The following is a 223480-nucleotide window of genomic DNA, read 5'->3' on the forward strand; positions in this document are numbered from 1 at the left end:
GAGGTTTCGTACGTGGTGACGCAGCTGGGCCGCAACGACGACGGCACCGATCCGTGGACGCCTTCGCACATGGAGGTGCCCGTGGGCCTCAAGCCCTACAGCGAGTGGCCGGCCGGGGTGAACAAGGCCGCCTTCGTGCGCACGCTGACCGAGCGCTTCGCGCGCATGCCGGGCTTCGACGTGGGTATCAGCCAACCGATCATCGACGGCGTGAACGATTCGGTGGGCGGCGCGCACAGCCCGCTGGTGTTGCGCATCTACGGCGACGACCTGAAGGAAAGCAGGCGCATCGGCAACCAGATCGTCGATCTGCTGGAGACGGTGCGCGGCACGGCCTCGGCTTCGCTGTTCCAGGAGCCACCGATTCCGCAGGTGGTGATCGAGCTGAACCGCGAGGCGGCGGCGCGCTTCGGCGTCAACGCGAACGACGTGGCCAGCCTGATCCAGACCGGCATCGGCGGCGCGCCGGTGATCACGGTGTATGCGGAGAACCGCACCTACAACGTGGCAGTGAAGATGCCCAAGAGCGCCAAGGGCAACACCGAGGCCATCGGCGCGTTGCTGCTCAACAGCTCCAGCGGCGCGAAGGTGCCGCTGTCGCAGGTGGCCGACATCCGGCTGCAGACCGGCGAAAGCACCATCTCGCACGAGATGAACGAGCGGCAGATCACGGTGCGCGTGGACAACCGCGACCGCGACCTGGCTTCGTATCTCGATGAGGCACGGGCGCGCATCGCGAAGGAAGTGAAGTTCGACCCGGCCAAATTCAGGCTGCAATGGGCCGGCCAGTTCGAGAACCAGCAGCGTGCGCAGGCCCGCCTGGGCGTGTCGCTGGCCATCGTGGTCTGCATCATGGCGGTGCTGCTGTTCTTCCAGTTCGGAAAGATCCGGCAGGTGGCGCTGATCCTCGGCGTGGTGCCCATGGCCACGCTGGGCGGGCTGATCGCGGTGCACGTGGCGGGCGAAACGCTCAACGTGGCCACTGCCGTGGGCTTCATCGCGCTGTTCGGCGTGTCCATACAGAACGGGATCATCATGGTCGCGAACTTCCGGCGCGTGCGCGGCGAAGGGCTTGCCCTGCAAGCCTCGGTGCTCGAAGGCGCGGCCGAGCGGTTGCGCCCGGTGCTGATGACGGCCACGGTGGCATCGGTCGGCATGCTGCCGGCAGCGCTGGCCACCGGCGTGGGCACCGACGTGCAGCGCGGGCTGGCAACGGTGGTGGTCGGCGGGCTGGTGGTGTCGACGCTGCTCACGCTGTTCATCCTGCCGACGCTGTATTTCGCGATGGAGCGCGTTTTCGAGCGCAAGGGCTGGGGCACGCGCTCGCGCCGCGACCGTTAGGAAGGCTGGAGACACAACACATGAAGAAGACAACAAGCCTTGCGGCGCCCATGGCGGCCGGCATCGCGCTGCTGCTGGGTGGCTGCGCGGTCGGGCCAGACTATGTGCGACCGCCGCTGAACCTGCCCACGCAGTACACGACCTCGTCGCCCAGCAGCAAAGAGGCCGAAGGCGTGCCATTGGCGCACCTGTCACCCGAGCTCGACGTGCCTGCACAGTGGTGGCAGGCCTTTCGCTCCGAGCCGCTGAACGCGTTGGTAACGCAGAGCCTGGCGGGCAACCCGACCATCGAGGCCGCAGATGCCGCCCTGCGCGCGGCGCAGGAGAACGAAGCCGCCGATCGCGCCGCGTTCTGGCCCAGCGTGGCGCTGGGCTACTCGCCCACTCGGCAGCGCGTGGCCAGCGCGGTCGCGAGTCCGGTTTCTTCCAACGCGAACCTGTACACGCTGCACACCGCACAGGTAACGGTGTCGTACACGCCGGACGTGTTCGGCGCCACGCGCCGGCAGGTCGAGGGCTCGCAGGCGCAGACCGAGCTGCAGCGCTTCCAGAGCTTGGCCGCGAAGCTCACGCTGAGCAGCAACGTGGTCGCCGCCGCGATCACCGAAGCCTCGCTGCGCGAGCAGCAGCAAGCCACGCTGGCCATCATCGAGGGGCAGAGAGAAGTGCTGCAGGCCTATCGCAAGCAGCAGGCGCTGGGACAGGTGGCGCTGGCCGACGTCGATGCGCAAGAAGCCTCGCTGGCCGCCACCGAGGCCACGCTGCCGCCGCTCGACAAGCAACTTGCGCAGCAGCGCAACCTGCTGGCCACGCTGGCAGGCCGCTACCCGAGCGAAGGCGTGGCGGCGCATTTCGATCTCGATGCCTTGCAACTGCCTGCGGAGTTGCCGCTGACCCTGCCATCCAGCCTGGTCGAGCACCGGCCTGACGTTCGCGCGGCCGAGGCGCAGTTGCAGGCGGCCAGCGCCGCCATCGGCGTAGCGGTCGCTGCACGACTGCCGAACGTGACGCTGGGGGTGAACTCGTATGGTTCGTCGGCCTACACGCTGTCGGAGCTGTTCAAGTCGTCATCGCTGTTCTGGACCGTGGCCGCCAGCGTGACCCAGCCCATCTTCGATGGCGGCGCTCTCAAGCACCGCGAAGCCGCCGCGCGGGCCTCGTTCGACCAGGCGGCCGCGCAGTACCGAGCGACGGTGCTCGCCGCCTTCCAGGACGTCGCTAACACGCTCGAGGCCATCGACGCCGACACACGCACGCTGCAGGCGGCCCTGAAGGCCGAGCGCACGGCCTCGCAGAGCCTGGCGCGCACGCGGGCGCAGGTGCGGCTTGGTGACGCCAGCGCGTTGTCTCTGCGCATTGCGCAGCAGGCTCAGCAGCAGGCGCTGCTCAATCTCGTGCAGGCCCGCGCGTTGCGGCTGACCGACGCGGCCGCCCTCTTCCAGGCGCTCGGCGGCGGCTGGTGGAATACTGCTGCTCCATCGGCGCAGCTAGCCGCCTCGTCTTCTTCCCATTCCCCCGCATCGCCATGAACATCATCCGCCACGAGATGGGCCCCCGCTTCAGCGAGATGGTGACCGTCGACCTGGGCGCCGCGCGCCTGCTCTACCTCTCCGGCCAGGTGGCCGAGAACCCGTCGCTCGACATCACCGGGCAGATGCGCGAGATCTTGCATCACATCGACGACATGCTCGCCACGCAGGGCGCAACGAAGAAAGACCTGGTCAGCGTGACGATCTACCTGCGCACTGTGGGCGACTACGCCGCGATGAACTCTGTGTGGGACGAATGGGTGCCTGCCGGCCACACGCCGGCGCGCGCCACGGTAGGAGCGAAGCTGATCGACTCGGAATACCGCGTCGAGATCCAGGCCACGGCGGCCGTCGGGCCAGTGCCATGAAAGGTATGCGTCGCATGGTCGCTCTGTGGGCATTGACGCTCGGTGGCTGCACCGCCTTCGATGCGCACTCGTTCGATCACTCGGCCGGCTGGCGGACCGCGCAGGTCGTCAGCGTCGGCCGCGCGGACGATCTGGCCAAAACGGCCGACCATGATTGCGGCGTCGAGGGCGGTGCCGCAGCGCCCTACGCCATCGTGCGCTACCGCAACGGCGGCGTGCACACGCGTTCGATCGGCACAGGGCACTGGCCCACGGGCGCCTCGCTCAAGGTCGGCGATGAGGTGGAAGTGAACATCCTCGACTGCGCCGCGCCGCTGGCGCTTCTCGGTCAGAGCGGCAGCGTCTCGGGCACGCCGTCGCGCTGAAGCCAGCCTTCGAACTCATCCGACAGCCGCCGTGCCTCGCGCGTGGCCCGGCCCCAGGCGGAGATGCGTGCCTGCGCGTCGTTGGCGAAGTGGATGAAGTCCTTGCGGTCGGGCAGCTTGCCGTTGGGCAGCGACCGCACCCATTCGGGGTCGGGCGCGAGCACCACCATGCGGTCGAGGAAGCCGCTGGCCTTGTGGCGCCAGCGCAGGCCCTTGTCGAGCCAGCCCGGCACCACCGCCTGCTGGAAGTGCGGGTACAGCACGATGCCCTCATCGGCCGGCTGGTAGTCGAGGTGCAGGTGGTAGTCGGTGATGCCGCCGTCCCAGTAGGCACCGCGCGGCGCGCCCGGAATGTCGTGCACCGCCGCCAGCAGGAACGGAATGGAACACGAGGCCTGCAGCACCATGTTGAAGTTGGCCTCGCTCAACGCATGCTGACGCGTGCGGAAGTCGCGCGTGCCGAAGGGCAAGGCCGCGCCGGGCGTGGAAAACACGCAGCGCTCCAGCCACGCGCCCAGGCTCTTGCGGTGCAGGCTGTTGGTGGCAAAGGCGGCCAGGTAGCCGACCGGCGTGCGCGCCCTGCCCTCGCGCCCAAGGATGTGGCGCCCGCGCGATGTCACCACGTGCAGGCGATAGCGCGGATGGCTCAGCACTTCACCGATGCGCCCGCCGTAGAAGGATTCGAGGCTTTCGGCGAAACGCTCGCTGAGCTGGCTCGGGCTGAGCCTCTTCTGCCCCGGCGGCACTTCGAACTGCTGGTGCACGTAGTCGTGCTCGAAGCGTTCGAAAGCGGCGTCAGGGTTGGCCAGGCAGGCCGTCGACAGCCGCCATGCGCCGATGGAGGCGCCCACCAGATGCACCTGCTGGCTCGACTGCGTGAGCCAGCGGCCGAAGATGAAGCGGTCGAGCGCACCGAGGATCAACCCCTTGGGGCCGCCGGCCGCGCCGGGGATGGTGCGCACGTCCTGCGGGCGCAGGCCGTGCTGTTCGATGTGCTTGCGGGCCGCGGGGCCGGCGTAGATGCGCAGGGCTTTCATGCCTGTGTGTGCTCGAAGGGGTTGAGCACCTCGACGCCAAACCCTGCGAAATCGCTCACGTTGCGGGTCACTACGGTCAGCGCATGCTGCTTTGCCGTGGCGGCAATCATCGCGTCTTCATACAGCGTGTTCGAACTGCGATGCATCAGCTTCGCCCAGAGCCTGAAGGTTTCTGCATCCATGGGGAGAACGTTGTAGGAAGCTGCAACCAATGCGGCCCATTGCTCGATCTCGCCGGCCTTGGCGGCGTCTTGCTCGCGTGTGAGTTCGATGCCGGCCTGGATCTCTCCTAGCGTCACCGCCGAGAGATGAAGATCGCTGTCCACAATGGGCGTGAGCCACGCGACGACCGCGCCGTGCGGACGAGGCCTGCGAAGTTCGGAAATGACGTTCGTGTCCAGCAGATACATACCGGCCTCAGCGCATTGGCGTGATGCGGCGCCTGCGTGCGGCACCCCGCTGCGGAACCAGGAATTCGGTGCGTGCTTCCGTCGAGAGCAGCAGGTCCTTGAGCGATGGCTTTGCCGTGGCGTGCAAGCGCCGCCATTCAGCTGCAGGAACAAGCACGGCCACCTCGGCTCCACGCTTCGTCACCATTTGCGGCCCTTCGACGAGAGAGGCCTCGAGAAACTCACTGAAACGCGCCTTGGCGTCCTGCACAGGCCAGGTTTTCATTGCAACCACCCATCAAACTAGTTATCTGACTAGTTTAACAGGTGAGGAATCCGCTTACTTGCGCAGCCCCTGCAGCTTGGCAAAAGCACTCGCCATCTGCCCCGCGGGCTGCGGCGAGTTGTCGCGCCGGCCTTGTTGTTGCTGGCCGCGCCCCGCTCCTTCGAAGCGGTTGTCGCGCGGGCCGTCGCGGCGCGCAGGCGCCGCATCGAGCTTCATCGACAGGCCGATGCGCTTGCGCGCCACGTCCACTTCCATCACCTTGACCTTGACGATGTCGCCGGTCTTGACGACTTCGCGTGCGTCGTTGACGAACTTGTGGCTCAGCTGGCTCACGTGGACCAGGCCGTCCTGGTGCACGCCGAGGTCGACGAAGGCGCCGAACTGGGCCACGTTGCTCACGGTGCCTTCGAGGATCATGCCCTCGACCAGGTCCTTGATGTCGTCCACGCCGTCGTTGAAGCGCGCCACCTTGAAGTCGGGGCGCGGGTCGCGGCCCGGCTTTTCGAGTTCGCCCAGGATGTCCTTGACCGTGATGACGCCGAACTTCTCGTTGGCGAACAGCTCGGGCTTCAGCGTCTTGAGCATGTCGGCGCGGCCCATCAGCTCGGCGATGGGCTTGCCGGTCTTCACGATGATCTGCTCGACCAGCGGATAGGTTTCGGGGTGCACACCGGTGATGTCCAGCGGGTCGGCGCCGTCGCGGATGCGCAGGAAGCCCGCGCTCTGCTCGAAGGCCTTGGGGCCGAAGCCGGTCACGTCTAGCAGCTGCTTGCGGGTGGAAAACGCGCCGTTGGCTTCGCGCCAGCGCACCACAGCCTTGGCCACGCTGGCCGACAGGCCCGAGACGCGGCTGAGCAGCGGCACGCTCGCGGTATTCAGGTCAACGCCCACCGAGTTCACGCAGTCTTCGACCACGGCCTGCAGCGTGCGCGCAAGTTCGCTCTGGTTCACGTCGTGCTGGTACTGGCCCACGCCAATGCTCTTGGGGTCGATCTTCACGAGTTCGGCCAGTGGATCTTGCAGTCGGCGTGCAATGGAGGCGGCGCCGCGCAGGCTCACGTCCACGTCGGGCATTTCCTGCGAGGCGAATTCGCTGGCCGAGTACACGGAAGCGCCGGCTTCGCTGACGACGACCTTGTCGACCTTCATTTCGGGCGCGCCGGCCTGGGCGGCCATCTTGGCGAGCAGCTTGATGAGGTCGGCGGCCAGCTTGTCGGTTTCGCGGCTGGCGGTGCCGTTGCCGATGGCGATGAGGTTCACGCCGTGCTTGGCGCACAGCTTGCCCAGCGTGTGCAGCGAGCCTTCCCAGTCCTTGCGCGGCTCGTGGGGGAACACAGTGGCGGTTTCGACCAGCTTGCCGGTGGAGTCGACCACGGCCACCTTCACGCCGGTGCGGATGCCCGGGTCCAGGCCCATCACGACGCGCGGGCCGGCGGGCGCGGCCAGCAGCAGGTCGCGCAGGTTGTCGGCGAACACCTTGATGGCGACCTTCTCGGCGTCTTCGCGCAGGCGGGTGAACAGGTCGCGCTCGGTCGACAACGCCAGCTTGACGCGCCAGGTCCAGGCCACGCATTTGCGGATCAGGTCGTCCGACGGACGAGCCGCATGGCTCCAGCCCAGGTGCAGCGCGATGCGGCCTTCGGCGATGCTGGGCTTGCCCGGTTCGGGCTCCACGGGCAGCACCAGCTTGGCATCGAGGATGTCGAGCGCGCGGCCGCGAAACACGGCCAGGGCACGGTGCGAAGGCACACGGCCGATGGGCTCGTCGTACTCGAAGTAGTCGCGGAACTTGGCGATGTCGGCGTTGTTCTCGTCCTTGCCGGCCATCAGGCTGGACTTGAGCAGACCCTCGGCCCAGAGCCATTCGCGCAGCCCCTGCACCAGTGCAGCGTCTTCGGCCCAGCGCTCGGAAAGAATGTCGCGCACACCGTCGAGAACGAGCGGTACGGTGGAGAAATCGGGGCCCGGCTTGCCGTCGTCCAGCGTGGTGGCGGGCTGCAGGAAGGCCTTGGCTTCGACGGCCGGGTCGAGCGTCGGGTCGGCCAGCAGCTTGTCGGCCAGCGGCTCGATGCCGAATTCGCGGGCAATCTGGCCCTTGGTGCGGCGCTTTTGCTTGAACGGCAGGTACAGGTCTTCGAGTTCCTGCTTGGTCGGCGCGAATTCGATCGCGGCGCGCAGTTCGGGGGTCAGCTTGCCCTGCTCGTCGATGGCCTTGAGCACCGCCACGCGGCGGTCTTCGAGTTCGCGCAGGTAGGAAAGACGCGCTTCCAGTTCACGCAGCTGGGTGTCGTCGAGGCCGTCGGTGGCTTCCTTGCGGTAGCGGGCGATGAATGGAACCGTGGCGCCTCCGTCGAGCAGTTCGACGGCGGCCTTCACCTGGTTCTCGCCGACCTTGATTTCGGCGGCGAGCTGGCGAATGATTTTCTGCATGTCTTGAGCGCGTCCCTGGCAAAGCGCGGGAGTTTGCCATAGGCGCGGATGGCGTCCGTCCGGGCGGCCCGGCGGGCGTGTTACAGCATGCTTTCCGCTTCGGCCCGGGTGCCGGCTGGCGCCTGCGCCTGGCTTGGAACCACCAGCAGCACGCTCAGCCCGCGCGGCGCGGCATTTTCGATCGTCAGCTCGCCGCCGATGGCGTCGGCCCGGGAGCGCATGCTGCGCAGGCCCTTGCCCGTATCGGTGGAAGACGCGCTTCGCGAACCCAGCCCGCGGCCGTCGTCGCGCACCTCCAGCATCAGCAATCCCCGGTCGCGAAGGCCGAAGCGCAGTTCGACACGGGTCGCCTGCGCATGCCGCAGCGCGTTGGACATGGCTTCCTGCGCCACCCGGCAGATCTGCATCGCGGTTTCCGGCGGCACCCAGCGGGTGTGGGCCTCACTGGCGATGTGCCATTCGAGCCCGATGCCGAGCCGGTCGAACGCGGGCTGCAGCCGGTAACGCACGTGGGCCAGTCGCTCGACGACGGTGGCGGAAGTCTGGTCGTCGAGGTCGTCCACCGTCATCTGGAGTTCGAGCAGGCAGTCCTGCAGGGCCATCGACAGGCTGCCGGGCCCGGCGGACCGGGGGTCCTGGCTGGCCAGCAGCGCCACCAGCCGGGAGCCCACGCCGTCATGCAGATCGTTGGCGATGCGCCGTCTTTCGGCGACCACCGCCTGCGACGGCCGATGGTCTGCGGCACGGCGCCGGAAGGCAAGAAAACAGACGCTCGCGATGAGCGCGGCAAGCACGGCCACGTTCAGCGCCTGCAGCGCCCAGAAGGCGAACGGCATGCCATCCGCCGTCACGCCGATGGCCGAAGTGGCCCGAATGACCTGCGCGGTCACGGGCGTCAGGTGCAGCGCACCCGCCAGGCCGGCCCACATCAGGAGCCGCCGGCGCGAGACGCGCGTGCGCAGCCACGTCAACAGCACGCACCACGAGCCGATCGACAGCCACACGAACTGGTCTTCCAGGAAGTGCGGTAAAGAAAGGGCCTGCGGCGCCAGCATGGCATGGGCTACAGAAGCCCCCGGTGGGAGGCAAAGCTCACGGCCTGCGCGCGGGTGTGGGCGTGCAGCTTGCGGTAGATGTTCTTGACGTGCGCGTTAACCGTCTGGGCGCTGATGGTGAGCTGCAGCGCGATTTCCTCGGTAACGTAGCCTGTCGCTACAAGTCGTAACACTTCGCGCTCCCGCGCGGATAACGTCGCCTTGGTGTCCGGCGGACGCACCGGATTGACGTTGGAGCGCTTGTGATCGAGGTGCACGAGCAGCCGGCGCGCCAGCCGCGGGGTGATGGCGGCCCCACCGTTCACCACCTGCAGCACGGCCTGGGCATAGCTCTGGAACCAGGCGTTCTTGACCAAGTAGCCGGAAGCGCCGAGTTCGAAGGCATGCAGCACCTGGGGTTCGTCCTCGAGCGCCGAGATGACGATGATTTCCGCCGCGCTGCGATGCCGCTTGGCCTCTTCGATGAGCTCGAATCCGCTGCCGTCGCCCAGGCGGATGTCGACCATGAGCACGTCGAACTCATGCTGCAGCAGCAATCGTCGGCCTTCGCGCAGCGTGCCGGCTTGCCCTTCGAGCTGAATGCGCAGGTCGCCCAGCAATTCCTGGGCGATGACGCGACGCACGAAGGGGTCGTCGTCCACCAGCAGGACGCGCACGGGTTTGGTCTGTTGCCCGGTCAGGAAATCAGGCCACGGGAGAGTGTCGGCGGACGGCGAGAGAAGCCCGCCGAACTGGCCGGGATTGGCGTATTGCTTACCCCCGCTGCCCACATCTGTCAATGAAATGTCGAGATCGCTTTCCATTCCAGCCCCTTTGTGACACATAGCACATCTTGTTCGTGACCAAAAGTTAATTCATTTCTACTCAAATTTTTGGTTTCAGTTTTTTTGATTACTTTGGTTGCATTTTGTTTCCATTAGTCAACAATGTCCATCGAAAGTTGTAGTTTTTCTCTCGGACATTGCATCGGGGGGCCCTCCACCCGCGGCCCCCGAAACGGTGCAAAACACACCTTTCGCCATAGCCTTGCTCTACCCAGCACTGGGCATTTTTCGCTGGTTCCTCGACGCAGAAACTGCACCTCGGTCGTGACGGAAGCATTTCAAGCAGTGCCACTGACCGCTAGCTGATGGCCGGATCGATCCGGCAATCGGGTTCGTTTCAACAACTTTCGAGGAAGCATCATGAAGAAGACACTCATCGCGATCGCAGTGGTTCTGGTTGGAAGCGTTGCCTCGGCAACCAGCACCACGGCCCTCGCCGCCACCAGTACGACGACCGGCTCTTCCAGTTCCGCCGGATCCGTTGCAGCCAGCTCGGGCACGGGCAGTGCACTGAGCTACAACGCGGCCAATTCCAGCTCGTCGGCCAGCGCCAACGCTGCCGGCGGCGCAGTCAGCTTTCCGGGTCTGCGCATCGGTGGCGCAACGGCAGGCGGCTCGGCGACCACGCAAGGCCGCGTGACCAGCGTGGCTGCAACGACAGGCAATGGCGCCGCAGCGGGCGCTGCCAATGCCTCGGCCAATGCAGGCGCGACCGCCAATGCCAACTACAGCGCGGGCGGCCCCAACTCCGTGAGCGGCAGCGCAGGCGGAACCGCTGGCTCCACGACCAACAACACGGCCGCAACGGCCGCGGGTCCTGGCGGCGGTCTGGCCGTGGTAACGCGCACCTCCGGCACGACGTCGAGCTTCAATGCCTCGTCGGGCGCCGTCAACGGCTTCGTCAACGGCACGACCACCTCGGCGACGGCGGGCTCGACCGGCGGCTCCTTCGGCGTGACCAACCTCAGCTTCGGCAATGCCGCCGGCTTCAGCAATGGTGGCGGTACCGGCGGCCTGGCTGGCTCCGGCGCAACTGCATCGGCTCCCTGAGCCGTTCTCGCACCGGTTGTTGCACTCAGAAATGGGGAGGGGCTAGCCCCTCCCCGGCTTCCAAAGGAGTTGAGAACATGAAAAAACTTATTGTCCTGACCTTGCTGGGCTTGTCCGCGGGCGCCATGGCGCAGACCACGGCGGGCGGTGCCAACAACCAGTCATCGAGCTCAGCCACCACCTCGGCCCAGGGCAACACCCAGGCCGTGAACTTCAACACCAACACCCCTGCAGACACCCGGGCGACGCTGAACCAGAACGTCAACAACACGGGCGCCACGACGAGCACCGTCGACTACCGGGGCAGCTACACGATCAAGAACGTGCCGTCGGTCAACGGCCCCAACCTGACGACGAGCAACGACACCTGCATGGGCAGCACGAGCGCAAGCGCGAACGGACCGGGCGTCGGACTCAGCTTCGGCACCACCTGGACGGACGAGCACTGCAAGCGCCTGAAGATGAGCCGCGAACTCTGGAACAAGGGCATGAAGGCAGCCTCGCTCGCCATGGACTGCATGGACCCCGCGGCCCTGGCGGCGCTGGAGATGACGGGCACGAAATGCCCGCAGTCGATGACAGCGGACGAGCGCGTGACCGCCTACGGTCCGCAGGCGTCGGCCAGCGGCGCGCTCCCGGCACCGGCGCGCCCGGTGGCAGCAGCCGCGCCGGTGGCACCCGTCGCAGCGGCACCAGTGGCACCGCAACCCGTGGCGGCCGTTGCCCCTGTCGCGCCGGCTGCACCGCCCGCTCCCGCCTCGGCCCCACTACCGCTGCCACCAGCGCCCATCGCCGAAGTCACGCCCCCCGCGCAGCCGGTGGCCACGGCCCAGGACGAGCCTCCGGCGGCGGTGTCGATGCCCGTTGCCAGCGCTACGGTGACGGCAATGGATCCGGGCGAAGTGGCCGCCATTCGCGCGGCACGGCCGGCCGGCGACGTTGCGTCCGCATCGATGGCAGTCCGGCAATGACCGCGTGGAGCCTGACATGACCAGGACCGTAATCCTCTGGCTGGCGGCCTGCTGCACGGCGACAGTCGCGGCTGCAGCGGCCGCGCCCTCGCCGCCGGTGCTGCGCATCGAGCGGATGAACATGGGCAGCGGCTTGCAGAACGCACGGGGCACCGAGAACGCCGAGCCGGTCGGCACCCTGGGCGTGTGGCACGTGCCGCAATACCTGCCGGGCTTTCCGACAGCCGCGACGATCTGGCCGCGCGTGATCATCCTGCAGTGCGCGAGCGACCTGTGCTCCGGCTACGAGATCACTCCCGAAATGGGACGCGGCGAATACCTCTTCTTCGTACCGGAGAAGAAATAAACAGCGCAGGCCCGCGCGGCCGGGCGGCCGCGGGCTTGCGCTGCCTTACCCTTCGCGGATGACATTCCTCGCGCGCGTCCTGCGCGTCTTGCGTGCCCTGCTCCGCGCCGTTGGCACCGCGCTCATCGTTCCCCTGCTGCTCTTCGAGGAGTGGGGCTGGGAGCCACTGGCTGCGCTGGCGGCACGGCTGTCCCGCCTTCCCTTCTGGGCCGCGCTTGAAGACCGGCTGCGCCGGCTGCCGCCCTGGGGCGCGGTGCTGGCCTTCTTCGTGCCCGTATTGCTGCTGCTTCCGGTGAAGGTGCTGGCTCTCTTTCTCTTCAGCCGCGGCCATGCAGCCACGGGCCTCACCGTGCTCGTGCTGGCCAAGCTGGCGGGCACGGCCGTCGTCGCGCGGATCTTCCAGCTGGTCGAAGGGCCGCTGATGCGCATTCCGTGGTTCGCCCGCTGGTATCCCAGGTGGAAGGCCTGGAAGGACCATGTGCTCACCATCGTTCGCCAGAGCCGCCCGTGGCGCCTGGTGCGGGCGCTGAACCGGCGCATTTCGCGGGGCTGGCGGCGGTTCAGGGAAGGTTGAGTTGGTTCATTTTTACCCGGGTATATTGTCATTCCAATTTAACCCGGGTAATATTTGATACATGAACCTCTCTGAAGAAACCCGGCGCGCCCTCACCCGCCAGTACAAGGAAACCCCGCGCCCGGCCGGCGTCTTCGTCATCCGAAACAAGCTGAGCGGCCGCGTCTACGTGGCCGGCAGCCTCGACGTCGAAGGCGCGATGAACCGCGCGCGCTTCGAGCTGAACATGCCCGCTCACCGCAACAAGGCGCTCCAGCAAGACTGGAACGTGCACGGCGCCGGCAATTTCATCTTCGAAGTGATCGACCGGATCAAGGAACGCGAAGACCCCGATTTCGATCGCAAGGCCGAACTCGACAGGCTCCTGCCGCTCTGGCAGGAAGAGCTTCAATGCTTCGGCCCGAACGGCTACAACACGGCATGAGCGCCCACGCAACGTACGGCGGCGAGATGCCGCACGCCGGAGCGCATCAGCGAGTAGATTACGCACCTCGTTTCGCTTGGCACCCCCAGGAACAAAACACCCGAATGTCATCTGACACCCCACCCACCACTCTGACCGTGTTCTTCGGCTTCCAGCGCATCGCACAGGGCAGCAAGGCCGAAGTGCTCGACCAGCTGCGCCGCCGCGACGACCCCGGGCCGTACCTTGTTTTCGACGACCAGACCGGCACGCAACTCGACCTCGACCTGCGTGAGCTGTTGCCCGAGTTGCGCGATCACGAAGCCGAGCACCGCGACGATGCCCCGCGCGGCGTTGGCCGGCCCAAGCTCGGCGTGGTCGCACGCGAAGTCACGCTGCTGCCGCGCCACTGGGACTGGCTCGGACGCCAGCCCGGCGGCGCCTCGGTCGCGCTGCGCAAGCTGGTCGACGACGCCCGCCGCGTGAACGCCGAGCGCGACACCGTGCGTGCCGCACACGAGGCCACCTACCGCTTCATGACCGCCATCGCGGGCAACCTGCCCGGCTTCGAGGAAGCCACCCGCGCACTGTTCGCCGGCGAGGAGCAACGCTTCGGCAACCTGATCGAGCCCTGGCCCGCCGACGTGCGTGCCCATTTGCAGAAACTGTCGGCCGCAGGCTGGCCTCCCCAATGAGAACAACACCCGAGACAACCGGCGTCGGCAGCAGCGCCGACCCCAGCGGCCTGCAAGGCGTGCCCGTGGCGCCAGTCAATGCGCCGCGTCCGCTGTGGAAGGTCTTTCTTTTCTTCCTCGCGCCGATGTTGCTCAGCAACATCCTTCAATCGCTCTCGGGCACGCTCAACAACGTGTACGTGGGGCAGATGCTTGGCGTGGGCGCGCTGGCCGCCGTGTCGAGCTTCTTTCCGGTGATGTTCTTCTTCATCGCCTTCATCATCGGCCTGGGCGCCGGCGCTTCGGTGTTGATCGGCCAAGCCTGGGGCGCGCGCGACGTTGCCAAGGCCAAGGCCGTGGCCGGCACCACGCTTACCGTCGGCGTGCTGATGGGCCTGGTGATCGCGGTGTTCGGCGGCGCGTTCACCACGCCGATGCTGGCCGCGCTGGGCACGCCGCCCGACGTGCTGGCCGACTCCACGCGCTACGCCCGCATCATGCTGATCGCGATGCCTGGCGTCTTCGTGTTCCTGCTGGCCACCGCAATGCTGCGCGGCGTAGGCGACACCGTCACGCCGCTTCTCACGTTGGTGATCTCGACGCTCATCGGGCTGGTGGTTACCCCCGCGCTCATTCGCGGCTGGGGCGGTCTTCCGCAGCTCGGCGTGGCGAGCGGCGCGTGGGCGTCGGTGCTGTCCTTCATCGTGGCGACCACGTGGCTCGGCTTCCGGCTGCGCCAGAAAAAGAGCCCGCTCGCGCCTGACGCGGCATTCATGCGCAACTTGCGCATACAGCCGCAATTGCTGAAGGCCGTACTGCGCATCGGCGTGCCCACGGGCGTGCAGATGATCGTCGTGGCGCTGGCCGAGGTGGTGCTGCTTTCTATGGTCAACGGCTACGGCTCGAATGCCACGGCCGCCTACGGCGCGGTGAACCAGGTGGTGGCGTACGTGCAGTTCCCGGCAATCTCCATTGCCATCACCGCGTCGATCCTCGGCGCGCAGGCCATCGGTGCGGGCCGCGCCAACCGGCTCGGCGCGATCGCGAAGACGGCGCTGCTGATGAACCTGGTGCTGACCGGCGGGCTCGTGCTGCTGGGCTACCTGTTCTCGCGGCCGCTGATGGGCTTTTTCATTACCAGCGCGCCGGTGATCGAAATCGCCCAGACGCTGCTGCACATCATGCTGTGGAGCCTCGTGATCTTCGGCATGGCCGCTGCGCTGTCGGGGATCATGCGCGCCAGCGGCTCGGTGCTGGTGCCCACGCTGATTTCCATCGTCTGCATCCTCGGCGTGGAAGTGCCGGTGGCCTGGGTCATGAGCCACCGCATCGGGCTCGACGGGATCTGGATCGCCTACCCCGTGACCTTCGGCGCGATGCTGCTGCTGCAGACCGCGTACTACCAGTTGGTGTGGCGCAAGAAGGCAATCCACCGGCTGGTGTAGCCGCTACACCTTGGCCGGGGCGACGACGGATCACTCCCCGTCGAAGGCTTTCTGCGCCGCGGCGAGATCGAGCTTGACCATCTTCATCATCGCCTCCATCGCGCGGGCGGCCTTGGCCGGGTCCTTGTCCTGGAACATGCGGATCATGGCCGTGGGCGCAATTTGCCACGACACGCCGTAACGGTCGGTGAGCCAGCCGCACTGCACCGGCTCGCCGCCGCCTTCGAGCAGTTTGTCCCAGTAGTTGTCGACCTCGGCCTGCGTCTCGCACTTCACGAACATCGAGATGGCCGGGTTGAACTTGTACTGAGGCCCGCCGTTGAGCACCATGAACTCCTGCCCTTCGAGCTCGAAGGTCGCGGTGAGCAGCGAGCCCTTCTTGGCTGGGTTGACGTCGCCCCAGAGTAGCTTGTCGGTCACGCGCGAGTTCGGAAAGATGGAGGTGTAGAACTTCAGCGCGTCTTCGCCGTTGCCGTCGAACCAGAGGCAGGGAACGATCTTCTGCATGGGATCTCCTTTGCTTGAATGATGAACCTTGAGGTTCAGTATCAAAGCGACGGGAGGCTCTTGTCAACCCGTGCAACGCCTGTCAGTGAGAAGTTGACAGGCTCGTCCTTCCCGGCCATCAGGCGATGCGGTAGAAGCCCTGGTCGCTGCGCACGCCCGCATTCTTCGTGAACGCGACCGGATCGAAGCCTTCCTCGGCGAACTTCTTCTTCACGAACTCGGCGGCCGAGGCCACAGCCTGCTCGCTCGCCCACTCGACGAGCGTCACCACGTTGAATTCGCCGCTGCCGCCGGTCTGGTCCAGCACGTAGGTGCGCTGGCAGCCCGGCCAGGTGCGCAGCGTCTGCTGGATGCGGTGCATCTGGGCGATGAACTCGGGGCGAGCTTCGGCGGGCACGACAAACTTGTCGATGCGGAAGACGGGACCGGATTGGAGGGCGATGGCATCGTTCGACATGAAGCGGGTTCCTTGATGAGAAAAATGCGCACAGGACCTGCGCGCTGAAAGTTATTCTCAAACCTCAAGCAAAGTTGAGGTCAAGAGGTTTTTCTCCACATGAACGACGCACTGCAAAAGGCCGGCATCTCACCCACGCTCACCGTCGGCGAAGTCGCGCGCCGCAGCGGCGTCACGGTGTCCACCCTGCATTTCTACGAAGCACAGGGCCTGATCGACAGCACCCGCACTGCAGGCAACCAGCGGCGCTATCCGCGCACGGTGCTGCGGCGCGTGGCCTTCGTGCGGGTAGCGCAAAGGGTAGGCATTTCGCTTGCCGACATCGGCACGGCGCTGGCTACCCTCCCCGCGTCCGCTGCGCCCAGCCGCGAAGACTGGGCCCGTCTGTCGGCCTCGTGGCGCACCGAGCTGGACGAGCGCATGGCGCAGCTGCAGAAGCTGCGCGACACGCTCGACGACTGCATCGGCTGCGGCTGCCTGTCGATCGACCGGTGCAAGCTGCGCAATCCGCTGGACCGGCTGGGCGCCGAGGGCCAGGGGCCGCAACGCCTGCTGGTGAGGCGCGGCGCCTAGAAGCCGTAGAGCGCCGCCGGGTTGTCCACGAGGATGCGCCGCCGCGTGTCATCGCTGGTCGCCCAGGAAAACAGCAGGTCGTACAGCGGCGCGCTTTCGGGCCTGGGGTTGCGCCCCGGGTGCGGCCAGTTGCTGGCCCAGAGGCAGCGCTCGGGAAACTTTTCGGCCAGCGTGCGGGCCAGCAGGCTCACGTCGTCATAGCCGGGTGCGCCGGTCTTCGAGGTTTCGTAGGGCGCCGAAAGCTTGATCCACACGCGCCCCGAATCGAGCACGCGCAGCAGCGACTGGAACGACGGGTGGTCCGGCGCCACCGGCTCCAGGAACTTGCCGTTGTGGTCCAGCACCAGCCGGCACGGCAGGCGCTTGAGCACCGCCTCGTGCTCGGGCATCGTGCGGCCGTCGAGCTGCAGGTTGACCATCCAGTCGGCATTGGCCAGCCGCGCGGCCATCGGTTCGAGCGATGCCCAGCTCAGCACGCCGCCGATCATCATGTAGCGCACGCCGCGCATGCCGCCGGCGTGCAGGCGCGCGATCTCGGCATCGGCCACGTCGGGCACTACCAGCGCAATGCCGCGCGCTGCATTGCCGAACTGGGCCAGCGCATCGAGCGTGCAGCTGTTGTCGAAGCCATAGCCCGTGGGCTGCACGACCACGGCGCGGTCGATGCCCAGCGGCTGCTGCACCTGCTCGCGGTAAGCCGACACCGGCGAATGCGGCGGCACCCATGCGACGTTCGGAATCAACGGGAAGCGGTCTTCGTAAATGTGGACGTGGCAGTCGCAGGCGCCGGCATAGCGCGCATTCCGGGTCGGTTCCATGGGGCTCTCTTTGCGGGATGTGTGAGTCGGACGTTCAGGCGCGCGCGCCAAAGGCCTGCTCCCAGCGATAGGCCTCGGCCGCGTTCACCGCGCCCTTCGGTGCCCTGCCCTGGAAGATTTCGGCCAGCTGCGACACGGTCTCCATCGCCTGATGCTCGACAGCCGCCGGCGTGAGTCCGCCGATGTGCGGCGTGGCGATCACGCGCGGATGCGCTGCCACGCGCGGCGACGGCATCTGGTCAGGCGCGCGGCCCACGTCCACAGCGCACCCTGCGATCGTGCCGGCATCGAGCGCGGCGAGCAGCGCGTCTTCATCCACCAGATTGCCGCGCGAGGCATTGATGAAGTAGGCATGCGGCTGCATCGCGGCGAAGGTGGTGGCATTCATCATGTCTTCGGTCGCCTCGGTGGCCGCCGCGAGGCAGACAACGAAGTCCGACTGGGCCAGCAGCGCGTCGAGCTCCACCTGCGCGAACTCGAGCCGGCCTGTCGCGGTGTACGGATCGTGCACAACGATGCGCATGCCGAGCGCCAGCGCCACGTCGCACAGGTAACGGCTGATCTGCCCATAGCCGATGACGCCCAGCGTGCTCCCGCGCAACTCGCGCCCCATCGCCGGCACCACGGGCCGGCCCGCGTGGTAGCCCTCGGCCGAGGCGCTGATGTGCCGACCCAGGTCGATCATCACGCCCACAATCCACTCCGACACCGAGGGAATGAACCCCGCGCTCGCCTGCGTCACCAGCACGCCATGCCGGCTGGCGGACGCCACGTCGATGTTGCGAATGTCGATGGCGCAGCGCACGAAGGCCGTGAGCTGCGGCAACGCGGCGAACAGCGCCTCGTCGCCCACCGTCTGGCGGTAGGAAATGATGGCGTCGCAGTCCCGTGCCAGTTCGGCCAGTTCGCGCGACGAGAGATCGGTGTCCGTAGGGTTGAAGCGCACCTGCGCAATGGCCCGCAAGGCGGCCGTGGCGCGGTCGCCGAAGTAGTGGGCGAGCTTGCTTTGCGGATGGCTGACGAAAACCGTGGTCATGAAAAAAGACTTCTGCTCAGGGGAAGAAAAAGACTAGCCGCGCGGCGGCGCTACCGATTCGCGCGCCACCAGCGTGGGCGCAAAAACGAACTCCTGCGTCGAGATCGACGGATCCGACAGCCGGCTCATCACCCGCTCGACCATCACCTGCGCCATCTCGGGCACCGGCACGCGCACCGAGGTCATCGCGGGGTGCATCAGCGTCGAGAGAAACACGTTGTCGATGCCGATGACCGATACGTCCTGCGGCACCTCCAAGCCCGCATCGCGAAAGCCCGCCATCAGGCCGAAGGCCAGCAGATCGTTCACGCCGATCACGCCGGTCGGGCGATTCTTCGACTTCGCGATGAGTCCGGCCTGCATGCGGCCGAGCTCGCTCATCATCGAATCGCCGTATTCGTCGACCGGCATGCCTTCGATGACCTGCGCGCTGCCATCGAGGCCCGCGCTCTTCGCGGCCGCCAGGAAGCCGTTGATCTTCTCGCTGCGGCTCATGGTGCGGCCCGACGGGGTGACGAAAGCCAGCCGGCGATGCCCCTGATCGATCAGGTGCTGCGTGGCGATGCGCGACGACTCGAAGCTGTCGACCGTCACGTGGTCGATCACCGAGGCCCCACCCGATGCGGCGGGCGTGGCGCGCCGGTCGTAGCTCACCACCACCAGCCCACGCTCGGCGGCGGCCTCCACGTGCTGCTCGTCGACCAGCGACGAGATGATGATCACGCCGCGCACGCCATGCGCCATCAGGTCCTCGAAGAAATGCGCTTCCTTGGCGACGTCGCGGTAGGTGTTGCCGATCATGATGCGAAAGCCGTAGCGCTCCTGCGCCAGCGTTTCCACCTCGCGGGCAATGAAGCCGTACATCGGGTTGGCCATCGACGGCACCAGCAGGCCGATCAGCGGCGTGTACCCCGTCTTGAGCTGCCGCGCCGAGGTGTTGGGCCGGTACTTGAGCTCGCGGATGGCGGTTTCGACGCGCGCCAGCGTCTCCTTGGCCATGCGGTCGCTGCGCCCGTTCAACACGTTCGACACGGTGCTGGTCGACACCCCCGCCCGCTGGGCGACATCGCTGATTCTGCTCACGGCATCCTTCCTGTTGTCTCTGGTCTTTGTCTTGTTGCGGTCCGCTCACATCCCCATGCGCAGCGGCAGCCACGTGGAGAAGGCCGGCACCAACACCAGCACCACGAGGGTAACGAACAAGACGGCCAGGTATTTCATCATCGGCCGCGCCACGTCCTTCACCTGCGTGCCGGTGATCGCGCAGGTGGCGAACAGGCCCAGCCCGACCGGCGGCGCGAACAGCCCGAAGCCCATGGCAATGACCATCACCGTGCCGAAGTGCAGCGGGTTCACGCCCAGCTGCGAGGCAATGGGCGTGAGCAGCGGCCCGAAGATGATGAGTGCCGGCGCGCCTTCGAGGATGGCGCCGAACACGATCATGATGAGCACCGACAGCATCACGAACATCGTGCTGCCGTACGAGTGCGCAAAGCCGATCATGAATTCCGACAGGTACTGCGGAATCTGCTGGATCGTGAGCGCGAACGACAGGCTCGACGCCGCCGCCACAATGAACAGGATGCCGCCCGCCATCGACGCCGAGCGCACGAACAGCCGCGCCACCGACTTCACCGTGAGCTCGCGAAAAGCCAGCCACCCCACCACCAGCGCATAGACCACAGCGAACGAGGACACCTCGGTCGAGGTGGCAATGCCCGAGGTCACGCCCTTGCCGATCATCGCCACCATGACCAGCGCCACCAGCGCGCCGCCCAGCAGGCGGAACATGGGCGTGCGCACGTCGAAGGCCTCGTCGGGGTTGATCTTCGTGCCCACGTAGATGGTCACCGCCGCCAGCGACACCGCCAGCACCACGGCCGGAATCAGCCCCGCCATGAACAGCCCGGCAATCGAGATGTTGGCCACGAAGCCCATGATGATCATGTTGATGCACGGCGGAATGGTCTCGGCCATCACCGCTGTGCACGCCAGCAGGCCGGCGGTTTCGTTCGGGTCCTGCTTCGTCCTGCGTACGGCCGGCATGATGATGCCGCCCACCGCCGCGATGTCGGCCAGCTTGGAGCCCGATACGCCCGAGAAGAACGCAGTGGCCGTGATGGTGATGAGCCCCAGCCCGCCGCGCAGCCTCCCGAACATGCGCAGCAGCAGCTCGATGAGCCGCGACGACATGCCGTTGGCCTCCATCAGCAGGCCCGCCAACACGAAGAACGGAATGGCCAGCAGCACATAGTGGTCGGTGCCCGCCATCACCTGCTGCGAATACACCAGCATGGGCAGCGACGGATCGGCCATGAAGAACACCAGCGACGACAGCGCGAGCACGAAGGCAATCGGCATGCCCAGCGCCATGCCGCCGAGAAAGCCCGCCACGAGCAGCGCCCAGGGCGGAATGGCGTGCTCGCTCATCAACGTGTTCCAGCCCACCACCGCCGCCGTCAGCGCCAGCCCCACGCCCAGCGTGGACCACACCATCCGCGAAGGCCCGTTCACCGCATTGGCCAGCCCGAACAGCGTCATGAAAAGGCTGCCGACGGCCACCGGGTACACGTAGATCCACTGCGGCAGGCCGATGGAGGTCGTCATGTTGTACGAATCGAGCAGCAGCTCGCACGACGAGGCGAAGAGGCTCGCCGACACGCCCACGATGATCCAGCTGCCGAACTGGATCAGTGCCGGCTGCCAGCGCGCCGGCAGCATGCCGCGAAACAGGTCCACGCCCACGTGCTGGCTGCGCGCCAGCACCGTGGCCGCGCCGAAGAACACCTGGATCACCATCAGCGCGCGCGCCACCTCCTCCGCCCAGTCGAAGGGGTCGTGCAGGAAGTAGCGGAAGACGACCGAGACGAAGACGACCACCACGTCGATGGCCAGCACCGCGCCGGCCACGTACTCGGTCATGCGCATCAGCCAGGCGAGCCAGCGGCCTGCGGCGTGGCTGGCATCGAAGCCAAGCGCGGGTTGCAACGGAAGCGACATGCTCGACATGACGCTTCAGGCCCGGGCGCCGTTGATGGCGGCAAACAGCGGCCCCGTCTCCGGGTACTGCTTGGCGAAGCCGGCCCAGAGCTTCGTTTCCATTTCCTTGCGGACCTGGTCGCGCTCGTTCTTTGCCATAGGCGTGAAGGTGATGCCGAGCTTCTTCAGCTCTTCCATCACCTGCTGCGTGCGCTCGTTGCCGATCTGGCGCTGCTGCAGCGTGGAGTCGGCCGCGGCCTTCAGGAAGGCCGGGCGCAGCGTCGCGGGTACGCGGTCCATCGCGCGCTTGCCGGCCACGCAGACCATCGGGCTGAACAGGTGCTCGGTCATCCAGCAGTGCTTGACCACCTCGTTGAGCTTGTTTGCCAGCACCGTGCCCGCGTCGTGCTCGAAGCCGTCGACCACGCCGGTCTGCGCCGCCATGTAGAGCTCGCCGAAGGAAATGGGCGTGGGGATCGCGCCCATGATCTTGAAGGTCTCGATGAAGGCCGGCGTGGGCAGCACCCGCAGCTTCACGTTCTTGATGTCGGCCAGCCCCTTCACCGGCTGCTTGGTGTAGACGTTGCGCGCGCCGTAGTGCGCACCCCAGGTGATGATCTGGCAGCCCGTGCTCTTGACCAGCATGTCGTTGAGCTTCGGCCCCACGCCCGCCTCCACGGCGCGCGCCACGTGCTCGTAGCTGTCGAACAGGTAGCCCAGGTCGAGCATGCCCAGCTGCGGCGTTACCGTGGCCCATATCGAAGAGCCCGTGAGCATCATGTCGATGGAGCCCACCTTCACCTGCTGCACCACGTCGCTTTCCTTGCCCAGCTGGTTGTTCGGAAAGTAGTCGATGCGGATCTGCTCGCCCACCGCCTTCTTCAGGTTGGCCTGCATCAGCTGCACCCACGCGAAGTGCGACGAATTGAGGTCAGCCACGTGGGACGACGACAGCCGCAGCGCCACGGTTTTTTCCTGTGCGAAGGCGTGCTGCGAGAAACCCGCCGTCGCCGCGGCAAGCGACAAGGCGGACGATGACTGGACGAACCGGCGGCGTGAAAGCGAGGTCATTTTCTTGTCTCCTGGAGGGTTGTCGGGTCGTGCGCCCGTTTTGGTGGAACGATTTACTGTATCGATACACAAGAATGCCGACAATGCGCTTCCGATAGGTGTTTTCCTCCGTAAACGAGGTAAAGACCGCGCGCCGCAAAGCAAAAGGCAGAATGGAAAAACCACAGGACGCCGCATGACCACCATCACTTCATCGACACCCGCCGCCGCCCGCGCCTATGCCGTCGAGATGCATGGCGACCAGAAATATGGACCCCATCCGTACGTCCACCACCTCGACGCCGTAGCCACGCTGCTCAGGCCTTACGGCGACAAGGCGCGCGTCATCGGCTACCTGCACGACGTGGTCGAGGACACCGAGGCCACGGTGGCCGACGTGCGCTCACGCTTCGGCGAACTGGTGGCCGCCTGCGTCGCGCTGCTGACCGACGCACCCGGCGCCAACCGCAAGGAGCGCAAGGCCAAGACCTATGCGGCACTGGCGAAGGTAACGGGCGACGAAGAACTGGCGCTGGTGGTGAAGGCAGCCGACAGGCTGGCCAATGTGCGGGCATGCGTGGCGGACGGACATCGCACGCTCTGGGACACGTACCACGGCGAGCATCCGACCTTCAGGGCCGCCGCGTTCAGGGCGGGGCAATGCGATCCGCTGTGGACGGAGCTCGACAGCCTGCTCTCTCCTGCGCACGCGCCCTAGCCGGGCTTGCACCAGACTCGCGCGGCATGCTCATCAGGTGCCGCAATCGCTGCCCAGGTCCGTCTTGCTGCGCGACAGCGGCCGGATGGCATTGCTCCCAGTGGTCAAGGGCTCGACCACCTCTCGGCGGAACGCTTTCAGCGCCTTCGGCGTGTCGGGGCCCGTGCGCGAGGCCTCGATGGCGATGCGCCCTCCCGGCAGGCGCCATTCCTCGACCCTGAGATTCCCCCGCTGCTTGAGCCCGAGTCGTGTCGTTGTGCTTTCGCAAGCCGCGAAGCGGGCTTGCAGTGCATCGGGAATCGGCGGCGGCGTGCTCGTCGATTGCACGGTGCAACTGCGCGAAAACGCGCGCACCGGATCTGCCGCGCCGGTGAACGACACATCGATTTCGTCTTTTGTCTCGTCCTTCGGCCCAACCAGCGGACCCGCCGGGCACTGGGCGCCTGCAAAGCTGGGCGCCGAAGGCAGCGGCGAGTTGCTGCGCAGCTTGTAGGTCAGCTCGTGGCGCGCCTTGCTCGTGCGCTCCCGCTCGCGAAGGATGGCCCTTGCGCCGACAACGTCCGTGGGCGCCTTCACCTCGCTGGCGTAGCGCACCCTGAAGAGGTCCGTTTCGATGTCGTTGTCGCCCGGCGCCAACCGAGCGAGTGCCTCTGCCGCGGTTTTGGGACCGCCCTGAGACGGATCCCAGCGAATTGCATACTCCGCCTGCGCTGCTGCCGCGCCCGATGTAAAGACACCGATGCCGCACGCCAGCACCATAACCCATCCGGTTCGTTGCTTCATCAAGGTTCCCTCTCCTCGGTGTGTTTCATTCTAGAAAGCAGGTTTTTTCGCCGCATTCCCTGGAAAGAGGATTGCTTGCGCACGCAATCCTCTAGGCGCGGCGAGGGTTCGAGAACTCCATCACCCCATCGTCCACCGCCCCAAAGCGCAGGCTGACAAGGTCGCGCGCGTAGTTCTGATACACCCGCCACGGCGCGCGCGAACCCTGCTTCGGAAACCTGCCCACCGCGCGCTGCACGTAGCCCGACGAGAAATCGAGCCAGGGCTCGGGTGTCAGCGTGGGGTCGGCGTTGCGCGGCGTGCATTGGGTGCAGCCGTGCTTCTCCATGTGATTGAGCAGCCGGCAGACATACGCGCAGGTCAGGTCGCTCTTGAGCGTCCACGACGCATTCGTGTAGCCGAACGACGAGGCCAGGTTGGGCACGTCGCTGAACATCATTCCCTTGTAGTTGAAGGTCGCGGCCGGGTCCACGCGGCGGCCGTCCACGTCGAGCTGCACGCCGCCGAGCACCTGCAGTTCGAGGCCGGTGGCAGTGACGATCACATCGGCCTCCAGCTCCGCGCCCGACTTCAGCCGGATGCCGTGCGGCGTGAAGGTGTCGATCTGGTCCGTGACCATCGAGGCGCACCCTGCGTTGAGGGCCGCGAACAGGTCGCCGTCGGGCACGAGGCAGATGCGCTGGTCCCACGGGTTGTAGCGCGGCGTGAAGTGCGTGGCGATGTCGTAGTCGGGGCCAAGAGCCTGCCGCGCGCCGCCGAGGATCATCCGCTTCGCGCGCTCCGGCTTGCGCCGCGCGAGGCTGAAGAAGTACATGGCCAGCAGCACGTTCTTCCAGCGCGTGAGGCCATAGGCCAGCCTGTCCGGCAGAAAGCGCCGCAGCCCGTGCGCGATGGGGTCCTGTGCCGGTCGCGCGACAACATAGGTAGGCGAGCGCTGCAGCAGCACGACATGCGCAGCCGTCTTTGCCAAGGCCGGCACCAGCGTCATCGCGGTTGCGCCGCTGCCGATCACGACCACCCGCTTGCCGCTGCAGTCGAGGTCTTCGGGCCAGTGCTGCGGATGGACGACGCGGCCCGTGTAGTCGCCGATGCCCGCGAATTCGGGCGTGTAGCCCGCCTCGTACCTGTAGTAGCCGCTGCACAGGAACAAGAAGCTGCAGCGCACCCGTAGCGGAAGGCGCTCGGGGCCATGCTCGACATCGACGCTCCAGCACGCATCGGCCGTCGACCAGGAGGCGCGCACCACGCGATGGTTGAAGCGGACCTTTCGGTCGATGCCGTGCTGCGCCGCCGTCTCGCGCAGGTAGTTCAGGATCGTGGGCCCATCGGCAATGGACTTCGCGTTCGTCCACGGCCGGAACGAATAGCCCAGCGTGTACATGTCGGAATCCGAACGCACGCCCGGATAGCGAAACAGGTCCCACGTGCCGCCGCTGCGCTCCCGCCCTTCGAGGATGGCGTAGCTTCGACTCGGGCAGTTCGCCTGCAGGTGGTAGCCGGCGCCAATGCCCGAGAGGCCGGCGCCGACGATCAGGACATCGACGTGCTGCACCTGCTGTCGCTCTTCTTCCTGCATCGACTTGTCTCCTTAGCTCTTGCTGTCCGAACCTCCTGCGGCGGGAGTGCCCCGGATCATCAGCCACGCGCTCACCGCACTCAGCACGGCCAGCCCGGCGCTCAGCAGCATCACCCAGCGAAAGCCCGCGACGAAAGATTCGGCCACGGCCCGCTTGACGGCTGCCGCCGTGGCTGCATCCACGCCCGGCGGCAGCGCCGCGCCGGCCAGCTTGCTGCGCTCGCCTTCCAGAAAAGCCGACACCTGCGCCGAGGCGCCCATCTCGCGCAGGTTGTTCGCCAGCGCCGCGTCGAAGGCCCAGGCCATGATCGCGCCGAACACGGCAATCGCCAACACCGCCGCCGCGCGCGACACGGCGTTGTTCACGCCAGAGGCCACGCCCGCCAGGTCGGGTCCGACCGCATTCATGACCGTGGTCGTCAGCGGCGCCACCGTCACCGTCATGCCGAAGCCCAGCACCACCACGGCCGGCAGAAAGCCGCTCCAGTAACTCGCCCCCACGCCCGGTAGCGCGAACAACGCAAAGCCCACCGCGGCAATCGAGGGCCCGATGACCAGCGGCATGCGCGGCCCGAAGCGGTCGACCAGTTGCCCGGCCCAGCCGGAAAGCGCGAACATGATGAAGATGAACGGCAGCAGCGCCGCGCCTGCCACGGTGGCCGAGTAGCCCTGCACCTGGATCAGGTTGAGCGGAAAGAAATAGAGCCCGCCGCCCAGTGCCGCATAGAGCAGCAGCGTCAGCAGATTGGCTCCGCTGAAGTTGCCGATGCGCAGCAGCCCCAGCGGCAGCATCGGCGTTCGCACCTTGCGCTCGACTGCGATGAAACCCACGCTACCCAGCACGCCGATGACCAGCGCCGCGAGCACGGCCGGCGAACCCCAACCTTGCGTGGGCGCCTCGATGAAGGCATAGACGATGCCGCCGAGACCGGCCGTCGCCAGCAGCGCGCCCCACACGTCGAGCCCGCCGCTGGCCGATGCGCCTCGGCTCTCGGGCACGTGGCGCCAGACGATCCACAGCACCAGCAGTGCCATCGGCACGTTGATGAGAAAAGCCCAGGTCCACGAGAAGTGATCGACCAGGAAGCCGCCCAGCACCGGCCCCACGGCCGCGGTGATGCCGCTGAAGCCCGACCACGTGCCGATGGCCTTGCCGCGCTCTTTCTCGGGAAAGGCCGCGCTGATGAGCGCGAGGCTGCCCGGCACCAGCAGCGCACCGCCGATGCCCTGCACCGCGCGCGCGGCAATGAGCTGCTGCACGTTGGCCGCAAGCCCGCAGGCCACCGAAGACAAGGCGAAGATGCCGACGCCGATCGCGAAGATGCGCCGCCGGCCATAGTGATCGCCCAGCGCGCCGCCCACGAGCAACAGCGCCGCCAGCAGCAAGGCATAAGACTCGACCACCCATTGCGCCTGGAAGGCCGTGGCGAGCAGGTCGGCCTGGATGGCCGGCAGTGCCACGTTGACCACCGTGCCGTCGATGAAGGCCATGCTCGAACCCACGACGGCCGCGGCCAGCACCCATGGCTTGGAGGCCTCGGGACAGGCCCCCTCTTCCGCACGGGCGCCATGCAGGATCAGCGTGTGGTCGCTGGGCGCCTTGCCGATCTGTGCCATGGGGGTCTCCTTCTTATGGGATTCCGTCTTGCTCCTTCCCCACCGGGGGAAGATTGATCAGGTCGTCGTGCAGGCGGTCGCGGCAGGATTCGCACGCGCCGCACTCACGCTGCGCGCCATCGCCGCGGCAGCCGCCGAGGTCACGCGCTGCGCCCCTTGCGCCACCGCGTCCATCCCGCTGCCCACAGCCTCGCCAAGGTTCAGCTGGCACACCACCGTGCGCGCCTCGTCCGAGCGCCGCAGCGTCCAGTTGAAGCTCGCATCGACACGCCCGCCGTCGACCGCGTCGAACTGCTGCAGCTGCACCGCGATGCGCCACACCGGCTGCGAGCTCTGCCGGCCGCCCTTGGTCACGTCGAGCGCACCCAGCCGCCCGGCAATGCCGCTGGCCAGCGCATCGCGCAGCTCGTTCTCGAACGACGCGGCCCAGCGGTGCTGCTCCAGCACCTCGACCTGCACGCTGCCGTTGGGCTGGCGCACCACCATCTGCGGCCGCGCGAAGCGCTCGGGCACGGCCACGGGCGCGAGCTCGATGTACAGCGGCGCGGCACTGCCGAGCGTCGAGGGCGCGGCTTCGGCGGCCGCCACAGGGCTCGCCAGCGTGTAGTAGTTGTCGGGCTTGCTCGCGCAGCCTGCTGCAAGCACGGCCAGCGCTGCCGCCGTCACGAATGCGAGGTGGTGGTTCTTCTTCATTTCTTGTCGTCCGGTTTGCCGCGCAGCAGCGACTCGGGATGGCGTTCGAGGTAGTCGGTCAGCACGCGCAGCGAGCCCGCGGCGCGCGTCAGCTCCCGCAGCGTCTGGCGCATGTCCTGCTGCAGCGGCGAATCGTCGGCCAGCGTTCGCTCGGCACTGTTCACGGTCTTGCGCACGTCCTTCATGGCCGCGGCCAGCTCGGGCGTGACGTCGCTGTTGATGCGGGTCACCGTCTGCTCGGTGGCCGTCAGCGTCTTGTTGAGCGTGGCGAGCGTGGTGCGCAGGTCGCCCGCAATCTGCTCGTACGGCACCTTGTTGAGCTTGGTCGCGATTTCCTGCACCTGCGACTGGATCTCGTCGAGGCTGTTGGCCACGGTGGGCAGCTCGATCGGGCTCCTGTTCAGGTCGATCTTTGCCGGCGGCGCCTTCGGGAAGAAGTCGAGCGCCACATACACCTGGCCGGTCAGCAGGTTGCCGTTGCGCAACTGGGCGCGCAGGCCCTTCTCGGCCAGGAAGCGCAGCCGCTCCTGCTGGGTGGCACGAGATTCAACGCCGCTTTCGCCGGCTCGGCGGCGCAGGCGATCGGGGTAGACCTGCACCAGCACCGGCATGCGGAACTCGCGCTCGGCGCGATCGAACTCGACGCCGATCGACTTGACCTCGCCGATCACCACGCCGCGGAAGTCCACCGGCGCGCCCGGTGTGAGGCCGCGCAGCGACTGGTTGAAGTACATCAGCAAGGTTTGCGAAGGCCCGTCGGGCTCCTTCATGGCGGCAGCTTCGTCCTGTGCCAGCGTGAAGGCAGCGTTCTCCTTGGCGACCGGGCCCATCGCGTCGTCGGGCGCCTGGAAGGCGATGCCGCCGAGCAGGATGGTTGCCAGCGACTGCGTGCGCAGCGTGAAGCCGCTGGCGCTCAACTGCGCGTCGATGCCGCTGGCCTGCCAGAAGCGCGTGTTCATGCCCACGAACTTGTCGTAGGGCGAATTGACGAAGACGCGCATGGTCACGCCGCGCCCGTCGCCGTCGAGTTCGTAGGCGGCCACCTGCCCGACCTTGACGCGCCGGAAGTACACCGGCGAGCCAACGTCGAGCGAGCCCACGTCGTTGGCGCGCAGCAGGAACTGCTTGCCGGAGTCGTCGCGCGTGACGATGGGCGGGGTTTCGAGCCCGGTGAACTCGCCCGCGGTGTCCTTCGACACGCCCGCGTCGGCGCCGATGTAGGCGCCCGACAGCAAGGTGTTGAGGCCCGAGATGCCCGATGTGTCGAGCCGTGGCCGAACCACCCAGAAGCGCGAGTCCGAGGCGGTGAAGCTCTCGGCCTCCTTGTTGAACTGCACCAGCACGCGCACGTGCGAGCGGTCGCGCGCCAGCCGAAGATGGGTGACGAGGCCGATCTGCACGTCCTTGTACTTGACGGCGGTCTTGCCTGCCTCCAGGCCTTCGGCGGTCTTGAAGGTCAGCACCACTTCAGGGCCGCGCTCCAGCAGGATGCGGGCCACGAGCGTGATGCCGACCAGCGCTGCCACGATGGGAATCAGCCAGATCAGCGAGGGCAGCCATTCGCGCCGGCGCACCACGCGCGGCTTTGGCAGCGGGGGCTGTGCGGACGGCGCCGGTTTGTCCTGGGGTTGGTCTTCTTCACTCATGCTGGTTTCTCGTCCCTGTTTTCATGTCCCTGCGCAACTTCGTTCTCCTGCAGGGTGGCCTGCGCCTCCTTGCTGTCCCACGTGAGCTTCGGGTCGAAGCTCAGCGAAGCCAGCATGGTCAGCACCACCACCGACCCGAAGGCCGCGATGCCCACGCCCGCGGTGATGACCGCGAAGCCCTGGATCTGCACCAGCCCGGTCAGCAGCGACACCACGAACACGTCGAGCATCGACCAGCGGCCGATCACTTCGATGATGTGATACAGCTTGGCCCGCTCCCGCCGGCGCCAGGTGCTGCCGCGCTGCGCCAGCACCACGAGCAAGAAAAGCACCGCCAGCTTGAACAGCGGCACCAGAAAGCTCGCAATGAAGACGATGGCCGCCAGCCCGTAGGCGCCCGACACCCAGAAATAGATCACCCCGCTCAGGATGGTGTCGTACTGCGCGCCGAACAGCGTGCGCGTGATCATCACCGGCAGCAGGTTGGCCGGTATATACATCATGCAGGCCGCTATGAGGAAGGCCCATGTGCGGTTCAGGCTCTGCCGCTTGCGGGTGTGCAGGTGCGTGCCACAGCGGCCGCAGGCGTCGCCTTCCTCGGCGTCTTTCCAGACGGCGGCGCAATGCGGGCAGGCCATGAGGCCAAGCGAGGCGGCGGTGGGAACCGGCGCGTCTTCATCGTGATGTTCGTGCCGCTCGAGGAAGGCAGGCAGCTTCATGCCGACGCCCCGTCTTCTTCAGTCTTGGGTTCGTCCTTCGGGCGGAAAGTCATTTCCCAGAACGCGCCCGGGTTGAACGACAGCACAGCCGTCAGCATGACCGTCAGCGCCATGAAGGCCCACAGCGCCGGCCCCGGCACCACGCTTGCCATGCTCGACAGCTTGACGATGGCCACCAGCACCCCGAGCAGGAACACTTCGATCATTCCCCATGGCCGCAGCGACTGCATGGCCCGCACCAGCAGCGCGAAGCCCACGGGCCGGTGCTCGCGGCTCAGCGGAATCAGCAGGTACGCGAGGATGCACAGCTGCAGAAAGGGAAAAAGAATGGTCGTGGCCAGCACCAGCAGCGCCACCACCGACATGCCCTCGGCGCTGAGCGCTATCACCGCGCCAGCCAGCGTGGTCTGGCTGCGCAGGCCCTGGAGCTCGATCTCGACGATGGGAAACAGGTTCGCAATGGCGAACATGATCAGGCAGGCCACCGTCAGCGGAAGGATGCGGCGCTCCTGCTGGCCGGGGTGCCGGCCGAGCTCTGTGCCGCAGCGCGGGCAGTGCGCCACGTCGCGGGGATGCAGGGGCGCACGGCTGTAGACCGCATCGCAACCCGGGCAGACCACGGTGTCAGGTACTTCCTTCATAGGTGAGTACCCTAACTCATTCAGCCGCCAGGACTTGTCGTCTTCAGGCGCAGCGTGCTGAAAACCGCTGCCACCGCGGCACAGCTGGCCGCCAGCACCAGCGCCACCACGGGGCCGTGGCCTCCGTGCGGGCTCCAGACACTGAAAACGCCGGCCAGCACCACTGCGCCCAGCGTCTGGCCGGTCAGCCGCGCCGTGCCGAGCATGCCGCTGGCCGCACCGCTGCGGTGCGCCGGCGGCGAAGTCACGATAGTGTGGTTGTTGGGTGACTGGAACAGCCCGAAACCCAACCCGCACAGCGCCATGCGCCACGCGATGTCGGCATTGCCCGGATTTGCCGGCAGCGCCGCCAGCAGCGCCAGGCCCGTAGCCAGCAGGCCCAGCCCGATGCCGCCCAGCAGGCCGTCGGGGTAGCGGCCGATCAGCTTTCCTGCGATGGGCGCCATCACCACGATGGCCAGCGGCCACGCCGTGATCAGCAACCCGGCCTCGATGTGGCTGCGGCCGTACACGTCCAGCAGCAGGAAAGGCAGCGCGATATAGGCCAGCATCTGCGCGCAGAACGCGGCGACCGAAGTACCCATCGACAGTGCGAACACCGGAATGCGCAGCAGGTCGATGGGGAACAACGGCACCGCCTGCTTGCGCTGGCGCTGCAGGTAGATGAAGCCGACGACCAAGCCCGCCAGCAGGATGCCCCACGCCGAAGCGTGTGAACCAGTGGCGCCCTGCACCGCTCCTTCGCGCACGCCGAGCCGGTCGACGCCCAGGAACACCAGCGAGAACATCAGCACGTTGAGCGCCACGTCGATCGGCGAGAAGCGCAGTCCGGCCGCCGGTGCCACGCGATTGAACGGCAGCGCCTTCATGCCCAGCGCGAAGGTGACAAGGCCCAGCGGCACGTTGATGGCGAAGAGCCAGGGCCACGATGCCACCGACAAAATGGCCGCCGCCACCGAAGGCCCGGCCACCGACGATGTGGCCACCACCAGCGAGTTGATGGCCATGCCCTTGCCCAGCTGAGCCGACGGATACGTCAGCCGCACCAGCGCCGCGTTCACGCTCATGATGCCGGCCGCGCCCAGCCCCTGGAAGGCGCGCGCCGCGATCAGCGTGCCGAGCGAATTCGCAAAGGTGGCGGCCAGCGACGACAGCGTGAACACCGCCATCCCGACCAGGTACACGCGCCGGTAGCCCACGAGATCGCCCAGCGAAGCCAGCGGCAGCAGCATCACCAGCGTGGCGATCTGGTACGCATTGACCACCCAGATCGCCTGCGACGGGCTGGCCTGCAGCTCACGGGCGATGCCCGGCAGCGCCAGGTTGACGATGGTGCCGTCGAGCACCGCCACGATCAGCCCGAGGATGATGACCAGCATCGCCCAGCCGCGCTCCGGCTGGGCCAGCCCGTCAATGGGCTTGTGGACTGTGTTGTTGTCTTCGGTCACCGGGAGCCCGGCGCCAGCGTGTACCGTATTCATCAGGCTTGCTGCGCCCTTCCTGTCTTTTCAGTGGGCTCGGAACGCACGCCGCCCAGCGTGAACCAGGTCAGCACCAGCGCAATGAGTGCGCCGCCGGCCATGCCGGCCACCATTGGCAGCGGCCGGCCGTCGGTGAAGAGACCCACCACCGCCATTGCCAGTGCGCCCGTCAGCATCTGCAGCGTGCCCAGCAGCGCCGAGGCCGTACCCGCGATGGCGCCGTGCATTTCGAGCGCCAGCACGCCGGTGGTCGGAATCACCAGGCCCATGAAGCCCGAGGCGATGAAGTACAGGACGATGAGCACCCAGATGTTGTCGCCGCCCATCGCGAAGTAGACGAACATCGCGACCATTGCCACGCCGCAGCACACCACGCCGAACTTGACGAGGTTGACCAGCCCGTAGCGTTCGCCCAGCGAGCCGGTGAACTGCGAGGCCGCGATGAAGGCCGCCGCGTTCACGCCGAAGGCCACGCTGTAGAGCGCGGGCGACAGGCCATAGTGGTCGATCATCACGAACGACGAATTCGCCAGGTAGGTGAAAAAGCCCGCCATTGCGAAGCTGCCGATGAACACCAGCCCGAGGTAATGCTTGTCGCGCAGCAGCAGCCAGTAGGCCGACAGCGCGCTGCCGAGGCTGCTTTCGACGCGCTCCGAGGCCGGACGCGTTTCATCGAGCAGCCTGACCATCATCGCCAGGCCCGCCACGGCCGCGATGGTCACGGCCCAGAACACGCCGCGCCATCCGGCAACCGCGATTACCGCACTGCCCGCAAGCGGCGCAAGGATCGGCGACACGCTGAACACCAGCATCAGCAGCGACATCAGCCGCGCGGCATCGGTGCCGGTGTGCAGGTCGCGCACCACGGCGCGCGGAATCGCCATGCCGGCCGCTGCGCCCAGGCCCTGGACGAAGCGCAGCACGATCAGCGTCTGGATGTCGGTAGCCATCGCGCAGCCCACGCTGGCGAGCGCGAACAGCAGCAGTCCCGCATACAGCGGCGGCTTGCGGCCCACCATGTCGGAAATCGGCCCGTACAGCAGCTGACCCGCACCGAGCGACAGGAAGAACGCCGTGAGGCTCATCTGCACCGCGCCAATGTCGGCGTGCAGGCTCCGTCCGATGGCCGGCAGCGCCGGCAGGTACATGTCGATGGCGAAAGGCCCGATGGCCGAAAGCAGGCCCAGCAGCAGGGCCATCTTGAAGAAGGGGGAAGAACGCATTGAACCGATTGTCGCCAAGGGCGGTGATCGGTGCAGGCGTGGGGTCAGCGCCCGGCTGGTGCTAATTCAGGGCAAAGAATCGCGCGGGCGAGAAGTTGTAGAACTTTGTTCGGAAGAACAGTTTCAACTTATTTGCCGGCGGGCCAGAACACCAGCGCGCGCAGTTCGATGCTGCGCCGTGGCGGCGCCTCGCGCGAACCTGTCGGGTCTTCGAACGCGGTATGCGCGGTGTAGCGCGCCACACCGTCTTCGCGCGAGTCGTAGATCTTCAGCAGCAGGGCCTCGTCGGGCCGCATCCGCGGGAACCAGTACCAGCGGTGCTCCGGGTTCCAGGTGAACGAATAGGTCTCGCCCACCTTGTCGGGGTAGACCAGGTCGCTGGGCACGAGGTCCTTGGGCGAGATGGAACGCGCATCGCACAGTGCGAGCGGCAGGCGCTCCACGGTGGCCAGCGGGCGCCACAGGTTGATGATCGCGAAGCGGTGCTTCAAGCGTTCCTCGGCTTCTTCGGGCGGCAGGTGGGCGTGCACCCGGCGCGGCGCGGAGACGAAAGTCTGGTCGTTGTGCACGCGGCGCACCGGCTCGCGCAGCTCGGCCGTGCGGCGCGAGCCCTGCGCGCTGTCGCGCAGCGTGTGGTCGAACACCACGATCTTCTCGGCGCCCGTGACGTCGCGCAGCAGGGCTTCGGCTTCACGGTAGTAGATGTCGCGGATCGTGGCGTCCTGCGAAAAATCGGCGAGCACGCTGCGATGCGAAATCTGCGTGAAGCCACTGCGGTCGAGCGTCAGTTCGTTCAGCGCCACCAGCGGGCGGCCATCGCGGATCGTCACGCGGCGCGGCTCCAGTTCGCCGGTTACCCACGGCGTGCCGGGCGGTGGCTCGAAGGTGTAGCTCACGGGCCGGCCCTGGCCCGCCTTCAGGTAGTTGAGTTCTGCCTCCACCGAGGGCAGCGTGGCGGCAAGCATCTGTCCATTCGATCCGACGCTCATGTGGCGTGACTCCTCAAAACGGTTCCTTGAACGGCCGCAGGTCGAGTTCCTGCGTCCATGCGCTGCGGTGCTGCACATGCAGCTGCCAGTAACTTTCGGCGATGGCTTCGAGCTGCAACAGGCCGTCGTCGCCGGCTTGTTCCACGCGCTGCGGCGCGTTGTTGCGCAGGCGCTCGCCGTCGATGCCGCCATCGATCACCACATGCGCCACATGAATGCCCTGCGGGCCGAATTCGCGCGCCAGGCTCTGGCTCAGAGAACGCAACGCAGCCTTGGCCGCAGCGAAGGCCGCGAACGGCGGCTTGCCGCGCAGCGCCGCGGTGGCGCCGGTGAACAGCAAGGTGCCGCGTGCGTGCGCCCCAGCTGCCTCGAAGGAATTGGCCAGCAGGCCGCGCAGCGCCTCGTGCCCGAAGATGAAGCCGCCCAGCGCGCTGGTGCGCCAGGCCTGCGTGAACTGGTCGACCGACAGCTCCAGCGTTGGCGCGCGCACCCCGCTCGCGGCATTGAAGATGGCCACGGTGAGCGGGCCCAGCGCCCTCGCCTTCTGCGCAATACCGTGCATCTCGGCCTCGCTCGCCACGTCGCCCGCAAAGGCATGAGCCCGACCGCCGGCCGCAACGATTTCGCCGGCCACCGCGTCGAGCTGGGCCTGCGTGCGGCCGGTCAGCGCAACGATGAAACCTTCGGCCGCGAAACGCCGTGCGAGTGCCGCGCCCAGGCCCGCGCTGGCGCCGACACCGGCGATCCATGCAACGGGCGATGGCCCTGAACCAGACGACGACGGAGATGGAGTGACGGAGGTGACAGTCATGAATGAGCACGAAGGCTATACCTGCACCCCGGGCCTCGGAACGATGCAAAAGGGATAACCTTATTCGGCAGCAGGTCGGTGCGCGGCGCTGCTTGACGTTGCACCGGGCTTCACTGCACGCGCCGCGCCCGCTACCCTATCGCCTTCCCGGACCGTCTACAACAACTCACAGCAATCGCTATCCAGGAGCAGCACCCATGGCCCTCGCACGCACGATCCATGCCGACCTCTTGCGCGTGTTTCTTCTCACGCTCGTGTCGCTGTTCGCCATTCCGGCGGCGACACTGGTCTTCACCGAATACGCACTGCGTTCGCAGGATGCGGAATTCCTGCAGGCCATGGAAAAGCGCATCGCCGGCGACGCCCGCCTGTCGGCCGCGGACAAGACCGAGGCCACCGAGTTCTACCGCAGCCATCCGCTCTCCAAGGCCTGCGACGCCACTGCGCCGGAAGACAGGAACTTCCACGACAAGGTGTGCAGCCCCTACTCCATGCAGTGGCAGTTCCACTGGGCCGACCGCGCCGCCATCTGGACCATCGTGCTCGGCGCCGCTCTGCTCGCGGCGGCACTGGTGCTGGGCGCGCTGGCCTTTGCCAACCGCGGCCTGCGCTATGCCAGCTTCGTCGCCGGCTGGCGGCTCATGACGGTGTCGAGCGCGGTCGAGGTCGTGCTGCAAAGCGCGATGCTGGTGTGGCTGTCGTTCTGGCTCACGGCGTACTTCTGGCAGAGCTACTACGTCAAGCTGATCGCGCTGGCGGGCATCGCGGCCGGGGCCGCGGTGTTCTATGCGATCTACACGCTGTTCAAGAAGCTGCCCTGGGGCAACGAGATCGAGGGCGAGCTGATCTCGCAGGCCGACGCGCCGCGCCTGTGGGAGCGCATCCGGCAATTGGCTGGCCGCGTCAAGACCACGCCGCCAGACCAGATCGTGGCCGGCATCGACACCAACTTCTTCGTGACCGAAGCACCGTGCGAGGTCAAGGGCCGCACCTTTCAAGGCCGCACGCTGTTCGTCAGCCTTCCGCTGCTGCGCGTGCTCGACCAGACCGAAGCTGATGCAGTGCTCGCGCACGAACTGGCCCACCTGGGCGGCGGCGACACCCGCAGCAGCGCGGCGCTCGGCCCCAAGCTGCTGCAGTTCGACCAGTACACATGGAAGATGCGCAGTGGCGGCCTCACCATCGTTGCGCACTACCTGCTACGGCTGTACCGCATGATCTTCTCGTTCGCCCTGGCGCGCGACAGCCGCGAGCGCGAATACAAGGCCGACCGCGTGGCCGCCGGCCTGACTGCGCCGCACGCCATCGTGCAATCGCTCATCAAGATCTCGGCCTACGCGAGCTACCGCAACGACGTCGAGCGCAAGCTGTTCGCGCAGAACCGCGAGCATGACGGCGCGCTGGGCATCGCCCGCTTCGTCGCGGATGGCCTGCCGCCCTATGCAAGCTCAGACGTGTTCATCGAGGCGATGAAAACGGCCGACGTGCCGCATCCCTATGACAGTCATCCGCCGCTGCTGGAGCGCATGCGCAACGTCGGCCATCACGTGCCCGAGAGCGCCTACGGCGCCATCGTCGCGACCGCACCTGAGGCCTCATGGGCCGACGACATCGAAACCGCCCCCGCCATCGAACAGCGCCTGTGGAGCGAGTACGAGCAGCGCTTCGTGCAGAACCACGAGCTGAGCCTGGCCTACCGCTACGAGCCTGCCACCGAGGAAGAGCGCGCAGTGGTGCTGCGGCACTTTCCGCCGGTGAGCTTCGCGCTGAAGAACGGCGAGCGCATCGACATCACTTACGCCGGCTTGCACCCCGGTGCCGATGGAGGCTCGACGATCGGGTGGGACGAAGTCAAGGGCCTGACCTACAAGGACAGCAGCTTCGGCGACACCCTCATCGTCACCCACCACGACAAGGGCATGCTGGGCGCGCGCACCACCAAGGTGAAGCTCGCGGGCCTTGGCAAGCAGAAAGAAAACTTCAAGGCCGCTGTCGGGCACTACTGGCAACGGCACCAGATCATGAGGGCACAACAACGGCAACAACAGCAGTCATGACACCCGGCGGCACCGCCGCCCCTCCCCCTTCCCGACAAGCTCCATAAAACCATCCAACACCGGAGACAACCAACCGTGAACCCCGTCGAACAAAGAACCATCTCCAAGATCAGCTGGCGGCTCCTGCCGCTGCTCATGGTCAGCTACTTCATCGCCTACCTCGACCGCGTGAACCTCGGCTTTGCCGGCGCGGCCATGTCCAAGGACCTGGGCTTCACCGCCGCCGTGTTCGGCAGCGCCGCCGGCATCTTCTTTCTTGCCTACTTCCTGTTCGAGGTGCCGAGCAACATGGCGCTGGAGCGCTTCGGTGCGCGCCGCTGGATCGCCCGCATCATGTTCAGCTGGGGCATCCTCTCGGCGGCCCAGGCCTGGGTGGGCGGCTCGACCAGCTTCAACATAGTGCGGTTCCTCTTGGGCATTGCCGAGGCCGGATTCTTCCCGGGCGTGATCTTCTACATCACGCTGTGGTTTCCGGCGGCGTACCGCGCGCGCATCGTGGGCTGGTTCATGTTCGCCATTCCGATCTCGACCGTCATCGGCTCGCCGATCTCGGGCTACATCCTCAACATGGACGGCGTTGGCGGCATGCACGGCTGGCAGTGGCTGTTCATCCTCGAGGCGATTCCCTCGCTGATCCTTACCTTCTTCGTGCTGATGTACCTGCCCGACGGCCCGAAGGATGCCAAGTGGCTCACCACCGAAGAGCGCAGTTGGCTGGAGCAGACGCTCGACTCGGAGCGCCGCAACCGCGAGTCGATCAACAAGATCTCGTGGAAGCAATCGCTGCTGAACCCGCGCGTGATCGGGCTGGGCTTTGTCTATATGGGCATCACCGTGCCGCTGTACGGCCTGAGCTTCTTCCTGCCGCAGATCATCAAGGGCTTCGGCGGGCTGAGCAACGTGGAGATCGGCTTCATCAACGCCTTTCCTTACCTGGTGGGCGCCATCGCGATGCTGTTCTGGACGCGAGCGTCGGACGCGCGCAAGGAGCGCAAGTGGTTCCTGCTGATTCCGCTGGCCTGCATCTTCGTTGGCCTGGTGCTGGCCGCCCAGACCAGCGCGCCCATCCCGAAGATGGCCGCCGTGACGCTGGCCGCCTTCGGCATCTTCAGCGCGCTGCCCACCTTCTGGACGCTGCCCACCGCCATCCTGAGCGGCACCGCGGCCGCGGCGGGCATTGCGTGGATCAACTCCATCGGCAACCTGGGCGGCTACATCGGCCCGACGATCTTCGGCGCGCTGAAGGACCGGATGGGCAACGACATCTACGCCGTGATCTTCCTGGCGCTGCTGTCGGCGGTGGCGTTCGGGCTTGTGCTGATCATCGGGCACGACTCGCGCACCGAGCAGGCGGCGCCTGAGCGGGCCTGATTCGGGTTAGCCCCAACGCCCCCGGCCCTGCTCCCCGTGCAATTTTTCACGCCACAACCGCTACCAAATGTCATCTAAATGTGGCGCCAGGGCGTTCTGCAAGGGCGCCCGTTGAACGACGCATTCCTTTGATCGATGTCTTTGCTTAGAAAGAACCCCATGAAGACCAAGCAGCTCATCCTCTCCAGCATCCTCGCGTTCGCCGGCCTTGCCATGCTGGCACCGAGCATCGCCTCGGCCGCGCCGTACCACCCCAAGAAGCACAAGGTGTGCAAGTGGGACGCGCGTCATCACCACCGTGTTTGCCACTGGGTGCGTTGATTCCCCCGGTGCAACCCGCTCGAAAAAGCCCGCTGATGCGGGCTTTTTTCATGGGCGACTGAAACGGGCTTTCAAGTCAATACAGCGTCGCCCGCTGCCGCGCCGGCAGCTCCCGGTCATACGTCTCCCCATCGAACTCCGACGCGGTCAGCGCCGAAAGAATCGCCCCCGGCGTCGGCACCTCGCGCTTCGCATCCGCCGGCACCGGCGCCCACAGCTTCGAGCGCTGGATCGCCCGGGCGCACTGGAAGAACACCGTGTCGACGGTGATCCGGATCACGCATTGCGGCGGCTTGCCGTCCATTGCGAGGCGTTCGAGCAGCGCTGGCTCGACCGTGATGTGCGCCCTGCCGTTCACCCTCAGCGTCTCGCCCACCCCGGGAATGAGGAACAGCAGCGCCACGCGCGGGTCGGCCACGATGTTGCGCAGGCTGTCGATGCGGTTGTTGCCGCGGCGCTCGGGCATGAGCAGCGTCTTCTCGTCCTGCACAACGACAAAGCCCGGCGGATCGCCGCGCGGCGAGGCGTCGAGGCCGCCGGGGCCGGTGGTGGCGAGCACGGCAAAGGGCGACGCGGCAATCAGCGCCTGGTAGGCCGGGTGCAGATACGGAACCTCTTTCTTGAGCGAGGCCTCGCCGGCTTCGCCGAACAGGGCTTCGAGCTTCGTCACGGTGTCGATGGCGTGCGGTGTCGTGGTCATGGCGATGATTCCTGAGTAAAGAGTGTGACGGTTCAGCCGGCCGTGCGCGCAGCATCGGCTGCGGGCGATGACGCGCTCCAGCCGCAGGCCAGCGCCGCCAGCGCAAGAAGCGCTGCAGCCACGCCGTAGATCCAAGGCGGCGACGCAACCGGCAGCAGCAGGCCCGCGATCAGCGGCCCGGTGCCGGCGCCGATGTCGCGCCACACCGAGCGCGCGGCCAGCGCCTGCACGCGCTCCGGACCGGGCGTGCGCCGGGCCACGATGGGCGGCAGCAAGGGCAGTTGCAAGGCGCGCAGCACCACGATCAGCGCCGCGCAGCTCCACAGCCAGCCAAGGCCGAAGCCCACGAGCGCAATGGCCGTGACGAGCGACAGGCCCACCAGCAAACGCTCAGCGCCGAAGCGCTCGGCCATGTGGCCGCCGACCGGGCTCAGCAAAATCTCCGCCAGGTAGCGCAGCGCCATCAGCACGCCGGCCACGATCACCGCGCCACCCGGCAGCAGGTCCTTGCCGAGGTACGAGAGGCCGACGATGAAGAGCCCGTCGAGCGTCAGCCCTTCCATGAACGACCAGCTGTCCAGGCTGTTGGGCCGGCTGAAGCGCCGCTTCGGCTTGGCCACGGGGTGCGGCGCCGCCGGCAGCCGCCGAGTAACGAACCACGCAAGCAGCGAAAACACCGCGAGGATGCCGAAGATCGTGCGCGGTCCGCTCCAGTGCGCCAGCAGCGCACCCAGCGGCAGCGCCAGCACCGGCCCCACCGCGATGAAGGCCCGCGAGCGCCCGTTGCGCCGAGCCGCACCCACCGGGTCGACCGTGGCCAGCGCCTGTGTCGACAGGTTCAGCGCCGCGAAGCACAGGCCCCACATCAGCCGCAGCGGCAGCAGCGCCCAGAAGCCCGAGAGCGTGGCGTAGCCGAGTCCGCACACTGCCGCTGCCAGGACGGCGATGGTGCAGGTCAGCCGGTCGCCGTTGCGGGCGTAGAAGCGTGCAACGAATCCATAGCCGGCAATGCGCACCAGCCGGTTGGCCGCGAGCAGCATGCCGGCCTCGGCCAGCGTCACGCCGAACTCGCTGGCATACATCGGCAGCAGCAGGTAGAGCACGACGTCGGCCGGCAGCGAAAGACCGAGCGCCATCGCCGCGTGGCGGGAATTCAGGTCAGTGGGGGTGGGGTTGGAAGCGAGGGGTATGCGTGACATCGAGCCCTGATGGTGCGCCGCCACATGCCACCCCGACAAACGACATTAACGCCCGCCATGCGTGAGAAAATCGCACGCATGCCGCTTCGAGAGCCTCCCCTCAACGCCGTGCGAGCCTTTGCCGCTGCGGCGCGCCACCTCAGCTTCACTCGCGCAGCGCTCGAACTGCATGTCACGCACAGCGCGGTCAGCCGGCAGATCAAGAGCCTGGAAGAGTTCCTTGGCGTCGAGCTGTTCGAACGGCGCATCCGCCAGGTCGCGCTGACTGCCGAGGGGCAGCAGTTCTTCGCGGAGGTGGAGCCGGCGCTTGCGCAGATCGGCGCGGCGGCGCGCTCGCTGCAATTGCAGGGGCCCGCCCGGGCGGTGCGGATCAACGTGCGCCCTTCTTTCGCGGTGCGCTGGCTCATTCCGCGCCTGCCTTCCTTCGTCGAGCGCTATCCCGACATCGAGCCGCAGGTTGTCACCAGTACCGTCATGCCTGAGCAGGCCATCGACAGCTTCGACATCGCGGTGCGCCGCGGGCTAGACGGCTGGCCGCCTTCGATCGAAGTGCAGCCCTTTCTCGAAGACGAGGTGCTGGTGGTCGGCGCGCCCGCGTTGTTCGAGACGCATCCGTTGCCCGACCTGCGCGCCCTCGCCTCGCACGTGCTGCTGTCGGCCAAGACGCGCAAGGACGACTGGGACGCCTGGAAGAAGCAGGTCGGCGCCCCGCGCACCCGTCCGGCGGGCCGGCTGCAGTTCGACCACCTGCACTTCGTACTCCAGGCCGCGGTCGACGGACTGGGCGTTGCGCTGGCGCCGACCTCGCTGGTGTCGCACGACCTGGCCTCGGGCCGCCTGCAATCGCCGCTGCCTGCGCTGCGCATGACGCTGGAGCGTTATTACTACGGCCTGGCGCCCGACGCCGCACCGGAGGCGGCGTACGTGGCCGAGTGGTTCGAGGAAATGCAGGCCGAAGGCGCCTAATCAGCCGACGAGCGAGCGGATCACCTCCGACACGCCCACCTTGCCTCTGCGCACGCTCGCATCGCTTCCCTCGAAGCGAATCCATCCTTCGTTGAAGCCGTCGAGCATCTGGATGCGCGGCACCGGGTCGCGCATGCCCTGCGCGCGGAAGATCGCGCCCCAGGTCTCACGCGGCACCACCTCCGCGTGCACCGGGCGGCCCAATACCTGCGAGAGCGCAGCTGCAATCGCGTGCTGCGTCAGCCGCTCGGGGCCTTCGAGTTCGACGATGCGCGGCGCCTCGCCTTCTTGTACAAGGAGTTCAGCGGCAGCGCTGCCCACATCGGCCGTGGCCACCATCGGCACGGCCCGCTCCAGCGGCTGCAGGTAGCTCGACAGCACACCCTGCTCGCGGGCCTGAGCAATGTCCCAGCGCAGGTTCTCAAGGAACCACGCCGGCCGCAGGAACGTGACCGGAAACGGCAGCGTGCGAAGCGCTTCTTCCATCAACGTGCGCTGACTCAGCAGATTGGGCTGCGCGGCCTGTGCGCCGACGGTCGACAGGCACACCACGCGCGGCGGCCGGGCGGTGTCGAGTGCCTGGCGCACCGCGGCGTTCTCGGCCCTGGCCTCTGGAAAACCCGGCTCGGGGTCGAAGTTCGGCGGCGGCAGCACGAAGACGCCGGCCGTACCCGCGAAGGCCCGCGCCAATGCCGCGGCATCGTCCATCGCTGCGATGGCGACCTCGCAGCCGAGCTCCGCCCAGACACGGCCCTTGGCTTCGTCGCGGACGACCGCGCGAACGGGCTTGCCCTGGGCCAGCAAAGCGCGCGCGACGGCGCCGCCGACCTGGCCCGTGATTCCGGTAATTGCGTACATGAGACTTTCTTTCTTCACTTGATTGCGATGGAGCGAATCGTAGAAACGCTTCATCTTTGAGTAAAGCGACCTCAAGGCATATCATTCGTGACAACAGATCACGAATAAGAAAATGACTCTCGACGGACGCCTTCTCTCCAACGTCAGTGTGCTGGCCGCCGTGGTCGAAGGCGGCAGCTTCGCCAGCGCCGCCAACGCACTCGGCCTCACGCCCTCCGGTGTGAGCCGCGCCATTGCCCGGCTCGAGGGCCGCATCGGCGTGCGGCTGTTCGACCGCACGACCCGCTCGCTGAACCTCACCGACGAGGGCCGGCTGCTCTACGCCAACATCAATCCGCTGGTGCTCGGCATCGAGGACGCAGTGACGATCGCTTCGGGCGCATCCGGCGCGGTGCGCGGGCGCCTGCGCGTCAACACCGACGCATTCACCTCTCGCCTGCTGCTGGCGCGGCACCTGCCGCGCTTTCTTGCGCTGTACCCCGAGCTCACGCTGGAGCTGATCGCCCGCGACCAGCTCGGCGACCTGGTGGCCGAGGGCTTCGACATCGCCGTGCGCTTCGGCGAGCCGCCGTCGTCGTCGCTGGTGGCCCGCAAGCTGATGGACTCGCGCGTGGTCACCGTGGCCACGCCGGCCTACCTGGCGCGGCACGGCCACCCTGCCAAGCCAGCAGACCTCGTCGGCCATGCCTGCCTGCAGGTACGCAACCCGGCCACGGGGCAGCCCTATACGTGGGAGTTCCAGCGCGGACGCAAGCTCGTGAAGGTGCCGGCCACCGGACGACTGCTGCTCACCGACCCGGGCACCGTGCTGGAGACGGTGCTCGCCGGCATCTGTGTGGCGCAGATCAAGGCCGTGGGCATTCAGCCGCAGCTCGACGGCGGCGAGTTGGTCGATCTGTTTCCTGATTGGCCCGATGAGCGGCTTCCGCTCTATGCGCTCTATCCGTCGCGCCACCTGCCGGCCGCGAAGGTACGTGCGTTCATCGATTTCGTGATGGAGGTCGTCGCGCCTTCGCCTGCATCGAAGCCGAAGCCGCGGCGCTGATGCTCGCGCGTCCGGAAACGGCCAGCGACATGAGCCCTCCGACCGCACGATGAGGGCATGACCGATACAACACTCACAACACCGCTCCCCCGCTCCTTCCTGAACCTCGCGTGGTCCAACCTCGCCGCGCAGTCCGCCGAGCAACTGAGCCTTGCGGCCGTGCCGCTGGTCGCCGTGCTGGCACTCGGCGCAGGGCCGGGCGAAATCGGTTTTCTCGCGGCGGTGCAGACGCTGCCCTTCCTGCTGGTCTCGATGCCCATGGGCCTGCTCGCGGACCGCATGTCGCGGCGACAGTTGATGGTTTGGGCCGAGGGGCTGCGAGCGGTCTCGCTGCTGGTGCTGCTGGCGATGGTGTTCGCGTCGAAGCTCAGCATCGGCTGGCTGGCGGTACTCGGTTTCCTGGGTGCCGTCGGCACCGTGGGCTTCAGCGTCGCGGCGCCCGCGCTGGTGCCGGCGCTCGTGCCGCGCGAGGCACTGGCATTGGCCAACGGGCGGCTCGAACTGGCGCGCAGTGCCGCGTTCACCGCCGGCCCCGCGCTTGCGGGTGCACTGGTGGCGTGGGCCGGTGCTCCTGCTGCGTTCGTGCTGGCAGCAGTGCTGTCGGTGGCGGCCGTGGGCCTGCTGCTGCGATTGACCGAAGCACCGCGCGCACCCGCCTCCGGACGGCATCCGCTGCTCGAAGTGCGCGACGGCGCGCGCTTTGTCTGGCAGCACGACATGCTGCGCCCGATGCTGATGACCGGCGCGGTGTTCAACATCTCATGGTTCGTGCTGCAGGCCGGGTATGTGCCCTATGCAGTGCGGGTGCTCGGCCTCGGCGCGCAGGCGGTCGGCTTCACGCTGGCGATGTACGGCGCGGGCATGGTCGTTGGCGCGCTGCTCACGCCGCGCGTTGTGGCGCGCCTGCCCTTCGGCCGCGCGATCCAGGTCGGCCCCGCGGTCGCGGTTGTTGCAGCAGCGACGATGGCAGCCACGCTCCTGGTGCCGACCGCCGCGCTGGCCGCGCTCTCGTTCTTCCTGTTCGGCGCGGGGCCGATGGTCTGGGTCATCACCTCGACCACGCTACGCCAGAGCGTGACGGCTTCGACCATGCTGGGCCGGGTGTCGGCCGTGTTCCTCACGATCAATGCGGGAGCGCGGCCCATCGGCGCGGCGCTCGGCGGCCTGGTTGGTGCGGCCTGGGGCGAGCCGGCGTGCCTGCTGCTGGCGCTTGCCGGGTTCGTTCTGCAGGCGGCGATCATCTTCGCGTCGCGCATCGCGGGGCTGCACCGGTTGCCTGTGCCGGCCACCTGAGCTTCGTTTACTCCAGGTCGGGAAGCACCATCGACTCCAGAGAATCGAGCGGCAGCCAGCCATCCGGTACGTCAACCAGAGCGGACTCCTGCGCACGAACTCTGGTAGGCCTCCTTACAGGCTTCTTGGCCAGCGGATCGACAGTGGAAAGCGAGAACACCCTCCTGACCGGACCGCCCGTGAAACTGAGCCCGGTGAGTCGCTCGACTTCATTGATCTGGACCTGGAAGGTCTTGTAGGCATCGAAAGGAATCTCGCGTGCAGCCTCGATGCCAAATTCCTCGATCACACCGGACTGATCGAGGATGTAGGCCGTGGCAAACAGCTTGCCGCTTGCCGTGATCGCCGCGACGACTTTCCAGAAGCGAACCGGATACTGGATCTTCGGGTACTTGTCCCAGACCGGGTCGCTTTCTTCGAGGATGGGGCCTGTGATGACCTGGGCCCTGAACTTGTCGAGCTTGATCGCGTCCTCGAAGATGTGGCGTTCGATGCCCTGCCAGAGCTCCTTGTTCTGATTGAACTTGGAATGCTGGGGCGTGCAGTTGCTCCAGTGGCAGGTATCTGCCGCAGTGGTGAGCGCAGCCAGGCGGGTGGCTCCGTATTCCATGTCCTCGCGGCGCGTCAGATGGCCACGGTCGAACTGGTTGTTCTCGTAGTAGAAGTTGGTCAGCTGTGCGCTTGCGGGAATCCGCGGGTCCTGCCTCCACACATCCGCCGGCCGGGCCAGTTCGAACCGGCCGCTGAAGTCGACGTTGGCTGCCGAGTAGAGAGCCAGCCGCCTTGCCTTGTGCATCACGAGGCTGTAGCCGTGATAGTTCAGCACGTTCTCGCCCGGGGGGCCGTCCACCAGTTCTACCGTCTCCTTCGCAAGAGCCTTGCCAAGCAGCGGCAGATGCACCGACATCTCGGGCTTGCCCGGCGCGAGGAACCCGGCTTCGAAGCCTTTGCGATCGTCGTACTTCGCATTGAAGGGCACGTCGATGGCGGGGGCTGGTTTCTTCGCCTTGGCACGTGCGGCTTCTTCGAAAACGCTTTGCGACTCGCGGGCAGCGGGACCGGATCGGAGGACGGAGACGCTTCCATCCGATTCGATGCCGAGCGTCACCGTGAGGGTCCTTCTTCCACCAGATTGCATGTCGTTCATGGTCGTCTTCCGGGTTGGGGTTTGTTGAATGAGCGGACCGGGAAGCGGCAAGCTCCCGGCAGCATGGGTCGCCGTTGACTGCAGCAGGTCGACGGAAGGAAGCATCAGCCGCGAGTTTTCCGGCGTGGCGCCGAAGACCGGCTGGAGCAACGGATGCGCGGGAAGGGCTGCATGAAGCGTCTCGACGATGCGGGAAACGCGGATGCCCTCGTTGGCAATCCACTTGATGTCCTGCTCGCCGTCTTTTGCGGGGTCGTAGTCGCGGCCTGAGATGGTTTGCGTACGGCCATCTCTTTCATCCGGTACGCCGCTGTGGTGGAGCGCCACGACATACCAGTCGTTGCTGAAAACCGGGGAGCCTGAAGATCCCCCGAGCGTGTCGGTCGAATACCAGAGCACGTCGTCCGTGCGCTTGAGAAGCTTGTTCTCCCGCACGCACACCTGTTTGCGGTCGCCGTTGGGGTGCTGGATGATGGTGAGCCACTCACCGTCCGATGCCTTGCCGGTGGCACCTACGAGCGGAAGAAACCCATAGTGTTCGAGCTGGCCATCTCCCACTGTCGAACTGGAGGCGACGGCCACGACGGTGAAGTCGAGGTCTTTCGAAGTGAAGAAGAGTTCCTGCGCCTGAAGGCTGTAGGTAGTGGGGTTGAGTACGGCGCCGTCGATGTCGAGTTCGAATTCGAACTGGGCTTCCGAGCGGCGACAGGACTCGATGGATGGCAGAACGTGGTTGTTCGTGATGAGCACGTTCGGCGCTATCAGGAATCCGGTGCCATAGGCGACAAGCCGCCCTGCCGTGTCCCTGATCAGGATGCGACTGACCGCCTTTGCGGCTCGCGCGCCACGAGCCAGGTAGTTGACGTCCTGTATCTCGCTGCCGGAGATGATTCGCTCATACGCGACGGCAGACTTCTCATCGTCGCCAAGGCTTTCACGCAAGAAGCTCCTGCGGTCATCGAGCTGCTTCGGCGTGCTCAGTTCGCGCGGGGTCTTGTCTCTCGCATAGTCGGCAAGAGATCGCAGGTCGATGCCTTCGCTTCGCTCCCGCGCCTTCTCGATTTGCTCAAGCCAGAGTTGCACGCCGCGCCTCCCTCGTCCCGTGAGGGTTGCAACTGTGCGTGTTTGCCGACGCTTCTACATCCCCCATTCGAGGGATGCCGTACGTACTAGAAAAGCGACGCCATTCCGTTGGGCCGCGCGTCCTCGATGTCGAGCATGCGCAGCTTGGTCAACGCCCCGCCGCCGGCCGAGAAGCCGCCGGGCTTGTTGCCCGCGGCCAGCACGCGGTGGCAAGGCACTACGGGCGCGAACGGGTTGTGGCCCATGGCCTGACCCACGGCGCGCGACAGGCCCTTGTCGCCCAGCTCTTCGGCGATCTCGCCGTAGGTGCGCGTCTGCCCCGGCGGAATGCGGCGCGCGATCGCGTAGATGCGCTGGTGAAATTCCGACACGCCACGCATGTCGAGCTCGATGTGGCTCAGGTCGTCGTGCACGCCTTGCAGCAGGCCCTGGATGGCGGTGATGGCGCGTTGCGCTGCATCGCTCGGCGGGCTTTCGCTCAGGTCTGGAAAGCGTTGCTTCATGCGCGCACGCGTGGCTGCCTCGCCGTTGTCGGCGGGCAGTTGCACGCCGACCAATCCGCGCGGTCCCCATGCCAGGGCGCACATGCCAATGGAAGTTTCGAACAAGGCAAAGCCCGTCATGGCGTCTCCTGTGACAGCGAATGCTGGCGCGACGCAAGCACAGCGCCGAGCCAAAGGGCCATTGCCGAAGCCACCAGGCCCCGCGCCAGCCCACCAGGGCCGTCGGAAATCCATCCAGTGACAGTCGGCCCGACGATCTGCCCCAGCGCAAAAATGATGGTGAACATGCTGATGCCCTGCGCCCAGCGCGACGGCGGCAGGTTGTGGCGCACCAGCGCAGTGGTCGAAGCCACCACCGACAGGAACACCCCACCGAACAGCACACCCGAAACCAGCGCCACCGACGCCGACGCACTCAGCACCGGCAGCAGCGTCGCCACGCCGAGCAGCCCGTTCAGCAGTGCCTGCGGCTGCCCGCCGCGGTAGCGGTCGAGCAGCCCGGCCCACAGCCGCGACGACGCCACGCAGGCAATGCCCAGCAAGGAATAGAACAGCGTGACGAAAGAAGCGCTCGCCCCCTGCTCGCGCAGCAGCGCGATCACGAAAGTCATGTAGCCGATGTAGCCCATGCCGAACAAGGCATAGCCCGCGAGCGCCCAGCCGAAGCGATGCAGCGCGACCGGTGGCGCCGTGTCCGTCGAAGCGGCGGCTGCCGTTGGCGCTGGCCCGTCAGGCATCGCGCGGCAAGCCCAGGCCAGCAGGCAGGTGGCCGCTGCACTCGCCAACGCCAGCGCCCACCACGCCCAGGCCCATCCGTGCGGCACGCCCGATGCCGCCCGCAGCACCTGCGGCACGAGCAGCGCCGACAGCAGGATGCCGAAACCAGTGCCGCCGTAGTAGATGCCGAGCAACAACCCACCGCGCGAAGACCCCGCCTCGCCAAGCCGCGCTGCAAGCAACCCGCCCGCCACGAACACCCATGCGCTGGCCACCCCGGCCAGCAGGCGCTGAAGCAGCAAGGCCGGCGCGTCGGTCACGAAACCGCTGCCCGCCATGAACACGCTCGCCAACACCGCGCCGACCACCAGCAGCCGCGTCGTGCCGAAGCGCCGCATCAGCATCGGCGTGATCAGCGCACCGACCAGGTAGCCGACCGCATTCGCCGTGTTCATGCCGCCGGCCAGCGCATAGCTCCAGCCAAGGTCCGCGCGCATGGGCGGTAGCAGCAATGCGTACGCGAAGCGGGTGATACCGAGCGAAACCGCCGCGCCCATCGACAGCGCAAATGCAAGACGCAGCGTGGGCTGCGCAGGGGCGGCAGAGGAAGTGAGCGTTGTCGACATGGGAGCGGGCGACTGGCCATTTTGCGGCAGGCGCCGCCGCCCTGCCCGCACCAGCCCGGTCAACCCGCGTCAGGCATCGGGTCGGCGTGCAGCAGATGCCGCTCCAGCAGCACCGCCACATGCACCGCTTCGCGCTGCGCGCCGTCCTCGATCTGATGGCGGCAGCTGGTGCCGTCGGCCACCACGATGGCGCCGGGCTTCGCGCGGATGGCCGGCAGCAGGCTGGCCTCGGCCATCTTCATCGACACCTCGAAATGGCTGGCCTCGTAGCCGAAGCTGCCGGCCATGCCGCAGCACGAGCTTTCGATGAGTTCGGGCTGCGCGCCTGGAATGAGCTTCAGCACCTCCATCACCGGGCTCACCGCGCCGAAGGCTTTCTGGTGGCAGTGTCCGTGCAGCAGGATAGGCGCCTCGGCCGGCTTCAGCGCCAGCTCGAAGCGGCCCAGCTTGATTTCGCGCGCAATGAACTCCTCGAACAGCAACGCGTGCTTCGCCACCATCTCGGCCTTTTCGCCGAAACCCATCACCAGCGTTTCGTCGCGCAGCGTGAGCAGGCACGATGGCTCCAGCCCGACGATGGGCACGCCGGCGCGCGCCAGCGGCACGAGCGCATCGATCAGCGCCTCGGCCTTTTCCTTGGCCTGCGCGACCATGCCGCTCGCCAGGAAGGTGCGTCCGCAGCAATGGTGCCCTCCGCGCTTCTCGACCGTGTGCAGCACATAGCCCGCAGCCTGCAGCACGCGCGCTGCCGCAAAGGCGTTCTCGCTCTCGAAGGTGCCGTTGAAGGTATCGACGAACAGCACCGCCGCCTTGCCGCCGCGCCGCGCAATCCACAGCGCCACGTCGCGCTCGACGAACAGGCCGGGTTCGTTGGCCTTGCCGCGCCAGAAGGTGTCGCTGCGCCATTCGGGCAGCGAGCGCTTGGCCGAGAAGCCCAGCAGCTTTTCTCCCAGCCATGCGGCGCCGGGCACGCTGTTGCGCAGGTTCAGCAGCCACGGCATGCGACTGGCCTTGTGCGCGTAGTCGGGCAGGTTTGCTACCAGCCTGTCTTTCAGCGTGTGGCCGTGGCGCTTCTTGTAGTGATCGAGAAACTCGACCTTCATCTTCGCCATGTCCACGCCCGTGGGGCAATCGCGCTTGCAGCCCTTGCAGCCGACGCACAGGTCCATGGTGTCGTGCATGGCCTCGCTGGTGAAGGCATCGGGGCCGAGCTGCCCTGACAGCGCCAGTCGCAGCGTATTGGCGCGGCCGCGTGTCAGGTGCTGCTCGTCACGCGTCACGCGGTAGCTGGGGCACATGGTGCCGGCGTCGAACTTTCTGCAGTGGCCGTTGTTGTTGCACATCTCCACGGCCTTGGCGAGGCCGCCGGTGCTGTCGCCGCCGGTGCCGGGCGCGGTCGTCACCTCGGTCACCGGGTCGGCGTTGACGTTCCAGCCCGACCAATCGAGCACGGGCTTCAGTTCGATGCGGCGGTAGGGCTTGGGCGCGGTCGGCGGCGCGAAACGGAACAGCGCGCCATCGTCCATGCGCGGTGGGTCGATGATCTTGCCGGGGTTGAACAGGCTGATCGGGTCGAGCTTGCGCTTGATGGCGCGAAACGCCTCGTTGATGGCCGGGCCGAACTGCCATTCGATCCACTCGCCGCGGCACAGGCCGTCGCCGTGCTCGCCGCTGAACGCACCCTTGTACTTGCGCACCAGCGCGCTCGCCTCTTCGGCAATGGAGCGCATCTTGGCGGCGCCGTCCGCGCGCATGTCGAGAATCGGCCGCACGTGCAGCGTGCCGACCGATGCGTGCGCGTACCAGGTGCCTCGGCTGCCATGCCGGGCGAACACCTCGGTCAGCGCGTCGGTGTATTCGGCCAGGTGTTCGAGCGGCACGGCGCAGTCTTCGATGAAGCTCACGGGTTTGCCGTCGCCCTTGAGGCTCATCATGATGTTGAGGCCGGCCTTGCGCACTTCCCACAGGTTCTTCTGCCGCGCGTCATCGGGCATCTCGACCACGCTGCCGGGCAGGCCGAGGTCGCCCATCAGCTCGACGAGCTGCTTGAGCTGCGGCAGCAACGCGGCCTTGTCCGAACCGGAAAACTCCACCAGCAGGATGGCCGCCGGCTTGCCGATCAACGCAGTCTCGACCGTCGGCTTGAAGGCCGGGTTGGCAAGGCTCAGCTCGATCATCGTGCGGTCGACCAGCTCCACCGCCGTCGGCCCCAGCTTCACGATGTGCTGCGCCGCGTCCATCGCCGCGTGGAAGGTCGGGAAGTTGACGATGCCCAGCACCTTGGCGCGCGGCAGCGGCGCGAGCTTGAGCTTCAGGCTCTTCGTGTAGGCCAGCGTGCCTTCGGAGCCGATCAGCAGGTGCGCGAGGTTCACGCTGCCGTCTGCCGTGTAGGGCCGCTCGCTCTGGTTGTCGAAGATGTCGAGGTTGTAGCCCGCCACGCGACGCATCACCTTGGGCCAGTGCTCGGCGATCTGCTCGCGGTGCTGGCGTGCCAGCCCGCGCAAGAACTGCGCGATGCCGGCCGCGCGCACGCCCATCGTGCCGACCGTTCCGAACTCCACCAGTTCGCCACTCGACAACCATGCACTCGCACCCAGCACGTTGTGCACCATGTTGCCGTAGGCGATGGAGCGCGAGCCGCAGGAGTTGTTGCCCGCCATGCCGCCCAGCGTGGCCTGCGCACTGGTCGACACATCCACTGGATACCACAGGCCGTGCGGCTTGAGCTGTGCGTTCAGGTGGTCGAGCACGAGGCCGGGCTCGACCGTGGCCGTGCCCTCTTCCACGTTCACTTCGAGCACGCGGCGAAAGTGCTTGCTGTTGTCGATCACCAGCGCCGCGCCGGTCGTCTGCCCGCACTGGCTGGTGCCGCCTCCGCGCGCGAGCACCGGCACCTTCAGGTCGCGGGCGATGTCGATGGCGGCGGCAATGTCGCCCTCGTTCGTCGGCACGAAGGCGCCGACGGGCGTGATCTGGTAGATCGACGCGTCGGTGGCGTAGCGCCCGCGCGAACCGTCGTCGAACAGCACTTCGCCCTGCGTGTCGGAGCGCAGGCGGCGCGCGAGCAGTTCGCAGGTGTCGTTGGGCGGAAGAACGGTTCCGGCTGGCTGCATGTGGCTGGCGGGATCGATGCGCATGGTGGGTCGTTTTTCTTTTGGCAGGTCAGAAGCTCAGCTCGACTTGGCCGAGGGATAGATTTCGCCGGCGCGCAGCAGCTCCAGCACGGTGTCGCGCTTGCGCAGCACGTGCGCCACGAGCACCTTGCGCATGGCCGCTGAGTCGCGTTTGGCCAGCGCATCGATCATCTGTTCGTGCTCTTCGACGGCGTGCTTCCACTTCGTCTCGTTCTGGTTGGTGCGAAAGCGCAGCGACTGCACGCGGGCGTTGATGGAGCGGTAGGTGTTCGACAGCACCGGGTTCGCGGCCGCCTCGTTGATGGCGGTGTGGATGCGTGCATTCAGGCGGTAGTAGCCCGAGAGATCGCGCCGCGAGAAGCAGGCCAGCATTTCGTAGTGCAGCGCGCGCACTTCGGCCAGCTCTTCGTCGGTGATGCGCTTGGCGGCCAGCTCGCCCGACATGCCTTCGAGCATCGCCAGCACCTCGAAGGTGTCGAGCACGTCGGCCTCGGTGAGCTTCACCGCCACCGCGCCTCGGTTGGGCAGCAGGTCGACCAGCCCTTCGGCCGCGAGCAGCTTGATGGCCTCGCGCAGCGGCGTGCGCGACACGCGCAATTGCAGGCACAGCTCGCGCTCGTTGAGCTTGGCGCCAGGTGCGATGAGCCCTTCGACCAGCATGGTGCGCAGGCGCGCGGCCACCTGGTCGTGCAGGGAGAGTCTGGAGATTTCGATGATGTCGGTTGTCATGGCTTTGCCTCTTGATTGCATTTTGAATGCAAAAAAGAAGGCTCACAACCCAAGTGAATAAGGGTAAACCATCAAACAAAAAAGCATTTTGAATGCAAAACTGAATGTGAAAGGACAGTCCATGCTGCAACTCGACATCCATCCCACCGGCCGCCACTTCCTCCAGATTCCCGGCCCCAGCCCGGTGCCCGACCGCATCCTGCGGGCCATGAGCCTGCCCACCATCGACCACCGCGGGCCCGAATTCGGCACGCTGGGCCTGAAGGTGCTCGGCGGCATCAAGCAGATCTTCAAGACGAAGCACCCGGTCGCTATCTACCCCGCCTCGGGCACCGGCGCCTGGGAGGCCGCGCTCGCCAACACGCTCAGCCCCGGCGACCACGTGCTCATGTACGAGACCGGCCACTTCGCCTCGCTGTGGCAGAAGATGGCCACGCGCCTCGGCCTATCGACGGAGTTCCTCTCGTGGTCGGGCACCGATGCGCAATTGCCCAACGCCCCCAGCTGGCGCCGCGGCGTGCAGGCCGAACTCATCGAAGCCCGCCTGCGCAAGGACACCGAAAAGAAGATCAAGGCCGTGTGCGTGGTGCACAACGAAACCTCCACCGGCGTCACCTCCGACATCGCCTCGGTACGCAAGGCCATCGACGCTGCGGGCCACCCCGCCCTGCTGATGGTCGACAGCATCTCGGGCCTGGCCAGCGCCGATTTCCGTCATGACGAATGGGGCGTGGACGTGACCATCAGCGGCTCGCAGAAGGGCCTGATGCTGCCGCCGGGCATCAGCTTCAACGCGCTCTCGCCGCGCGCGCTCGAGGCTGCAAAGAGCGCGAAGCTGCCGCGCGCCTTCTGGGCCTGGGACGAGATCGTCGAGATGAACAAGGACGGCTATTGGCCCTATACGCCCAACACCAACCTGCTCTACGGCCTTTCCGAATCGCTGGACATGCTGCTCGGTGAAGGGCTCGACAACGTGTTCGCGCGCCACCAGCGCTGGGCCGCCGGCGTGCGTGCAGCGGTCAATGCGTGGGGTCTGCCGATCCAGTGCGCCGACCCGGCCGTGTATTCGCCCGTGCTCACCGGCGTGATCACGCCCGAAGGCATCGATGCCGACGCGCTGCGCCGCCTGATCCACCAGCGCTTCGATCTTTCGCTGGGCACCGGCCTGGGCAAGCTCAAGGGCCGCATGTTCCGCATGGGCCATCTGGGCGACAGCAATGACCTGACGCTGGTAGCGATGGTCGCGGGCGTCGAGATGGGCATGAAGCTCTCGGGCATCAAGCTGGCCGGCAGCGGCGTGCATGCGGCGATGGACCATTTCGCGAACCACACGGCACCGGCCGCACTGCAAAAAGCCGCATAGGCACGCGGGGCCGCCCCGGCGCGCATCGGACCATTCCCACCCACGACGGAGACCAAGAAGATGCAGAGACGTTCGTTGATCCAGGCCGCGGGCGCCGCGGCCGCCACACTGGGCGTGCCCCGGCTCTTCGCGCAGGAATGGCCCTCGGGGCCGGTGCGCATCGTGGTCGGCTTTCCGCCGGGTGGCGGCACCGATGCGCTGGCCCGCGTGGTCGCGCAGAAGCTCACCATCATGTGGGGGCAGCAGGTCATCGTCGAGAACAAGGGCGGCGTGGCCGGCGTGCTCGCGGCCGACTACGTGGCGCAGCAGCCGAGCGACGGCAGCACGCTGCTGATGGCCCACATCAACAGCCATGCGCTCGCACCCAGCCTGCAGCCCAAGCTGCGCTACAACGTGGAGCGCGACTTCGTGCCGATCGTGCTGGTGGGCGTCACGCCCAACCTGCTGATCGCCAACCCGGGCCAGAAGGCGCTCACGGTGAAAGACATCGTGTCCGCCTGCAAGGCCGCTCCTGGCACCATCAGCTTCGGCTCGGCCGGCGCGGGCTCGGCGCAGCACCTGGCGCTGGAGATGTTCAAGTTGCAGGGCGGCGTCGATGCGCTGCACGTGCCCTACAAGGGCAGCGGCCCGCTGCTGGCCGACCTCATGGGCGGGCAGATCCAGTACAGCTTCGAGACCATGACGGCCGCCACGCCGCACGTGAAGAACGGCCGCGTCATCGCCGTGGCGCAGACACGCACCAAGCGCGCCAAAGGCCATCCCAACGTGCCGACGATGCAGGAGCAAGGCTTTGCCGGCTTCGAGGCGACCACGTGGTACGGGCTCGCCGGGCCGGGCAAGCTGCCGGCGTCGATTGCGCAGAAGGTGAATCGCGACGTGAATACGGTGCTGGCAATGCCCGATGTGCAGGAGCGGATGGACACCTATGGCGCGGAAGACGGCGGTGGTTCGCAGGACAAGTTCAGGCAGTTCATCAGCACCGAGATCGCGAAGTGGGCGAAGGTTGTCAAGGACGGCAACGTTCACGTCGAAAGCTGAAGAACCAGTCTCACCCCCAGGCTTCGCGCACTTCGTGTCGCTGCGCCAACCCCCTTCCGGGGGCAACACCGGAGGCCCGGCAAAGCCGGTTCCTCGGTGTTCCACGAAAGGACGCCGACACCAGCCAGGTTTTGCTGAGAAGATCCGAAAAATGACCCCATCCCAAACCGCCCTCACCGATGCACTCGTAGCCGCACGCCGCGGCAATCGCACCCTCGACGCCACGCCCTGGCTCGGCACGCTCGAAACCGACACGCAAGCCTATGAGGTGCAAGACGCCGTCGCGGCTGCACTCGGCTGGTTCGACGGTCGCCCAGTACCGGGCGTGTGGAAGTCCGGTGGCGGCTCCCGCAGCGCGACGCTCACACATGCGCCGCTGCCGCCTTCCGGCGTGCGCCAGAGCCCCGCGAACTTCAGCGACCTCGTGTTCAACACGCCCGGCATCGAGGCCGAAATCGCCTTGCGTCTCGGCCAGGACGTCACGCCCGCGCAGGCAGCGAAGCTCGATCACGCAAGCGTCGTCTCACTCGTCGATGCCATGACCGTCTCCGTCGAGGTAGTCGACACGCGCTGGCAAGACCTCGCCTCGACACCCGCCCTGCTCCGCCTGGCCGATTCGCAAGTGCACGGCGCGCTGGTGCTCGGCGAGTGGAAGCCCTACGCCGCCATCGACTGGGCCTCGCAGCACTGCGAAGCGAAGATCGGCGACGCTGAGACGGTGGTGCGCGAAGGCACGCATCCGTTGGCCGACCCCACCTGGCTGCTGCCGATCTGGCTGCGCCACCTCACGCGCCACGGGCAGACCGTGCCCGCCGGCACGGTGGTCACCACCGGTTCGTGGGTCGGCATCCTGCCCTGCCGGCGCGGAGATCAGGTGACGGCGGAATTCCCCGGCATCGGCGCTGTCCGCTTGAGCGTGTAGCGCCCGCCGCCCACGCCTGAGCAAGCCACCAGAAAGTCGAGCACCGCCCGCACCCGCGCGGGCAGCGTGCCCGCCTTGCCGATGTACACCGCGTGAATCGGCTCGATCTCACCGGCGTTGAATTCATCGAGCAGAGGTACCAGCCGGCCAGCGTCGATGTCGTGCTGTATGTGATACAGCGACAGCCGTGCCACCCCCGCCCCCGCGATGGCCAACTGCCGCAGCGTTTCGCCATCGCCTGCGCGCACCGGGCCGGCCACGGGCAGCCACACCATGCGGCCGTCCACACGCAGCGGCCAGTCGGGCGAATTGCGCCGGTAACTCCAGCCAAGGCGGTTGTGCGCCTCCAGCTCCTGCGGCGTGCGCGGCGTACCGTACTTCGCAAGGTAGTCCGGCGCGGCGACGATGGCCTGGCGGGTTTCGCCCAGCCGCCGCGCCACGAGGTCGGACGATGGCAGCTGGCCCCAGCGGATCGCGATGTCGGCGCGTTCGTCCATCAGGTCGACGATGCGGTCGGTCAGCGCAATGTCGAGCGTGATCTGCGGATGCAGTTCGAGCAGGCGCGGCACCAGAGGCACCAGCTTGTGATGGCCGAACGAGACGCTGGCGTTGATGCTCACCCGCCCACGTGGCGCCGCGCCGGCCGCCGCGCAGCGCTCGGCCTCGTCCATGTCGGCCAGCACGCGCAGGCTGCGTTCGTAGAACTCCGTGCCTTCGGGCGTGAGCTGCAGCTTGCGCGTGGAGCGGTGCACCAGCTGGATGCCCAGGCGCAATTCGAGCCGCGCCACCAGCTTGCTCACGGCCGAGGGCGTCATGCCCAGCAGACGCGCCGCCGCCGAGAAACCGCCTGACTCGACCACCTGCACGAAGGCCTCCATCTCGCCGGAGCGGTTGACGTCGATGCGCGGCATGGCTGCTTCTCCAATTTGTGAATTCAAATCACAAGTATGTGTACCAGCGGCATTCTAGTCATCGAAGGCTTTCGTCCGCACAGTACAGGGCATCATGCCAATCGCTCTACTCGCCCTCACCGCCGGTGCCTTCGGTATAGGCACCACCGAGTTCGTCATCATGGGCCTGCTGCTGCAGGTATCGACGGATCTTCATGTCTCCATCACGGCCGCCGGCCTGCTGATCTCGGGCTACGCGCTCGGGGTCGCGGTCGGCGCGCCGGTGCTCACCATTGCCACCCGCAAGCTGCCGCGCAAGACCGTGCTGCTGGCGCTCATGGCGATCTTCACGCTCGGCAACCTCGCCTGTGCCGTGGCGCCCAACTACGAAATGCTGATGGCCGCGCGCGTCATCACCTCGCTGGCGCACGGCACTTTCTTCGGCGTCGGCTCGGTGGTGGCCACCGGTCTGGTGGCGCCCGAACGCCGCGCCTCGGCCATCGCGATCATGTTCACCGGCCTGACCGCCGCAACGCTGCTCGGCGTGCCGGCCGGCGCGTGGCTGGGCCTGCAGTTCGGCTGGCGCTCGGCCTTCTGGGCCGTAACGCTGATCGGCGTGCTGGCCTTCACGGTGCTCGCGGTGTTCGTGCCGCGCGTCAAGGGCGAGGCAAAGCCTGCGCCGCTGCGCGAAGAACTGGCTGTGCTGGCGCGCCCGCAGGTGCTGCTCGGCCTGGCGATGACGGTGCTCGGCTTTGCCGGCGTGTTCGTGGTGTTCACCTACATCCAGCCGCTGCTCACGCAGGTCACCGGTCTTTCGGAGTCGGCTGTGTCGCCGATCCTGCTGGTGTTCGGCGGCGGCCTTGCGGTCGGCAACATCCTCGGCGGCAAGCTGGCCGACCGTGCGCCGATGGCAGCCGTGCTCGGCACGCTGGTGGCTCTGGCGGTGGTGCTCGGCGCGATGCAGTTCACCATCGGCACGCCGTTCACCGCGGTGGTCTTCGTCGGCCTGCTCGGCGTGGCCTCGTTCGCCACGGTGGCGCCCATGCAGTTGCGGGTGCTGGAGAAGGCCTCGGGCGCGGGCCAGAACCTTGCGTCGAGCCTGAACATCGCAGCCTTCAACCTTGGCAACGCGCTCGGCGCCTGGGTTGGCGGTGTGGTGATCGACCACGGCCCGGGGCTGCGCGCACTGGGTTGGGTGGCGGCGCTGCTCACGCTGGTGGGGCTGGCCATCGCGCTGTGGAGCCGCTCGCTCGACCGGCGCGAACCACGCAACGCGCTGGGGGATTGCGCTTCGGCGCGGGTCTGATCCTCTTCCAGGGAGTGAAGGGATTGGGGATTGCAGAATCCCGCATGCGCAACACTCCCCTCATCACCCGCCCCGCCATCGCCGCCGACGCTCCTGCGCTGGCGGCGTTGTCGATCCAGGTCTGGCTCGCCACCTACGCGACCGAGGGCGTGAACGACCTGCTTGCGCGCTACGTGCTCGACGAGTTCACACCGGCCGCGTTCATCGCGTGGACGAACGACGTAGACACCGCCTTGATCGTCGCCGAGGCCGATGCCCATCTCGTCGACTACGCGCGCCTGCGCTTCGGTGCGCGGCAGGCCCTCGTTCCCTCAGCCAGCACCGAGCTCTGCACGCTCTACGTGCAGGAGCCGTTCACCCGATCGGGCGTGGGCTCCGCATTGCTCGACAAGGCCCCTGCCACGGTCCGCGACCGGACAGGCAACGATGCGCTGTGGCTGACAGTCAACGTCCAGAACCAGCGGGCGTGCCGCTTCTACGAGAAGCACGGGTTCGCCCGAAAAGGCACGACCTGGTTCGCAGTGGGCGAAGGCCGCCACGAGAACCACGTGCTGGGCCGGCCATGAGTGGCCGCCGGAATGATCAGTGCTGCCGCGTGGGCGAATCGCTGCGCGCCTCTTCCATCGGCATGAAGAACTCGAACCGGTTGCGCCCCGCCGCCTTGGCGTTGTAGAGCGCGACGTCGGCCCGCGCCAGCAGTTCTTCGGCGGTCACGGAGGAATCGGCTGCGCGGTGATACGCGATGCCGATGCTGGTCGTCACCTCGATGCGCTGGCCGTCCACCACGAAGGGCGGCGTGCGGATGCTTTCCACAACCTTGGCCGCCACCGTGGCCGCGGTGCCCGGCGCGTTCAGGCCTTCGAGCACCAGCACGAACTCGTCGCCTGCCAGCCGGGCCACCATGTCGGTGCCGCGCACGCAACCCAGCAGCCGCCGCGCGTATTCGGCCAGCACCGCATCGCCCACTGCGTGGCCCATGGTGTCGTTGATGGCCTTGAAGTGGTCGATGTCGAGGAACATCAGCGCCATTGCGTGGCTGGTGAGCTGCCCGCGCAACACGGCTTCGGGCAGGTACTCGTTGAAAGCCAGCCGGTTGGGCAGGCCGGTGAGCGTGTCGAGCCGCGCCAGCTCGATGAGCTTGTGCTCCACCACCTTCAGCGCCGTGATGTCGAGCGCCAGCGAGAAGATGCCGTGCGTCGCCCCGTCAGCGCGCACGTCGGGCACGTAGATCACCTGCGTGACGCGGTCGAACCCCGCGCGCTGCGTGCTGGTCTCGAACTCCACACGCTCGCCGGACAGCGCCCGGGCGAGCATCGGCTGGCGCGACAGGTACACATCGCGGCCCGACACCTCCTGCACGTGGCGCCCCAGCACCTGGACCGGATCGAGCCCGAGCCACTCGCGGCTGGTGGCGTTGGCGAAGGTGATCTTCTCCTCGCGGTCGATGTAGGTGATCAGCGCCGGCATGTTGTCGGTGATGGCGCGCAGGCGCAGTTCGCTCTCGGCCTGGCGCAGCTCCGCCTCTTTCAGCGCCGTGATGTTGAAGGACATCAGGTAGAAGCCCACGACCTCGCCGCGCAGGTTCTTGTCCGGTATCAGGTTGACCTGGAAGTACCCCTCCCTGCCGTGGATGGGTGCACGCACCGGAAAGCGCACTTTCTTGCCGGAGAACAGCACGGGAAGGTAGGGCTTGTGCTGCGCGTACACCGCCCTGCCGAGGGCAGAGCGCATGGTCGTGCCCTGCAGCGGTGCACCTTCGCTCAGGCCCGCCATCTGCCGCGCCCGGATGTTGGCGAACAGGCAGTTCTGCTCGCGGTCGAAATAGCCGACCAGCGCCGGAATGCTGTCGGTCACGTCGCGCAGCAGCTTTTCCTGCTCGGTCAGGGCCCGGCGGATGTTCACTTCTTCGGTGATGTCGAAGGTCATCGAGAACACGCCGCACACCACGCCGTCGGCATCGACGTCGGGAATGTAGTGGGCCTTGAAGGTGCGGTTGCCGATGCCCAGGGCCGGGTCGCCCGACTTCTCGAGGATCACCGTCTCGCCGGCCAGCGCGCGCATGAAGTGCGGCTCCACGAGCGCAAAGTCTGCGGCGCCGCGCACCTCGGGCATCAGGCGCCCCACCAGCGCCGAGTTGTTGTGCAGGGCCCGCACGTGTGCATTGACGAAGGTGTAGCGCAGCGATGCGTCTACATGCGAAACCATCGCCGGGATGTTGTCGGCAATGGTGCGCACCTGCGCCTCGCTGCGCGCAAGGCTGAGCTCGATGGCACGCCGCTGCGCCATCAGCTCGTCGAAGGTGCGCGAAAGGTCGCCGATTTCGTCGGGCGCGTAACTGCTGCGCGGCTCGGCGGCGGCTGCGGGCGCCTCCTTCGTGGACTGCATGTGCCGATGCAGCTCCGACAGCGGCTTCAGCTGCCGGCGCGCCACGCCCAGAGCCAGTGCGCCCGCGAACAGCGCGAGCGCCATCGCCCCGAACAATGCACCGCGCTCGATGGCGTCGATGCTCGCGAAGGCCTCGCTGCGCGGATACATGGCGCCGACGATCCAGTTGGTCTGCTCGGTGCGGTCGAAGGCATAGAGGGCAGGCACGCCGGCATCGTTGATGCCCTCGCTCGAGCCCTGGAAACCGGCCATCGCGCGCAGGATTTCGGCATTTCCGCGGCCATCCGCCTGGACCTGGTTCAGGATGCGCGAAGTCTGCGGATGGTCGACCACGATGCCGTCCACGGTCGTCACGAACAGGTAGCCGGTCTTGCCGAACCTGACGTCGCCGAGCGTGCCCAGGATGTTCCGGTCCTTCAGGTTGATGGCGCCGGAGATCACGAACCTCACCTGCCCCGCGTTGTCGAGCACCGGTTCGGTGATGGCCACCTGCGCCAGTCCGTTGAGGCGGTTGCGGTAAGGCTCGGACACGAGGCCGGCCTTGGAAGCGACCGTCTGCTGGAAGTAGGGGCGATCCTTCACGTTCACCTTGCCGATCGCCTGCACGCCGTTCAGGTTGGCGACCAGGTTGCCGTCCATGTCGACGAACGCAACGTTGTCGAAAGCCTTGCGCAGCGAGCCATGCTTCTCTAGAAAGGCCTGCAGCGCGGCGCCCTGGAGGTCCTGCGCTTCCACGCTGCCGCCAAAGGTCTGCAGCAGGATCCGGCGGCTGCCGAATTTCTGGTCGATCGCATCCGCGATGGCGCCCACGCGGGCGACCTCCTCGGTCGCGATCGAGGCGCGCATGTTGCTCTTGACCAGATGCAGGGCGAAGGTGGCGATTGCGAAAGTGGTCAGCAGAACCACTGCTGCCACACCGAGGCTCAGGCGCGTGTGCAAACCGAAGCGGATTTTCGAGAAGCCTGTTGGAGTCATTGAACTTGTTCGGAGCCGGTACGTTGCCGGCGGGGAGTTTCCGGGCAGAGTATCGGTGCGTTCCGCGTGCGGAGAAAGACTCAGGGACACAGGCTCCGGTGAACCGCGTGGCACGGCGGAAAAATGAATTCCTTTGCCGTACTTTTCGCCTTCCGGGAAGGAAAAAGCGCGGGGCGCTGCGTCAGGCGCCCGAGGAATCCGCCGAGCGCTTGCTGGCCAGGGCGCGGCTTTCTTTCTTCAGCGCCTTCGACACCGGGCAGACCGCCTGTACGAAGCCGGTCAGCGTGTTGGCCAGGCTCTCGCGCTGCAGGCTGTAGAACACGAACTGGCCGCGCTTCTCGGCCTTTACCAGCCCCGCGGCTTCGAGGATCTTCAGGTGCTTGGAGAGCGAAGGCTTGGTCATGTCGAAGCGCGAGGCGATGTCGCCGGCCGACAGTTCGGTCTCCGACAGGTACGCCAGGATCTTGCGCCGCGGCGTGGAGGCAAGCGCTTCGAAAACTTTTTCCATTGGTTCAGTTTAGCTCGCGAGTAGGCAATTCTCTAATTAGTTATTTAGCCATTTAGCTAAATGAATGGCACAATGGCCCGAACAGGAGCCGACGACATGCAAGCACCCACCGCCCCTTCCCCGCGCACGGTTGTCTACTACAACAGCGCCTGTCCCGTCTGTGATGCCGGCGTTTGCGCCATGCGCGAGAAAACACCGGACGCAAGCGTCGAGTGGATCGACGTGCACACCCGCCCGGAAGTGCTCGAACCGCTGGGCCTGCAACTGGAGGACGTGCGCGAACGCCTGCACCTCGTCGACACCTCGGGCGCCACGCACATCGGCGCCGACGCCATCGCCGGCGTGCTGGCCCTTGCTCCGCGATGGCGCTGGCTGGCAAGACCGCTTCAGTGGCCCGGGCTGCGAACGCTCGGCGCCTGGCTCTACAACCTCTTCGCGCATCAGCTCTACCGCTGGAACCGGTCGCGGGGTCATTGGTAAACCAAGGAGAAGAACCATGAGCGCAGCATCCAACTTCGACCCCGCCGAACTGGCCAGATTCCAGGCCCTGGCCGACCGCTGGTGGGACCCGCAGTCCGAATTCCGCCCCCTGCACGAGATCAATCCGCTGCGGCTGGACTGGATCGACAAGCTCAGCCCGCTGAACGGCCGCAAGGTGCTCGACGTCGGTTGCGGCGGCGGCATCCTGGCCGAATCGATGGCGCACCGCGGCGCGGACGTGCTCGGCATCGACCTCGCCGACAAGCCGCTGAAGGTCGCAACGCTTCATGCACGCAGCAGCGCGGCAAGCGTGACCTACCAGGCCATTTCCGCCGAAGACCTGGCCGCTGACAACGAGGCGAAGTTCGATGTCGTCACATGCATGGAGATGCTCGAGCACGTGCCGTCGCCAACGGCCGTGATCGAGGCCTGCGCCCGCATGGCGAAGCCCGGAGGCTGGGTCTTTTTCTCCACCATCAACCGCACGCCGTGGGCATGGCTGATCGCGATCTTCGGCGCGGAGCAGGTGCTGCGCATCCTGCCGCGCGGCACGCACGACTACCGCAAGCTCATCCGCCCTGACGAACTCAAGAGCGCGGCCGCCAGCGCCGGCCTCGTGCTGCGGGACCAGCGCGGCCTGGGCTACAACCTGCTGACCCGCAACTTCAGGCTGCACCGTTCGCTGCGCGTGGGCTACCTGCTTGCCATGCAGAAGAAGGATTGAGTCGTCAGGCCTTCACGACCCGCGCGCTGGCCGTGGAGCGCGCCACGACGCGGCCGTCCGGGTCGCTCAGTTGCGCCTCGAGAAAAGCGATGGTCTTGCCGCGCTGCACGACCCTGCCTTCGCCATACAACAGACCGGGCTTCGCGGCCGCCAGAAAAGACACGCTGAGGTCGATGGTGACGGAGTAAGTCTCTTCGCCATTCATGACCCACAACGCCGGCCCCATCGTGTCGTCGAGCATCGCGACGAGGATGCCGCCCTGCACCGCGCCCGCGGGGTTGAGGAATGCATCGGTGGCCACGAAGCTCATGCGGATCGTTCCCTTTTCCTTGTCGAATCCGAGCACGCGCTGGCCGAAGAGCTCGGCGGTGGGCGGGCGGGGAAGGCGCTCTGGCAAAGGGTCGGTCGTCATTTTTTGCTCCAGAAGTAGAGCGAAAAATCCTATGCCGCCGCTGCTGACAACGTGGTGTCAGTAGCTGCCAACACATCGACAAGCTCGTCCACGCGCTGCTCCGCACGCCGCATCGACTGCGCGAGCTGCTCCCCGCCGAACTCGTCGGACTCCACTGCGGCCTCGAACACATCGGTGATGCCGATGTAGCCGAGCACCGAACGTACGCTGCCCTCGGTGTGGTTGAGATGCGCGATGCGCCCGCCCGCGTCGTAGCCGTGGTCGCCGCGCGCGCCGAGCAGCACCACGCGCTTGCCCGCGTCCGCCAGCAGCGGCCAGTACGGCACCGCGCCGCGCGAACGGTCGAAGCCGAAGGTGCGGCCCACGCGCACGATGTTGTCGATCCAGGCCTTGAACTGCGCGGGCACGCTGAAGTTGTACATGGGCAAGCCGATCACGACCACGTCGGCCGCAATGAGCTGATCGACCAGCCGGTCGCTCTCGGCAAGCGCTTCGGCCATCCACGGCTCGCGCGCGGCCGGCGGTGTGAAGGCCGCATGGATCCAGCGGCCGTCGACGTGCGCGGGCGGCCGCTGTCCCACGTCGAGGTAGTCGATGCGGTCGTCGGGCCGCGCCTTGCGCCAGCGCTCGACAAAACGCGCGGAGAGACGGCGCGTGTGCGAGCCGTGGAGATCGGTGTCGGAACGGCCCGGACGGGCGCTGGCGTCGATGTGAAGGAGGTTCATGGTCATGGCCTTTATGGATGAATTGATGTCTTTCATTCCGCGCTGCCAGAATGGCGCGCAGGCCTTGAATCTATGGATGCAGGCCTGCCATCACAAACGACGATTTCTCTGCCTATGAACGAGATTGGCTCATCTATCAGATATCCCCGCCGGCTGCCTCCGCTGCTGTCGCTGCGCGCCTTCGAGGCCGCGGCCGCACACCTGAGCTTTCAGCGCGCGGCGCTCGAACTCTCGGTGACGCCCTCGGCCATCAGCCACCAGGTGCGTGCGCTCGAAGACACGCTCGGCCTGCCACTGTTCCGCAGGCTCACGCGACAGCTCGCGTTGACGCCTGCGGGCCAGCGACTGTTCGACGACCTGCGCATGGGCTTCGACGTGCTCGAAGCCGGTGTGGACAAGCTGCGCCGGCCGGCCGCATCGCAGGCCGTCACCCTCACCACCAACACCGCCTTCGCCGCGCGCTGGGTGCTGCCGCGCATGGAGGCGTTCCGCAAGGCCAGCCCCGGGGTGGAGCTGCGGCTGCATGCGAGCGATACCGTGGTCGATCTGGCGCGCGGCGATGCCGACATCGCTGTGCGCTCAGGCCGTGGCAGCTGGCCGGGGCTGGTGTCACGCGAACTGATGCCCGAGCGCTATGCGCCGTTGTGCAGCCCGATGCTGGGTCTCAAGCGCGCGGCAGACCTGCCGAAGCATCAGCTGATCCATTGCGACTGGCAGCCGCAGGCGCTCGCACCCGCTGTGTGGCCGCGCTGGTTTCGTGAAGCCGGCATCGTACCGCCGAGGGGGCGTGCGATGAAGGCCTCGGGCCTGTCGTTTTCCGACGAGACGCATGCGATGCTGGCCGCGCTCGCGGGGCACGGCATTGCATTGCTGAGCCTCACGCTGTCAGCCGAAGAGCTTCGCAGTGGTGCACTGGTGCAGCCCTTCGGGCCCGCGCTCGAAACCGGCAGCTACTTTCTTGCGGTTGCGAACGGGAGGGAGAACGAGCCGGCCATCCGTGCCGTGTGGGAGTGGATTGCGTCGCAGGCCGCTACAGGCTAAGGCCACGAGCCTGCGAAAGGCGCTGACGCTGCTGATGCAGGCCGTGCCCAATTCGCCCCAGGAGTGAAAAGGCCTCCCGAAGGAGGCCTGCGCTGACCGGGTTCCAGGCGGGGCCCGGGCTTTTTCTTCATTCGACGCGCTTGCTCAGGAGAGTCGGCACGAGATAACCGTCGCGGTACACGGCCTCGATGCTTCCCTGCACGCGGTCGGCGGCATGCGCAGCCACGAATTTTTCCTCTGTCACGCGATAGACCACCATGGCGCACGACGAGTGCTTGCTGAGGGTGCGGGCCACGCCGGTGGCCTGTCTTAGGGTTGGGTACGTTTCCATGGGATCCTCCTTGTCTGCCTGACAGCCCAAATGTTAACTCTTTGGTACTCAAATATGCCTCAGGGTATTTTCTGAGCGTCAACGGTCGCCATTCTTGTCCGCCCCTCCCTTTTGCAGGAATCGGATGATCTGGCCATTGACATCCTCAGGCTGCGACATGGCCGCGATGTGGTCTGCGCCCGGCACGATCGCAGCCTCCAAGCCCGGCATCCGGCGCTGCGCCAGCTTCAGCATCGCCTCGGGTTCATAAAGCTTCTCTGCGTCGCCGATCAACAACAGTGTGGGTGCGCGGATGGCGCGCAGGCCGACGCCGCCGTGACGCTCACTACACTGCCCTCCGATGAACACCCCTCCTCGACCGCAGCGCGCGCGAGACATGCTGACTTCCTACTTCTGGAGCGGCGACGTCATCCGCAGCCGAAGCGTGAGCAATGTCGTGTTGTCTGCCACGGTCGACGTGCCTGTGCCCCCTGCGCGCCTGCTTGCAGATTGGGAGAGTGAGATTTCTTCGCGCCTGTTCCTGGAACCCGGAGACGTCGAACCATTGCCCCTGGCCCGAGCGCGTACGCGCTGGCCTGACTACAAACACTGCGTGCAGGCGGTGTCCGACTGGATGCGCACGCTTGGGCTGTCAGAGGTGCTTGCCTCCAGCGACGTGGCCCTCATGGCCTGCCGCGGCGCGAAGTACCACCACGACGGTGCGCAGTACGGCGGCGCGGCCTTCTGCAATCTCTTCGTGAGCGAGGACAAGGGGCTGGACCTGCACTTTCCCTTTGCAGATCACAGGATCCCGCTGACCCGGGGCACGGTGGTGATCTTCGATACCGGCCAGCCTCACGCCGTCATTCAACGCGGCAGCAGCGGCTTCGATGCGGCCGACTTCGCACCCGCGCGGGATTGCAGCCAAGTGTTCCTGACCTGGGAACTGCCCATCGAGGATGTCCATGTCGGGCACGCACTGGGAGTCGCATTCGACATCGATCTTTCGACCCCACCGCAGCTGGATGAAGAGCAAGTCTGGCTGAACGGCGCACGGGCCATCGTGTGCCCGGAGTCCGGACGATGGCGCAGCGCCGACTGACTGATCGTCAGCGATTGGATGGAAGAGCCCTGGCAGCAGCCAGTTCGCCCAGACAGGCGTTGACCGCCTGGAGTGGTGCCTTCTCGTGGCAACGCGCTACCGCCTCGCGCGCAACGGCTTCGCTCAAGCGCCGCTCCCGCGCGGCCTCGACCTGGAATTCGACGATCCACTTCATGAGCCCAGCCAGCACGATCAGCAAGCCGACCAAGGCTGCGACCAGGGTCACCCGCCAGCCCTGAACGCGAAAGATGGATGCCGCGGATTTGCCCGCCATGGGTTCCTGCGAAGCCATCTAGCGGGGAAGGTCCGGAAAGACCCACATGCTCAAGCCGAGGATCAGGCCAGCACCCAGGAACATGATGGCTGCCGTCGTGAACATCGATGCCGCAATGATGTTCGGAACAAGGATGGCCACGACCACAAAGGCCACGGCTGCCACGATGCACAAGAGCACGGACAACCATGCCATGTACGCTGGCCCGCGCCCGGCCGCCAAAGGCTCGTCCGGGCTGGTTTCGGGTTGGAACGGTGTGCGCATGAATAGCCTCCCTCTTCGCAAGATGTCGCGTGTAATTCGGTAGCCGGTGCAGGCAGGTGCGAGGCAGCATGGACTGCGCGCAACCTTTCCTGACCTTCGTCAAAAAAGTACAGGAAGGTTAAGAAGAACAGCCGATCGGGCTAAGGGATTAATTCGCGCGCACCGCACATGAGAGCGGGTTCGGTGCAGAAAGCCAGTGAACCTGCGCAATATTTGACAAATGTCAAACATTGCGCAGCGCAGGCACCTCTCAGCCGCAGAGGTCGAAGATCGCTTCCATGATCAGCTGATAGCCACTCCAGAACAGCCAGTGGTCGCTGCACTGGGTGAACGGCCCTGCGACAGCCGGGGCAGCCAGAGCCAGCGACGACAAGATCGCGGCCACGGCGCCAGCCTTGATTGCGGTTGCACGTTTCATGATTTCTTCCCTCCATTGGTACTTCTGAACGCAGGACATCTCGCTCCTGCAACCCGAGATGAGCCGCGCAAGCGACTCACCGCCGGACTCTAGGACTGCGAACGAGCGACCACCAGTGTCGAAAGTCACGCGCTCAGGCACCCAGCGGCTGAAGCCCCCTCACCCACTCGAACACCGCAGCGACGGCCGGCTCCGAACGCCGCGACTCGAGGCACACCAGATAGAACGGCAGCCCAGGCAACTCCGGACCGAAGGGCTGCACCAGATTGCCCGCGCGCAATTCGTCGGCAATCAGCGCAAGGCCCATCAACGCCACGCCTTGCCCCTGCAGCGCGGCAGACACGGTGTGCGTTTCGTCCGAGAACACCGGCCCGGCCGATACGTCGAGGCCGGGCACCTGCGCCTGCTGCTGCCACTCGGCCCAGGTGCCGGGCTGGCTCTTGTTGCCGGGGACCGCGAAGTGCAGCAGCGTGTGCCGCGTCAGGTCACTGCGCCGACGCAGCTTGAGCGCGGGGCTGCAGGCCGGCGCGAAGACGTTGTCGAACAGCTTCTCGGCCACCATGCCCGGCCACTGTCCCTTGCCGTAGCGGATGGCGATGTCGGCCGTGACACCGTCGAGTGCAACCGCTTCGTGCGATGCATGAATGCGCAGGTCGAGCCTCGGGTGCAGCGCGCGCAAAGTGCTCACGCGCGGCAGCAGCCAGCGCGCCGCGACGGCCGGCGTGGCCGACAAGGTGATGGCGCTGCGCTCGGGCGGCGCACGCAGCCGCGCCACCGCATTCGCCATGGCATTGAACGATTCGCTCAGCACCGCCTGCAGCTCCCTGCCCTGCGGCGTGAGCACCAGTTGCCGCGGCTGGCGGATGAACAGCGGCACGCCGAGTGAGTCTTCGAGCTGCCGCACCTGGTGGCTGATGGCGGTAGGCGTGACCGAAAGCTCATTGGCCGCGAGCTTGGCGCTGCAGTGCCGCGCGGCCGCCTCGAAGGCGCGCAGCGCCGCCAGCGGAGGGAGTTGGCGAAGGTTGGCCATGGATGAATTAATTTTTCAGCAACGCAAAGAAATCGTCGTTTGTCGCGCTCGAGATGCCTGGATAAATTGAGAACCATGTCAAGCAGACAGCTGAATTCTCTTCATCCCACTCTTCACGTCAACGAGGACCACGCCATGACCACACTGCTCCACATCGACGCCAGCGCCCGCCCCGGCCGTTCCGGCACCCACGTTCACGGCTCGCATTCGCGCCGGCTGAGCCATCACTTCGTGTCGAGCTGGCTCGCGACGCAGCCGGGCACCGAGGTGATCTATCGCGACATCGGCGCCGCGCCGCCGAGCAACGTCACCGGCGAATGGATCGCCTCGGGCTACACGCCCGCCGCAGAACGCGAACCGTGGATGCACGCCGTGCTCGCCGAGAGCGATGCGCTGATTGCCGAGATCCGCCGCGCCGACGTGCTGGTGATCGGCGTGCCGATGTACAACTTCAGCATGCCGGCACCGCTCAAGTCATGGATCGACAACATCGTGCGCGTCGGAGCCACCTTCGACTTCGACCGCAGCCGCGAGAACCCGTATGTGCCGCTGCTGGCCGAGCGCAACCGCCGCACGGTGCTGCTGACCTCGTGCGGCAGCAGCGGCTACGGGCCGGGCGGATTCCAGGCGCATCTGGACCTGCTCACGCCCGGCATCACGAGCCCGCTGGCCCTGCTCGGTCTCAACGAAGTGCACAGCGTGGCCATCGAGCACGCCGAAGACCATGGGGACCTGCTGGACCGCTCCATCGCCAGCGCGCTCGCCCGCGTCGAGGCGCTGGTGGGCGAGCTGCAGGCCTCCTGATGACTGGGAAAAAAACTGCTCAGGCCGAGCGCAGCTGCTCGCGCAGCTTCTGCCCGATCTCTGGCCGCTCCAGGAAGGGGTCGGCCGGGTTGGTGATGGAGACGATGTTCTCCATGCGGCTGCGCACGTTGCCCAGCGCCTTCGGGTGGCTGAACACGTAGAACTGGTTTGCCGTGATGGCGTCGAACACCTTGGCCGCGACTTCGGCGGCCGTGATCTTGCCGCTGCTCACAGCCTTGTTGCTCATGGCCTGGCCGATGAGCTGGCTCTTGGTGAGCTCGGTTTCCTTCGGCGCATTCGGTCGGTTGCGCTCGCTGCTGGTGATGCCGGTGGGCACGAAGTACGGGCACAGCAGGCTCGCACCGATCTGGTCGGTGACGAGGTTCAGGTCCTGGTACATCGTCTCGGTGAGGCTCACGACCGCTGCCTTCGCGGCGTTGTAGATGCCCATGTTGGGCGGCGTGAGCAGGCCCGCCATGCTGGCGGTGTTGGTGATGTGGCCCCTGTAGGCCGGGTCTTTCGCGGCGGCCTCCAGCATCATCGGTGTGAACAGGCGCACGCCGTGAATCACGCCCCACAGGTCTACGCCCAGCACCCACTCCCAGTCGGCCACGGTGTTCTCCCACACCAGTCCACCAGCGCCCACGCCCGCGTTGTTGAACACGAAGTGCGGCGCGCCGAAGCGTTCCTTCACGGCAGCGGCCAGGGCTTCCATCTGCGCCGCGTTCGACACGTCGACCTTGCGCGCCAGCACCTGAGCACCGGCTGCTTCCATTTCTGCCTGGGCCTTGTCGAGCGCGTCCTGCTGCACGTCGACCAGCACGAGGTTCATGCCGCGGGCGGCGCCGATGCGCGCGCACTCCAGGCCGAAGCCCGAGCCCGCGCCGGTGAGTACGGCGGTCTTGCCCTTGAAGTCCTGAATCATTTGCCGGTGTCCTTCTGCTTTGTTGAATGTCTCTGGGGTGGAGACGCTATTGAAATACGGAAAGCGCGCCGGCGCAGTCACGAAGGTGCCCGTCTGCTTGTCTCGGCAGGTTTCAGGCCTCAGCTTTCTTCAGTACATACCCGATCCGCGGAAAGTGCACATGCACCGTGCCCGTCCGCTCGCTGCTGCGCTCCAGCGTGTAGTGCGTGCGCGTAGCCGCGACCAGCGTGCCGGGCGTCTCCTCGAGGCCGAAGCTCTCGGCGCGCACGGTGACGGCGCTACCGAGCGGAATGCCGTGGTCGTCCTGGAAGGTGCTGTCGGTCAGCAGTGTGTGCGGCGTCGCGGCCTTGGCCACTGCAATGGCCTCGTCGCTCGTGAACTTCTCGGGAACGCCGTGGCCGATGGCGGCCATGCGGTCGAGCCAGTCGATCACCGCGGGCGTCAGGTCGAGGATGGTGCGAACCGACTCTATGCGCCGCGTGTACCAGAGCGGGTGGTAGGCCGAGAAGTCGGCAATGCTGGGCACCTCGCCGAGCAGGAAGGGTTTCTCGTCGAGCATGTCCGACAGCCGGCGCAGGTACGACTTGTAGGCGCTGGTGGCGTCGGCGGGGCGCAGGCGGGTCATGTTGCCGGCGCTCATCTTGCCGCGGTCTTCGCCGAAGGCTTTTGCGGCTTCTGGCGGGGCCTTGGCGAACACCTCGGCCGCGCCCCTGGGCTGCAGGTTCCAGGCCATGGCTGCCCAGAAGAGCGTGGTGTCGGCCCACTGCGCGAGGATGCGCGACATGCCCTTTTCAGGCTCGGGGTAGAGCGTGGGTTCGGGCTGCAGGTGTTCGAGCACGTCGGCGATGAGTGCGCTGTCGCAATACATGTCGGCGCCGATCTGCAGGAACGGCGTCTTGCGGTAGCCGCCGGTGAGCACCTCCACGTCGGGCTTGGGCATGATCGGCGGGATGAAGACCGACTTCCACGGCAGCTTCTTGGCACCGAGGATCAGGCGCACCTTCTCCGAGAACGGGGAGGTCATGTAGTGGTGAAGGATCAGGTCGGCCATGGGTGGGGTCTTTCTTCTGTGGTGGGTTCGGCGCGCTTCAACGGGGTTGCGCGCGCTGGATGATCGAATCGAAATCGGTGCCCGCGGCCAGCGTGCCAAAGGCATTGCCCCAGTCGCCACCCAGGCGCGAGGCGCAGAACGCGCCAGCAATGGCGGGTGGCGCGGTCTGTACGAGCAGCGCGGCCTGCACGGAGAGCGCAACGTCTTGCGCGAGGCGACGGGCCTCGGCTTCGGAGGCCATCGCCTCGATGCGAGCCGGCAGCGCGTCGGCCAGCCGGTCGAGCGCTGCGTGCTGACCACGCGCGGGCGCCAGCTCCTTCGTCAGCGCGGCCACCGCGTCGCCCTTGCGCAGGCCGCGCAGCAAGTCGAGCGCCATGATGTTGCCCGCGCCTTCCCAGATGGAGTTGAGCGGCATCTCGCGGTAGATGCGCGCCATGACGCCCTCGCCACCCTCTTCCACGTAGCCGTTGCCGCCGAGGCATTCCATGGCCTCCTGCGCGAAGGCGCTGCCGCGCTTGCAGATCCAGAACTTGGCGACCGGCGTGAGCAGGCGGGCCATCAGGCGTTCGTGCTCGTCGGCCTGGTTGTCGAAGGCACGGGCCAGGCGAATGGCGAGCGCAGTGGCGGCTTCGCTTTCTAGCGCGAGATCGGCCAGCACGTTCTTCATCAAGGGCTGTTCGATCAGCGGCTTGCCGAAGGCCTTGCGCTGCATCGCATGGTTGAGCGCGATGCCCAGCGACTGGCGCATCAGCCCGCTGGTGCCCAGCGCGCAGTCGAGCCGCGTCATCGTGCCCATCTCGAGAATCTGCGGGATGCCGCGGCCCTCCTCGCCCACGAGCCACGCGCTCGCACCCTGGAACTCGACCTCGGAACTTGCGTTGGCCTTGTTGCCGAGCTTGTCCTTCAGCCGCTGGATCTGGATGGCGTTGCGCGAGCCGTCGGGCAGCACACGCGGCAGGAAGAAGCACGAAAGCCCCGCGGGCGCCTGCGCCAGCACCAGGAAGGCATCGCACATCGGCGCCGAGAAAAACCACTTGTGGCCGGTGATGGCATAGCGCTCGCCCCAGGCATCGCTGCCGTCGCGCACGGCTTGCGTGGTGTTGGCCCGCACGTCGGAGCCGCCCTGCTTCTCGGTCATGCCCATGCCCATGGTCACGCCGGGCTTGTCGCTGAAAAGCTTCAGGGCCGGGTCGTACCAGAGGCTGCCGAGCTTCGGGCCCCAGTCGGCGTACACGGCCGCATTGCCGCGCAGCGCGGGCGTGACCGCGTAGGTCATGGAGATGGGGCAAAGAATGGATGGCTCCAGCTCGGTGAAGAGCATGAAGCCCGCTGCGCGCAGCACATGCGGCGAGGCCGAAGTGCCCGTCCAGGGCGTGCCGTGCAGCCCGGCGCCCACGGCGGCGGTCATCAGCGCGTGGTAGCTCGGATGGAACTCCACCTCGTCGATGCGCCGCCCGAAGCGGTCGTGCGTATGCAGCTCGGGCGTGTGGATGTTGGCGAGCCGCGCATGCGCCTGCATGCCGGCCGTGCCGAGGGTGGCGCCAAGCTCGTGCAGCTGCGTCGTCTGCAACGCGGGCGCGTTGAACTTCAGCGCATCGCGCAAGGGCCGGTTGGTGTCGAAGAGGTTGTAGTCCACCAGCGGCGTGGGCTGGTTGAACACCTCGTGCGTGGTTTCCATGACCGGCCTCCTTGCCGTGCGTTCAGTTCATCCAGTGCATCAGATCAGCTTGACGAGTTGCTTGCCGAAGTTCCTGCCCTTGAGCAGGCCCAGGAAGGCTTCAGGCGCCGCTTCGATGCCTTGCGCAATCGACTCGCGCGGCTTCAGCTTGCCCGTGGCCACCAGCGTGCCCAGCTCGGTCAGCGCCTCGGGCCACACTTCCATGTGCTCGCTGACGATGAAGCCTTCGATCTTCATGCGGTTGATGAGGATCAGCGCCGGGTTGGCCAGCGGCAGCGGCTGGCCGTCATAGCCCGCGATCATTCCGCACAGCGCCACGCGCGCGAAGGCGTTGGCGCGCAGCAGCACCGCGTCGAAGATGTAGCCGCCGACGTTCTCGAAGTAGCCGTCGATGCCGTTCGGGCAGGCTTCCTTGAGCGCCGCGCTCATCGACTTGACGTCGGCGTGCACGCGATAGTCGATGCAGGCGTCGAAGCCCAGCTCGTCGGCCACGTACTTGCACTTGTCGGGGCCACCGGCAATGCCGACCACACGGCAGCCGCGCGCCTTGGCCAGCGCACCGAAGGCGCTGCCCACGGCGCCGCTGGCGGCGGTGATGACCACCGTTTCACCGGCCTTGGGCGCAATGATCTTCACCAGCCCGTACCAGGCCGTGACGCCGGGCATGCCGACCGCGCCGAGGTAGTGCGACAGCGGCACGTGCGTGGTGTCGACCTTCTTCAGCGCTCCGGGCTGCGAGGCATCGACCACGCTGTATTCCTGCCAGCCGCCGAAGCCGACCACCTTGTCGCCCACGGCGTACTTGGGGTGCTTGCTCTCGACCACTTCGCCGACCGTGCCGCCCTGCATCGTCTGGCCCAGCGGCTGGGGCTGCGCGTAGCTCTTGGCGTCGTTCATGCGGCCGCGCATGTACGGGTCGAGGCTCATGTAGTGGTGGCGCACGAGCACCTGGTTGTCCTTGAGCGCGGGGGTCTCGGCGGACACGAGCTTGAAGTTGCTGGCCACGGCCTCGCCGTCGGGGCGGTTGTCGAGGTGGATCTGCTTGTTGATCGGCATGAATGTCTCCGGGAAAGTGTCAGTCAGTCAGTCAGTCAGTCAGTCGGTCGACGGCGGGCGCATCTCGTTGGCGCTGGCGGGGCCGGTCGGCAGCCGGCGCTTCACGTACTTGAAGGTGCCGGTGGCGTGGGCGCACACGCGCTCCTGTTCGTCGTAGATTTTGGCCTCGGTGAAAGCCAGCGTCGCCGTCCTGTGAATGAGCGTGCCGCGTGCGTGCAGCGGGCCAACCGAAGGCTGCATGAAGCTGGTCTTCATCTCGATGGTGACCACGCCCGTCTCGGGCGCCACGCTGCGCGCGGCTGCTGCCATCGTGATGTCGAGCAGCGTCATGCAGGCGCCGCCGTGCGTCACGTCGAAGGTGTTCAGGTGCTCGGGCTTCGCCGTGTAGATGATCTCCGACTCGCCGCCCTCGAACTTCGTCAGCTCGAAGCCCAGGTGGCGCGCGAACGGGATCTGGCTCGTGTACGAGCGGATGTTGATGTCGCTGGAATCTGAAGAAGACATGTCAGGCCGCACCCAGCACCACGCTCACGCCACCGTCCACAGCCAGCCACTGGCCGGTGATGTGCTTGCCTGCATCGCTCGCGAAGAGCAGCGTCAGGCCCTTCAGGTCTTCCTCGTCGCCCAGGCGGCCGAGCGGGGCCTGCGCGGCCATCTTTTCCTCGCCCAGCGACTTGATGAGACCGGCGGCCATCTTCGTCATGAAGAAGCCGGGGCAGATCGCGTTCACATTGATGCCGTAGCGGCCCCATTCGGCGGCCAGCGTGCGGGTGAAGCCGATGACCGCGGTCTTGGAGGTGTTGTAGGCCAGCGTCTGCATTTCAGGCGGGTTGCCGTTCAGCCCGGCGATCGAGGCGATGTTGATGATGCGGCCGGTCTTCTTCGGAATCATGTAGCCGTTGGCGATCTGCTGCGACAAGATGAAATAGCCGCGCACGTTGAGGTTCATCACCTTGTCCCAGGCCTCGACCGGGTGGCTCTCGGCCGGCGAACCCCAGCTGGCGCCCGCATTGTTGATGAGGATGTCGACTGCGCCCATGCGCTGCAGCGTCTCGTCGGCCAGGCGGCGGGTGTCTTCTTCCTTCGAACAGTCGGCGGCAATCCAGCGCGCGTCGATGCCGGCGGCTTGAAGTTCGGCGGCGGCCTGCTCCAGGTCGTCGGCCTTGCGCGAGCTCAGCATGATCTTCGCGCCGGCTTCGCCCAGCGCGTGGGCCATCTGCAGGCCCAGGCCGCGCGAGCCGCCGGTGATGAGGGCAGTCTTGCCGGTGAGGTCGAACAGCTGCTTGATGTTGCGGGGCGTCATGAGGTGTCTCCGGTTTTGAATGTCAGGCTCAGATCTCGTAGTCCATGCACTGGCGGGCTTCACGCACGGCGCCGATGAAAGGCTTCAGGGCCACGTGCTGCGGGTGGTCCGAATAGGCCGCGAGCGCGGCGGAGTCGGTGAATTCCGAGTACAGGACCAGGTCGTAGGTCGCTTCCAGCCCGGGCTGGGCAATGGCCACCTCGAAGCGCAGCGTGCCGGGCGACAGCTTGGCGCAGGCGTCGAGCAGCGCCTTGGCCTTCAGCAGGTTGGTCGCCTTGTCGGTGCCCTCGGCATGTTCCTTGAACTTCCACATCACGATGTGCTTGAGCATGGCGGGCCTCTTTTTTACTTGGTCGGGGTGTTGGGCAGCCGCGAGCGCACGTAGATCAGCACGAAGCCGACCAGCGCCACGACACCGCCAGGCACTGCGAGGGACCAGCCCAGCGCGGCGTCGGTGCGGCCGGTGGCAATGCCCAGGATCACGACGAACAGGCCGCCGTAGATCAGGATCCAGATCCACTTCTCGAGCCGCGCGTGCGGCTTGGGAGGTTTGACGGCGGGGGTGTTGTTGTTGGGGTTGGCGTTCGGCGAATCGGTAGTGGCCATCAGAAGGCGTCCTCGGGCAAAGCTGTACAGGTCGGGTCGCGGGTTTCGACCACGTTGAGCCATGCGCCGATTTTCGGCAGCTCGTAGTGGAAGAAGTAGTCCGTGGCGCCGATCTTGCCAGCTGTTACCGCCCTCGCCTTTTCACCGTCGGTCTGCAGGGCCATCTGGGCCACGTCGAGCCAGATCCACGCCAGCACCGTGTGGCCGAAGGCCTGCATGTACGGCACAGCGTTGGCCAGCGCGTCGGCCGGGTCGCCGGTGGACCATGCGGCCTCGGTGGCGCTGCCGATGCGCTGCAGCGCGGCGCCCAGCGCCTTGGCATGAGCGGCCAATGCCGGCACCTTGGCGGCGCGCCCGATGGTGTCGGTCATGCGCCCGGCCAGCAGTTGCAGGCCACGGCCCTTTTCCATCAGCACCTTGCGGCCCAGCAGGTCGGCCGCCTGGATGCCGTGGGTGCCCTCGTGAATCATGTTCAGGCGGTTGTCGCGCCAGTACTGCTCCACCGGAAAGTCGCGCGTGTAGCCGTAGCCGCCATGCACCTGGATGGCCAGCGAATTGGCCTCCAGGCACCACTCGCTGGGCCAGCTCTTGGCGATGGGCGTGAGCACTTCGAGCAACAGGCGCGCGTCGTCGGCGGCCTGCGCGTCGCCGGTCTTCTGCTCGTCGACCAGCCGGGCGCAGTACAGTTCCAGCGCCAGAGCGCCTTCGCAATACGCCTTCTGGGCCAGCAGCATGCGCCGCACGTCGGCGTGCTCAATGATGCGCACCTGCGGCGCGGCCGAGTCCTTGGCGACTGCGGCCCCTGCTGCATCCGGCTTCTTCACCAGCCGGCCCTGCGGGCGGCTCTTGGCGTATTCGAGCGAGGCGTGGTAGCCCGCCATGCCGAGCATGGTGGCGGCCGTGCCGACGCCGATGCGCGCCTCGTTCATCATGTGGAACATGCAGTGCAGGCCCTTGCCGGGCGCGCCGACCAAGTAGCCCACGGCACCGGCCTTGCCGTCGACCGGGTACTTGCCCTCGCCGAAGTTCAGCAGCGTGTTGGTGGTGCCGCGCCAGCCCAGCTTGTGGTTCAGGCCCGCGAGCGCAACGTCGTTGCGCTGGCCCGTCAGCTCGCCCTTGGTATCGACCATGCGCTTGGGCACGATGAAGAGCGAGATACCACGCGTGCCCGGCACAAGCTTGCCGTTCTCGTCGGGGATCTTGGCGAGCACGATGTGCACGATGTTCTCGGTCAGCTCGTGGTCGCCCGACGAGATCCACATCTTGTTGCCCGTGAGGCGATAGCGCGGGCCCAGCGGGTCGTCCTGAAAGTCAACGCCGTCGGGCACTGCGCGCGTGGCCACGTCGCTCAGCGACGAACCGGCCTGCGGCTCCGACAGGCACATGGTGCCGGCCCAGCGGCCCGAGAACTCGTTCTTGGCGAACACCTCTTTCTGCATCTCGGTGCCGTGCACCATCAGCAGGTTGGCGTTGCCGCTCGTGAGCATGTTGGAGCCGATGCTCACGGAGGCCATCGCGAAGAAGCTGTTGGCCGCGGCAGAGAGCGTGTACGGCAGCTGCATGCCACCGATGTCGTAGTCTTGCGCCGCGCTCATCATTCCCGACTCGACGAAAGCCTTGTGCGCGTCATGCGTGGCCTGCGGCAGGATGACTTTTTCGCCGTCGAAATGCGGCTCCTGCGTGTCTACCGTGCGGTTGAACGGCGCGTACTTTTCGCGCGCAATGCGCTCGCAGGTATCGAGCACCGCGTCGAAGGTCTCGCGCGAGTGGTCGGCAAAGCGTTCGCGCTGGTTGAGCGACTCGGCGTCGAGCCAGTCGTAGAGCAGGAAGTCGAGGGTGGAACGCAGGCTCATGAGGGTGTCTCTTCTTGCTACTTTTTCGAGGGGTCGGGCAGTTTCGCGATGGTGCCCTGCGCCAGCGCGCAGAGCTTCTCTGCACCGTCGTTCACCACGAACACCTCGCAGGTGCAAACGGCCTGCGAACTGCCGGAATGGGCCGTCCTGGCGCGTGCGATCAGGCGCTCGCCAAGAGCGGGCCGCACATAGTTGATCTTGAATTCGGAAGTCACCACCGGCACGCGCAACGCGCTGCCACCGGCAAAGGTGAGCGCGTTGTCGGCCATGTAGCTCACGATGCCGCCGTGGGCAAAGCCGTTCTGCTGCTTCAGCTGCGCCGTGAGCGGTAGCTGGAGCTCCACATAGTCCGGCGCCAGCGCGTGCAACTGCGCGCCGATCAGCACGCTGAACGGCTGCGATGCAAGCATGCGGCGCCCGTAGGCCAGAACGGCTTCGGGCGAGACCTCCTGGTCGTGGCCCAAGCCGGACATGATTACAAGACCTCGAACACGCCCGCAGCGCCCATGCCGCCGCCGATGCACATCGTGACCACGACCTTCTTGGCGCCGCGGCGCTTGCCTTCGATGAGCGCGTGGCCCGTCAGGCGCTGGCCGCTCACACCGTAGGGGTGGCCCACGGCAATGGCGCCGCCGTCCACGTTCAGGCGGTCGGCCGGAATGCCGAGCTTGTCGCGGCAGTAGATCACCTGCACGGCGAAGGCTTCGTTCAGCTCCCACAGGTCGATGTCGTTGACCGTGAGGCCCAGGCGCTTGAGCACCTTCGGAATCGCGAACACGGGGCCGATGCCCATTTCGTCGGGCTCGCAGCCGGCCACGGCGAAGCCGAGGAAGCGGCCCAGGGGCTTCAGGCCCTTCTGCTCGGCGTACTTCTCGTCGACCACCACGCAGGCGCCGCCGCCGTCGGAGAACTGGCTGGCATTGCCGGCCGAGATCAGGCCGCCGGGAATGGCCGAGCGGATGCCGCTGATGCCTTCCTTGGTGGTGCCGGCGCGGATGCCTTCATCGTTCTCGATGGTGACTTCCTTGGTGCGCAGGCCCAGCACAGGGTCGGCCACGCCGGCCAGCACGGTGATGGGGGCGATCTCGTCCTTGAAGCGGCCGGCTTCCAGCGCGGCGGTGGCCTTCTGCTGGCTGGCGGCGCCGTATTCGTCCATGGCGTCGCGGCCGATGTTGTAGCGCTTGGCGACCTGCTCGGCCGTCTGCAGCATGTTCCAGTAGATCTCGGGCTTGTGCTTCACGAGCCACGGGTCGGCCAGCATGTGCTTGTTGGCTTCGTTCTGCACGCACGAGATGCTCTCGACGCCGCCGGCCACGTACACCTCGCCCTCGCCCGCGATGATGCGCTGGGCGGCGGTGGCGATGGTCTGCAGGCCCGACGAGCAGAAACGGTTGATGGTCATGCCCGAAGTGGTGATCGGCAGGCCGGCGCGCAGCGCGATCTGGCGCGCGATGTTGGAGCCTGTCGCGCCTTCGGGCGTGGCGCAGCCCATGATGACGTCGTCCACCGAAGCAGGGTCGATGCCGGCGCGCTGCACCGCGTGCTGCACGGCGTGGCCGCCGAGCGTGGCGCCGTGCGTCATGTTGAAGGCACCCTTCCAGCTCTTCGCGAGCGGCGTGCGGGCGGTGGAAACAATGACGGCGCTGGTCATGGTGAGGTCCTTTGAAGCAGATGGAAGGGAAAAGAGGTTGTCGTCATTGCGCCGGAGCAGCGTTGGTGTTGCTCAGGAGCTGGTGATAGAAGCCGATCATCTCGCCGTAGTTCGAGATGGCCAGGCGTTCGTTGTTGCCGTGAAAGCGCGCCAGGTCTTCGCCCTTCACGCGGAACGGCGAGAAGCGGAAGACGGCATCGCTCACGAGGCTGAAGTGGCGCGAGTCGGTAGCGGCGGTCATGAGGCCGGGGGCCACCACCGCATCGGGGAAGGTCTGGCGCACGGCCTGCTGGATCGCGCGGTAGCCGGTGCCGTCGGTCGCCGACACGGGCGACGGCTCGGCGTTGCCGGGGTACTGCTTGATCTTGATGTCGTCGTTGGCCAGCGTCTTGCGCAAGTGGGCCTCGACGCTGGCGAGCGTGTCACCCGGCAGGATGCGGAAGTTGACAGCGGCCTCGGCGCGGCCGGGCAGCACGTTGTCCTTGTTGCCGGCGCGAACGATGGTCAGCGCGGTGGTCGTGCGCAGCATGGCATTGCTGCTCGGGCTCTTCTCGAGCTGGCCGCGCACCAGCGGCTCCGTGAGCCACAGGTTGGACAGCATCACGCGATTGACGCCACTCATCTCGGGCGCGAGCGCGCCGAACATCTGGCCGGCCACGCCCTTGATGCCACCGGGCATCGGGTTGGCTTCGAGCCGTGCCAGCGCCGCGCTCATGCTGCCGATGGCGCTGTGCTGCGGCGGCATCGACGAGTGGCCGGGGGAGGTGTCGAGCGAGAGGAAGAAGGTGCCATAGCCCTTTTCAGCCAGGCCGATGAGCGCAGCGGGCTTGCTCAGGCCCGGCAGCACGCCGTCGAGCACCAGCAGGCCTTCGTCGAGCACCCAGTCGAGGCGCACGTTGCGCGACTTGAGCAGTTCGGCAATAGGCAGCGCACCGCGCAGGCCGCTCACCTCTTCGTCGTCGCCCATCACGAGATAGACGGTCTGCCTGGGCTTGAAGCCGGCGCCGATGAGCAGCTCGATGGCTTCCATCTGCGCGAAAAGATTGCTCTTGTTGTCGAGCGTGCCACGGCCCCAGATGAAGCCGTCCTTGATCTCGCCCGCGAAGGGGTCGACCGTCCACGCCTTCTCGGTGCCCGGTGCAATGGGCACCATGTCCTGGTGCGCCATCAATGCGATGGGCTTGGCAGAGGGATCGGTGCCGGTCCATGTGTAGAGCAGCGCCTTGTTGCCGACCACTTCCTTCTTGAGAGTGGCATGCACCTTCGGGAACTGCTGCGCGAGGAACGCGTGCAGCTTGTCGAACTCGGCCGCATTCGCAGCCGGATCGTCCATGCCCGACACCGTGCGGAACGTGATCGCTGTAGAGAGCCGCTTGGCTGCTGCCTGCAGATCGATGTCCAGCTTCGGCGCGGGCGCCACCGCCAGTTGCTGCGACGGTGTGGTCCAGGTCTTGACCGCCACGGCGGCCACCAGCAAGACGATTGCCAGCAGCAGCCCGAAGAAGATGCGTTTCAACATTGGCGGTCGGTCCCTTTACCTTCGTGGATCAGCTGAACTGCTTGCCTTCGGCCACGAGCTTCTGGATCAGCGGTGCAGGCTGCCAGAACGCGCCGTCATCACGCGGGTTCTTGGCAAAGCGCTTCATCGTCTCGGCCACGTTGTACAGGCCGACCTGCGACGCGTAGTGCATCGGGCCGCCGCGCCAGATCGGAAAGCCGTAGCCGGTGAGGTACACCATGTCGATGTCGCCAGACTTCGAAGCAATGCCGTCTTCCAGGATGTGCGCGCCTTCGTTCACCAGGGCGTACACCAGGCGCTGCACGATCTCTTCATCGGAGATCTTGCGCGGCGTGATGCCAAGCTCTTTGCGGTGGTCCTCGATCATCTTGTTGACGAGTTCCGACGGAATGGCGTCGCGCTTGCCGGCCTGGTAGTCGTACCACCCTGCCCCGGTCTTCTGGCCGAAGCGGCCCAGTTCGCAGAGCTTGTCGGCCGTGCGGCTGTACTTCATGTCGGCGCGCTCGGTGGCGCGGCGCTTGCGAATGGCCCAGCCGATGTCGTTGCCGGCCAGGTCGCCCATGCGGAACGGGCCCATGGCAAAGCCGAACTTCTCGACGGCCTTGTCGACCTGCTGCGGCGTGGCGCCTTCGTCCAGCAGGAAGCCGGCCTGGCGCGAGTACTGCTCGATCATGCGGTTGCCGATGAAGCCGTCGCACACGCCCGAGACCACCGAGGTCTTCTTGATCTTCTTGCCGATGTCCATGACCGTGGCGAGCACGTCCTTGGCGGTGGCCTTGCCGCGCACCACTTCGAGCAGCTTCATCACGTTGGCGGGGCTGAAGAAGTGCATGCCGACCACGTCCTGCGGACGGTCGGTGAACGAGGCGATCTTGTCGACGTCGAGCGTCGAGGTATTCGAGGCCAGGATCGCGCCCTTCTTGGCGACGCGGTCGAGTTCCTTGAAGACCTTTTCCTTCACGCCGATTTCTTCGAACACGGCTTCGATGATGAGGTCGGCGTCCTTCAGGTCGTCGTAGCTCAGCGTGGTGCTCAGGAGCGCCATGCGCTGCTCGTACTTGTCCTGCTTGAGCTTGCCCTTCTTGACCTGGGCTTCGTAGTTCTTCTTGATGGTGGCAACGCCGCGGTCGAGCGCTTCCTGCTTCATCTCGAGGATCTTGACGGGGATGCCCGCGTTCAGGAAGTTCATCGAGATACCGCCACCCATGGTGCCGGCGCCGATCACGCCAACGGCCTTGATCTCGCGCTTGGGCGTGTCTTCGGGCACGTCGGGAATCTTGCTCGCGGCGCGCTCGGCCATGAACAGGTGGCGCAGGGCCAGCGATTCGGGCGTGAACATCAGCGCCGTGAACAGGCGGCGTTCTTCGGCCATGCCTTCGTCGAACTTCAGCTTCGTCGCGGCCTGCACGGCGTCGACACACTTCAGCGGCGCCGGGTAGTTCTTCGACATGCCGCCGACCATGTTCTTGGCGAACTGGAAGTAGGCGTCGCCCTGCGGGTGCTTGCACGGCAGGTTGCGCACCAGCGGCAGCGCTTCACCGGTCTTGCCGGCCACGCTCTTGGCGAAGGCCACGGCTTCTTCGAACACCGATTCGGCCGAGGCGGCGAGCTTGTCGAACAGCTTCTGGCCGGGCAGGCTCGCGAGCAGTTCGCTCTTCACGGGCTCGCCGCTGACGATCATGTTCAGTGCGGTTTCCACGCCGAGCACGCGCGGCAGGCGCTGCGTACCGCCGGCGCCGGGCAGCAGGCCCAGCTTGACTTCAGGCAGTGCCACGCTGGTGCCGGGGGCAGCCACGCGGTAGTGGCAGCCCAGGGCCAGTTCGAGGCCGCCGCCCATGCACACCGAGTGGATGGATGCGACGATGGGCTTGGGAGAGGCTTCGAGCGCGAGGATCACGCTCAGCAGGTTGGGCTCTTGCAGCGCCTTGGGCGTGCCGAACTCCTTGATGTCCGCGCCGCCCGAGAAAGCCTTGCCGGCGCCGGTGATGACGATGGCCTTGACGGCGTCGTCGGCATTGGCCTTCGACAGGCCATCGGTGATGCCGATGCGTGTCGAGAAACCGAGACCGTTGACCGGAGGGTTGGTCAGTGTGATCACGGCGATATCGCCGAGCACTTTGTATTCAGCCGTCATGCTGCGTTCCTTGGTGTGTGAAGAAAAAGAAGAAAAAGCACGAGTGTTCTTTTTCGGGGGATTCTAGGCGTTTCGCGTGGCCCAACAATGGCACGCAGTCGCTGGAGAGACAAGGCCCGCCATGAGGAGGGCGGGGCTTTCGGGAAACACCGCGGAACCGGCTTTGCCGGCCCGCAGGTGTTGCCCCCTGCAAGGGGGTTGGCGTAGCGACACGAAGTGCGCAAAGCCTGGGGGTTTGCCTAAACCTCCAACCACTCTTTGCGAGTTGTTGCATCGGCGCGCAGGCTGTCCGGCGTGCCGTCGAACACGATGCTGCCGTGGCCCATGACGAGCGCGCGGTCTGAAATCTGCATGGCAATGGTGAGCTTCTGCTCGATCAGCAGCACCGAGATGCCCTTGTCCTTCAGCGTGCGCAGGTACTGCCCCACCAGCTCGACGATCTTGGGCGCGAGGCCTTCGGTTGGCTCGTCGATGATGATGAGATCGGGGTCGCCCATCAGCGTGCGGCATAGCGTGAGCATCTGCTGCTCGCCGCCCGAGAGCACGCCCGCTTCGGTGTGCTGCCGCTCCTTCAGGCGCGGGAACATGCCGTACATGTCGTCGAACGACCAGCGGCTGCCCTTGCCCGAGCCCTTCTGCCCCAGCAGCAGGTTCTGGTGCACCGTGAGCTTGGGGAAGATGTCGCGGTTCTCTGGCACGTAGCCGATGCCGAAATGGGCGATCTCGTAGGCTTTGCGACGCAGGATGTCCTGCCCCTTCCAGTGCAGGCCGCCCTCGGCATGCACCAGGCCCATGATGGCCTTGGCCGTGGTCGAGCGGCCGGAGCCGTTGCGGCCCAGCAGCGCGACGATTTCGCCGGGGTTCACGTCGAACGAAACGCCGTGCAGCACATGGCTCTTGCCGTAGTAGGCGTGGATGTCTTTGAGCTTCAGCATGTCAGTGTCCCGCCCCTTGTGCATCCGCAACCGACGAGCCGAGGTAGGCCTCCTGCACGCGCGCATTCGCACGAACGGCAGCAGGCGTGTCGAAGGCAATGACTTCGCCGTACACCACCACCGCGATCTTGTCGGCCAGCCCGAAGACCACGCCCATGTCGTGCTCCACCGTCAGCAGTGTCTTGCCGACCGTGACGTGCTTGATGAGCGAGATGAAGTGCGAGGTTTCGGTCTTGCTCATGCCCGCCGTGGGCTCGTCCAGCAGGATGACGCTGGCGCCACCCGCGATGGTCACGCCGATTTCCAGCGCGCGCTGCTCGGCGTAGGTGAGGTTCACCGCGTGCACGTCGCGCTTCTTCTCCAGGCCGATCTGGCGGATGAGCTCTTCGGTGCGCTCGTTGGCGTCGTCGAGGTTCGAGAGAAAGCGCAGGAAGGTGTACTTGTAGCCCAGGCTCCACAGCACGCCGCAGCGCAGGTTCTCGAAGACGGTGAGCTTCGGGAAGATGTTGGTGATCTGGAAGCTGCGCGACAGGCCCATGCGGTTGATCTCGTACGGCTTCATGCCGTCGATGCGCTGGCCGTTGAGCAGCACCTCGCCACTGGTGGGCGTGAGCCGCCCGCTGATCAGGTTGAACAGCGTGGACTTGCCCGCGCCGTTCGGCCCGATGATGGCGATGCGCTCGCCGGCCGTCACGGCCAGATCGACGCCGCGGATGATGTCGGTCTTGCCGAAGCTCTTGCGCAGGTTCTTGAGTTCAAGTGAATAGGTCATGCCGTCTCCCGCCGCTTGATCTCGGCTTCGATTTCTTCCTGTGCATGGCCCCAGACCTTCGCGAAGCGCCGGCGCACCACCTCGAACACGCCCAGGCCCACCGCCAGCAGCGCCACCGCGATGATCCAGCTAGTGGCCGATGAGGTATCGAGCTGCAGGCCCGCGAGCGGCACCACGGGCCCGAGCGCCGCATTCAGCTGCATGTGATAGATCATCTCGACGATGGCGGCAGCGCCCGCGAGCATGATGGCCGCACCGATGAAGAGGCCCACGTAGAGTGCGTAGAAGCGCTTGATCTTGCCGAACAGCGCCACGCGCACGTTCATCATGATCAGGCTGGCCACGCCGCCGGGCGCGAACATCACCATCAGCAGGAACACCAGGCCCACGTACAGCAGCCAGGCCTTGCTGAGTTCGGACAGCAGCACCAGCGCGAACACCAGCAATGCCGCGCCGATGATCGGCCCGAAGAAGAAGGTCGCGCCGCCCAGGAAGGTGAACAGCAGGTAGCTGCCCGAGCGCAGCCCGTTCAGGCTGTCGGCCGCATTCACGATCTCGAAGTTGATGGCCGCCAGCCCGCCGCCGATGCCCGCGAAGAAGCCCGCGATGATGAAGGCGTAGTAGCGCACGCGCTGCGTGTTGTAGCCGATGAACTCCACGCGCTCCGGGTTGTCGCGCACCGCGTTCAGCATGCGCCCGAGGGGCGTGCCGGTGAAGGCGAACATCAGCCCGGTGCAGATGAAGCAGTACACGGCGATCAGGTAATACACCTGGTTCTGCGGCCCGAAGTTGATGCCGAAGACCGAGGCGCCGTACACGCGGTTGGTGGTGATGCCGCCCTCGCCGCCGAAGAAGCTCGGGAACATCAGCGCCATGGCGGCAACAAGCTCGCCGAGGCCGAGCGTGATCATCGCGAAGGTGGTGCCCGACTTCTTGGTCGACACATAACCGAACACCACGGCGAAGAACATGCCGCCCAGGCCGCCCACGAGCGGGATGAGCACCAGCGGAATCGGCAGCTTGCCGGCGCTGGCCAGGTTCATCGCGTGGATGGCGATGAACGAGCCCAGGCCCACGTACACCGCATGCCCGAAGCTGAGCATGCCGCCCTGCCCCAGCAGCATGTTGTAGCTCAGGCAGATGATGATGAGGTAGCCGATCTGCGACAGCATGGTGAGAGCCAGGCTGCTGGTGAAGATCATCGGCGCCACGATCAGCAGCAGCGCGAAGAAAGACCAGATCAGGATGCGGCCGATGTTCAGCGGCTTGAAGCGGTAGTACTGCGTCGGCGCCTTGGTGGCCGAAGCGGCTGGCGTGGTTGTGGTGGTTGCAGTGTTCATGGCGTCAGTCCTCCCGCGTTCCGAGAAGACCCTTGGGCCTGAAGATGAGGATCAGCACCAGGAACAGATACGGCAGGATCGGTGCCACCTGCGAGATGGTGAGCTTGAGCAGCTCATAGCCGAAGGTCTGGTCGCTCACCGCCACGCCGAGCGCCTGCAGGCCGGTGGCAAGCGACTGGTCCATGGCCACGGCGAAGGTCTGCACCACGCCGATGATCAGCGACGCCAGGAAGGCGCCTGCCAGCGAGCCCATGCCGCCGACCACCACCACCACGAAGATGATGGAGCCGACCGAACCCGCCATGGCCGGCTCGGTGACGTAGGTGTTGCCGCCGACCACGCCCGCGAGGCCAGCCAGCGCTGCGCCGCCGCCGAACACCAGCATGAACACGCGCGGCACGTTGTGGCCCAGCGCCTCGACCATGTCGGGGTGCTTCAGCGCCGCCTGGATGACCAGGCCGATGCGCGTGCGTGTGAGCAGCAGCCACACCGACACCAGCATCAGCACCGCCACCAGCATGATGAATGAGCGCGACTTGGGAAACTGCGTGCCGTAGAGCGAGAAGAGCGGGCCCTGCAGCGCCGACGGCAGGCCGTACGGCACCGTGGAGCGGCCCCACACCAGTTGCACGAGTTCGAGGATCAGGTACGAAAGACCGAAGGTCACCAGCAGCTCGGGCACATGGCCGAACTTGTGGACCCGGCGCAGGCAGTAGCGCTCGAAGGCCGCGCCCAGCGCGAACACCAGCAGCGGCGCGATGAAGAGCGCCGGCCAGAAACCGACGACGCCCGACAGCGTGTAGGCGAAATAGGCGCCCAGCATGTAGAAGCTGGCGTGCGCGAAATTGAGCACGCCCATCATGCTGAAGATCAGCGTGAGGCCAGAGCTCAGCATGAACAACAGCAAGCCGTAGCTCACGCCGTTGAGCAGCGAGATGACGAAGAATTCGACGTTCATCGGTCTTTCGTGTCAGGTAAAAAAGAAAAAGGCCCGAGTGTTGAAGTCGGGCCTCGACCTGTCAGGTGGCGATCAGGAGGCGCCGCCGGGCCGCTTCATCTGGCAGGAGGTGGGCGTGCTGGCCACGTAGGCGTCGTAGTACTTCACCGGGGCCAGCGTGTAGCCGGTGTTCTCCGGGCTGTACGGGTACTTGGCGCTGGCCTTCTCCCACTTGGCGATGTACAGGCCCTGCTGCGCCTGGTGGTCGGTCTTGCGCAGTTCGATCTCGCCGTTGAAGCTCTTGAACTTCATGCCTTCCATGGCGGCGGCCACCTTGACGGGGTCGGTCGACTTGGTCTTCACGAAGGCTTCGGTCAGCGCCTGGAACACGGTGTAGACGTCGGTGGTGTAGAGGTCGTCGTTGAACTTCTTCTTGAACTCTTCGGCGTACTTCTGCATGTCGCCGCCCATGTTGTAGTGGGCATAGCCGACCTGGTACACCTTGCCGTCGGACGCTGCGCCCATGGCGGTCGGCGTGCCGCTGGTCACGGCGTAGTAGGTGTAGAACTTGACGTTCAGGCCCGAGTCGTTGGCCGACTTGATCAACAGCGCGAGGTCGGAGCCCCAGTTGCCGGTGATGACAGTGTCGGCGCCCGAGGCCTTGATCTTGGCGATGTACGGCGCGAAGTCGCGCACCTGGGCCAGCGGATGCAGGTCGTCGCCGACGATCTGCACGTCGGGGCGCTTGTTCTTGAGGTTTTCCTTGGCGAACTTGGAGACCTGCTGGCCGTGCGCGTAGTTCTGGTTGAGCAGGTAGACCTTCTTGATTTCCGGCTGGTCCTTCATGTAGGTGGTCAGCGCTTCCATCTTCATCGACGTGTCGGCGTCGAAGCGGTACTGCCAGTAGCTGCACTTGCTGTTGGTCAGGTCGGGGTCGACGGCGGCGTAGTTCAGGTACAGCGCTTCCTTGCCGGGATTGCGCGCGTTGTTCTTCTCGAGCGCGTCGATGATGGCCAGCGCAGGGCCGGAGCCGTTGCCCTGCACGATGTAGCGCGCGCCCTGGTCGAGGGCCGAGCGCAGTGCGCTGGTGGTCTCTTGCGGACTGAGCTTGTTGTCGATGCCGATGATCTCGAACTTCACGCCTGCCGCATTCTTCTTGTTGAACTCTTCGGCAAAGAACTGGAAGGTCTTGAGCTGGTTCGTCCCGACCGCGGCCATGAGGCCCGACAACGGGTCGAGCCATGCGATCTTGACGGTTTCACCCTTCTGGGCAAGGGCGCCGGTGGCGGTTGCCGCGATGACGGCCGCGGTAGCGATTTTCAGAGCGAACTTCAATCTATATCTCCTGGTCAAACCGATTCAAAACGCCGCACGAGAGTACAAGCGTTTGCAGCCCCTCCCCTCAGGGAATGCCCGTAAGAGGGGTGCTGCAAAGGCCCGTTTCTATCGCGCATGCGACACCGCGTTTCTCCAATTTGCTACCCGTTGGTAGACAGCTGCTACCAACGGGTAGGAAACGCGTTCACAAAGACGCCTAGGGGCGCTTCATCTGGCACGACGTGGGCGTGCTCGCCACGTACGATTCGTAGTACTTCACGGGAACGTTCGTGTAGCCGGTGTTCTCCGCGTCGTAGGGGTACTTGGCGCTGGCCTTTTCCCAGCGCGAGATGTACAGGCCCTGCTGCAGCTGGTGGTCGGCCTTGCGCATCTCGACCTCGCCGTTGAAGCTCTTGATCTTCATGCCCTCCAGCGCCGCGGCCACCTTGACCGGGTCGGTCGACTTGGTCTTGGCGAAGGCGGCGTCGAGCAGTGCGAACACGTGATAGATCGACGACTGCGTGAGATCGTCGTTCATGCGCTTCTTGTAGCCGGCGAGCAGCTGCTGGATTTCTCCACCCATGTTGTAGTGGGCGTAGGCGACGGTGTAGACCTTGCCGTCGGAAGTGGCGCCCATGGCCGTGGGCGTGCCCGCGCCCGGCGCGTAGTAGGTCAGGAACTTGACGTTCAGCCCCGAGTCGTTGGCCGCCTTGATGAGCAGCGACAGGTCGGAGCCCCAGTTGCCGGTGATGACAGTGTCGGCGCCCGAAGACTTGATCTTGGCGATGTACGGAGAGAAGTCGCGCACCTGCGCGAGCGGATGCAGGTCGTCGCCCACGATCTGGATGTCGGGGCGCTTCACCTTCAGGTCTTCCTTGGCGAACTTGGACACCTGCACGCCGTGGGCGTAGTTCTGGCCGAGGATGTAGACCTTCTTGATGTCGGGCTGGTCCTTCATCCAGGTGGTCAGCGCCTCCATCTTCATGGAGGTGTCGGCGTCCAGCCGGAAGTGCCAGTAGCTGCACTTGCTGTTGGTCAGGTCGGGGTCGACCGCCGCGTAGTTCATGTACAGCAGCTCCTTGCCCGGATTGCGCGCGTTGTTCTTCTCGACGGCGTCGATGATGGCTAGCGCGGGGCCGGAGCCGTTGCCCTGCATGATGTAGCGCGCGCCCTGGTCTTGCGCGGAACGCAGCGCGGCGGTGGTTTCCTGCGGGCTGAGCTTGTTGTCGAGCGCGATGATCTCGAACTTCACGCCCGACTGGTTCTTCTTGTTGAACTCTTCAGCAAGGAATTGCGTGGTCTTGAGCTGGTTGGTGCCGACCGCGGCCATGAGGCCCGACAGCGGGTCGAGCCAGGCGATCTTGACGGTCTCGCCCTTCTGAGCGAATGCAGCGGCAGCGCTCACCAACATTGCACAGGCAGCTACTGACTTGATAGCAAATTGCATGAAGAGTCTCCAGTGTGAAAGGCGGAATGCCAGCGTACAAGCGCCCTTTTCTTCGCCGCACAGGGAATGCCCGGAAGGAAGGCCGCCGGGGCGGCTTTCCTATCGCGTAGGCGACAGTGCGGGTGGGCTTGGCTCGTGTCCTTGTCTTCAGAGGGTCGGCAGCTTGTAGTCCTTCAGCAGCTCGCGCAGCTTGGTCTTGAGGATCTTTCCGGTGGCGCCGATCGGAATGGCCTCGACGAACACCACGTCGTCCGGGATCTGCCACTTGGCAGTCTTGCCCTCGTAGAACTTCAACAGCTCTTCGCGCGTGACTTCGGCGCCGGGCTTCTTCACGACCGCGATGATCGGCCGCTCGTCCCACTTCGGATGGAACACGCCGATGCACGCGGCCATGGCGATGGCCGGGTGCGCGACGGCGATGTTCTCGATCTCGATGGAGCTGATCCACTCGCCGCCTGACTTGATCACGTCCTTGCTGCGGTCGGTGATCTGCAGATAGCCCTCGGCGTCGATGGTGGCCACGTCGCCGGTGGGGAACCAGCCGCGGTTCTGCTCGTCGGGAATCAGCGGATTGCCGCCCTCGCCCTTGAAGTATTCCTTGACGATCCACGAGCCCTTGACCAGCAGGTCGCCATAGGCTTTGCCGTCCCACGGCAGTTCCTTGCCGTCGCCGTCGACGATCTTCATGTCGACGCCGAAGATGGCGCGGCCCTGCTTCATGCGGATCTGCAGCTGCGCATCGGCCGGCAGCGACAGGTGCTTGTTCTTCAGCGTGCACAGCGTGCCCAGCGGGCTCATCTCGGTCATGCCCCAGGCGTGCAGCACCTCGACGTTGTAGTTCTCCTGGAACGCCTTGATCATGGCCGGCGGGCAGGCCGAGCCGCCGATGACGGTGCGATTGAGCTTGCTGAACTTCAGCCCGTTCGCCTGCATGTGGCCGAGCATCATCTGCCACACGGTGGGCACGCCCGCTGCGAAGGTCACGCCCTCGCCTTCGATCAGCTCGAACACCGACTTGCCGTCCAGCGCCGGGCCGGGGAACACGAGCTTGCAGCCCACCAGCGCCGCCGAGTACGGAATGCCCCAGGCGTTGACGTGGAACATCGGCACCACCGGCAGCACCGAGTCGCGTGCCGACAGGCGCATGACGTCGGGCAAGGCCGCGGCGTAGGCATGCAGCATGGTCGAGCGGTGGCTGTAGAGCGCGGCCTTCGGGTTGCCCGTGGTGCCGCTCGTGTAGCACATGCTCGAGGCGGAGTTCTCGTCGAAGCTGGGCCACTCGTAGTCGGTGGACTGCGCGCCCATCCAGCTTTCGTAGCTCACGAGGTTGGGCACGCCGCTGTCGGCGGGGAGCTTGTCCGCATCACACAGTGCAACCCATTTCCGGATCGTGGGACACCGCGCATGCACGGCCTGCACCAGCGGCAGGAACGTGAGGTCGAAGCACAGGATCTGGTCTTCGGCATGGTTGGCGATCCACGCGATCTGGTCGGGGTGCAGGCGCGGGTTGATGGTGTGCAGCACGCGGCCGCTGCCGCTCACGCCGTAGTACAGCTCCAGGTGGCGATAGCCGTTCCAGGCCAGGGTGGCGATGCGGTCGCTGAACAGCAACTGCTCGCCGTCCAGCGCATTGGCCACCTGCCTGGCGCGCGATGCGATGTCGCTCCATGTGCAGCGGTGGATGTCGCCTTCGACACGGCGCGAGACGATCTCGCCGTCGCCGTTGTGGCGCTCGACGAACTCGATCAGCGACGAGATCAAAAGCGGTTGGTCTTGCATCAAACCCAGCATCTACGAACTCCTATATGAAATGACTTCATGAAAACCTGCGGACAACGGATTCACGCAAGCTTCGGCCACTTCCACAATGACACAAACCCGCACTGCACGATTGAACGAAGCGGCTCATTGCACCGGCGTGATCTTGGCCGCCAAGGGCGTGGCGTCGAGCAGCAATTGCGCGGGCCACGGCGCCCAGGTCGCACCAAGTTCGGGCGTGTTCGGATCTCCCTTGCGCATGAAGGCGCCGATGCTGGCCATGACGGCGTTCGACAGCGCCAGCCGCCCCTTCTCGTTGGCCTTGCCGCCCATGACGTTCGACAGCACCGAGGGGCCGAAATTGCCGAACACGAACGGCAGGTCGAAGGCGTGCGAGGCGCCGTACACGTCGTTCCACGGTGCAGCCTCCTGCGACCAGTCGAGACGGTAGTGCCAGATGTTCGACTGGCGCGTCTTCATCGTGTCGAGCAGGTTGCTGCGGTTGGCCTCGAACAGCCCCTTCGTGACGAGCGCGGTGGCTGCGTTGTAGCCGGTGCCGGGCTTGTCTACCGGAAGGTAGAACGGGTCGATGATGTCGTTCACGGTGAGCGTGGGCGCGGCATCGGGGTCGAAGTTGAACATCAGCGAGAAGCGCTGGGCGTCGTTGACGATCCAGCCCGAGGTCGGAAAGCCGATCGTCCCCAGCAGCGACGCGAAGAGCTTGCCCTCGTCGCGCGTGTTGCCGGCGAGCATGGGCACCTTCACGTACTGGTCGGCCGCGATGGCGCCGATCGGGTCGGTCGGGATCACGGTGCCATCTGGAATGGGCCCGACCGAGCCCAGCCCCGCGGCGACCACGGTGCCCAGCATCTTGCCGCCGTCCTGCGCGCGCAGGTACTCAGCGATCTGGGCCGGCGTGCGGGTGGCGATGTAGGCCTTGGCTGCGGTTGCATCGGCAGCGGTGCCATCTGCAACGAGCAGCTTCTCCAGGACGGCTGCGCCCTGCGCGAGCGAAGCAGAGGCCGGCGACAGCGAAGGCAGCGTACCGGGCGGCAGGTTGCTCGCGAGCGAAATGCCGCCGCTCATCTCGAAGGCCTTGTGGAACAGGCCCTTGGCCATCGGCGAGGTCATGACCGACAGCAGGTTGGTGGCGCCCGCCGACTCGCCCGACAGCGTGACGTTGCCCGGATCGCCGCCGAAGTTGGCAACGTTGTTCTGGATGAACCGTAGCGCCGCCATGTTGTCGAGCAGCGCGAAGTTGCCGGAGTCGTCTCCCGCAGTGCCGCCCGGCTTCAGCTGCGGCATGTTGAGAAAGCCCAGGATGCCGAGGCGGTAGCTGGCGGTGATGACCACCGCGTTGGCGGTCTTCGCCAGCTTGGCGCCGTCGTACAGCGGGTCGGCTGTGTAGCCCGAGATATTGCTGCCGCCATGCACGAACAGCAGCACGGGCAGGTTCTTCTCGTCCGTCGCCGGTCGCCAGATGTTGACGAACAGGCAGTCTTCGCTGCCGACCGGCTTGCCGAGGTTGGTGCCGATGGTGGCGTCGTATGTGTTGTTGAGGCCGGGGCTGAAGATGCGGCCGATCTGCAGGCAGGCATTGCCGAACTTGGCGGCCGGACGAATGCCGCTCCAGGCTTCGGGCGCGACCGGTGCGCGCCAGCGCAGCGCGCCCACGGGCGGCTGGGCGAACGGGACGCCCTTCCAGTAGTAGGTGCCCGAGCTGGCGCCGTCGTCCACGCCTTCGATCTTGCCGGCCGTGGTCTGGCGCACCATCGGGCCGTCGGCTGGAGGCGGAGCCGGGGGCGCTGGCGTCGGTGGGGGCGCACTCGGCAGGAAGGTGAAGCCGGACGAACCGGATGAACCGCCTCCGCAGGCCGAGAGGGCCGCAAGGGCAGCCGCTGCCACCATGGTGGCGATGGCCTTGCCCACCGCCGTTTTTCTTGCTGCACCCTGGTTTTGTGCCGTCGTCTCTGTCTTCATGTTTTTGTCTCCACACCGGGTTAATCGGAATTCCTGGCCTGGTGCGCGGCACCCATACTCCGGGCCGCCGAGCACGCAAAAAATTCTAGAAACCGGCGTCGTTTTCACCGCTATCGCAAGGAAGCCAAACGAATGACTTCAGGAGCCTCCCTGTCGCACCGCCAACGCGGGCCGCAGCGACGGGCCGGCGGCATGCCGCAGCCGGAGCTGCGCACCAGCTCGGCCGCGTGGCTAGAGGGCGTGCTGTCGATGTTCGAGGCCGAGGGGCTGGACGTGCCTTCGCTGTTGCGCGATGCCGGCTTCGACCCCGATTCGCTGCACCGCCAGAACACGCGCATCCCGGTCGACGAGATCTCGGTGCTTTGGCAGCTCGCGGTGGCGCGCGCCGGCAAGCCCACGCTGGGCCTGCACCGCGACCTGGCCGCCACGCACAGCAAGCTGGGCACGGTCGGTCACGCCATGGCCTGCAGCCCAGACCTGGGCGCTGCGCTCACACGGCTGACGCGCTACATGGCGGTGATCTCGGACGCGACCGCCTTCTCGATGCACCCCGAGCCGCGCGGCTGCTGGATGGTGATGGAGCACACCGGCGGCAGCCTGCCGATTCCGCGCCAGCGCGTCGAATACGCTCTGCTGACCGTGTTCATGCAGTGCCAGTGGCTCACGCGGCGCGAGCTGCAGCCGCTGGCCATGGAATTCGTGTACCCCGCGCCGGCCAACGACCGGCTGCACCGCGAGGCCTTCGGCTGCGAAGTGCGCTTCAACGCCGTCGCCAACCGGCTGCTGCTGTCGACGGCCGATATGACGATGCCGCTGCCCACCTTCCACCCGGTGCTCGGCGAGATGCAGGAGCACCTGCTCGACGATCAACTCAATCTGCTGGGCCAGACCACCACCAGCAGCCTGGTGTGCGCCGAAATCGCGCGCCGGCTCCAGCACGGCGAGCCGCGCCGGCAGGACGTGGCCTCGGGCCTGGGACTGGCCGAGCGCACGCTGCAGCGACGGCTGCAGGAAGAATCTGTGTCGTTCCAGGGTCTGCTGGACCGCACCCGCCGAGAGCTCGCGCAGCAGTACCTGGCGGAAGACCGGCATACGCTGACCGACGTGGCTGACATGCTGGGCTTCGTCGACACCAGCAACTTCTTTCGCGCCTGCAAGCGCTGGTTCGGCGTGCCGCCGGCGCAGTACCGGGCGCGCATCTGGGACAGCCCCGCGCCGCTGGCAGCCTGAGCCCCCAAGGTCACGTGCAGGGGCCGCGATGGCCCGCTTGGCAAGGGGTTACGCGCTGTGCCGGACAATCCGCCCATGAGCTTGCTTGCTGAAGACACCGAGGTCGCGGACCTTGGGCTGCGCTGGAAACCCGGTTTCGCCACCCTTGGCCCGGCCTTTCTCACCGAATTGCGGCCGACGCCGCTGCCCGATCCGTACTGGGTGGGCCGCAGCGAAGCCGTCGCCCGCGAGCTGGGCCTGCCGCCTGATTGGCATTCGTCGGATGCAACGCTGGCGGCCCTGACCGGCAGCCTGCCCATCGCCGGCACACGCCCCTTTGCCACGGTGTACAGCGGCCATCAGTTCGGCGTGTGGGCCGGCCAGCTGGGCGACGGGCGCGCCATCATGATCGGCGAAACCGAAAGCGGGCTCGAAGTGCAATTGAAGGGCGCGGGCCGCACGCCTTACTCGCGCGGCGGCGACGGCCGCGCGGTGCTGCGCTCCAGCATCCGCGAGTTTCTCTGCAGCGAGGCCATGCACGGCCTCGGCATCCCGACCACCCGCGCACTCTGCGTGACCGGCTCTGACGCCCGCGTGTACCGCGAGGAGCCCGAAAGCTCGGCCGTCGTGACCCGCGTGGCGCCCAGCTTCATCCGATTCGGCCACTTCGAGCACTTCGCGGCCAACCAGCGTGAAGACGAGTTGCGCGCGCTGGCCGACTACGTCATCGACCGCTACTACCCGGCGTGCCGCACCACCGACCGCTTCAACGGCAACGCGTACGCAGCCTTGCTCGAAGCCGTGAGCGAGCGCACCGCCGCCCTGCTCGCCCGATGGCAGGCCGTGGGCTTCTGCCACGGGGTGATGAACACCGACAACATGAGCATCCTCGGGCTCACCATCGACTACGGGCCGTTCCAGTTCCTCGACGGTTTCGATCCGCGCCACATCTGCAACCACAGCGACACCAACGGGCGCTACGCCTTCAACCAGCAGCCCAACGTCGCCTACTGGAACCTGTTCTGCCTGGCGCAGGCGCTGCTGCCGCTGATCGGCGACCAGGAAGTGGCGGTGGCCGCGCTTGAGTCTTACAAGACGGTGTTCCCGAACGAGTTCGAAGGCCGCATGCGCGCCAAGCTGGGTCTTGCCGAGGCCGCGGAAGGCGACCGTGCACTGATCGAAGGCGTGCTCAAGCTGCTGGCCGCGGGCAAGGTCGACTACACGATCTTCTGGCGACGGCTCTCGAACTACATGGCCGACGGCAACGTCGAGCCGGTGCGCGACCTGTTTCTGGACCGCGAGGGTTTCGATGCATGGGCGCTAGCGTTTTCGGAGCGCCATACGCCCGCTGGGCGCGCGCAAGCTGCCGATCTGATGCTCAAATCGAATCCCGGATTCGTGCTGCGGAACCACCTGGGACAGCAAGCCATCGAAGCAAGTCAGCAAAAGGACCACTCGGCTGTGGCAACCTTGCTGGCTGTGCTCCAGTCCCCATTTGAAGAACATCCCGACGCCGACGCACTGGCCGGCTTCCCGCCCGACTGGGCCTCCACGATCGAAATCAGCTGCTCATCATGACCACTCCCGTACAGAAAACCGACGCCGAATGGAAAGCCCTGCTCGCTGAAAAAGGTGCTGAGCCCGCGGCCTTCGAGGTAACGCGCCACGCCGCCACCGAACGCCCCTTCACCGGCAAGTACGAAGCGCACTGGGACGACGGCACGTACCACTGCGTGTGCTGCGGCGCCAAGCTGTTCGAGTCGACGACCAAGTTCGACGCGGGCTGCGGCTGGCCCAGCTTCTCGGAAGAAGCCGTACCCGGTGCCATCCGCAACATCGTCGACCGCTCGCACGGCATGGTGCGCACCGAGAACGTCTGCGCCAATTGCGGCGCCCACCTGGGCCACGTGTTCCCCGACGGCCCTACCGAAACCGGCCTGCGCTACTGCATGAACTCGGCGTCGCTCGACTTCCAGAAAAAATGAAACTGCTCCTCGACTTCTTCCCGATCCTGCTGTTCTTCGGCGCCTACAAGCTCGGCGACATCTACACCGCCACCGGCGTGCTGATGGCCGCCACTGTCGTGCAGATGGCGATCATCTACGCCACCGAGCGCAAGCTGCAGGCCATGCAGAAAGCCACGCTGGTGCTGATCCTGCTGTTCGGCACGCTCACGCTGGCTCTGCACGACGACCGCTTCATCAAGTGGAAGCCGACGGTGTTGTACGGCGCAATGGCCATTGCGCTGGCCGTGGCGCTCTGGGCGCTGAAGAAGAACTTTTTGAAGATGCTGCTGGGCTCGCAGCTCGAGCTGCCCGACCGCATCTGGGGCCGGCTCAATGTGGCGTGGATCGGTTACTGCCTGTTCATGGCCATCATCAACGGCTACGTGGCGGCGTACTTCACGACCGAGGCCTGGGTCAACTTCAAGCTCTGGGGCTATGTGTTCCCCATCGTCTTCCTGGTGGCGCAGGGCCTGTACATCGCGCCGCACCTGAAGAACGAAGACAAGCCGACGGCATGACGACGAGCACCACACTGCTGCCCACAGCCGCCGACATCGAAGCCGCGCTGCGCGAGGCGCTTAGCCCCACGCAGCTCGAAGTGATCGACGAGAGCGCCGCCCACGCAGGCCATTCGGGCGCCAACGCGGAAGGCCGCGGCACCCATTTCCGGGTGCGCATCGCCTCCCCTCTGTTCGAAGGGAAGCCCCGCGTGGCGCGACATCGGCTTGTGTATGATGCCCTCCAGGTTTTTATCGCACAGGGTTTGCACGCCATCGCCATCGAGGTGCTCTGAGTCGTCCACCGGATCGCACGCCGCGTTTGCACCGGCCGTTGCTCCTCTTGTTTTCTTCCCTATCCCTGCTTTCTTTCCCGCGCCTTTTCCTACACGCGCATTTCCTTTCCAGCTCGATATTCATTCCATGAAAAAACAAATCTTGCAGGCCGTCGCGGCCGCAGTGCTGCTCAGTGCCACGTCCATGGCGGCTCTGGCGCAGAACGCAGCCATCGTGAACGGCAAGCCGGTGCCCAAGGCCCGCATGGACGTTCTGGCCCAGCAACTGGCAGCCGCAGGCCGCCCGGTGACGCCTGAAATGCAGAGCCAGCTGCGCGAGGAAATCGTGGCGCGCGAAGTGTTCATGCAGGAAGCGCAAAAGCAGGGCCTGGACGCCAGCGACGACTACAAGAACCAGCTCGAACTCGCTCGCCAGGCCATCCTGATCCGCGCACTGTTCGAGAACTACCGCAAGACCAACCCGGTCTCGGACGCCGACGTGAAGGCCGAGTACGACAAGTTCGTGGCGGCCAACGGCGGCAAGGAATACAAGGCCCGCCACATCCTGGTCGAGACCGAAGACCAGGCCAAGAAGATCATGGCCGACCTGAAGAAGGGTGCCAAGTTCGAAGACATCGCCAAGAAGCAGAGCAAGGACCCGGGTTCGGGCGCCAACGGCGGCGACCTCGACTGGGCCAACCCCGCGAGCTTCGTGCCCGAGTTCTCGGAAGCGATGATCAAGCTCAAGAAGGGCGAGACCACCCCCGCTCCGGTCAAGACCCAGTTCGGTTATCACATCATCCGCGTCGACGACATCCGCCAGGCCCAACTGCCGAAGCTGGAAGAAGTGAAGCCGCAGATCACGCAGCAACTGCAGCAGCAGCGCCTGCAGAAGTACCAGGAAGACCTGCGCGCCAAGGCCAAGGTCGAGTAAGACCGGAGCCTTGCAGCCCCATAAAAAAAGCGGCCCGCGGGCCGCTTTTTTGTTGCCCGCCGCGTGGCGGGTTTGTGTCGATCAGCCCACCCAGCGGCGCGCGTTGCGCCAGATCTGCATCCACGGGCTCAGATCGCTCTTGTCGCCCGAGGTCCAGCTCATCTGGATGTTGCGGAACACACGCTCGGGGTGCGGCATCACCGCGGTGAAGCGGCCGTCAGGCGTGGTCACCGAAGTCAGGCCGTTGGCGCTGCCGTTGGGGTTGAACGGGTACTGCTCGGTGGGCTGGCCGTGGTTGTCCACGAAGCGCATCGCGCCGATGGCCTTGGCGGCGTCGCCACGGTGCTTGAAGTTGGCATAGCCTTCGCCGTGCGCCACCGCGATCGGCAGGCGGCTGCCGGCCATGCCCGCGAAAAAGATGCTCGGCGATTCGAGCACTTCGACCATCGACAGGCGCGCCTCGAAACGCTCGCTCTGGTTGGTGGTGAAGCGCGGCCAGGCCTCGGCGCCGGGAATGATGTCGGCCAGCTCGGCGAACATCTGGCAGCCGTTGCACACGCCCAGGCCGAAGGTGTCGGTGCGGCCGAAGAAGGTCTTGAACTGCTCGGCCAGCTTCGGGTTGAAGGTGATGCTGCGCGCCCAGCCGATGCCAGCGCCCAGTGTGTCGCCGTAGCTGAAGCCGCCACAGGCGACCACGCCCTTGAAGTTGGCGAGGTCCGCCCTACCCGTCTGCAGGTCGGTCATGTGGACGTCGAAGGCTTCGAAGCCGGCCTCGGTGAAGGCGTAGGCCATCTCGACGTGCGAGTTGACGCCCTGCTCGCGCAGGATCGCGACCTTGGGGCGCGACTGCAGGATGGCCGGCGCGGCAGGCTGCGCATTCGGCAGGAACACGTGCATACCCGGATCGCTCGGCACGCCGGCTGCGGCGTGCTCGGCATCGGCACAGGCTGGGTTGTCGCGCTCGCGGGCGATCTTCCAGCTGACCGAGTCCCACACCTGCTGCAGGTCGTGCAGGCTCGCGCTGAACACCGACTTGGCGTCGCGCCAGACTTCGACCTTGCCCTTGCCCGCATCCATGGCGGAGCTGGCGGGGCGCGTCTTGCCGATGAAGTGGCTGTGCGTGCTGAGGCCGTGAGCGCGCAGCACTTGCATGACGTCGTTGCGCTCGGCAGTGCGCACCTGCAGCACCATGCCCAGCTCTTCGTTGAACAGCGCCTTGAGCGTGAGTTCTTCGCGCCGCGCGCTGACCTGCTGCGCCCAGTTCTTGGCGTCGCCGGTTTCCATGCGGCTGTCGGAAATGCCGTCGCCTTCGGTGACGAGCATGTCGACGTTCAGCGCCACGCCGACGTGGCCGGCGAAGGCCATCTCGCAGGCGGTGGCGAACAGGCCGCCGTCGCTGCGGTCGTGCATCGCGAGGATCTTGCCGTCGGCGCGCAGCGCGTTCACGGCGTTGACCAGCGCCACGAGTTGCGCCGGGTCGTCAAGGTCAGGCACGGTGTCGCCGCTCTGGCCCAGCGTTTGCGCCAGGATGCTGCCGGCCATGCGGTGCTTGCCCTGGCCCAGGTCGATCAGCACCAGCGTGGTGTCGGCCTCTTCGGCGTCGAGCTGCGGCGTGAGCGTGCCGCGCACGTCGGCCAGCGAAGCGAAGGCGGTGACGATCAGGCTCACGGGCGACGTGACCTTCTTGGCCTCCGCGCCGTCCTTCCATTGCGTGCGCATCGACAGCGAATCCTTGCCGACCGGAATCGACACGCCGAGCGCCGGGCACAGCTCCAGGCCAACGGCCTTGACGGTCTCGTACAGCGCGGCGTCTTCGCCGGGCTCGCCACAGGCGGCCATCCAGTTGGCCGACAGCTTGACGCGCGAGAGTTCGATAGGCGCGGCCAGCAGGTTGGTGATGGCCTCGGCCACGGCCATGCGGCCCGAGGCCGGCGCGTCGAGCGCGGCCAGCGGCGTGCGCTCGCCCATGCTCATGGCTTCGCCGGCAAAGCCCTTGTAGTCGGCCAGCGTCACGGCGCAGTCGGCCACGGGCACCTGCCACGGGCCGACCATCTGGTCGCGGTGGCTCAGGCCGCCCACGGTGCGATCGCCGATGGTGATGAGGAAGCGCTTCGAAGCCACGGTCGGATTCGCGAGCACGTCGATGGCGGCCTTCTGCAGGTCGACGCCCGTGAGGTCGAGCGGCTTGAAGCTGCGGGCCACTGTCTTGACGTCGCGGTGCATCTTCGGCGGCTTGCCGAGCAGCACGTCCATCGGCATGTCGACCGGCTGCACCTGTGCGCCGTCGTCGGCCACCAGCAGCTGGCGTTCTTCGGTCGCCACGCCAACCACCGAGAACGGGCAGCGCTCGCGCTCGCAGAAGGACTTGAACTGATCGAGCGATTCCGGCGCGATGGCCAGCACGTAGCGCTCCTGGCTTTCGTTGCACCAGATTTCCTTCGGCGCCATGCCCGACTCTTCGAGCGGCACGGCGCGCAGGTCAAAGCGCGCGCCGCGGCCGGCGTCGTTGGTCAGTTCGGGGAAGGCGTTGCTCAGGCCGCCGGCGCCCACGTCGTGGATCGCCAGGATCGGGTTGGCCGCGCCCTGCTGCCAGCAGTGGTTGATGACCTCCTGCGCACGGCGCTCGATTTCGGGGTTGCCGCGCTGCACCGAGTCGAAGTCGAGCTCGGCCGCATTGGCGCCGGTGGCCATCGAGCTGGCGGCGCTGCCGCCCATGCCGATGCGCATGCCGGGGCCGCCGAGCTGGATCAGCAGCGAGCCGGCCGGAAAGCGGATCTTCTTGGTCTGCGCGGCGTCGATGCTGCCGAGGCCGCCCGCGATCATGATGGGCTTGTGATAGCCGCGCTGCACGGTGTCGAGGTCGCTCGCCACGGTCTGCTCGTATTCGCGGAAGTAGCCCAGCAGGTTGGGACGGCCGAATTCGTTGTTGAACGCGGCGCCACCCAGCGGGCCCTCGGTCATGATCTGCAGCGGGCTGGCGATGTGCTCGGGCTTGCCGTAGTGGCCCTCTTCGGGCCAGAGCTTCGACACGGTGAAGCCGGTCAGGCCGGCCTTGGGCTTGGAGCCACGGCCGGTGGCGCCTTCGTCGCGAATCTCGCCGCCTGCGCCGGTCGAAGCGCCCGGGAACGGCGAAATGGCGGTCGGGTGGTTGTGGGTCTCGACCTTCATCAGCACATGGCTCAGGGCGCTATCTTTTTGATAGCTCTGCGAACCGGTGGCGGGAATGAAGCGCTCGATGGTCGCGCCTTCCATGACCGAGGCGTTGTCCGCATAGGCGATCACCGTGTGCTGCGGGTTCTGCTTCTCGGTGTGGCGGATCATCGAGAACAGGCTTTGCGGCTGCGCCTTGCCGTCGATGGTGAAGTCGGCGTTGAAGATCTTGTGGCGGCAGTGCTCGCTGTTGGCCTGCGCGAACATCATCAGTTCGACGTCGCTGGGGTTGCGGCCCAGGCGGGTGAAGGCGTCGACCAGGTAGTCGATTTCGTCCTCGGCCAGCGCCAGGCCGAAACCGGTGTTGGCTGCCACCAGCGCCGTACGGCCGCCGGCCAGCACGTCGACCTGCGCCATCGGCTGGGCAGGCAGTTCGCTGAACAGGCTTGCGGCCTGATCGACGGTGGCCAGCACCGACTCGGTCATGCGGTCGTGCAGCGGGCCGGCTACGGCGGCCAGCGTGTCGCCTTCGATCACGGGGGCCTTGCCGATCAGCGGGGCCTTGAGCTTCAGGTGGTACTGGGTAACGCGCTCGACCCGGCGCAAGGCCAGGCCGCAGTTATGGGCAATGTCGGTGGCCTTGGAGGCCCAGGGCGACACCGTGCCCAGGCGGGGCGTGACCACCACCGAGGTGCCCGCCTTGGCCGGTGCCTCGAAGGGTTCGCCGTAGGTCAGCAGCGCCGCAAAGCGCTCGCGGCCGGCCGAATCCAGCGCCGCATCGGTGACCACGAGGTGCACGAAACGGGCCGAAATGCCCTCGATGCGCGGCTCGATGGCCTGGAGCTTCGGCAGCAACTGGCGTGCGCGGAAGTCGCTGAGCGCGCTGCCGCCCTCGAACATGGTTACGACGGGAAGGGCTTGAGGTGCGGGCTGCGTCACGGTCGATGGGGCCTCGGGGGCCGCGTTGGAAATCAAGGAATCGAGGCAGATGGCCGCTGACTGGGGCCATCCGCGTTAGCCCGGAATTTTAGCTTGCCGAATGGGATAATTCGGGGATGAGCATTAACTACAAAGACGCTGCGGGCATCGAAGCCATGCGGGTCGCCTGCCGCCTGGCTTCCGAGGTGCTGGATTACCTCACGCCCCTCATCAAGCCCGGCATCACGACCAACGATGTCGACCGGCTCGCCGCCGAGTACATGGTCAAGCAGGGCACCACCTCGGCCACGGTGGGATACATGGGCGCGAGCAGCGTCCCGTACCCGAAGTCGCTGTGCACCTCGGTGAACCACGTGGTGTGCCACGGCATTCCCAATGACAAGCCCCTGAAGAAGGGCGACATCATGAACGTCGACGTGACCGTCATCAAGGACGGCTGGTTCGGCGACAACAGCCGCATGTACGTGATCGGCGACGCCTCCATCGCCGCCAAGCGCCTGTGCAGCATCACCTTCGAAGCCATGTGGCACGGCATCCTGCAGGTGCGCCCCGGCGCGCACCTGGGCGACGTGGGCCACGCGATCCAGAAATTCGCCGAAGGCCAGGGCTTCTCGGTGGTGCGCGAGTTCTGCGGCCACGGCGTGGGCCAGCGCTTCCACGAAGAACCCCAGGTGCTGCACTACGGCCGCCCCGGCACCATGGAAGAACTCAAGCCCGGCATGATCTTCACCATCGAGCCGATGATCAACGCCGGCAAGCGCGACGTGAAGGAAGACTTCAAGGGCGGCCAGTACGACGGCTGGACCATCGTCACGCGCGACCATTCGCTGTCGGCCCAATGGGAGCACACGGTGCTCGTCACCGAGACCGGCTACGAAGTGCTGACGCTCTCCGCAGGCAGCCCGCCGCTGCCCTCCTTCGTCACCTCGACCAAGACCTGACGCGGCAACGCGTCTCCCCGCCGTGATCGAAGCAGCCAACATCGACGTGGCGACGCTGCGCGAAGCCTATCGCGCGAAAAAGCTCGCCCTGTTCGACACCCTGCGCTTCGCGCGCGCCCCAACCCGCAGCGTGCACACGGTGCTGCGCCAGCTCTCGGCATTGGCCGACGAAACGCTCTGCACGCTGTGGCGCGACGCCGGCTTCGGTGACTCGTTCTCGCTGGCCGCCGTGGGCGGCTTCGGGCGCGGCGAGCTGTTTCCGTATTCCGACGTCGACGTGCTGCTGCTGTTGCCGCCCGAAGACCACGAAAACGCCATCGACCCGGCCCGCATCGAGGCTTTCATCGGCCATTGCTGGGACGCGGGCCTCGAAATCGGCTCCAGCGTGCGCACGGTCGATGAGTGCCTGGCCGAGGCCGAGAAAGACGTCACCGTCCAGACCTCGCTGCTCGAAGCGCGGCTGATCGCAGGCGACAAGAAGCTCTTCACGGCCTTTCGCCGCCGCTTCACCCGCGCGATCGACCCGCAAGCCTTCTTCGTGGCCAAGTCGCAGGAAATGCGGCACCGACACCAGAAGTACGACAACACGCCCTACGCGCTGGAGCCCAACTGCAAAGAGTCACCGGGCGGCCTGCGCGATCTGCAGACCATCCTCTGGATGACCAAGGCGGCCGGCTACGGCAGCCGCTGGGACGACCTCGCCAAGAACGGCCTGGCCACCTCCTTCGAGGCGCAGCAGATCAAGCGCAACGAAGCGCTGCTCTCGCTCATCCGCGCGCGGCTTCACGTGATTGCCAACCGCCGCGAAGACCGCCTGGTGTTCGACCTGCAGACCGCCGTGGCAGCCAGCTTCGGCTACGAAAGCGAATCGCAGCGCAAGTCGAGCGAGGCGCTGATGCGGCGCTACTACTGGGCCGCCAAGGCGGTCTCGCAGCTCAACCAGATCCTGCTGCTCAACATTTCCGAGCGTCTGCAGCCGAGCGACGAGCAGCACACGCCCGTCAACGAGCGCTTCTACGAGCGCGCCGGCCTGATCGAGATTGCGAGCGACGACCTCTACGAGCGCGAGCCGCACGCGGTGCTCGAAACCTTCCTGCTGTACCAGAAGACCATTGGCGTGAAGGGTCTGTCGGCGCGCACGCTGCGCGCGCTCTACAACGCGCGCCACGTCATGGACAGCAAGTTCCGCAACGACCCGGTCAACCACGAGACCTTCATGCGGATCCTGCTGCAGCCCTATGGCATCACGCATGCCTTCAGGCTGATGAACCAGACCTCGGTGCTGGGGCGCTACCTGCGGGTGTTCCGCAGCATCGTGGGGCAGATGCAGCACGACCTGTTCCACGTGTACACGGTGGACCAGCACATCCTGATGGTGCTGCGCAACGTGCGGCGCTTCTTCATTGCCGAGCATGCGCACGAGTACCCGTTCTGCTCGCAGCTGGCAGCCGGCTGGGACAAGCCCTGGATCCTGTACGTAGCCGCCCTCTTCCACGACATTGCCAAGGGCCGCGGCGGCGACCATTCCATGCTGGGCGCACGCGACGTGCAGCGCTTCTGCAAGCAGCACGGCGTTGCCCGCGAAGACGCGAAGCTCATCGAATTCCTGGTGGCCGAGCACCTGGTGATGAGCCAGGTCGCCCAGAAGCAGGACCTGAGCGACCCCGAAGTGATCGGCGCATTCGCCAAGCGCGTGGGCAACGAGCGCTACCTGACCGCGCTCTACCTGCTGACCATCGCCGACATCCGCGGCACCTCGCCGCGCGTGTGGAATGCCTGGAAGGGCAAGCTGCTCGAAGATCTGTACCGCTACACCCTGCGCGCGCTGGGCGGCCGCATGCCCGACCCGGACGCCGAAGTCGAGTCGCGCAAGCGCGAGGCGCTGGTGCAGCTGGCCCTGCACGCCCAGCGCTTCGAAGCGCACAAGGCCCTGTGGGACACGCTCGACGTCGGCTACTTCATGCGCCACGACGCCACCGAGATCGCCTGGCACGCCAAGCAGCTCTCGCGCTTCGTACCGCCGCCCAACGTGCCGATCGACCCGAAGGCACCGCCCATCGTGCGCGCGCACCTGTCGCCGGTGGGCGAAGGCCTGCAGGTGGTCGTCTACACGCCCGACCAGCCCGACCTTTTCGCGCGCATCTGCGGCTACTTCGACCAGTCGTCCTTCAGCATCCTCGACGCCAAGGTGCACACCACGAGCAACGGCTACGCGCTCGACACCTTCCAGGTGGTGACCACCTTCCTGCCGGACCACTACCGCGACCTGATCAGCATGGTCGAGTCGGGCCTGGCGCAAACGCTCACCGAAGCCGGCGCCCTGCCCCCGCCCAGCATGGGCCGGGTATCGCGCCGGGTGCGCAGCTTTCCGATCAAGCCGCGCATCAGCCTGCTGCCCGACGACAAGGCGCAGCGCTGGCTGCTCAACATCTCGGCGAGCGACCGCGCCGGCCTGCTGTATTCGGTGGCCCGGGTGCTGGCGCGCCATCACCTGAATCTGCAGCTCGCCAAGGTGACGACGCTGGGCGAGCGGGTGGAAGACACCTTCCTGATCAGCGGCCCTGAATTGCAGGGCCAGAAGACGCAGCTGGCCATCGAGACCGAACTCATGGAAGCCCTGGCCTCCTGAAAACAACCTATCCCCTCAGAATGTCGGCCATGGAATCCCTGATCGAACAGCTATCCGACTGCGTCTCCTCCGCCAAGACGCTGGAAGACCTCGCCCGCCCGATGCTCGAAATGCTCGAGGCGGCCACGGGGCTGGAGTCGGCCTACCTCGTGAGCGTCGACCCGGACAAGGGCCGCCAGCACATCCTCTTCGCCCACAACACCGGCGAGCTGCTGACCATTCCCGAGGGAGCCTTCGTGCCCTGGGCCAACACGCTCTGCCGGCACGCCCTCGAAGAAGACCGCACCTACACCGACGACGCCGGCGGCTGCTGGGGCGACGCCGATGCCGCCCGCGAGCTCGGCATCCAGACCTGCGTGAGTGCCCCGGTAAAAACCGACAGCGGCGAGCTCTTCGGCGCCCTGTGCGCCGCCAGCGCACAGCAAATGCCCTTGCCGCCACAAGCGGAGCCAGTGCTGCGGCTGTTCGCGCGGCTGATCGGGCAGCAGGTGGAGCGCGAACTGCTGGTCGAGAAGCTCAGGAAGGCCAATGCCGAACTCGCCACGCACGCCGCCATCGACGCCCTCACCGGCCTGCCCAACCGCCGCGTGCTCGTCGACGCGCTGCAGCGCATGCTGGCGCAAGGTGCGCGCAGCGGCCAGAGCGTGCTGGTCGGTTTCGTCGACCTGGACGACTTCAAGAAGATCAACGACGCGCACGGCCACGCTATCGGCGACGAATTCCTCGCGGCCATGGCAAAACAGCTCGCGAACTCGGTGCGCGCAAGCGACATGCTGGCGCGCTTCGGCTCCGACGAGTTCGTGGTGATCGGCCTGGGGCCCGCGCTGGGCGAATCGCCGCGCACCGGGGCGCGGGCGCTGGCCGACCGCCTGGCAGAAAACACCATCGGCGAGCTGCGGCTGAAGCGCATGACGATCGACTACGCAGGCGCCAGCGTCGGCGTAGTGGCGGTCGACCCGCGCACCACCTCTGCCGAGGAAGCCCTGCGGCAGGCAGATGCCGCCATGTACGCCGTCAAGCACAGCCGCCGCGGCATGGTCCGCGACGCCGGGGAAGCCCTGTCTGACTGAACGCGACTAAACGGACGAGGTGGCAGGCAGCGCCGCCGTATCGGCGCCCCACAGGGGAGCCTGCTCATACTGCGCCACCCATTGCACGACGTCCTTGGCCGCCATCGGCATCGCGATGCCGTAGCCCTGGCCCAGCGTGCAGCCCAGCGCAAGCAGCGCTTCGCCCTGCTTCACCGTTTCAACCCCCTCGGCCACGGCCGTGAGGCCGAGCGCGTGGAGCAGCGCGACGATGCCCTGCACGATGGCGCGGTCCTGGTCGTTGTCGAGCATGCCGCGCACGAAGGACTGGTCGATCTTCACGGTCGACACCGGCAATTGCCGCAGGTAGGTGAGCGACGAATACCCGGTGCCGAAGTCGTCGATGGTGACGCCCACGCCCAGCATCTTGCAGGCCTCGACGAACAACGCGACGTTCGCAAACTGGCTGATCGCCGTGGTCTCGAGGATTTCGAGCTCGAGCATGCCCACGCCCATCTTCGGAAACTGCGCCAGGTGCCGCGCAAGCCGTTCGACGAAGTCCCAGCGCATCATGTGGCGTGGCGCCACGTTCACGCTCACCGAAATCTGCAGGCCCGCCAGGCGCCACTGATGCGCCTGCCACAGGGCCGTGGCAATGGCCCAGTCGCCCACCTGCTCGACCAGTTGGTCGTCTTCGATCAGCGGCACGAACTGCGCCGGCGGCAGCAGGCCGCGCTCGGGGTGCTGCCAGCGGATCAGCGCCTCGACACCGGCCACCACGCCGCGCCGCATGTCGACCTTGGGCTGGTAGACTAGGAAGAACTCGCCCTGCAGCAGGCCTTCCTGGATGCGCTGGCGCTCGCGCACCACCTGCTCGTCGGCGCGCGCCTGGGGCGCGTCGAAGTAATGCACCTTGCCGTCGGCCGCGCGCTTGGCAAAGAAGGCCGCGTGCTGCGCCTGGCGCAGGGCTGTCTCTGGTGGCGGGCCGTTGCTGTCGAGCAGCATGGCGCCGATGCTCGCGTCGATGCTGGCTGTCTGGTCGCGCCAGCTCCAGGGCTCGCCGAGCGAGGCCTGGATGCGCTCGAGCACCTGGGTGCACTGCGAGGTTCCGATGCCAGCGAACAGGGCTGCGAATTCGTCGCCGCCCACGCGGGCCATCACGCTCTCGCGCGGCAGCTGGGCCTTGATGCGGCGGGCCACCTCTTCGAGGGCGGCGTTGCCCGCGACCATGCCGAGGTGATCGTTCAGCTCGGCAAAGCGGTCGACGTCGATGTAGCAGACGGCAGCCAGGCGTTTGCCGGCGCGGGCCCAGTCGGCCATCAACGGGCGCAGCACTTCATCCGGCGGAAGACGTGCCGACCCGTCGTAGTACGACGGCAAGGAGACTGTGGGTTGCTGGTTCGACAAAAGACTGGGGCTCCGAAAGTCGCGGGCTATTGTTCTCCCAATCCGGGCCGTTCCACACCTTGCAGTGAGATTTTGTTACAGACGAGGTGTACGAACAACACTCGTGCATACAGTGTGGCTAGCCGCAATAGGCACCTACCACGCGCCCGGTGGGCTCGACCTGCACGTTGAGCCGCGTCATGTCTTGCGCCGGGTCGGCGGCTTCGGTGGCCAGCACGGTGCGTGCCACGCGGGCGCCGGAGCGCTGGCGCATTTCTTCCAGCAGTTGCTGGCTGATGCGCAACCCCAGGCCGAAGCGCACGGCCGTGGCCTGGCAGGTTTCCGGCGGCGTGACGAAGCTCGGGGGTTCAGGCACTTCCGATGTCAGGGGCCGGTCGGCCGGAGGTGTCTGGCAGCCAGCCAGCAAGAGGCCCAGGGCCACAGCCGGCAAGCCGGCCCGGAGTCGACCGTTCGTGATGCGCATCTGTCTTGCTCCTTCTTCTTCAATCTGGGCGGAAGCTTATTCGACTCCGGGGACAGCCCGGTGGCATGGATTAAGTCGATGGTCCGCAAAGTGGCGACCAATTCACGCGGCGGCTGTCTGGCGTCGCATTCAGGGCCATTCAAGGCGTATGCTGGCCGCGACACGCGCAGTTCGGGCCCCCAGTTCAGGCACTTTGGCCGCACACCCATGACACCTCCTCCCGCCACCGTTTTCCTGATCGACGTCGACAACACCCTGCTCGACAACGACCGCGTCGTGGCCGATCTTCGCGCCCATCTCGAACAGGCCTTCGGCGCCGAAAGCGCCGGCCGCTACTGGGTGGCCTTCGAGCAATTGCGCAGCGAGCTCGGCTACGTCGACTACCTCGGCGCCCTGCAGCGCTACCGCGCCGAAGAGAGCCGCCGCGGCATGAGCGATTCGCGGCTGCTGCTGATGTCGAGCTTTCTCATCGACTACCCCTTTGCCGAACGGCTCTACCCCGGCGCGCTGGAAGCACTGAAGCATCTGCGCCGGCACGGGCCCACGGTGATCCTGTCCGATGGCGACGTGGTGTTCCAGCCGCGCAAGGTGCAGCGCTCGGGCCTGTGGGAGGCCACCGAGGGCCGCGTGCTGATCTACGTGCACAAGGAACAGATGCTCGACACCATCGAGCAGTGCCACCCTGCCCAGCATTACGTGATGGTGGACGACAAGCTGCGCATTCTTTCGGCCATGAAGGCCATCTGGGGGCCTCGTCTGACGACGGTCTTCGTGCGGCAAGGGCACTATGCACTTGATGAGCAGGCCATTGCCGCCTACGCCCCTGCCGACATCACCGTCGAACGCATCGGCGACCTGATCAACTTTGACTTTCCATCGACATGAGCCAAGCAACCAACCCTCTCGCGGGAAAGCCCGCCCCTCTCGAACTGCTGGTCAACGTGCCGCGCCTGATCTCGGCTTACTACACCGGCCGGCCAGACCCGTCGGTGCCGAGCCAACGCGTGGCCTTCGGCACCTCGGGGCATCGCGGCTCCTCCTTCGACGATGCATTCAACGAATGGCACGTGCTGGCAATCAGCCAGGCCATCTGCGACTACCGCAAGCAGAAAGGCATCGACGGTCCGCTCTTCCTCGGCATCGACACGCATGCGCTGTCCACGCCGGCCTTCAGCAGCGCGGTGGAAGTGCTCGCGGCCAACGGCGTCGAGCTGATGATCTCGAAGGACGACGAATACACGCCGACGCCGGCCGTGTCGCACGCCATCCTGGTCTACAACCGTGGACGCACAAGCGGGCTGGCCGATGGCATCGTCATCACGCCCTCGCACAACCCGCCCGAGAGCGGCGGCTTCAAGTACAACCCGCCGAACGGCGGACCGGCCGGCACCGACATCACCTCGGCCGTCGAGGCCGCGGCCAACAAGATGCTGGCCAACAAGCTCGAAGGCGTGAAGCGCATGCCGCTCGCGCAGGCGCTGCGCGCATCGACCACGCACCGGCACGACTATCTGAACACTTACGTCGAAGACCTGGCGCAGGTGCTCGACATGGACGCGATCCGCGACGTGAACCTCGACCTAGGTGTCGACCCGCTGGGCGGCGCGGGCGTGCGCTACTGGCCCGCGATTGCCGAGCGCTACAAGCTCACGCGCCTGAACGTGCTGAGCCAGGAAGTCGACCCGACCTTCCGCTTCATGTCGCTCGACTGGGACGGCCGCATCCGCATGGACCCGTCGTCGCCCGACGCCATGCACAAGCTGATCGAATTGAAGGACCGCTTCGGCATCGCCTTCGCCTGCGACACCGACCACGACCGCCACGGCATCGTCTCGGGCAGCACCGGGTTGATGCAACCCAACAGCTACCTCGCAGTGATGATCGACTACCTCTACACGCACCGCCCGCAATGGCCGGCGCAGGCGGCTGTCGGCAAGACGGTGGTGAGCAGCCAAATGATCGACCGCGTCACCGCACGGCTCGGCCGCAGGCTGTACGAGGTGCCGGTGGGCTTCAAGTGGTTCGTAGACGGGCTGGTCGATGCCTCGCTGGCCTTCGGCGGCGAGGAAAGCGCGGGCGCGACCTTTCTGCGCAAGGACGGCTCGGTGTGGACCACGGACAAGGACGGCCTGGTGCCCGCCCTGCTCTCGGCCGAGATCGCCGCGCGCACCGGGCGTGACCCGGGCGAGCGCTACACCGAGCTGACGCAGGCGCTGGGCCAGCCGGAGTCAGACCGCGTGGATGCGGCTGCCACTGTCGAGCAGAAGAAGCGGCTGTCGAGCCTGTCGCCGGAACAGATCCGTTCGACCGAGCTGGCGGGCGACAAGATCGTCAATGTGCTGAGCCATGCGCCGGGCAACGGCGCGGCCATCGGCGGCGTGAAGGTCGTGACCGACAACGGCTGGTTCGCCGCGCGGCCCTCGGGCACGGAGAACATCTACAAGATCTACGGCGAGAGCTTCAAGGGCAAGGAACACCTCGCGCGCATCCTCGAAGAGGCGCAGCAGGTGGTGGACGGGGCGCTCTCGGGAGCCTGAACGCATGCAGACGCTGGTGCTGCGGCTGAACCCGGGCGACGACCTGCGCGCGTCGCTCGATTCGGCGTTGAAGCAAGGCGGTGCCGACGCAGCGTTCGTGGTCTCGGGCATCGGCAGCCTGAGCGGGGCGAGCATCCGGTTTGCAGGCGCAGAGAACGCGGCGCGCATCGAAGGTGACCTGGAAATCCTCACGCTGGCGGGCAGCCTCTCGCCGGACGGCTCGCATCTTCACATCAGCGTGTCGGATGCCGAGGGCCGAGTTTTCGGCGGCCATGCAGCACCCGGATGCACAGTGCGCACCACGGCGGAAATCCTCGTCGCCGTGCTGCCCGACTGGCAGTTCGCGCGCACGCACGATCCGCTCACCGGCTACGCCGAACTCAATGCGGTTTGTCGTTCAGGTCGTACTTCATGATCCGGCCATGGCGGCCTTCGAGGTCGCGCTCTACGGCGTAGACGTCGCCGCTCGGCGCGCTGCGCTGCGAGAGCACCGCATCCAGCGACGCGAGGTCGGCCGCGTCGAGTTGCAAGTCAAGCACCTTCAGGTGATCCGCCAGGTGGTCGCCGCGCCGCACGCCGACGATCACTGCCGCGACGGACGGCTGCTGCAGCACCCAGCGCATCGCCACGGTCGAAATCGACACGCCATGCCGCAGCGCGATCTGCTTCAGCTGCACCAGCAGTTGCTGAAACAGGTCCCAGCCGCCGAAGTCGTCGATGATGAGCTTGTACTTGACCAGCGAGCGGTTCTCGAACGACTGGCCCGGATCGCTCACGCCGAGCCAGCGCTCCGAGAGGAAGCCGCCGGCCACGCTGCCGTAGCACAGCAGTTTCATGCCTGATTGCTCGCAGTACGGCGTCATCAGCGGCAAGGGCCGCTGGTCGAGCAGCGAGTACTGCACCTGCATGCTGAACAGCGGCACGCCGGCGTCGGCCAGTTCACGCACATGCGCCGTGTCGAAATTGGTGCCGCCCACGCGGTCGATCTTGCCGGCGCGCTGCAACTCCAGGAGCCAGTGCGCAACCTCGAGATAGCGCGGCACGCCGTAGTCCCACCAGTGGAACTGCACGAGGTCGAGCCGCTCCATGCGCAGGCGCTTCAGCGAGCGATCGATGATCTGCTCGACCTGGCGCTTGTCGATGGTCGGCAGGATGGCAAGGTCGGGCACGAACTTGGTGTGCACGCGCAGCTGCGAGAGGCTGTCGGGGCCGTGGCGCTGCAGGTAGTCGGCGCGGAACTCGCCGATCATTTCTTCCACGCCGGTGTAGATGTCGGCGCAATCGAAGGTGGTGATGCCGGCGTCGTAGTAGGCCGCCATGTCGGCGATGGCACCTGCGTGATCCACGTCGCCGTGGCCGCCGGCCAGTTGCCAACCGCCCTTCAGCAGGCGGGAAATTTCATAGCCGGGCGCGAGCTCGATGCGATGGTGCGAATACTGCGAGGGGTTCATGAAGACTCGTTCGATGGATGGACAACCGCCGTGGTGTCGGCGTGGCGAAAAGTGCGCAGCCCCATGCGGGTGATGCGAAAGCGCGAGGGGCAGTTCGGGTCAGGGCAGGCCACCTCGGCGTCGGTGCTCATCCAGTCGTTCGCGTCGGTGGGCCGCTGCTTGGCGGCCAGCAGCGGCAGCAAGGCGCCCAGCGAATAGATCGAGAAGCCCTGCCCCTCGGGCAGATGCAGCATCTCGCCGCGCAGCTCGAAATAGTCGCCCACCTTGGCGCCGCAGTAGATGCGGGCGCCTTCCGGCGCTACGACTTCGACGCGCAGGTCGTGGAGCGTGAAACTGGGGTCGGGGTTCATCATGTGCCTCGGGTGCTCAGGGGTTGGGCGGCGTCACCGACAGGATGATTTCGGTCGGGGCCTGCGACTGGTTCAGGTAGCGATGCGGCAGGCGCGAGTCGAACGAGATGCTCTCGCCCGCCAGTACCGGGTAGTCGACGCCCGCGATCTGCGCCACCAGCGCGCCCGCGACCACATACACGCACTCCGTCGATGCATGGCCGCGCGGTTCGTCCGCCGACACCTGGCCCGGCTGCAGCACGGCACGCAGCACTTCGAGCTGGCCATTGCCGGCTGTCAGGCGCTCGTACCCGACCTGCCCCTTGGGCGCGGTGAGCAGCGAGCGTTCGCCCGGACGGCTGATCCACACCGAGGGCGGCGCGGGCTCGGAGAACAACGACGAGACCGATTCGCCGAACACGCCGGCCAGGCGGCGCATGGTTTCGAGGCTCGGGTCGGTGACCGAGCGCTCGATCTGGCTGAGCAGCGTGGCCGACACACCGGCCTGGGCCGCGAGCTCGCGCAAGGACAGGCCGCGCACGGTCCGCAGCTCTTTCAATCGCTCGCCGATCATCCGGTCGCTCCGTTATCTGTGCAGTGTGGCTTCATTGGGTGGCGATGGTATGTGCTGTGTGACTGCACGTCAATGGTGCACTCGCGTCACATTCGTGCATTGGCATTTCTTCGGGCAATGGCTGAAATCCAGCTTGCGCTTTTTGACAATTCGATTGCACACTCCAGCCAGTTTTTGTGCAGTATCACTTTACAGGAGCAGAGAGATGGTCGACACCCCTCCCGCGCGCAGCAGCGATTCACCCCGCCTCGGCCATCGATGGTTGCTGGTCTTCCCCTTCGTCTGGCAGGCCTGCCTCGCGCCGGCGGTGAACGACATCGCGGCCAGGCCTTTCGGCATGCCCTTTCCCATGTTCTGGCAGATGGCGGGCATCGTGCTCACGAGCGTGGTGATTGCAATCGTCTTCAGGCTCGACGCCCGGGCCGGCGTCGAGGCCGAAGAGGCCGACTTCCTCGACAGGAGCCTGAAGGCCGAAGACGCTGGCAAGAACGACAAGGACGGCGCGGCATGAAACTCGCAATCGTCCTCGCCATCCTGCTCGCCACCGTGGCAGGCGCCATGGCCTACGGCCGCCGTACGCGCCACGGCAAGAGCTTTGCGGACTGGGCCGTCGGCGGCCGCAGCCTCGGCACGCTCGTGTTCTGGTTCATGAATGCGGGCGAGGTCTACACCACCTTCGCGGTGCTCGGCATCTCGGGCTACGCCTGGGCGCTGGGAGCTCCCGCGTACCTCGCGTTCTGTTCCGTCTCGATGAGCTACGCGGTCGGCTACTGGCTGATGCCGAAGATCTGGCGCGCGGGACGACTGCGCGGGCTGCTCACGCAATCGGACTTCTTCGCTGCGCGCTACGACGCGCCCTGGCTCGGCGTGCTGACCGGCGTTGTGGGCATCGCGTCACTGGTCGTGTATGTGCAGATCCAGCTCGTCAGCCTCGGGCTGATCGTGCAGCTCACGCTGGGCAACAGCATCTCGAGCGAAGCCGCAACCATCGGCGCGGGCGCGCTGATGATTGCCTTCGTGTTCGCGGCCGGTGTGCGCTCCGCCGCCTTCGCAGCCGGCGTGAAAGACATCCTCATGGTCGTCGTCGTGGTGCTGCTGAGCGTGACGGTGGCCAGCAAGGTTGGCGCGGCCTCGCTGATGGACCTGTTCTCGATGGCGGAAGCCAAGCACCCAGGCATCGGCAAGTTCCCGGGACTGGACGCCACCTCCCCCACCACGGCGATCTGGCTCATGACCTCGGCCATCAACATCGCGCTGGGCAACTGGGTCTTTCCGCACCTGTTCCAGATGTCGTACACGGCGCACAGCGCCACCGCCATCCGGCGCAACGCGATCTGGCAGCCGCTGTATTCGCTGGCCTACTTCTTCATCATCCTGCTCGGCTTCGCGGCCCTGCTGGCGAACACGCAACCGCCGGGCGGCAACCTGAACGCGGCGCTGCTGCAGTTCGTGTCGGACCGCTACCCGGCCTGGACGGTCGGGCTGCTGGCTGGCACGGGCTTTTTGCTGGCGCTGGCGCCGGGCTCGTTGCTACTGCTGACGGCGGGCTCGATCTTCACGCGCAACGTGGTGCGGCCGTTTCGCCCGGGGCTGGGCGAGCGCGGGTCGCTGGCCCTCTCGCGCGGCTCGCTGGTGGTGTTCGCGGCGATTGCGGTGTGGCTGTCGATCAGCCAGAAGGGCTCGCTGGTGAAGATCCTGCTCGACGCCTATTCGGCCATCGGCATGCTCGCGCCGGGTGTGTTCCTCGGGTTCCTTTGGAAGCGCACGAGCGCGGTCGGCGTGCTGGCCGGCCTGGTCGCGGGCTTCGTCGCGCTGCTGGCGCCGTTCGCGGCGAAGTTCTGGGCGACCGCGGTGCCGCAGTGGGAAGCTGGGCTGATCGCGATGGCGATCAATGCGGCCGTGGTCGTGGTGGTGAGCCTGGCCACCCGGGCGCCGCAGCGCGATGCGGTCGCGCTGGGGCTGCAGATCCGGGCGGCTTGATCAGCCTTCCAACGCTTCCACGCGCAGCGTGACCACCGGGCCGGCCACTTCGTTCCGCGCCTGGAGCGCATGCACGGCGAGATCGAGCGTGCCCTGCACTACAGGCCCGGTCAGCACCAGCACCTGCGGCCCGGTGCCGGAGCATTCGGCCGCCAGCGCGACCTGCCGCACGGGCACCTTCTGCGCGACAAGACAGGCGGTGACCGCCTGGATCTGGCCGACCGCGTGCACCGGCACGCGCAGGTAGTGCGAGGTATCGACGGCCGCGCGCGGCAGCACCGACAAGGCATTCGTCGCATGCGCATGAACACCCAGATGCGGCACGTGCTGCGCAGCGTCGACGCCATCGAGCCGCGCCACGTCCACGAGGTCGGCGATCACGGCCGAAGCTGTCTGCTCCGAGCCAGCGCCCGCGCCGTAGTACATCGTGAGGCCAGCCGCATCGCTCTTGACCATGACGGCGTTCATCGACCCCTTCACATGCGCCATCAGGTGGTCTGCGGGTACTAGCGCAGGCTGCACGCGAAGTTCAACGCCAGATGCTTGCCGCCGCGCCACGCCCAGCAGCTTGATGCGGTAGCCGAGCTGTTCGGCACAAGCCACGTCCAGCCCTTGCAGGGCGGTGATGCCTTCCACCTGCGCGTCGGCAAAGCGCAGCGGCATGCCGAAAGCGTTGGCCGCGAGCAGGGTCAGTTTGTGGGCGGCGTCGATGCCTTCGATGTCGAAAGTCGGGTCGGCTTCCGCGTAGCCCAGCGCCTGTGCTTGCGCGAGCGCGGCGGCGAAGTCGAGACCCTCGTCGCGCATCTTGCTCAGGATGAAGTTGGTGGTGCCGTTGATGATGCCCGCCACCCATTCGATGCGGTTGGCCGCAAGGCCTTCGCGCAGCGCCTTGATGATGGGGATGCTCACGGCCACCGCCCCTTCGTAGGCCACGACCACGCCTTTCTCCCGCGCGGCCGCAAAGATCTCGGTGCCGTGCACTGCCAGCAGGGCCTTGTTGGCCGTCACCACGTGCTTGCCGTGCGCAATGGCGGCCAGCACCCAGTCTCGCGCCGGGCCGGTACCGCCTGCCACTTCCACCACCACGTCGACATCGGGGTGCGTGGCCACATGCATCGCGTCGGCCGTGAGCGGAACGCGCTCTCCCACGATGCCGGCGGCCCGCTCCAGGTTGCGCGCGGCGACGATCACAAGCTCGATCGAACGGCCCGCCCGCGCCGCGATGTCGGCCCGGTTACGCGCCAGCACGCGGAAGGTGCCGGAGCCTACGGTGCCGATGCCGATCATCCCCACGCGCAGGGTACGAATGGCCGCGGGGCGGCTGTGCAGGGGCTCGAGGGATTCAACGGGATCGCGGTACATGGACATCTCCAGACGAAAAAACAAAACCCAGCTGCCAGAGCTGGGTTCATTCGTTCGGGGAGAGAGCGATACACCAGGTGGCTGCCGGAACGGCCACCTGCGCGTGTCAGGTGACCGCGGTGGTAATGGTGGTAATCATTCGAGCAACAACCATCGCCTGCGCGGAGGCAGGCGGCATCATGCGAGCCATCAGGGCTGCGTTGGATGCGGAGTGGGAGTTGTGGCTCGACATGAAGGCCCGGAGTGTACAGGAGCCCGGCGGCGTCCGGCTCAGGGCGCGGCCGAGAGCCGTTTTTCGAGCCACACGCTGTAGCGCGAGAGCCCGAAGCACAGCACCCAGTACACGGCCGCGATGAAGAGATAGCCCTCGAGGTAGAACGGCCGCCACGTCGGATCGCCGCCGAGCGCCAGCCCCAGCGCGCCGGTCAGCTCGAAAAGGCCGACCACGGTGACGAGCGAGGTGTCTTTCAACGTGCCGACCACGCTGTTGGTGAGCGCGGGCACGACGAGGCGCAGCGCCTGCGGCAGCACGATGTCGCGCTGCACCGGCCAGCGGCCGAAGCCCAGCGCCATGGCCACTTCGGTCTGTCCGCGCGGTACGGCCTGCAGGCCACCGCGGATGATTTCCGCCAGATAGGCAGCCACGAACAGCACGAGGCCCGCGAGCACCCGCACCAGCACGTCGGGCTGCCATCCGGCCGGCCACAGCAGCGGCAGCAGGAACGAGGCCATGAACAGCACCGAGATCAGCGGCACGCCGCGCACCAGCTCGATGTAGCTCGCGCTCAGCGTGCGCACCACGGGCCAGCCCGAGCGGCGCCCCAGCGCCAGCAGCAAGGCCAGCGGAAAGGCCAGCGCCAGCCCCACCACCGCCAGCCCGATCGTCAGCGGCAGGCCGCCCCAGCGGCTCGTCGGCACCTGGGCCAGGCCGAGCACGCCGCCGCGCATCAACAGTACGAACAGCAGCAATGCGACGGCCCAGAGCGGCACCAGCCACCAGCGCCAGCTGCGCGGCCACGCACTGAGCATCGTGACGGCGGACAGCACGACCACCGCGATCGCAGGCCGCCACTGCTCCTCATACGGAAAGCGCCCGAACAACATCGGCCGCCATTTCTCGGCCACCACGCCCCAGCAGGCGCCATGTTGAACAGCACGGCAGGCCTCGGCGTCGGCCCGGAACACCGCATGCACGATGCCCCATTCAATGACGTGGAAGCCGCCCCACGCCAGCAGCGCCAGCAGCAGCACCGTGGCAAGCGAGCGCAGCGGCGAACCCCAGAGTTCGCTGCGCCATGCGATGGGGCCTTGTGCCACGTTCCTCATTGCCAGCCTCGCAGCGCGACGCGCGCGTTGTAGCGATTCATGCCGAAGGAGATCAGCAGCGACAGCAGCAGGTAGACCGCCATGATGATCGCGATGCACTCGAAGGCGCGGCCGTTCGAGCCGATGGTGGTGTTGGCCACCGACACCAGTTCCGGATAGCCCACCGCCACCGCCAGCGACGAATTCTTGGTGAGGCTCAACAGCTGGTTGGTGAGCGAAGGCACGATCACCCGCAGCGCCTGCGGCAGCACGACGATGCGCAGTTGCTGCACCGGCGACAGCCCCAGCGCCTGCCCTGCGAGCACCTGTCCCTGCGACACCGACAGGATGCCCGCGCGCACGATCTCAGCCACGAAGGCGGCCGAATAGAAGCTCAGGCCCGCGACGATGGTCACGTACTCGGGGCTCAGCGCCGCGCCGCCGCTCACGCCGAAGTCACCGCGCTCGGGAAACTCGAAATGCAGACCACCCTCGCCCACCATGGGCCACGGCACGCTGAGCCCGCCCTTGCTCAGCCACACACCCGGCAGCAGCCGAACCGGCTCGGTCGGGTCCGGCAGCAGGTTGGCCATGGCAAAGGCCAGCATCAGCAGTTGCACCAGCAGCGGCACGTTGCGCAGCAGTTCGACGTACGCGGTGCAGATGCCGCGCAGCAGCACGTGCGGCGCGAGCCGTCCGATGCCGATGAGCGTGCCGAGCACGACCGAGAAGATCGCCGCCGGCACGGCCGCGCGCACCGTGTTGATCAGGCCCGCGAGAAAGGCGCGCCAGAACGGCTGGCTCGCATCGAAATCGAGCCAACCTTCGCTGATCGAAAAGCCCGCGGGCTCGGTGAGAAAGTCAAAGCCCGAGCGAACCCCACGCGCGCGAAGCACCTCGAGCGCATGGTGCCCCACCCAGACCGCGCCGGCCACCACGGCCAGCACCAGCAGTGCCTGGACGGCCCACGCCAGCCAGACCCCGCGGCGCGAGGCCCCGCCGTTCATCGAACCGGGGGTGCGTAGATCAGACCGCCCTTGCTCCAGAGGTTGTTGGAGCCGCGCGGCAGCTTCAGCACCGACTTGGGACCGACGTTGCGCTCGAACATCTCGCCGTAGTTACCCACGGCCTTGATCGCGCGGAACGACCAGTCCTTGTCCAGGCCCAGCAGCTTGCCGAGGTCTTCACCGGTGCCGACCAGGCGCTGCTGCGCCGGATCCTTGCTGCTGGCCTTGAGCTCGTCGGCATTGGCCTGGGTAACGCCGAATTCCTCGGCTTCGATGAGCGCGTTGGGCACCCACTTGGCAATGGCGAACCACTCGTCGTCGCCGCGGCGCACCAGCGGTGCCAGGGGCTCCTTGGAGATCAGCTCGGGAAGGATGATGTAGTCATCGGGGTTCGGAGCTTCCTTGTTGCGCAGGCCGGCCAGCGCCGAGGCGTCAGTCGTGAAGGCCTGGCAGCGACCCGAGAAGAAGGCCTTGAACGAGGCTTCGAAGCTTTCGAAGACGACCGTCTTCACCGGGATGTTCTGGGCACGGAAGTAGTCGGAAACGTTCTTCTCGTTGGTGGTGCCCGACTGCGTGCAGATGGTCGCGTTCTTGAGCTGCTTGGCGCTCGTCACCTTGAGCTTCTTCGGCACCAGGAAGCCCTGGCCGTCGTAGTAAGTGATGGTGGTGAAGTTGAAGCCCAGCGAGGCGTCGCGCGTGAGCGTCCAGGTGGTGTTGCGCGCGAGGATGTCGATTTCGCCGGCCTGCAGGGCCGAGAAGCGCTGCTGCGAGTTGAGCGGCACGAAGTCGACCTTCTTGCCGTCGCCGAGCACGGCGGCTGCGATGGCGCGGCAGGTGTCGACGTCGAGGCCCGACCAGTTGCCCTGCGTGTCTGGCGCGGAAAAGCCCGCCACGCCGTTGGTCACGCCGCACTTGACGGTGCCGCGCTGCTTGACCGCGTCGAGCGTCTTGCCGGCGAAGGCCGGTGCGGCCGCGGCCAAGGCGATGACAGAGGCGGCTGCGAGCAGGGCCGGGCGGAATCGATTGTTCATTGGTGTGTTCTCCTCAACAGTAGGCAAAAGGCAGTGTACGGGCCGACACCAGACTCTGCCAAAGAACTCCGGGTTGGATGCATATGCGCCGCAAAAGCTGGCTCGAAGCGTCGCAGGTTCACTACCATACGGCCCTCCAATCAACCACTCCAATGGAATCCACACAAATGGTCAAATCCGACGACACCGGCAAGTTCATCCTGCGCGTTTCGCTTGGCGTCCTGATCCTGCTGCACGGCATCGCCAAGCTGCAAGGCGGCGTCGGCTTCATCTCCGGCATGCTGGCCCAGCACGGGCTGCCGGGCGCGCTGGCCTATCTGGTCTACATCGGCGAGGTGGTGGCGCCCGTGCTGCTGATCATCGGCCTCTACACGCGTCCTGCGGCGTGGATCGTGGTCATCAACATGCTGGTGGCATTCGCGCTGGTCCATATGAAGGACCTGACCTCGCTCGGCAAGCAAGGCGGCTGGGCGCTGGAACTGCAAGGCATGTTCCTGTTCGCGGCGCTGGCTCTCGCCTTCATGGGCGGTGGCCGCTTCGCGCTCAGCAGCAAATACAACTGATCAGGTTCGATCAATCGTCGTCGGCTGCATCGAGGCCTGGAAACAGGACCTCGGTGTAGCCAAAGCGCGAGAAATCGCGCACCCGCATCGGGTAGAGCTTGCCCAGCAAGTGATCGACTTCATGCTGCACCACGCGCGCATGGAAGCCGGTGGCGACCCGGTCGATCGGGTCGCCGTACGGGTCGAACCCGGTATAGCGGATGTTGGCAAAGCGCGGCACCACGCCGCGCAGGCCCGGCACCGACAGGCACCCTTCCCAGCCCTCTTCTTCCTCGTCGTCCAGCGGCGTGATGACGGGATTGAGCAGCACGGTGCGCGGCACCGGCGGCGCATCGGGATAACGGGGGTTCACGACATCGGTGCCGAAGATCACGAGCTGCTGGTCCACGCCGATCTGCGGCGCAGCTAGGCCGGCACCGTTGACCGCATGCATGGTTTCGAACATGTCGCGCACCAGCAGGTGCAGTTCGTCGGTGTCGAAGGCGGCGACCGGCTGCGCGATGCGCAGCAGCCGGGGGTCGCCCATCTTGAGGATTTCGCGGATGGCCATGGCGGGATTATCGCGACAGCCTCGCGCCTTCGTTCGTCCCTGGCGGGGTCAGGGAGGGCTTTGCGTCTTGGAGTCCGGCGAGGTCCAGAAGCGCGCATTGCCGCGCGGCTGAGTCGGGATGGAGCCGGGACCGCCACCTGCGATCGGCGGTCGCACCACGGCCGGAGGCCGGCCACCGCCCCAGTTCGGCGGACGCGCCGCCGGATAGCCCGGACGCACGGCCGGATAAGCCGGGCGGCCGTAATAAGGACGACCACCGTCGTAATACGGACGACGCTCGTAGTAGCCGCCACCGTTGATGTAGACCGGCGCAGGCGCCACGACCACGGGCGCAGGCTCGCTGTAGTAAGGCCCCGACGAATAGCCCCCGCCGTAGTAGGGATCGGCAGGCACGCCCACGCAGCCGCTCAGCAGCGCAACGCCGCCGAGTGCAACACAGGCACCAAGAACTCGAATTTTTTGCATGAGGGACTCTCCTTGTGGCCTTCAATTAGCTTTCAACGCCAGGTTGTAGACCCTGTTGACTGCGCTGCGATGAAGTCGCGTAACGGCCGGTAAAGAGGATCTGCCGTCACGTTTCCCCGCTCACTCGCCCGCGTCTTCTGCCGGGACACCGTTGGCGAGTATCTCCAGCATACGCGCCTCGTCGATGATCTCGACGCCGTTCTCACGTGCCTTGTCGAGCTTGCTCCCGGCCTCTTCCCCGGCCACGAGGTAATGGGTTTTCTTGCTGACGGAGCCGGAAACCTTGGCACCGGCCGCCTCCAATTTATCCTTCGCTTCGTCGCGGCTCAGCGTAGGAAGGGTACCGGTGATGACGAAGGTCAGGCCCGCCAAAGGCTTCGGGGCACGCGCGGCCGGCTCGCCCTCTTCCCACGTCAATCCGCAGGCGCGCAGCTGCTCGACCACTTCGCGGTTGTGCGGCTGGTCGAAGAAGGTGCGCAGGCTTTGCGCCACCACCGGGCCAACGTCATTCACTTCGAGCAATTGCTCTTCGGTCGCGTCCATGATCGCGTCGAGCTTGCCGAAGTGCTTGGCCAGGTCTTTCGCGGTGGTCTCGCCCACGTGGCGAATGCCAAGGCCGAACAGGAAGCGCGGCAGCGTGGTCTTCTTCGAGGCTTCGAGCGCATCGACGAGGTTCTTCGCCGACTTCTCGGCCATGCGCTCCAGCCCGGCCAGCGTGGTGAAGCCCAGCTTGTAGAGATCAGGCAAGGTGCGGATCAGGTTGGCATCGACCAGTTGCTCGACCAGCTTGTCGCCAAGGCCGTCGACGTCGACCGCACGCCGCGCTGCGAAGTGCAGGATGGCTTCCTTGCGCTGCGCCGCACAGAACAGGCCGCCAGTGCAGCGGTAGTCGACCTCGCCCTCTTCGCGCACGGCCTCCGAATCGCACACAGGACATTTGTGCGGCATGGTGAACTGCGCACCGCGCTCGCCCTCGGGTTTTGCGAGGCTTTCGGGCACCACGCCGACCACCTCGGGAATCACGTCGCCGGCGCGACGCACGATCACCGTGTCGCCCACACGCACATCCTTGCGGCGCGCTTCGTCTTCGTTGTGCAGCGTGGCGTTCGTCACGGTCACGCCGCCGACGAATACCGGCGCGAGCTTGGCCACCGGCGTGAGCTTGCCGGTGCGCCCGACCTGGATCTCGATGCCGACCACTTCGGTCAGCTGCTCCTGGGCCGGGTACTTGTGAGCCACGGCCCAGCGCGGCTCGCGTGAGACAAAGCCAAGTTGCCGCTGCAACTCGATGCTGTCGACCTTGTAGACAACGCCGTCGATGTCGTAGGGCAAGGCATCGCGTTGGCGCCCGATGTTTTCGTGGAATGCTATGAGTTCGATAGCACCCGTAGCTCGTGCCGTCTGCGTCGCCACAGGAAAGCCCCATGCGTGGAACTGCTGCAGCCAGTCGAACTGCGTCGGGCAATCTGGCCCGCCTTCGGCCGCCGGCGTGACCTCGCCCAGCCCGTAGGCAAAGAAGCTCAGGGGCCGCGCCGCGGCAATCGCCGGGTCGAGCTGACGCACCGCGCCAGCCGCGGCGTTGCGTGGATTGACGAACACCTTCTCGTTTTTTTGTCCGTCCGCAATCTTCTGGCGCTGGCGCTCGTTGAGCGCGTCGAAATCGGCGCGCTTCATGTAGACCTCGCCGCGCACTTCGACCACGGGCGGTGCCGTGCCATTGAGCCGCAGAGGGATCTCGCGCACGGTGCGGATGTTCTGCGTGACGTCTTCCCCCACCTCGCCGTCGCCGCGCGTGGCAGCCTGCACCAGCACGCCGTTCTCGTAGCGCAGGTTCATGGCGAGGCCATCGAACTTCAGCTCGCAGACATAGCTGACCTGCGGCCCGTCCTCGGGCAAGCCCAGTTCCTTGCGCACGCGCGCATCGAAGGCGCTCGCGCCGCCGGGCGTGATGTCGGTCTCGGTACGGATCGACAGCATCGGCACCTTGTGGCGCACCTTGACGAAACCGTCGAGCACCTTGCCGCCCACGCGCTGCGTCGGCGAATCGGGTGTGCGCAGATCGGGAAACTCTGCCTCGATGGCCTGCAGGCACTGGAAGAGCTTGTCGTACTCCGCGTCCGGCAGTTCGGGCGTGTCGAGCACGTAGTAGAGGTGGGCGTGCCGGTGGAGCTGTTCGCTCAGTGCGGCGGCTTCGCGTGCCGCTTCGTCGCGCGTCGTCATGGGGTGTCTCCCGAAGGTCGGAGTTGTTAGCTGAAGAGGCGCCGCGCCAGCGGAGAACCCGCAGCGAGGTCGCGCGCATCGAGCGTGTCGTAGAGCTGCTCGAGGTCGGCGCCGATCACGTCCATCGTCTCGTCGCGCAGCAGTTGGCCGTCGCTGTCGGTGACCACGCCGTCCATTTCGCGCGCCAGCGTTGCGGCGGCTTCGCGCATGCGGCGGAACGGCTCCTCGCCGCGGTCGACCTGCGGCACATCGAGGCTCAGGCTGAGTTCGCGAATGGCCGATTGGGCCGGGTCGTCAGCCAGTGCGGCCTGCGTGTCGAAGGCCAATCCGAGGATCGGCGGCAAACCAACTTCGCTGGTCGGCAGCACCATGCGCCCCGGGATGATGCCGGCCACGAAGCCGAGCCGCGCCGCGTTCTGCTGCACATAGCCCGGGCTCCAGGCCGCATGCAATGCGCGCAGGACAAAGCCCAGCTGCGCGTCGTGCGCGCTCGCGAACTGGTCGAGCTCGCGGGCGCGTGCCACTTCGTCGAGCATCTCGGGGAACTCGGGTGCACCGTTGACCGCGTCGGCAAATGCCTGCGCCTTGACCACGAATTCGGAGTACTCGATTTCGTTGAGCGCGCCCGTGCGGTTGGCCAGCTGCACGCCGACCTGGAAGGCGCTGTAGCGCTGACCGGGCACGGGCGGCTCCCATTGGCCGTTGTGTTCGTTCAGGCCCTCGATGGCCACTGGCTTGCTACCGGCGCGCCGCGTCGACGGCATGGCGGCAATGGCGGCGTCACCGGACGCGAGCCCGTCGAGCGAGATTGGCGCGATCACGTCGATCAGCGGATCGAGCCCGCCGCGGCGCTCGCCGGTCGGCACGGGCACGCCGCTGGGCGCCGGCAGGTCGGGGTCGAACAGGGGCTCGTGGCGGTCGGCGCCCTGCTGCACCTGGTACGGGTCGACGTGCAGCATCGGCTCCGCGCCGTCGGGCGAGCCCGACATTGCGCGCTCTGCATCGGCCAGCGCAAGGTCGACCGCATCGGGCTGGCGCGGCGCATTGCGGCGCGACATCAGCGTGTTGTAGGCAACGACGGCCGCGAGAACGAGACCGCCGAGGATGGCCAGGGCGAGAGTGAGATTGGTCATGGGTGCCGCTCGGCTTACGCGGCTTCGACCATCGAGACCGCCGACTCCATGTCGACCGCGACGATGCGCGACACGCCCTGCTCCTGCATCGTCACGCCGATCAGTTGCTCGGCCATTTCCATGGCGATCTTGTTGTGGCTGATGAAGAGGAACTGGGTTTCACGGCTCATGGCGGTGACGAGTTTGGCATAGCGCTCGGTGTTCGCGTCGTCCAGCGGCGCGTCCACTTCGTCGAGCAGACAGAACGGCGCCGGGTTCAGCTGGAAGATGGCGAACACGAGCGCAATGGCCGTGAGCGCCTTCTCGCCGCCCGAGAGCAGGTGGATGGTCTGGTTCTTCTTGCCCGGAGGCTGGGCCATCACCTGCACGCCGGAGTCGAGGATCTCGTCGCCGGTCATCATGAGCTTGGCATTGCCGCCGCCGAACAGCTCCGGGAACATGCGGCTGAAGTGCTCGTTGACAATCTTGAAGGTGCCGCCGAGCAGGTCGCGCGTTTCGGCGTCGATCTTGCGGATGGCGTCTTCGAGCGTGCCGATGGCTTCGTTCAGGTCGGCCGACTGGGCGTCGAGGAAGGTCTTGCGTTCGCTGGCAATGGCCAGTTCGTCGAGCGCGGCCAGGTTCACCGCACCGAGCGCGACCACTTCGCGGTTGAGGCGGTCGATTTCGCTCTGCAGGCCGGTGAGCTTGACCTTGTCGGTTTCGATCGACTGCTCGATGGCTTCGAGGTCTGCCCCGGCGTCGTCCAGCAGTTGCTGGTATTGCTCGACACCCAGGCGCGCGGCCTGCTCCTTCAGCTGGAATTCGGTAATGCGCTGGCGCAGCGGGTCGAGTTCGCGTTCGAGCTGCAGGCGGCGCTCGTCGCTGGCGCGCAGCTTGAGAGTGAGGTCGTCGTACTGGCTGCGCGCCGAACCGAGCGCAGCTTCGCGCTCGAGCTTGAGGGCCAGCGCATCCTGCAGGCCGGCTTGCGCGGCGGCGTCTGACAGGCGGCTCAACTCGGCGCGGGCGCGCTCGTCTTCGTCGGTCAGCGCCACGGTCTGCTGCGCAGCGGTTTCGATGGAGCGGTTGAGCTCCGCACGGCGGGCTTCGAGCGTGCGTTGCGAGAAGGTCGCTTCCTGTGCCTGGCGTTCAAGGCTGCGATGCTGCTCGCGGCTCGCGGCCAGCGCGCGGCCGGCCTCGATCACGCGTTCGTCGAGTTCGGCGTGGCGCTCCTGGCTGTCTGCCAGTTGCATGTCGAGCTCTTCGAAGCGGCCTTCGGCAGCGATGCGTTTTTCTTGCAGTTCTTCGAGCTGCGCATCGACTTCGCCGAGATCAGCCGCCAGCTGCTGGCTGCGGGCGCGGGTCTGCTCGGCGAGCTGCGTCATACGCAGGGTCTCGACCTGCAATTCATGCGCGCGTGACTGGGTTTCGGCGGCTTCGCGCCGCGCGGTCACGAGGCGCTGCGCAGCGTCGGCATAGGCCGCTTCGGCGCGGACCAGCGCGGTGCGCGCTTCTTCGTTGATGAGCGTCTGGGCGCGCAGCTGGCGCTCCAGGTTTTCCATTTCCTGCTGGCGGGCCAGCAAGCCAGCCTGCTCGGAATCAGGTGCGTAGAAATTGACGCTGTGCGAGGACACGGCATGGCCGCTCTGCACGTAGATGACCTCACCCGGCTGCAGCGCGGCGCGCTGGGCCAGCGCTTCCTCGAAGCTCGCGGCGGTGTAGCAGCCGTGCAGCCAGTCGTTCAGCAAGGCCTGTTGCCCCGCATCGTTCAGGCGCAGCAGGCTCGACAGGCGCGGCAGCGCGGCCGTGCCTTCGGGTGCTCCGGCGGCCGGCGGGCTGTAGAAGGCGAGCTTGGCGGGCGGCGCATCGTTGCCGAAGGCGCGCACCATCTCCAGCCGGCTGACTTCGAGCGCGCCAAGGCGTTCGCGCAGTGCGGCTTCGAGCGCGCTTTCCCAGCCCTGTTCGATGTGGATGCGGCTCCACAGGCCCTGCAAGCCGTCGAGGCCATGCTTGGCGAGCCAGGGGGCCAGCTTGCCGTCGGTCTTGACCTTTTCCTGCAGCGCGCGCAGCGCTTCGAGGCGGGCCGAGTACTCGGCGTGGCGGGCGCCCTCGGTGTTGACGGCCTGCTGCTTGGCGCGGCGGTCGTCGTCGAGCTGCGGCACGGCTTCCTGCAGTTCGTGCAGGCGTGCTTCGGCTTCGCTGGCGGCTTCCTGCGCCATGGCGTGCTGCTCCTGCATGTCGAGCAGGCGGGCTTCGTCGGGCGCGGCCAGCGCGTTCTGGTCGGCGCGCAGACGTTCGCTGCGCTGCGTGAGCTGGCGGCTTTGTTCTTCGATGTTGCGCTGGTCGGCGGCCAGCACCTGGATCTGCTGCTGCACCTGCGACACGGTCGTGCGCTGGGTGTTGGCCTCGTCCTGGGCGCGTTGCACGGCCTCTTCGAGGTCGGGCATGCGCGCGTCGTGCTCTTCGAGCTGGGCGGCCAGCATGATGGCCTGCTCTTCAGCGTCCACGCCGGCGCCGGCCAGGGTTTCGATCTCGGTTTCGGCTTCTTCGCGGCGACGGCCCCACTGGCCCATTTGCTCGCGCAGTTGCACAAGACGCTGCTCGACGCGCTGGCGGCCTTCGACCACGAAGCGGATCTCGCCTTCGAGCCGGCCGACTTCGGCGCTGGCCTCGTAGAGCTTGCCCTGCGCCTGGTTGACCTGGTCGCCTGCCCCGTAGTGGGCCTGGCGCACGGTTTCGAGCTCGGCCTCGATGTGGCGCAGGTCTGCCGTACGCGATTCGAGGTCGTTGATGGCCTTTTCGGAATCGGCCTTGATCTTGGACTGGTCGGCGTTGCTTTCGCTGCGCTTCAGGAACCACAGCTGGTGCTGCTTCTTCGTGGCGTCACCCTGCAGCGTGTTGTAGCGCGCGGCCACCTCGGCCTGCTTTTCGAGCTTTTCGAGGTTGGCGTTGAGTTCGCGAAGAATGTCTTCGACCCGCGTGAGGTTCTCGCGCGTGTCGCCCAGGCGGTTTTCGGTTTCGCGGCGGCGCTCTTTGTACTTGGAAACGCCCGCGGCTTCTTCGAGGAACAGGCGCAGTTCCTCGGGCTTCGATTCGATGATCCGGCTGATCGTGCCCTGGCCGATGATGGCGTAGGCGCGGGGGCCGAGGCCCGTGCCCAGGAACACGTCCTGCACGTCGCGGCGACGCACCGGCTGGTTGTTGATGTAGTAGCTGCTGGTGCCGTCGCGGGTGAGCACGCGGCGCACGGCGATTTCGCCGAACTGGTTCCACTGGCCGCCGGCACGGTGATCGGCGTTGTCGAACACCAGTTCCACGCTCGAGCGGCTGGCCTGCTTGCGCGTGGTCGTGCCGTTGAAGATCACGTCCTGCATCGACTCGCCGCGCAACTCCGACGCGCGCGACTCGCCGAGCACCCAGCGCACCGCGTCCATGATGTTCGACTTGCCGCAACCGTTGGGCCCGACAACGCCGACCAGTTGGCCCGGCAGCAGGAAGTTGGTGGGTTCGGCGAACGACTTGAAGCCCGAAAGCTTGATGGAATTAAGACGCACGACTTGTCGGCCTGCCTTGGCTGTAGCGCCAAGGTATTGATTTGTAAGGAAAATTGCACGGGCCCGCAGCTTGATGCAGGCCGCCGCCCCAGCCGTGGATGATAACGTCAGGGCATGAGCGATTCCCCGGTTTCACCCCTTGCCGTAAGACGAACCTGGCTGCTGGCGGGCACGGCCGCCCTGCTCGGTCTTGCCGGCTGCTCGTCGGTACGCGACACCCAGCGCGCCGAACCCTACAACAACCAGGAGTGGCTGCAGTCCAGCGCCAACCGCATCGCCAACCTGTCATTGCGCGACAACCTGCAATCAGTGCGACGGGTTCAGAGCACCCTGTACAAGCGCAACCCCCGCGAATGGCGCAAGTCGGCAGCCAGCATGGACGAGGCCACCCAGCGCGCCTGGGACGCCGTGCTCAAAGGCCCGCCCCTGCCCGAGTTGAAGGGCGCCACCGGCATCGACGCGATCCGCATGGCCTTCGACACCGGGCCGCAGGGCTACCAGGGCGACCGCGTCGCGGCACTGGTGGTTGGCTGGGCCACCATGCTCAAGCAGGCCAACGGCGACACCTGGGACCAGACCATGATCGACGGCGTCAACGCCGAAAACAGCTTCCGGGCCGCACGCAACTTCGAGATCTCGCTCTGGCTCATTTCCTCCAAGACCGGCCCCGACGGCCAGCCGCTGCTGCTGGCCACCGAAATCAGCGACCGCGGCCGCAACCTCGTGGCCGACCGCGAACTGTCGAAGGTGGTGGCGCGGCTCGATCTGCTGGCCGCCCAGGCCGACGAGAAATACCGCCGGGCGGCACTCGACTTCGGCCAGAACTGGGTGATGGGCGTGGTCATGCCCTTCTTCACGCTGCTGCCCAAGTAAGGTCGCGGGGAATGCAGCATAGGAAATATATTTCCCAAATCTTCATTTGCGGTAATATGTTTCCGTGAACAAGCAGGAACTCATCACCACCCTGACTGCCCGCCGCGAGGCCGCCGGCATCTCGAATGCCGAGATCGCGCTGCGCTCTGGGCTCACCGAGCGCTCCGTGCGCAACGCGTTGAGCCTGCGGGGCAACCCTCAGTTGTCGTCCCTGCTTGCGCTGGTCGATGCGCTGGGGCTCGAGTTGCAGCTTGCGCCCAAGGGCTTCGGTGAAACGACGGCAACCGATGCCGGCTACCGCCCCGTGACCACGCGTGTCGGCCATGCCGTGGCGCAGGCGCCCGCCCCGCCCTACGTCAAGCGCCGCTCACCGCCATGAACGTCAAGATCCTGGAGATTTCGCTCGGCGCACGCCGCTTCGGCAAACTGTTCCAGTACGCCGACCTGTGCCGCTTCGTGGCGGAACCCGAGCTGGTCGCCAGCCCACCGCCCGAAGTGCTGTCGCTCTCGATGGTGGCGAGCGATCCGCCCACCCAGTCGGCGCTGTGGAGCGACGTCAAGAACCCGTTGTTCAACGCCCAGAGCGGCATGCTGCCCAGCTTTTTCCAGAACCTGCTGCCCGAGGGCGTGCTGCGCAGCCACATCGCGCAGCTTCGCGGCTGCCGCGAGAACGACTATTTCGAGCTGCTCGCAGCCTGTGGCGGCGACCTGCCCGGCGCCGTGAGCGCCAGGCCAGTGTCGGTGGACCGCGGCACGCTGCAGCGGCTCATCACGCAGGACCAGGACGCGCTGGAGATGTCGGTGGTCGAGCTGCCGATGCCGCAGGGCATTTCGGTCTCCGGCGTGCAGCCCAAGCTGGGCCTGCGCCGCCAGGGCGGACGGTATGTTGCCCGCACGCGGGCCGGTGCGAGCACCCGGGTCATCGCCAAGCTGCCGGTGGCTGGCCGGCCGCACATGCCGCAGCTCGAAATGCTGTCGCTGCGGATGGCGAGCGCGGCGGGCGTCGAGGTTTGCCATGCCGAACTCGCACCGCTCTCAGCCATTGCCGCAGAGCACAGCTATGCGCTGCCCGACGAACCCGAGTTTCTGGCAGTGACGCGTTTCGACCGCGACGGTGCGCGCCGCATCCACTTCGAAGATTTCGCGCAGGTGCTGGCAATCGACCCGATGCGCAAGTACAGCGGGAGCTACCTCGACATGGCGCTCGCAATGCGCGCCTTTCCGTCGCTAGGGGACGAAGCGGTGCTCGAGCTCGTGCGGCGCCTTGCGGTGAACGACCTCCTCGGCAACCCCGATGCGCATCTGAAGAACTTCGGCGTGCTGTACCCCGATGGCATCGCGCCGCGCTTTGCCCCGGCCTACGACATCGTCGCCTACGCAGCGCTGCAAGGTGTCGACGGCCACGCCTTGCCATTGCTGCCCGCAGCCGCCGGCGCGGCCAGGCGCACGGCCCTGTTCACGCCCGCCAGCGTGCGCGCCTTCTGCTTCTCGACCGGGCTGCACGAGCCGCTGGTGCGCCGTGTGATCGCCGACACCGCGCGGCTCGCCCGCGACAAGTGGCCCGCAATGATCGAAGCCTCGGCGCTGCCGGCCCCGTGGAAGAAACGGCTGCAGCAGCGCTTGCAGGCACATCCCTTGCTGCAAGCCATTTCAAAAGGTGGCAAACAAAAAGAAAAAGCAGCCCCCTAGAATGAATCCGCCCTCCACCCCTCCTCAACCCATTCGAGGCAGCATCAACTCATGAGCTCCATCAATTTCATCGGCGGCGAAAAAGGCGGTGTCGGCAAGTCGGTCACCGCGCGCGTGCTGGCGCAGTATTTCATCGACCACAGCCGCCCCTTCACCGGCTTCGACACCGACCGCTCGCACAGCTCGTTCACCCGTTTCTACGAAGGCTTTGCCTCGCCCGTGGTGGTCGACAGCTTCGAAGGACTCGACACGGTCGTCAACGGCTTCGAGACCAACCCGCAGCAAAGCGTGATCGTCGACCTCGCGGCCCAGACGCTGGCGCCACTGTCGCGCTGGATCAAGGAGTCGGACCTGTTCGACGTGTTCGCCGAGATTGGCGTCACGGTCAATTTCTGGCACGTGCTGGACGACGGCAAGGACTCGACCGACCTGCTCGGCTCGCTGATCGACACCTTCGGCAACCGACCCAACTACATCGTGGTGCAGAACTACGGGCGTGGCAGCGACTTCGGGATGCTGCTGGGTTCGCAATCGCTTTCGAAGGCCACGGCCAATGGCGCTCGCGTGATTGCGCTGCCGCGTTTGCATGACGCGAGCATGCGCAAGATCGATGCGCAGAACACCAGTTTCTGGAAGGCCGTGAACGACCGCGAAGGGCCGCATGCGCTGGGGCTGCTGGAGCGCCAGCGCGTGAAGTCTTGGCTGGCTACGGTTTACGCCGCGTTCGATACGCTGCCGTTGTAGGTTTTATTGGAGCCGCCCAAGGGCACAGCGCCCACCGACCAGCGCCCCTAGATCATCCCGCCATTGATCGAGATCACCTGCCCCGTGATGTAGGCCGCCTGGTCGCTGGCCAGGAACGCAGCCAGCGCCGCCACTTCCTGCGGCGTCCCCGCCCGCTTCACCGGCACCATCTGGTTGATGACCGCCTGGTCGAACACTGCATCCGCCATCGGCGACGCGATGATCCCGGGCGCGATCGCATTCACCGTCACGCCGCGCGATGCAACTTCGAGCGACAGCGCCTTGGTCGCACTGTTCAGCGCCCCCTTGGCAGCGGCGTAGTTGACCTGCCCCCGGTTGCCCGCAATCGCGGCCACCGACGAGATGTTCAAAATGCGGCCCCACCGCGTGCGCATCATCGGCAGCAGCAAGGGCTGCGTGACGCGGAAGAAGCCGTTGAGCGACACGTCGATCACCTTGTGCCACTGCTCGGCGCGCATGCCCGGCAGCACGGCGTCGTCGTGCACGCCCGCGTTGTTGACGAGGATCTGCACCGCCCCGCCCTCCAGGATGCGCGCGCATGCCGCCGCCGAGGCCTCGTCGCTGCGCAGGTCGAACACATGGCATTCCGCCTTGCCGTCTGCAGCCGTGATCGATGCCGCCAGTTGCTCGACCGCCTCGGGCCGCGAATTGGCATGCAGCAGCACCGTGGCGCCGTCCCGTGCCAGGCGTTCGGCCATGGCGGCGCCGAGTGCGCCGCTTGCGCCCGTGATCAGTGCGCGTTTTCCTTCGAGGCTCATGGCGATGTCGTGCTTTCTTGTTGTTCTGCTGCGAGCGGCGTGTTCAAGACCACGACGGCACGGCCTTCGGCCAGCATGCGGCCGTCGTCGGCCTTGACGGTGAATTCATAGAGGATCTGGCGATCGTCACCCGACAGGCGCCGGGCGCCCACCTGCAAGGCGCCGGGCACGTCGTCGAGACGTGCCACCGCCAGCTTCACATTGCGCGCGCTTGCCAGGAAACCGGCCGATGGCGCGCTGCCCTCGGCGGCCAGCAAGCCACCATGCAGCGCCATGGCCTGCGCCGCGTATTCGATTGCGTTCGGTGCGAGCAGGCCGCCTTCCGTGCGCAGCGGGTTGCCCGCTTGCGTATGGGTCGTGGTGCTGCAATGGATCGCATCGGCGTCCCAGCTTTCGAGCCGCTCGAGCAGGCACATGCTGCCGCTGTGCGGAATGCGCTGCGCGATGCCTGCGCGGTCGAGCGTCTGCGGTGCAGTCAAGCTGCGGTCTCCAGGTCGGCGACCAGCAGTACGTTGGCAAACGGGGTGCCTTCGCTCATCGGGATGCTCTGCACCCGGAAGCCCAGGCGCTGCAGCAGCGCGGTCCAGTCGGCCAGCGGACGGCCCCAGGTCGGCGAGACCTTGTGGCCGCGAATGCGTGTCACGGTGCGATCGACCCACTGGCTGATTGCGAAGCCGCGGCGGCTCGACGCATCGCCCACGCGCAGCAGCAGCCGTGCGTGCGGATTGCCGCCACGGCGCAGCGCGTCACGCACGCGCTGGAGCACACCTTCCTGCGCTTCGAGGTTCACGTAGTGCAGCACGTCGAGGATCACGACGAGGTCGCAGTCCGGCAAGGCGGCCGAGCACATGTCGGCGCAGACGAGCCTTGGCGTAGGCTGCAGATGACCGATGGAGGCCTCGGCGCGCGCCACGTCCTTCGGCATCAGCTCGATGCCGGTGTAGTCGGCGCTGTGCGGCGTGGCGAGCCACGCTGACGGCCAGCGGCCCTGCTTCTGCATTGCGCTCATCGATGCCAGCAGGCTCGCGAACAGGCCCTGCCCACAGCCGATGTCGACCACGCGGCGGTGCGGCGCGCCAAACAGCCCGCGTTCGAGCAGCCCGCGAAACACCGGGTCGCGCCCCAGCTTGCCGCGTGCGAAGTGCCAGGCGAAGCTGCCGCCTTTTTTGTAGGGAATGGTCGCGGCTTCATGCAGCTCGCGCCACGCCCTATCGGTGGACAACATCACGGCGCTCATTCGGAAACCTCCGCGCTTCGCGCTGCGGTGCGAGCGCCTTCGGGCGGCCGGGCGGCGCTCATGACTTCAATCCTTCAGGCAGGGTCACGGAGCGCAATCCATCGGCGCGCAGGCGTTCGAGCAACAAGGGCAGTACCTCCAGCAAAACAGGTTGTCCAGCAACGGTGCGCGCGGCATTGCCGTCGTGCAGCAACAGGATGTCGCGCGCCTGCAGGTTGTGGCTCAGGCGCGCCATCACCTTGGCGGCGTCGCCTTCACGCGTGTCGAAGCCGCGCCGCGTCCAGCTCACGAGCGAGAGGCCGAGGCGGTGCAGCACGGGTTCGAGAAACGGGTTGCGCAGGCCGGCGGGCGCGCGGAAACAGGTCGGGCGCTGGCCGGTAACGTCGCTCAGGATGTCCTGCGCCCGCGCGATCTCGGCGGCGAAACCGCGCGGCCCGAGAAAGGAAAAATTGTGCCGATGCCGCGCCGTGTGGTTCTGGATGCTGTGGCCGCGCGCCACGATCTCGCGCGCCAGTTCGGGGTGCGCCAGCACGCGCTCGGCAATGCAGAAGAAGGTGGCGCGCTGGCCGTGCGCGTCGAGCAGGTCGAGCACGCGCGGCGTTACCTCGGGCTCCGGCCCGTCGTCGATGGTGATCGCCACTTCGCGCCGCGCCGCGGCCGCTTCGGGCAGCCGCGTGACATTAGGGCCCAGCAGGCTGCTGCGCGGCGTCAGGCCGGCACCGGTGATCAACGCATGGTTCAGCACGATCGCGCCGATGGCCCACGGCAACGCGCCCGGCACCAGCACGCCCGCACCGATGGCCGCGACGTGCCACGCCGCGCTGGCGCGGATGGCCGGCGGCCAAGGCCAGGATTCGGTAGGTGCGGGAGCGATGGACATGAGGCCGGATTTTCCCCCGTCAGCCACGCGAAGCCTGCGAAGGCCCCACGCTGCGTGCGAATGCTGCCGAAAGCAACAGCGCCAGCAGCGCCCCGGGCGCAACCACGCGGCCGATGGACGACAGCGCCGGAATGTCCGAAATCGCGATCAGCCCGAACGACACCACGGTCGTCAGGTTGGCCAGCATCAGCGACGCCAGCGTGTCCTCGTCGGCCCGCCCGGTGGTGCGCAGCTGGTCGAAGAACAGCGCGTAGTTGGACCCCACCGCCACGATCAGCAGCAGCCCCACCAGATGCAGGATGCCCAGCGCCGCCTGCAGCACGGCCATGCCGCCGAGCGTGAGCACCACCGCGAACACCAGCGGCTGGCACACGGCCAGCAGCCGGCGCCACGAACGCAGGTAGATGCCGAGCAACAGCACCACCGCCAGCGCGCCGAGCAGCACCTGCACGAAGGCCTCGTGCAGGTAGCGCTGGTACAGGCTCGCAAGTTCGCGGCCGACGTCGACCACCTGCACTTCAGGCAGGCCGGCCAGCGCCGCTTCCAGACGGCCCTGATCGAACTTGGCGCCCGGATGCAGCACGACCAGCGTGCCCCAGCCGCCGCCCGGGCGCTGGTACATCAGCGTGTTCAGGACCGAGCCGAGCGGCCCGGCGGCCAGTTCGGCGCGCTGCACCAGTGGCAGCTTCCGCGCAGCCTCGATGTCGGCCAGGAACGGTCCGAGCCGCGAAGCCGGCAGCGGCATGCCCTTGGTTGCCTCTGCCAGGTTGGCGCGCAGCGTTTCGGCGTCCGGCAGGGCTGCGATGCGCGCGGTCTGCACTTCCACGCTGGGCAGCACGCGGGTGACCGTTTCGTAGCCGACGAGTTCGCCCTGATCCACCAGCGCATCGAGCCGCTGCGCCGCCGCCTCGGTGTTGCGCAGCGCGGCCTGCTCGTCGTCGCCATAGGCGACCACCAGCACGCCACCGTCGCTCGCGCCGATGTCGTTGCGCAGCATTTCGTCCAGCTGCTGGGCTGCCTTGGGCACCGGGCTCATCGCGCCAAGATCGGCGCGCCACAGATGGCCGCCCTGCCACAGCACCAATGCCAGTGCCGCCACCCCCAGCGCGGCCAGAGGCCAGCGCAGGCGCGGCAGGCCGCGCACCAGCGCGCCGGCCATCTGCGCCATGTACTTGCGCATGCCCATGCCGGTGGCACCGTCGGGCGCGAGCATCGGCAGCACGTAACGCGTAGCCAGCGCCGCCGCAACAAGGCCTGCAATGGAGAAAACGCCCAGCTGCGCCAGCCCCGGAAAGCCCGAAAACACCAGCGCCGCAAAGCCGCACACCGAGGTCAACAGCCCGAGCCGAACGGTCGGCCAGTTCAGGTCGCGCCAGCGCTGCCAGCCGGTGCCGGCCACGGCGGCGCCACGCGCCTGGATGAGGTAGTAGATGGCGTAGTCGACCGTTTCTCCGATCAGCGTGCTGCCGAAGCCCAGCGTGAGGCCGTGCACCGAGCCGAACACGAGGCTCACGCTCGCGGTGCCGATCACCACGCCCGTGGCCACGGGCAGGAAGGCGATGACCAGCGCGCGCGGCGATGCAAAGGCCAGCAACAGCAGCCCGCCCATCACGATGCCGCCCACCACCGCGAGGTGGATCGCTTCGGTCTTGATCTTGTCGCGGCTCATCACCGAGAACACGGGCGGACCGCTCAGCAGCAGCTTGGGCGCGGTTGCGCCCATGTCGCGCGTCGCGGCCGCGTAGGCGGCGTGCACGCGCGCAATGGCGATGGCCTGCGCGTCGAGGTCGCTGCCGGCAGCGCGCGTGGTGGCGACCATCAGCGCGCGCGGCGCGGTGCGCGACATCCATACGCCGTCCTCGCTGCGGGGCGCGCTGGCGGGCGTCAGCTCCATGGCAATGCGCTGTGTCTCGCCGGTCGGGTCGCGATCAAGGAGGGGCTTGATCACGTTGCCGGCAGGCGTGCCCAGCATCGACAGCGTTTCGTTGATCGCGTCGCGCAAGCCCTCGACAGTGAACTGCCCGGGCGTGACGCCGGGCGACAGCTGGTAGCGGTGTTGGAGTACCCAGTTTCCCGCCTCGCTCCAGTCGCCGACGTCGCCGTTCTGGATCAGGTCGAAGAGCTTGCTCTCGCGCATGTCCTTTGCGACCGCGCGCGACACCGCGGCGCGCTGCTCGGCACTGCCGCCTTCGATGCCCAGCATCAGCGTGCGCGAGGCGACGCCGCTTTGCAGCTGCTCGATCAGCACGCGCTGGCGCACATCCGGGCTCTTGGGCAGAAAGGCCGAGAGGTCGGCGCCGATCTGCGTGCGCGCGATGACCACGGCGCCGCACACCAGCACCAGCAGCCACGCCAGCAGCACGATCGCCCTGCGCCGCCAGCCCGGCGGGCCGCCCGCCTGCTGCTGTGGCGTCACGGCGTGGTGCGTCCGGTGGCGCCGGACGGAGCCGCGTTGGCTGGCGCGGGTGCCGTCGCGCCCGGCGTGATGTTCATGGCCGAGCGGTCACCGCCGACGAACTCCATCTCGAGCCCCAGCACGTCGCTCGCGCGGCCGCTGATGCGGATGCTGCGCACCTGCGCGGCCAGCCGGCTGTCCATCGGCACGAGGTCGAGCGTCCACTTGGCAGCGGAGCCCGACACGGTGCTGCGGAAATAGCGCTGCAGCGTGGCGCCGTCGCCGGTCAGCGTGCCTCGCATGGCTTCGACCAGGCCGAGCAGCTCGGGCATGCTGTCGAGCGCCAGCGTGCGGTTGCGGCCGCCGCGCGACAACGTCAGCGTGTTGCCCTCGACCGCCATGGTCTCGACGCGCGGCGACAGCGTGCGGCGCACCAGCTTGTCGGGCGCATCGAAGCTCAGCGTGCCGCTGGCGTCGAGCGGGCCTTCCAGGCCGTGCACGAAGCGCTGTTCGGTGAAACGGGCCTCCCCGCTCTTCTGCTTGGCCAGCAGCGTCATCAGTTCGGGCAGGTCGAACGCCGCCCAGGCCGGCATGGCGCAAAAGGCCAGTGCGAGCACGCATGCCCTGCAAAGCCAGTCAAGCCGCATCTTCGAGCCAGAAATCATGGAAATTGAACCAGTTGTAGGGATACGCGCGGCACAGCGCTTCGAGGCGTGCCACATAGGCTTCGACGGCAGCACGAATGCGCGCTTCGCGTTCCGCGGGGCTGCAAACCGGCTCGCCGAAGTCGGCCAGCGGGTCGAATCGCACGTCATAGCGGGCACCGCCGCCGTAGAGCCCTGCCATGAAGAACACCTTGCGACGCAGCAAGGCCGCCAGGCGGAAAGGACCGTCGTTGAAAACTGCGGGCTGCCCGAGGAACGGCAGCACGATGTTGTTGCCGCGCTGGTGCGCGGGCTGGTCTTCGCTGCCCGGCAACGTGCGGTCGGCCAGCATGCCGCCCAGGCCGCCGCCGTCGAGCCAGTCGCGCAGGGCCAGCATCGAATGCGGCCGGCCCAACGCGATGACGTGCGGCCGCAGCTCGGGCACGGCAATGGTGTTGAGGACGGCCGTGATGCGCTGCGCGTTGTCCGGGTACATCAGCATCGCCAGGCGCAGGTTGCACTGGTGCGTCTGCTGCTTGCAGGCGCCGAGCACCTCGAAGCTGCCGATGTGGGCGCCGAGCAGAAAGGCGCCCCGCCCTCGTGCGATCTCGGCATCGATCGGTGCATTGCCCTCGATGCTGACCTTGAACAGGTCCAGGCGCCCACGCAGGAAATACACGCGATCGAGCACCGTCGAGGCAAAGGCGTGCAGCAGGCGGAAGCCGTCGACCCAACCCGCCTGCGGACCGATGGCCCGGAACAGGTAGCGCTTGATGTGCCGGCGCTGCGCCGGCGCGAACAGCAGGAAGTACAGGGCAATCGGCGGCAGCAGGAGGCGCGTGACGTGGCGTCCGCACACCAGCGCCGTGAAAACGATGAACCGCAGCGCCAGCATGTTGCTGCGCTCGGGCGCACGGGCCCAGTCGCCGCTTTCGCCGCGCTCGCCTTTCGGTGCCGCCTGCCCTGCCCTGGTTGCCTCTTTCACGGCGCGCGCCTCGACATCGGTGTGCTTCATCACGCGGACTCTTGCACGGCCGTCCAGCGGCCCGTGACAGCCACCACGCCGTCGCAACGCACGTCGAAACGCACGCCGCGACCGGGCCCGGCTTCCGGATGCAGCTCGATGGACAGCGCGGCGCCGGGCCGCACGGGCGCCAGGAACTTGGCCGCGGCGAGCGTGGGATGCGCGCCCAGCCGAGCCACCAGGGCCGGCACGCGGCGAATGGCCTCCATGACCTCGGCCAGCACCAGGGCGCCCGGCAGCAGCGGCTGCCCCGGGAAATGACCGGCAAACACGGGGTGGTCAGCTGGCACCACGTGGGCCATCTGCACCGATGTGTCGTCTTCCGCTAGCTGCGCCAGCGCAAATTCGCGCAGCGCCCGCACGGTGAGCTTGCCCGTGCCTTCGCGCGGGAAGGCCTTGACCTGCACCACGCGGCGCGGCACGAACACGGGTTCGAGCCGCTGCCGCAGGGCCGCGATGATGTCGCCCGCCGACAGCGAGGGCGCGACCACGAAGGCCACCGGCCGCACGACACCGTCGGCCACCTCGTCGGGCAGCCAGAAGGCGCCGTCGTCCACGCCGGGAATGCTGTTCAGGTGAAAGTTCAGGTGCGCCAGCGAACTGCGCCGGCCTGCCACGTGGATCAGGTCGTTGGCCCGGCCGAACAGGCGAAAGCGGCGCTCGTCCAGCAGTTCGAGCACGTCGGCCATGGGCGTGGGCTCGGGAATGAAGTCGCCGCTGAAGATGAAGCGTTCGGGGCTACCGTCCGCCGAAGGCTCGGCGTGCACGCGGATCTCGCCGAATGTCTCCCAGATCTCGTTGTCGGTGGTGCGGCGCGTGGCGACCTGCCCCGACTCGGTACTGCCGTAGATTTCGAGCAGCACGCCGCCCATCGCCTGCTCTGCCTGCTGCGCGAGCTGCGGCGAAAGCGGCGCGGTGGCCGACAGGATCAGGTCGACCGGCGGCAACTCGATGCCCGAGAGCAGCAATGTCTTGAGATGGAACGGCGTGGTCACCAGCGCGCGGGGGCGCGGCACCGAGGCCAGCGTCTTCGCCACATCGGCCGGAAAGAACGGCCGGCCGCTTTCGAAGGCCGCGCCGCCGAGCATTGCCAGCAGCACTGACGACTCGAGCCCGTAGCTGTGCTGCACCGGCACGGTCGCGACCAGCGTCAGGCCTTCCAGCGTGGGACGTTCGAGCACACGGCACAGCCGCTTCACTGCCACCGCGACGTCGCCCACCAGCGTGCCCCAGGTCTTGGCATGCGGCTGCGGCACGCCGGTCGAGCCGGAGGTCAGCAGGCTGGCGGCGTGCATGGCTGCGTCGATCTGCGGCACGGGGGCCTCAGGGCTCGCGCGGTTCTGGCTGTTCTCGATCAGCACGCGCTGCATGCCTGGCGTTTGCTGCTTCAGATCGTCGGTGAGCGCAAAAAGACGTGGGCCGCCGGACTCGAGCAGGCGCGCGAGCGTGTCGGGCCGCGCGTCGGGCGGCAGCAGGCTGGCATGGCCGCGCACCAGCGCCGCGCCCAGGCTCACGGCAAAGGCATAGCGGTCGACGCAGAGATTGACGGCGGAGCCCTCGCCCGGAAGCCCGGGCGCGAAGCGGGCCACGTCGGCCAGGAACTGCCGCGTGCTCACGGGCACGCCGGCGCGCCAGGCCAGGATGGAATCTGGGTCTCGGTCGGTGAGCAGTGGCAGGAAACGGGTATCTGTCGTCACGCGGGCGGCGCCTGTGTCATTGGCCGCCGGGGCTGGTGTCCACCGACGATGTGCCATAGAACGCGCGCACCGCATCCACGAGGCGCGTGCGTTCGAATTCGGGATGCAGCCGGTAGCGCACAAAGTGCTCGCCCACAAAGAGCAGCGTCACCATCACGGGCGACAGCACATTGGCGAACAGCGACCAGTCGGAGAACGGCCTTGTCAGGTAGATGAGGATCGACGCCAGCACCGTCAGCGCGAAGAAGCCGGTCCAGATGCGCGTGAGCTGCGTGGTGTAGGACAACATGTGCCCCTTGAGCGGGTGCACCCGCTGCGCGAACTGCGTGATCAGCGGCAGGCCCCGGCCGCGCAGCGTGGAGCCGAACCAGCCGCACAGCGCGGCGTTGATGGCCACGTGCTGCAGCACGTACAAGCGATTGGGATCGCCCGCCTCACCCAGGAAGACGAGCGAGAAGCCGCCCACGCCCAGAACGGCCACGGCGGCAAGGCCCCAGCGACCGAACCAGCTGGCGGCAAGGCCCATGGCAGCGAGCCAGAGCGGCCCGAGCAACACCACGACCGCCCACGGTTCCGTGGCATGGAACAGCGTCATCCAGTGGGACAGGCCGGCATACGCCACGCCTGCCACCAGAAGGAGTGCTATTCGCCATCGCGACATGGGATCAGGAAGCCACGCGATGCTGGGCGACGTGGGTCGCGAGCGTACGCAGCGACTGGAAAATCTGCTGGTTGCGTTCGTCGTCAGAACGCAGCTGGAAACCATAGCGGCGCGAGACTTCGAGCGCCACTTCGAGGATGTCGATCGAATCGAGCCCGAGGCCTTCGCCATAGAGCGGGTCGGTCGGCACGATGTCCTCGGGGGCCACTTCGAGGTTCAGCGCGTTCACGAGCAGCACGGCCAGCTCTTTTTCGATCGGCGACTGTTCGGAGGCATCGCCAGTGGCGGGAATGGGGGGCTGAGCAGTCGATGACAAAAAAACCTCCTAAAACTTTTTCCTGAACTACCGTGCGGGCCGTGGATTATAGGAGTGCCGCTTGATTAGACTGCCCGCTTCGATACGACCGGAGCGCCCCATGGCCGACCCACTTCTGATCGCACGGCACGACGCCATCGAGTGCAGCCTTCTCCCCAGCCTGGCCAACCGCCATGGCCTGATCACCGGCGCCACCGGCACCGGCAAGACAGTCACCCTGCAGACCATCGCCGAAAAGCTCTCCGCCATCGGCGTGCCGGTGTTCATGGCCGACGTCAAGGGCGACCTGACCGGTATCAGCCAAAAGGGTGCCATCGGCGGCAAGCTGGCAGCCACCCTCAAGGAACGCGGCATCGAGGTGCCCGAGCCCTCCGCCTGCCCCGTCACGGTGTGGGACGTGTTCGGCGAACAGGGCCACCCGGTGCGCGCCACCGTCTCCGACATGGGCCCGCTGCTGCTGGGCCGCATGCTCGACGTGAACGAAACACAGGCCGGCGTGCTGAACCTCGTGTTCAAGATCGCCGACGACAACGGCCTGCTGCTGCTCGACCTGAAAGACCTGCGCGCCATGCTGCAGTACGTGGGCGAAAACAGCAGCCAGTTCACCACCCAGTACGGCAACATCAGCGCCGCCAGCGTGGGCGCCATCCAGCGCGGCCTGTTGCAGATCGAAACCCAGGGCGGCGACAAGTTCTTCGGCGAGCCGATGCTCAACATCGCCGACTTCATGCAGACCGTGGGCGGCAAGGGGGTCGTCAACATCCTCGCGGCCGACAAGCTCATGAACTCGCCGCGCCTGTACGCCACATTCCTGTTGTGGATGCTGTCGGAGCTGTTCGAGCAGCTGCCCGAAATCGGCGACCCCGAGCAGCCCAAGCTGGCCTTTTTCTTCGACGAGGCCCACCTGCTGTTCAACGAGGCGCCCAAGGCGTTGGTGGAACGCATCGAGCTGGTGGTGCGGCTGGTGCGCTCCAAGGGCGTGGGCGTGTATTTCGTTACGCAGAACCCGCTGGACATCCCTGACACGGTGCTGGCCCAGTTGGGCAATCGCGTGCAGCACGCGCTGCGCGCCTTCACGCCGCGCGACCAGAAGGCCGTGAAGGCGGCCGCCAGCACCATGCGCCAGAAGCCGGGCCTCGACATCGAGACGGCCATCACCGAACTCGCGGTCGGCGAGGCGCTGGTGAGCTTCCTCGACGAAAAGGGCCGCCCGAGCGTGACCGAGCGCGTGTTCGTGCTGCCGCCCGGCAGCCAGCTCGGCCCCATCACGCCCGACCAGCGCAAGGCACTGATCGCCGGCTCGCTCGTCGCCGGTGTCTACGAGAAAACGGTAGACCGCGAATCGGCCTACGAAAAGCTCAAGGGCCGCGCCGACAGCGCACCCGACGCACCGGCAGCAACGCTGCCCGGCGGCAAGGATGCGGCGGAGGCCTCCGGCTCCGGCATGGGCGGCATGCTCAACGACATGCTCTTCGGCACCACCGGCCCGCGCGGCGCGAAGCACGACGGCCTGGTGCAGACCATGGCCAAGTCGGCGGTGCGTACCATGGGTACGTCTGTTGGCAAGGAAATCCTGCGCGGCGTGCTCGGCGGGATCTTCGGCTCGAAGAAGCGTTGACTTGACCGGCCCAGGGCCTCTGCCGGCGCGCTACCAGCGCAGCAGGCGTGGCCCGAGCACGGCACCAACCAGCACCGGCACAGCGATCCCGCTCACATACCAGACCGCAAGGAACGGCGCGGTCAGCTCCATGCAGTGCAGCGCGTAGACCGCCGCGCCAATGCCCCCGGCAAGCGCCCCTGCCGCAGCCCCGGCCAGCGCCGGCCGCGTGGGCGCCATTCCCTTGAGCGCCACCATCGTGGCCGCGAACACCGGCAGCGCCATCAGCCCGATGCTCAGTGCGCAGACGCGCCATGACTGCCCCATCAGCGAGGGCATGCGCTCCTCTGCCGGCACGGTGAACCAGGCGATCACCGCCAGCACCCACACCGCGAGCACGGGCAGCACCGCGCCCACCCAGGTGCGCCGCGGCTCGACGCCCGGCCGCGCAAGCCGCTCCACGGCCACGAAGCCAGCCGCTGCGATGCACAACGGAAACAGTACCTTGACCCAGAACATCGGCCAGAACATGGCCTGCACGATGTCGCGCCGCATGCCGTACTCGCCGAACAGGATCAAGAACGAGAACGGCAAACCCAGCAGCACCGCCAGCCAGATGCGTCGGCTGGCGCGGCGGCGCGGCACGGCCACCTCGCCGCTTGCCAGCATCGCGACCAGATCGTCGGTCTTCATGCCGCACCTCCCCAGCTGTTGCCGAACCGGGCCGCCAGCGCCTTGAGCCCCCTGTGAATGCCGACCTTGACCGCCGACTCCGACATGCCCGTCAGGCTGGCGGTCTCGGCCACCGACAGGCCTTCGATCTTCACGTGCACGATCGGCAACCGCTGGCGCTCGGGCAGGGTTTCGAGCAGGCCGCCGAGGTCGCGCTTCGCATCGCTGGCCTCTTCGGCCGATTCGGCGAACACAGCCAGGTCGTCGTCCAGCGGGTCATGCAGGTCTTCGCGGACCGACTTGGCGCGCAGCAGGTCAATCATCTTGTAGCGCGCAATGGCATGCACCCAGGCCGTCAGCGGCTGGTCGCTCTGGTAGGTGTGGCGCTGGTTGTGCATGGCGAGCAGGCATTCCTGGACGAGGTCTTCCACTTCATCGGGCCAGCCAAAAAGGCGCTTGCCCAGAAAGGCGCGCAGGTGCGCGCTGAGTCGCTGCAGGAAGTCGCGGTAGGCCTTCGCGTCACCGTCGAGGCCGCGAAGGAACAGGCTGCGCAGCGCCGCTTCCGCGTCGCTCGGGTTCGTCCTGCTGCCTACGGTGTTTCGTTCCATCGGGCTGGCTGGTTACAGCCTTGTCGAAAAAAGTTCCGGTGGATTGTGCCGCGAGCGGCGGCCAGGCCCCGGGCCGGAGCCTCAAGACGCCCGCGCCGGCGTATCCACCACGAGGCCGACGGCCTCCTTCACGCACTGCTCGATGATCGGGCCGCTCTTGCTCCTGATCTTGTCCACGTCCTGCAGATCCGACACGGTGGCGTCCTTCATGACGCCATCGGCCGCGCAGGTGCACAGCTTGGTGAGCTCCTCCTGCGATTTGTTCCCGCGCGATCCGGCGCTCTTGACGCAGCTGTCGATGAAGCTCGTCCTGAAGTTGGTTTTGAAGGCCGAATCGAAGCCCTGCGAGAAGCCTTCGGTGGCCTTGTCGCAGGCAGACAGGCTCAAGGCGAGAAATACACAGAGAAGCGTGCGCATTGATTTCCTCCAGCAAAAGATGTTGTGGGTGCGGTCCGTCCACGCGCATTGTTGTTCAACATCCGCGGACCGTCGAAGCGCGCTGCAACCAAGGGCGCGCCCTCGCTTGCCAGCCGCACAAGTGATCGGTACATTGCATTTTTTGAGGGCTACCAATGTCTGCAGACAGCACAACGATCCCTTCCACCCCGGGCGGTGTCACGCCCCTCCCCCCACTCCATCCCTCGTCGTCGACCGGCCACATCCGGCTGACTTCGCACGCCGGCGGCTTCGGCGCGCTGCCCATTCACTGGGGCGCGGCCACTGCAACCGAGCGCGGACCGGTAGTCGGCACCACCACCAAGCGGGCGCATCGCAACGTGATCGGCACGCACAGCGGCTCCTACAGCGTGTACCGCGCGCTGGCAGTGGCGGCCGGGGCGCTCAAGCGCGAGCACAAGGCCGACCTCACCAACACCGCGCCCACCGACGTGATCGGGCCCTATCCGCAGTGGAGCGAGCCGGGGCGCATCGTGTCGCTGGACCCGTGGGGCGCGCTGGTGGCGGATGTGTTCTCCACCGAGCTGGCGGCGGGCTACGACATCCGCCCGACCATCGCGATCACCAAGGCGCATGTGATCCTGCCCGAGGTCATCGAGGCGCTGCAAAGCGGCCGCCTGAAGGCCGACGGCCATTTCCTCACCACCGGCGGCGCCGCGATGGTGACCAAGGCCGCCATCGAACCCGTGTGGTACCTGCCCGAGGTGGCGCGCCGCTTCGGCTGCTCCGAGACCGACCTGCGCCGCACGCTCTTCGAGGAAACCGGCGGCATGTATCCCGAGCTGGTCACGCGCTCCGACCTCGAAGTGTTCCTGCCGCCCATCGGCGGGCAAACGCTCTACATCTTCGGCAACCCGCGCGACCTGGCCAACCCCGAAGTCGAGCTCACCGCGCGCATCCACGACGAGTGCAACGGCTCGGACGTGTTCGGCTCCGACATCTGCACCTGCCGGCCCTACCTCACGCACGCCATCGAGGAGTGCATCCAGGGCGCGCAGCGCGGCGGCGTCGGCCTCATCGCCTATTCGCGCAAGGAAGGCCGAGCGCTCGGCGAAGTCACCAAGTTCCTGGTCTACAACGCGCGCAAGCGCCAGGTGGGCGGCGACACGGCCGACCAGTATTTCGCGCGCACCGAATGCGTGGCCGGCGTGCAGGACATGCGCTTCCAGGAGCTGATGCCCGACGTCTTCCACTGGCTGGGCATCAAGAAGATCCATCGGCTCGTGTCGATGAGCAACATGAAGTTCGACGCGATCACCGGCTCGGGCATCGAGATCGGCGAACGCGTGAACATTCCCGACGCGCTGATTCCGGCCGACGCCCGCGTCGAGATGGACGCCAAGATGGCCGCCGGCTATTTCACGCCCGGCCCGGTGCCGGACGCCGAGGAACTGAAGAAGGCCAAGGGCCGGGGATTGAGCGAATGAGCAACCGCAACAGCGACGACAAGAACATGCCCGTCGACGGTTCCGGCAGCCTGCCGCCGGGCGGCGCGGGCAAGGTCGATCCGTCCATCGAATTCACTGCCGACACCGCGCACCCGGCCGGCGCGGCCAGCCTGCTGCGCACCACCGCCGCCATCCGCCAGCGCGCGGGCGCCCTGCTGGCACGCGCGCGCCGGGGCGAATCGCAGTGGTTCCGCATCGGAAGCGACAACACGCTCGAAGACGCGGCGCGCACCGTCGCCGAGGTCACGCGCGAGCGCTATCCGTGGGACACCATCCCGTACCACAGCCGCTGGCGCCATTTCGAGGCCGGCGGCGTCAATCGCCTTGAAGAACTCGACGCATTGCTGGGCGAATGCGACGCCCGCCAGCGCGCCCGGGCCCACATCGACCTGGTGCTGGTGAGCGTGCTGCTCGACGCCGGCGCCGGCCCCGACTGGCACTACATCGAATCGGCCACCGGCGAGCGCTTCACGCGTTCCGAAGGGCTGGGCGTGGCGAGCTACCACGCGTTCATGAGCGGGCTTTTCTCGTCCGACCCAAACCATCCCTACCAGGCCGATGCGGCCGGCCTGCGCGGCCTGGTCACCGACCGGCTCGGCGACGCCTTCCAGGTCAGCGAGGTGAATCCGCTGGTCGGCCTGGCGGGCCGCACCACACTGCTGCGCCGGCTCGGAGAAGCCATGAGCGAGCAGCCCGAGACCTTCGGCGACGACGGCCGGCCCGGGGGCCTGTTCGACGCGCTGGTCGGCCCCTACGGCCCGGCCGCGCCGCCCACTGCGGAGATCACCGCGCACCAGATCCTCTCGCTGCTGCTCGAAACACTGTCGCGCATCTGGCCCTCGGCCAATGCCGTCGACAGCATCGCGGCCGACGGCAGCGACAGCGCGGGCGGCATCGGCTCCGGCGACCCGGCGCTGGCGCTGGGCGACTGCTGGCGCCACAGCGCGGTGCGCGGCCCCGGCCTCACTAACGGCTGGATGCCGTTTCACAAGCTCTCGCAGTGGCTCACCTATTCGCTGCTCGAACCCTTCGAATGGGCCGGCGTGAAGGTGCGCCACCTCGACGCGCTCACCGCCCTGCCCGAGTACCGCAACGGCGGCCTGCTGATCGACAGCGGGGTGATCGTGCCGAAGGACCCGGCGTTTCTCACCCGCCGCTGGAAGGCCAGTGACGAATTCATCGTCGAATGGCGCGCGCTCACCGTGGCGCTGCTCGACGAAGTGGCGCCGCGCGTGCGCAAGGTGCTCGACCGCACCGAGGAAGAGCTCCCGCTGGCCTGCGTGCTCGAAGGCGGCACCTGGGCCGCGGGCCGGGCGCTGGCACAACGCTTGCGTGACGGTGCTCCGCCTCTGCTGATCGAGAGCGACGGCACCGTCTTTTAGACTCCCGGGTTCAGCAGCAACGATAGAAAAAATCCAATGAGCAACGTCCACCTCGTCAACCACCCCCTCGTCCAGCACAAGCTCACGCTGATGCGCCGCAAGGATGCGTCCACCAACAGCTTCCGCCGGCTCCTCAACGAAATCAGCATGCTGATGGCCTACGAGGTCACGCGCGACATGCCGATGCAGGACATCGAGGTCGAAACCCCGCTCGAGACCATGCAGGCCAAGGTCATCGACGGCAAGAAGCTGGTGCTGGTATCCATTCTTCGCGCCGGCACCGGCATCCTGGACGGCATGCTGACAGTGGTGCCCGGCGCCCGCGTCGGCCACATCGGCCTGTACCGCGACCCGAAGACGCTGACGGCTGTCGAGTACTACTTCAAGATGCCCGGCGAGATGGAGAACCGCGACGTGATCGTGGTCGACCCGATGCTGGCCACCGGCAACTCGGCCGTGGCCGCGGTCGAGCGCCTGAAGGAGCTCAACCCCAAGTCGATCAAGTTCGTCTGCCTGCTGACCTGCCCCGAAGGCGTGGCGACGATGCAGAAGGCCCACCCGGATGTGCCGATCTACACCGCCGCGATCGACCGCGAGTTGAACAGCCACGGCTACATCCTGCCGGGTCTGGGCGACGCAGGCGATCGCATCTTCGGCACCAAGTAACGCCCCGGCGTCCGATTGAAGGGCGCCGCGCTGCCCCCGGCAGCGACAAGAAGATTTCCATACCTCGAGGAGAAGCACCGTGACAGCACGCCGCCAGTTGATCATCCGTTCCGTCGCCATTGCCGCAGCACTTGCGGCCGGCGCGCCCGGCCTTGCGCTCGCGCAGGCCAAGCTGAAGGTGGCGGCGGTGTACACCGTGCCGTTCGAGCAGCAATGGGTGGGTCGCATCCACAAGGCATTGAAAGCGGCCGAGGCTCGCGGCGAGATCGAATACAAGGCTACCGAGAACGTCAGCAACGCCGACTACGAACGCGTGATGCGCGAGTACGCCACGGCCGGCAACCAGCTGATCCTGGGCGAGGTGTTCGGCGTGGAGGCTGCGGCGCGCAAGGTCGCGAAAGACTTCCCGAAGGTCGCCTTCCTGATGGGCTCGTCGCTCAAGCCGCAGGCGCCCAACTTCAGCGTGTTCGACAACTACATCCAGGAGCCGGCCTACCTGAGCGGCATGGTGGCCGGCGGCATGACGAAGAGCAATCGCATCGGCATGGTCGGCGGCTTCCCGATTCCCGAGGTCAACCGGCTGATGAACGCGTTCATGGCCGGCGCGAAGGAAACGAATCCGAAGGTCGAGTTCAGCGTGAGCTTCATCAACAGCTGGTTCGACCCGCCGAAGGCCAAGGAAGCGGCCTTCGCCATGATCGACAAGGGCGCGGACGTGATGTACGCCGAGCGCTTCGGCGTCTCTGACGCAGCCAAGGAAAAGGGCAAGCTCGCCATCGGCAACGTGATCGACACGCAGAGCCAGTACCCAGACACGGTGGTCGCGTCGGCCCTGTGGAATTTCGAGCCCGCGGCCGACCGCGCGATCAAGCTCGTGAAGGAAGGCAAGTTCGCGGCCGAAGACTACGGCGTGTACGCGCAGATGAAGCACAAGGGCTCCGAGCTGGCGCCACTGGGCACCTTCGAGAAGAAGGTGCCTGCCGACATCGTCGCCAAGGTGAAAGCCAAGCAGGCTGACATCCTCTCGGGCAAGTTCACCGTGAAGGTGGACGACGCGCAACCGAAGTCCACCGCAAAGTGAGCGCGCCGATGAAGATCCGCTGGGTTTCCCCTCTCGCGGCGGGCGTGCTGGCCCTTGGCCTCGCGGGCTGCGTCGGCGTCTACAAGGGCACCGGCGTCAGCATCAACAGCAGCACGCGCCTCGACGACACGCCGCGCATTGCGGTGCTGTCGGCCTTCGAGCCCGAGCTCAAGCTGTTGCTCACGCGCCTGCAAGGCCCGGCGAAGCACAGCGTGAACGGCGTGGAGTTCACCACCGGCACGCTCGAAGGCAAGCCCGTGGTGCTGTTCCTGTCGGGCATCAGCATGACGAACGCGACGATGAACACGCAGCTCGTGCTCAATCGCTTCCGCGTGACGAACATCGTGTTCAGCGGCATCGCGGGTGGCGTGAATCCGTCTCTGCATGTGGGCGACGTCACGGTGCCGGCGCAATGGGGCCAGTACCTCGAAGTGCTGATGGCGCGCGAAACCGCGCCCGGCAAGTACGCCGCGCCACCCTTCATCACCGACGCCACGCTGCCCAACTTCGGCATGATGTTCCCGCGCCCGGTGGAGGTGCGCTCGGCCGCGCGTCCGGAGATCCAGCGCAAGTTCTGGTTCGAGGCCGATCCGAAGATGCTCGAGGTGGCACGCAGCATCCGCAACGTCGACCTGGCCAACTGCAGCGCCGGCAAGTGCCTGCCGCGCAAGCCCCAACTGGTAGTTGGCGGCAACGGCGTCTCGGGCCAGGCCTTCATGGACAACAAGGCCTACCGCGAATACACCTACAAGACCTTCCAGGCCAACGTGCTCGACATGGAAACCGCGGCCGTGGGCATGGTCGCCTACAGCAACGGCGTGCCGTACATCGCCTTCCGCTCGCTCAGCGACCTCGCAGGCGGCGGCGACGGCGAGAACGAGATGGGCACCTTCATGGGCATCGCGGCGGACAACTCCGCCAAGGTCATGCTGGCTTTCCTGGCTGCGTGGAAGTGACCCAGTCTTCTCTCCCTCCCACGGAGGGAGGAAGCGACGCCACCGTCCTGCGCCTCCAGGGCATCACCAAGCGCTTCGGCAGCCTCGTCGCCAACGACGCCATTTCCCTCGACCTGCAGGCCGGCGAAGTGCTGGCGCTGCTCGGCGAGAACGGCGCGGGCAAGTCGACGCTGATGTCGATTCTGTTCGGCCACTACGTCGCCGACGAAGGCAGCATCGAAGTCTTCGGCGCGCCGCTGCCGCCGGGCAACCCCAAGGCCGCGCTCGCGGCCGGCGTGGGCATGGTGCACCAGCACTTCACGCTGGCGGACAACCTCAGCGTGCTCGACAACGTGATGATGGGCACCGAGCCGCTGTGGCGGCCGGTGTCGCGCCGCGCGGCCGCACGCGCCCGGCTTCTCGACGTGGCCCAGCGCTTCGGGTTGCCGGTGCAGCCTGACGCGCAGATCGGCAGCCTGTCGGTCGGCGAGCGCCAGCGGGTGGAAATTCTCAAGGCGCTGTATCGCGGCGCGCGCATCCTGATCCTCGACGAGCCGACCGCCGTGCTGACGCCACAGGAAAGCGAGGCACTGTTCGCCACGCTCGCGCAGATGGTGGCACAGGGGCTGTCGGTGATCTTCATCAGCCACAAGCTCGGCGAGGTGCTGCGCGTATCGCATCGCATCGCAGTGCTGCGCGGCGGCAAGCTCGTGGCAGAGGCGCGCACGGCCGACACCACGCAGGCACAGCTGGCACTGTGGATGGTCGGGCATGCGGTCGATGCGCCGCAGCGGCGGCCAGCCAAGTCGGTGGGCGATGCCGTCTGCGTTCTCGACCACGTGAGCACCGCATCAGACAAGAACGGCGGGCAAGACCGGCTGCGCGAGGTGTCGCTGACGCTGCGCGCCGGCGAGATCACCGCCATCGCCGGTGTTTCCGGCAACGGGCAGGTGGCGCTGGCCGAGCTGCTGTGCGGCACGCGCCGCGCCACGTCTGGCACGGCTCAGCTGATGGGCCGCGCCTTGCCTCCCTCGCCCGCCCGGCTGGTGCAGCGCGGTGTCGCGCGCATTCCGGAAGACCGGCATGCCGTCGGCGTGGTCGGCGACCTGCCGGTGTGGGAGAACGCTGTGTCGGAGCGCCTGCGCAGCCCGGTGTTCTCGCGCTGGTCGTGGATCGTGAAGCGCGCGGCCGCCCGCCTGCATGCGCGGCGCATCGAAAAGGCATTCGACGTGCGCGGCGCCGGCCTGATGGCGCCGGCCCGTTCGCTCTCCGGCGGGAACATGCAGAAACTGATTCTGGGCCGCGCCCTGCTGGCGCCCGAGCCGCCCGAAATGGCCAAGGGCGACGAAAACAAGAAGTACCCGAACCGCGCGCCGCGCCTGATCGTCGCGCACCAGCCGACCTGGGGCCTCGACATCGGCGCCGTGGCCTATGTGCAGCAGCAGCTGATTGCCGCGCGCGACGCTGGCGCGGCGGTGCTGGTGATTTCCGACGATCTCGACGAAGTGCTCGCGCTCGGCGACCGCGTGGCCGTGATGCACGGCGGCCATCTGGGCGAAGCCCGCCCGGCCGCGGCCTGGACACGCGAAGCCATCGGGCTGGCCATGGCCGGCGCGACGGCTGCCCACGCCAAGGGAGCCACGCCATGATGCGGCTCGAACGGCGCCACGAAACCTCGCGCACGGCGCTGGTGCTTGCGCCCATCGGCGCGGTCGTCTTCACCATGGCAGTCAGCGCGCTGCTCGTGCTGTGGGCCGGTGCGCCGGTCGGCCGCACCTACGCGCTGCTGCTGCAGGGCGGCTTCGGCTCGGTGTTCGCGTGGAGCGAGACGCTGACCCGCGCGATCCCGCTGATCCTCACCGGGCTGGCCGCCACGGTCGCTTTCAAGGCGCGGCTCTTCAACATCGGCGCCGAGGGCCAGCTCTACGCCGGCGCGCTGGCCGCCGTCGCCGTGGGCGGCATGCATGGCGGCACGGGCTTCGAGCTGTCGCCGTGGCTGCTGTTCCCGCTGATGATGCTGGCCGCCGCCGTGGCGGGTGCGCTGATGCTGCTGGGCCCGGCGCTGATGAAGAACAAGCTCGGCGTGGACGAAGTCGTCACCACGCTGCTGATCAACTTCATCGTGCTGCTGGGCGTGTCGGCGCTGCTCGACGGGCCGATGAAAGACCCCAGCGCCATGGGCTGGCCACAGAGCGTGTCGCTGCAGTCCGATCTCGAACTCGGAAAGCTCATCGCGCAGACGCGCGTGCACACCGGGCTGCTATGGGCCGTGTCGCTCGCGGTGATGGTGTGGGCGGTCTTCAAGTACACGGTGCTGGGCTTCGACATCCGTGCCGTGGGTGCGAATGCACGCGCCGCGGCCTTCGCTGGCGTGCCGGTGACGCGCACCGTGGTGATGGTGGCGCTGCTCTCGGGTGCGCTGGCCGGGCTGGCGGGCGCGATCGAGGTGGCGGGCCGCACGAGCTACGTCACGCTCGACATGTCGCCGGGCTATGGCTACACAGGCATCGTGATTGCGATGCTGGCAGGACTGCATCCGCTGGGCGTGATCGCGGCTGCCGTGTTCGTTGCGGGCGTGCTGGTCGGTGCCGACACCATGAGCCGCGCGGTCGGCGTGCCCACGTACATCGCCGACGTGATCGTCGCCGCATCGCTGATTGCGGTGCTGGTGGCGACATTGCTGACGCAATACCGGGTGCGGATGAAGAAATGACGGACTTCCTCGACATCCTCGCCAACCCCGCCTTCTGGGTCGCGGTGCTGCGCATCGCCACGCCGCTGATTCTGGGCACGCTCGGCGTGCTGCTGTGCGAGCGCGCGGGCGTGCTCAACCTCGGCATCGAAGGGATCATGGTCGCGGGCGCCTTCACCGGCTGGCTCGCGGTGTATGCGGGCGCGCCGCTGTGGGTGGGCGTGGGCGTGGCTGCGCTCACAGGCATGGTGTTCGGGCTGCTGCATGCCTTTCTGACCGTCGGGCTTGCGCTGTCGCAGCATGTGTCGGGGCTGGGCATCACGCTGCTTGCCACCGCGCTCAGCTACTTCGGCTACCGCGTGAGCTTTCCGAAAGTGAACACGCCGCCGACCATCACGCCGTTTGCACCGATGGACTGGCTGCCGGTGCCGATCCTGAATGCGCAGACCGCGCTCACGCTGTTCGCGCTGCTGCTGGTGCCCGTGGTGGGCTGGGTGCTGTACCGCACGCCGCTCGGCCTCGCGCTGCGCATGGTCGGCGAGAACCCGCAGGCGGCCGAGAGCCAGGGCGTGTCGGTCGCGGCAACGCGCACCGGCGCCATCGTCGCGGGCTCGGCGCTGATGGGCGTGGCGGGCTCGTTCCTCACGCTGTCGGCCTTCAATGCCTTCTTCTTCAACATGGTGAACGGCCGAGGTTGGATCTGCGTGGCGCTGGTAGTGTTCGCTTCGTGGCGGCCGGGCAAGGCGCTGCTGGGCGCGCTGCTGTTCGCCTTCTTCGATGCGCTGCAGCTACGGCTGCAGCAATCCGGCGACGCCGTGCTGCCCTACCAGCTTTACCTGATGCTGCCCTACCTGCTGTCGATCCTGGCGCTGGTACTGGTGGCACGCAAGGCGAGCTATCCGCAGGCGCTGATGAAACCGTATCGCAAGGGGGAACGCTGATGATGACCACCCGGACCGCCACCGCCGCGCGAGGCGCCCTGCTCGCGGCGCTGCTGGCGCTGGGCGGCAACGGTGCTCATGCACTTGGCATGAACTACGGCTACGAGGCCTTCAGCACCGCCGACGCCGTGACCTGGGTGCAGATGTGCGGCACCTGGGGCAAGGACCACCAGGGCACCTACCGGGTGGTGCACGCCGAGCAGTACGCCCAGTCCTTCCTCTACGTGCAATGGATGACGCGCGACGCCAACGGCAGCCTGCATGCCGAGCACACGGTGGCGATCGCCGAGCTCGACAACGACCATGCGGAAATCTCGCTGTCCGACCTCACCTGCCGCGCCACGCCGCGCGGCATCGTTGTGACGGCCAAGGCCGACTCGGGGCACGACGAGAAGCTGCGCCGCGTGACCATCGAGGTCGGGCCTGCGCCGGGGCAATACCGGTACCGGGCGCAGAACACGCGCTGAGCGGCTCTCCGGCGGCGCTCAAAGCGGCCGAAAATACCGTTCAACCGATCACAGGGTCCCACGATGCTCGACCTCCTCATCACCAACGCCACCCTCCCTGACGGCCGCACCGGCATGTCGATTGCCGTCGAGGGCGGCCGTATCGCCGAAGTGACCGAAGGCCTCGTCGCCCCGGCGCACGAAAAGCTCGATGCGCAAGGCCTGCTGCTCGCGCCCCACTTCGTCGACCCGCATTTCCACATGGACGCCACGCTCAGCTATGGCCTGCCGCGCGTCAACGAAAGCGGCACGCTGCTCGAAGGCATTGCGCTGTGGGGCGAGCTGAAGCCGCTGCTCACGGCCGACGCGCTGATCGAACGTGCGCTGGCCTACTGCGACTGGGCCGTGGCAAAGGGAATGCTGGCCGTTCGCTCTCATGTGGACACCAGCGACCCGAGCCTGCTGGCGGTCGACGCGCTGCTCGAGGTCAAGCGCCGGGTGGCGCCCTACCTCGATCTGCAACTGGTCGCCTTCCCGCAGGACGGCGTGTTGCGCTCCCCGGGCGGCGTCGAGAACCTGGAGCGCGCGCTCGACAAGGGCGTGGACGTGGTCGGCGGCATTCCGCATTTCGAGCGCACCATGGCCGATGGCGCGGCCAGCGTGAAGCTGCTGTGCGAAATCGCGGCCGGGCGGGGCAAGCTGGTCGACATGCATTGCGACGAGTCCGACGACCCGCTCTCGCGCCACATCGAGACGCTGGCCTTCGAGGCGCAGCGCCTCGGCATGCAAGGCCGGGTGACGGGCTCGCACTGCACATCGATGCACTCGATGGACAACTACTACGTGAGCAAGCTGCTGCCGCTGATCGCGCAGAGCGGCGTGGCCGTCATCGCAAACCCGCTCATCAACATCACGCTGCAGGGCCGCCACGACACCTACCCCAAGCGCCGCGGCATGACGCGCGTGCCCGAGCTGATGGCCGCCGGCGTCAACGTTGCCTTCGGCCACGACTGCGTGATGGACCCGTGGTACGGCATGGGCTCGGGCGACATGCTCGAAGTGGCGCACATGGGCCTGCACGTGGCGCAGATGACCAGCCAGGCCGGCATTCGCCAGTGCTTCGAGGCGGTGACGACGAATGCGGCGCGCGTGATGCACCTGCAGGGTTACGGCATCGAGGCGGGCTGCGACGCGAGCTTCGTGCTGCTGCAGGCGCGCGATCCGGTCGAGGCGATCCGCCTGCGCGCCACACGGCTCAAGGTGTTCCGCAAGGGGCGCTTGGTGGCCGAAACGCCTGCCGCCACGGCGAGCCTGCACCTCGCGGGACGCGACGCCGCAACGAGCTGGATGGCACCGAAGCGCGCCGGCTGAACGAGGCCGTCAGCCCGGCGGCAACGGCAGCCGCAGGCGTGCATGCAGGCCCTCGCCCGGGGGTGTCTCCAGTTCGAGCCGACCGCCATGCGCCTGCGCGATGCGCTGCACGATGGCCAGGCCGAGCCCCGCACCTGCCGTCCCGCCGCGATCCGCATTGCCACGGCGGAACGCCTGCTTGAGAGCATCCGCCTCGACCGGGTCGATGCCGTCGCCGTGGTCGGCGACTTCGACAATCGCCTCCTGCCCCACCACGCGCGTCGACAGCGTGACCGGCGCCCGGCCGTGGCGCCAGGCGTTCTCGATCAGGTTGCCGATGGCGCGCTGCATGGCCTGCTGACGCAGCGGCAGCGTGGGCGCGCCGCCCAGCTGCAGCGCCATGGGCCGGCCATGGTCGGCGCTGGCCGCGCCCAGCGCCCGGGCCATCTCGTCGAGCGATGTCGGCATCGGCAGCTCGTCACCGTCGCCGCGCGCAAAGTCGAGGAACTGGCCGACGATGGCGTCCATTTCTTCCACGCTGCGCGTCATGCTGCTCACGAGCTCGGGCTCCATGCGGTCGCGCAATATTTCCACGCCCAGGCGCAACTTGGTGAGCGGCGTGCGCAGGTCGTGCGAGATGCCGGCCAACATCAGGGCGCGCTCGCGCTCGGTCTGGCGCAGGCTGCCGACCAGTTGATTGAAGCTGCGGCTCACGGTCGCGACTTCGGTGGGACCGTCTTCGGGCAGCGGCATGGGCTCGCGGCCCGCCGCCAGCGTGTGCGCGGCCTCCACCACGCGCACCAGCGGCCGGTTGAGCCGGCGCTGGAACCAAAGCGCACCCGCCAGCGCGAGCAACGCGCTGCCTACAGATACCGCCACCAGCGCACCCGTGAATTCGCGCGCGGGCAAGAGGCCGGGCATCACGACCCAGTGCTCGCTTCCATCGAGCGTGAGCCGCAGCGCCAGGCCGCCGTCGGGCTCGCGGCGCCACACGGCCTCCACGCCCTGGCTCGCGATGCGCGCCGACACCGAGCGCACGAAGCCGCGCTCCAGCGGCGTGAGCAGCACGCGCGGGCCGCGCGCCTTGTCGGCACGGCCGGCCATCGCCTGCTGGTTGAACCCCTCCACGAATGCCGGCCGCTGGGCCGGCGGCAGTGCCAGCATGCCCGCGCGGATGGCTGCCACGTTGCGCGCCACGCTCTCGGCAATCTGGTCGAGCCGTGGCTTGATGACCATCTCGCGCAACAGCAACCCGCCGCCGATCTGGCCCAGCGCGATGAGCAGCACGAGCAGCAGCGCGTTGCGCCCGAACAGGCTGCGCGGAAAGAGCTTCATGGCACGAACAGGTAACCCACGCCCCAGACCGTGCGGATGTGGCGCGGTTGCGCGGAATCGGCCTCGATGAGCTTGCGCAGGCGCATGACCTGCACGTCGATGCTGCGGTCGGTGGCCTCGTGCTCGCGGCCGTGGGCCAGTTCGATCAGGCGCTCGCGGCCCAACGGCCGGTTGGCGTTGAGCGCCAGCGCCTGGAGCAGCGAAAACTCACCGGTGGTCAGGGGGATATCTTCTTTCGCGCCCTCCACCTCGCGCTCGAGGCGTCGCTCGCCAAGGTGCAGCGTGAAGGCGCCGAAGCGCACGCTTTCCTGCACCGGCGCCGGCCCGGTGTGCGCGCCCAGCATGCGCTGGCGCCGCACCAGCGCCTGGATGCGCGCCAGCAACTCGCGCGGGTTGAAGGGCTTCGGCAGGTAGTCGTCGGCGCCCATCTCGAGACCGACGATGCGGTCGACCGGGTCGCCGCGCGCAGTCAGCATCAGGATGGGAATGGTCTCGCCCTGTGCGCGCAGCCGGCGGCACACAGCCAGGCCGTCTTCGCCGGGCATCATGACATCGAGCACCAGCACGTCGAAGCGCTCGCGCGCGAGCAGCTTGTCGAGCGGCTGGGCGCTCTCGACGGTGCGCACGGCATAGCCCTGGTCGCCGAGGTAGCGCTGCAGCAGCGCGCGCAGGTCGGCTTCGTCGTCGGCAATCAGGATGCGGGCCAGCGCTTCGGTCATGCGGCGAATCGTAACGGCGGCTGCCTTGCCCGGTCGCGCGGGAATTCATGACAAACGATGACAGAGCCCCGGACGGGCGCTCACGGATTGTCATGAACGCACCGCGCTGCGCCATGGCTGGCTCACATCTCGCGGCCACAGTCGCTCTCACGGCTTCGCGAGGTGCGCAGCCGGCACCGCAAGGAGTCTTGAACATGAAGCGCGTTCTTTCCCTGTCCACTTCCGCCGCGCTGGCCGGCGTGCTGCTGGCGGCGGCCTTCACGGCCACCCAAGCTGGCGCGGCCAGCCGGCATGTCGTGCGGCCCAACGCCGCGGGTGGCACCACCGCCACGAACATGCGCGCGGTACGCGGGCCCGGCGGAGGCTATGCTGCCCGCGCCGGCACGACCTCGGTCAACCCCGACGGCTCGGCCAGTCACCGCAGTGGCTTCGCTGCAGCCGGCACGCGCGGCAGCGCAGAAAGCAGCGGCAGCGCGAGCCGCGACGCATCGGGCAACGTGACCCAGAGCCGCAGCACCACCGCCACCAGCGCCGCCACCGGCAACAGCGTGCAGAGCAGCACGAGCTACAACAGCGCCACCGGCCTGACGCACAGCGCCACCTGCTACAGCGCGGCCGGCGCGGTCATTTCCTGCCGTTGATGCAAGGGAGCGTGCCCATGACAACCCGCCACGTCCTGCCGCTGCTGCTCGCAGCCGTGTCCTTCGCCGCCTGCGCCCAGGCGCCCGATGCCGGTCGCGCCGAACAGATGCGCGCCGAGCTGCACAAGCGCTTCGGCGCCGCCGACACCAATGTCGATGGCCGTCTCACACGCGACGAAGCACGCGGCAAGATGCCGTGGGTCTACCGCAACTTCGACGCCATCGACAGCGCTCACACAGGCTCGGTGACGATGGCGCAGATCGAGGCCTATGCCGTGACCCAGCAACGCAGCAGCCGGCAGAAATAGCATGTCCTTCGACCTGATCCGCGAATCGATGGGGCCGGGCATCGCGCTGTGGCTGACCGGCCTGCTCGTCTTCGTGCTGGCCGCAGCCACGCTCGAAGGCCTGGTGCAGAGTTTTGTGCGGCGCCAGGCCTACGACTGGCGCGCCTACGGCGCCTCGCTGGCCGACGCGGTAGGCCGGCGCGCGGTCGATGCGCTGGGCCTGTCGATTGCCGCGCCGGTGCTGGCCTGGGCGCACGCGCACCGGGTCGACACCATTTCACTGTCGACGCCCGCGGCCTTCGCACTGCTCTTCGTAGGGCAGGAGTTCTGCTACTACTGGTATCACCGCGCTGCGCACCGCGTGCGCTGGTTCTGGGCCACGCACGCGGTGCACCACTCGCCCAACGAGCTCACGCTGGCTGCCGCGCTGCGCCTGGGCTGGACGGGCAAGCTCACCGGCACGGCCCTGTTCTTCGCGCCGCTGGTGTGGCTGGGCTTTCCGCCGCTGGCGGTGGTGGCTACGCTGGCGGCCAACCTGCTCTACCAGTTCTGGCTGCACACGCCGTGGATGCCGCGCCTGGGACCGCTCGAATGGGTACTGAACACGCCGACGCACCACAAGGTGCATCACGCGTCGAACCCGGAATACCTCGACCGCAACTACGGCGGCGTGCTGATCGTGTTCGACCGGATGTTCGGCACCTTCGCTGCCGAGCGCAAGGACGTGACGCTGCTCTACGGCCTCACCACGCCGCTGCGCACCCACAACCCGTTGCGCATCGCCTTCCACGAGTGGGTGAACCTGGGCCGCGACCTCTGGAAGGCCGACGGCTGGCGCGCGAAAATCTCGACCCTCTTCGGTCCTCCGGGAGCTTCGTCATGACACATTTGCTGCGGATTTGCGCGGCCTGGCTGGGCATGCTGCTCTTCTTTCCGGCGATGGCACAGCAAGTTGGCGCGCCGGTCGCCCCCACCGGCGTGCAACGGCTTGCCGACGTGCCCTACGGCCCCGATGCACGCCAGCGCATGGACGTCTATCTGCCACCGAACGCACGCAACGCCCCGGTGCTCGTGATGGTCCATGGCGGCGCGTGGATGTTCGGCAACAAGGCAGCCGCCTCGGTGGTCGACCTGAAGATCGAGCACTGGGTGCGCGACCAGGGCTTCATCCTGGTGTCGGTGGGCTACCGCTTCGTGCCTCAGGTCGACGTGATGCAGCAGGCTCAGGACGTGGCGCGCGCGGTCGCCACTGCGCAGGCAAGCGCGCCTTCGTGGGGCGGCGATGCGGGCCGCTTCGTGCTCATGGGCCATTCGGCCGGCGCGCACCTTGTTGCGCTGATCAGTGCATCGCCCGGCATCGCGCGGCAGCAAGGCGCACGCCCGTGGCTCGGCACCGTGGCACTCGACAGCGCGGCGCTGGACACTGCGGCACTGATGCGACGTCGCCATATGCCCTTCTACGACCGCGTGTTCGGCGACGACCCCGCCTACTGGCGCACCGTATCGCCCACCGACACTCTTGCGCCTGGTGCACCACCGATGCTGCTGGTGTGCTCGACCCAGCGGCGCGATGGCTCGTGCACGCAGGCGAATCAGTTCGCGACTCGGGCCGCGGCAATTGGTGGCCGCGCGGAGGTAGTGCCTGAAGACCTCACGCACGCGCAGATCGACGGTGAACTGGGCCTGCCCGGTGCCTACACGGCGTCGGTGGACGCGTTCATCCGATCCCTGCGCAAGGCGCCGGGCGAACGCTAGGCCATCCGATCCGGTTGCGGCTCGGGCGCCAGTTGCTGCGCAAGCGCCTCCAGCGCCTCGCCCACCGGCCGTTCGACCTTCAGCGAGAGCAGCGCATCGGCCCGTGTGCGCCCCAGGTTCACCGCCGCCACGGGCTTGCCCGCCGCGGCGGCCGCTTGCACGAAGCGAAAGCCCGAATACACCATCAGCGACGAACCGGCCACGAGCACCGCGTCGGCTTCTTCCAGCGCCGCGAAGGCGGCCGTGACGCGCTCCTTCGGCACGCTTTCGCCGAAGAACACGACGTCGGGCTTGAGCAGGCCACCGCAGTGCGTGCACGCGGGCACGTCGAAGGCGGAGAAATCATGGCCCTGGAGATCGGCGTCGCCGTCTGGCGCGGCACGGGCTTCGAGTTCGGCCCAACTCGGATTGCGCTGCCGCAGTTCGAGCTGCAGCGCCGCGCGCGGCGTGCGCCGCTCGCAGGCCATGCAGCGCACGGTGTCGATGCGCCCGTGCAGGTCGATGGCGCCGCGACTGCCGGCCGCCTCATGCAAGCCATCGACGTTCTGCGTGAGCAGCAAGCCCACGCGGCCCGCCGCCTCCAGCCGCGCCAGCGCGCGGTGCGCCGCACCCGGACGGGCGCCGGCCATCGTCGGCCAGCCGATCAGGCTGCGCGCCCAGTAGCGCTGTCGCGTGGACTCCTCGCCCATGAAGGCCTGGTAGGTGACGGGCGACGGGCGCTTCCATTCGCCCTCGACGTCCCGGTAGTCGGGAATGCCCGATTCGGTGCTGCACCCCGCGCCGGTGAGCACGAAGAGCTTGCGGTGGCGGGTGGCGAAGTCGGCGAGCGCGGTGGAATTGGCGTCCATCCGGGGAGCATACGTGGCCGCGCCAGAGGCTGCGCGGCCGGGGAAATAGCCAGCCATTGCGCCCGCAGGCCGCTCTTCCTACGATGCCTGCTTCCCCCGAAAAAAGGAATTCGCATGCAAGTACAAGGCGCCTGCCACTGCGGCCAGATCACCTTCGAAGCCGACCTCGATCCGGAGAAGGTTTCGCTGTGCAATTGCAGCGACTGCCAGGTGCTGTCGGGCTCCGCCTACCGCGTGTCGGTGCCTGTGCCGGCCTCCAGCTTCCGGCTGCTGACCGGCACGCCGAAGACCTACGTGAAGACGGCAGACAGCGGCGCGCGGCGACGACACGGTTTCTGCGCGAACTGCGGCTCGCCAATCTGGGCCGCCGCGGACAGCGACACACCGCCAAGCTATGCGCTGCGCGTGGGAGCGCTGGCGCAGCGCGCATTGCTGCCCCCGCGTCGCCGGATCTGGTGCCGCTCCGCGCTGGCGTGGTCGGAAGACCTGAGCGGGCTGCCGGCCATCGACGGACAACCCTCCTGAGCGCGGCAGCCTCAGAAGCGGACGCAGACGGATTGCCGCTCCTGCAGCACCGCCTCTTGGGCGAAGCGCTGGCGATAGGTGCCGATGATGCTGGCGATGGCGGCGTCGTCCTTGTCGCTGCGCGGATGCAGCAGCACCACCAGCTTGGAGCGCTCGCGCACCACGTCACCCGACACGCCGCGCCATTGGCCGGCGGCATCGATCACCGTCAGGCCCTGCGGAAAAGCCGGCGTCATGGTGGTGTCGAGAAAGCCCGTCCACTCGGCATCCGACACCTGGCCGCCCGAGGGAATGGCCCGGCCGAAATAGAGCGTGTCGCGCTCGAAGGTCTCGAAGCTGCTCCCGCAGGCTTTCGCCGCACCAGGCGCCGATGGCAAGGCGCTGCATCCGGCGAGCGCCGCGGCCATCGCGACGGCTGCCAGCGCGGTGCGGACAAGGGGCGACATACCTGTAGTCATGCGAAATACCTCCATGCGTGATCAACCCGGCAGAAAGACCAGCGGCGCAGGCTGGCCCTCGGCGGGCGGCGTACCGTGGTCGAGCAGGCGCCAGCCGGGATTCCAGCGCGACAGACGACCTTCTGCAACGGCGGCCTCCAGTGTCGACTGGGCTTTTTCAGGATGCTGCCAATCGAGCGCCAACGTGCGCAAGTCCCAGTCCCACCAGGGGCAGGCCTGGATACGTTCGATGAGCGCATCGGGGAAACGTTGGCGGATCACCCTGGCCGGCACGCCGCCCACGACGGTGAACGGCGCCACATCGCGGGTCACCACAGCGCCCGCACCGATCACCGCGCCGTCGCCGATGGTGATGCCGCTCTTGAGGCTCACCCTCGAGCCAATCCACACGTCATTGCCGATCACGACTGGAGAGTGCGACGGGAACTGACCGACTGACTGGTGCCGGTAGGGCTCCGGAAAATTCGGCGCATAGGCCAGCATGTGCGTCGTGAGCCAGCCGGCGGGATGGTCCGACAGGGTCTGCACACCGTCGCCGATCGAGCAATAGCGCCCCATGCGCACGTCGACGAGCAATGCGCCCGGCGAGATGCTCGAATACGCGCCCACCGAACACCCGCCGTGCATCTGCACGGCATGCCACACGCGCACCGGTGTCTCGAAGCGGAATGGCGTTGGCAGCAGCGAGCCTTCCGACAGGAACAGCCCGTAGCTTTCGAGCCCCTTCGACAGTTCGGCGTTGATCGAGAGGCTCATGGGCGACGCGGATCAAGCCTCGGGCGCGATGGCCTCGGCGTATTCGTAGAGCGCGCCGAGGATTTCCTCGCCACGCTCGTCGGCGTTCTCGGAGAGCGCATCGACCTCGCTGAACAGCATCTCGATGGTGCGCGCCCCGCCCTCGCCCTTGAAGAGCTTCGCCACGCGCAAGGCTTCCCAGCGTTCGGCCTCGTCCTCATTGAGCAGTTCGGGCCAGTTGCGTGCGCGGTAGCGGAACAGGATCTCGTCGAGCCGTCCGTCGTCGAAGCCGGTGCGGTCTTTGGCCAGCTCCTCGGGCGACAGGCCGCGCAGCTGGTTCAGCCGTCGGCGGTCGGCGTTGCCGACGAAGCCGCCGTAGAGGTCTTCGTCGACGTCGGGCGTTGCCTCCTTTGGCCGGGCATACACCTGCGACCAGATGGCGCTCATGTCGGGCAGGTCGCGTGCGATGGCGGCGTGGCGCATAGCCGTGTCGAGGTCGACGCCCCAGCGCTCGGCCATGGCCGGCGCCAGCGTGCGCAGGTTGCCGACCACCATCGGCGACTTGTTCAGGTGCACGCCCTTCACGGGCAGGCGCACCACGCCTTCGGGCAGGTCGGCCGTGCGGGTGAACAGGCGCAGCCGCAGCGTGTCGACGTCGATGTCGCGCAGCTCGCTCGGGTCATACGCAAGGTCCCAGGCGAGCAGCTCGTTCTTGTTGGTCGGATGGCTGGCCAGCGGCCACATCACGGCCAGGCAGCCGCGCTCGACCGGGAACATGCCCGAGACGTGCAGGAAGGGCTTCGCGGTTTCGCGCATCGCGGGCAGGCCGAGTTCGCTGGCGACACGGTCCTTCTTGTGCAGGCCGAATGCGAAGTCGAACAGCTTGGGCTGCTTGTCGCGGATCAGGCGTGCCAGTGCGATGGTGGCGCGCACGTCGGAAAGCGCATCGTGCGCCGACTCGTGCAGCAGGCCGTTGGCACGCGCCAGGTCTTCGAGCTTGAAGCTGGGCTTGCCGTCTTCCTTCTTCGGCCACTCGATGCCGTCGGGGCGCAGCGCGTACGTCAGGCGCACCACGTCGAGCAGGTCCCAGCGGCCGCAGTCGTTCTGCCATTCGCGCGCATAGGGGTCGATCAGGTTGCGCCAGAACAGGAAGCGCGTGACCTCGTCATCGAAGCGGATGGTGTTGTAGCCGACGCCGATGGTGCCGGGCTGCGAGAAGGCGCGCTCGATGTGCGCGGCGAATTCATGCTCGGGGATGCCGCGCTCCAGGCACACCTGCGGCGTGATGCCGGTGATCAGGCAGGCCTCGGGGCTGGGCAGGTAGTCCGGCGCGGGCTTGCAATAAATCATCAGCGGCTCGCCGACTTCGTTGAGCTCGGCGTCGGTGCGGATGGCGGCGAACTGAGAGGGACGATCGCGACGCGGCACTGCGCCGAAGGTTTCGTAGTCGTGCCAGAGAAAGGTGTGGTTCATTCAGAGCAAGGGTGAAAACAAGCGCGCAATGGCGTCGCCGAGGCGGCGCCAGAAACTCTGGTGCCGGTTGCCGCGCACCGCGCCGGAACTCTGCAGGTCGGTCTCGAACTGCGCCGACAGCGGCCGGGCCAGTTCCGGACCATAAACCACCGCGCACACCTCGAAGTTGAGGCGGAAGCTGCGGTTGTCGAAATTCGCGGTGCCGATCATCGCGCAATGGTCGTCGACCACCAAGGTCTTGGAATGCAGCATGCGCGCCTTGTACTCCCAGACCTTCACGCCGGCGGCGATGAGCTCGTCGAAGTACGAGCGCGCGGCGGCGCTCACGATGGCCGAATCACTGCGGCGCGGCACGAGCAGACGCACGTCGACGCCACGCAGCGCGGCACTGGTGAGCGCCATCAGCGCCGGCTCGCCGGGCACGAAGTACGGTGTGGTGAGCCAGGCGCGGTGCGTGGCCGAGTGAATGGCCTCGACGTGCATGCGATGGATGGCTTCCATCGCGTTGTCGGGGCCGCTGGTGACGATCTGCACCGGGATGTCGCCGGCTTCCAGCTGCGGCAGCATGGCATTCAGGGTGTCGTCCATGCCGCGCGGGTCTTCGCCGGTGGCATAGGTCCAGTCTTCGAGGAAGGTGGTCTGCAGCCAGCGCACCGCGCTGCCCTCGATGCGCAGGTGCACGTCGTGGTAGGCGTTGTGGTTGGTGCGCTTGTCTTCCTCGTCGGTGATGTTCACGCCGCCCGTGAAGCCGATGCGACCATCGCACACAACGATCTTGCGGTGTGTGCGGTAGTTGGTCACCGGGCGCAGGCGGCGGCCGATCTTGGTGTCGTGGAACAGCGCGACCTTCACGCCCGCCTCGAGCATCGGCGCCATGAAATTGCGGCCGATGCGCTTGGAGCCCAGTGCGTCGATCAGCAGCCGCACCGTCACGCCCTGCTTCGCGCGCTCGATCAGCAGGTCGCGCAAGGCGGTGCCGATCTTGTCAGGCTCGAAGATGTAGTACTCGAGGTGGATGTGGTTCTGCGCGGCGCGCACGGCCTCGAAGATTGCGTCGAAAGTGCGCGCGCCGCCCGAGAGCAACTCGACATCAACAGCGCTCGACACTGGCAGCCCACAGGTCGCGGTGCCCAGTTTGGCCATCTGCTGCAGCGCCGGTGGGGCGTTCTGTGCCGCATCGCGCAACCGCGCAACGTCGGCCTGGGCGGAGGCGCCGGCGCGGCTGCGCAGGCGCTTGAGCCGCTGTTTTCGCAGGCGCTGCGGCCCGAGGAAGTAGTAGATGACGAAGCCCGCGAACGGCAGCAGCGCCAGCGACAGGATCCAGCTCATCGTGGACACCGGCGCGCGCTTCTGCATCACGATCCAGATCGACAACACCGCGATGTAGCCGCTCCACGCCAGAGAGAGGCCGGTTTTCCATTCGTGGCTGAGTTCGGGGAGGATCAAGGCGAGGAGGCTTCGTGATTTCGGCGGCCCAAAGAAAAAGGCCGGCAGCGTGATGCTACCGGCCTTTGGAGGCGGTTCCGCGACCTCATCGGCCGCGGACTGCCCGGTTCTTTCAACCTGTCGCAGCTTCTTCAGCTTCGGGCTTCGACTTGCCTTCCTTCTTCGAAAGCGGCTGGATGTCGAGCAGCACTTCGTCCTTGTCGTCGAGGTCGACTTCGAGGCGGCCGCCGTCGGTCAGGCGACCGAACAGCAGCTCGTCGGCCAGCGCACGACGGATCGTGTCCTGGATCAGACGCTGCATCGGGCGTGCACCCATCAACGGATCGAAGCCCTTCTTCGCCAGGTGCTTGCGCAGCTTGTCGCTGAAGGTGACTTCCACCTTCTTCTCGCTGAGTTGCGTTTCCAGCTGGAGCAGGAACTTGTCGACCACGCGCAGGATGATGTTCTCATCGAGCGCCTTGAAGTTGACGATGGCATCCAGCCGGTTGCGGAACTCGGGCGAGAACAGGCGCTTGATGTCGCCCATTTCGTCGCCCGCCTGGCGCGGGTTGGTGAAGCCGATGGTCGCCTTGTTCATGGTCTCGGCACCCGCATTCGTCGTCATGATGATGATGACGTTGCGGAAGTCGGCCTTGCGCCCGTTGTTGTCCGTCAGCGTGCCATGGTCCATGACCTGCAGCAGCACGTTGAAGATGTCCGGGTGTGCCTTCTCGATTTCGTCGAGCAGCAGCACCGCGTGCGGCTTCTTCGTGACGGCTTCGGTCAGCAGGCCGCCCTGGTCGAAACCGACGTAGCCCGGAGGCGCGCCGATCAGGCGACTCACCGCGTGACGCTCCATGTACTCCGACATGTCGAAGCGGATCAGCTCGATGCCCATGATGTAGGCCAGCTGCTTCGCCGCTTCGGTCTTGCCGACGCCCGTGGGGCCGGAGAACAGGAACGAGCCGATCGGCTTGTCGCCCTTGCCCAGGCCCGAGCGTGCCATCTTGACCGCGGAGGCCAGCACTTCGAGTGCCTTGTCCTGGCCGAACACCACGCTCTTGAGGTCGCGCTCGATGGTCTGCAGCTTGCTGCGGTCGTCGTTGCTGACGTTGGCCGGGGGAATGCGCGCGATCTTCGCCACGATTTCCTCGACTTCCGTCTTGCTGATGGTCTTCTTGCGCTTGCTCGGCGGCAGGATGCGCTGGGCGGCGCCAGCTTCGTCGATGACGTCGATGGCCTTGTCGGGCAGATGACGATCATTGATGTACTTGGCGCTGAGCTCGGCCGCGGCCTGCAGGGCCGCCACGGCGTACTTCACGCCATGGTGTTCCTCGAAGCGCGACTTCAGGCCCTTCAGGATGTCGACGGTTTCCTGCACCGACGGCTCGACCACGTCGACCTTCTGGAAGCGACGCGACAGGGCCGCATCCTTTTCGAAGATGCCGCGGTATTCCGTGAAGGTGGTCGCGCCGATGCACTTGAGCTGGCCGCTGGAGAGCGCCGGCTTGAGCAGGTTCGACGCGTCGAGCGTGCCGCCCGAGGCTGCGCCCGCACCGATCAGGGTGTGGATTTCGTCGATGAACAGGATGGCGTTCGGCTTGTCCTTGAGCGACTTGAGAACGCCCTTCAGGCGCTGTTCGAAGTCGCCGCGGTACTTGGTGCCGGCCAGCAGCGCGCCCATGTCGAGCGAGAACACGTTCGACTCGGCCAGGATTTCCGGCACGTCACCCTGCGTGATGCGCCATGCGAGGCCTTCGGCGATGGCAGTCTTGCCCACGCCAGCTTCACCCACCAGCAGCGGGTTGTTCTTGCGCCGGCGGCACAGGATCTGGATGACGCGCTCGACCTCGTACTCACGGCCGATCAGCGGATCGATCTTGCCGTCCTTGGCCATCTGGTTGAGGTTTTGCGTGAACTGCTCGAGCGGCGACGCCTTCTCGTTGCGCTCGCCACCACCGTCTTCGCCTTCGCCCGAAGGCGCTTCGCCGCTGCCCTTGACGGCTTCCGGCGGATCGCTCTTCTTGATGCCGTGGGCAATAAAGTTGACCACGTCGAGGCGGGTGACGCCCTGCTGGTGCAGGTAGTACACGGCGTGCGAGTCCTTCTCACCGAAGATCGCGACCAGCACGTTGGCGCCGGTGACTTCCTTCTTGCCGTTGCCGGTGGACTGCACATGCATGATGGCGCGCTGGATGACGCGCTGGAAACCCAGGGTCGGCTGGGTGTCTACATCGTCGGTACCCGCCACCTGAGGCGTGTTGTCCTTGATGAAGTTGGTGAGCGACGCCCGAAGGTCGTCGACGTTCGCCGAGCAGGCGCGCAGAACTTCTGCGGCGCTCGGGTTGTCCAGCAAAGCGAGCAGCAGATGCTCCACGGTGATGAACTCGTGGCGCTGCTGCCGGGCCTCGACAAAGGCCATGTGCAAGCTGACTTCCAGTTCCTGGGCAATCATGTGATTTCCTTTTGCCTTGCTGTAAATAAGTTCTCAGATGGGTTGGAGCTTGCGCAATTCAACAGGTTCACGCAACTGGCTCACTGACACATTGCAGCGGGTGCCCAGCCTGCTGCGCCGCTTCCATGACCTGATTGACCTTGGTGGCCGCCATGTCGCGGGAATAGACCCCACAGACGCCGCGGCCATCGAGGTGGATCTTCAACATGATCTGGGTCGCGGTTTCTCGGTCCTTGCTGAAATATTCCTGCAGCACGACGATCACGAACTCCATAGGGGTGTAGTCGTCGTTCAGCATGACCACCTGGTACATCTGGGGCGGCGCGGTTTTCTGCGGCCGGCGCTCCAGGACGACCGAATCTCCGTCATCCCCGGCCGGCTTCTGGGCCGGTGGAGTGCTGGGAGTTTTGGGAATTCTCGTTGCCATGAAAAAGATTCTATAGAGCGTGCAAGCACCGTGCCGGCGAAAAAAACTTGGTGGCGCGTATCCGACAATTCAAGGGCATTGCGGCGGTTGCGACAGCTTTTTTGATGAAGCGCACCTGCGGAGAGTTTTAGGCAAAAAGGGATGGCCGCGGCCTGATCGAAGAGCCAATAAAAAGCCCTTGAATTCCTTCTGGAAGTTCAAGGGCCCATTGCATTGCAACGACGTCGCAAGACGTCGAAGCACACGGCAATTACATGTGGTCGATCATCACCTGGCCGAAGCCCGAGCAGCTTACCTGCGTCGCGCCGTCCATCAGGCGGGCGAAGTCATAGGTGACCTTCTTGCTGGCAATAGATTTTTCCATCGAGCTGATGATCAGGTCGGCAGCCTCCTTCCAGCCCATGTGGCGCAGCATCATTTCAGCCGAGAGGATTTCGGAGCCTGGGTTCACGTAGTCTTTGCCGGCGTACTTGGGTGCCGTGCCGTGGGTGGCTTCGAACATGGCGACGGTGTCGCTCAGGTTTGCGCCCGGGGCGATGCCGATGCCACCGACCTGCGCGGCCAGCGCGTCCGACACGTAGTCGCCGTTGAGGTTGAGCGTGGCGATCACGCTGTACTCGGCGGGACGCAGCAGGATCTGCTGGAGGAATGCATCGGCGATGCTGTCCTTGACGGTGATTTCTTTGCCCGTCTTCGGATTCTTGAACTTCATCCACGGGCCACCGTCGATCAGTTCGGCGCCGAACTCCTTGGCTGCGAGGCCGTAACCCCAGTCACGGAAGCCACCTTCGGTGAACTTCATGATGTTGCCCTTGTGCACCAAGGTGACGCTGGGCTTGTCGTTGTCGATGGCGTACTGGAATGCCTTGCGCACGAGGCGCTCGGTGCCTTCCCTCGACACGGGCTTGACGCCGATGCCCGAGGTGTTGGGGAAACGGATCTTCTTGACACCCATCTCGTCCTGCAGGAACTTGATGAGCTTCTTGGCCTTGTCGCTCTCGGCTTCGAACTCGATGCCCGCGTAGATGTCTTCCGAGTTCTCGCGGAAGATCACCATGTTGGTCTTGTGCGGCTCGCGCACCGGGCTCGGCACGCCTTCGAAATACTGGATGGGGCGCAGGCAGACATAAAGGTCGAGTTCCTGGCGCAGCGCGACGTTCAGCGAGCGGATGCCGCCGCCGACGGGCGTGGTCAACGGGCCCTTGATGGAGACAACGTAGTCGCGCACAGCGTGCAGGGTTTCCTCGGGGAGCCAGACGTCGGGACCATAGACCTTGGTCGACTTTTCGCCGGCATAGACCTCCATCCAGTGGATCTTCTTCTTGCCGCCATAGGCCTTGGCCACCGCTGCGTCCACCACCTTCAGCATCACTGGCGTGATGTCCAGGCCAGTCCCGTCGCCTTCGATGAAGGGAATGATCGGTTGGTCAGGCACATTCAGCGAGTTGTCGGCGTTGACCGTGATCTTCTGACCTTCGGTCGGGACTTTGATGTGCTGATAACTGGTCATGAGGGGGGATGGCTCCGGGATTGACGTAATTTTGACGACTGTCAGCGAATTCAGACACGGGGTGGATTCGCTGTACAGCCCGCGAACAAATCGCTGTACATTTTAGACGCAACCCATCAGCAAGCGTTTGTCAACCGGCGAGCCAATGGGCTCGTTAGTGGCTGACCTTCTGCTCGCCGGGAGGCGTTTCCAACCAATTCTCGATAGAGGAATCATCAATGAGCAAAATTCTCGCAGTCATGATCGCTGGCCTGTTCGCCGCTGGCGCCTACGCCCAAAACCCGGCCGGTACGACGCCTGAGCAAGGTAACGCCACCAACAGCAAGTCGCAGCAACGTGCCGAAGCCAAGAAGGCTGCCAAGCCCGCTGGCCAAGTCAAGGCTGCCGCTGGCGACGAAGCCAAGACGCCCGAAGGCGGCGCCATCGGTGCCGACAAGGCTGCTGCCTCTGGCGAGAAGCGCGCAAGCACCCGCGACCAGCGTCGTCGCAACAAGGACGGCAGCGTGAAGCGCAAGTCGACCCAAGGCGGTACGCCTGACATGGCAGGCGCCAAGTAAGTCGGCCCAGCCCCAGAAAAGAGCGCTCTTCGGAGCGCTTTTTTTTTCGCCTGCCGCAAGCGTTCTGCTGTCAACCGCAGGAATCGGCCTCCGTTGAATGTCTACCTTCCGCAGGGAGGGCAATCCAAATCAACGAATTTCAAAGGATATGTTCATGAACAAGCTGCTCGCAGCCCTGGTCGCTGGTCTCTTCGCTGCCGGTGCTTTCGCTCAACAAGCCGAACCCACCACCGCTGCTCCCGCAGCCGCTCCCAAGGCCGCCAAGCACGCGCCTGCCAAGAAGCACGCTGCGGCCAAGAAGCACAAGGTCAGCCACGTGGCCAAGGCCCACACGGCCGCTGCCAAGAAGGTGTAAGCTTTCACGCTCACCGGCAATGCCCGCATCAGCGGGCATTTTTATTGGCGTTTTTTTGATTTAGGCCGGGCCCTGACCCCGCCCTGAAAGAGTTGCCCGATGTTCCAGCGTCTAGCCGCCCTGCTCCTCGCGTCCGCGTCCTTCATGATGCCTGCGCACGCCCAGCAGCAACCCCAGACTGACCTGCCGCGCACGCAGTTGTCGGTCGGCCTGTACAAGATCGATGCGCAGATTGCGCAAACACCCCTGCAACGCGAAATCGGCCTGATGTTCCGCAAGGAAATGCCGCAGGCTGAAGGCATGATCTTCGTGTTCGAGCAGCCTGCCACTCAGTGCTTCTGGATGCGCAACACGATCCTTCCGCTGACTGCCGCTTTCGTGGCCGACGATGGCCGCATCGTCAATCTGGTCGACATGCAACCCATGACCGAGAACTCGCACTGCTCCCTGGAGCCCGTGCGCTACGTGCTCGAAATGAACCAGGGCTGGTTCGCCAAGAAGAACATCAAGAAGGGCGCAAAGCTCGGCGGCGAACTGTTCGCAGCCACCAAGCGCTGAGCTTCTGCTGCCTGAAGCCCACAAAAAAGCCGACCCTTGGGGTCGGCTTTTTTGATGGGGAGCCCCGGGCTCAGCCGAAGTTCTTGGCGACGAAGTCCCAGTTCACCAGCTTGGCCAGGAAGGTCTCGACGAACTTCGGGCGCAGGTTGCGATAGTCGATGTAGTAGGCGTGTTCCCAGACGTCCACCGTCAGCAGCGCTGTGTCTGCAGTGGTCAGCGGCGTGCCGGCGGCGCCGGTGTTCACGATGTCCACGGAGCCGTCGGCCTTCTTCACGAGCCACGTCCAGCCCGAACCGAAGTTGCCCACGGCCGACTTCACGAAAGCTTCCTTGAACGCGTCGTAGCTGCCCCACTTGGCATCGATGGCCTTGGCCAGCGCGCCGGTGGGAGCGCCGCCGCCTTGGGGCTTCATGCAGTTCCAGAAGAAGGTATGGTTCCAGATCTGGGCAGCGTTGTTGTAGATGCCGCCGCTGGACTTCTTGATGATCTCTTCGAGCGTGAGCGACTCGAACTCGGTGCCCTTTTGCAGGTTGTTGAGGTTCACCACGTAGGCGTTGTGGTGCTTGCCGTAGTGATATTCGAGGGTTTCCTTCGAATACTCGGGTGCCAGCGCGTCGAGGGCGTACGGCAGGGGTGGGAGCACATGTTCCATGGTTTTTTCTCGTGGGTTGGTTGTGGGAGTCAGGGATTCTAGGAAGTAATTATTGAGGCAGCGTCGGACGCGTTCCCGTCGCGTCGCCCGGAGTGACGGTCAGGTCGACTTCGCCATCGGCGAGCCGCGCCTTGACGGCGTCGCCCGCCGCCAGTTGCGTTGCGCTGACGATCGCATGACCGTCTGTATCGGTCAGCCACGCATAGCCGCGCTGCAAGACCAGTGCTGGATCGAGCAGCCGCATACGCAAGGCCACGCGTTCCAGGCGCTCGCGACGCTGCACCAGCGCACGCCCCAGCTTCAAGGGAAAGTCGGCGGCGATTGACCGGGGCGCCTGCGACAGGCGCTCCCGTCTCGACAGCACCGCATATCGAAGGCGCTGCACATGGTGCGCTAGGCGCAGTTGCTGGCGCGTCACCAGGTTCGAGGGTCGGCCGAGACGCCCCGCCGCCTGGTCGACGCGCTGCCCGAGGGCGTCGAGGCGCCCGCCCAGCGCATCGCCGAGACGCTCGTCGAGCAGATCGAGCGCACCGAGCCACATGTCGCGCGGCGCACTCACCAATTCCGCCGCGGCGGTTGGCGTGGGCGCGCGCAGATCGGCGCAGAAATCTGCGATGGTGAAGTCGGTTTCGTGCCCCACACCACTGACCAACGGGACCGGGCTCTGCACGATGGTGCGCGCCAGGGTCTCGTCGTTGAAGGCCCAGAGGTCTTCGATGGAGCCACCGCCACGCACCAGCAAGATCACGTCGACCGCAGGGGCGAGGTCATAGAGCGATTGCAGTGCCCGCACCAGTTCGGCCGGCGCATTGGCTCCTTGCACTGCCGCTGGTGCAAGCACGACCGGAATGTGTGGAACGCGCCTTCGCAGCGCCGTCACCACGTCGTGCAAGGCGGCCGCGCCTAGCGACGTGACGACACCGACCGCGCGCGGCATGGCCGGTAGCGCTCGCTTGCGCGCCGGATCGAAGAGTCCTTCGGCTTCCAGGCGTGCCTTGCGTTGCATGAACTGCTCGAACAAGGCGCCCTGCCCGGCTCGCCGCAGACTCTCTACAACCAGTTGAAGATCGCCGCGTGGCTCGTACACCGCAAGACGCCCGCGCACCTCGACCTGATCGCCATCGCGGGGCGAAAAGTCGAGCAAACCGGCTGCCCGGCGGAACATCGCGCAGCGCAGCTGGCCCGACTCGTCCTTGAGCGCGAAGTAACAATGTCCACTTGACGCGCGCGAAAAACCCGAGATCTCGCCGCGCACGGTCACCGGATTGAAGCGCGCATCGAGCGCGTCGGCCACCGCGTGGCACAACGCGCCGACTGCCCAGACGCGTGGCCCGGGCGCGGAATTCGATTCACGCAAGTTCACAAAATGCACGCTCGGCCAAATGCCACTCTTCCACAACGGGCCGCACGCCCCCTGTCTTCAGACCCCGGTGCGGGGCAGGCGCACGGTTTCTCGTGCAAGCCATTGATTTCATTGAAAAAAGTGCTGCTCAAAATTCAGTCGATCTAGCGGAAAGGCCGCCCCATGCGGGTCCGGATGAGTTGCGCAGCAGGTTAATCACAAAGTTATCCACAGAATCTGTGCGTCCTTGCCGACACAAAAACAAGGCGCGTGCTGATGGTGGGCTCAGTGGATAATCGCCGCGCATTTGCAGTCTACGGGCCGGAGGATTTTCTTGTTTTCCATCATAGTTGCCGCGGGTTGGCCAATCTGGCCCTTGCTCGCTTGTTCAGTCATTGCGCTCGCGCTGGTTATAGAACGTTTCACGAGTCTCAAGACCGTGAGGGTACTGCCGCCGAAGCTGCTCGACGAAACCATCACCGTGTCGCACGGCGCCATTCCCGGCCCGGACATCGTGACCAAACTTGAACGCAACTCGATGCTCGGCCAGGTGCTGGCCGCGGGCCTGCGCGCTCTGAACGCCAATCCGCGCTGCACTGAAGACGACCTGCGCGCCGCCATGGAAGCTTCCGGCCGCACCGTGGCGCACAAGCTCGAGCGCTACCTGCCTGCCCTGGCCACCATCGCCTCGGCAGCCCCGCTGCTGGGGCTGCTGGGCACGGTGATCGGAATGATCGAGATCTTCGGCTCGCAGTCGCCGGGCAGCGGCGCAGTGGGCTCAGGCAATCCGGCGCAACTGGCGCACGGCATCTCGATCGCGCTCTACAACACCGCCTTCGGCCTGATCGTCGCCATTCCGACGCTGATCTTCTGGCGCTACTTCCGCAGCCGGGTCGACGAGTACCTGCTGAATCTCGAACTCTCGGGCGAGCGTTTCGCCCGCCACCTGAACGCCCTGCGCAAATGATGACCCCCACGCTTGCCACTGCGTGTGCTGCGCTGCCCCCCGAGGGGGCCGCCGCCTCCTTGGGGCGGCCCGGCGGAGGCTTGTCATGACCCGCGCCCGCATGCAGTTCCGCCACGGCGCTCGCGACGAGCCGGAGATCAACCTGATCCCGTTCATCGACGTGCTGCTGGTGATCCTGATCTTCCTGATGCTGTCGACCACCTACAGCAAATTCACCGAGATGCAACTGCGGCTGCCCACGGCGGACGTCGACGCGCAGCGCGACTACCCGAAGGAAGTGATCGTGGCGGTATCGGCCGACGGCCGCTACTCGATCAACAAGACCCCGGTGGCCGACCGCAGCGTTGAGACCGTGACGGCCGCCCTCGCCGCCGCGGCCACGGGCGGCAAGGACAGCGTGGTGATCATCAGCGCCGACGCGACCAGCCCGCACCAGGCCGTGGTGACGGTGATGGAGGCCGCGCGCCGCGCCGGCCTGATGCAGATCACCTTCGCCGCACAGTCGACGGCGCAAGCCGGGCACTGAGTGCCTTCCGACAGCAGCAGCGGCAACACGGGTTCGCCGTCGGCTTCGCGGCTGCAGAACGCCTGGTTGAGCCGTGGCCCTCTGGCTTGCCTGCTGTGGCCGCTGTCGCTCATCTACGCTGCGCTTTTCGCCGTGCGTGGCTGGCTCTATCGCGTGGGGTGGCTGCGGACTGAGCGTGTGCGCGTCCCGGTGATCGTGGTCGGCAATGTGATTGCGGGCGGGGCCGGCAAGACTCCGGTCGTCATGGCTGTTGTCCGGCATCTGCAAGCTCGGGGATTTCGGGTCGGCGTGGTGTCGCGCGGCTACGGCCGCCGCACCGATGACTGCCGCGAAGTGCTCGGCGACAGCGATCCGCAGGATGTCGGCGACGAGCCTGCGTTGATTCACCATGCCACAAGGGCGCCGATGTTCGTGGCACGCCAGCGCATCGATGCTGCGCGGGCGCTGCTCGAACGGCATCCGGCCACGCAGGTCATCGTCAGCGACGACGGGCTGCAGCACCTGGCGCTCGCGCGCGACATCGAGATCTGCGTGTTCGACGACCGGGGCGTCGGCAACGGCTGGCGGCTGCCCGCGGGTCCGTTGCGCGAAGCCTGGCCACGCCGATGCGATCTGGTGCTGCACAGCGGGGCACAGCCGGCCTTTGCCGGGGGCTATACGGCCACCCGGGCTCTCGCGCACGATGCGTTGGGCAGTGACGGGAAGCGTATGCCATTGGCTGCCCTTGCGGGCCAGCCCGTGACCGCACTGGCGGCGATCGCACGGCCCGAGGCCTTCTTCGACATGCTGCGCGCGCGCGGCCTGACGCTCGCCGACGCCATTGCATTGCCCGATCACTTCGATTTCGAGGATTGGCAGCGCCCTGCTGGCACTGGGCATACCCTCATCTGCACCGAAAAAGACGCCATCAAACTGTGGCGCAAGGCGCCCGATGCGCTGGCCGTGCCGCTGGAGTTCGCGCCCTCCGCGGATTTCTTCGCCGCGCTCGACGCAAAGCTATCATCGCTCGATGGATATCAAGCTGCTTGAACTGCTCGTCTGCCCCGTCACCAAGGGGCCGCTGACCTGGAACCCCGAGAAGCAGGAGCTCTGCTCGCGCAGCGCGCGCCTTGCCTATCCGGTGCGCGACGGCATTCCGGTGCTGCTCGAAAACGAAGCACGCACGCTCTCCGACGAAGAGCTCGGGCTGTGAGCTTCACCGTTCTGGTGCCGGCGCGCCTGGCGTCGACACGGCTTCCCAACAAACCCCTGGCCGACATCGCCGGCGTGCCCATGGTGGTGCGCGTGGCGCAGCGCGCCAGCGAATCCGGCGCGGCGCGCGTGGTGGTCGCCGGCGACGATCCATCCATCATTGCGGCATGCCAGGCGCACGGTGTCGAGGCCATCCTCACTCGTCAGGACCATCCCAGTGGCACCGATCGACTGGCCGAAGCCTGCGAACTGCTGGGCCTTGACGGCGACGACATCGTCGTCAACGTTCAAGGCGACGAGCCGCTGATCGACCCCGCGCTGATCGACGCCGTGGCATCCACGCTGGCCACCCATGCGGAAGCCGCGATGAGCACGGCCGCCCACGAGATCGACTCTGTCGGCGACTTCATGAACCCCAACGTGGTGAAGACCGTGCTCAATGCACAGGGCAACGCCATGTACTTCAGCCGCGCACCAATCCCGTGGTGGCGCGACGGCTCCGCCAACGGCTCGGCGCCTGCGGTACTGCCCACCCCTGCCCCGCTGCGCCACATCGGCATCTACGGCTATCGCGCGGGCTTCGTGCGGCAGTTTCCGTCACTGCCACCGGCTCCCGTCGAGGCGACCGAGGCACTCGAACAGCTGCGCGCGCTGTGGCACGGCCATCGCATCGCGGTACACGTGAGCCATGTCGCGCCCGGACCGGGCATCGACACGCCCGAAGACCTGGCGCGCGTACGCGCCGTCTTCGCCGCCGCGCCCCCCGCCTGAGGCGCTCCCATGCCTGCGCGAGCGGCCGGAATTCTTCGAGGGCACGCGTGCTATCCTCGACGCAACTCCGCCTTGCCCAGCCCTTGGGCCGACGCTCGGCGCGACACAAAATCTAAGAACCGTCCGAGGACACCATGAGACTAATTTTGCTGGGCGCGCCCGGGGCGGGCAAAGGCACGCAAGCGGCCTTCATTTGCCAGAAATACAGCATTCCCCAGATTTCGACCGGCGACATGCTGCGCGCCGCCGTCAAGGCGGGGACGCCGCTCGGGCTACAGGCCAAGGCCGTCATGGACGCAGGCGCCCTTGTCAGCGACGACCTGATCATCAATCTCGTCAAGGAACGCATTGCGCAGCCCGATTGCGCAGCCGGCTTCCTGTTCGACGGTTTCCCGCGCACCATCCCCCAGGCCGACGCCATGAAGGCAGCCGGCGTCAAGCTCGACTACGTGCTCGAAATCGACGTGCCCTTCGGCGACATCATCGAACGCATGAGCGGCCGTCGCTCGCACCCGGCATCGGGCCGCACCTACCACGTCAAGTTCAATCCGCCCAAGGTGGAAGGCAAGGACGACGTGACCGGTGAAGACCTGATCCAGCGCGAAGACGACAAGGAAGAAACCGTGCGCAAGCGGCTCGACGTGTACAGCCAGCAGACACGCCCGCTGGTCGACTACTACTCCGCCTGGGCCAAGACCGACCCGGCCGCCGCGCCGAAGTACCGTGCCATCAAGGGCGTGGGCACGGTTGACGAGATCACGCAGCGTGCGCTGGCTGCACTGAGCAGCTGATCCTGATCTGATTTCCGAAACCGCCCCTTCAATGGGGCGGTTTTGTTTTCACCCCAGCAGTTCCAGCATCAGCGCGATGCGCGCCTTCACGGGCGTCAGCGCACCCGCATCGCGGAGCTGATCCCCGGCCTTCGGCAGGATGGGTCCATTCGCGCAGCGAGTAGCTCGAACCACCGCAACGCCCGCGTCCTGCGCCTTGAGCGCTGACGCTTCCAACGCATGGTGCAGGGTGCCGTTGCCGGTGGCGGCGAGCACCAGCCCGCGCACGGGCCCGGCAGCGCCGTGCTGCAGCAGGGCTTCGATCACAGCTCCGCTGGCGCCGGCATGGCTCATGACGATCTCGACGCGGGGCCACTGCACGCTGGTCGCCTCGAAGAGCTTCGACGCCTGCGACGCCGATCCCTCAGGCCACTCCCGGACACGGCGTACCTCTCCTTCCTCGACGTAGCCGACCGGCCCCGCATCACCTGAAGCAAAAGCATCGAGTCGGTAGGTGTGCACTTTCTGGATGTCGATGCCGCTGTGGATTGCGCCGGCGCACACCACGGTCACGCCCCGTGCGCCTTCCGTCGCGGCAACGCTGATGGCGTCGCGCACGTTCTGCGGTCCGTCGGGCGCCAGTGCGGTGGCCGGACGCATCGCGCAGGTGAGCACCACGGGCTTGGACGGAGCCAGCACCGAGTGCAGGAAGAACGCCGTCTCTTCGAGCGTGTCGGTGCCATGCGTGATCACCACACCCGCCACGTCGGCCTGCGCCAACCAGTGCGCACAGCGTCGGGCCAACTGCTGCCAGATGTCGAACGACATGTCCTTGCTGTCGACCTGCGCCACCTGCTCTGCCTCCAGAGCGACGCCCTCGGACGCCTCGATCCCGCCCAGCAGATCGGCAACGCCCACCTGCCCGGCGGTGTAGCCGATGTTGTCGCCGCTGCTGGCTGCCCGGCCAGCAATGGTGCCGCCGGTGCCCAAAACCACCACACGACGGCGCACTTCAGGCGAAGAGGAATTGACCATGGCTTGTCAACTTTTAAAAACTGGTTAAAAATACAGGTACTGGATATCTAGCCAGTGCCGCAAGGAACCACATATGCAGTTCGCCGTGAAGCTTACAGCCCGCCAGCAGCAGATCCTGGATCTCATCCAGAGCGCCATCGCACGCACTGGTGCGCCACCCACCCGCGCCGAAATCGCCAATGAGCTCGGGTTCAAGTCGGCCAACGCCGCCGAAGAGCACCTGCAGGCACTAGCCCGCAAGGGCGTCATCGAGCTGGTCAGCGGCACCTCCCGCGGCATCCGCCTCAAGGGCGACGCCTTGCGCTCTCTCAATGAAACGCGCCACCGCGAGGGCGGCCAGTTCTCGCTCTCGCTGCCCGGCATGGCCCAGCTGGCGTTGCCGCTCATCGGTCGCGTCGCAGCCGGCTCCCCCATCCTCGCGCAAGAGCACGTCGACCAGACCTACTACGTCGAGAACACGTTGTTCCAGCGCCAGCCCGACTACCTGCTCAAGGTGCGCGGCATGTCGATGCGCGACGCCGGCATCATGGATGGCGACCTTCTCGCGGTGCAAGCCACCAAGGAAGCGCGCAACGGCCAGATCGTGGTCGCGCGCCTGGGTGACGAAGTGACCGTCAAGCGCCTGAAGCGCAACAAGCAGGTCATCGAGCTGCACGCCGAGAACCCCGACTACCCGACCATCATCGTCCAGCCCGGCGAGCCGTTCGAAATCGAAGGCCTCGCAGTGGGGCTCATCCGCAACACCATGCTGATGTAGGCCTCACGGCCTGCTTTCCGCAGCACCCCATCCGGCAGCAACAGGTGGCGGGCGTATGGCGAAGAGTCGCCATCACCCTGTCGCGGCCGATTCAAGAAATCCTGCCTGTGTTCAACCTCATACTTTTTTGGAGTTCACATGGGAATCGCCCTCCTCGCCATCGCTGATTTCTGGATGCCGCTGCAATCGCTGGCCAGCCGCCTGATGCCGGCACGCCGCCCTCACCGCAGGGATCACCTCGACGCAGCTGAAACCTCGGCCGGATTGCGGTATGTGGCAGTACGCCCCGCCTGCACTGCCCGCTCCAGCGGCACTGCAACGCCCACAGCACCGGCGCGCCCGTTGCGCGTGGTCCGCGTGGTCGACGGCAAGGGCCAGCAGCACAGCAACCGCGTCGTGATCTCTGGCCGCATGGCCGACGTCTGCGCCGAACTCGACCGGCTGGCAGCACTCGAAACCGCCGAAACCATGGCCACGGCACCGCGCTCGACACGCCTGCATTGAGCCCGAACACCCCTGCGAGCGGCTGTGGGGGCGGGTATCCAAACGTTCACGGGCACGACATTCCAATGCTGCGAGGCACAATGGCACGCCATGAACATTGTGATCCTCGACGATTACCAGGACGCCGTGCGCAAATTGCGCTGCGCCGCCAAGCTGGACGCGTACGCGGCCAAGGTCTACACCAACACGGTGAAAGGCATCGGGCAACTATCGGTCCGCCTCAAGGATGCCGACGTGATCGTGCTGATCCGCGAGCGCACCCATATCTCGCGCCAGCTGATCGAGAAGCTACCCAAGCTCAAGCTCATCTCGCAGACCGGGCGCGTCGCCGGGCATATCGACGTCGCAGCCTGCACCGAGCGTGGCGTGGCGGTGGCGGAAGGCTCGGGCTCTCCGCAAGCGCCTGCGGAGCTCACTTGGGCGCTCATCATGGCTGCCATGCGCCGGCTGCCCCAGTACATCAGCAACCTCAAGCACGGTGCATGGCAACAGTCAGGCCTCAAGTCGGCCTCGATGCCGCCCAACTTCGGGCTCGGCTCGGTACTCAAGGGCAAGACGCTGTGCATCTGGGGCTATGGCCGCATCGGCCAGCTGGTCGCGCGCTATGGGCAGGCCTTCGGAATGCAGGTCGTGATCTGGGGCCGTGAAGCCAGCTGCGCCAAAGCCCGTTCCGACGGCTTCCAGGTCGCGCAGAACCGCCACGAGTTCTTCGCCGCTGCAGACGTGCTGTCGGTGCATCTGCGGCTCAACGAAGAAACCAACGGCCTCATCACGCTGGAAGACCTCTCGCGCATGAAACCGACGGCGCTTTTCGTCAACACCTCGCGCGCCGAGCTGGTCGAAGCCGACGCCCTGCTCGCCGCACTCAACCGCGGCCGCCCCGGGCTGGCCGCCATCGACGTGTTCGAGAGCGAACCGCCGTTGCAAGGCCACGCGCTGTTGCGCCTCGAGAACTGCATCTGCACGCCGCACATCGGCTACGTCGAGCAGGAAAGCTACGAGAGCTATTTCGGGCAGGCCTTCGACAACGTCGTGAGCTACATCAACGGCAACCCCACGAACATCGTGAATCCCGGCGCGCTGCAGGTCCGCCGGTGAGCCGGCCGGCGCCACAGGGAGCGCTCTGGGCGCTGCTCGTCGGCAATTTCGTGATCGGCACGGGTGTGATGGTGGTGCCCGGCACGCTCAATGAAATCAGCGCATCGCTCTCGGTCACGGTCGCCACCGCAGGGCAACTGATCACGGCTGCCGCGGCGGTAATGTGCATCGGCGCTCCGTTGCTGGCCGCTGCGGTCGCGGGCTGGGACCGTCGGCAGCTGCTGGCCATCACCCTGCTCTGGTACGCCGCCGGCCACGTTCTCTGTGCGCTGATGCCGAGCTTCGGCGCCCTGCTTCCAGTGCGCATGCTCACGGTGATCGCTCCGGCCATCTTCACGCCCCAGGCTGCGGCCTGCGCCGGCATGCTGGTGCCGCCCGAGCATCGCGGACGCGCCGTCACCTTCGTCTTCCTCGGCTGGTCGATGGCATCGGTGCTGGGCCTGCCCATCGGCGCGCTGATCGGTGGGCATCTGGGCTGGCGCATGGCATTCATGGCAATCGCGGCGCTCAGTGTCGCGAGCGCGACATCGATCTGGCTCACCTTGCCGAGCGGCATCCGCCCTGCCGCACTGACCGCCGAAGCATGGTTGCGTGTGCTGCGCAGCCCTGTGCTGATGGGCATCGTGTCGGTCACGGCGCTGCAGGGCGCCGGCCAGTTCGTGCTGTTCAGCTATTTCGGGCCGATCCTCAAGCAGAGCTTCGGCGCCGACGCCACCACGCTGAGCGTGATGTGGGCGCTGTTCGGCGTTTGCGGGCTGATCGGCAACATGGTGGTCAGCCGGTACATCGACCGCGTGGGCGCCGGCCGCATGGTGCTGATCACGACCGTGCTGATCGCCTCGAGCCTTCTGGTGTGGCCACTGGCCTCCACGCTCGCCTGGCTGGCCGTTGTGCTCGTTCCCTGGGGCCTGGGTTGCTTCGCCACCAATTCGGCCCAGCAGGCCCGTCTGGTGGGCTTGGCGCCCGCGCTCGCGCCTGGCTCGGTGGCGCTCAACAGTTCCGGCATCTATACCGGCCAGGCCGTGGGCGCTGCGCTCGGCGGCTGGCTGCTCGCCAATGACGCCGGCGCCTGGATGAGCTGGGCCGGCCTGGGCCTGGTGCTGATCGCCATTTCGCTGAGCGTGGCTATCGACCGCAGCCGCGCCGCGCAGCCTGAAAACGCCTCCGCGTAAAACCCGTCACGCCCCGTCCGCACGGGGCTGCAAAATCGGAGCCTTCGACAGCAGCATCTGCGCGGCACCTGCGTCGACACCTGCATTGGCGCCTGCACGGCAGGCCCGGAACCACCCAACCAGTGAAAATCTCCAGCAAATGACAGTGAACTACTCCCGAATCGGCGTCATCGGCGCCGGCGCCATGGGTCGCGGCATCGCGCAGATCGCCGCCCAGGCGGGCAGCGAAGTGCTGCTGCTCGACAGCTTCGCGGGCGCCGCAGAACGCGGCCGCGAAGCCCTCGTCGCCCAATGGAACAAGCTGCACGAGAAAAACAAGATCGACGCCGCCACGCGCGATGCCCAGATTGCGCGCGTCAAGGCCGTCGATTCCATCCAGGCGCTGGCAGGCTGCGACCTTGTGATCGAAGCCGTGGTCGAAGACCTGGAAGTCAAGCGCAAGCTGTTCCGCGAACTCGAAGGCGTGGTGGCCGAGACCGCGACGCTGGTCACCAACACTTCTTCGCTCTCGGTGACGGCCATCGCGGCCGGCCTCAAGCGGCCCGAGCGCATCGCGGGCTTCCACTTCTTCAACCCCGTGCCGCTGATGAAGGTGGTCGAGGTGGTCGCGGGCTTCAAGACCGCGCCCGAGGTCTGCAAGCAACTGGCCGACTATGCGGTGCAGATGGGCCACAGCGCCGTGCAGGCGCAGGACACGCCCGGCTTCATCGTCAACCACGCGGGCCGCGGCTACGGCACCGAGGCGCTGCGCATCGTCGGCGAAGGCGTGACCGACTTCGTGACCGTCGACCGCATCCTCAAGGACCAGGCCGGCTTTCGCCTCGGCCCGTTCGAGTTGCTGGACCTGACGGCGCTCGACGTGTCGCACCCGGTGATGGAATCGATCTACCACCAGTACTTTGAAGAGCCGCGCTTCCGCCCGAGCGTGATCACCGCGCAGCGCCTGGCAGCCGGCGCGCTGGGTCGCAAGACGAACGAGGGCTTCTACCGCTACAACGATGGCGTGATGCAACAGACGCCCGAGCCGCCGCCGCCGGTGGTCGAGGGCACGCCTTCGGTCTGGGTGTCGCCGCGCGCAGCACGCCGCGCCGAGTTGCTGCGCCTGGTGAACACGCTGGGCGCGCAGATCGACAGCGGTGCCACGGCCGCGCCGCATTCGCTGATCCTGGTTGCACCGCTGGGCTTCGATGTGACCACGGTCGCCGCGGTCGAACGCCTGGACGCCACGCGCACCGTCGGCATCGACATGCTGATCGACGACGCCGCCACCAAGCGCCGCGTGCTCGCCACCAACCCCGCCACCCGCCGCGACATTCGCGATGCCGCGCACGCCCTCTTCGCGCGCGACAGCAAGGCCGTGAGCGTGATCCGCGACAGCGGCGGCTTCGTCACGCAGCGCGTGATCGGCACCATCGTCAACATCGCCACCGACATGTGCCAGCAGCGCGTGTGCACGCCGGCCGACCTCGAAACCGCGGTGCAGCTGGGTCTCGGCTATCCGCGCGGGCCGCTCGCCATGGGCAACCTCTACGGTCCGACCAACATGCTCGAAGTGCTGTTCAACCTGCAGACGGTCTACGGCGACCCGCGCTATCGCCCGAGCCCGTGGCTGCGCCGCCGCGGCGCGCTGGGCCTGAGCCTGCTGCACGAAGAAGAATAAAAACAAGCCATGACCGCCGAACTCAAAAGCACGAGCGAAGGCAGCACCATGGTGCTGACGATCGCCAACCCCACCCAGCGCAACGCACTGGGCCCCGAAATCTACGCCGCCGGTATCGAGGCGCTCAACGGCGCCGAGAACAGCGCCGAGATCCGCAGCGTCGTCATCGTGGGCGAAGGCTCATGGTTCTGCGCCGGCGGCTCGCTGCAGCGGCTTCTGGCCAACCGGCAGCTCGACCGCTCCGTACAGGCCGAAAGCATCGAGGGCCTGCACAACTGGATCGATTCGATCCGCACCTTTCCCAAGCCGATCATCGCGGCGGTCGAAGGTGCTGCCGCGGGCGCCGGCTTCTCGCTCGCGCTGGCCTGCGACTTCGTGGTTGCGGCGCGCGACGCAGTGTTCGCGGCCTCATACAGCAACGTGGCGCTGTCGCCCGACGGCGGCCTGAGCTGGCACCTGGGGCAGCAGCTGCCTCGCCAGTTGGCAAGCGAATGGCTGATGAACGGCGAGCGCATCGGCGCGCCGCGCCTGCATGCGCTGGGCCTCGTCAACGAACTCACCGAAAACGGCCAGGCGCTCGCGGGTGCGCTGGCGCTGGCCGCCAAGCTCAACGCGCGCGCGCCGAATTCGCTGGCCAGCATCAAGGAACTGCTCAGCGAGGCACGGGGCGCCACGCTGGCTTCGCAGCTGTCGCAGGAGCGCGACCACTTCGTGCGCAACCTGCACCATGCGAACGCGGGCATCGGCATCGCCGCGTTCCTCGAGAAGAAGCCGCCGCAGTACGAGTAACGCCAAACGGCGTCGCTCCCGTGACACCCCCCAGCTTTTCAGTCGCCGAGAGGACAGACCAATGGACGACCCCATTCTTACCATCGAAGAACGTGAAGCGATCAACAGTGGTCGCTGGTTTTCTTCTCTTTCTCCATCGCTACGGCACGACATCCTCCGATGCGCCTTTGTCAAACGCTACAAGGACGGCGACCTGATCGCTGCCCGCGGCGACCCGCCCGACCACTGGATTGCCTGCGCCAAGGGCGCGGTGCGCGTGAGTTCGACGGCCGTCTCGGGCAAGCAGGTAACGCTGACCTACGTGGAGCCGGGCATCTGGTTCGGCGACGTGGCGATGTTCGACGGGGACCGGCGCACGCACGACACCTACTCGCATGGCGACAGCACCATCCTGTGCGTGGCGCGGGCCGACTTCCAGAAGATTCTGGCGTCGCACGTGGAGCTGTACGAAGCGCTGATGCGGCTGCAGGCGCGCCGCATCCGCACGCTGTTCGGGCTGGTGGAAGACCTCAACACCCTGCCCCTGCGGGCACGGCTGGCCAAGCAGCTCATTCACCTCGTGCGCAGCTACGGCGTGCCGAACCTGGAAGACGGCAGCCAGATGCGTATTGGCCTGCAACTGGCGCAGGAAGAACTGGCGCAACTGCTGGGCGCGTCGCGCCAGCGGGTCAACCAGGAACTGAAGACCATGGAACGCGAGGGCACCATCCGGATCGAGCCGGGCGGCCTTGTGGTTCTGGACCGAGCAGCCTTGATGCGCGTCTCCGAAGCAGAGCACTGACAAACCAAAAAGCAGACATGAGCCAGGACTTCTCCAACTTCATCGGCACCCGTGCCGTCTCGCAACAGCACGCTTTCGATGTCGATGCGCTCGCGGCCTGGCTCGAGAAGAACCTCGACGGTTTCAAAGGCCCGCTGACGGTCGAGATGTTCAAGGGCGGCCAGTCGAACCCGACCTACAAGCTCGTCACGCCCTCGCAGAGCTATGTGATGCGCGCCAAGCCGGGCCCGGTCGCCAAGCTGCTGCCCTCGGCCCATGCGGTGGAGCGCGAATTCAAGGTCATGAGCGGCTTGGCCGGCACCGACGTGCCTGTGCCGCGCATGCATTGCCTGTGCGAAGACGAAGCCATCATCGGTCGCGCCTTCTACGTCATGGAGTTCATGCAGGGCCGCGTGTTGTGGGACCAGTCGCTGCCCGGCTTCAGCAACGCCGAGCGCGCGGCTTACTACGACGAGATGAACCGCGTGATCGCGGCGCTGCACACGGTCGACTTCGCCGCCCGCGGCCTGGCCGACTACGGCAAGCCCGGCAACTACTTCGAGCGCCAGATCGGCCGCTGGAGCAAGCAGTACAAGGCCTCGGCCGACGGCGCTGGCGAGCTCTCGCAGCCCATCGAGGCCATGGAGCGGCTGATCGACTGGCTGCCCGCCCACATGCCGGCGAGCGCACGCGACGAAAGCAAGGTGTCGATCGTCCACGGCGACTACCGCCTCGACAACGTGATGTTCCACGCCACCGAGCCGCGCATCATCGCGGTGCTCGACTGGGAGCTCTCCACGCTGGGCCATCCGCTGGCCGACTTCAGCTACCACTGCATGTCCTGGCACATGCCGCCCAGCACGGGGCGCGGCATCGGTGGTGTAGATCTCGTCTCGCTGGGCATTCCCACCGAGAGCGAATACATCCGCCGCTATTGCGAACGCACCCGCATCAGCACGCCCGAGGCGCTGGCGCCCGACTGGAACTTCTACCAGGCCTACAACCTGTTCCGCATGGCCGCGATCCTGCAAGGCATTGCCAAGCGGGTCGAGGCCGGCACCGCGTCGAGCGAACAAGCCGTGGCCTCGGCCCGCGGCGCCCGCCCCATGGCCGAAATGGCCTGGCAGTTTGCCCAAAAGGCATAAGCCGCCCCACACCCACCAGGAGACGAAGATGGATTTCGAATACTCGGCCAAGACCAAAGACCTGCAGAAACGCGTCAAGGCGTTCATGGACGACCACATCTATCCGGCCGAAGCCGAGTACCACGCCGAACTGGCCGCCAACACGGTGGCCGGCAAGCGCTGGTCGGCCCTCAAGACGGTCGAGAAGCTGAAGGACAAGGCCAAGGCCCAGGGCCTGTGGAACCTGTTCCTGCCGGTCGACAGCGCCGCCGCCTCGGGCTATGAAGGCGCGGGCCTGACCAACCAGGAATACGCCCCGCTGGCCGAGATCATGGGCGCGGTGCCGTGGGCGAGCGAAGCCTTCAACTGCTCGGCGCCCGACACCGGCAACATGGAGACCATTGCGCGCTACGGCTCGGACGAAATCAAGGCACGCTGGCTCAAGCCGCTGCTCGAAGGCCAGATCCGCTCGGCCTTCGCGATGACCGAACCCGAAGTGGCATCGAGCGACGCCACCAACATCTCCACGCGCATCGAACGCCAGGGCGACGAGTACGTCATCAATGGCCATAAGTGGTGGATTTCCGGCGCGGCCGATCCGCGCTGCGCGGTCTTCATCACCATGGGCAAGAGCGACCCCGACGCGCCCCGCCACTCGCAGCAAAGCATGATCGTGGTGCCGGCCGATGCCAAGGGCATCCGCATCGTGCGCCCGCTGAACGTGATGGGCTACGACGACGCACCGCACGGCCACGTCGAGATGTACTTCGAGAACGTGCGCGTACCGGCCGGCAATATGCTGCTCGGCGAAGGCCGCGGCTTCGAAATTGCACAAGGCCGCCTTGGCCCGGGACGCATCCACCACTGCATGCGCCTGATCGGCCTGGCCGAGCGCGCGCTCGAACTGATGTGCAAGCGCGCCTCGTCGCGCGTGGCCTTCGGCAAGACCGTGGCCTCGCAGACCGTGACGCAGGAACGCATCGCCGAAGCCCGCTGCAAGATCGACATGGCCCGCCTGCTCACGCTCAAGGCCGCCTGGCTGATGGACGTGGCCGGCAACAAGGTCGCCAAGAACGAGATCGCGATGATCAAGGTCGTCGCACCGTCGATGGCCTGCCAGGTGATCGACTGGGCCATGCAGGTGCACGGCGGCGGCGGCATGTGCGACGACTTTCCGCTCGCGGCCGCCTATGCCGGCGCACGCACGCTGCGCTTTGCAGACGGTCCGGACGAAGTGCACCGCAACGCGATCGCCAAGTGGGAGCTGGGCAAGTACGCGCCGAACAAGGCCGACGCCGAAATGCCGGTGACGCGCTTCTGATTTGACTTGCTCCCTCTCCCCTTGGGGAGAGGGCTGGGGTGAGGGCCGACGGCGATTAATTCGCCTCGGCCCTCTTTCTTTTCAGAGCTTCTTCTGCAGGAAGACAGCGTTGCCGAACGCTGGGTCGAGCTGATAGCCCATGAACCCTTCGCGCTCGTAGGCGCGCAGCGCGGGCGCGTTGCCCGACAGCACCTCGAGCGTGAGCTTGCAGGCACCGCGCCTGCGCGCCTCCTGCTCCACCTGCGCGAACATCTTCTGCGCCACGCGTTGTCCGCGGTGGCTGGGCAGCACGACCACGTCGTGCACGTTCACCAGCGGCTTGCAGGCGAAGGTCGAGAAGCCCTCGATGCAGTTGATCAGGCCCACGGGCTGCCCGCCGTCGTAGGCCAGCACGCTGAAGGCCTGGGGACGTGCCGCCAGTGCCGCGGGCAGGCTCTTGCGCACATCGGCATCGAGCGGTGTGCCGCCGCCGGCCGGGTCGCTGGCATAGGCATCGAGAAGGTCCACCAGAGCGGCAGCCTGCGCGGCGTCGCGGTAGTCCACCACGAAGGTTTCGATGCTCATTTCGCCGGCTCCAGCGTGGCGGCGAGGCGCCTGGCGCACGACTCGGACTGCTTCGCATCGCGCGCCTCGACCATCACACGCACCAGCGGCTCGGTGCCGCTCGCACGGATCAGCACGCGGCCGCTGTCGCCCAACTCGGCCTCGATGCGTTGCGTTTCGCTTGCTAGCGCCTTGTTGGCTTTCCAGTCCTGGTCGGGCGCGAGGCGCACGTTGATCAGCGTCTGCGGGAACAGCGTGACGCCTTCGAGCAGCTGCGCCACGGTCTTGCCGCTGCGCACGCAAGCCTGCAGCACCTGCAGTGCGCTCACGATGCCGTCGCCAGTGGTGTGGCGGTCGAGCGCCAGCAGGTGGCCGGAGCCCTCGCCGCCCAGCAGCCAGCCGCGCTTGTCGAGTTCTTCGAGCACATAGCGGTCGCCGACCTTGGCGCGCACGAACTCGATGCCATGCCCGCGCAGCGCGACTTCGACGGCCTTGTTGGTCATGAGCGTGCCGACCACGCCCACCGGCTTCTCGCCGCGCGCGATGCGCTCGGTCACCATGAGGTAGAGCAGTTCGTCGCCGTTGAAGAGCCGCCCACTGGCATCGACCAGTTGAAGGCGGTCGGCGTCGCCGTCGAGGGCAATGCCGTAGTCCGCCCGCTGCGTCGTCACCGCGGCTACCAGGGCCTCGGGATGCGTGGCACCGAAGCCCTTGTTGATGTTGAGCCCGTCGGGCGAGACACCGATGCTGGTCACTTCCGCGCCCAACTCGTGGAACACGTTGGGCGCCACCTGGTAGGCCGCGCCGTGCGCCGCATCGACCACCAGCTTCATGTCGCGCAGGGTCAGGTCGTTGGCGAAGGTACTCTTGCAGAACTCGATGTAGCGGCCGGGCGCGTCGTTGAGGCGGCGGGCCTTGCCGAGATTGGCGGAGTCCACCCACACCGGCGCTTCTTCCAGTACGGCTTCGACGGCCAGTTCCCAAGCGTCATCGAGCTTGGTGCCCTGCGCGCTGAAGAACTTGATGCCGTTGTCGGGGTAGGCGTTGTGGCTCGCACTGATCACCACGCCGAGGCTCGCGCGCTGGGCGCGCGTGAGGTAGGCCACGCCAGGTGTTGGCAGCGGGCCGAGCAGGACCACGTCGACACCGGCCGAGTTGAAGCCCGACTCGAGCGCCGACTCGAGCATGTAGCCCGAGATGCGCGTGTCCTTGCCGATCAGCACCGTAGGGCGTGACTGGGTCTTCTTGAGCACGCGGCCAACGGCGTGCGCTAGGCGCAGTACGAAGTCTGGCGTGATGGGCGCCTGGCCGACAGTGCCACGGATGCCGTCGGTGCCGAAATATTTGCGAGTCATGGTGTTGATGTCTGCTCTTGTGTTTGTTGTTGTGACTCTTGCGCCTTCATGGCGCGCCATACCGCGAGCGCGGCAACCGTGTCGCGCACGTCATGCACGCGCACCACGGCCGCTCCCCGGTCCACTGCCAGCACGGCAGCCGCGACGCTGGGCACGATGCGCTCACCCGCCGCCTCGATACCGGTGACCGCGCCGATCGACGACTTGCGCGACCAGCCCAGCAACAGCGGATAGCGGGCGGCAAGCAGCTCGCGCTGGCGTGCCAGCAAGGCGAAATTCTGCGCCACCGTCTTGCCGAAGCCCACGCCGGGGTCGAGCGTGATGCGCGAATGGTCGACCCCCAGCGCGCGCAGAAGTTGCACCTGCGCCGTGAGGAAAGACAGTACCTCGGGGATCACGTCGCCCGCCATGGGCACAGCCTGCATGGTCTGCGGGTCGCGGTGCATATGCATCAGGCAGACGCCGCACGAAGGGTGTGCCGCAACGGCTTCACGCGCGCCCGGCTGCCGCAGCGCCCAGATGTCGTTGACGATGTCCGCGCCCAGGTCGAGCACCGCGCGCATCACCTCCGGCTTGTAGGTGTCGATGGAGATTGGCACGTTGAGCTTCACCGCCTCGCGCACCACGGGCAGCACACGCGCCAGTTCGGCGTCGAGCGGCACCGCGGGGCTGCCGGGGCGGGTCGATTCGCCGCCGATGTCGAGGATGTCGGCGCCCTCTTTCAGCAACTGCTCGCAGTGCTGCAGCGCCGCCTGGGTAGAAGCGTGGGCACCACCGTCCGAGAACGAATCGGGCGTGACGTTGACGATGCCCATCACGCGCGGCTGCGCGAGGTCGATGCGAAAGCGCGAGGTCTGCCACACCCCGCCGGATGGCGCCCCATGGAAAACGGGGCCAGAGGCCCCGTTGTTGCTTGATGCCAAGTCCACCTCAGGCCGCAGTGGGCGCCGGGTCAGGGTTGACTGCCGGCGTGCCGCCGCTGCCACCACTGCCCGAAGGCGGGATGCGCGGCGTCCAGTCCTTGGGCGGGCGCGGTGCGCGGCCGGCCATGATGTCGTCGAGCTGTTCGCTGTCGATGGTTTCCCATTCGAGCAGCGCCTTGGCCATGGCGTGCATCTTGTCGCTGTTCTCCTCGATCAGGCGGCGCGCCAGGGCGTACTGCTCGTCGATGATGCGGCGCACTTCGGAGTCGACCTTTTCCATGGTCTGCTCGCTCATGTTCGTGGTCTTGGTGACCGAACGGCCCAGGAACACTTCGCCTTCGTTCTCGGCGTAGACCATCGGGCCCAGCGCGTCGGTCATGCCGTAGCGCGTGACCATGTCGCGGGCGATGGAGGTCGCGCGCTCGAAGTCGTTGCTCGCGCCGGTGGTCATCTGGTGCATGAACACTTCTTCGGCGATACGGCCGCCGAACAGCATGCTGATCTGGTTCAGCATGTATTCGCGGTCGTAGCTGTAGCGGTCCTGCGCAGGCAGGCTCATGGTCACGCCGAGGGCGCGGCCACGCGGAATGATCGTGACCTTGTGGACCGGGTCGCACTTGGGCAGCAGCTTGCCGATGAGGGCGTGGCCGGACTCGTGGTAGGCCGTGTTGCGGCGCTCTTCCTCGGGCATGACCATGCTCTTGCGCTCAGGGCCCATGAAGATCTTGTCCTTGGCCTTCTCGAAGTCCTGCATCTCGACCACGCGCGCATTGCGACGGGCGGCCATCAGGGCGGCTTCGTTGCAGAGATTGGCCAGATCGGCGCCGGACATGCCGGGCGTGCCACGAGCGATCACGCTCGGATTCACGTCCTGGCCCAGCGGAACCTTGCGCATGTGCACGCCGAGAATCTGTTCGCGGCCGCGAATGTCGGGCAGCGTGACGTACACCTGACGGTCGAAGCGACCGGGGCGCAGCAGAGCGGCGTCCAGGATGTCGGGGCGGTTGGTGGCTGCCACCACGATCACGCCGAGGTTGGTTTCGAAGCCATCCATCTCGACCAGCATCTGGTTGAGTGTTTGTTCGCGTTCGTCGTTGCCGCCGCCGAGACCGGCGCCGCGCTGACGGCCCACCGCATCGATTTCGTCGATGAAGATGATGCAAGGGGCGTTCTTCTTGGCGTTCTCGAACATGTCGCGAACACGGGCCGCGCCCACGCCGACGAACATTTCAACGAAGTCGGAACCCGAAATCGAGAAGAAAGGTACCTTGGCTTCGCCGGCGATCGACTTGGCCAGCAGCGTCTTGCCGGTGCCGGGAGGGCCAACCAGCAGCAAACCGCGAGGAATGCGGCCGCCGAGCTTCTGGAAGCGCTGCGGGTCTTTCAGGAAGTCGACCACTTCACGGACTTCTTCCTTGGCCTCGTCGCAGCCCGCGACGTCCGCAAAAGTGACCGTGTTGTTGTTCTCATCCATCATGCGGGCCTTGCTCTTGCCGAAGCTGAACGCCCCGCCCTTGCCGCCGCCCTGCATCTGCCGCATGAAGTAGATCCAGACGCCGATCAGCAGCAGCATCGGGCCCCAGCTGACCAGCAGCGTCATGAGCAGCGAGCTCTCTTCGCGCGGCTTGACGTCGAACTTGACGTTGTGGTCGATCAGGTCGCCCACGAGGCCGCGGTCGAGCACCGTGGCGGTCGTGCGGATCTTGCGATCGTCATTGGTGACTGCGACGATCTCGCCGCCGGCAGCGCCCTCAGGAATGACGGCGCTCTTGACCTGGTTGTTGCGGACCTGGTCCAGAAACTCGGAGTAGCTGACTGTCCCCGAGCCGACGCCACCGCGGGTGTCGAACTGCTTGAACACAGTGAACAACACCATGGCAATGACGAGCCATACGGCAACTTTGGAAAACCACTGATTGTTCAAACGAAGCTCCAGGCTAAAGCGCGTGACAGTTAAATGAAAAAACGCGCTGTGGGTACGCAATTGCGCCCCATTTTAGGCTTTTCAAGCTACGAAAAGCGGGCATTTCCCTAATGCAGCCATAGCCTGACAAGGGTTTGCGCCACAAACGCACTCTCGGCGGCAAGGTATCAAGGCGTATCCGGGGCCTTCAGGCCCATGCCGACCAGGAAAGTCTCGGCTGATTTATCCCGCGACGCCTTGGGCTTGAAGGGCTTCACGATGCGGAAATTCGCCTTGAAGAGCTTCACCAGCTCGTCGTAGCCGCTCCCGTGGAACAGCTTTGCCACCAGCGCCCCCTCGGGCTTCAGGTGGTGCTGGGCAAAATCGATTGCAAGCTCGATCAGGTGCGCCACCCGGGCGGCGTCGGCCGAATGGATGCCCGACAGGTTGGGTGCCATGTCCGACACCACCAGGTCGGCCTTGCGGCCTGCCAGGACACCCAGCAACTGTTGCAGCAGCGCATCTTCGCGGAAATCCCCCTGCAGGAAGGTCACGCCCTCGATGGGCTCCATCGGCAGGATGTCGAGCGAAACGATGGTGCCGTTCAACTCGCCGGCCGCAGCGCCGCCGGGCGACATGCGCCGGCGCAGGTACTGGCTCCAGGCGCCGGGAGTGGATCCGAGGTCCACCACCAGCTGGCCCGGCTTGACGAGGCCGAGCGACTCGTCGATCTCCTTGAGCTTGTAGGCGGCGCGCGCGCGATAACCCTCCTTGGTGGCGAGCTTCACGTAGGGGTCGTTGATATGGTCGTGAAGCCACGCTTTATTGACTTTTTTGCTTTTGGCTTTGGTGATCATGAGGGTCTTCGTGTAGGCGTCGATAATACGGGGATGCCCGCCATTCAACTTACCCCTGCCGAGCGCAAGGTGCACCGCGCCGAAGCTCACCACCTGGATCCGATCGTCATGGTCGGTGGAGACGGGCTCACCCCTGCCGTGAAAAAAGAAGCCGACGCGGCGCTCAAGGCCCATGGCCTGATCAAGATCCGCGTCTTCTCCGACGACCGCCTCGCCCGCGACGCCATGCTGCGCGAACTGTCCGACGAGCTCGATGCCGCCCCCATTCAACATATCGGCAAGCTGCTGGTGCTGTGGCGCCCGAAGCCCGAAAAGGAGCGCGTGGTCGATGAAGACCGCATGCCCGGCCCGCGCGACGTGAAGATCGTCAAGTACAGCAAGCGCGGCGGCCAACGGCCTGAAATCAAGACCCTGCGCGTGCTCGGCAACCAGCGCCTGACCCCTGGCGGCACCATCAAGCGCGCCAAGGCAAAACGGCCCCTGTCGGCCAAGAAGCGCAACCAGGCGGACTGAGCTTGGTGGCAGCGCAAGGCGCCCAGCGCCATATTCTCTGCATGAAGTGGGGCACGAAATACGGCCCCGAATACGTCAACCGCCTCTACGCGATGGTCCGCCGCAACCTCAGCGGCGACTTCAAGTTCGTGTGTCTGACCGACGATGGCAACGGCGTTCGCCCCGAGGTGACCTGCCTGCCGATTCCGCCGCTCAACCTGCACCTGGCCCCCGGCCAGCGCGACGGCGCCTGGAAGAAGCTCACGACCTTCGAGCAGGACCTGCACGGCCTGCGCGGTCCCGCCCTCTTCCTCGACCTCGACGTGGTCGTGGTGGGCAGCCTGGACGCCTTCTTCGAGCAACCCGGTGAATTCCTGATCATTCACGACTACGCCCGCCCCTGGCGGCGCGAGCGAATCACGGGCAATTCGTCGGTCTACCGCTTCGAGCTGGGCGCCCACGCCGACGTGCTGGCGTATTTCCGCGCCAACATGGACAAGGTCCAGGCCGAATACCGCAACGAGCAGGCCTACCTGTCGGACGTGCTCCACAACCAGGGCAAGCTGGCTTACTGGCCCGACGGCTGGTGCCCGAGCTTCAAGTACCACGGCATCCCGACTTGGCCGACCAACTACTGGGAAGAGCCTTTCGTGCCCGAGGGCGCACGCATCATGGTGTTCCATGGCGAGTGCAACCCACCGGACGCGCTGGCGGGCCGCCGCAACCGGGCCTTCCGGTTCATCCGGCCGGCGCGCTGGGTCGCGAAGTACTGGAAAGAGTAAGCACGGAGGCGGCTGCTGCCGCCCCTGCCATTCAGTCTGACTTGCGGGCGCCCATGCGCCAGAGCAGCACGCCGACGCACACCCACTGCACAAGGTACATGCCGCTGCCCACGGCGTGCCACAGCTTGAGGTTCTCGCGCGCCAGGATGCGAGGCGCCACGGCGTACTGCTGAAGCAGCGCCAGCAGCAGTGCTCCCAGGATGAAGAAGATGGCGGTCATCGCTGGCCCGCTCATGCGATCGTCGGCCTTGGCCCTGAAGTGGATCAGCAGGATCAGCCCACAGCCGATTGCGATCCAGCTCTGCGCCTCGAACAGCTGCGCCGCAAAGTTACCAGCCACCGACGGGTTGCCGAGCCTGGCGAACAGCAGCGGCACCACCAGAAAACCGATCGTGGTGAGGCTGCCCCACCAGAAGGCGGCCAGCATCAGCGCAACGCGGTCTTTCATGGGTCGAAGAATCAGAGGTAGCGAACGGCCACGATCTCGTAGCGCTTGAGGCCGCCAGGAGCCTGCACTTCGGCGGTGTCGCCCTCTTCCTTGCCGATGAGCGCGCGCGCGATCGGGCTGGAAATGTTGATGAGGCCGAGCTTCAGGTCTGCTTCGTCTTCGCCGACGATCTGGTACTTCACGGCTTCGCCGCTTTCCTCTTCCTCGAGCTCGACGGTCGAGCCGAACACCACCTTGCCGCCGGCATCGAGCTCGCTCGGGTCGATGATCTGCGCGGCCGACAGCTTGCCTTCGACTTCCTGGATGCGGCCTTCGATGAAGCCCTGGCGGTCCTTGGCGACTTCGTATTCGGCGTTTTCGCTCAGGTCGCCCTGGGCGCGTGCTTCGGAAATTGCATTGATGACCCAGGGACGGTCCACCGTCTTGAGCTGATGCAGTTCGGCGCGCAGTTTTTCAGCGCCGCGCTTGGTGATGGGGATGGTTGCCATGTTGTTGGTTCTCCATAAAGCGAAACCGCCGAACGCTGCCGTTCGGCGGTCGATTGAGGGAATTGATCAGACGAGTGTGCGTCCGGTCAGCCGGCTCAGGATGGCGAGCGGGCTCGATTCGGGATTGTATTGCTTCGAAGCGGCCAGATGAAGGGTCTGCTCGAGCATGTATTGGCCCGCCATCACGGCGTGCGAGGTCTGGTCCGAGAAGCACACCCACACCGAGCCGGGCGGGAACTTGGCGGTTTCCTGCGGCGAGTTTTCCTGGTACGCCATGTCCGACTTCATGCCGTCGTGCAGCTGCAGCATCAGGTGGTCGTACTCGCTGCGGAACGACTTGGTCACGCGCAAGGCGCGCAGCAGCTTTGCCTGCCAGCGCACATAGGGCTTGGCGCGCGGCAGGAAGCGCTTGGCAATGTCCTCGAAAGGCTCGCCGACGCGCCACACGCGCGGCGCGCCTTCAGGGTTGACATTGGTGAAGACGCGCAGGATGCGCTCGCCGTAGTTCGGCCGCGACGGGAACGAATCGACGTGCAAACGCCGGTCGTCGGCGCGCCACGACTGCACCCGCGTCTCGACCTTCGCCGGTCGGTAGCTGGTAGGTGCGAGCCGCAAGGCGGGCGTGTAGTGCGGCAGCAGCCCGTGAATCAGCTGCGTGGCTTGCGCCCGAAAGCGCCCCACCATTGCAGCCGCCATGCGCTGCACCGCCTCGTCGCCAACCGCGCCCTTGAGCTTGCCGCTGGCGTCGAGGCTGATGTTGCGCACGTCGGGCGACAGCAGGCTGGGCGTGAGCAGGCTGCGCTCTTCGGGCAGCAGCTCGAAGCCCAGGCGCGGAAAGTACAGCACCTTGCCCGCTTCCAGTTCCGCGATCCACGCCTCGTTGGGCGTGGCTGCGTTCCAGTCCGTCAGGTCCAGTTCGACGAGCTGCGTTTCCATGATGACGCTCAGGCCGAGGCCAGTTGCGCGTGCATCTCCTGCACCGAGATCACGCCGAGTTCGTCCATGAAGCCCATGCCCTCGACCGCGGCTTCGGCACCGAAGATCGTGGTGAAGGTAGTCACACGCGCCAGCAGTGCCGAGGTGCGGATCTGCCGCGAGTCGGTAATCGCGTTGCGGCGCTCTTCCACCGTGTTGATGACCAGAGCAATCTCGTTGTTCTTGATCATGTCCACGATGTGCGGGCGACCTTCGGTCACCTTGTTCACCGTTGCGCACTCGATGCCGGCGGCGCTGATGGCGGCGGCCGTGCCCTTGGTGGCAATCAGCTCGAAGCCCAGCTTCGCCAGGCCGCGCGCCACTTCGACCGCGCGCGCCTTGTCGTTGTTCTTCACCGAGATGAAGACCTTGCCCGACTTCGGCAGGTGCGTGCCGGCACCCAGTTGCGACTTCACAAAGGCTTCGCCGAAGGTCTTGCCCACGCCCATCACTTCGCCGGTCGACTTCATCTCGGGGCCAAGGATGGTGTCCACGCCCGGGAACTTGACGAATGGGAACACGGCTTCCTTCACGCTGAAGTACGGCGGCGTCACTTCCTTCGTGATGCCTTGCGACTTCAGCGACTGGCCCGCCATGCAGCGTGCCGCCACCTTGGCGAGCTGGATGCCGGTGGCCTTGCTCACATAGGGCACCGTACGCGAAGCACGCGGGTTCACTTCGAGCACGTAGATGACGTCCTTGCCGTCCTTCTGCTGGATCGCGAACTGCACGTTCATCAGGCCGACCACGTTCAGCGCGGCCGCCATCGCGGCGCTCTGGCGCTTCAGCTCGGCCACCGTGTCGGCGTTCAGGCTGTAGGGCGGCAGCGAACAGGCGGAGTCGCCCGAGTGCACGCCGGCTTGTTCGATGTGCTCCATCACGCCGCCGATCAGCGTGCCGCCTTCGGCGTCGCGGATGCAGTCGACGTCACACTCGACGGCGTCGTTCAGGAAGCGGTCGAGCAGCACCGGCGAATCGTTGCTGACCTTGACGGCTTCGCGCATGTAGCGCTCGAGGTCGCGCTGCTCGTGCACGATTTCCATCGCGCGGCCGCCGAGCACGTAGCTCGGGCGCACCACCAGCGGATAACCGAGGGCCGCGGCCTTTTCGAGAGCTTCGGGTTCGGTGCGCGCGGTGGCGTTCGGCGGCTGGCGCAGGCCCAGCTCGTGCAGCAGCTTCTGGAAGCGCTCGCGGTCTTCGGCCGCATCGATCATGTCGGGCGAGGTGCCGATGATCGGCACGCCATTCGCTTCGAGGTCGAGCGCGAGCTTCAAAGGCGTCTGGCCGCCGTACTGCACGATCACGCCGAGCGGCTTTTCCTTGTCGACGATCTCGAGCACGTCTTCGAGCGTGAGCGGCTCGAAATACAGACGGTCCGAGGTGTCGTAGTCGGTCGACACAGTCTCGGGATTGCAGTTGACCATGATGGTCTCGTAGCCGTCCTCGCGCATGGCGAGCGCGGCGTGCACGCAGCAGTAGTCGAACTCGATGCCCTGGCCGATGCGGTTGGGACCGCCGCCGAGCACCATGATCTTCTTCTTGTCCGTCGGGTCGGCTTCGCACTCGTCCTCGTAGGTCGAGTACATGTAGGCCGTGTTGGTCGCGAACTCGGCCGCGCAGGTGTCCACACGCTTGTAGACGGGGCGCACGCCCAGGGCGCGGCGCTTCTCGCGAATGGCCGTGTCGGTGGTCTTGAGCTGTTTGGCGAGGCGGCGGTCGGAGAAGCCCTTTTTCTTCAGCGCCAGCAGCGTGTCGCGGTCGATGTCGTCGAGCGACTTGGTTTCGAGCTCGAGTTCGATCTTCACGATCTCTTCGATCTGCACCAGGAACCAGGGGTCGATCTTGGTCAGCGCGAACACTTCATCCACGCTCAGGCCCATGGCGAAAGCATCGCCAACGTACCAGATGCGCTCGGGGCCGGGCTCGCCCAGTTCCTTCTCGAGCACTTCGCGGTCTTGCGTCTTCTCGTTGAGACCGTCCACGCCCACTTCGAGGCCGCGCAGGGCCTTCTGGAACGACTCCTGGAAGGTGCGGCCCATGGCCATCACCTCGCCCACCGACTTCATCTGCGTCGTGAGACGCGAGTCGGCCTGCGGGAACTTCTCGAACGCGAAACGCGGGATCTTGGTGACCACGTAGTCGATCGACGGCTCGAACGACGCGGGCGTGGCACCGCCGGTGATTTCGTTGCGCAGCTCGTCGAGCGTGTAGCCCACGGCCAGCTTGGCCGCGACCTTGGCGATCGGGAAGCCCGTGGCCTTGGAGGCCAGCGCCGACGAACGCGACACGCGCGGGTTCATCTCGATGACGACCATCCGGCCGTCCTTCGGGTTGATGGAGAACTGCACGTTCGAGCCGCCGGTGTCGACGCCGATCTCGCGCAGCACAGCCAGCGAGGCGTTGCGCAGGATCTGGTATTCCTTGTCGCTCAGCGTCTGCGCGGGAGCCACGGTGATCGAGTCGCCGGTGTGCACGCCCATGGGGTCGAGGTTTTCGATCGAGCAGACGATGATGCAGTTGTCGGCCTTGTCGCGCACGACTTCCATCTCGTACTCTTTCCAGCCGAGCAGCGATTCTTCGATCAGCAGCTCGTTGGTGGGCGAGGCTTCGATGCCGCGCTTGCAGATGGTCTCGAATTCTTCCGGGTTGTAGGCGATGCCGCCGCCGGTGCCGCCGAGCGTGAAGCTGGGGCGGATCACGGTCGGGAAGCCGACCGACTTCTGCACGGCCCAGGCTTCGTCCATCGAGTGCGCAATGCCGGAACGGGCCGAGCCCAGTCCGATCTTGGTCATCGCGTCCTTGAACTTCAGGCGGTCCTCGGCCTTGTCGATGGCTTCAGGCGTGGCGCCGATCAGCTCGACCGGCTTGTTGGTGGCGGCGCCGGTGTACTTGTCGAGTACGCCGTTGCGCCAAAGGTCGAGCGCGCAGTTCAGCGCGGTCTGGCCGCCCATGGTCGGCAGGATCGCGTCGGGGCGCTCCTTGGCGATGATTTTCTCGACCGTCTGCCAGGTGATGGGCTCGATGTAGGTGACGTCGGCCGTGGCCGGGTCGGTCATGATCGTCGCGGGGTTGCTGTTGATCAGGATGACCTTGTAGCCCTCTTCGCGCAGCGCCTTGCAGGCTTGCACGCCGGAGTAGTCGAACTCGCAGGCCTGGCCGATGATGATCGGGCCGGCGCCGATGATGAGGATCGATTTGAGGTCTGTGCGCTTAGGCATTCTCTTTCTCCGTCTTTTCCGTCTTGTTCTTTTCCATGAGTGCCGTGAAGCGATCGAACAGGTAACCGATGTCGTGCGGACCCGGCGAGGCTTCAGGGTGACCCTGGAAGCAGAACGCGGGCTTGTCGGTGCGCGCCAGGCCCTGCAGCGTGTTGTCGAACAGGCTGATGTGCGTGGGACGCAGGTTGGCTGGCAGCGACTTCTCGTCGACCGCGAAGCCGTGGTTCTGGCTGGTGATGCTCACGCGGCCGTTGTCGAGGTCCTTCACCGGATGGTTCGCGCCGTGGTGGCCGAACTTCATCTTGAAGGTCTTCGCGCCGGAGGCCAGCGCCATGATCTGGTGGCCCAGGCAGATACCGAAGGTGGGAATGCCGGTCTCGATCAGTTCCTTGACAGCGCTGATGGCGTAGTCGCAGGGCTCCGGGTCGCCGGGGCCGTTGGCCAGGAAGATGCCGTCGGGCTTGAGCTTGAGCACGTCGGCCGCGGGCGTCTGCGCCGGCACCACGGTGATGCGCGCGCCGCGCTGGGCGATCATGCGCAGGATGTTCTTCTTGACGCCGTAGTCGAAGGCGACGACGTGGAACTTCGGCGTGATCTGCACGCCGTAGCCCGAACCCAGCTTCCACTCGGTTTCGGTCCATTCGTAGGTCTGCTTGACCGACACCACCTTGGCGAGGTCGAGGCCCGACATGCTCGGCGCGGCCTTGGCGGCGGCGATGGCCTTGTCGATCAGCGCCTGCGTGACGGCTTCGCCTTCGGCCAGGCCCAGGATGCAGCCGTTCTGCGCGCCGTGGGTGCGCAGATGGCGCGTGAGCTTGCGGGTATCGATGTTCGCGATGGCCACCGTCTTGCCGGACACGAGGTATTCGGTCAGCGTGGCGGTCTTGCGGAAGTTGGAGGCGACGAGGGGCAGGTCCTTGATGATCAGGCCCGCGGCATGGATCTTGTCGGCTTCGATGTCTTCCCCGTTGACGCCGTAGTTGCCGATGTGCGGATACGTGAGCGTCACGATCTGCTGGCAGTAGCTCGGGTCGGTGAGGATTTCCTGGTAACCGGTCATGGCGGTGTTGAACACCACTTCACCGGTCGTGGAGCCGGCGGCTCCGATCGAATTGCCTTGAAAGACCGTGCCGTCTGCGAGCGCCAGGATGGCGGGCGGGAAACTTCCCTTGAGAGACAAAAGCACTGGGTTCTCCGGATGGTTACGGTCGCCCGGAGCCCCAGGCGCGTTGCCTGCGAGCTGCTGCTTAAGGGGATTTTGGCGTTAAAGGCGGCCGGGCGACGCTGATTTGCGAGTAAGCCCCCGATTGTAGCCCGGACTGAGTGTGTTATCTGGCCTGCAGGGCTGCTCCGCTCGCATGCAGGCAGATTGCGGCGGCAGCGGCCACGTTGAGCGACTCCTCGCCGCCCGGCTGCGCAATGCGGATGTGGTGCGTCGCCCGGGCTTCCAGCGCGGGCGAAACGCCCTGCCCCTCGTGGCCCATGAGCCAGGCGCAGGGATGCGGCAGTTCGGCCTTGTGGAGCCACTCGCCGTGGTGCGAACTGGTCGCCACCAGCGGCACTTTCAGGCCGTCGAGCACGTCGGCGTCCACGCCTTCGATCAGCCGCAGGCCGAAATGGGCACCCATGCCGGCGCGCAGCACCTTCGGGGCCCACAGCGCGGCCGTGCCCTTGAGCGCGATCACCTGGGTAAAGCCGAAGGCGGCGGCGCTGCGCAGGATGGAACCCGCATTGCCGGCGTCCTGCAGACGGTCGAGCACGACGCTGGGGGCGTTGGGAATCAGTTCCGGGCGGGACGGCAGGTCGAGCACGAAGCCCATGGGCGCTGGCGATTCCAACCCGCTGACGCCACGCAGCAGGTCGTCGGCAACCACTACGGTTTTGATAGCACTGCTCACCCATTCAGCAGGCGCTTGGGGCCAGAAAGACTCCGAAAACACGGCAATCGCGGGCTTGACGCCCCGCGCGAGTGCCGCCCGACACAAATGGTCGCCTTCGAGCCAGAGACGGCCGAGCTTGCGGTAAGCACCCGGGTCCTGCGCGAGCTTGCGCAGGTCCTTGAGCAGCGGGTTGTCGCGCGAGCTGATGTGGCTGGCGCCGGTGTCGGAGGTCATCGGGTGTTCAGGGCGCGGCGCGGAGTTCAGGGCGCACGGCCTCGGCGACCCCAACCAGCATCGCCGGTTGCTCAGATTCGGCGGGCAGCACCACATTCAAGACGCCGCCCGTGCGGGCGAGCGCCGCGGCCACCGGGCTGAACGACCTGCGGTGGTGCACACACGCGCCATGGCGCTGCAGCGCCTCCAGATGCTCGGGCGTGCCGTAGCCCTTGTGGCCGGCAAAGCCGTAGTGCGGAAATTCGGCATGCAACTGCTCGCACAGCCGGTCGCGGTGCACCTTCGCCAGGATCGACGCAGCGGAAATGGCCTTCACCCGCGAATCGCCCTTGACGATGGCTTCAGCCAGCACGTCGAGCGTGGGCAGGCGATTGCCGTCGACCAGCACCTTGACGGGCTTCAGCCGCAGCCCTTCGACCGCGCGACGCATCGCGAGCATGGTGGCCTGCAGGATGTTGTGGGTGTCGATCTCTTCGACGGTGGCCTGCGCGATGGAACAGCACAGCGCCTTGGCCAGGATCTGGTCGTGCAGACGCTCGCGCTGCAGGGCCGTGAGAGTCTTGGAATCGGCCAGGCCGCGAATCGGCCGCAGGTCGTCGAGGATCACGGCCGCAGCCACCACCGGGCCGGCCAGGGGCCCCCGCCCCGCCTCGTCGACGCCCGCCATCAGCCCCGGTGCGTCCCACACCAGCGGGGCCTGCTCAGCCTTCAAGAACTTTCTGGATCGCATCGGCGCAAAGTGTCGGCGTATCGCGCTGCAATTGCACATGCAGCTCTGAAAATCTTTGTTGCAGGGCCTGTGTCTTTTCCGGCGCGTCGAGCCAGGCCAGCGTGGCCTGGGCCAGCGCCTCGGGCGTGGCGGCTTCCTGCAGCAACTCCGGCACCACGAACTCGCGACACAGGATGTTGGGCAAGCCGACCCAGGGCTGCAACTGCTTGCGTTGCATGAAACGCCACGACAGCGCATTCATGTTGTAGGCGATGACCATCGGCCGCTTGAACAGTGCAGCCTCGAGCGTGGCGGTGCCGCTGGCGATCAGCGTGGCGTCGCAGGCGGCCAGCGCGGCGTGCGACTGGCCATCGAGCAACTTCACGCGCCCGGCCATGCCGCTGGCCTGCAGCAGGGCCTCAACCTCGGCGCGCAGGCCCGGCAGGATGGGGGCCACGAACTGAAGTTCCGGCCGCGCCTTCTGCATCAATGCGGCTGCAGCGAAGAAACGGGCGGCCAGGTAGCGAATTTCCGAGCGACGGCTGCCCGGCAGCAAGGCGACGACCTGCGCATCAGGCACCAGGCCTAGCGCGGCGCGTGCGGCGGCACGGTCGGGCATCATCGGGATCACGTTGGCGATGGGGTGGCCGACATAGCTCGCAGCCACACCGTGCTCCGCCAGCAATGCAGGCTCGAACGGGAAGATGCACAAGACATGGTCAGCCGCCGCCCGGATCTTCTCGATGCGCTCCGGCCGCCAGGCCCAGATCGACGGGCAGACGAAGTGCACCGTCTTCATGCCGTGGCTGCGCAGACTGGCCTCGAGGTCGAGGTTGAAATCGGGCGCGTCGACGCCGATGAAGAGTTCGGGGCGCTCCTGCAGCAGTCGGGCCTTGAGCTTGCGGCGAATGCCGGCGATCTCGGCGTAATGCCGCAGCACCTCGATGTAGCCGCGCACCGCGAGCTTTTCCTGGGGCCACCAGCTCTGGAAGCCGTGGGCCAGCATGCGGGGGCCGCCGATGCCGGCGGTCTGGAGATCGGGCCAACGAGCCTGGAGGCCGTCGAGCAGCAGACCCGCCAGCAGGTCGCCGGAGGCTTCACCTGCGACCAGCGCGAAACGTCGCTGTTCGTCCTTCTGCATCGCCGTCACGTCAGCGCGCGATGCCGCGCGTCGAGTTGGCGAGGAAGGCTTCCATCAGCGCGACGTCGCCTGCCGCTTCCGGCATTTCCGTCGCGAGCGCGGCGATGCCCGCGCGCGCCTCTTCGAGCGTCTTGCCCTGGCGATACAGCAGGCGGTGCATCTGCTTCACCGCCGCGAGCCTCTCGGCAGAAAAGTCGCGCCGACGCAGGCCGACGACATTGAAGCCGCGCACAGCCAGCGGATTACCGTCGACCAGCATGAAGGGCGGCACGTCTTGCGTGACAGCGCTGGCAAAGCCAAGCATGGCGTGGGCACCGATCGAAACGAACTGGTGAATGCCCGTGAGCCCGCCGACCGTGACCCAGTCGGCCAGGTGCACATGCCCCGCCAGCGTGGTGTTGTTGGACAGCGTGGTGTGGTTGTCGACACGGCAGTCGTGCGCGATGTGCGTGTACGCCATGATCCAGTTGTCGCTGCCCACGCGCGTCACGCCCCCCGCGCCCGGCACGCCGAGGTTGAAGGTGCAGAACTCGCGGATCACGTTGCGGTCGCCGATGACGAGCTCCGTTGGCTCGCCGGCGTACTTCTTGTCCTGCGGTATGGCGCCGAGAGACGAGAACTGGAAGATCCGGTTGTCGCGCCCGATGGTCGTGCGCCCTTCGATCACGCAGTGCGCACCGATGGTGGTACCCGCGCCCACCCGCACGTGCGGGCCGATCACGGTATAGGGCCCGACCGACACCGAGGCGTCGAGTTGTGCCTTGGGGTCGACGAGTGCTGTCGAATGAACCTGGGTCATGCCTTGTGAAACGACTGGCTGCGGCCGGGTCAGCTGATCTGGCGCATGGCGCACATCAGCGTCGCCTCGCAGGCGAGTTCGCTGCCCACCAGGGCCCGGCCCTTGAACTTGGAAATGCCCGCCTTCATGCGCTCGATTTCGACTTCGAGCGTCAGCTGGTCGCCGGGTTCCACCGGGCGCTTGAAGCGCGCGCCGTCGATGGCGGCAAAGTAGTAGACGGTGTTGTCGTCCGGCACGATGTCGAGCGAATGGAACGACAGCAGGGCCGCAGCCTGGGCCATGGCTTCGAGCATCAGCACGCCCGGCATCACGGGGCGGTGCGGGAAATGGCCATTGAAGAACGGCTCGTTCATCGTCACGTTCTTGAGCGCGGTGATTCGCTTGCCCTTTTCCATGTCGAGCACGCGGTCCACCAGCAGGAACGGGTATCGGTGGGGCAGCAGCTTGAGGATTTGATGGATATCGAGCGTCGTCGTCATGATTTTCTGTTCCTGCATCGTCGTCATTTTTTCGAGGGAGCTTTCTCCAGCGCCTTCAGTCGTTCGCGCAGGCTGTGCAACTGCTTGAGCGTTGCCGCATTTTTTTCCCAGCTCGCATTGTCATCGATGGGAAACATACCGGTGTACTGGCCGGCCTTGTGAATTGAACGGGTGACCACGGTCGCGGCGGATATGTGCACGCCGTCGGCCACTGTCAGATGGCCCAGCACGATGGCGCCGCCGCCAAAGGTGCAATTGGCACCAATGGTGGCGCTGCCAGCCACGCCGACGCAACCCGCCATGGCGGTGTTCTTGCCGACGCGCACGTTGTGGCCGATCTGGATCAGGTTGTCGAGCTTCACGCCGTCTTCGATCACGGTGTCGTCGAGCGCGCCGCGGTCGATGCAGGTGTTGGCGCCGATTTCGACGTCGTTGCCGATGCGCACCGCACCCAGTTGCTCGATCTTGACCCAGCGCCCCTCGTGCGGCGCGAGGCCGAAGCCGTCAGCGCCGATGACCACGCCAGGGTGCAGCAGGCAGCGCTCGCCGATGAAGCAGTCTTCACTGACCGTCACGCGCGACTTCAGCACCGTGCCCGCGCCGATGCGTGCGCCCCGCTCCACCACGCACAGCGCACCGATGCGCGCCGTGGCGTCGACCTGCGCCTCGGCGTGGATCACCGCGCTGGGATGGATCCGGTCGGCCTCCGGACGCGCGTGATGCGCCTTCCAGAGCTGCGTCAGGCGGGCAAAGTAGAAGTACGGATCGGGCGTGACGATGAAAGCGCCACGCGCCGCGGCCGCCTCGCGCATGGCGGGCGAGACGATCACGCAGGCGGCCTTCGAGGCCGCCAGTTCCTGCTGGTATTTGGGATGGCTCAGGAAGCTGAGCGCATCGGGCTGTGCATTCTGCAGCGGCGCAAGCCGCTCGATGGACAGCGCCGCATCGCCATGAAGCTCGCCCCCAAGGGCGTCAACGATGGCTCCGAGCTGCAGTGACACGCCGGTTCGCGGCGTTACTTGCCGGCCGCGGGCGCAGGAGAGCCGACCGACGCGTTCAGCGCCTTGATCACCTTGTCGGTGATGTCGTGCTTCGGATTGATGTAGATCGCTTCCTGCAGGATGGCGTCGTACTTCTCGGCCTCGGCCACCTGCTTCACCACGCGGTTGGCGCGCTCGTAGACCTGCTGGAGCTCTTCGTTCTTGCGCGCGTTCAGGTCTTCCTGGAATTCACGGCGCTTGCGCTGGAAGTCGCGGTCCTGGTCGACCAGCGCGCGCTGGCGCGTGACCCGCTGGCTTTCCGACAAGGTGGGCGCCTCGCGCTCGAACTTCTCAGAAGCCGCCTTCAGGGCGTCGCCTTGTGCGGTCAGATCCTTCTCGCGCTTCAGGAATTCGGCTTCGAGCTTCGCCTGGGCAGTCTTGGCCGGCTGCGCCTCGCGCAGCACGCGGTCCGGGTTCACGAAACCGATGCGAAAGGTTTCCTGCGCCTGGGCGGGCACCGCAGCGAATGCGAGAGCGGGAATCAACAACGCGCCTGCCGCAGCGCGAATCAAATGCTTCATTTAGAAAGACGTTCCGATCTGGAATTGGAGGCGCTGAATTCTATCCTTCGGGATATACCCGGCTGTAAACGGCTGCCCCACTTCCTTCTGGGACCTGACGGGGAAGGCATAAGCAAGACGCAGCGGGCCCAGCGGCGAAATCCAGCTGACGCCCAGACCGACCGACGCGCGCAACTTCTTCTCGGCCTTCCATTGCTCGTCGGTCACGCCAGCGGCACGCGTGCCGAACACGTTGCCGGCGTCGAAGAAGCCGTACAAGCGCAGCGTGCGGTCGTTGCCGGCACCCGGGAACGGCGTGCTCAATTCGGCATTGAAGACCGCCTTCTTGGTGCCACCAAGGGCTGCACCTTCGCTCTGGAGGAACAGAGGGGCATCGCGCGGCCCCAGCGAGTTCTGCTCGAAGCCACGGACGGAACCCAGGCCACCGGCATAGAAGTTCTTGAAGATCGGGTAGACCTTGTTGCCGAGCGCCTTGGCATAGCCGACTTCGCCGTTGATCGAGAAGGTGTACTGCTTGCTGATCGCGAAGAACTGCTGGTATTGGTAGTTCGTCTTGATGTACTTCATGTCCCCGGCCGCGCCCACTTCGAGGTTGGCGCGCTGCAGACGGCCCGTGGTCGGGATCAGCGCGCTGTCGCGACTGTCACGGCCCCAGCCGACGCTCAGCGGAACGCCCCATACGCTCTTCTGATCACAGCTGACCACCAGCAGGCCCGTGGCATCCTTCTGGCACTGGAAATAGGCAAGGTAAGACGGCGGCGTGTACAGACCGGAGAATGCAGTCGAACTGTTGGGATCGAACGCATAGCGCTCGAGACCGATGCCGAAGAAGACGGTATCGACTTCGCTGAACGGCACGCCAAAGCGGATGGAAGCGCCCTGATTCACCAGTTTGTAGTCGCCATCGGTGGAGGTCTGATACGGGCGCGTCGTGGTGTGGTAGAGGCTGATCGTGCGCGAGATGCCGTCCGGCGTGAAGTAAGGGTCGGTCGTGGTCACCGACAGCGTACGGTTGTACTTGCTGGTGTTGACCTGCACGCCCAGGAAGTTACCCGAGCCGAACACGTTTTCCTGTGAGATACCGAAGGTCAGCGCGACCTTTTCGGCGCTCGAATAGCCGGCGCCGAGTTGCAGGCTGCCGGTGGGCTTTTCAGCCACGTTGACGGTCAGGTCCACCTGGTCGGGCGAGCCGGGCACTTCCTGCGTTTCGACGTTCACTTCGGTGAAGAAGCCCAGACGGTCCACGCGGTCGCGCGACAGCTTGATCTTGTCGCCGTCGTACCAGGAGGCTTCGTACTGGCGGAACTCGCGACGGATGACTTCGTCGCGGGTCTTGTTGTTGCCGCCCACCGAGACGCGACGCACGTACACGCGGCGCGAGGGCTCGGCCTGCAGCGTGAGCGCCACGCGGTTGTTCGCGCGGTCGATATCGGGGCGCGCCTGCACGCGTGCGAACGCATAGCCGAAGGTGCCGAAATAGTCGTTGAAGGCCTTGGTGGTCTCGGTGACCTGCTCGCCGTTGTAGGGCTCGCCCGGCTTGATGGTGATGAGCGACTTGAACTCGTCGTCGCGGCCGAGGTAGTTGCCGTCGAGCTTGACGCTCGACACCACGAACTTCTCGCCTTCGCTGATGTTCACGGTCACCGTCAGGTCCTTGCGGTCCGGCGAAATGGCGACCTGGGTCGAGTCGATGCGGAACTCGAGGTAGCCGCGGGTGATGTAGTACGAGCGCAGCGTTTCGAGGTCGGCGTTGAGCTTGGCGCGCGAATACTGGTTCGACTTGGTGTACCAGCTCATGAAACCGCCGCTGTCCTGATCGAACAGGCTCAGCAGCGTCGATTCGCTGAAGGCCTTGTTGCCGACCACGTGCACTTCGCGGATACGGGCCGACTCGCCTTCGGTCACGGTGAAGGTCAGGTTGACGCGGTTGCGCTCGATGGGCGTGACAGTGGTCACGACCTGCGCGTTGTAAAGACTGCGGCTCACGTACTGGCGCTTGAGTTCCTGCTCGGCGCGGTCAGCCAGTGCCTTATCGTAGGGACGACCATCGGTCAGGCCGACTTCGCGCAGCGCCTTCTGCAGCGCGGCCTTGTCGAATTCCTTGGTGCCGACGAAATCGACGTCTGCAATGGTCGGTCGCTCTTCGACGATCACCACCAGCACGTTGCCGTTCACGTCGATGCGCACATCCTTGAACAACCCCAGGTCGAACAGCGCACGGATGGCGGCGGAACCGCGCTCGTCGCTGTAGGTATCGCCCACGCGCAGCGGCAGCGACGCGAAGATCGTACCGGCTTCGACGCGTTGCAGACCTTCGACGCGAATGTCGCGCACCGTGAAAGGCTCTACGGCCCAGGCTGCCGTGGCTGCGAGCGCACTGGCAACCACCGCGGCAACGCTACGCAGGCGAAAGCGACTGAAGTTTTTGTTCATCTGAGAATTGAGCCGGCACGGAAAGGGCCGGGCAGAAAGTTAACCAAAGAGCCGTGTGACGTCGTTGAAGAGTGCGACCGACATCATGACCAGCAGCAGGGCCACACCCCCGCGCTGAAGCCGTTCCATCCAAGCGTCGGAGACGCTCTTGCCGGTCAGGCCCTCCCAAAGATAATACATCAGGTGTCCCCCATCGAGGACCGGCAGCGGCATGAGATTGAGGACTCCGAGGCTCACGCTGATGAGCGCCAGGAAGACCAGATACTGAGTAAAACCGAGGCTTGCGGACTTGCCAGCGTAGTCGGCAATCGTGAGTGGACCGCTCAGGTTCTTGAGCGAAGCCTCGCCGATGACCATCTTGCCCATCATGCGCACGGTCAGCGCGGACACCTCCCAGGTGCGCACCACACCACGCCAGACACCGTCGACCAGCCCCTGGCGCACCGTCACCATTTCGGGCGGCGCACCAACGTAGGCGCCGATGCGCCCCACCTTGACGCCGCCCTCTTCCCGCACCTCGGGCTTCACGTCGATCTTGAGCGGCTGGCCGCCGCGCTTGACCTGCCAGGCTTGGGTGCGCGGCTGGTCACCATCGACCGACGCCCGGATCACCTCGCGCAGCTGCTGCCCGTCGACGATGGCCGTGTCGCCGATGGCGCGCACCACGTCGCCGTTGCGCAGGCCGGCGCTTTCCGCCGCACTACCCACCATGACTTCGCCGATCTCAGGCCGGGTCAGGGGTGCGACGACACCGATCTTGCGGAACATCTGCGGATCGGCGTCCTTGGTCTCCATGCGGCTCAGCGGCAGCACCAGCTGGCGCGCCGGCCGGCCGGCTTCCCCTGCGACTTCGAGCGTCAGGTCATGGCCATCGAGCGCGCCACGCGTCATGCGCCAGCGCAGATCCTCGAAGGACTGAACCGGCGACAGGTCGCCATCGAAGCCCGCTTGCGTGATGTGCTCGCCGCCGCGCAGGCCCGCCGCTTCGGCCAGAGAGGCGGCCACCGGCCGCGCGAGCTTGGCGACCGGCTCCTGCACGCCGATCCAGTTGACGGCCGTGTAAAGCACGACAGCCAGCAGCAGATTGGCGATCGGCCCCGCCGCAACAATGGCCGCTCGGGAACGCAAAGGCTGGGTGTTGAAGGCGCGATGGCGCTCTTCAGGCGCGACCGGCCCCTCGCGCTCGTCGAGCATCTTGACGTAGCCGCCGAACGGGAATGCACCGATGACGAACTCGGTCTGTTGCCCCGGATGCTGGCGCTTGGGCTGCCAGCGCAGCAGCGCCTTGCCGAATCCGACGGAGAAGCGCTCCACCTTGACGCCGCAGGCAACAGCCACGCGGTAGTGTCCGTATTCGTGCACCGCGATCAGGACACCGAGTGCGACCACAAAGGCTATGACGGTGAGCAGCATCGGGGTCCTTGGTCTCTACGGAGGGTCGTCAGGTCAGGCTGCGAAACGCAGCGCCGCGGCATTGGCCGCCGCACGGGCGCTGGCATCGATCGCCAGCAGGTCGGCCAGCGATGCCGGCTTGGAGGGGGCGACCCTTTCCAAAGTTTCCATGTTGACCGCATGTATGCAATCAAAACGCAGGCGGCGGTTCAGGAAAGCTTCAACTGCGACCTCATTGGCGGCATTGAGCACCGCCGTCGTGCCCGGCGCGGCGCGCAGTGCATGCCATGCCAGGCCCAGTCCGGGAAAGAGCGCCGCGTCGGGCGCATCGAAGGTCAGCGAGGCCATCTGGCGGAAGTCGAGCCGCGCAGCACCGCTCTCGATGCGCTCGGGCCAAGCCAGGCCCACCGCGATCGGCACCCGCATGTCGGGCGTTCCGAGCTGGGCGATGACCGAAGCATCGGTGAACTGCACCATCGAGTGCACCACGCTCTGCGGATGGATGACCACCTCGATCTGATCGGGCGCAACGCCGAACAGGTGACGCGCCTCGATCACTTCGAGGGCCTTGTTCATCATGGTGGCCGAGTCGACCGAAATCTTGCGGCCCATGACCCAGTTCGGATGGGCGCAGGCCTGCTCGGGCGTCACCGTACCCAGGGTTTCCGGCGCACGAGTACGGAACGGGCCACCCGATGCGGTCAGGATGATCTTGTCAATACGCCGCGCCCAGGTGGACGGGTCTTCAGGCAGCGACTGGAAGATGGCCGAATGCTCACTATCGATAGGCAGCAACGTCGCGCCGCCTTCGCGCACGGTACGCATGAAGAGTTCGCCGCCGACGACCAGCGCTTCCTTGTTGGCCAGCAGCAGCCGCTTGCCAGCGCGCGCGGCGGCCAGGCAAGGGCCAAGGCCCGCCGCACCGACGATGGCGGCCATCACGGCATCGATTTCGTCGTGAGACGCTATCGTTTCGAGAGCATCATCGCTCGCCAGAACAACCGTTTTCAGGCTGTTCTGCTTCAATTTTTCAGCCAGCAGCGCAGCATGCGGCGCACTGGCCATCACGGCGAATCGGGGCGAGAACTGAGCGCACTGCGCCAGCAACTCGTCGACCTTGGTAGCCGCCGAAAGGGCAAACACCTCGAAACGCTCGGGGTGCCGCGAAATGACGTCGAGCGTGCTCACCCCGACCGAACCGGTCGAGCCGAGCACCGTGACGCGTTGTCTTCTGGGTGTGTTCACAGGAAAGCCAGCATCATGGCAATGGGAAGCGCCGGCAAGAGGGCATCCACGCGGTCGAGGACGCCGCCGTGGCCGGGCAGCAGCCGGCTGCTGTCCTTGGCGCCGGCGCTGCGCTTGATGAGAGATTCGACGAGGTCACCCACGACGCTCATGGCCGCGAGGAACAGCGCGGCGAGCAGCAAAAGCCACCAGCCCCGCTCGTTGAGACGGGTATAGAGGCTGGCCACGGTCGCGCCGGTGGCCTTGTCGGCCCAGACCCAGGCAAAGGCCAGCACCACCACGCCGATCATTCCGCCCCACACGCCTTCCCAGCTCTTGCCGGGACTGATCGCGGGCGCGAGCTTGTTGCGGGTGAACTTCAGGCCGAAGGCGCGGCCGGCGAAATAGGCGAACACGTCGGCCACCCACACCAGCACCAGGATCGACAGCAGGAAGTTGATGCCGATCATGCGTGCCTGCACTGCGGCAAGCCATGCCACCCATAGCGCCAGCAAACCGCCGACCAACCGCAGCCCACGCGGAATACGGGGCCAGCCCGGCACCGCCACTCGCAGCAGCGCTGCGCCGCCCAGCACCCAAGCTGCACTGGCCAGGGTCCACATCAGGACCAACGGCTGCTCCAGCAGCCCCAGCCACCAGGACAGCGCGCACAGCACCACCGTTTCAACGCCGAGAAACACCGACAGCCGCTGGCCGTATCCATTCAGACGCCCCCACTCCCAGGCGCCAGCGCCGATCAACACCAGCATGACGCAGGCGAAGGGGATGTAGTTTCGATAGAACAGCGCTGGCAGCAGGATCGCGAGCAGCACGATCGCCGTGAGGATGCGTTGTTTGAGCATGCGGGAGGTTGTCAGGCCCTCAGGCCGTGGCGGTCTTGACCTGTGCCGAGGTTTGGCCGAAGCGCCGCTCACGGCCCTGGAACGCGGCAATGGCCTCGTCCAGCGCAGCTTCGTCGAATTCGGGCCACAGCTTGTCGCTGAAGAAAAGCTCGGCGTAGGCACTCTGCCAGAGCAGGAAGTTGGACAACCGCTGCTCGCCGCCCGTGCGGATGAACAGGTCGGGGTCGGGCACATGGGCCAGCGCCATGGCGCGGTCGAGGCTCGCCTCGGTGATCGCATCGCCCTGCGCCACCAGCCTGGCGGCGGCCTGCGCGATGTCCCAGCGGCCGCCGTAGTTGAAGCAAACGTTGAGCACCATGCGCGTGTTGTGCGCCGTGGCCAGCTCGGCGTCGACCAGGCCCTTCACCATCTTCGGCGACAGGCCGGCCCGTTCGCCGACGAAATGCAGCCGCACGCCATCGGCGCTGAGCTTGGGCACCTCGCGGGCGAGTGCACCGACCATCAGGTCCATGAGCCCGGAGACTTCCTCGACGGGACGATTCCAGTTCTCGGACGAGAACGCGAACACCGTGAGCACGCCCACGCCGCGGTCGGCACAGGCCCTGACGCAGCGGCGCAGCGATTCGACACCCTGCTTGTGCCCCGCGACGCGGGGCAGGAAGCGCCGCGTGGCCCAACGGCCGTTGCCGTCCATGACGATGGCAACGTGGTGGGGAATGCGTGGCGCTGAAGAGGCCATGACAGGCCTCAAACGGCCATGATCTCCGCTTCCTTGGCCGCGACCAGGCGGTCGATTTCCGCGATGTGGCGGTCGGTGACCTTCTGGATCTCGGCTTCAGCGCGCTTCTGGTCGTCTTCGGACGCCAGCTTGTCCTTGACCAGCTTCTTGACCGACTCGTTCGCATCGCGGCGCAGGTTACGCGTGGCGACCTTGGCGGTTTCGCCTTCGTTGCGGACCAGCTTGGTCATTTCCTTGCGGCGCTCTTCGCTCATGGCAGGCAGCGGCACGCGGATCAGGTCGCCCATGGAGGCGGGGTTCAGGCCCAGGTCGCTTTCGCGGATGGCCTTCTCGATCTTGGCGCCCATGCCCTTTTCCCAAGGCTGGACGCTGATGGTGCGCGAATCGAGCACCGACACGTTGGCCACCTGGCTCAACGGCACCTGCGAGCCGTAGTACTCGACATGGATCGAGTCGAGCAGCGCAGAGTTGGCGCGGCCGGTACGGATCTTCGTAAGGTTGTTCTGGAATGCGGCGAGCGACTGATTCATCTTCGCGTCGGTCGCATTGCGGATATCTGCAATGGTCATCTCAAATACTCCTAGGCATGCACCAGCGTGCCCTCGTCCTCGCCCATGACGACGCGCTTGAATGCGCCGTTCTTGAGAATCGAGAACACCTTGATCGGCAGCTTCTGGTCGCGGCACAGCGCAAAGGCCGTGGCGTCCATGATGCCGAGATTCTTTGCGATCGCCTCGTCGAAGCTGAGCGAGACATAGCGCGTTGCGTCGGGGTTGGTCTTGGGATCGGCGGTGTAGACGCCGTCGACCTTGGTCGCCTTGAGCACCAGTTCGGCACCGATCTCGGCACCGCGCAGCGCAGCGGCCGTGTCGGTGGTGAAGAACGGGTTACCCGTGCCGGCTGCGAACACCACGACCTTGCCCTCTTCGAGGTACTGCAGGGCCTTGGGGCGCACGTAGGGCTCGACCACCTGCTCGATGGCAATGGCGGACATCACACGAGCCACGAGGCCCTGTTTGTCCATTGCATCGGCCAGCGCCAGCGAGTTCATGACCGTGGCCAGCATGCCCATGTAGTCGGCCGTGGCGCGGTCCATGCCGACCGAGCCCCCCGCGACGCCGCGGAAGATGTTGCCGCCACCGATCACGACCGCCACCTGCACGCCCATGTTCACGACCTCGGCCACCTCCTGCACCATTCGCACGATGGTCGCGCGGTTGATGCCGAAGGCGTCATCGCCCATCAACGCCTCTCCCGACAGCTTCAACAAGATTCGCTTGTGGGCTGGGCGGGCATCAGACATGGGCAATTTCCTTTGGTTGGACTGGGACGAGTGTAAAACGTAGCGATGAAAAAACGGCGGCGCGCGTGGGCGCACCGCCGTTGAGCCTTAAAGGCTTAAGCAGCAGCCTTGGCCGCTGCAACTTGCGCGGCCACCTCGGCTGCGAAGTCGTCAACTTTCTTCTCAATGCCTTCGCCGACCACGTAAAGAGTAAAGCCCTTGATCGTGGTGCTGGCGGCCTTGAGCATCTGCTCGACGGTCTGTTTGTCGTTCTTCACGAACGGCTGGTTGTGCAGCGAGACTTCCTTGAGGAACTTCTGCACGCCGCCTTCGATGCGCTTGGCAACGATGTCGTCCGGCTGCGGCTTCTTGCCCTCGGCTTCGGCGGTCTTGCGGTCTTCGTCGGCCTTGCCCTTGGCAACTGCGCGCTCTTTTTCGATCAGGTCGGCAGGCACGTCCGATGCCTGGATGGCGACCGGCTTCATGGCGGCGATGTGCATCGCCACGTCCTTGGCCGACGTGTCGTCGCCTTCGAACTCGACCATCACGCCGATGCGCGTGCCGTGCAGGTACGAAGCCAGCTTGCCGTTGCCAGCGAAGTGCTTGAAGCGGCGGAAGCTCATGTTCTCGCCGATCTTGCCGATCAGGCCCTTGCGCACGTCTTCGAGCGTGGGGCCGAAGCCGTCTTGCTCATAGGCGAGTGCGCCCAGCGCAGCGATGTCCGCGGGGTTGTTCTTCGCGACCAGCATGGCGGCGGCGTTGGCCAGGGCCAGGAAGCTGTCGTTCTTGGTGACGAAGTCGGTTTCGCAGTTGATTTCGATCATGCCGCCGGCAGCGCCGTCGACAAAAGCCGTGACCACGCCTTCAGCGGTGATGCGACCCGATGCCTTGCCAGCCTTGTTGCCGAGCTTGATGCGCAGCAGCTCTTCGGCCTTTTCCATGTTGCCGTCGGCCTCCGTCAGGGCCTTCTTGCACTCCATCATCGGCGCGTCGGTCTTTGCGCGCAGTTCGCCGACCATGCTTGCGGTGATTGCAGCCATTTGTGGTATCTCCGTAAATCCAAAAATCAGGTTAAAAAAAAGGGGCACCAAAGCCCCTTCTTCAGGCTCGCAGGCGCGCCAATCAGGCCGAAGCGCCTTCTTCGACTTCGACGAATTCGTCGCCATTGCCTTCGGCGATGGCCTTGACCACGTCACCGGTGGCGCTGTTGCGGCCTTCGATGATCGCGTCGGCGATGCCGCGGGCGTACAGCGTGACAGCCTTCGACGAGTCGTCGTTGCCAGGGATCACGTAGTCGATGCCTTCGGGCGAGTGGTTGGAGTCAACCACGCCGATCAGCGGAATGCCGAGCTTCTTGGCTTCGGCCACGGCGATCTTGTGGAAGCCCACGTCGATCACGAAGATGGCGTCGGGCAGCGCGGCCATATCCTGGATGCCGCCGATGTCCTTTTCGAGCTTCTCGATTTCGCGCGAGAAGGTCAGTTGCTCCTTCTTGCTCAGCGAGTCGAGGCCGGCTTCCTGCTGGGCCTTCATGTCCTTCAGACGCTTGATCGAGGTCTTGACGGTCTTGAAGTTGGTCAGCATGCCGCCGAGCCAGCGGGTATCAACGAAGGGCACGCCGGCGCGACGGGCTTCTGCCGCCACGATTTCACGGGCCTGGCGCTTCGTGCCGACCATCAGGATCGTGCCGCGGTTGGCGGTGAGCTGCTTGGCGTACTTCATCGCGTCCTGGAACATCGGGAGCGACTTTTCCAGGTTGATGATGTGAATCTTGTTGCGATGGCCGAAGATGTACGGGGCCATCTTGGGGTTCCAGAAGCGGGTTTGGTGACCGAAATGGACACCTGCTTCCAGCATTTCGCGCATGGTGGTAGACATTGAAATTACTCCAAAGGTTGGGTCTAAAATCCAGCCCGTTTTGTGCTCTTTTTGAATGGAGTCACAACACCTTGATTGGGCCGGTTTGCGGATGTGTTTGACTGGGTGCAACGGGAGCCGTCGCTCAGCCAGCGAAACCCAAAGAGTATAGCACGGCCGCCGCCCCCCTCCTCCCTGAACCCGAGCTGCTTGCACAGCCTCTGCCCCACTCATGAACGACCTTCACGCCACCCGTCTCGACCTTTTGGCAGGTGGCTCCGATGCACGCACCGAAATGGAGCGCGCCATCGGCATCGCCCAGTCCCCGGTCTGCGCGCACGTCTTCACCCGCACCATGTTCGACGAAGCCCGCCAGGCGGCCGCTGCGTCGAACCCCGACAGCCGGCTTTCGGGCCTCGCCTTCACCGCCAAGGACCTGTTCGACATCGAAGGTCAGCCAACGCCCGCCGGCTCAGTGGTCCTGGCCCATGCACCAGTCGCCAGGGCCGATGCCCTTGCCGTGGCGCGGCTGCGCGCCGCGGGCGGCGTGCTGACCGGCCGCACCAACATGACGGAATTCGCTTTCTCGGGCGTCGGCGTCAACCCGCATCACGGCACGCCGGCCAACGTGAGCGATGCCGCCACGCCGCGCATTCCGGGCGGCTCGTCATCCGGCGCCGCGATCTCGGTGGCCAGCGGGGCCGCGTTCATCGGCCTGGGCTCCGACACCGGTGGCTCGATCCGCATCCCGGCGGCGCTGAATGGCATCGTCGGCTTCAAGAACACGGCCCGGCTGACGCCCGCCAACGGCGCGCTGCCGCTCTCGACCACTCTGGACACTGTCTGCGCCATGACGCGCTCGGTTCGCGACGCCATCACCGCGCACGAGATCCTCGCGGCCCGGCGAGTGACCGCCGGCAACGCCCCTCTGGCCGCCTACAGGCTGGCCGTGGTGAACAACGTCTTCTTCGACGGCATCGAGCCCGACGTGGCCGCCGCCTTCGAGCGCTCGCTGAAGGCGCTCCGCGCAGCCGGCGCCCGCATCGTGGAAATCGAACTGCCCGAACTCGCCGAGTTGGCCACCATCAACGCCACCGGCGGCTTCTCCGCCGCCGAGTCGCACGCTTGGCACCGCCTGCTGCTGGAGCGCAGCGGCGCAGGCTACGACCCGCGCGTGGCCCAACGCATCCTGCGCGGCGCCACGATGAAGGCGCATGAATACATCGACCTGATCAATGCCCGTCGCGACTGGATCGCCCGAGTCGAAACCGCGCTCGCCCCGTTCGACGCCGTGCTGTCGCCGACAGTGCCGATCACCGCACCATCCATCGCCAGCGTGGCGCCGGGCGCCGAGCGTGACGACGAATTCTTCCGCGTCAATGCATTGTTGCTGCGCAACCCGTCGATCATCAATATGCTCGACGGCTGCGCGATCTCGCTGCCCTGCCACGCCGACGGCGAACTGCCGGTTGGCCTGATGCTGTGGCATGCCGCGCTGCACGACGACGCCGTGCTTGCTGTAGCACTCCAGACCGAGCGCGCGCTGCAAAATTAACAGCTGACACGGCCCACCTCACGGGCGTCAGCCATCTCTCTTATTCAGAACATTCAATGAAAATCGCGATCGTGGGCGCCGGCATCATCGGCGTCACCACCGCCTGGGAACTGGTTTCCGACGGCCATGAAGTGACCGTGTTCGAGCGCAGGGGCGCCGCCGCAGAAGAAGCCAGCTTCGCCAACGCCGGCGTGGTCGCTCCCGGGTACGTCACGCCGTGGGCCGCCCCCGGCATGCGCGGCAAGGTGCTGCGCTCGCTGCTGTCCTCGCACGGCGCCATCAAGCTGCGCTGGCCGCTGGGCTCGCGCGATCTCGGCTGGCTGTCGCGTTGGCAGAAAGCCTGCAAGCTCGAAACTTACCTGGCCAACCGCGCCCGCATGCAGCGCCTGGCCTTCTACAGCCGCAACCGGCTGCACGAGGTGACCGAGGCGCGCGAGCTCAGCTACGAACGCAGCGACGGCTACCTGGTGCTGCTGCGTTCCAAGCGCGACAAGAAACTGGTGCAAGCCGGGCTGGAGGTGCTGCGCTCGGCGGGCAGCGTCTTCAAGGAAATCGACGCCGACGAGGCCCGGCTGATCGAGCCCGCCCTCAACCCCGACACCCCGCTGGCAGGCGCCATCCACCTGCCCGAAGACGAAGTGGCCAACTGCCGCCAGTTCGCGCTGCTGCTCAAGTGGGAGGCCGAGTCGTTCGGCGCGCAGTTTCATTTCAACTGCGACATCGCGCCGCTGAGCCGCGCGGCGCCCACCTCGCTGTCGCTGGCGAGCGGCTCCGACCCCGTGCGCTACGACGCAGTCGTGGTGTGCGCCGGCCTGGCTTCGGCCACGCTGCTGCGGCCGCTGGGCCTGCGCATCCCGATGGCCCCGGTCTACGGCCATTCGGTGAGCGCGCCGATCCGCGAGCCGCTCAACGCGCCGCGCAGCGCGGTGATGGACGAACGCTACAAGGTCGCCATCTCCCGCCTGGGCCAACGCGTGCGGGTGGCTGGCAGCGCCGAGATCGGCGGCTCGCTCGACACGATGAACCCGGCCGCGGTGCAAACGCTCTACAAGGTGCTGCACGACTGGTTCCCGGGCGCAGCCACGCTGCAGTCCGGCGTCCAGCAATGGAAAGGCGCACGGCCAATGCTGCCGGACGGTCCACCGGTGCTGGGTGCCAGCGGCATTCCCGGCGTGTGGCTCAACCTCGGCCATGGGTCGAGCGGCTGGGCGCTGTCGTGCGGCAGCGCGCGCGTACTGGGCGACCTGATCGCTGGACAGGACCCGGGCATCGACCTCGAAGGACTCGGGGTCGAACGGCTCAGTCTTTAGGACCCCACCGACGCAGGGCCTCGGGGCTCGCAGGCTGCTCTACAGGCAGCGCGGGCTCCGGCGGTGGGCGAAGCCTGCTCGCAATCCATCCCAGCAGTCCGGGGCTGAGCAGCGCAAAGAAAATCAGGCACAGCGCAGCGGCACCCAGCAGGGCCAGACGCATCAGGCCGGAAGCAGTTTCACCCGGGACGTCGAACCACCGGATCACGCTGCAGCCGAAGCCGACATTGGCGGCCCAGGCCACGTCCCGCAGAGACACCCACCGCTTCAGCTCTGCCAGCAGGAAGACGCCCCATACGGCGCACAACAGGCCCAGAACCCATCCCAGCCCTGCAATCCACGCCATCGTCGCAGCGAAGAAAAAGACAAGCGCCGCGAAAAGCAGGACAAGCAGCCAACCGACGCCTTTGAAGCTCATCCCCGGATGATAGGGAGACAGCACGGCGGCACAATGCGCCGATGCAACGCATCACCTCCGCCACCGCTGCCGAGTTGTTCGACATCGCCGCCACGCGCCGAATCGAGCATGCCGCGGCGGCCGCCCTGCCCGCCCACACGCTGATGCGGCGCGCCGGCCTTGCGGTAGCGCGGCTCGCGATGGCGATTGCGCCGCATGCGCGGACGATCTGGGTGGCTTGCGGGCCGGGAAACAACGGCGGCGATGGTTTCGAGGCTGCGGCGCAATTGCGTCATCGAGGCTTCTTTCCGGCAGTCACATTCCTGGGAGATGAAAGCCGCTTGCCACCGGACGCCAAGGCTTCGCTGCAGCGTGCCCGCGATGCGGGCGTCACCTTTGCATCGACGCCGCCTTCAGCCTACGAACTGGCCATCGACGCGCTGCTCGGCATCGGATCGACGCGGCCGCCCGAAGGCACGATGGCCGAGTGGCTGGCGAAGATGCATGCGAGCGGCCAACCCGTGCTCTGCGTCGACGTGCCATCGGGCTTGAATGCGGACACCGGCACCCTACCCCGCGGCATCGACCACGTGCAAGCGTCGGCCCGCACCTGCATCACCTTTCTCACATTGAAGCCCGGCCTGTTCACTGCCCAGGGCCGCGATGCGGCGGGCACGGTGTGGTTCGACGATCTGGGTTGCAGCGCGTTCAAGGATCAACCGGTGGCCCGAATCGCGGGAGAACCCGATGCGCACCCGCGCACCCATGCCTCGCACAAGGGTAGCTACGGCGATGTCGCGGTGATCGGCGGAGCGTCCGGCATGGCGGGCGCCGCTTTGCTGGCCGGCTCGGCGGCACTGCATGGCGGCGCGGGACGCGTGTTCGTCGGATTGCTCGACCCGAGCGCGGCCCCCGTCGACACCGCCCAACCCGAACTGATGCTGCGGGACGCCCGAACGCTCGACCTGTCAGGCATGACGGCGGTGTGCGGCTGCGGCGGTGGGGAGGCGGTGCGAGAACTGCTGCCGCGCGTGCTCTCGACGGCGGCCGCTTTGGTGCTCGATGCCGACGCGCTCAACGCCATCGCAGCCGATGGCGCGCTGCAAGCACAGCTGACGTCCCGGGGGAAAAGCGGATCGCCCACCGTGATCACGCCACATCCGCTGGAAGCTGCGCGCCTGCTGGGCTGTACGGTCGGCGACGTTCAGGCCGACAGGCTAGCCGCAGCCCGCCAACTCGCCGCACGCTTCGGTGTCGTGGTTGTGCTCAAGGGTTCGGGCACCGTCATTGCAGGCGCCGCCGAAACCCTGCCAGTCATCAACTTGACCGGCAATGCCAGCCTCGCGACTGCAGGCACCGGCGACGTGCTGGCCGGCATGATCGGCGCGGCGCTGGCCATGCGCCAGCCTGCTTTCGAAGCAGCACGCGAAGCCGTCTGGCAACACGGCCACATCGCCGACACATGGCCGGCCGATGCAGCCCCGCTCACGGCCGGCACGCTGGCCCGCCGCGCGCCCGCCTGACGCGAGCTTTTTAGCCGCGCCCGACGAAGGGCATCTTCGTCGCCATGATGGTGTGGAACAGCACGTTGGCCTCCAGCGGCAGGTTCGCCATGTAGAGCACCGACTGGCCCACGATCTTGACGTCGATCAGCGGCTCGATCGCGAGTTCGCCGTTGGCTTGCGGCACGCCCTTGGCCATGCGCGCGGCCAGTTCGGTCATGGCGTTGCCCACGTCCACTTGCCCCACGGCGATGTCGTACTTGCGGCCGTCGAGCGACGCGGTCTTGGTCAGGCCTTCGACCGCGTGCTTGGTCGCCGTGTAGGCGGCCGAGTTCGGCCGTGGAGCGGTGGCCGAGATGGAGCCGTTGTTGATGATGCGGCCACCCATCGGCGTCTGCGCCTTCATCGTGCGGAACGCCTGCTGGATACAGAAGAACATGCCGGTCAGGTTGATGTCGACCACACCTTGCCATTGCTCGGGCGTCCAGTCTTCGAACGGGCCCGGCGGGTTGCCCACGCCGGC

Annotated in this window: 220 protein-coding genes (2 of these 220 running past the window's edge); 87 read left to right on the plus strand and 133 right to left on the minus strand. The window is 66.5% G+C overall.

Going from position 1 to position 223480, the window contains the following annotated elements; translation table 11 throughout:
• The 4 genes in view from AC07O3_RS08170 to AC07O3_RS08185 are tightly spaced (at most 20 nt apart) and all read left to right on the plus strand, a layout consistent with a single transcriptional unit that may run on beyond the window.
• Window positions 1-1341 carry the 3' end of an efflux RND transporter permease subunit gene (locus AC07O3_RS08170; protein ID WP_495339049.1) on the plus strand. 1755 nt of this gene lie to the left of the window's left edge, so 1341 of the gene's 3096 nt are visible here — the last part of the coding sequence; its start codon lies beyond the left edge, outside the window; it ends in the stop codon at window positions 1339-1341.
• Between the two features lie 20 nt (window positions 1342-1361).
• Window positions 1362-2870, plus strand: a complete 1509-nt coding sequence (locus AC07O3_RS08175) for an efflux transporter outer membrane subunit (RefSeq protein ID WP_495339050.1) — start codon at window positions 1362-1364, stop codon at window positions 2868-2870.
• Window positions 2867-3238 carry a RidA family protein gene (locus AC07O3_RS08180; protein WP_093056812.1) on the plus strand — a complete coding sequence of 124 codons (372 nt, stop codon included), beginning with the start codon at window positions 2867-2869 and terminating at the stop codon, window positions 3236-3238. Before AC07O3_RS08175 ends, AC07O3_RS08180 begins: the two co-directional genes overlap by 4 nt.
• Before the next feature lie 14 nt (window positions 3239-3252).
• Window positions 3253-3603: a hypothetical protein gene (locus AC07O3_RS08185; RefSeq protein ID WP_495339051.1), complete on the plus strand. Its 351-nt coding sequence runs from the start codon at window positions 3253-3255 to the stop codon at window positions 3601-3603.
• Here the strand turns inward: AC07O3_RS08185 and AC07O3_RS08190 are convergent.
• The 6 genes from AC07O3_RS08190 to AC07O3_RS08215 form a co-directional block, all read right to left on the minus strand.
• Complete coding sequence (locus tag AC07O3_RS08190; RefSeq protein ID WP_495339052.1) at window positions 3567-4640, minus strand: patatin-like phospholipase domain-containing protein; 1074 nt, start codon at window positions 4638-4640, stop codon at window positions 3567-3569. The genes AC07O3_RS08185 and AC07O3_RS08190 overlap by 37 nt on opposite strands.
• Window positions 4637-5050 carry a type II toxin-antitoxin system VapC family toxin gene (locus AC07O3_RS08195; protein WP_093074143.1) on the minus strand — a complete coding sequence of 138 codons (414 nt, stop codon included), beginning with the start codon at window positions 5048-5050 and terminating at the stop codon, window positions 4637-4639. The genes AC07O3_RS08190 and AC07O3_RS08195 overlap by 4 nt, the downstream gene beginning before the upstream one ends.
• Before the next feature lie 7 nt (window positions 5051-5057).
• Window positions 5058-5315: a type II toxin-antitoxin system Phd/YefM family antitoxin gene (locus tag AC07O3_RS08200; RefSeq protein WP_093056816.1), complete on the minus strand. Its 258-nt coding sequence runs from the start codon at window positions 5313-5315 to the stop codon at window positions 5058-5060.
• Window positions 5316-5369: 54 nt separating this feature from the next.
• Window positions 5370-7745 carry a Tex family protein gene (locus tag AC07O3_RS08205; protein ID WP_093056817.1) on the minus strand — a complete coding sequence of 792 codons (2376 nt, stop codon included), beginning with the start codon at window positions 7743-7745 and terminating at the stop codon, window positions 5370-5372.
• A gap of 80 nt (window positions 7746-7825) precedes the next feature.
• A complete protein-coding gene (locus AC07O3_RS08210) occupies window positions 7826-8800 on the minus strand; it encodes a sensor histidine kinase (protein WP_495339053.1) in 975 nt (324 codons plus the stop codon).
• Window positions 8801-8808: 8 nt separating this feature from the next.
• On the minus strand, window positions 8809-9603 hold the full coding sequence (locus AC07O3_RS08215; protein ID WP_093074139.1) for a LuxR C-terminal-related transcriptional regulator: 795 nt from the start codon (window positions 9601-9603) through the stop codon (window positions 8809-8811).
• Window positions 9604-9984: 381 nt separating this feature from the next.
• On the opposite strand from AC07O3_RS08215, the gene AC07O3_RS08220 reads away from it, so the two are divergent.
• The 7 genes from AC07O3_RS08220 (at window position 9985) to AC07O3_RS08250 (ending at window position 15087) form a co-directional block, all read left to right on the plus strand.
• Entirely contained in the window at window positions 9985-10674 is a 690-nt protein-coding gene (locus AC07O3_RS08220; protein WP_093074137.1) for a hypothetical protein, read from the plus strand.
• A gap of 77 nt (window positions 10675-10751) precedes the next feature.
• A complete protein-coding gene (locus AC07O3_RS08225) occupies window positions 10752-11645 on the plus strand; it encodes a hypothetical protein (RefSeq protein WP_307614277.1) in 894 nt (297 codons plus the stop codon).
• A gap of 16 nt (window positions 11646-11661) precedes the next feature.
• Window positions 11662-11991, plus strand: a complete 330-nt coding sequence (locus AC07O3_RS08230) for a hypothetical protein (RefSeq protein ID WP_093056822.1) — start codon at window positions 11662-11664, stop codon at window positions 11989-11991.
• Between the two features lie 58 nt (window positions 11992-12049).
• On the plus strand, window positions 12050-12565 hold the full coding sequence (locus AC07O3_RS08235; RefSeq protein WP_495339054.1) for a hypothetical protein: 516 nt from the start codon (window positions 12050-12052) through the stop codon (window positions 12563-12565).
• 61 nt (window positions 12566-12626) lie between these two features.
• On the plus strand, window positions 12627-12989 hold the full coding sequence (locus AC07O3_RS08240; protein ID WP_495339055.1) for a GIY-YIG nuclease family protein: 363 nt from the start codon (window positions 12627-12629) through the stop codon (window positions 12987-12989).
• A gap of 104 nt (window positions 12990-13093) precedes the next feature.
• On the plus strand, window positions 13094-13663 hold the full coding sequence (locus AC07O3_RS08245) for a DUF2239 family protein (protein WP_093056825.1): 570 nt from the start codon (window positions 13094-13096) through the stop codon (window positions 13661-13663).
• A complete protein-coding gene (locus AC07O3_RS08250) occupies window positions 13660-15087 on the plus strand; it encodes an MATE family efflux transporter (protein WP_495339056.1) in 1428 nt (475 codons plus the stop codon). The genes AC07O3_RS08245 and AC07O3_RS08250 overlap by 4 nt, the downstream gene beginning before the upstream one ends.
• Window positions 15088-15117: 30 nt before the next feature.
• Here AC07O3_RS08250 and AC07O3_RS08255 read toward each other — a convergent pair whose 3' ends face one another.
• The gene (locus AC07O3_RS08255; RefSeq protein WP_093056827.1) at window positions 15118-15594 is read right to left on the minus strand and encodes a VOC family protein; all 477 of its coding nucleotides are present in this window, start codon (window positions 15592-15594) and stop codon (window positions 15118-15120) included.
• Window positions 15595-15712: 118 nt separating this feature from the next.
• Window positions 15713-16051: an antibiotic biosynthesis monooxygenase family protein gene (locus tag AC07O3_RS08260; protein ID WP_495339057.1), complete on the minus strand. Its 339-nt coding sequence runs from the start codon at window positions 16049-16051 to the stop codon at window positions 15713-15715.
• A 99-nt stretch (window positions 16052-16150) separates the two neighbouring features.
• On the opposite strand from AC07O3_RS08260, the gene soxR reads away from it, so the two are divergent.
• Window positions 16151-16624 (plus strand): redox-sensitive transcriptional activator SoxR, encoded by a 474-nt coding sequence (gene soxR, locus AC07O3_RS08265; RefSeq protein ID WP_495339058.1) that lies wholly within the window; start codon window positions 16151-16153, stop codon window positions 16622-16624.
• Here the strand turns inward: soxR and AC07O3_RS08270 are convergent.
• Genes AC07O3_RS08270 through AC07O3_RS08290 form a run of 5 tightly spaced genes read right to left on the minus strand, consistent with a single transcriptional unit; the run spans window position 16621 to window position 22528 of the window.
• Window positions 16621-17442, minus strand: coding sequence for an amidohydrolase family protein (locus AC07O3_RS08270; protein WP_495339059.1), 822 nt, complete (start codon window positions 17440-17442; stop codon window positions 16621-16623). The genes soxR and AC07O3_RS08270 overlap by 4 nt on opposite strands.
• A gap of 34 nt (window positions 17443-17476) precedes the next feature.
• Window positions 17477-18478: an NAD(P)-dependent oxidoreductase gene (locus AC07O3_RS08275; RefSeq protein WP_495339060.1), complete on the minus strand. Its 1002-nt coding sequence runs from the start codon at window positions 18476-18478 to the stop codon at window positions 17477-17479.
• 33 nt (window positions 18479-18511) lie between these two features.
• Window positions 18512-19561, minus strand: a complete 1050-nt coding sequence (locus AC07O3_RS08280) for a LacI family DNA-binding transcriptional regulator (protein WP_495339061.1) — start codon at window positions 19559-19561, stop codon at window positions 18512-18514.
• 45 nt (window positions 19562-19606) lie between these two features.
• A complete protein-coding gene (locus AC07O3_RS08285; RefSeq protein WP_495339329.1) occupies window positions 19607-21478 on the minus strand; it encodes a TRAP transporter large permease in 1872 nt (623 codons plus the stop codon).
• Between the two features lie 15 nt (window positions 21479-21493).
• Entirely contained in the window at window positions 21494-22528 is a 1035-nt protein-coding gene (locus AC07O3_RS08290; protein WP_093056834.1) for a TRAP transporter substrate-binding protein, read from the minus strand.
• Window positions 22529-22703: 175 nt separating this feature from the next.
• Between AC07O3_RS08290 and AC07O3_RS08295 the strand changes: the two genes are divergently transcribed.
• Window positions 22704-23225 carry an HD domain-containing protein gene (locus AC07O3_RS08295; RefSeq protein WP_495339062.1) on the plus strand — a complete coding sequence of 174 codons (522 nt, stop codon included), beginning with the start codon at window positions 22704-22706 and terminating at the stop codon, window positions 23223-23225.
• A gap of 33 nt (window positions 23226-23258) precedes the next feature.
• Here AC07O3_RS08295 and AC07O3_RS08300 read toward each other — a convergent pair whose 3' ends face one another.
• The 11 genes from AC07O3_RS08300 to AC07O3_RS08350 all read right to left on the minus strand — a co-directional run bounded on the left by AC07O3_RS08300 (window position 23259) and on the right by AC07O3_RS08350 (window position 35404).
• Window positions 23259-24008 carry a hypothetical protein gene (locus tag AC07O3_RS08300; RefSeq protein WP_495339063.1) on the minus strand — a complete coding sequence of 250 codons (750 nt, stop codon included), beginning with the start codon at window positions 24006-24008 and terminating at the stop codon, window positions 23259-23261.
• A gap of 91 nt (window positions 24009-24099) precedes the next feature.
• Window positions 24100-25584: a flavin-containing monooxygenase gene (locus AC07O3_RS08305; protein ID WP_495339064.1), complete on the minus strand. Its 1485-nt coding sequence runs from the start codon at window positions 25582-25584 to the stop codon at window positions 24100-24102.
• Between the two features lie 12 nt (window positions 25585-25596).
• Complete coding sequence (locus tag AC07O3_RS08310; RefSeq protein WP_097199210.1) at window positions 25597-27201, minus strand: MFS transporter; 1605 nt, start codon at window positions 27199-27201, stop codon at window positions 25597-25599.
• Between the two features lie 57 nt (window positions 27202-27258).
• Entirely contained in the window at window positions 27259-27894 is a 636-nt protein-coding gene (locus AC07O3_RS08315; protein ID WP_495339065.1) for a PqiC family protein, read from the minus strand.
• Window positions 27891-29540, minus strand: coding sequence for a PqiB family protein (locus tag AC07O3_RS08320; protein ID WP_495339066.1), 1650 nt, complete (start codon window positions 29538-29540; stop codon window positions 27891-27893). Before AC07O3_RS08320 ends, AC07O3_RS08315 begins: the two co-directional genes overlap by 4 nt.
• Window positions 29537-30259, minus strand: coding sequence for a paraquat-inducible protein A (locus tag AC07O3_RS08325; protein ID WP_495339067.1), 723 nt, complete (start codon window positions 30257-30259; stop codon window positions 29537-29539). The genes AC07O3_RS08320 and AC07O3_RS08325 overlap by 4 nt, the downstream gene beginning before the upstream one ends.
• Window positions 30256-30900 (minus strand): paraquat-inducible protein A, encoded by a 645-nt coding sequence (locus tag AC07O3_RS08330; protein ID WP_093074103.1) that lies wholly within the window; start codon window positions 30898-30900, stop codon window positions 30256-30258. The genes AC07O3_RS08325 and AC07O3_RS08330 overlap by 4 nt, the downstream gene beginning before the upstream one ends.
• A 20-nt stretch (window positions 30901-30920) precedes the next feature.
• A complete protein-coding gene (locus tag AC07O3_RS08335; protein ID WP_176928833.1) occupies window positions 30921-32381 on the minus strand; it encodes an MFS transporter in 1461 nt (486 codons plus the stop codon).
• Window positions 32381-33604: a multidrug effflux MFS transporter gene (locus tag AC07O3_RS08340; RefSeq protein WP_495339068.1), complete on the minus strand. Its 1224-nt coding sequence runs from the start codon at window positions 33602-33604 to the stop codon at window positions 32381-32383. Before AC07O3_RS08340 ends, AC07O3_RS08335 begins: the two co-directional genes overlap by 1 nt.
• A gap of 128 nt (window positions 33605-33732) precedes the next feature.
• A complete protein-coding gene (locus tag AC07O3_RS08345) occupies window positions 33733-34593 on the minus strand; it encodes a CmcJ/NvfI family oxidoreductase (protein ID WP_093173436.1) in 861 nt (286 codons plus the stop codon).
• 13 nt (window positions 34594-34606) lie between these two features.
• Window positions 34607-35404, minus strand: a complete 798-nt coding sequence (locus tag AC07O3_RS08350) for an SDR family NAD(P)-dependent oxidoreductase (protein WP_307614288.1) — start codon at window positions 35402-35404, stop codon at window positions 34607-34609.
• Between the two features lie 197 nt (window positions 35405-35601).
• Here AC07O3_RS08350 and AC07O3_RS08355 point away from each other — a divergent pair, with 197 nt between their 5' ends.
• From AC07O3_RS08355 to AC07O3_RS08365, 3 genes are all read left to right on the plus strand, one after another.
• Window positions 35602-37461 carry a M48 family metallopeptidase gene (locus tag AC07O3_RS08355; RefSeq protein WP_495339069.1) on the plus strand — a complete coding sequence of 620 codons (1860 nt, stop codon included), beginning with the start codon at window positions 35602-35604 and terminating at the stop codon, window positions 37459-37461.
• Window positions 37462-37536: 75 nt separating this feature from the next.
• Window positions 37537-38832 (plus strand): MFS transporter, encoded by a 1296-nt coding sequence (locus tag AC07O3_RS08360; protein ID WP_495339070.1) that lies wholly within the window; start codon window positions 37537-37539, stop codon window positions 38830-38832.
• Between the two features lie 159 nt (window positions 38833-38991).
• Window positions 38992-39153: an HHHH-motif protein gene (locus tag AC07O3_RS08365; protein ID WP_165403270.1), complete on the plus strand. Its 162-nt coding sequence runs from the start codon at window positions 38992-38994 to the stop codon at window positions 39151-39153.
• Between the two features lie 76 nt (window positions 39154-39229).
• Here AC07O3_RS08365 and AC07O3_RS08370 read toward each other — a convergent pair whose 3' ends face one another.
• Both AC07O3_RS08370 and AC07O3_RS08375 read right to left on the minus strand, forming a co-directional pair.
• Window positions 39230-39853: a pyridoxamine 5'-phosphate oxidase family protein gene (locus AC07O3_RS08370; RefSeq protein ID WP_307615060.1), complete on the minus strand. Its 624-nt coding sequence runs from the start codon at window positions 39851-39853 to the stop codon at window positions 39230-39232.
• Window positions 39854-39885: 32 nt separating this feature from the next.
• Entirely contained in the window at window positions 39886-41052 is a 1167-nt protein-coding gene (locus AC07O3_RS08375) for an MFS transporter (RefSeq protein ID WP_307615061.1), read from the minus strand.
• Window positions 41053-41130: 78 nt separating this feature from the next.
• On the opposite strand from AC07O3_RS08375, the gene AC07O3_RS08380 reads away from it, so the two are divergent.
• Entirely contained in the window at window positions 41131-42018 is an 888-nt protein-coding gene (locus AC07O3_RS08380) for a LysR substrate-binding domain-containing protein (protein WP_495339330.1), read from the plus strand.
• On the opposite strand, the gene AC07O3_RS08385 is transcribed toward AC07O3_RS08380, so the two are convergent.
• Window positions 42019-42876: an NmrA family NAD(P)-binding protein gene (locus AC07O3_RS08385; RefSeq protein ID WP_097200813.1), complete on the minus strand. Its 858-nt coding sequence runs from the start codon at window positions 42874-42876 to the stop codon at window positions 42019-42021.
• A gap of 112 nt (window positions 42877-42988) precedes the next feature.
• Between AC07O3_RS08385 and AC07O3_RS08390 the strand changes: the two genes are divergently transcribed.
• The gene (locus AC07O3_RS08390; RefSeq protein ID WP_495339071.1) at window positions 42989-43921 is read left to right on the plus strand and encodes a LysR family transcriptional regulator; all 933 of its coding nucleotides are present in this window, start codon (window positions 42989-42991) and stop codon (window positions 43919-43921) included.
• 57 nt (window positions 43922-43978) lie between these two features.
• Window positions 43979-45214: an MFS transporter gene (locus AC07O3_RS08395; RefSeq protein WP_495339072.1), complete on the plus strand. Its 1236-nt coding sequence runs from the start codon at window positions 43979-43981 to the stop codon at window positions 45212-45214.
• Between the two features lie 7 nt (window positions 45215-45221).
• Here the strand turns inward: AC07O3_RS08395 and AC07O3_RS08400 are convergent, their stop codons facing one another.
• From AC07O3_RS08400 to AC07O3_RS08420, 5 genes are all read right to left on the minus strand, one after another.
• A complete protein-coding gene (locus tag AC07O3_RS08400) occupies window positions 45222-47444 on the minus strand; it encodes a DNA/RNA non-specific endonuclease (protein WP_495339073.1) in 2223 nt (740 codons plus the stop codon).
• A gap of 86 nt (window positions 47445-47530) precedes the next feature.
• Window positions 47531-48067, minus strand: coding sequence for a methylated-DNA--[protein]-cysteine S-methyltransferase (locus tag AC07O3_RS08405; protein ID WP_495339074.1), 537 nt, complete (start codon window positions 48065-48067; stop codon window positions 47531-47533).
• The gene (locus AC07O3_RS08410; protein ID WP_495339075.1) at window positions 48064-49290 is read right to left on the minus strand and encodes a YbfB/YjiJ family MFS transporter; all 1227 of its coding nucleotides are present in this window, start codon (window positions 49288-49290) and stop codon (window positions 48064-48066) included. The genes AC07O3_RS08405 and AC07O3_RS08410 overlap by 4 nt, the downstream gene beginning before the upstream one ends.
• Before the next feature lie 59 nt (window positions 49291-49349).
• Window positions 49350-52427 (minus strand): FAD-binding and (Fe-S)-binding domain-containing protein, encoded by a 3078-nt coding sequence (locus tag AC07O3_RS08415; RefSeq protein WP_495339076.1) that lies wholly within the window; start codon window positions 52425-52427, stop codon window positions 49350-49352.
• A gap of 33 nt (window positions 52428-52460) precedes the next feature.
• Window positions 52461-53153: a GntR family transcriptional regulator gene (locus tag AC07O3_RS08420; protein WP_495339077.1), complete on the minus strand. Its 693-nt coding sequence runs from the start codon at window positions 53151-53153 to the stop codon at window positions 52461-52463.
• Window positions 53154-53274: 121 nt separating this feature from the next.
• Here AC07O3_RS08420 and AC07O3_RS08425 point away from each other — a divergent pair, with 121 nt between their 5' ends.
• From AC07O3_RS08425 to AC07O3_RS08435, 3 genes are all read left to right on the plus strand, one after another.
• On the plus strand, window positions 53275-54516 hold the full coding sequence (locus tag AC07O3_RS08425) for a pyridoxal-phosphate-dependent aminotransferase family protein (protein ID WP_093056859.1): 1242 nt from the start codon (window positions 53275-53277) through the stop codon (window positions 54514-54516).
• A gap of 60 nt (window positions 54517-54576) precedes the next feature.
• Entirely contained in the window at window positions 54577-55554 is a 978-nt protein-coding gene (locus AC07O3_RS08430) for a Bug family tripartite tricarboxylate transporter substrate binding protein (protein WP_093056860.1), read from the plus strand.
• Between the two features lie 151 nt (window positions 55555-55705).
• Entirely contained in the window at window positions 55706-56476 is a 771-nt protein-coding gene (locus tag AC07O3_RS08435; protein WP_495339078.1) for a fumarylacetoacetate hydrolase family protein, read from the plus strand.
• On the opposite strand, the gene AC07O3_RS08440 is transcribed toward AC07O3_RS08435, so the two are convergent.
• Entirely contained in the window at window positions 56425-57387 is a 963-nt protein-coding gene (locus tag AC07O3_RS08440; protein ID WP_495339079.1) for a LysR family transcriptional regulator, read from the minus strand. The genes AC07O3_RS08435 and AC07O3_RS08440 overlap by 52 nt on opposite strands.
• Window positions 57388-57481: 94 nt before the next feature.
• Here AC07O3_RS08440 and AC07O3_RS08445 point away from each other — a divergent pair, with 94 nt between their 5' ends.
• Both AC07O3_RS08445 and AC07O3_RS08450 read left to right on the plus strand, forming a co-directional pair.
• Window positions 57482-58672: an MFS transporter gene (locus AC07O3_RS08445; protein WP_093056863.1), complete on the plus strand. Its 1191-nt coding sequence runs from the start codon at window positions 57482-57484 to the stop codon at window positions 58670-58672.
• Window positions 58673-58716: 44 nt separating this feature from the next.
• Window positions 58717-59238, plus strand: a complete 522-nt coding sequence (locus tag AC07O3_RS08450; RefSeq protein ID WP_495339080.1) for a GNAT family N-acetyltransferase — start codon at window positions 58717-58719, stop codon at window positions 59236-59238.
• Between the two features lie 16 nt (window positions 59239-59254).
• Here the strand turns inward: AC07O3_RS08450 and AC07O3_RS08455 are convergent, their stop codons facing one another.
• Window positions 59255-62032, minus strand: a complete 2778-nt coding sequence (locus AC07O3_RS08455) for a sensor domain-containing diguanylate cyclase (RefSeq protein ID WP_495339081.1) — start codon at window positions 62030-62032, stop codon at window positions 59255-59257.
• 181 nt (window positions 62033-62213) lie between these two features.
• Window positions 62214-62540 (minus strand): metalloregulator ArsR/SmtB family transcription factor, encoded by a 327-nt coding sequence (locus AC07O3_RS08460; protein WP_495339082.1) that lies wholly within the window; start codon window positions 62538-62540, stop codon window positions 62214-62216.
• A gap of 96 nt (window positions 62541-62636) precedes the next feature.
• Between AC07O3_RS08460 and AC07O3_RS08465 the strand changes: the two genes are divergently transcribed.
• Window positions 62637-63020 carry a thiol-disulfide oxidoreductase DCC family protein gene (locus AC07O3_RS08465; protein WP_426388758.1) on the plus strand — a complete coding sequence of 128 codons (384 nt, stop codon included), beginning with the start codon at window positions 62637-62639 and terminating at the stop codon, window positions 63018-63020.
• A gap of 16 nt (window positions 63021-63036) precedes the next feature.
• Window positions 63037-63744 carry a bifunctional 2-polyprenyl-6-hydroxyphenol methylase/3-demethylubiquinol 3-O-methyltransferase UbiG gene (gene ubiG / locus AC07O3_RS08470; protein WP_495339083.1) on the plus strand — a complete coding sequence of 236 codons (708 nt, stop codon included), beginning with the start codon at window positions 63037-63039 and terminating at the stop codon, window positions 63742-63744.
• 4 nt (window positions 63745-63748) lie between these two features.
• On the opposite strand, the gene AC07O3_RS08475 is transcribed toward ubiG, so the two are convergent.
• Both AC07O3_RS08475 and AC07O3_RS08480 read right to left on the minus strand, forming a co-directional pair.
• A complete protein-coding gene (locus AC07O3_RS08475; protein WP_495339084.1) occupies window positions 63749-64156 on the minus strand; it encodes a PaaI family thioesterase in 408 nt (135 codons plus the stop codon).
• Window positions 64157-64185: 29 nt separating this feature from the next.
• Entirely contained in the window at window positions 64186-64887 is a 702-nt protein-coding gene (locus AC07O3_RS08480) for an FMN-dependent NADH-azoreductase (RefSeq protein ID WP_495339085.1), read from the minus strand.
• 108 nt (window positions 64888-64995) lie between these two features.
• Between AC07O3_RS08480 and AC07O3_RS08485 the strand changes: the two genes are divergently transcribed.
• Window positions 64996-65922 (plus strand): LysR substrate-binding domain-containing protein, encoded by a 927-nt coding sequence (locus AC07O3_RS08485; RefSeq protein ID WP_495339086.1) that lies wholly within the window; start codon window positions 64996-64998, stop codon window positions 65920-65922.
• Between the two features lie 127 nt (window positions 65923-66049).
• Here AC07O3_RS08485 and AC07O3_RS08490 read toward each other — a convergent pair whose 3' ends face one another.
• A complete protein-coding gene (locus AC07O3_RS08490; protein ID WP_495339087.1) occupies window positions 66050-66253 on the minus strand; it encodes a hypothetical protein in 204 nt (67 codons plus the stop codon).
• A 78-nt stretch (window positions 66254-66331) separates the two neighbouring features.
• Window positions 66332-66631: an alpha/beta fold hydrolase gene (locus AC07O3_RS08495; protein ID WP_495339088.1), complete on the minus strand. Its 300-nt coding sequence runs from the start codon at window positions 66629-66631 to the stop codon at window positions 66332-66334.
• Here AC07O3_RS08495 and AC07O3_RS08500 point away from each other — a divergent pair.
• Window positions 66630-67334 carry a hypothetical protein gene (locus AC07O3_RS08500; RefSeq protein WP_495339089.1) on the plus strand — a complete coding sequence of 235 codons (705 nt, stop codon included), beginning with the start codon at window positions 66630-66632 and terminating at the stop codon, window positions 67332-67334. The two genes, AC07O3_RS08495 and AC07O3_RS08500, sit on opposite strands and share 2 nt — an antisense overlap.
• Window positions 67335-67341: 7 nt before the next feature.
• Here AC07O3_RS08500 and AC07O3_RS08505 read toward each other — a convergent pair whose 3' ends face one another.
• The 4 genes from AC07O3_RS08505 to AC07O3_RS08520 all read right to left on the minus strand — a co-directional run bounded on the left by AC07O3_RS08505 (window position 67342) and on the right by AC07O3_RS08520 (window position 69320).
• Window positions 67342-67626, minus strand: coding sequence for a hypothetical protein (locus AC07O3_RS08505; protein ID WP_426388765.1), 285 nt, complete (start codon window positions 67624-67626; stop codon window positions 67342-67344).
• On the minus strand, window positions 67627-67872 hold the full coding sequence (locus AC07O3_RS08510) for a hypothetical protein (RefSeq protein WP_093056874.1): 246 nt from the start codon (window positions 67870-67872) through the stop codon (window positions 67627-67629).
• 250 nt (window positions 67873-68122) lie between these two features.
• Window positions 68123-68290 (minus strand): hypothetical protein, encoded by a 168-nt coding sequence (locus AC07O3_RS08515; RefSeq protein WP_176928836.1) that lies wholly within the window; start codon window positions 68288-68290, stop codon window positions 68123-68125.
• A gap of 133 nt (window positions 68291-68423) precedes the next feature.
• Window positions 68424-69320, minus strand: coding sequence for a LysR substrate-binding domain-containing protein (locus tag AC07O3_RS08520; protein ID WP_093074047.1), 897 nt, complete (start codon window positions 69318-69320; stop codon window positions 68424-68426).
• A gap of 135 nt (window positions 69321-69455) precedes the next feature.
• Between AC07O3_RS08520 and AC07O3_RS08525 the strand changes: the two genes are divergently transcribed.
• The gene (locus tag AC07O3_RS08525; protein WP_495339090.1) at window positions 69456-70124 is read left to right on the plus strand and encodes an FMN-dependent NADH-azoreductase; all 669 of its coding nucleotides are present in this window, start codon (window positions 69456-69458) and stop codon (window positions 70122-70124) included.
• Window positions 70125-70143: 19 nt separating this feature from the next.
• On the opposite strand, the gene AC07O3_RS08530 is transcribed toward AC07O3_RS08525, so the two are convergent.
• The 21 genes from AC07O3_RS08530 to AC07O3_RS08630 form a co-directional block, all read right to left on the minus strand.
• Entirely contained in the window at window positions 70144-71049 is a 906-nt protein-coding gene (locus AC07O3_RS08530; protein ID WP_093056878.1) for an SDR family oxidoreductase, read from the minus strand.
• A 112-nt stretch (window positions 71050-71161) separates the two neighbouring features.
• Window positions 71162-72100 (minus strand): glutathione S-transferase family protein, encoded by a 939-nt coding sequence (locus tag AC07O3_RS08535; protein ID WP_495339091.1) that lies wholly within the window; start codon window positions 72098-72100, stop codon window positions 71162-71164.
• Between the two features lie 37 nt (window positions 72101-72137).
• A complete protein-coding gene (locus tag AC07O3_RS08540; protein ID WP_495339092.1) occupies window positions 72138-73778 on the minus strand; it encodes an isovaleryl-CoA dehydrogenase in 1641 nt (546 codons plus the stop codon).
• Between the two features lie 39 nt (window positions 73779-73817).
• Window positions 73818-74834, minus strand: a complete 1017-nt coding sequence (locus AC07O3_RS08545; RefSeq protein WP_495339093.1) for an NADP-dependent oxidoreductase — start codon at window positions 74832-74834, stop codon at window positions 73818-73820.
• 39 nt (window positions 74835-74873) lie between these two features.
• Window positions 74874-75338 (minus strand): PaaI family thioesterase, encoded by a 465-nt coding sequence (locus AC07O3_RS08550; protein ID WP_093056884.1) that lies wholly within the window; start codon window positions 75336-75338, stop codon window positions 74874-74876.
• A gap of 1 nt (window position 75339) precedes the next feature.
• The gene (locus tag AC07O3_RS08555) at window positions 75340-76137 is read right to left on the minus strand and encodes an SDR family oxidoreductase (protein ID WP_093056885.1); all 798 of its coding nucleotides are present in this window, start codon (window positions 76135-76137) and stop codon (window positions 75340-75342) included.
• A 28-nt stretch (window positions 76138-76165) separates the two neighbouring features.
• Window positions 76166-76468 (minus strand): Dabb family protein, encoded by a 303-nt coding sequence (locus AC07O3_RS08560; protein WP_093074035.1) that lies wholly within the window; start codon window positions 76466-76468, stop codon window positions 76166-76168.
• A gap of 14 nt (window positions 76469-76482) precedes the next feature.
• Entirely contained in the window at window positions 76483-76743 is a 261-nt protein-coding gene (locus tag AC07O3_RS08565) for a hypothetical protein (RefSeq protein WP_495339094.1), read from the minus strand.
• Window positions 76743-78596 carry an acyl-CoA dehydrogenase gene (locus AC07O3_RS08570; protein ID WP_495339095.1) on the minus strand — a complete coding sequence of 618 codons (1854 nt, stop codon included), beginning with the start codon at window positions 78594-78596 and terminating at the stop codon, window positions 76743-76745. The genes AC07O3_RS08565 and AC07O3_RS08570 overlap by 1 nt, the downstream gene beginning before the upstream one ends.
• A 17-nt stretch (window positions 78597-78613) precedes the next feature.
• Window positions 78614-79069, minus strand: coding sequence for a PaaI family thioesterase (locus AC07O3_RS08575; protein ID WP_495339096.1), 456 nt, complete (start codon window positions 79067-79069; stop codon window positions 78614-78616).
• A gap of 2 nt (window positions 79070-79071) precedes the next feature.
• Complete coding sequence (locus AC07O3_RS08580) at window positions 79072-80247, minus strand: acetyl-CoA C-acyltransferase (protein ID WP_093056890.1); 1176 nt, start codon at window positions 80245-80247, stop codon at window positions 79072-79074.
• A 43-nt stretch (window positions 80248-80290) separates the two neighbouring features.
• Entirely contained in the window at window positions 80291-81766 is a 1476-nt protein-coding gene (locus AC07O3_RS08585; protein WP_495339097.1) for a M20 family peptidase, read from the minus strand.
• 28 nt (window positions 81767-81794) lie between these two features.
• Complete coding sequence (locus AC07O3_RS08590) at window positions 81795-83900, minus strand: 3-hydroxyacyl-CoA dehydrogenase NAD-binding domain-containing protein (protein WP_093074025.1); 2106 nt, start codon at window positions 83898-83900, stop codon at window positions 81795-81797.
• Window positions 83901-84139: 239 nt separating this feature from the next.
• Window positions 84140-84835, minus strand: coding sequence for an ABC transporter ATP-binding protein (locus tag AC07O3_RS08595; RefSeq protein WP_093056893.1), 696 nt, complete (start codon window positions 84833-84835; stop codon window positions 84140-84142).
• A 1-nt stretch (window position 84836) separates the two neighbouring features.
• Window positions 84837-85607 (minus strand): ABC transporter ATP-binding protein, encoded by a 771-nt coding sequence (locus AC07O3_RS08600; RefSeq protein ID WP_093074023.1) that lies wholly within the window; start codon window positions 85605-85607, stop codon window positions 84837-84839.
• A complete protein-coding gene (locus tag AC07O3_RS08605) occupies window positions 85604-86947 on the minus strand; it encodes a branched-chain amino acid ABC transporter permease (RefSeq protein WP_093173368.1) in 1344 nt (447 codons plus the stop codon). Before AC07O3_RS08605 ends, AC07O3_RS08600 begins: the two co-directional genes overlap by 4 nt.
• Before the next feature lie 4 nt (window positions 86948-86951).
• Window positions 86952-87905: a branched-chain amino acid ABC transporter permease gene (locus AC07O3_RS08610; RefSeq protein ID WP_093056896.1), complete on the minus strand. Its 954-nt coding sequence runs from the start codon at window positions 87903-87905 to the stop codon at window positions 86952-86954.
• A gap of 72 nt (window positions 87906-87977) precedes the next feature.
• Window positions 87978-89219, minus strand: coding sequence for a branched-chain amino acid ABC transporter substrate-binding protein (locus tag AC07O3_RS08615; RefSeq protein ID WP_093056897.1), 1242 nt, complete (start codon window positions 89217-89219; stop codon window positions 87978-87980).
• A 199-nt stretch (window positions 89220-89418) separates the two neighbouring features.
• A complete protein-coding gene (locus AC07O3_RS08620; RefSeq protein WP_495339098.1) occupies window positions 89419-90648 on the minus strand; it encodes a branched-chain amino acid ABC transporter substrate-binding protein in 1230 nt (409 codons plus the stop codon).
• 147 nt (window positions 90649-90795) lie between these two features.
• Complete coding sequence (locus AC07O3_RS08625) at window positions 90796-92439, minus strand: 3-(methylthio)propionyl-CoA ligase (RefSeq protein WP_495339099.1); 1644 nt, start codon at window positions 92437-92439, stop codon at window positions 90796-90798.
• 114 nt (window positions 92440-92553) lie between these two features.
• Complete coding sequence (locus tag AC07O3_RS08630) at window positions 92554-94314, minus strand: carboxylesterase/lipase family protein (RefSeq protein WP_495339331.1); 1761 nt, start codon at window positions 94312-94314, stop codon at window positions 92554-92556.
• A 222-nt stretch (window positions 94315-94536) separates the two neighbouring features.
• Between AC07O3_RS08630 and AC07O3_RS08635 the strand changes: the two genes are divergently transcribed.
• From AC07O3_RS08635 to AC07O3_RS08660, 6 genes are all read left to right on the plus strand, one after another.
• Window positions 94537-95616: an AraC family transcriptional regulator gene (locus tag AC07O3_RS08635; RefSeq protein WP_093056983.1), complete on the plus strand. Its 1080-nt coding sequence runs from the start codon at window positions 94537-94539 to the stop codon at window positions 95614-95616.
• Between the two features lie 75 nt (window positions 95617-95691).
• Window positions 95692-97173, plus strand: coding sequence for a protein adenylyltransferase SelO (locus AC07O3_RS08640; protein WP_495339100.1), 1482 nt, complete (start codon window positions 95692-95694; stop codon window positions 97171-97173).
• Complete coding sequence (gene msrB / locus AC07O3_RS08645) at window positions 97170-97580, plus strand: peptide-methionine (R)-S-oxide reductase MsrB (protein WP_093056901.1); 411 nt, start codon at window positions 97170-97172, stop codon at window positions 97578-97580. Before AC07O3_RS08640 ends, msrB begins: the two co-directional genes overlap by 4 nt.
• Window positions 97577-98119, plus strand: coding sequence for a septation protein A (locus AC07O3_RS08650; protein ID WP_093056902.1), 543 nt, complete (start codon window positions 97577-97579; stop codon window positions 98117-98119). The genes msrB and AC07O3_RS08650 overlap by 4 nt, the downstream gene beginning before the upstream one ends.
• Window positions 98116-98394 (plus strand): BolA family protein, encoded by a 279-nt coding sequence (locus tag AC07O3_RS08655; protein WP_093056903.1) that lies wholly within the window; start codon window positions 98116-98118, stop codon window positions 98392-98394. Before AC07O3_RS08650 ends, AC07O3_RS08655 begins: the two co-directional genes overlap by 4 nt.
• Before the next feature lie 127 nt (window positions 98395-98521).
• Window positions 98522-99307, plus strand: a complete 786-nt coding sequence (locus AC07O3_RS08660; protein WP_440531622.1) for a peptidylprolyl isomerase — start codon at window positions 98522-98524, stop codon at window positions 99305-99307.
• Between the two features lie 81 nt (window positions 99308-99388).
• On the opposite strand, the gene purL is transcribed toward AC07O3_RS08660, so the two are convergent.
• Window positions 99389-103357, minus strand: a complete 3969-nt coding sequence (purL, locus tag AC07O3_RS08665) for a phosphoribosylformylglycinamidine synthase (RefSeq protein WP_495339332.1) — start codon at window positions 103355-103357, stop codon at window positions 99389-99391.
• A 155-nt stretch (window positions 103358-103512) separates the two neighbouring features.
• Between purL and map the strand changes: the two genes are divergently transcribed.
• Genes map through AC07O3_RS08680 form a run of 3 tightly spaced genes read left to right on the plus strand, consistent with a single transcriptional unit; the run spans window position 103513 to window position 108036 of the window.
• On the plus strand, window positions 103513-104337 hold the full coding sequence (gene map / locus AC07O3_RS08670) for a type I methionyl aminopeptidase (RefSeq protein WP_093056906.1): 825 nt from the start codon (window positions 103513-103515) through the stop codon (window positions 104335-104337).
• 22 nt (window positions 104338-104359) lie between these two features.
• Entirely contained in the window at window positions 104360-106966 is a 2607-nt protein-coding gene (locus AC07O3_RS08675; RefSeq protein WP_093056907.1) for a [protein-PII] uridylyltransferase, read from the plus strand.
• A gap of 29 nt (window positions 106967-106995) precedes the next feature.
• Window positions 106996-108036, plus strand: coding sequence for a sensor domain-containing diguanylate cyclase (locus AC07O3_RS08680; protein ID WP_440531623.1), 1041 nt, complete (start codon window positions 106996-106998; stop codon window positions 108034-108036).
• A 6-nt stretch (window positions 108037-108042) separates the two neighbouring features.
• Here the strand turns inward: AC07O3_RS08680 and AC07O3_RS08685 are convergent, their stop codons facing one another.
• Window positions 108043-109401 (minus strand): putative bifunctional diguanylate cyclase/phosphodiesterase, encoded by a 1359-nt coding sequence (locus AC07O3_RS08685; protein ID WP_093074005.1) that lies wholly within the window; start codon window positions 109399-109401, stop codon window positions 108043-108045.
• Between the two features lie 118 nt (window positions 109402-109519).
• Entirely contained in the window at window positions 109520-109864 is a 345-nt protein-coding gene (locus AC07O3_RS08690; RefSeq protein WP_093173357.1) for a hypothetical protein, read from the minus strand.
• A 207-nt stretch (window positions 109865-110071) separates the two neighbouring features.
• Between AC07O3_RS08690 and AC07O3_RS08695 the strand changes: the two genes are divergently transcribed.
• The 3 genes from AC07O3_RS08695 to AC07O3_RS08705 are packed head-to-tail and all read left to right on the plus strand — an operon-like array spanning window position 110072 to window position 112816.
• Window positions 110072-110749: an HAD family hydrolase gene (locus AC07O3_RS08695; RefSeq protein ID WP_093074001.1), complete on the plus strand. Its 678-nt coding sequence runs from the start codon at window positions 110072-110074 to the stop codon at window positions 110747-110749.
• A complete protein-coding gene (gene pgm / locus AC07O3_RS08700; protein WP_495339101.1) occupies window positions 110746-112401 on the plus strand; it encodes a phosphoglucomutase (alpha-D-glucose-1,6-bisphosphate-dependent) in 1656 nt (551 codons plus the stop codon). Before AC07O3_RS08695 ends, pgm begins: the two co-directional genes overlap by 4 nt.
• Window positions 112402-112405: 4 nt before the next feature.
• Window positions 112406-112816: a PPC domain-containing DNA-binding protein gene (locus tag AC07O3_RS08705; protein ID WP_093173353.1), complete on the plus strand. Its 411-nt coding sequence runs from the start codon at window positions 112406-112408 to the stop codon at window positions 112814-112816.
• Here the strand turns inward: AC07O3_RS08705 and AC07O3_RS08710 are convergent.
• The 3 genes from AC07O3_RS08710 to AC07O3_RS08720 are packed head-to-tail and all read right to left on the minus strand — an operon-like array spanning window position 112782 to window position 114755.
• A complete protein-coding gene (locus tag AC07O3_RS08710) occupies window positions 112782-113852 on the minus strand; it encodes an aldo/keto reductase (protein WP_495339102.1) in 1071 nt (356 codons plus the stop codon). The genes AC07O3_RS08705 and AC07O3_RS08710 overlap by 35 nt on opposite strands.
• Complete coding sequence (locus AC07O3_RS08715) at window positions 113849-114202, minus strand: TIGR04076 family protein (RefSeq protein ID WP_256216629.1); 354 nt, start codon at window positions 114200-114202, stop codon at window positions 113849-113851. Before AC07O3_RS08715 ends, AC07O3_RS08710 begins: the two co-directional genes overlap by 4 nt.
• A gap of 16 nt (window positions 114203-114218) precedes the next feature.
• Window positions 114219-114755 (minus strand): cupin domain-containing protein, encoded by a 537-nt coding sequence (locus AC07O3_RS08720; RefSeq protein WP_093056923.1) that lies wholly within the window; start codon window positions 114753-114755, stop codon window positions 114219-114221.
• A gap of 205 nt (window positions 114756-114960) precedes the next feature.
• Here AC07O3_RS08720 and AC07O3_RS08725 point away from each other — a divergent pair, with 205 nt between their 5' ends.
• The gene (locus AC07O3_RS08725) at window positions 114961-115266 is read left to right on the plus strand and encodes a DUF3311 domain-containing protein (protein ID WP_258354560.1); all 306 of its coding nucleotides are present in this window, start codon (window positions 114961-114963) and stop codon (window positions 115264-115266) included.
• Window positions 115263-116735, plus strand: coding sequence for a sodium:solute symporter family protein (locus AC07O3_RS08730; RefSeq protein ID WP_097199176.1), 1473 nt, complete (start codon window positions 115263-115265; stop codon window positions 116733-116735). The genes AC07O3_RS08725 and AC07O3_RS08730 overlap by 4 nt, the downstream gene beginning before the upstream one ends.
• Here AC07O3_RS08730 and AC07O3_RS08735 read toward each other — a convergent pair whose 3' ends face one another.
• From AC07O3_RS08735 to AC07O3_RS08750, 4 genes are all read right to left on the minus strand, one after another.
• On the minus strand, window positions 116736-118097 hold the full coding sequence (locus AC07O3_RS08735) for a homoserine dehydrogenase (protein WP_495339103.1): 1362 nt from the start codon (window positions 118095-118097) through the stop codon (window positions 116736-116738).
• Window positions 118098-118367: 270 nt separating this feature from the next.
• On the minus strand, window positions 118368-119423 hold the full coding sequence (locus AC07O3_RS08740; RefSeq protein ID WP_097199174.1) for an amino acid ABC transporter permease: 1056 nt from the start codon (window positions 119421-119423) through the stop codon (window positions 118368-118370).
• The gene (locus AC07O3_RS08745; protein WP_097199173.1) at window positions 119420-120409 is read right to left on the minus strand and encodes an amino acid ABC transporter permease; all 990 of its coding nucleotides are present in this window, start codon (window positions 120407-120409) and stop codon (window positions 119420-119422) included. The genes AC07O3_RS08740 and AC07O3_RS08745 overlap by 4 nt, the downstream gene beginning before the upstream one ends.
• Window positions 120406-121440: an amino acid ABC transporter substrate-binding protein gene (locus AC07O3_RS08750; protein ID WP_093056929.1), complete on the minus strand. Its 1035-nt coding sequence runs from the start codon at window positions 121438-121440 to the stop codon at window positions 120406-120408. Before AC07O3_RS08750 ends, AC07O3_RS08745 begins: the two co-directional genes overlap by 4 nt.
• Window positions 121441-121607: 167 nt before the next feature.
• On the opposite strand from AC07O3_RS08750, the gene AC07O3_RS08755 reads away from it, so the two are divergent.
• Window positions 121608-122003 (plus strand): DoxX family protein, encoded by a 396-nt coding sequence (locus AC07O3_RS08755; protein ID WP_093073981.1) that lies wholly within the window; start codon window positions 121608-121610, stop codon window positions 122001-122003.
• A 10-nt stretch (window positions 122004-122013) separates the two neighbouring features.
• Here the strand turns inward: AC07O3_RS08755 and def are convergent, their stop codons facing one another.
• The 5 genes from def to smc all read right to left on the minus strand — a co-directional run bounded on the left by def (window position 122014) and on the right by smc (window position 129901).
• The gene (gene def, locus AC07O3_RS08760; protein WP_056590568.1) at window positions 122014-122553 is read right to left on the minus strand and encodes a peptide deformylase; all 540 of its coding nucleotides are present in this window, start codon (window positions 122551-122553) and stop codon (window positions 122014-122016) included.
• A 48-nt stretch (window positions 122554-122601) separates the two neighbouring features.
• Entirely contained in the window at window positions 122602-123018 is a 417-nt protein-coding gene (locus AC07O3_RS08765) for a hypothetical protein (RefSeq protein WP_093056932.1), read from the minus strand.
• A gap of 120 nt (window positions 123019-123138) precedes the next feature.
• Entirely contained in the window at window positions 123139-125238 is a 2100-nt protein-coding gene (ligA, locus tag AC07O3_RS08770) for an NAD-dependent DNA ligase LigA (protein WP_495339104.1), read from the minus strand.
• Between the two features lie 26 nt (window positions 125239-125264).
• Window positions 125265-126371 carry a cell division protein ZipA C-terminal FtsZ-binding domain-containing protein gene (locus AC07O3_RS08775; protein WP_093056934.1) on the minus strand — a complete coding sequence of 369 codons (1107 nt, stop codon included), beginning with the start codon at window positions 126369-126371 and terminating at the stop codon, window positions 125265-125267.
• Window positions 126372-126385: 14 nt separating this feature from the next.
• The gene (gene smc, locus AC07O3_RS08780) at window positions 126386-129901 is read right to left on the minus strand and encodes a chromosome segregation protein SMC (RefSeq protein WP_093056935.1); all 3516 of its coding nucleotides are present in this window, start codon (window positions 129899-129901) and stop codon (window positions 126386-126388) included.
• Window positions 129902-130015: 114 nt separating this feature from the next.
• On the opposite strand from smc, the gene AC07O3_RS08785 reads away from it, so the two are divergent.
• The 4 genes from AC07O3_RS08785 (at window position 130016) to AC07O3_RS08800 (ending at window position 133207) form a co-directional block, all read left to right on the plus strand.
• A complete protein-coding gene (locus AC07O3_RS08785) occupies window positions 130016-130774 on the plus strand; it encodes a hypothetical protein (protein ID WP_495339105.1) in 759 nt (252 codons plus the stop codon).
• A gap of 64 nt (window positions 130775-130838) precedes the next feature.
• Window positions 130839-131153 carry a helix-turn-helix domain-containing protein gene (locus tag AC07O3_RS08790; RefSeq protein WP_097199169.1) on the plus strand — a complete coding sequence of 105 codons (315 nt, stop codon included), beginning with the start codon at window positions 130839-130841 and terminating at the stop codon, window positions 131151-131153.
• On the plus strand, window positions 131150-132463 hold the full coding sequence (locus AC07O3_RS08795) for a type II toxin-antitoxin system HipA family toxin (protein ID WP_495339106.1): 1314 nt from the start codon (window positions 131150-131152) through the stop codon (window positions 132461-132463). The genes AC07O3_RS08790 and AC07O3_RS08795 overlap by 4 nt, the downstream gene beginning before the upstream one ends.
• Window positions 132464-132514: 51 nt before the next feature.
• Complete coding sequence (locus tag AC07O3_RS08800; protein ID WP_093056939.1) at window positions 132515-133207, plus strand: P-loop NTPase family protein; 693 nt, start codon at window positions 132515-132517, stop codon at window positions 133205-133207.
• Between the two features lie 47 nt (window positions 133208-133254).
• Here the strand turns inward: AC07O3_RS08800 and fabG are convergent, their stop codons facing one another.
• The 10 genes from fabG to AC07O3_RS08850 all read right to left on the minus strand — a co-directional run bounded on the left by fabG (window position 133255) and on the right by AC07O3_RS08850 (window position 142840).
• Window positions 133255-133986, minus strand: a complete 732-nt coding sequence (fabG, locus tag AC07O3_RS08805; protein ID WP_495339107.1) for a 3-oxoacyl-ACP reductase FabG — start codon at window positions 133984-133986, stop codon at window positions 133255-133257.
• Window positions 133983-134465 carry a hotdog family protein gene (locus AC07O3_RS08810; protein ID WP_495339108.1) on the minus strand — a complete coding sequence of 161 codons (483 nt, stop codon included), beginning with the start codon at window positions 134463-134465 and terminating at the stop codon, window positions 133983-133985. The genes fabG and AC07O3_RS08810 overlap by 4 nt, the downstream gene beginning before the upstream one ends.
• Entirely contained in the window at window positions 134462-135211 is a 750-nt protein-coding gene (locus AC07O3_RS08815) for a class I SAM-dependent methyltransferase (protein ID WP_495339109.1), read from the minus strand. The genes AC07O3_RS08810 and AC07O3_RS08815 overlap by 4 nt, the downstream gene beginning before the upstream one ends.
• Window positions 135212-135281: 70 nt before the next feature.
• A complete protein-coding gene (locus AC07O3_RS08820; protein ID WP_093056943.1) occupies window positions 135282-136103 on the minus strand; it encodes a polysaccharide deacetylase family protein in 822 nt (273 codons plus the stop codon).
• Window positions 136104-136122: 19 nt separating this feature from the next.
• Window positions 136123-138519, minus strand: a complete 2397-nt coding sequence (locus AC07O3_RS08825; RefSeq protein WP_495339110.1) for an MMPL family transporter — start codon at window positions 138517-138519, stop codon at window positions 136123-136125.
• The gene (locus AC07O3_RS08830) at window positions 138516-139145 is read right to left on the minus strand and encodes a LolA-related protein (protein ID WP_495339333.1); all 630 of its coding nucleotides are present in this window, start codon (window positions 139143-139145) and stop codon (window positions 138516-138518) included. The genes AC07O3_RS08825 and AC07O3_RS08830 overlap by 4 nt, the downstream gene beginning before the upstream one ends.
• Entirely contained in the window at window positions 139135-140157 is a 1023-nt protein-coding gene (locus AC07O3_RS08835; RefSeq protein WP_495339111.1) for a lysophospholipid acyltransferase family protein, read from the minus strand. The genes AC07O3_RS08830 and AC07O3_RS08835 overlap by 11 nt, the downstream gene beginning before the upstream one ends.
• Entirely contained in the window at window positions 140157-141863 is a 1707-nt protein-coding gene (locus AC07O3_RS08840) for an AMP-binding protein (protein ID WP_495339112.1), read from the minus strand. The genes AC07O3_RS08835 and AC07O3_RS08840 overlap by 1 nt, the downstream gene beginning before the upstream one ends.
• Window positions 141864-141879: 16 nt before the next feature.
• Window positions 141880-142524, minus strand: coding sequence for a COG4648 family protein (locus AC07O3_RS08845; protein WP_093073957.1), 645 nt, complete (start codon window positions 142522-142524; stop codon window positions 141880-141882).
• A gap of 4 nt (window positions 142525-142528) precedes the next feature.
• Entirely contained in the window at window positions 142529-142840 is a 312-nt protein-coding gene (locus tag AC07O3_RS08850; protein ID WP_093056949.1) for a phosphopantetheine-binding protein, read from the minus strand.
• A gap of 100 nt (window positions 142841-142940) precedes the next feature.
• Here AC07O3_RS08850 and AC07O3_RS08855 point away from each other — a divergent pair, with 100 nt between their 5' ends.
• Window positions 142941-144458, plus strand: a complete 1518-nt coding sequence (locus AC07O3_RS08855) for a helicase HerA-like domain-containing protein (protein ID WP_093056950.1) — start codon at window positions 142941-142943, stop codon at window positions 144456-144458.
• A 30-nt stretch (window positions 144459-144488) separates the two neighbouring features.
• On the opposite strand, the gene AC07O3_RS08860 is transcribed toward AC07O3_RS08855, so the two are convergent.
• From AC07O3_RS08860 to AC07O3_RS08870, 3 genes are all read right to left on the minus strand, one after another.
• Window positions 144489-145130 (minus strand): NrsF family protein, encoded by a 642-nt coding sequence (locus tag AC07O3_RS08860; RefSeq protein WP_093073951.1) that lies wholly within the window; start codon window positions 145128-145130, stop codon window positions 144489-144491.
• Window positions 145127-145717, minus strand: a complete 591-nt coding sequence (locus tag AC07O3_RS08865; RefSeq protein WP_093056952.1) for a sigma-70 family RNA polymerase sigma factor — start codon at window positions 145715-145717, stop codon at window positions 145127-145129. The genes AC07O3_RS08860 and AC07O3_RS08865 overlap by 4 nt, the downstream gene beginning before the upstream one ends.
• 81 nt (window positions 145718-145798) lie before the next feature.
• Window positions 145799-146134 (minus strand): hypothetical protein, encoded by a 336-nt coding sequence (locus tag AC07O3_RS08870; protein WP_495339113.1) that lies wholly within the window; start codon window positions 146132-146134, stop codon window positions 145799-145801.
• Window positions 146135-146289: 155 nt separating this feature from the next.
• On the opposite strand from AC07O3_RS08870, the gene AC07O3_RS08875 reads away from it, so the two are divergent.
• The 10 genes from AC07O3_RS08875 (at window position 146290) to AC07O3_RS08920 (ending at window position 157135) form a co-directional block, all read left to right on the plus strand.
• Window positions 146290-147600 carry a GTP cyclohydrolase II gene (locus AC07O3_RS08875; protein ID WP_093056954.1) on the plus strand — a complete coding sequence of 437 codons (1311 nt, stop codon included), beginning with the start codon at window positions 146290-146292 and terminating at the stop codon, window positions 147598-147600.
• Window positions 147597-149003 carry a URC4/urg3 family protein gene (locus AC07O3_RS08880; protein WP_495339114.1) on the plus strand — a complete coding sequence of 469 codons (1407 nt, stop codon included), beginning with the start codon at window positions 147597-147599 and terminating at the stop codon, window positions 149001-149003. Before AC07O3_RS08875 ends, AC07O3_RS08880 begins: the two co-directional genes overlap by 4 nt.
• Before the next feature lie 36 nt (window positions 149004-149039).
• Window positions 149040-149669, plus strand: a complete 630-nt coding sequence (upp, locus tag AC07O3_RS08885; protein WP_007837874.1) for a uracil phosphoribosyltransferase — start codon at window positions 149040-149042, stop codon at window positions 149667-149669.
• Window positions 149670-149748: 79 nt separating this feature from the next.
• Window positions 149749-150750, plus strand: coding sequence for a BMP family protein (locus tag AC07O3_RS08890; protein ID WP_093056956.1), 1002 nt, complete (start codon window positions 149749-149751; stop codon window positions 150748-150750).
• Window positions 150751-150758: 8 nt separating this feature from the next.
• Complete coding sequence (locus tag AC07O3_RS08895) at window positions 150759-151706, plus strand: 5'-methylthioadenosine/S-adenosylhomocysteine nucleosidase (RefSeq protein ID WP_495339115.1); 948 nt, start codon at window positions 150759-150761, stop codon at window positions 151704-151706.
• Window positions 151703-153334, plus strand: coding sequence for an ABC transporter ATP-binding protein (locus AC07O3_RS08900; protein WP_495339116.1), 1632 nt, complete (start codon window positions 151703-151705; stop codon window positions 153332-153334). The genes AC07O3_RS08895 and AC07O3_RS08900 overlap by 4 nt, the downstream gene beginning before the upstream one ends.
• Window positions 153334-154398 carry an ABC transporter permease gene (locus tag AC07O3_RS08905; protein ID WP_440534406.1) on the plus strand — a complete coding sequence of 355 codons (1065 nt, stop codon included), beginning with the start codon at window positions 153334-153336 and terminating at the stop codon, window positions 154396-154398. The genes AC07O3_RS08900 and AC07O3_RS08905 overlap by 1 nt, the downstream gene beginning before the upstream one ends.
• Window positions 154395-155318, plus strand: a complete 924-nt coding sequence (locus AC07O3_RS08910) for an ABC transporter permease (RefSeq protein ID WP_495339117.1) — start codon at window positions 154395-154397, stop codon at window positions 155316-155318. The genes AC07O3_RS08905 and AC07O3_RS08910 overlap by 4 nt, the downstream gene beginning before the upstream one ends.
• Window positions 155318-155785 carry a hypothetical protein gene (locus AC07O3_RS08915; protein WP_371258767.1) on the plus strand — a complete coding sequence of 156 codons (468 nt, stop codon included), beginning with the start codon at window positions 155318-155320 and terminating at the stop codon, window positions 155783-155785. The genes AC07O3_RS08910 and AC07O3_RS08915 overlap by 1 nt, the downstream gene beginning before the upstream one ends.
• Before the next feature lie 63 nt (window positions 155786-155848).
• Window positions 155849-157135 carry an amidohydrolase family protein gene (locus AC07O3_RS08920; RefSeq protein ID WP_495339118.1) on the plus strand — a complete coding sequence of 429 codons (1287 nt, stop codon included), beginning with the start codon at window positions 155849-155851 and terminating at the stop codon, window positions 157133-157135.
• Window positions 157136-157144: 9 nt separating this feature from the next.
• Here AC07O3_RS08920 and AC07O3_RS08925 read toward each other — a convergent pair whose 3' ends face one another.
• Complete coding sequence (locus AC07O3_RS08925; protein WP_495339119.1) at window positions 157145-158449, minus strand: ATP-binding protein; 1305 nt, start codon at window positions 158447-158449, stop codon at window positions 157145-157147.
• Window positions 158446-159168 carry an osmolarity response regulator transcription factor OmpR gene (ompR, locus tag AC07O3_RS08930; RefSeq protein ID WP_093073933.1) on the minus strand — a complete coding sequence of 241 codons (723 nt, stop codon included), beginning with the start codon at window positions 159166-159168 and terminating at the stop codon, window positions 158446-158448. Before ompR ends, AC07O3_RS08925 begins: the two co-directional genes overlap by 4 nt.
• Before the next feature lie 194 nt (window positions 159169-159362).
• On the opposite strand from ompR, the gene AC07O3_RS08935 reads away from it, so the two are divergent.
• From AC07O3_RS08935 to AC07O3_RS08950, 4 genes are read left to right on the plus strand one after another with little or no spacing between them, the layout of a single operon-like run.
• Window positions 159363-159809 (plus strand): hypothetical protein, encoded by a 447-nt coding sequence (locus AC07O3_RS08935; protein WP_093173298.1) that lies wholly within the window; start codon window positions 159363-159365, stop codon window positions 159807-159809.
• Window positions 159810-159826: 17 nt separating this feature from the next.
• Window positions 159827-160117 (plus strand): EF-hand domain-containing protein, encoded by a 291-nt coding sequence (locus tag AC07O3_RS08940; protein ID WP_307615126.1) that lies wholly within the window; start codon window positions 159827-159829, stop codon window positions 160115-160117.
• A 1-nt stretch (window position 160118) separates the two neighbouring features.
• Entirely contained in the window at window positions 160119-160979 is an 861-nt protein-coding gene (locus AC07O3_RS08945; protein WP_495339120.1) for a sterol desaturase family protein, read from the plus strand.
• On the plus strand, window positions 160976-161851 hold the full coding sequence (locus AC07O3_RS08950; RefSeq protein ID WP_093056965.1) for an alpha/beta hydrolase: 876 nt from the start codon (window positions 160976-160978) through the stop codon (window positions 161849-161851). The genes AC07O3_RS08945 and AC07O3_RS08950 overlap by 4 nt, the downstream gene beginning before the upstream one ends.
• Here the strand turns inward: AC07O3_RS08950 and AC07O3_RS08955 are convergent.
• Window positions 161848-162699 carry an NAD-dependent protein deacetylase gene (locus AC07O3_RS08955; protein ID WP_495339121.1) on the minus strand — a complete coding sequence of 284 codons (852 nt, stop codon included), beginning with the start codon at window positions 162697-162699 and terminating at the stop codon, window positions 161848-161850. The genes AC07O3_RS08950 and AC07O3_RS08955 overlap by 4 nt on opposite strands.
• Window positions 162700-162813: 114 nt before the next feature.
• Here AC07O3_RS08955 and AC07O3_RS08960 point away from each other — a divergent pair, with 114 nt between their 5' ends.
• A complete protein-coding gene (locus AC07O3_RS08960; RefSeq protein WP_093056967.1) occupies window positions 162814-163224 on the plus strand; it encodes a GFA family protein in 411 nt (136 codons plus the stop codon).
• 11 nt (window positions 163225-163235) lie between these two features.
• Here the strand turns inward: AC07O3_RS08960 and AC07O3_RS08965 are convergent, their stop codons facing one another.
• From AC07O3_RS08965 to icd, 7 genes are all read right to left on the minus strand, one after another.
• Window positions 163236-163682 carry a DUF3574 domain-containing protein gene (locus AC07O3_RS08965; RefSeq protein ID WP_495339122.1) on the minus strand — a complete coding sequence of 149 codons (447 nt, stop codon included), beginning with the start codon at window positions 163680-163682 and terminating at the stop codon, window positions 163236-163238.
• Window positions 163683-163703: 21 nt separating this feature from the next.
• Window positions 163704-164438 carry a CatB-related O-acetyltransferase gene (locus AC07O3_RS08970; RefSeq protein ID WP_495339123.1) on the minus strand — a complete coding sequence of 245 codons (735 nt, stop codon included), beginning with the start codon at window positions 164436-164438 and terminating at the stop codon, window positions 163704-163706.
• A gap of 12 nt (window positions 164439-164450) precedes the next feature.
• The gene (gene sbcB / locus AC07O3_RS08975) at window positions 164451-165890 is read right to left on the minus strand and encodes an exodeoxyribonuclease I (RefSeq protein ID WP_093056969.1); all 1440 of its coding nucleotides are present in this window, start codon (window positions 165888-165890) and stop codon (window positions 164451-164453) included.
• Window positions 165891-167336 (minus strand): cardiolipin synthase, encoded by a 1446-nt coding sequence (gene cls / locus AC07O3_RS08980; protein WP_495339124.1) that lies wholly within the window; start codon window positions 167334-167336, stop codon window positions 165891-165893.
• A gap of 112 nt (window positions 167337-167448) precedes the next feature.
• Complete coding sequence (clpA, locus tag AC07O3_RS08985) at window positions 167449-169770, minus strand: ATP-dependent Clp protease ATP-binding subunit ClpA (protein ID WP_093056971.1); 2322 nt, start codon at window positions 169768-169770, stop codon at window positions 167449-167451.
• A 67-nt stretch (window positions 169771-169837) separates the two neighbouring features.
• On the minus strand, window positions 169838-170197 hold the full coding sequence (clpS, locus tag AC07O3_RS08990; protein ID WP_042674481.1) for an ATP-dependent Clp protease adapter ClpS: 360 nt from the start codon (window positions 170195-170197) through the stop codon (window positions 169838-169840).
• Window positions 170198-170447: 250 nt separating this feature from the next.
• On the minus strand, window positions 170448-171707 hold the full coding sequence (gene icd, locus AC07O3_RS08995; protein ID WP_093073915.1) for an NADP-dependent isocitrate dehydrogenase: 1260 nt from the start codon (window positions 171705-171707) through the stop codon (window positions 170448-170450).
• A gap of 218 nt (window positions 171708-171925) precedes the next feature.
• Between icd and AC07O3_RS09000 the strand changes: the two genes are divergently transcribed.
• From AC07O3_RS09000 to AC07O3_RS09010, 3 genes are all read left to right on the plus strand, one after another.
• On the plus strand, window positions 171926-172264 hold the full coding sequence (locus AC07O3_RS09000) for a cell envelope biogenesis protein TolA (protein WP_093056973.1): 339 nt from the start codon (window positions 171926-171928) through the stop codon (window positions 172262-172264).
• A gap of 154 nt (window positions 172265-172418) precedes the next feature.
• Complete coding sequence (locus AC07O3_RS09005) at window positions 172419-172619, plus strand: hypothetical protein (RefSeq protein WP_093075170.1); 201 nt, start codon at window positions 172419-172421, stop codon at window positions 172617-172619.
• 99 nt (window positions 172620-172718) lie between these two features.
• Window positions 172719-173177: a DUF192 domain-containing protein gene (locus AC07O3_RS09010; RefSeq protein ID WP_093173288.1), complete on the plus strand. Its 459-nt coding sequence runs from the start codon at window positions 172719-172721 to the stop codon at window positions 173175-173177.
• Window positions 173178-173247: 70 nt separating this feature from the next.
• Here AC07O3_RS09010 and AC07O3_RS09015 read toward each other — a convergent pair whose 3' ends face one another.
• Both AC07O3_RS09015 and xseA read right to left on the minus strand, forming a co-directional pair.
• Window positions 173248-173829 carry a superoxide dismutase gene (locus tag AC07O3_RS09015; RefSeq protein WP_426388824.1) on the minus strand — a complete coding sequence of 194 codons (582 nt, stop codon included), beginning with the start codon at window positions 173827-173829 and terminating at the stop codon, window positions 173248-173250.
• Window positions 173830-173878: 49 nt separating this feature from the next.
• Complete coding sequence (xseA, locus tag AC07O3_RS09020) at window positions 173879-175192, minus strand: exodeoxyribonuclease VII large subunit (protein WP_495339125.1); 1314 nt, start codon at window positions 175190-175192, stop codon at window positions 173879-173881.
• 313 nt (window positions 175193-175505) lie between these two features.
• Between xseA and AC07O3_RS09025 the strand changes: the two genes are divergently transcribed.
• From AC07O3_RS09025 to adk, 6 genes are all read left to right on the plus strand, one after another.
• Window positions 175506-176138 (plus strand): MotA/TolQ/ExbB proton channel family protein, encoded by a 633-nt coding sequence (locus AC07O3_RS09025; protein WP_042674017.1) that lies wholly within the window; start codon window positions 175506-175508, stop codon window positions 176136-176138.
• Between the two features lie 100 nt (window positions 176139-176238).
• Complete coding sequence (locus AC07O3_RS09030; protein WP_056519147.1) at window positions 176239-176664, plus strand: ExbD/TolR family protein; 426 nt, start codon at window positions 176239-176241, stop codon at window positions 176662-176664.
• Entirely contained in the window at window positions 176665-177693 is a 1029-nt protein-coding gene (gene lpxK / locus AC07O3_RS09035; RefSeq protein WP_495339126.1) for a tetraacyldisaccharide 4'-kinase, read from the plus strand.
• Window positions 177674-177856: a Trm112 family protein gene (locus AC07O3_RS09040; RefSeq protein WP_093056575.1), complete on the plus strand. Its 183-nt coding sequence runs from the start codon at window positions 177674-177676 to the stop codon at window positions 177854-177856. The genes lpxK and AC07O3_RS09040 overlap by 20 nt, the downstream gene beginning before the upstream one ends.
• Window positions 177853-178626 carry a 3-deoxy-manno-octulosonate cytidylyltransferase gene (gene kdsB, locus AC07O3_RS09045; protein WP_495339127.1) on the plus strand — a complete coding sequence of 258 codons (774 nt, stop codon included), beginning with the start codon at window positions 177853-177855 and terminating at the stop codon, window positions 178624-178626. Before AC07O3_RS09040 ends, kdsB begins: the two co-directional genes overlap by 4 nt.
• Before the next feature lie 134 nt (window positions 178627-178760).
• Window positions 178761-179417: an adenylate kinase gene (gene adk / locus AC07O3_RS09050; protein WP_093056573.1), complete on the plus strand. Its 657-nt coding sequence runs from the start codon at window positions 178761-178763 to the stop codon at window positions 179415-179417.
• A gap of 48 nt (window positions 179418-179465) precedes the next feature.
• Here the strand turns inward: adk and AC07O3_RS09055 are convergent, their stop codons facing one another.
• A complete protein-coding gene (locus tag AC07O3_RS09055) occupies window positions 179466-180431 on the minus strand; it encodes an asparaginase (RefSeq protein ID WP_495339128.1) in 966 nt (321 codons plus the stop codon).
• Window positions 180432-180504: 73 nt separating this feature from the next.
• On the opposite strand from AC07O3_RS09055, the gene lexA reads away from it, so the two are divergent.
• The 9 genes from lexA (at window position 180505) to AC07O3_RS09100 (ending at window position 189616) form a co-directional block, all read left to right on the plus strand.
• Entirely contained in the window at window positions 180505-181188 is a 684-nt protein-coding gene (gene lexA / locus AC07O3_RS09060) for a transcriptional repressor LexA (protein ID WP_013541704.1), read from the plus strand.
• A gap of 138 nt (window positions 181189-181326) precedes the next feature.
• A complete protein-coding gene (locus AC07O3_RS09065; protein ID WP_093056571.1) occupies window positions 181327-181692 on the plus strand; it encodes a hypothetical protein in 366 nt (121 codons plus the stop codon).
• Window positions 181693-181782: 90 nt separating this feature from the next.
• Window positions 181783-182790, plus strand: a complete 1008-nt coding sequence (locus AC07O3_RS09070; protein WP_093056570.1) for a D-2-hydroxyacid dehydrogenase family protein — start codon at window positions 181783-181785, stop codon at window positions 182788-182790.
• A complete protein-coding gene (locus AC07O3_RS09075; RefSeq protein ID WP_440531663.1) occupies window positions 182787-183962 on the plus strand; it encodes an MFS transporter in 1176 nt (391 codons plus the stop codon). Before AC07O3_RS09070 ends, AC07O3_RS09075 begins: the two co-directional genes overlap by 4 nt.
• 139 nt (window positions 183963-184101) lie before the next feature.
• Complete coding sequence (locus AC07O3_RS09080; protein ID WP_495339129.1) at window positions 184102-185622, plus strand: 3-hydroxyacyl-CoA dehydrogenase; 1521 nt, start codon at window positions 184102-184104, stop codon at window positions 185620-185622.
• 9 nt (window positions 185623-185631) lie between these two features.
• Complete coding sequence (locus AC07O3_RS09085; protein WP_093056567.1) at window positions 185632-186411, plus strand: oxepin-CoA hydrolase, alternative type; 780 nt, start codon at window positions 185632-185634, stop codon at window positions 186409-186411.
• A 61-nt stretch (window positions 186412-186472) separates the two neighbouring features.
• Window positions 186473-187192 (plus strand): Crp/Fnr family transcriptional regulator, encoded by a 720-nt coding sequence (locus AC07O3_RS09090; protein WP_093056566.1) that lies wholly within the window; start codon window positions 186473-186475, stop codon window positions 187190-187192.
• A gap of 17 nt (window positions 187193-187209) precedes the next feature.
• Window positions 187210-188316, plus strand: a complete 1107-nt coding sequence (locus AC07O3_RS09095; RefSeq protein ID WP_307615139.1) for a phosphotransferase — start codon at window positions 187210-187212, stop codon at window positions 188314-188316.
• A 28-nt stretch (window positions 188317-188344) separates the two neighbouring features.
• Window positions 188345-189616, plus strand: a complete 1272-nt coding sequence (locus tag AC07O3_RS09100; protein WP_093175711.1) for an acyl-CoA dehydrogenase family protein — start codon at window positions 188345-188347, stop codon at window positions 189614-189616.
• An 81-nt stretch (window positions 189617-189697) separates the two neighbouring features.
• Here AC07O3_RS09100 and AC07O3_RS09105 read toward each other — a convergent pair whose 3' ends face one another.
• From AC07O3_RS09105 to AC07O3_RS09125, 5 genes are all read right to left on the minus strand, one after another.
• On the minus strand, window positions 189698-190180 hold the full coding sequence (locus AC07O3_RS09105) for a GNAT family N-acetyltransferase (protein WP_495339130.1): 483 nt from the start codon (window positions 190178-190180) through the stop codon (window positions 189698-189700).
• Window positions 190177-191514 carry a phosphoglucosamine mutase gene (glmM, locus tag AC07O3_RS09110; RefSeq protein WP_093073895.1) on the minus strand — a complete coding sequence of 446 codons (1338 nt, stop codon included), beginning with the start codon at window positions 191512-191514 and terminating at the stop codon, window positions 190177-190179. The genes AC07O3_RS09105 and glmM overlap by 4 nt, the downstream gene beginning before the upstream one ends.
• Complete coding sequence (folP, locus tag AC07O3_RS09115; RefSeq protein ID WP_440534409.1) at window positions 191511-192329, minus strand: dihydropteroate synthase; 819 nt, start codon at window positions 192327-192329, stop codon at window positions 191511-191513. Before folP ends, glmM begins: the two co-directional genes overlap by 4 nt.
• Window positions 192330-192444: 115 nt before the next feature.
• A complete protein-coding gene (gene ftsH / locus AC07O3_RS09120; RefSeq protein WP_093056561.1) occupies window positions 192445-194361 on the minus strand; it encodes an ATP-dependent zinc metalloprotease FtsH in 1917 nt (638 codons plus the stop codon).
• A gap of 167 nt (window positions 194362-194528) precedes the next feature.
• The gene (locus AC07O3_RS09125) at window positions 194529-195197 is read right to left on the minus strand and encodes an RlmE family RNA methyltransferase (protein ID WP_495339131.1); all 669 of its coding nucleotides are present in this window, start codon (window positions 195195-195197) and stop codon (window positions 194529-194531) included.
• 33 nt (window positions 195198-195230) lie between these two features.
• Here AC07O3_RS09125 and AC07O3_RS09130 point away from each other — a divergent pair, with 33 nt between their 5' ends.
• Together AC07O3_RS09130 and AC07O3_RS09135 are read left to right on the plus strand one after the other, a co-directional pair.
• On the plus strand, window positions 195231-195710 hold the full coding sequence (locus tag AC07O3_RS09130) for a YhbY family RNA-binding protein (protein ID WP_093056559.1): 480 nt from the start codon (window positions 195231-195233) through the stop codon (window positions 195708-195710).
• Window positions 195711-195712: 2 nt separating this feature from the next.
• A complete protein-coding gene (locus AC07O3_RS09135) occupies window positions 195713-196471 on the plus strand; it encodes a glycosyltransferase (protein ID WP_373423630.1) in 759 nt (252 codons plus the stop codon).
• A gap of 31 nt (window positions 196472-196502) precedes the next feature.
• Here the strand turns inward: AC07O3_RS09135 and AC07O3_RS09140 are convergent, their stop codons facing one another.
• From AC07O3_RS09140 to rpsB, 21 genes are all read right to left on the minus strand, one after another.
• On the minus strand, window positions 196503-196919 hold the full coding sequence (locus AC07O3_RS09140; RefSeq protein ID WP_495339132.1) for a DUF4149 domain-containing protein: 417 nt from the start codon (window positions 196917-196919) through the stop codon (window positions 196503-196505).
• A gap of 11 nt (window positions 196920-196930) precedes the next feature.
• Window positions 196931-197407 (minus strand): transcription elongation factor GreA, encoded by a 477-nt coding sequence (gene greA, locus AC07O3_RS09145; RefSeq protein ID WP_056581276.1) that lies wholly within the window; start codon window positions 197405-197407, stop codon window positions 196931-196933.
• Between the two features lie 66 nt (window positions 197408-197473).
• Entirely contained in the window at window positions 197474-198343 is an 870-nt protein-coding gene (kdoO, locus tag AC07O3_RS09150; RefSeq protein ID WP_495339133.1) for a Kdo hydroxylase KdoO, read from the minus strand.
• An 8-nt stretch (window positions 198344-198351) separates the two neighbouring features.
• Window positions 198352-201600 carry a carbamoyl-phosphate synthase large subunit gene (carB, locus tag AC07O3_RS09155; protein WP_093056555.1) on the minus strand — a complete coding sequence of 1083 codons (3249 nt, stop codon included), beginning with the start codon at window positions 201598-201600 and terminating at the stop codon, window positions 198352-198354.
• Window positions 201593-202786 carry a glutamine-hydrolyzing carbamoyl-phosphate synthase small subunit gene (carA, locus tag AC07O3_RS09160; RefSeq protein ID WP_093056554.1) on the minus strand — a complete coding sequence of 398 codons (1194 nt, stop codon included), beginning with the start codon at window positions 202784-202786 and terminating at the stop codon, window positions 201593-201595. Before carA ends, carB begins: the two co-directional genes overlap by 8 nt.
• Window positions 202787-202928: 142 nt before the next feature.
• Window positions 202929-203714, minus strand: coding sequence for a TrmH family RNA methyltransferase (locus tag AC07O3_RS09165; RefSeq protein WP_495339134.1), 786 nt, complete (start codon window positions 203712-203714; stop codon window positions 202929-202931).
• A gap of 7 nt (window positions 203715-203721) precedes the next feature.
• Window positions 203722-204444 (minus strand): ribonuclease HII, encoded by a 723-nt coding sequence (gene rnhB / locus AC07O3_RS09170; RefSeq protein ID WP_097200801.1) that lies wholly within the window; start codon window positions 204442-204444, stop codon window positions 203722-203724.
• Window positions 204416-205564: a lipid-A-disaccharide synthase gene (lpxB, locus tag AC07O3_RS09175; RefSeq protein WP_495339135.1), complete on the minus strand. Its 1149-nt coding sequence runs from the start codon at window positions 205562-205564 to the stop codon at window positions 204416-204418. Before lpxB ends, rnhB begins: the two co-directional genes overlap by 29 nt.
• Before the next feature lie 10 nt (window positions 205565-205574).
• Window positions 205575-206363 (minus strand): acyl-ACP--UDP-N-acetylglucosamine O-acyltransferase, encoded by a 789-nt coding sequence (gene lpxA, locus AC07O3_RS09180; RefSeq protein WP_093073883.1) that lies wholly within the window; start codon window positions 206361-206363, stop codon window positions 205575-205577.
• Window positions 206364-206392: 29 nt separating this feature from the next.
• Window positions 206393-206842, minus strand: a complete 450-nt coding sequence (gene fabZ, locus AC07O3_RS09185; protein WP_013541729.1) for a 3-hydroxyacyl-ACP dehydratase FabZ — start codon at window positions 206840-206842, stop codon at window positions 206393-206395.
• A gap of 23 nt (window positions 206843-206865) precedes the next feature.
• On the minus strand, window positions 206866-207843 hold the full coding sequence (gene lpxD / locus AC07O3_RS09190; RefSeq protein ID WP_093073881.1) for a UDP-3-O-(3-hydroxymyristoyl)glucosamine N-acyltransferase: 978 nt from the start codon (window positions 207841-207843) through the stop codon (window positions 206866-206868).
• Between the two features lie 14 nt (window positions 207844-207857).
• A complete protein-coding gene (locus AC07O3_RS09195; protein ID WP_093056550.1) occupies window positions 207858-208403 on the minus strand; it encodes an OmpH/Skp family outer membrane protein in 546 nt (181 codons plus the stop codon).
• The gene (bamA, locus tag AC07O3_RS09200) at window positions 208404-210836 is read right to left on the minus strand and encodes an outer membrane protein assembly factor BamA (RefSeq protein WP_093073879.1); all 2433 of its coding nucleotides are present in this window, start codon (window positions 210834-210836) and stop codon (window positions 208404-208406) included. It lies immediately after the preceding gene.
• Between the two features lie 39 nt (window positions 210837-210875).
• Window positions 210876-212249, minus strand: a complete 1374-nt coding sequence (gene rseP, locus AC07O3_RS09205; RefSeq protein WP_495339136.1) for an RIP metalloprotease RseP — start codon at window positions 212247-212249, stop codon at window positions 210876-210878.
• Window positions 212250-212282: 33 nt separating this feature from the next.
• Entirely contained in the window at window positions 212283-213473 is a 1191-nt protein-coding gene (ispC, locus tag AC07O3_RS09210; RefSeq protein WP_495339137.1) for a 1-deoxy-D-xylulose-5-phosphate reductoisomerase, read from the minus strand.
• Entirely contained in the window at window positions 213470-214315 is an 846-nt protein-coding gene (locus AC07O3_RS09215; protein ID WP_093056546.1) for a phosphatidate cytidylyltransferase, read from the minus strand. The genes ispC and AC07O3_RS09215 overlap by 4 nt, the downstream gene beginning before the upstream one ends.
• A gap of 19 nt (window positions 214316-214334) precedes the next feature.
• The gene (gene uppS, locus AC07O3_RS09220; RefSeq protein WP_093073873.1) at window positions 214335-215054 is read right to left on the minus strand and encodes a polyprenyl diphosphate synthase; all 720 of its coding nucleotides are present in this window, start codon (window positions 215052-215054) and stop codon (window positions 214335-214337) included.
• Window positions 215055-215062: 8 nt separating this feature from the next.
• Window positions 215063-215623 carry a ribosome recycling factor gene (frr, locus tag AC07O3_RS09225; RefSeq protein ID WP_093056544.1) on the minus strand — a complete coding sequence of 187 codons (561 nt, stop codon included), beginning with the start codon at window positions 215621-215623 and terminating at the stop codon, window positions 215063-215065.
• 11 nt (window positions 215624-215634) lie between these two features.
• Entirely contained in the window at window positions 215635-216357 is a 723-nt protein-coding gene (pyrH, locus tag AC07O3_RS09230) for a UMP kinase (protein ID WP_093056543.1), read from the minus strand.
• A gap of 95 nt (window positions 216358-216452) precedes the next feature.
• Window positions 216453-217376, minus strand: coding sequence for a translation elongation factor Ts (tsf, locus tag AC07O3_RS09235; RefSeq protein WP_093056542.1), 924 nt, complete (start codon window positions 217374-217376; stop codon window positions 216453-216455).
• A gap of 82 nt (window positions 217377-217458) precedes the next feature.
• Complete coding sequence (gene rpsB, locus AC07O3_RS09240; protein WP_093056541.1) at window positions 217459-218214, minus strand: 30S ribosomal protein S2; 756 nt, start codon at window positions 218212-218214, stop codon at window positions 217459-217461.
• Between the two features lie 211 nt (window positions 218215-218425).
• On the opposite strand from rpsB, the gene AC07O3_RS09245 reads away from it, so the two are divergent.
• Together AC07O3_RS09245 and AC07O3_RS09250 are read left to right on the plus strand one after the other, a co-directional pair.
• Window positions 218426-219748, plus strand: a complete 1323-nt coding sequence (locus AC07O3_RS09245) for an amidase (protein WP_495339138.1) — start codon at window positions 218426-218428, stop codon at window positions 219746-219748.
• 56 nt (window positions 219749-219804) lie between these two features.
• Window positions 219805-221058, plus strand: a complete 1254-nt coding sequence (locus tag AC07O3_RS09250; RefSeq protein ID WP_258354482.1) for a D-amino acid dehydrogenase — start codon at window positions 219805-219807, stop codon at window positions 221056-221058.
• Here the strand turns inward: AC07O3_RS09250 and AC07O3_RS09255 are convergent.
• Entirely contained in the window at window positions 221048-221476 is a 429-nt protein-coding gene (locus AC07O3_RS09255; RefSeq protein WP_495339139.1) for a hypothetical protein, read from the minus strand. The genes AC07O3_RS09250 and AC07O3_RS09255 overlap by 11 nt on opposite strands.
• Window positions 221477-221517: 41 nt before the next feature.
• Here AC07O3_RS09255 and AC07O3_RS09260 point away from each other — a divergent pair, with 41 nt between their 5' ends.
• Complete coding sequence (locus AC07O3_RS09260; RefSeq protein ID WP_495339140.1) at window positions 221518-222978, plus strand: NAD(P)H-hydrate dehydratase; 1461 nt, start codon at window positions 221518-221520, stop codon at window positions 222976-222978.
• Window positions 222979-222988: 10 nt separating this feature from the next.
• On the opposite strand, the gene AC07O3_RS09265 is transcribed toward AC07O3_RS09260, so the two are convergent.
• A protein-coding gene (locus AC07O3_RS09265) for an SDR family oxidoreductase (protein WP_093056536.1) crosses the window boundary here: on the minus strand, window positions 222989-223480 show its 3' portion. The gene runs 273 nt beyond the window's last position; only the last 492 of its 765 coding nucleotides appear in the window; the start codon falls outside the window, past its right edge — the gene reads right to left on this strand; its stop codon occupies window positions 222989-222991.

The organism is Variovorax sp. GW821-FHT09D05 (genome assembly GCF_059416325.1).

Bases quoted from the DNA above. Each gene is read 5' to 3' on its own strand.
- folP (WP_440534409.1), bottom strand. From the start codon at position 192,329: ATGGGCATCGTCAACGTCACGCCCGATTCGTTCTCGGACGGTGGTGCC.
- AC07O3_RS08860 (WP_093073951.1), bottom strand. From the start codon at position 145,130: ATGAAGACCGACGATCTGGTCGCGATGCTGGCAAGCGGCGAGGTGGCC.
- AC07O3_RS08855 (WP_093056950.1), top strand. From the start codon at position 142,941: ATGGCCGACCCACTTCTGATCGCACGGCACGACGCCATCGAGTGCAGC.
- AC07O3_RS09215 (WP_093056546.1), bottom strand. From the start codon at position 214,315: ATGCTCAAACAACGCATCCTCACGGCGATCGTGCTGCTCGCGATCCTG.
- AC07O3_RS08705 (WP_093173353.1), top strand. From the start codon at position 112,406: ATGCAGACGCTGGTGCTGCGGCTGAACCCGGGCGACGACCTGCGCGCG.
- AC07O3_RS08845 (WP_093073957.1), bottom strand. From the start codon at position 142,524: ATGTCGCGATGGCGAATAGCACTCCTTCTGGTGGCAGGCGTGGCGTAT.
- AC07O3_RS08945 (WP_495339120.1), top strand. From the start codon at position 160,119: ATGTCCTTCGACCTGATCCGCGAATCGATGGGGCCGGGCATCGCGCTG.
- AC07O3_RS08335 (WP_176928833.1), bottom strand. From the start codon at position 32,381: ATGAATACGGTACACGCTGGCGCCGGGCTCCCGGTGACCGAAGACAAC.
- greA (WP_056581276.1), bottom strand. From the start codon at position 197,407: ATGGCAACCATCCCCATCACCAAGCGCGGCGCTGAAAAACTGCGCGCC.
- AC07O3_RS08920 (WP_495339118.1), top strand. From the start codon at position 155,849: ATGCTCGACCTCCTCATCACCAACGCCACCCTCCCTGACGGCCGCACC.
- AC07O3_RS08830 (WP_495339333.1), bottom strand. From the start codon at position 139,145: ATGCGGCTTGACTGGCTTTGCAGGGCATGCGTGCTCGCACTGGCCTTT.
- AC07O3_RS08340 (WP_495339068.1), bottom strand. From the start codon at position 33,604: ATGCGTTCTTCCCCCTTCTTCAAGATGGCCCTGCTGCTGGGCCTGCTT.
- AC07O3_RS08625 (WP_495339099.1), bottom strand. From the start codon at position 92,439: ATGCTGGGTTTGATGCAAGACCAACCGCTTTTGATCTCGTCGCTGATC.
- AC07O3_RS08185 (WP_495339051.1), top strand. From the start codon at position 3,253: ATGGTCGCTCTGTGGGCATTGACGCTCGGTGGCTGCACCGCCTTCGAT.
- AC07O3_RS08690 (WP_093173357.1), bottom strand. From the start codon at position 109,864: ATGCGCATCACGAACGGTCGACTCCGGGCCGGCTTGCCGGCTGTGGCC.
- AC07O3_RS08450 (WP_495339080.1), top strand. From the start codon at position 58,717: ATGCGCAACACTCCCCTCATCACCCGCCCCGCCATCGCCGCCGACGCT.
- ligA (WP_495339104.1), bottom strand. From the start codon at position 125,238: ATGACGACGCGCGACGAAGCGGCACGCGAAGCCGCCGCACTGAGCGAA.
- AC07O3_RS09080 (WP_495339129.1), top strand. From the start codon at position 184,102: ATGACAGTGAACTACTCCCGAATCGGCGTCATCGGCGCCGGCGCCATG.
- AC07O3_RS08820 (WP_093056943.1), bottom strand. From the start codon at position 136,103: ATGTCCATCGCTCCCGCACCTACCGAATCCTGGCCTTGGCCGCCGGCC.
- AC07O3_RS08925 (WP_495339119.1), bottom strand. From the start codon at position 158,449: ATGAAGCTCTTTCCGCGCAGCCTGTTCGGGCGCAACGCGCTGCTGCTC.
- def (WP_056590568.1), bottom strand. From the start codon at position 122,553: ATGGCCATCCGCGAAATCCTCAAGATGGGCGACCCCCGGCTGCTGCGC.
- AC07O3_RS08895 (WP_495339115.1), top strand. From the start codon at position 150,759: ATGAAGATCCGCTGGGTTTCCCCTCTCGCGGCGGGCGTGCTGGCCCTT.
- AC07O3_RS08200 (WP_093056816.1), bottom strand. From the start codon at position 5,315: ATGAAAACCTGGCCTGTGCAGGACGCCAAGGCGCGTTTCAGTGAGTTT.
- AC07O3_RS08585 (WP_495339097.1), bottom strand. From the start codon at position 81,766: ATGTTGAAACGCATCTTCTTCGGGCTGCTGCTGGCAATCGTCTTGCTG.
- AC07O3_RS08420 (WP_495339077.1), bottom strand. From the start codon at position 53,153: ATGACAACCGACATCATCGAAATCTCCAGACTCTCCCTGCACGACCAG.
- AC07O3_RS08960 (WP_093056967.1), top strand. From the start codon at position 162,814: ATGCAAGTACAAGGCGCCTGCCACTGCGGCCAGATCACCTTCGAAGCC.
- AC07O3_RS08480 (WP_495339085.1), bottom strand. From the start codon at position 64,887: ATGACCATGAACCTCCTTCACATCGACGCCAGCGCCCGTCCGGGCCGT.
- AC07O3_RS08570 (WP_495339095.1), bottom strand. From the start codon at position 78,596: ATGAGCCTGCGTTCCACCCTCGACTTCCTGCTCTACGACTGGCTCGAC.
- AC07O3_RS08740 (WP_097199174.1), bottom strand. From the start codon at position 119,423: ATGAGGAACGTGGCACAAGGCCCCATCGCATGGCGCAGCGAACTCTGG.
- AC07O3_RS08710 (WP_495339102.1), bottom strand. From the start codon at position 113,852: ATGAACCCCTCGCAGTATTCGCACCATCGCATCGAGCTCGCGCCCGGC.
- AC07O3_RS09130 (WP_093056559.1), top strand. From the start codon at position 195,231: ATGCCCGCCATTCAACTTACCCCTGCCGAGCGCAAGGTGCACCGCGCC.
- AC07O3_RS08395 (WP_495339072.1), top strand. From the start codon at position 43,979: ATGACCGATACAACACTCACAACACCGCTCCCCCGCTCCTTCCTGAAC.
- AC07O3_RS08940 (WP_307615126.1), top strand. From the start codon at position 159,827: ATGACAACCCGCCACGTCCTGCCGCTGCTGCTCGCAGCCGTGTCCTTC.
- AC07O3_RS08800 (WP_093056939.1), top strand. From the start codon at position 132,515: ATGAGCTCCATCAATTTCATCGGCGGCGAAAAAGGCGGTGTCGGCAAG.
- AC07O3_RS08905 (WP_440534406.1), top strand. From the start codon at position 153,334: ATGCGGCTCGAACGGCGCCACGAAACCTCGCGCACGGCGCTGGTGCTT.
- lpxA (WP_093073883.1), bottom strand. From the start codon at position 206,363: ATGACCCAGGTTCATTCGACAGCACTCGTCGACCCCAAGGCACAACTC.
- AC07O3_RS09000 (WP_093056973.1), top strand. From the start codon at position 171,926: ATGAGCAAAATTCTCGCAGTCATGATCGCTGGCCTGTTCGCCGCTGGC.
- AC07O3_RS08365 (WP_165403270.1), top strand. From the start codon at position 38,992: ATGAAGACCAAGCAGCTCATCCTCTCCAGCATCCTCGCGTTCGCCGGC.
- AC07O3_RS08515 (WP_176928836.1), bottom strand. From the start codon at position 68,290: ATGAAACGTGCAACCGCAATCAAGGCTGGCGCCGTGGCCGCGATCTTG.
- AC07O3_RS08250 (WP_495339056.1), top strand. From the start codon at position 13,660: ATGAGAACAACACCCGAGACAACCGGCGTCGGCAGCAGCGCCGACCCC.
- AC07O3_RS08285 (WP_495339329.1), bottom strand. From the start codon at position 21,478: ATGTCGCTTCCGTTGCAACCCGCGCTTGGCTTCGATGCCAGCCACGCC.
- fabG (WP_495339107.1), bottom strand. From the start codon at position 133,986: ATGAGCCTCGAAGGAAAACGCGCACTGATCACGGGCGCAAGCGGCGCA.
- AC07O3_RS09165 (WP_495339134.1), bottom strand. From the start codon at position 203,714: ATGACCTCCGACACCGGCGCCAGCCACATCAGCTCGCGCGACAACCCG.
- AC07O3_RS08870 (WP_495339113.1), bottom strand. From the start codon at position 146,134: ATGCGCACGCTTCTCTGTGTATTTCTCGCCTTGAGCCTGTCTGCCTGC.
- map (WP_093056906.1), top strand. From the start codon at position 103,513: ATGAGCATTAACTACAAAGACGCTGCGGGCATCGAAGCCATGCGGGTC.
- rseP (WP_495339136.1), bottom strand. From the start codon at position 212,249: ATGCTGCTCACCGTCATAGCCTTTGTGGTCGCACTCGGTGTCCTGATC.
- AC07O3_RS08245 (WP_093056825.1), top strand. From the start codon at position 13,094: ATGTCATCTGACACCCCACCCACCACTCTGACCGTGTTCTTCGGCTTC.
- AC07O3_RS08965 (WP_495339122.1), bottom strand. From the start codon at position 163,682: ATGACTACAGGTATGTCGCCCCTTGTCCGCACCGCGCTGGCAGCCGTC.
- AC07O3_RS08330 (WP_093074103.1), bottom strand. From the start codon at position 30,900: ATGAAGGAAGTACCTGACACCGTGGTCTGCCCGGGTTGCGATGCGGTC.
- AC07O3_RS08310 (WP_097199210.1), bottom strand. From the start codon at position 27,201: ATGGCACAGATCGGCAAGGCGCCCAGCGACCACACGCTGATCCTGCAT.
- AC07O3_RS08180 (WP_093056812.1), top strand. From the start codon at position 2,867: ATGAACATCATCCGCCACGAGATGGGCCCCCGCTTCAGCGAGATGGTG.
- AC07O3_RS08590 (WP_093074025.1), bottom strand. From the start codon at position 83,900: ATGACGGCTGAATACAAAGTGCTCGGCGATATCGCCGTGATCACACTG.
- AC07O3_RS08735 (WP_495339103.1), bottom strand. From the start codon at position 118,097: ATGTACCGCGATCCCGTTGAATCCCTCGAGCCCCTGCACAGCCGCCCC.
- AC07O3_RS09030 (WP_056519147.1), top strand. From the start codon at position 176,239: ATGCAGTTCCGCCACGGCGCTCGCGACGAGCCGGAGATCAACCTGATC.
- AC07O3_RS08875 (WP_093056954.1), top strand. From the start codon at position 146,290: ATGTCTGCAGACAGCACAACGATCCCTTCCACCCCGGGCGGTGTCACG.
- AC07O3_RS09005 (WP_093075170.1), top strand. From the start codon at position 172,419: ATGAACAAGCTGCTCGCAGCCCTGGTCGCTGGTCTCTTCGCTGCCGGT.
- AC07O3_RS08785 (WP_495339105.1), top strand. From the start codon at position 130,016: ATGAGCGATTCCCCGGTTTCACCCCTTGCCGTAAGACGAACCTGGCTG.
- AC07O3_RS08520 (WP_093074047.1), bottom strand. From the start codon at position 69,320: ATGGCCAACCTTCGCCAACTCCCTCCGCTGGCGGCGCTGCGCGCCTTC.
- AC07O3_RS09090 (WP_093056566.1), top strand. From the start codon at position 186,473: ATGGACGACCCCATTCTTACCATCGAAGAACGTGAAGCGATCAACAGT.
- AC07O3_RS08195 (WP_093074143.1), bottom strand. From the start codon at position 5,050: ATGTATCTGCTGGACACGAACGTCATTTCCGAACTTCGCAGGCCTCGT.
- AC07O3_RS08385 (WP_097200813.1), bottom strand. From the start codon at position 42,876: ATGTACGCAATTACCGGAATCACGGGCCAGGTCGGCGGCGCCGTCGCG.
- AC07O3_RS08755 (WP_093073981.1), top strand. From the start codon at position 121,608: ATGGTCAAATCCGACGACACCGGCAAGTTCATCCTGCGCGTTTCGCTT.
- AC07O3_RS08535 (WP_495339091.1), bottom strand. From the start codon at position 72,100: ATGGCCGACCTGATCCTTCACCACTACATGACCTCCCCGTTCTCGGAG.
- AC07O3_RS08950 (WP_093056965.1), top strand. From the start codon at position 160,976: ATGACACATTTGCTGCGGATTTGCGCGGCCTGGCTGGGCATGCTGCTC.
- AC07O3_RS08525 (WP_495339090.1), top strand. From the start codon at position 69,456: ATGACCACACTGCTCCACATCGACGCCAGCGCCCGCCCCGGCCGTTCC.
- AC07O3_RS08410 (WP_495339075.1), bottom strand. From the start codon at position 49,290: ATGTCGACAACGCTCACTTCCTCTGCCGCCCCTGCGCAGCCCACGCTG.
- rpsB (WP_093056541.1), bottom strand. From the start codon at position 218,214: ATGTCTACCACCATGCGCGAAATGCTGGAAGCAGGTGTCCATTTCGGT.
- AC07O3_RS08725 (WP_258354560.1), top strand. From the start codon at position 114,961: ATGGTCGACACCCCTCCCGCGCGCAGCAGCGATTCACCCCGCCTCGGC.
- AC07O3_RS09260 (WP_495339140.1), top strand. From the start codon at position 221,518: ATGCAACGCATCACCTCCGCCACCGCTGCCGAGTTGTTCGACATCGCC.
- AC07O3_RS08795 (WP_495339106.1), top strand. From the start codon at position 131,150: ATGAACGTCAAGATCCTGGAGATTTCGCTCGGCGCACGCCGCTTCGGC.
- AC07O3_RS08745 (WP_097199173.1), bottom strand. From the start codon at position 120,409: ATGAACGGCGGGGCCTCGCGCCGCGGGGTCTGGCTGGCGTGGGCCGTC.
- AC07O3_RS08865 (WP_093056952.1), bottom strand. From the start codon at position 145,717: ATGGAACGAAACACCGTAGGCAGCAGGACGAACCCGAGCGACGCGGAA.
- AC07O3_RS08415 (WP_495339076.1), bottom strand. From the start codon at position 52,427: ATGCGCATCGATCCCGCCAGCCACATGCAGCCAGCCGGAACCGTTCTT.
- AC07O3_RS09250 (WP_258354482.1), top strand. From the start codon at position 219,805: ATGAAAATCGCGATCGTGGGCGCCGGCATCATCGGCGTCACCACCGCC.
- AC07O3_RS08580 (WP_093056890.1), bottom strand. From the start codon at position 80,247: ATGACCAGCGCCGTCATTGTTTCCACCGCCCGCACGCCGCTCGCGAAG.
- AC07O3_RS08540 (WP_495339092.1), bottom strand. From the start codon at position 73,778: ATGGAAACCACGCACGAGGTGTTCAACCAGCCCACGCCGCTGGTGGAC.
- AC07O3_RS08955 (WP_495339121.1), bottom strand. From the start codon at position 162,699: ATGGACGCCAATTCCACCGCGCTCGCCGACTTCGCCACCCGCCACCGC.
- upp (WP_007837874.1), top strand. From the start codon at position 149,040: ATGAGCAACGTCCACCTCGTCAACCACCCCCTCGTCCAGCACAAGCTC.
- kdoO (WP_495339133.1), bottom strand. From the start codon at position 198,343: ATGGAAACGCAGCTCGTCGAACTGGACCTGACGGACTGGAACGCAGCC.
- AC07O3_RS09245 (WP_495339138.1), top strand. From the start codon at position 218,426: ATGAACGACCTTCACGCCACCCGTCTCGACCTTTTGGCAGGTGGCTCC.
- AC07O3_RS08600 (WP_093074023.1), bottom strand. From the start codon at position 85,607: ATGACCTATTCACTTGAACTCAAGAACCTGCGCAAGAGCTTCGGCAAG.
- AC07O3_RS08530 (WP_093056878.1), bottom strand. From the start codon at position 71,049: ATGATTCAGGACTTCAAGGGCAAGACCGCCGTACTCACCGGCGCGGGC.
- lpxB (WP_495339135.1), bottom strand. From the start codon at position 205,564: ATGCAGAAGGACGAACAGCGACGTTTCGCGCTGGTCGCAGGTGAAGCC.
- AC07O3_RS08880 (WP_495339114.1), top strand. From the start codon at position 147,597: ATGAGCAACCGCAACAGCGACGACAAGAACATGCCCGTCGACGGTTCC.
- AC07O3_RS08575 (WP_495339096.1), bottom strand. From the start codon at position 79,069: ATGTCCGGCTTGGGCCACGACCAGGAGGTCTCGCCCGAAGCCGTTCTG.
- AC07O3_RS08405 (WP_495339074.1), bottom strand. From the start codon at position 48,067: ATGACGGGCTTTGCCTTGTTCGAAACTTCCATTGGCATGTGCGCCCTG.
- AC07O3_RS09015 (WP_426388824.1), bottom strand. From the start codon at position 173,829: ATGGAACATGTGCTCCCACCCCTGCCGTACGCCCTCGACGCGCTGGCA.
- AC07O3_RS08425 (WP_093056859.1), top strand. From the start codon at position 53,275: ATGCTGCAACTCGACATCCATCCCACCGGCCGCCACTTCCTCCAGATT.
- AC07O3_RS08440 (WP_495339079.1), bottom strand. From the start codon at position 57,387: ATGCCGCGCATCGACGTCAACCGCTCCGGCGAGATGGAGGCCTTCGTG.
- tsf (WP_093056542.1), bottom strand. From the start codon at position 217,376: ATGGCTGCAATCACCGCAAGCATGGTCGGCGAACTGCGCGCAAAGACC.
- pgm (WP_495339101.1), top strand. From the start codon at position 110,746: ATGAGCCAAGCAACCAACCCTCTCGCGGGAAAGCCCGCCCCTCTCGAA.
- AC07O3_RS09255 (WP_495339139.1), bottom strand. From the start codon at position 221,476: ATGAGCTTCAAAGGCGTCGGTTGGCTGCTTGTCCTGCTTTTCGCGGCG.
- AC07O3_RS08240 (WP_495339055.1), top strand. From the start codon at position 12,627: ATGAACCTCTCTGAAGAAACCCGGCGCGCCCTCACCCGCCAGTACAAG.
- frr (WP_093056544.1), bottom strand. From the start codon at position 215,623: ATGACCATTGCAGATATCCGCAATGCGACCGACGCGAAGATGAATCAG.
- AC07O3_RS08225 (WP_307614277.1), top strand. From the start codon at position 10,752: ATGAAAAAACTTATTGTCCTGACCTTGCTGGGCTTGTCCGCGGGCGCC.
- AC07O3_RS08915 (WP_371258767.1), top strand. From the start codon at position 155,318: ATGATGACCACCCGGACCGCCACCGCCGCGCGAGGCGCCCTGCTCGCG.
- AC07O3_RS09125 (WP_495339131.1), bottom strand. From the start codon at position 195,197: ATGATCACCAAAGCCAAAAGCAAAAAAGTCAATAAAGCGTGGCTTCAC.
- AC07O3_RS08815 (WP_495339109.1), bottom strand. From the start codon at position 135,211: ATGTTGTCCACCGATAGGGCGTGGCGCGAGCTGCATGAAGCCGCGACC.
- AC07O3_RS08660 (WP_440531622.1), top strand. From the start codon at position 98,522: ATGAAAAAACAAATCTTGCAGGCCGTCGCGGCCGCAGTGCTGCTCAGT.
- AC07O3_RS09195 (WP_093056550.1), bottom strand. From the start codon at position 208,403: ATGAAGCATTTGATTCGCGCTGCGGCAGGCGCGTTGTTGATTCCCGCT.
- AC07O3_RS08595 (WP_093056893.1), bottom strand. From the start codon at position 84,835: ATGCTGAAGCTCAAAGACATCCACGCCTACTACGGCAAGAGCCATGTG.
- sbcB (WP_093056969.1), bottom strand. From the start codon at position 165,890: ATGAACCACACCTTTCTCTGGCACGACTACGAAACCTTCGGCGCAGTG.
- AC07O3_RS08355 (WP_495339069.1), top strand. From the start codon at position 35,602: ATGGCCCTCGCACGCACGATCCATGCCGACCTCTTGCGCGTGTTTCTT.
- AC07O3_RS08465 (WP_426388758.1), top strand. From the start codon at position 62,637: ATGCAAGCACCCACCGCCCCTTCCCCGCGCACGGTTGTCTACTACAAC.
- AC07O3_RS08605 (WP_093173368.1), bottom strand. From the start codon at position 86,947: ATGAACACTGCAACCACCACAACCACGCCAGCCGCTTCGGCCACCAAG.
- AC07O3_RS08650 (WP_093056902.1), top strand. From the start codon at position 97,577: ATGAAACTGCTCCTCGACTTCTTCCCGATCCTGCTGTTCTTCGGCGCC.
- AC07O3_RS08445 (WP_093056863.1), top strand. From the start codon at position 57,482: ATGCCAATCGCTCTACTCGCCCTCACCGCCGGTGCCTTCGGTATAGGC.
- AC07O3_RS08475 (WP_495339084.1), bottom strand. From the start codon at position 64,156: ATGACGACCGACCCTTTGCCAGAGCGCCTTCCCCGCCCGCCCACCGCC.
- purL (WP_495339332.1), bottom strand. From the start codon at position 103,357: ATGTTCGAGGGCGGCAGCGCGCTCAGCGACTTCCGCGCACGCCAGTTG.
- AC07O3_RS09010 (WP_093173288.1), top strand. From the start codon at position 172,719: ATGTTCCAGCGTCTAGCCGCCCTGCTCCTCGCGTCCGCGTCCTTCATG.
- AC07O3_RS08765 (WP_093056932.1), bottom strand. From the start codon at position 123,018: ATGCAAAAAATTCGAGTTCTTGGTGCCTGTGTTGCACTCGGCGGCGTT.
- AC07O3_RS08910 (WP_495339117.1), top strand. From the start codon at position 154,395: ATGACGGACTTCCTCGACATCCTCGCCAACCCCGCCTTCTGGGTCGCG.
- bamA (WP_093073879.1), bottom strand. From the start codon at position 210,836: ATGAACAAAAACTTCAGTCGCTTTCGCCTGCGTAGCGTTGCCGCGGTG.
- AC07O3_RS08715 (WP_256216629.1), bottom strand. From the start codon at position 114,202: ATGAACCCCGACCCCAGTTTCACGCTCCACGACCTGCGCGTCGAAGTC.
- AC07O3_RS08345 (WP_093173436.1), bottom strand. From the start codon at position 34,593: ATGAGCGTCGGATCGAATGGACAGATGCTTGCCGCCACGCTGCCCTCG.
- AC07O3_RS08720 (WP_093056923.1), bottom strand. From the start codon at position 114,755: ATGATCGGCGAGCGATTGAAAGAGCTGCGGACCGTGCGCGGCCTGTCC.
- AC07O3_RS08510 (WP_093056874.1), bottom strand. From the start codon at position 67,872: ATGCGCACACCGTTCCAACCCGAAACCAGCCCGGACGAGCCTTTGGCG.
- AC07O3_RS09095 (WP_307615139.1), top strand. From the start codon at position 187,210: ATGAGCCAGGACTTCTCCAACTTCATCGGCACCCGTGCCGTCTCGCAA.
- AC07O3_RS08485 (WP_495339086.1), top strand. From the start codon at position 64,996: ATGAACGAGATTGGCTCATCTATCAGATATCCCCGCCGGCTGCCTCCG.
- AC07O3_RS08555 (WP_093056885.1), bottom strand. From the start codon at position 76,137: ATGACGCCCCGCAACATCAAGCAGCTGTTCGACCTCACCGGCAAGACT.
- lexA (WP_013541704.1), top strand. From the start codon at position 180,505: ATGCAGTTCGCCGTGAAGCTTACAGCCCGCCAGCAGCAGATCCTGGAT.
- AC07O3_RS08640 (WP_495339100.1), top strand. From the start codon at position 95,692: ATGAGCTTGCTTGCTGAAGACACCGAGGTCGCGGACCTTGGGCTGCGC.
- uppS (WP_093073873.1), bottom strand. From the start codon at position 215,054: ATGGCCTCTTCAGCGCCACGCATTCCCCACCACGTTGCCATCGTCATG.
- clpA (WP_093056971.1), bottom strand. From the start codon at position 169,770: ATGATTGCCCAGGAACTGGAAGTCAGCTTGCACATGGCCTTTGTCGAG.
- AC07O3_RS08230 (WP_093056822.1), top strand. From the start codon at position 11,662: ATGACCAGGACCGTAATCCTCTGGCTGGCGGCCTGCTGCACGGCGACA.
- AC07O3_RS09085 (WP_093056567.1), top strand. From the start codon at position 185,632: ATGACCGCCGAACTCAAAAGCACGAGCGAAGGCAGCACCATGGTGCTG.
- clpS (WP_042674481.1), bottom strand. From the start codon at position 170,197: ATGGCAACGAGAATTCCCAAAACTCCCAGCACTCCACCGGCCCAGAAG.
- AC07O3_RS08970 (WP_495339123.1), bottom strand. From the start codon at position 164,438: ATGAGCCTCTCGATCAACGCCGAACTGTCGAAGGGGCTCGAAAGCTAC.
- rnhB (WP_097200801.1), bottom strand. From the start codon at position 204,444: ATGCGATCCAGAAAGTTCTTGAAGGCTGAGCAGGCCCCGCTGGTGTGG.
- AC07O3_RS08255 (WP_093056827.1), bottom strand. From the start codon at position 15,594: ATGCAGAAGATCGTTCCCTGCCTCTGGTTCGACGGCAACGGCGAAGAC.
- AC07O3_RS08220 (WP_093074137.1), top strand. From the start codon at position 9,985: ATGAAGAAGACACTCATCGCGATCGCAGTGGTTCTGGTTGGAAGCGTT.
- AC07O3_RS08305 (WP_495339064.1), bottom strand. From the start codon at position 25,584: ATGCAGGAAGAAGAGCGACAGCAGGTGCAGCACGTCGATGTCCTGATC.
- AC07O3_RS08935 (WP_093173298.1), top strand. From the start codon at position 159,363: ATGAAGCGCGTTCTTTCCCTGTCCACTTCCGCCGCGCTGGCCGGCGTG.
- AC07O3_RS08550 (WP_093056884.1), bottom strand. From the start codon at position 75,338: ATGTCTTCTTCAGATTCCAGCGACATCAACATCCGCTCGTACACGAGC.
- glmM (WP_093073895.1), bottom strand. From the start codon at position 191,514: ATGACTCGCAAATATTTCGGCACCGACGGCATCCGTGGCACTGTCGGC.
- AC07O3_RS08490 (WP_495339087.1), bottom strand. From the start codon at position 66,253: ATGGAAACGTACCCAACCCTAAGACAGGCCACCGGCGTGGCCCGCACC.
- AC07O3_RS08295 (WP_495339062.1), top strand. From the start codon at position 22,704: ATGACCACCATCACTTCATCGACACCCGCCGCCGCCCGCGCCTATGCC.
- AC07O3_RS08320 (WP_495339066.1), bottom strand. From the start codon at position 29,540: ATGAGTGAAGAAGACCAACCCCAGGACAAACCGGCGCCGTCCGCACAG.
- pyrH (WP_093056543.1), bottom strand. From the start codon at position 216,357: ATGTCTGATGCCCGCCCAGCCCACAAGCGAATCTTGTTGAAGCTGTCG.
- AC07O3_RS08630 (WP_495339331.1), bottom strand. From the start codon at position 94,314: ATGGTGGCAGCGGCTGCCCTTGCGGCCCTCTCGGCCTGCGGAGGCGGT.
- AC07O3_RS08300 (WP_495339063.1), bottom strand. From the start codon at position 24,008: ATGAAGCAACGAACCGGATGGGTTATGGTGCTGGCGTGCGGCATCGGT.
- AC07O3_RS09100 (WP_093175711.1), top strand. From the start codon at position 188,345: ATGGATTTCGAATACTCGGCCAAGACCAAAGACCTGCAGAAACGCGTC.
- AC07O3_RS08460 (WP_495339082.1), bottom strand. From the start codon at position 62,540: ATGGAAAAAGTTTTCGAAGCGCTTGCCTCCACGCCGCGGCGCAAGATC.
- AC07O3_RS08205 (WP_093056817.1), bottom strand. From the start codon at position 7,745: ATGCAGAAAATCATTCGCCAGCTCGCCGCCGAAATCAAGGTCGGCGAG.
- AC07O3_RS08565 (WP_495339094.1), bottom strand. From the start codon at position 76,743: ATGGCCACTACCGATTCGCCGAACGCCAACCCCAACAACAACACCCCC.
- soxR (WP_495339058.1), top strand. From the start codon at position 16,151: ATGAACGACGCACTGCAAAAGGCCGGCATCTCACCCACGCTCACCGTC.
- carB (WP_093056555.1), bottom strand. From the start codon at position 201,600: ATGCCTAAGCGCACAGACCTCAAATCGATCCTCATCATCGGCGCCGGC.
- AC07O3_RS08290 (WP_093056834.1), bottom strand. From the start codon at position 22,528: ATGACCTCGCTTTCACGCCGCCGGTTCGTCCAGTCATCGTCCGCCTTG.
- AC07O3_RS08235 (WP_495339054.1), top strand. From the start codon at position 12,050: ATGACATTCCTCGCGCGCGTCCTGCGCGTCTTGCGTGCCCTGCTCCGC.
- AC07O3_RS09055 (WP_495339128.1), bottom strand. From the start codon at position 180,431: ATGGTCAATTCCTCTTCGCCTGAAGTGCGCCGTCGTGTGGTGGTTTTG.
- AC07O3_RS08505 (WP_426388765.1), bottom strand. From the start codon at position 67,626: ATGGCTTCGCAGGAACCCATGGCGGGCAAATCCGCGGCATCCATCTTT.
- AC07O3_RS08350 (WP_307614288.1), bottom strand. From the start codon at position 35,404: ATGACTGTCACCTCCGTCACTCCATCTCCGTCGTCGTCTGGTTCAGGG.
- AC07O3_RS08190 (WP_495339052.1), bottom strand. From the start codon at position 4,640: ATGAAAGCCCTGCGCATCTACGCCGGCCCCGCGGCCCGCAAGCACATC.
- AC07O3_RS08275 (WP_495339060.1), bottom strand. From the start codon at position 18,478: ATGACCACGGTTTTCGTCAGCCATCCGCAAAGCAAGCTCGCCCACTAC.
- AC07O3_RS09105 (WP_495339130.1), bottom strand. From the start codon at position 190,180: ATGAGCATCGAAACCTTCGTGGTGGACTACCGCGACGCCGCGCAGGCT.
- AC07O3_RS08210 (WP_495339053.1), bottom strand. From the start codon at position 8,800: ATGCTGGCGCCGCAGGCCCTTTCTTTACCGCACTTCCTGGAAGACCAG.
- AC07O3_RS08380 (WP_495339330.1), top strand. From the start codon at position 41,131: ATGCCGCTTCGAGAGCCTCCCCTCAACGCCGTGCGAGCCTTTGCCGCT.
- AC07O3_RS08175 (WP_495339050.1), top strand. From the start codon at position 1,362: ATGAAGAAGACAACAAGCCTTGCGGCGCCCATGGCGGCCGGCATCGCG.
- AC07O3_RS08835 (WP_495339111.1), bottom strand. From the start codon at position 140,157: ATGAAGCACACCGATGTCGAGGCGCGCGCCGTGAAAGAGGCAACCAGG.
- AC07O3_RS09040 (WP_093056575.1), top strand. From the start codon at position 177,674: ATGGATATCAAGCTGCTTGAACTGCTCGTCTGCCCCGTCACCAAGGGG.
- msrB (WP_093056901.1), top strand. From the start codon at position 97,170: ATGACCACTCCCGTACAGAAAACCGACGCCGAATGGAAAGCCCTGCTC.
- AC07O3_RS08375 (WP_307615061.1), bottom strand. From the start codon at position 41,052: ATGTCACGCATACCCCTCGCTTCCAACCCCACCCCCACTGACCTGAAT.
- AC07O3_RS08750 (WP_093056929.1), bottom strand. From the start codon at position 121,440: ATGAACAATCGATTCCGCCCGGCCCTGCTCGCAGCCGCCTCTGTCATC.
- ompR (WP_093073933.1), bottom strand. From the start codon at position 159,168: ATGACCGAAGCGCTGGCCCGCATCCTGATTGCCGACGACGAAGCCGAC.
- adk (WP_093056573.1), top strand. From the start codon at position 178,761: ATGAGACTAATTTTGCTGGGCGCGCCCGGGGCGGGCAAAGGCACGCAA.
- AC07O3_RS08680 (WP_440531623.1), top strand. From the start codon at position 106,996: ATGGAATCCCTGATCGAACAGCTATCCGACTGCGTCTCCTCCGCCAAG.
- AC07O3_RS08610 (WP_093056896.1), bottom strand. From the start codon at position 87,905: ATGAACGTCGAATTCTTCGTCATCTCGCTGCTCAACGGCGTGAGCTAC.
- AC07O3_RS08315 (WP_495339065.1), bottom strand. From the start codon at position 27,894: ATGAAGAAGAACCACCACCTCGCATTCGTGACGGCGGCAGCGCTGGCC.
- AC07O3_RS08545 (WP_495339093.1), bottom strand. From the start codon at position 74,834: ATGCCGATCAACAAGCAGATCCACCTCGACAACCGCCCCGACGGCGAG.
- AC07O3_RS08560 (WP_093074035.1), bottom strand. From the start codon at position 76,468: ATGCTCAAGCACATCGTGATGTGGAAGTTCAAGGAACATGCCGAGGGC.
- AC07O3_RS08370 (WP_307615060.1), bottom strand. From the start codon at position 39,853: ATGACCACGACACCGCACGCCATCGACACCGTGACGAAGCTCGAAGCC.
- AC07O3_RS08435 (WP_495339078.1), top strand. From the start codon at position 55,706: ATGACCCCATCCCAAACCGCCCTCACCGATGCACTCGTAGCCGCACGC.
- ubiG (WP_495339083.1), top strand. From the start codon at position 63,037: ATGAGCGCAGCATCCAACTTCGACCCCGCCGAACTGGCCAGATTCCAG.
- AC07O3_RS08390 (WP_495339071.1), top strand. From the start codon at position 42,989: ATGACTCTCGACGGACGCCTTCTCTCCAACGTCAGTGTGCTGGCCGCC.
- AC07O3_RS08215 (WP_093074139.1), bottom strand. From the start codon at position 9,603: ATGGAAAGCGATCTCGACATTTCATTGACAGATGTGGGCAGCGGGGGT.
- AC07O3_RS08730 (WP_097199176.1), top strand. From the start codon at position 115,263: ATGAAACTCGCAATCGTCCTCGCCATCCTGCTCGCCACCGTGGCAGGC.
- AC07O3_RS08260 (WP_495339057.1), bottom strand. From the start codon at position 16,051: ATGTCGAACGATGCCATCGCCCTCCAATCCGGTCCCGTCTTCCGCATC.
- AC07O3_RS08620 (WP_495339098.1), bottom strand. From the start codon at position 90,648: ATGCAATTTGCTATCAAGTCAGTAGCTGCCTGTGCAATGTTGGTGAGC.
- AC07O3_RS09140 (WP_495339132.1), bottom strand. From the start codon at position 196,919: ATGAAAGACCGCGTTGCGCTGATGCTGGCCGCCTTCTGGTGGGGCAGC.
- AC07O3_RS09065 (WP_093056571.1), top strand. From the start codon at position 181,327: ATGGGAATCGCCCTCCTCGCCATCGCTGATTTCTGGATGCCGCTGCAA.
- AC07O3_RS08655 (WP_093056903.1), top strand. From the start codon at position 98,116: ATGACGACGAGCACCACACTGCTGCCCACAGCCGCCGACATCGAAGCC.
- AC07O3_RS08270 (WP_495339059.1), bottom strand. From the start codon at position 17,442: ATGGAACCGACCCGGAATGCGCGCTATGCCGGCGCCTGCGACTGCCAC.
- AC07O3_RS08325 (WP_495339067.1), bottom strand. From the start codon at position 30,259: ATGAAGCTGCCTGCCTTCCTCGAGCGGCACGAACATCACGATGAAGAC.
- AC07O3_RS08455 (WP_495339081.1), bottom strand. From the start codon at position 62,032: ATGACTCCAACAGGCTTCTCGAAAATCCGCTTCGGTTTGCACACGCGC.
- AC07O3_RS08695 (WP_093074001.1), top strand. From the start codon at position 110,072: ATGACACCTCCTCCCGCCACCGTTTTCCTGATCGACGTCGACAACACC.
- icd (WP_093073915.1), bottom strand. From the start codon at position 171,707: ATGACCAGTTATCAGCACATCAAAGTCCCGACCGAAGGTCAGAAGATC.
- AC07O3_RS08775 (WP_093056934.1), bottom strand. From the start codon at position 126,371: ATGACCAATCTCACTCTCGCCCTGGCCATCCTCGGCGGTCTCGTTCTC.
- AC07O3_RS08430 (WP_093056860.1), top strand. From the start codon at position 54,577: ATGCAGAGACGTTCGTTGATCCAGGCCGCGGGCGCCGCGGCCGCCACA.
- AC07O3_RS09070 (WP_093056570.1), top strand. From the start codon at position 181,783: ATGAACATTGTGATCCTCGACGATTACCAGGACGCCGTGCGCAAATTG.
- AC07O3_RS08500 (WP_495339089.1), top strand. From the start codon at position 66,630: ATGCTGACTTCCTACTTCTGGAGCGGCGACGTCATCCGCAGCCGAAGC.
- AC07O3_RS08495 (WP_495339088.1), bottom strand. From the start codon at position 66,631: ATGTCTCGCGCGCGCTGCGGTCGAGGAGGGGTGTTCATCGGAGGGCAG.
- fabZ (WP_013541729.1), bottom strand. From the start codon at position 206,842: ATGACGACGACGCTCGATATCCATCAAATCCTCAAGCTGCTGCCCCAC.